Here is a 229,987-nt window from a genome sequence, read left to right on the forward strand (position 1 = left end):
GACTGCCAGCGGCTCGGCATCCCCTTTATTTTTGATCCGGGGCAGGGTTTGCCCATGTTCAATGGTGCCGAGCTCGAGCATTTCATTGAACTGGCCACCTATGTGGCGGTCAATGATTACGAAGCGGAACTCCTGATGGAACGCACCGGCCTCTCCCTCGACAGCATCGCCAAACGTGTGTCGGCATTGATCGTGACGCGTGGCGAACAGGGCGCCGAAATTTTCACCGATGGAAAGCGCATTGACATTCCTTGCGTCGAGGCAGACAAGATCGTCGATCCGACTGGCTGCGGCGATGCATTCCGTGCCGGTCTGTTATATGGGCTCACCGCCGGGATGGATTGGGCCACGACCGGTCGCCTTGCAAGCCTCATGGGGGCTATCAAGATCGCCCATCAGGGTGGCCAAAACCATGCGCCGTCCCGCGATGAAATCGAAGAGCGCTTCCACAAAGCGTTCGGATATCGTTTCTAACTGATCGCCCTCGAGGCCGGAAACGCCATGGACAAGGCCGCTCGACTTTCGATTGGAATACTGACAGTTGCATTACTGGCGGGTTGCGCTTCCCGAGCACCCCAGCCCGCCATGTCAACGCAAGGGACGACGATCGTGCAAACCGGCCAGGTGGTCAACGTCCGTGACGTGACCGTACGCGGAGGACGTCCGTCCGGCCTCGGCGCATTCGCCGGTGCGGTATTGGGCGGCGTAGCGGGGAGCAGGATCGGCGCTGGCCATGGCAGCACGGTGGCTGGCATCGGCGGCGCACTGGCCGGCGGCATGGCCGGACAGCGTGTCGAGGAATCTGCCGCAAGCGACAGGAAGACGGAGGTGACGGTGCGCCTCGATAGCGGAGAGATGCAGACATTCAGCGTTGAGCCGGGCGCGGTTTTCCGTATCGGGGATACCGTCAAGGTCACGACCAGCGGCGGTGTAACAACCATCGCGGAGTAGCAGCGCACCGGAGTCCTGCTCACCAGTTCCAATGGACACGTAAACCCTTGGCGCGGTCGAACAACTACACTCGCAGGTTCACAAGCAGGCGCTTTGCGTCATCCACACTGAGACCGGGCGCTGTCACTTCAATGATCTTGCGTTTATTGGTATGGCCGTGCGTGATCGTGACGGCACTTTTCGGGACACCGAGCCTGTCCGCCAAATAGCGGATCAGGGCTTCGTTGGCCTTGCCTTCAATCGGCTGCGCCTGCAAACGAATCTTTAGCGCATCATCCAATACGCCGGTTATCTCACTCTTCTTGGCGTTTGGCGCAATCTGGGTGGTGATGCGAATGCCTTGTGGTGCAGCAGTGCACCAGTCCCTGGTCATACGATCGACGTGATCACCGTCGTGACCAGCATGAGCCCGATGCGCAACAGCACAAGGGCGACCAGTGGCGAGAGGTCGACATTACCGATCAGTGGCACCACACGTCGTAGCGGCCGCAGAAGCGGGTCGTTCAGCGCCCGAATGAACGGCGCCAGCGGGGCATGGGGATTTACCCAGCTGAAGATCGCTTCGAGAATGATCAGTCCCATGAAGCCATAAAACACCCATTCGGCGAAGCGCAACAGCGAGAACACCACCAGCAATTGAGGAGAGAACTGGGAGATCAGAGCAAGGTTGATTGCAACCGCGGCTATGATGACCAGGCATGCGCCGACCATGCTTGCCCAGTCGTACCCGCCGACACCCGGCAGCATCTTCCGCAGGGGACGTACCAGCCAATCGGTCAGCTGAAAAGTGAATTGGCCAATTGCCATTGGCGGCCTCACACGTACAACCTGCATCCAGAACCGCAACAGCAAGACGCCACCCAATACACCGGCAATGACATCAACAATCAACGTGAGAATGCTAGTCAGCACTATCTGATCTCCAAGTAAAAAGCCCGTCGGGCGACACGAGGTCACACAACGGGCATTGTGCCTGAACTTAATCAGGCGTCCAAGCGAGCTTGGCTATTACGGACGGGTGCCGGTCGGGAACGGCCAAGCCGCTGCCGGGTTCAATACCGTCTTCACAGCCGGTGCAGCTGCGGCAGCCGGAGCTGCTGCGGGTTTCGCTGCTGCCTTCTTCGGAGCTGCTGCCTTCTTTGGAGCTGCTGCCTTTTTCGGCGCTGCTGCTTTCTTGGCTGCAGGCTTAGCTGCTGCCTTCTTCGGAGCTGCAGCCTTCTTGGGAGCTGCTGCCTTTTTCGGCGCTGCGGCTTTCTTGGCTGCAGGCTTAGCTGCTGCCTTCTTCGGGGCGGCGGCTTTCTTGGGAGCTGCTGCCTTCTTCGGCGCTGCGGCTTTCTTTGCTACCGGCTTCTTGGCTGCTGCTTTCTTCGGCGCTGCTGCCTTCTTCGCTACCGGCTTCTTGGCGGCTGCTGCTTTCTTCGGCGCTGCGGCTTTCTTCGCGACCGGCTTCTTGGCAGCTGCGGCTTTCTTCGGAGCTGCGGCTTTCTTCGCTACCGGCTTCTTGGCAGCTGCGGCCTTCTTCGGTGCTGCGGCTTTCTTCGCTACCGGCTTCTTGGCAGCTGCGGCCTTCTTCGGTGCTGCGGCTTTCTTCGCTACCGGCTTCTTGGCAGCTGCGGCCTTCTTCGGTGCTGCGGCTTTCTTGGCTGCTGCCGGCTTCTTCGCCGGAGCTGCCTTCTTCGCTGCGGCCGGCTTCTTCGCCGGGGCTGCTTTCTTAGCAGCCGGTTTCTTTGCTGTTGCCATTTGTTTCTCCTTCACGTGATGAGAAAGTTCAAACTACGAGGTTGGAAACCCGTGTGTACCATCGCGATGATCCACGCGGATTATTCATCGGCACAAGCAAGCTTCTGCTTGCGCTAATGAATTCGGCACCAGCTGAACTGCTGCATCACCTCATTCATGCAGCACTTCAGCCTCATTTGGTCGCGCCTCTCTTCTTGCAATCACCGCCACGCGTCGGCAGTGAGGGAGGTGGTAGCCACGCGCTCAAGAGGCGCTGTGGCGGCCGCGATCAAAAAAAACGCCGGCAACAAAGCCGGCGTGGGAATACTGTTTCTCGAAAACCAACAGGTTTTTCAAAGAAAAAGCCGCCTTGCCCGACAGCGTCAGGGTCAGCGGCACATTCACAGAAGATCGATAGGTTCGTCTACTGTCCATCAATGTTGGCGTAGCCTTTCAATTTTGCAGTCACCTTGAGTATCTGTATTTTCACTTGCTGACTGCAGTCTCTCCAACCGCTTCGCTTCGTTGAGATGCGTCGCTAGCGGATCGCCGGCTCAGTCCCAACTCAGGGCACCGCCGGTCTGGTATTCGATCACACGAGTCTCGAAGAAGTTGCGTTCTTTTTTCAGATCGATCATCTCGCTCATCCAGGGGAACGGATTCTCTTCTTGCGGGAACATCGGATCGAGACCGATTTGCTGCGCACGACGATTTGCGATGAACCTCAAGTACCCTTTGAACATCGGCGCATTCAAACCTAGTACTCCACGCGGCATTGTATCCTCAGCGTAGCGATATTCCAACTCCACCGCGCTTAAAAACAACGATCTGAGCTCGTCGCGAAATGCAGCCGTCCACAAGTGCGGGTTCTCCAACTTGATTGTGTTGATGAGATCGATCCCGAAGTTGCAGTGCATCGACTCATCGCGGAGGATGTACTGATACTGCTCTGCCGCGCCCATCATCTTGTTCTGTCGGCCCAACGCAAGGATCTGCGTGAAACCGACATAGAAGAACAGACCTTCCATCAGGCATGCAAACACGATCAGCGAGCGCAGCAGCGTCTGATCTGCTTCGACAGTCCCCGTCTTGAATTCCGGGTTGGTCAGCACATCGATGAAGGGAATCAGGAACTCATCCTTGTCGCGGATCGACGGGACCTCGTGATACGCATTGAAGATTTCCCCTTCATCCAAGCCGAGCGACTCGACGATGTATTGGTAGGCGTGCGTGTGAATTGCTTCTTCGAATGCCTGGCGCAGCAGGTACTGGCGACACTCCGGCGCTGTGATATGACGGTAGGTTCCCAGCACGATGTTGTTCGCGGCGAGGGAATCGGCCGTTACGAAAAACCCGAGGTTGCGCTTGACGATGCGGCGCTCGTCTTCGGTCAGGCCGGTCGGATTCTTCCATAGCTCGATGTCGCGCTGCATGTTGATTTCCTGCGGCATCCAGTGGTTCGCACATCCCGCCAGGTATTTGTCCCATGCCCATTTGTATTTGAAGGGCACGAGCTGGTTCACATCGGTCTGGCCGTTGATGATGCGCTTGTCGGCGACGTTGACGCGACGAGCGTCTCCGCCGGGGATTTGTTCTGGCGGTCGCGCGGCGAGCGTCGCGTGATGTGCGCCATCGCTCGCCTGCGACGAACGCAGTGCAGACGGAGTAGCAAGACGCAGGTCCGGTTGCGGCACCGGGGCAGGTGTTGCGACGGGGGTTAGGTCATCATCCCAACTTAGCATGGCGAATTTTCCTTACGGGTATTGTTTTGTCGTTACGTGTTGTTCAAGCGGGTATGCAGAAGTTCGACCCGCGGGTGCATCTCGCAGTGCAGGTCGAGTCTCTGGCCTCCAAGCCGAGGCGCGGCTGCGCTAGCCGCACCCTCGCCTTCCAAAGTTACTGGCAGGCCTCGCACTCTTCAAAGCCAGGATCACCGGGACGCAGCATGCAGGCGGGGCCAGCAATGTCTTCCACCGGGGCAGCAGAGACAGCCGGACCTGCAGCGGCGGCGCTACCGGCTACGCTGGCTGTAGCCGAGACGGCATTCAACGCACCCGCCTTGGTGGTCGACTTCTCCGCGTGAGTCGCTCCCATCGTACGGAGGTAGTACGTGGTCTTGAGCCCGCGAACCCAGGCCAGCTTGTAGGTTTCATCCAGCTTCTTGCCCGATGCACCTGCCATGTAGATATTCAGGGATTGAGCTTGATCAATCCACTTCTGCCGACGTGAGGCAGCTTCGACCAGCCACTTCGGCTCAACCTCGAACGCAGTCGCATACAGCTCCCGCAAATCCTGCGGCACACGATCAATCTTCGCGAGGCTGCCGTCGAAATACTTCAGGTCGGCAACCATCACCTCGTCCCAGAGACCGCGCGACTTCAGGTCGCGCACGAGATGTTCATTGATCTCGGTAAACTCGCCAGACAGGTTGGACTTCACATACAGGTTCTGATACGTCGGCTCGATGCAGGCAGAGACATCGATGATGTTGGAGATCGTTGCCGTGGGTGCGATCGCCACGCAGTTCGAGTTGCGCATGCCATGGGTCCGGATCCGCTCGCGCAGCGCCGGCCAGTCCATGGTTTCGGAGATGTCGACCTCAAGGTAACCTCCACGCTCCTCCGCCAACAGCCTGAGCGAATCCTGCGGCAGGATGCCCCGATCCCAGAGCGAGCCGCGGTAGGAGCTGTAGCGCCCGCGCTCTTCCGCCAGCTCGGTCGAGGCCCAGTAAGCGTAGTAGCAGACCGCTTCCATCGACCGGTCGGCAAACTCCACCGCTTCCATCGACGCATACGGCACGCGCATCATATGCAGGCAATCCTGGAAACCCATGATGCCCAAGCCAACCGGACGGTGGCGCAGGTTTGAGTCACGCGCCTTCTTCACCGCGTAATAATTGATATCGATCACGTTATCCAGCATGCGCATCGCGGTGCGAATGGTCTTGCTCAGCTTTTCCTGATCCAGCTCACCGTCTTTCATATGCGCCGACAGATTGACGGAGCCAAGATTGCACACGGCGATCTCGGAATCGTTGGTGTTCAGCGTGATCTCGGTGCAGAGGTTGGAGCTGTGGACGACGCCAACATGCTGCTGTGGAGAACGAATATTGCATGGATCCTTGAAGGTGATCCACGGATGTCCGGTCTCGAACAGCATGGACAGCATCTTGCGCCACAGGTCCAGGGCATGGACTTTCTTGAACAGCTTGAGTTCGCCGCGCGCAGCCTTGGCCTCATAGGCGGTGTACGCCTCCTCGAAAGCACGGCCGAACTTGTCGTGCAGGTCGGGTACATCAGACGGCGAGAACAGCGTCCACTCTCCTTTTTCCATCACGCGCTTCATGAATAGATCGGGAATCCAGTTCGCCGTGTTCATGTCGTGGGTGCGGCGGCGGTCGTCGCCGGTGTTCTTGCGCAGGTCGAGGAATTCCTCGATATCGAGGTGCCAGGTTTCCAGATAAGCACAAACCGCGCCCTTGCGCTTGCCGCCCTGGTTCACCGCGACGGCGGTGTCGTTGACGACTTTCAGGAACGGGACGACACCCTGCGATTTGCCGTTGGTGCCCTTGATGTGGGCGCCGAGCGCACGCACCGGGGTCCAGTCATTGCCGAGACCGCCGGCAAACTTTGCCAGCAGCGCATTCTCCTTAATGGCCTCGTAAATGCCGTCAAGGTCGTCCGAGACCGTTGTCAGGTAGCAGGACGACAGCTGCGAACGCTGCGTGCCCGAGTTGAACAGCGTCGGCGTCGAGCTCATGAAGTCGAAGGATGACAGGAGGTTGTAGAACTCGATGGCGCGCGCTTCACGGTCGATCTCGTTCAGCGCCAGCCCCATCGCGACCCGCATGTAGAACGCTTGCGGCATCTCGATGCGCTTGCCGTCGATATGCAGGAAGTAGCGGTCGTAGAGTGTTTGCAGACCAAGATAGCCGAACTGGAGATCACGTTCCGGCTGCAGTGCGTCTGCCAGGAGTTTCAGGTCAAATTGAGCGAGTTTTGGATCGAGCAGGTCGGCCTGAATCCCCTTCTTGATGAACTTTGGGAAGTAATCAATATAGTGAATGCGCGCATCCGCCTGTGCGACCTCCTGGCCGAATACTTCCTTGCGGATGGTGTGCATCAGCAGGCGGGCGGTGACCTTGCTGTAGGCGGGATCCTTTTCCATCAGCGCGCGGGCGGCCAGGATGGCGGACTTGTGCAGCTCCTCGACCGGCACACCGTCGTACAGATTCTTTACCGTCTCGGCAAAAATGGCTTCGGCATCGATATGTTTATCCAGGCCGACGTAGGCAGAAGTAATCAGTTTGCGCACCTGTTCGAGGTCAAGCGGACGGCGCTGTCCGTCTTCGGTGACATGCAGCTGCGGAATGCTTACGTTAGCCGAGGTCCGCTGCTGCGCCCGCTCCTCCATGCGCTTGGCACGATAGAGCACATAGGCGCGCGCAACGTCATGTTCGCCGGAACGCATCAGCGCCAGTTCGACCTGGTCCTGGACGTCTTCAATATGGAAGGTGCCGCCGGCCGGCTGGCGGCGGACCAGTGCACTAACGACGGTGGAAGTCAGTTGCTCGACCAGTTCCCGCACACGGGCTGATGCAGCTCCCTGCCCACCATTGACGGCCAGGAAAGCCTTGGTCATGGCGATGGAAATCTTGGACGGGGCAAAGCCGACGACGGCGCCATTGCGGCGGATAATCTTGTAGTCGCCGAGACTGACCGGCAGATTTGCGACTGTGGCGCCCGTCACGGCCTGCACGCCGATCCCGAAATCGCTCGCTGATTGAATGGAAACTTCTTGAGTAGTATGCATCTTGCCTCCTTCGACTGTAACGCTGACAGCTATGCAGCTGCTTATGTTTATGAATGAGAACGCCCGTAGCGGGCGGCTTCGCGGATTGATGCAGACAACTACGAACGGCCCATGGAAGCGCGGCCGGACATCACTGCCGGACGTAGCACGTCTGAACGGGAGAGCTGTTCACGGCTCGCCCACGAACACCAACCTGTCTTGAGGAACCGCCTGAATAGCCCATGGAATGGGATATCGCACACCACTACATATAGTGGTGGTTGCTGCGACACGCACTAATTCTAGTGCCGCGTAGGCAAGGATGCAATATCTTTTTTTCTTGATCCAGGACAATTTTTTGTGGCGCTTTTTGATTGACTTTTTCACGCGTTCGTGAAAAAACGCAGCGCGTCGGGAGCCAGTGCCGCAAGTCTCTCTTGCTGAATCAAGGACTTGCGATAACGCTCCCAATCGAAGAAAGGACCGGGATCGGTCTTGCGGCCAGGCGCAATATGTTCGTGCCCAGCAACATCCGTCAGTGGATAACGGCTACGCAAGGCAGCCGTGACGGTCGCCAGGGCCTCATACTGGGCAGCGTCAAATGGTTCGAAATCGGAACCTTCGAGTTCGATGCCGACGGAAAAATCATTGCAGCGTTCGCGGCCTCGAAAATTCGATACGCCTGCATGCCAGGCGCGATCATTGACAGAGACGAACTGAATGACGTGCCCATCGCGGCGGATCAGGAAATGCGCCGAGACGCGCAATGTACGCAATTGGTCGAAGTAGGGATGGGCATCGCAATCGAGGCAGTTGGTGAACAAGTCTGCGATGAACGGGCCGCCGAACTGGTTCGGCGGGAGGCTGATGTTATGAATGACCAGCAGGTCGACCTGCGTACCCGCGGCCCGCGCGTCACAATTCGGCGACGGTACGCGCTGTACGCCGCTGCACCAGCCGTTCTCTCCAACCAGTATGGAATGCTTCATTCCGGCTCGTGAATAGACAAACGCTGCATCCGGTAGCGGAGCTGACGAAAGCTGATGCCAAGCAGCTCAGCCGCCTGCGTCCGGTTGAAGCGGGTCTTCGCCAGCGCGCGCAGGATGATCTCCCGCTCGACCTGATCGAGATGCTCGGGGAGTGAGCGGGGCAAATCCCCCCCGGCTCCATCTACAGAAGATTGTGATGGAACTGCAGCCTGGGGTGATGCAGTAACCGGCGGCGGAGCCGGGTTTGGATCCGCAGCCACAAGCGGCGCCGGATGCGCTCGCTCTTCACCCAACGGCAAGGGAGCGACCGGCTTGAGCGCAAGGTCCGCCACTTCGATGACCCCATCGTTCGCAAACGCCAGTGCCCGCTCGAGGATGTTTTCCAGCTCGCGCACATTGCCCGGGAAAGAATAGGAGCGCAAGGCGTCCAGCGCCTGGGGAGACAGCACCGCCGTGCTCCCCGACGGAGAAAGCCGTTCCAGGATCGATTCGGCAAGCATGCCGATGTCGTCCAGCCGCTCGCGCAGCGGCGGCAGGCGCAGTTCAATGACGTTCAAGCGGTAAAACAAATCCTGACGGAACTTCCCTTTTTCGACGCATTCGGCAAGATTCTGGTGAGTGGCGCTGATCAGCCGCACGTCCACGGGCTCCTCGACTGTCGCACCGACCTTGCGCACCCGGCGTTCCTGGATGGCGCGAAGCAGCTTTACCTGCATTGGCAAGGGCAGGTCGGCCACCTCGTCGAGCATCAACGTGCCGCCATTGGCAGCCTGAAAGAAGCCGTCGCGGTCGTCGCTGGCGCCGGTAAATGCGCCCTTGCGGTAGCCGAAGAACTCGGCTTCCATCAGCGCCTCCGGAATGGCGCCGCAGTTCACCGCAATGAAAGGTTTGTCCGCACGGGCACTGTGGGCGTGGATGTCGCGTGCGGCGAGTTCCTTGCCGCTGCCGGATTCGCCTGTGATGGCAACCGGTGCCATGCTGCGTGCAAGGCGGGCAATCTGGCCGCGCAGGTCCTGCATCGCAGCCGACTCGCCTTTCAGGCGCGACGCCGGCGTGCCCGACTGCGGATCGGAAGGCCGCGTGCCGCCCTCCTCTTTCTGCATGCGTAGCGCCGACTGGACCATCACGCGCAATTGGTCCAGCCCAACTGGTTTTGACAGGTAATCGAAGGCGCCCGCCTTGAGCGCGGCAACTGCGTTGTCGGCGCTGCCGAAAGCAGTGATGACCGCAATGGGCGTGTTCTTGCAGGTGCTGGCCACTTCGCGTACCAGGTCAATGCCCAACCCGTCAGGCAGCCGCATGTCTGTCAGCACCAGTGCATATTCGGTTTGGGAAAGCTGTGCGCGCGCCGCTGTCAGGGAGTCCACGCAGTCGACGTCGAGCCCCATCTTGACGAGCGTGATGTCGAGCAGCTCGCGCAAATCGGCTTCATCATCAACGACCAGGATACGAGGCGCAGTCATGGAACGGCTTTCAACAGAAATTCAAAAGGTGTAAGGCGTTGCACAGGTAATCACGAACCTGCCGCTGGGCTGGTCCCTGCCTGCGCCGGAAATATCCGTCCGGTATTCGTAGTCCAGCATGGCGCCGTTATTCAAACACAACTCCCGTGCCAGATAGAGGCCCAGTCCTGTGCCCTTGCTCGAAGTCGTGTAAAACGGCTCGAACAGGTGCGAACGCACTTCCTGGGAGATCGCGGGGCCGTCGTCCTGAACGTGCAGCTCAAGCCGATTCGCGCTCGTGGCAAGCGCGTGGATATGAATGCTCCCGTCACGCCCGCTTGCATAGCGCAGCGCATTCGACAAAAGGTTGACGATCACTTCCCGCAAATGCAGCGGATCGAACCAGACCTGATAGTTGTCGGTTCCCGTCAACGCGATCATGCCGGGCGCGATTGTATGCTGTTCCTTGAACTCGGCCAGGAGTTCATCGAGGAAGGGTGTCAGCCGCAACGGTTCGTTATGGGAGTGGGCTTTCCGGGACAGCTTGAGGATGTCCTCGATCATCCGGTTCAACCGCACCACGTTGTCGCCAATGATGTTCAACAGCCTTGACTGCGTCGGATCGCTGATGTCTTCCCGCAGGAGGGACGCCGCATGGGAAATTGCCGACAAGGGATTGCGCACCTCATGTGCGATGCTCGCTGTCAGCCTGCCCATCGAGGCCAGTTTCAATTGCTGTGCCTGGTTTTCGATTTCGGTCACGTCCTGCAAGAAAATCACTGTTCGCCCTTCCCTCAGGCCGGGCGTATGAACTGTCGCAAACCGGAGCTTCAGGTGCACGGCCAACTCGCGCCGGCTTTCACGCGAAATGGTCGTGGATCCCTGCAAGGGAGTGATATCGCTTCCCGGTTTTACCCGTACAAAGGTGGACCACGCCGTATTGGGAGCGCGCTCACGCTTGGTATTGGTTTGCCATGCAGAGTAAGCATCTGCAATCGGCGCCAGGGATGGCAGGTCGGCCAACCTGTAACGTGTATTCCCGTATGCAACGGCCAACCCAAGCATGCGTTCGACCGCCGGGTTGCCGGCAAATATCTCGCCGCCACGACCCACGACCAGGATGCCGTCTTCCATATCAGCAATCACGAGGCGATTGATCGCCTCCTGCAACTGCAACTCCCTGCCGCGTTGTACCGCGAGCCGCTCCTGTTTGATCAGCTTCGCCGCAAGGCGGTTGATCATGTAGATCGCCGCGAAGAAGGCCGCACCGTACAGGCCGGCTCGGGATATCGAGGCATCCTCCGCGGCATTCAGAAGCTGGAACCCGCTCTCCGTCAGCAGGATCAGGGTGACGATGGATACGAAGAAAAGCGCCATTATCATTGGCGCGAGAATCGCACATCCGGCAAGCGGGAACAGGTAGAGAATTGCCAGCCCGCTCCGCGCGCCGCCAGCCCCGATGTACAAAAGTGAAATTGCAATGACATCCACCGACAGCTGCAACAGCAGCTGCAGCATGAACTGCTTTTGCCAATACACGGAAAGCAGCGCGAAGCCCACTGCCAGGAAAACATAGACGATGGAAGTTTCCCAGTTTGCCAAGGCCTCGGAGGGCCCGAAACCTTTAGCGGTATTGAGCCCTAGATAACCGAGCAATACCACGGAAATGACGATCCGCGTCACGTCGAAAGTCTGAAGCGTCCGCCAAAGGGTGTCGCGTGTCTCTGTGGGAATGGCATGCGCCGTCGCCGCACCGGCCGCGCGAGGTGAAACTGAGCGCCTTTTATTTGTCATCGCCATGCCGGAGGCGGTGTTCCTGAGTGCAAAAAACAGCGCCCGACGAGGAAGTCACCGCTTCAGATGCAGGGAAATGAACACCGCAATGGGTGCATGGAAGCATCGGCTCGACTGCGCCGTCATCATCCGAGGTGCCGGCACTTGACGCATTACCGTTCGCCTCCCGGGTACCTTGCGAATCGGAGGAAATCTTTTTGGTGCGAAAGACCCACACCACGACCATCAATACCACTGCCGACCATAGCAGCAGCTTCATGCAAGCCCCCTGTGCAGCACAACCTCGATCACAAAACGGCTACCGACATACGCCAGCAGCAGGGTTGCAAAGCCGGTCAGCGTAAAGCGCAGTGCCGTCTTTCCACGCCAGCCGCGCCAGACCCGTCCGAGCAGGAGCGCGCCAAACAGGACCCAGGACAGCATCGTAAAAATGGTCTTGTGGTCCCACTTGAATGCCGTACCGAACAGTTGCTCCGAAAAGACGATGCCCGAGAGTACAGTGAGCGACAAGAGTCCGAACCCCAAACCAATCAGGCGGAACAGCAGGCGCTCCATGGTCAGCAAGGCAGGCAGACGGTCAATTGCCAGCGAGAGCCAACCTCCTCGTTCGCCCCCGGGATGGGTATGCAGACGGGATTCTTGCAGGGCCATCAGCACCGCGTGGAAAGCAGCGATCGTCAAAGTGCTGTAAGCGAGAATCGCGATGGCGACATGCCACGGGAATAACGCCGATTTGCCTTCCAGCGGAACCACACTGCCAGGGAATACCACCGGAAGAACAACCCCGACTGCAGCAATCGGCAACACCAGAACCCGCAGCCCGTCCAACGAAAAATTCCGGTTTTCCAGCCAATAGGCGCCCACCGAAATCCACAGTGTCGCCGACAGCATGAGGGCAAATCCGATACGCAGGGCACCCGGCGTGATCACGTCAGCCACCAATGCACCACCGTGAAGCAGCCAGCCGATGGCTGTTCCGGTCGAGATGGCGACGCGTTGCCTTGATGGCAAAAAGGCACAGACTATATAGAGCAGCGCCGCCAGGACAAAAGTGTATGTGTGCATCGCGCGAACGGGTAATAAGCAGACCCTGAGTTTACACCATGTCCGAGTGCAATCGCGCTACTTGGCCGGTGCACATGCAGGCCGTACGCGTGCCGGCAACAGCATGATTTTTCGTCAACCGGGGAGGGCACCAGACGCCGGATATTTGCGCCGCTCGCCCATGACCGTCGGGTGGCATCGGGTAAAATGGCCGCTTGTCCTCGATGCGCCTCATGGCGCATCGCCCAGCCCTACTTCCTGGTACATCGTCACCTATGCTCGACAATCTGACCCAACGACTGGCGAAAGTCGTCAAAACGATGCGCGGCGAAGCGCGCCTGACCGAATCCAATACCGCCGAAATGCTGCGAGAAGTTCGCCTTGCATTGCTCGAAGCCGACGTTGCGTTGCCGGCAGTGAAGGAATTCATCGCTCGGGTGAAGGAAAAAGCGCTTGGCGAAGAAGTCATCGGCTCCTTGACCCCCGGCCAGGCACTGGTTGGCGTCGTACAGCGCGAACTTGCCGCCATCATGGGCGCCGACCTCGGCCCCGAGGCCTCCCAGCTGAACTTTGCCACCCAGCCTCCAGCAATCATCCTTATGGCAGGCTTGCAGGGCGCCGGCAAAACGACGACCGTCGGCAAACTGGCCAAATACCTGAAGGAGCAGAAGAAGAAAAAGGTACTGACCGTCTCCACCGACGTCTACCGTCCTGCGGCAATCGGACAGTTGCAGACCGTTACAGGCCAGGTCGGCGCCGATTTCTTCCCCTCCAAGCCCACCGACAAGCCGGTCGATATCGCACTGGCGGCACTGGACTACGCAAAGAAGCATTACCACGACGTACTGATTGTCGATACGGCCGGCCGGCTCGGTATCGATGAAGCGATGATGCAGGAGATCGCCAGCCTGCATGCAGTGCTCAAGCCGATCGAGACTCTGTTCGTGGTCGACGCGATGCTGGGTCAGGATGCCATCAACACGGCCAAGGCGTTCAACGACGCGCTGCCCCTGACCGGCGTGGTACTGACCAAGCTCGATGGTGATTCCCGCGGCGGTGCAGCCTTGTCGGTGCGGCACGTAACCGGCAAACCGGTCAAGTTTGCCGGCGTTGCGGAAAAGCTGGATGGCCTGGAACCCTTCGACCCCCAGCGCATGGCCAACCGCATCCTGGGCATGGGCGACATCCTGGCACTGGTGGAAGAGGCAAAAAAAGGTGTCGATGTCGCTGCAGCCAAAGAGCTGGCCGACAAGATCAAGGTCGGCGGCAAGTTCGACCTTAACGACTTCAAGGCACAGCTATCGCAGATGAAAAAGATGGGTGGCTTGTCCGGCCTGATTGACAAGCTTCCGGCCCAGTTTCAGCAGGCAGCAGGCAATGCCGACATGGATCAGGCTGAGAAACAGGTACGCCGCATGGAAGGCATCATTAATTCCATGACGCCGCAGGAGCGCGCCAAGCCGGAATTGATCAAAGCATCCCGCAAACGCCGCATCGCGGCCGGTGCCGGTGTCCAGGTCCAGGAAGTCAACCGCATGCTGTCCCAGTTCGAACAGATGCAGTCGATGATGAAAAAGCTGAAGGGCGGAGGCATGATGAAGATGATGCGCGGCATGAAAGGTATGCTGCCAGGCATGCGCTAAAGTCGATAAGGGCACGTTCCCGACATCCGCCTACTCGGGTGTAGCGGGAACCATGTTCGCTGCAGGCGCAGCATCTGTGTTTGCGCGATAGGCTGCCCTTATTTTGCGCAGCTTGGCGCGAGCATCCTCTCCTCCTTCTCTTTCGTACCTCTCCCTCCCCTCATTCAAGTCACACCCCCTTTGCGGCAGAAGCCCAAATCACGCGGATCGACTCACTCTCATATCGTCGACAGCCCCTGCTTTTCCCCTATGAAGACCACGTCGCACGGCGCACACAAATTCGTGCCAAAACGTTCAAAAAACACTTGCATAGCTATAAAAACCGCACCACTATTAGCGTTGCGTAATCTGACGCAATTTCCCAACACATTTGTGAAGGAGGCTTGAAGATGGCAACAGCCAAAAAACCCGCGGCCAAGACAGCCGCCAAGAAGCCCGCTGCAAAGAAAGCCGCAGCAAAGAAAGCAGCTCCAGCCAAGAAAGCCGCTCCGGCAAAAAAAGCAGCCGCCAAGCCAGTAGCAAAGAAGGCCGCTGCAAAGCCGGCAGCAAAGAAAGCGGCACCGGCCAAGAAAGTCGCAGCCAAGAAGCCGGTCGCCAAGAAAGCCGCAGCAAAGCCAAAGACTCCCCGCAAGCCGAATGCAGCATTCATGAAGCCGCTGACACCGTCCGCCACCCTGGGCGCAGTCATTGGTGCCAATCCGCTGCCGCGCACCGAAGTCACCAAGAAAGTCTGGGACTACATCAAGAAGAACAAGCTGCAGGATGATGCCAACAAGCGCATGATCAATGCAGACGACAAACTCAAAGCTGTGTTTGGTGGAAAGAAGCAAGTGTCGATGTTCGAAATGACCAAGCTCATTTCCAATCACCTGCAATAATTCGTCTTTCCGAAGGCCAAACAAAAACGCCCGCATCGCGCGGGCGTTTTTGTTTATGGTGCAGAGCGGTGCCTCGGTATACCATCAGGATCGTCAGGGTTTGAACTCCCATCGCTTCCAGGCGGCCAGCACGGCATTGGGATACTCGGGCCGTCCCCGGCTTCCGTTATACCGTCCCAGTGCTAGAAACAGGTTCCCTCTTTCCATATCCAGATACAGGCGCAGGATCGAACAGCCATATCGCAGGTTGGTCTGCATGTGAAACAGCTTGCGGCGGTCTCCGTCACCAATCACCCTGGTCCAGAATGGCATCACCTGCATGTAGCCATGCGCTCCAACGTGTGAAACGGCGTACTTTCGAAAGGCCGACTCAACCTGGATCAAGCCGAGGACGAGGGCCGGTTCCAGACCCGCGCGTCTCGCCTCATACCAGACAGTCTCGAGGAATTCACGCCGCACATGCCGGTCGGGCAGTTTCTTTTTCAATCTCTCGGACATCTCGCCGAGCCAGTACAGGTACTTGATGCGTTCGTTGATATCCGAGAACTGCGGTTTGGGCGGGCGCGCATCCGTTATGGCGTTATGCAAGGCGATCCGGACTGAATCCGCGAGCGCTTCCTCCTTCTGGTTACCCGCCAAGGCTGGGAGGCAAGCCAGTAATACTGCGATGAAGGCCAGCCGCCCTGCATACTTCCCGATCACGGTGCGTCCGGTATCCTCAGGCTGCCAGACGTGCTTTGACAAAGTCGAGCATTTCCGCGAGCGGCACGGAAGTCGCCGCCGTATCACGGCGTCCCTGGTATTCCAGCTTGCCTTCCTTCAGTCCGCGATCACCGATCACGACACGGTGCGGCACGCCGATCAGCTCCCAGTCAGCAAACATGACGCCCGGGCGCTCGCCACGGTCGTCAATGATCACGTCGACCCCCGCTGACTCCAAGGCTGCATACAGCTTGTCGGTTTCGACCTTGACGGCTTCGCTGCGGTCATATCCCATCGGGCAGAGCACGACTTCAAACGGCGCGATGGCGGTCGGCCAGATAATGCCTTTGTCGTCGAAATTCTGCTCAATGGCGGCACCGAGAATGCGGGTCACGCCAATTCCGTAACAGCCCATCTGCATAAGTTGCGGCTTGCCGGTTTCGTCCAGATAGGTCGCCTTCATATCTTCCGAATAGCGCGTACCCAGCTGGAAAACGTGGCCGACTTCAATGCCGCGCTGAATCGCGAGCAAGCCCTTGCCATCCGGCGAAGGATCGCCAGCGACGACATTGCGCAGGTCGGCCACTTCAGGCTCTGGCAGGTCGCGCCCCCAGTTCGCGCCGGTATAGTGGAAATCGACCTCGTTGGCTCCGCAGACAAAGTTGCTCATGACGGCAACGCTACGGTCTGCGATCACCCTGACCGGTTTCCTGGTGCCGATCGGGCCGAGATATCCGGGCGGGGTACCAAACCACTCCACGATCTCCGCTTCGCTGGCGAAGCGATAGTTGGCCAGGCCCGGCACTTTGCTCGCCTTGACTTCGTTCAGGTCGTGGTCACCGCGCAGCAGGAGCAGCCAGATTTCCTTTTCGGCGGGCGACTCCTTGTCGACCGCCAGGACAATCGACTTGACCGTATGTTCAAGCGGAATTCCAAGCAATTGCGCGACGTCTTCGCACTTGGCCTTGCCCGGTGTCGGCGTCTTTGTGAGGGGCTGATGGGCTGCGCCATGTCCGGCTGCCGGCGCCACGGCCTCGGCCGCTTCGATATTCGCCGCGTAGTCGGAGTTCGGGCAATACACCAGCGCATCCTCGCCTGTATCGGCGATCACATGGAATTCATGCGAGCCGGAACCGCCGATAGCACCGTTATCCGCCGCCACCGCACGGAATTGCAGGCCAAAGCGATTGAAGATCCTGACATACGCGTCATACATGATCTGATACGACTTTTGCATGCCCGCCACATCGCGGTCGAAGGAGTATGCGTCCTTCATCGTGAATTCGCGCCCGCGCATCAGTCCGAAACGCGGACGACGCTCATCGCGGAACTTGGTCTGGATATGGTAGAAATTGATCGGCAGCTGGCGGTACGATTTAATGTCGGTCCGCACCACGTCAGTGATCACTTCCTCGGACGTCGGCTGAATCGCATAATCACGGCCATGACGATCCTTCACCCGCATCAGTTCTGGCCCCATTTTTTCCCAGCGCCCGGTTTCCTGCCATAGCTCGGCCGGCTGTACGACCGGCATCAGAAGTTCGATCGCGCCAGCGCGGTTCATTTCTTCGCGAATGATATTTTCCACTTTGCGGATGACACGCAGCCCCATGGGCATATAAGTGTAAATTCCGGAGCCGAGGCGTTTGATCATCCCGGCGCGCATCATGAGTTTGTGGCTGATGATCTCGGCGTCCGAGGGTGCTTCTTTTAGCGTAGAAATAAAAAATCTTGATGCACGCATGACGGTGAATTCTTTTTAAAAAGAGAGGGTTATAATCGACTCAATTTTAAAGGATTAGCTGGCTGATGCACCCATTCTTCATACAATTGATTCATGCCTGCGCCGTTTGCGAGCCGCCCGCCGTGGTGCTTGCAGGGGCGCGCGTGCAAAATATGTAAGGATCGGGGGCACCTGGCCGCAGAAAGTTTTGAGGTGCAATATGCTGGATCGTGAAGGCTTCCGCCCGAACGTCGGCATTATCCTGCTTAACGCCCATAACGAGGTGTGGTGGGGAAAACGGGTGCGCGAACATTCGTGGCAGTTTCCGCAAGGCGGGATCAAGTTCGGGGAAACACCCGAGCAGGCGATGTACAGGGAGCTGGAAGAGGAAGTCGGCCTGAAGGCGGAACACGTCAGGATCATCGGGCGTACCCGGGACTGGCTGCGCTACGAAGTGCCCGACCGATTCATCAAACGGGAAATTCGTGGCCACTACAAGGGCCAGAAACAGATATGGTTCCTGCTGCGCATGGTAGGCCGCGACTGTGACATCAACCTGCGTGGCACCGACCATCCAGAGTTTGACGCCTGGCGCTGGCATGATTACTGGGTACCGCTCGATGTTGTCATCGAATTCAAGCGCGAGGTATATCAAAAGGCGCTGCAGGAACTGTCACGCTTCCTTAGCCGCTCCCACCCGGGCAACACACATCGACACGGCGGCCGCTATCTCCGACATCATCACGCCGGAAAGGCTTCCGGCGAGCAGAGCCCACCGGCGGCAAAACCCAAGAATGAAGGCTAATCCTGAATAATGGCAAGTCCAACCCTCATCTGCCCGTTTTCCATTTCGCGGCCCAGACATCGGCCAGGCCCGGCTTTGGCGGTTGCACTCACGACTTCGCTGATGCTCTTTACCGGAGCGGCACTGGCGCAAACAACGGAAGAAGACGACGGTTCGGAACAACCGTGGAAAGAAGTGGCGCTAGAGCTTCCTGCAGCACCAAAGCAAGAGGATCTGCTCCCCTTCTATGTGAGCGCCACTGCGACGCAATCATTTGCGATTGACGCGCGTTCGGTCAGCGCGGGCAGCGACGGCGTCATTCGCTACACGCTCGTATCGACCAGCGACGCCGGCGCAAAGAATGTCAGCTACGAAGGAATCCGGTGCGAAACGTTCGAGAGGAAGCTCTATGCCTTCGGCCAACCGGACGGGTCATGGACCCGTGCGCGACGTGACGAGTGGCAGCGCATCAGCCACAATGCCGCGAACCGGCAGCATGCCGCCCTAGCCAAGGACTTTTTCTGCCTGGAGAAGACTGTTGCCGGAACAGCGAGCGACATGGTGCATCGACTCCGTTACCAACGAACGCTGACACCACAGTAGCGCAGCGCTTCTCAAAAGGAACGTAAAAAAACGGCGAGCTTTGGTTCGCCGTTTTTTTAGCTTCAACAGTCAAAGCAAAACCATGTTGTCGCGATGGATCAGCTCCGGCTCTTCCACGAATCCGAGAATGGCCTGAATTTCGGTGGATGGGCGGCGAATGATGCGACGTGCCTCTGAACTCGAATAATTGCTGATGCCCCGCGCCACTGCACGGCCGGACTCATTGGTGCAAGTGATGACATCGCCGCGCCCGAACTCTCCGGCCACCTCGATCACACCGATCGGCAGCAAGGACTTGCCCTCTGCGCTTACCTTTTGAACTGCGCCAGCATCCAGCACAACCTTTCCTGCAGTCTGCAGGTGATCTGCCATCCATTGCTTGCGAGCCGTGAGTTGCGCCGTTTGCGCAAGCAACTGCGTACCAATCGCTTCACCCGAGGCCAGGCGGGTCAACACCTGATCTTCTCGTCCCCAGGCGATCACGGTATGCGCACCGGAAGTCGCCGCGCGCTTGGCCGCGAGAATCTTCGTGAGCATCCCCCCGCGCCCGATGCCGGTGCCGGCTCCGCCGGCCATGGCTTCAAGCGCTGGATCGCCGGCCTTCGCCTCATGGACGAACTGCGCGTTCGAATCCTTGCGGGGATCTGCGGTATACAAGCCCTTCTGATCGGTGAGGATAATCAGCGCATCGCCTTCTATCAGGTTTGCGACCAGCGCACCCAACGTGTCATTGTCGCCAAATTTGATCTCATCGGTGACGACAGTGTCGTTCTCATTAATGATCGGCACGACACCCAGGCGAAGCAAAGTAAACAGCGTTGAACGCGCGTTCAGATAGCGCTCACGGTCTGCAAGGTCGGCATGGGTAAGCAAGACTTGTGCGGTTCGCAGGTGATGCTGGCGAAAACTGGTTTCGTAGATCTGCGCAAGCCCCATTTGCCCGACGGCGGCACATGCCTGCAACTCATGTACACCGGTCGGACGCTTATCAAAACCCAGCCTCTGCATTCCCTCGGCGATTGCCCCGGAGCTGACCAGGACAACCTGCTTGCCCAGCGTGCGCAACTGGGCGATTTGCTGTGCCCACTTTGCAATGGCAGCATGGTCGAGACCCTTTCCATCATTCGTGACCAGCGAGGATCCGACTTTGATGATAAGGCGTTTGGCGTTCTGTATGACGGAGTTCATGTCTTGTTCTATTCCGCCGCATCTGCGGCACATGCGCGAAACGCGGCACTTCGCATATCGGCCGCAGAAGGTGGTGCTTCCCGACTATTCGACCACTTTGAAACGAGGATCATCCGGATCGATGGATACGATGCCGCGCGCCTCCTCGACCATTTGCGTTTCTCCCGCACGATGCTCCTGCTCACGCTGCTCGGCGAGATAGTCGTAGATGGCCGTGATCAGGTCTTCACACCCATCCCGGGTCAACGCGGAGATCTCGAAAACAGGCCCCTTCCAGCCAAAGCGCTTGACGAAATCCTTGACCCGCTTCTTGCGCTCATCCTCCGGTACCACGTCAAGCTTATTCAGCACGAGCCAACGCGGCTTTTCATGGAGGGAAGCGTCGTACTTCTTCAGCTCCTTGATGATCGCCTTCGCTTCCTTGACCGGGTCGACCGCTTCATCGAAAGGGGCGAGATCAACAATGTGCAGCAGCAGGCGGGTGCGCTGCAAGTGCCTGAGAAATTGATGTCCCAAGCCGGCCCCTTCTGCCGCGCCCTCGATCAAACCAGGAATGTCTGCAATGACAAAGCTCTTTTCGTGGCTGACGCGCACTACACCGAGGTTTGGGTGCAGTGTAGTGAACGGATAGTCGGCGATTTTTGGCCGGGCGTTTGATACTGCGGTGATGAACGTCGATTTGCCGGCATTCGGCATGCCGAGCAGGCCGACGTCTGCCAACACTTTCAGCTCAAGCTTCAGTTCGCGCCGCTCGCCGGGTTTGCCGTCGGTCTTTTGCCTTGGTGCGCGGTTTGTGGATGACTTGAAATGGATGTTGCCCCAACCGCCTTCACCGCCCTTGGCAAGCAACGCGACCTGACCATGCTCCGTCAGGTCGGCAACGATTTCACCGGACTCGAAATCGGTAATCAGTGTACCGACCGGCATACGCAGCGTGACATCGTCTGCGCCCTTGCCGTAACAATCCGAGCCACGCCCATTTTCGCCATCACGCGCCTTATGCAGCTTGGAGTATCGGTAATCAACCAGCGTGTTGATATTGCGGTCCGCAACTGCCCAGATGCTGCCGCCCTTGCCACCGTCGCCGCCGTCAGGGCCGCCAAATGGCCGGAATTTCTCGCGGCAAAACGACGCGACGCCGTTGCCGCCGTCACCAGCAATTACCTCAATTTTTGCTTCGTCGATGAACTTCATATTTTTGCCGCTTATAAAACTAAAAAGGCCCTACCATCGGCAGAGCCTTTTGATGAAAGGCTTTCGCCTTATCCTGTTATGTCGAACCGTGCTTATGCTGGAACTACAGTCACAGTGTGACGCTGCAGTGCGCCCTTGGTAGTGAACTGTACTTTGCCATCGATCAGGGCAAACAAGGTGTGATCCTTGCCCATGCCGACGTTTTCACCCGGGTGAACACGGGTGCCGCGCTGACGAATGATGATGCCGCCGGCGTTAATGCTTTGGCCGCCGTAAACCTTGACGCCCAGTCGTTTCGACTCGGAATCGCGACCGTTGCGCGTAGTGCCGCCGCCTTTTTTATGTGCCATTTCAGACTCCTTGGTATCCGGTTAGCTCAATCAACAAATCAAGCGTTGATCGAGACGATTTGCAATTCGGTGTAATTTTGGCGATGGCCTTGGCGCTTCTGGTAGTGCTTGCGGCGGCGCATCTTGAAAATTTTGACCTTATCGTGGCGACCGTGCGCCACTACCGTAGCCTGGACCTTGGCACCTTCGACCAGGGGAGCACCAAATTTGATGGTGTCACCAGCGCCCACTGCGAGCACTTGATCGAGAGTGATTTCGGATCCAATGTCAGCCGGTATCTGTTCTACTTTGAGTTTTTCGCCAGCAGCAACTTTATATTGCTTGCCACCGGTTTTTATGACCGCGTACATGTGAAACCTCGTCGAATGTTAATTGAAAGTCTTCTTTTCCCAGCAGAGAATGCATGCCGAATCGGGAAAACCTCTAATTATACATAGACTTAGCTCAGCGGTCAAAATCAATCAAAGCATAGGGCGACCGCATTCCATGGCTCACCCCCCTTCATGACAAGCGGAGACAGATGACAGTTCGCCCACCTTGTCTCGTATAATTCTCGGAATTCATGACCTCGCAGGGTTTTATCTTGTCCGCAGCGCTTCAAACCACGTCACAAAACACAATAATCCAGCCCATTGCCACTGACATGGAGGCCGTCAATGCAACAATTCGACGGCAGCTGTATTCTGACGTCCCCCTAGTGAACCAGATTGCCGAATACATTATCAGCGCCGGGGGCAAACGTATCAGGCCAGTACTAGTGCTATTGGTTGCCAATGCACACGGCTACTGCGGCACTCACCACCATAGTCTTGCTGCCGTCGTCGAATTCATCCATACGGCAACACTACTTCATGACGACGTCGTGGACGAATCCTCCTTGCGCCGCGGAAGACAAACAGCAAACGCCCTTTTCGGCAATGCAGCCTCCGTCCTCGTGGGGGATTTCGTCTATTCTCGCGCCTTCCAGATGATGGTATTCGTAGGGAATATGCGCGTGATGCAGATTCTTGCGGATGCGACCAATGTGATTGCCGAAGGCGAAGTACTGCAACTGCTGAACATGCATGACCCGGACGTCACCGAAGAGCGTTACCTGCAGGTGATCAGATCGAAGACTGCGAAACTCTTTGAAGCGGCAGCCCAACTTGGCGCACTGATCGCAGGCGCCCCCGAGGATGCGATCGCCGCAGCGGCGGAGTATGGTCGCTCTCTCGGCACTGCATTCCAACTGATCGATGATGTTCTCGATTATTCGGGAAATGCTGCCGATATCGGCAAGAACGTCGGCGACGACTTGCGCGAAGGAAAGCCAACCCTTCCACTGATTTACTTGATGCAGCACGGAACGCCGAACCAGCGTCAACTCGTCCGCAGCTGCATCGAGAATGGAGATGAACAGCACTTCAGCGAAATCCTTGCTGCAATTACCTCGTCCGGAGCCTTGGAGTACACAAAGAATGAGGCAGAGAAGGCAGCCCAGCGCGCTGCCAATTCAATTTCGACACTCCCGAATAGCCAATTCAAGGATTCTTTGGTACAATTATGCGCTTTCGCAGTCGATCGCAATCATTGAGCAACTCCCGCACGCTCAAAAGCGACAGATCGCACACATCGGGGTGTAGCTTAGCCTGGTAGAGCGCTACGTTCGGGACGTAGAGGCCGGAGGTTCGAATCCTCTCACCCCGACCAATTCTCATTCTCCCTCAAATTCCTTCATCCGGGCTAGGCATAACGCTTTCTGAAAATCGTCGGAGAGCGGTGCTTTGCTCAAAACACATTCAAGACTCCCTTTCAGTCGTGCGTGATAAATCGCACGCGGTCGGCATCAACCCTCCTCCTATCCAGATGTCGTTTGTCGACGTCCCACATGGCGACAGCCTCCAATATTTACGCCTCCAAGGCGGGAAAACACGTCAATCCCTGTCAACACGAGTGAGTTCGCTTACAAAAAAAGTGTCGCCATCTTCTTATAGGAAACATTTTCCTAATGTAAGTACCGAGCACGACATAAAGCTTCGCAAGTAAATTTCTGTAAAGAAATGTTTCCGTTCGGATGTTGCTGCAACACCAGTGATGTCTGATTGTCACAATACCTTTACAAATCAGATGCCTATAGGCATTATCTAACGCAACTTGAACGATTTTGACCACCTTCTCACCTTAATTCATGGCCGCGGTTCTCCCCACTCAGGCTGCTAACGCAACGATGTCCGGCCTTGCACGTGCTTTGGTGCAGGCAGGAAAATTGTCTGCGCAACAGGCTGAAAACCTGAGTAAACAGGCTGCGAATGAAAAGGTGCCGTTTATCGATGTTTTGTTGGATAGCAAAACCATCGAAGCCAAAGCACTTGCAGCTTTCTGCTCGGAAACTTTTGGATACCCAATCCTCGATTTTTCCGTTTTCAACCTGAGTTACCTTCCCGATAACGTCATCGACCCAAAGTTGATGCAGAAGCAGCGCGTCATTGCGCTGGCAAAGCGGGGAAACAAGGTGTCGGTGGCAATTTCGGATCCGACCAATACGCATTCGCTCGATCAGATCAAGTTCCAAACCGAACTGATTGTTGAACCTGTCATCGTTGAACATCCGGTCCTGCTGCAACTCATCAACAAACTGGGTCAAAGTGCAGAGCAAAATCTCGATGAACTGATAGGCGACGATCTCGAGATCGATCTGAGCGAAGAAGCCATTACTGGCTCAGCACCGGCAGAGACGACAACTGCCGATATCGACGATGCACCAGTCGTCAAATTCCTGCAGAAAATCTTGATCGACGCGATCAATATGGGCGCGTCCGACTTGCATTTCGAGCCGTTCGAAAAGTTCTACCGTATCCGGTTCCGCGTAGATGGCGTGTTGCGGGAAATTGCGCAGCCTCCATTGGCCATCAAGGACAAACTGGCTTCACGCATCAAGGTCATTTCGAAACTCGACATTTCGGAAAAGCGCGTGCCGCAAGACGGTCGGATGAAACTCGTCCTGTCGAAGAACCGCGCAATCGACTTCCGCGTCAGTACGCTCCCCACGCTGTTTGGCGAAAAAATCGTGATGCGTATCCTGGATGCAACCCAGGCGCAGATGGGTATCGATGCATTGGGATACGACCCGGACCAAAAGGAACTGCTCATGAAAGCGATTGAGCGACCTTACGGCATGGTACTCGTGACGGGGCCGACCGGTTCCGGCAAGACGGTGTCGCTTTATACCTGTCTTAACATCCTGAACAAACCCGGCATCAATATTTCCACAGCAGAGGATCCGGCGGAAATCAACTTGCCCGGCGTAAACCAGGTCAACGTCAACGATCGGGCGGGACTGACCTTTGCTGCCGCGCTAAAAGCATTCCTGCGACAAGATCCCGACATCATCATGGTCGGCGAAATTCGTGACCTGGAGACCGCCGATATCGCGATCAAGGCGGCACAGACCGGCCACATGGTCTTTTCGACGCTGCACACGAATGATGCACCTTCGACCTTGACCCGTCTTATGAACATGGGCGTGGCGCCATTCAACATTGCATCGTCCGTCATCATGATCACGGCGCAGCGCCTGGCACGTCGCCTGTGCACCTGTAAGCAGACCGTCGCCATTCCCGATGAAGCACTGCTGGAAGCGGGCTTCAAGGAAGAGGACTTGGACGGTACGTGGCTACCGTATAAGCCGGTTGGATGCGATCGTTGCAATGGCAGCGGCTACAAGGGCCGGGTGGGTATCTATCAGATCATGCCGATTTCAGAAGAGATCGAGCGGATCATTCTGGCACATGGCACCGCACTGGAAATCGAGGAACAGGCCCGGCATGACGGGGTAAGAACGCTGCGCGAGTCGGGCTTGGTCAAAGTCAAGCAGGGACTGACGAGCCTCGAAGAAGTGTTGGGTTGCACCAATCAATAGTTAGGGGACATTATGGCAACTGCCGCCGGCAAAACCATTGGAGCAGGCGTTACAAAAGAGGCGGTCTTTGCATGGGAAGGCAAGGACCGCGCGGGCAAGATCGTCAAGGGTGAACTGCGTGCGGCCAGCGAAACCATTGTTAATGTGACCTTGCGCAGGCAGGGCATCCTGGTCACGAAGGTCAAGAAAAAGACCTATTCGACCGGAAAGAAGATCACCGACAAGGACATTACTCTCTTTACCCGTCAGTTGGCGACCATGATGAAAGCCGGTGTGCCGTTGCTGCAGTCTTTTGATATCGTCGGCAAAGGACATTCCAATCCCGCAGTATCCAAGCTCCTTCAGGATATCCGCGCCGACATCGAAACAGGCAGCAGTCTGAATCAGGCCTTCCGCAAGTATCCGCTGTATTTTGATGCGTTGTTCTGTAACCTCGTGGCCGCTGGTGAACAAGCGGGTATTTTGGAAGATCTTCTCGCGCGACTTGCAACCTACAAGGAAAAGACGCAAGCGATCAAGGGCAAGATCAAATCCGCCCTGTTCTATCCGATTTCAATTTTGGTCGTTGCATTCGTGGTGACATCCGTCATCATGATTTGGGTCGTGCCGGCCTTTAAAGAAGTGTTCACGAGTTTTGGCGCCGACTTGCCTGCTCCTACCTTGTTTGTTATGGCGATCTCGGACTTCTTCGTTGCAAATTGGTACATCATATTCGGCCTGCTGTTCGCGAGCTTGTATTTGTTCTTCGAGTCATGGAAACGCTCGGCCAAAGTACAACGCTTCATGGACAAAACATTGTTGCAAGCTCCGATTTTTGGTGCAGTTATTAGAAAGGCGACTATTGCACGCTGGACGCGAACGCTCGCAACGATGTTTGCGGCCGGCGTTCCACTCGTAGAATCCCTCGACTCGGTTGGTGGTGCATCGGGAAATGCGGTCTACGTTGATGCAACAAAGAAAATTCAAGCGGAAGTCAGTACCGGTACGAGCCTAACTGTTGCGATGCAAAGTTCCGGTGTTTTCCCCAACATGGTGACGCAAATGGTTGCAATTGGTGAGGAATCCGGCGCCCTAGATCAAATGCTGAGTAAAGTTGCCGACTTCTACGAGGGCGAAGTGGATGAAGCCGTCGAATCGCTTTCCAGCCTGATGGAACCCTTAATAATGGCAATCCTCGGCGTGTTAATTGGTGGCCTCGTCATCGCCATGTATCTACCTATCTTCAAGATGGGTCAGGTCGTATAAGGCACTTCCTCGGACTACCTCAGCCCCCGATCTGCCTGAACGGATCGAGGGCGAGGTCGATGAGCCGCCGCTCTCGCACCACTACTTCAGCAGTCGCGGTCATCCCGTAACGTAACGGATACCTGGTCTCGCCGACCAGGTAGTGATCCTGACTCAGCATCACGCGCCCTTCATATACCGGCTGCTTCGATTGCGGGGCCGGCTTAGTTGCGGGGGAAATGGTGTTGAGCGTGCCTTCGATAAGTCCGTAACGCTGGTACGGAAACGCATTGAACTTCAGCTTGACCGGGAGTCCCTCTTTCAGGAAAGCCCGGTCGTGTTCCGCAATGTCGACCTTCAGGACCGGCCTGGCATTCTTGGGCGCGATGCCGCCCAAGGGCGTATTGGCCTGTATCTTGTCGCCGGGTTGCGTAGAGGTCACGTCGGTGACCACGCCATCTGCGGGCGCGACAATCAGCAGGAAGTTATCCTTGTCGATATTCTCGAATTTGATCCGGGCAGCCGCATCCGCCACCAGACGCGCCGTCTGCACCTGAAGGCGGAGTTTTTCTTCCGTATTTGTGATTTCTTTCGTTGCGGCTTCGTACTGCAGTTGAAGCTTTGTAAGCTCCTGGCCGCTGGTTTCCAGTTGCGCCTTTGCCTGGTTGAATTCCAGGCTTTGCCTTGCGTTCAGCTCGCTGAGGCGCGATTGCGCCGCACGCAATGCGTTTTCCGCTGCTTCCAGCGCATTCTTCTTTCCCTCCACCTGGATCTGCGACACGCCGCCACCGCCGGGCAGCGCAAATAGCCGCGCATATTTTTCCGCTTCGAGTCGCGCCGCGTCCCGCGCGCGGCGTGCATCCTCCACACTGGTGCGCGCTTCTGCCAGTTGCGCCCGCTGCCCTTCGGCGAGCTTGGAAGTCCCTTCCGTCACACGCTTGGAATGCTGGTATTCCTCGACCTCCATGGCCTGCTTCAGGGCCGCGATCTTGCGCTCCATCAGCGCTTTCTTTTCCGGGAATTCCTTCCACTCGCGCTCGGCATCCTCTAGCTTCAGCTGCGCCTGCAACGCATTGGTCGCCGCTTCGATCGCACCTCGTGCATTCAACCGGGCGAGCACATCCCCTTTCGATACCGGCTGGCCCTCCGCCACATAGACATTGGCCAGCTCACCGTCGACGGGCGCGTAAAAGCGGCGCACCTCGGATTCCGGCTGTAACGTCCCTTGCGCGGTAACGATGACGTCGGCCCGGCCAAAGAACGACCAGACCAGCGCTGTCAGCACGAGCGCTACCATCGTTAAAACCACCGCCTGCGTGTAGCGCCACGGCTCCGATGTCAGGATCGCGATCCCTTCCGCGCTGTGATCAACCAGCGCCTCATTGAGTGGCTTCAGGCGCTCGGCGTTCGCCATCGCTGCTCCCTTCAGATGCGTCGAGTAATGACAGTTTTGCCCTCAGCACGCGCGGCTCAAGGACGTTTCGCAAGTCCTGCAATGCCATGCGCTGCGCTTCCATTTCCGCATTGATCTCTTCCTGCAACGTCGCTGATGGGACCGGGCCGGCCGCCCTGAGCTGGGCGTAGATCCGCATGCCTTGCCTCGCTTCGCGCTGCGACTCCGACAACAGGCTCGCCTGTGTCCGGAAACGCGGAGAAATGCTGCCTTCGAGGCGCTGCGCCGATTCAATCGCGCCGTTCCGGCGATATTGCGCCCACTTCGCCTGTGCACTGCCCAACAGTTCCTGGGCGCGATTGATTGCCGCGCCCTTGTATTGCGAAAGATCGGCCTCGGTCGCGCGGATGAAATGCGTGTCTTCCGCTGTATTGAGCGACCCGTAGAACGCCAGAAGCTGCTCACCGTAGCCTGCGCTGCCACGGGCCTTTTGCAATGCCGCATACTGCTCGGCGACAGTTTTCTTCCGCGCGATTTCTTTCGCCACCGCATCGCCCCACGCACCGCGGCTGATGCTTTCAAGGCCGGTGACGGCTTGCTGCGTGTTCCCTGCACGCCAGGCGTTCAGTGTCTGCTGATATTGCTGCCTGATGTCCGCAGGCGGAAAGCGCTCACCGGATACCAGCGCCTTGAATTTCGCCTGGAACGGCGGTGTCGCAAACCGAAGCCTCTCGGCAAGTGCAACCACGGCACCCAAGTCACGCCGCTGCAACGCAGCCTCCATGTCGATGTACTGGCGCAAATCCTGCCGAACACGATCCAGTCCGCCAATCCGCGGATACTTCTCCGCGTAATCCTTCAATACCGCATCCAGCGCCTGCGGCTGATCCCGTCCCAGCTCGCTGTCGATGGCTGCCTTCAGGCGCTCCATCGCCGGCAGGTACACGGCGTCGTCGCTCTGGAGCTTGCGTAGATGACTCAGTGCAAGCGCATAGGTATCCCTGAACTCCGGGACATGGGATGAGATTGTTGCGAACGCAGGCTGGTGCAATTGCGTGTCGCCCTCCCAGCGTTGCAGGAGCACCTTCACCTGCTGCTCATCGGCGTAAATCCGAATGGGCGCCTCTGGCCCGCCGCGCCCCATGACGAACTGCTCAATCTTCGTGACCGATTCGAGTTCGCGCACTAATGACTCCATGCCCGGGTGATGCCGGCCGAGCTCCCGCATATGGGAAAGAGTCAGCTCAGCACGCTTGAAATCGCGCACATTCAGTGCCGCGAGCCAGGCCGGCACGTTCGCCTTCAGGATCGCCTCAGTGCCCAGCGCCTGGAACTGCGTATTGTCCGGCTCCTTCTTCAGAAGCTCGCCGGCAGCCGTCGCGGCCCCCGCATATTCGCCGTCTGCCAGCATGTCCCGGACTTCGCGCTCCGACGCCCCTCCGACGTAAAACGCCAGCGCCAGCACCGCTGCCGCGGCGCCAAGCAGACCGGCCCAACGTACTGCTCGCCGCATGCCGCCGCGATCGTCGCCTGCAAAAGCCTGCGCCAGTTCCCCGGCAAACACCGCACGTTTGCCGCGCGGTTTCCTGTTCGCCGCTTTCTTGTTCGCCGGATTGCCGCCCTCCTCTTGCTTTGCCTCTTCGACGTTCACCTCATCTTCCTGCTGCGGATTCCGATCAACGCAGAAGATGTCGAGAAACGAGTCGGCGGCGGCAACGAAAGTGGTCTTGTCCGGATTGTGCAGTTCCTCCATCGAAGCCGCGGCTGCCGCCACGCTGGATGCCGCCGGTATGGCAGCAGTTCCTTTGGCGCTCCTGGCTTGCGGCGTCGCAGCCGCAATGGATGCGAGCCTGGTGACGGTGGGATCGACTTCCGTCTCTTCCATCTGCAGGCCGACCTTGTACACGAAATGATGGCCGCCGAACGCCAGCAGGTCGCCGTCTTTCAACGGCACCGCATGCTCGTCGAGCCGCTTGCCGGTGACGAAGGTGCCGTTGGTGCTGCCGAGATCCTCGACGAAGGGCGCACCGCTTTTGAGGAAGATATGCGCATGCCGGCGTGAGATGTAGTTGACCTGATGCGGATAGTCGTTCTTGTAGCGCGAGAACGTGTCGTCTGCCTTGCTGATCAGGAAGGGGAAGCGTGTAACGACAATCGGCTGCAGTCCCAGGTCATTGCGTTCCGGTGTCAGCGTCATGCTCCGCAACCTAGACAGGCGCTGCGTATTTTGCACACGTGCACCGAGCCTCACCCGGTAGGCCAAGGCTCCGCCGAAACCGATCTCGTCACCATCGCGCAGGCGAGTGATCTTTTGCTGTACATTGACGCCATTGACCGTCGTCCCGTTCTTGCTGTCGAGGTCGGCGATGTACACGGCACCGCGCTCGGTGAAGATCCGTGCATGCCGCCGCGACAGGTCGGCAACCATCTCCGGCGGATAAGCATCGAAAGGCGGCTCCGTCCTGCCGATCGCAAACAAGTTTTCTTCAATTCGGATCTCGCCGAGCTCCGGATGCGATAACGGCGCGAGCACGACATCAAACTCCGCGAACCCCGGCTCCGTACCCGGCATCGCCACGGTTCGTGCGTCGCCTGTTGCCGCATTCCGACGTAACATGGGCTCGCTCATCTGCTTGCCGCTCCGACGTCAACGGCCGGCCAGCCGCCACCGAGCGCCTTGTACAACGTCACCGTATCCGACAGGATCTGCTGGTGGTTTGCCAGCAGTGCGAGCTGCGCAGACAACAGCGAGCGTTCCGTTTCGAACACTTCCAGCTGCGAGACCAGCCCTTCCTTCAGCTGTGCCTCGATCTGTGCTGCGACAACAGTCAGGTGCTCAATCTGCTGCTGCAGTTCGGTTCGCTGCTTCTTGTGCGCGTCCAGGTTGACGAGCGCGTTTTCCACTTCCTCGAAAGCCGTAATGACGGTCTTCCGGTACTGCTCCTCGACCACCTTGCCTTGTGCCTCGCTGGTCTTCACACGCGCCTTGATGCTCGGGTCGAACAAGGGAATATTGATGCTCGGCAGGAGGCCGAAGGTGAACGACTTCAGCAGGTCCGTCAGCGCAAAACTCGATGTGCCGCCGCGCCCGGTCAGGCTGATGGACGGCAGTTGCGCCAGCTTTGCCTCGCCGACCAGGTCATATGCTTCCAGCACCCGGTATTCCGCTGCGACGACATCCGGCCGCCGCTTGAGCAGGTCAGCAGGCAGGCCCGCCGGTACTGTCGGCAGCTGGACCCGTTGCTGCAATTGGCCCTGCGGCACACGGAACTCGCCAGCAGGAACGCCCAACAACGTGGCGAGCGCATTCCCCGCGAGGTCGCGCGCACGCTGCAGTTCAAGCCGTTCGTTGGTCAGGCGGTTGATCTCGGCACGCTGCTGCAATACGCGGGTGTTCGGCAGCAGGCCATTCTTGTGCATCGCCTCATAGGTTTCGAGGATCTGCCTGTTCTTCTGCAAGGTCTTCTGCTGCTGCGCAATCTGCTCATCCAGCTGAAGAATCTGGAAGTAGGTCGTTGCCACGTCCGACACCAGGGTCAGGTAGCCGGCGCGCCAGTCCGCCTCCGTCGCACGAAATTCCGATGTCTGCGCCTGCACGCCTTTGGCTACACGCCCCCATACGTCGATGTCCCAACTGACCTGCGTGCCGAGGTTGAACTGCTTGGTGAATTTCTGCCCCGTGCTCTTTTCGAAGGTCGCACCTGCGCCGGCGTTCAGTGAAGGCAGCGCTCCTGCACGCGCCACGCCAATGTCCGCAGCGGCGACCTGGATACGGGACGCAAGAATCTTCATGTCGAAATTGCCGTGGATCGCCTTGTTCACAAGGCTGTCGAGGTAAGGATCGCGGAATTCCCTCCACCATTCCGGCACGATGGTTTGCTCGGCCGCTGCGCGTGCGGTCTGTTGCGACCACTCGGCTTTCATCGGAGCGTCCGGCCGCTGATAAGCCGGCATGCTGACATCCGCGCAGCCGGAGAGCACGAATGCGCCGACACCGGTGCAGAGCGCTTGTCTGGCGAGGGCCGGTATTCGCCCGCCATGTGCGGCAATGTGCCGACGCTTTGCTTGCAGCGCGCGCGCGTGAAGCGGAAAGAGCGAAAAGCGGCTGAACTGAGTGTTGTGCATTTCTCCACCGTGAAAAGACTTCGGAATTCCTCAGGCTTTGCAACTCCTTGCGTGCTGCAGGCTTATGCAGCCGACCAGACCTGCGCCCCGACAAACACGTCGAAGACTCGGCTGTCGATATGTCCTGCACGGCATTCGGCGGACATCAGGTCAAGCGCCTGCTCCAGCGGCAGTGCTTTCTTGTAAGGACGGTCGCCGGCAGTCAGCGCATCGAAGATGTCGCAGATTGTCAGGATCCGTGTCTGCATGCTGATCTGGTTGCCACGCAAACCCATCGGATAGCCGGAGCCGTCCAGCTTTTCGTGATGCCCGTGGGCGATGGCCGGCACGCGGGACAGGTCGCGCGTCCACGGAATCAGGATCAGGAAGGAATAGGAGTCGACCACATGCGATTCGATCTGCCGCCGCTCGTCCGGCGTCAGGCAGCCCTTGGACACGCTCAGCGCAGAGAACTCGCTGTCCTCCAGCAGTCGCAGCGGACTGCCATCAGCTTCGTGGCAGGCATAGTCGAGCACATCCTTCAGCGCCGCCTCGCCTTCCGTATGGGACACCGCAGGCTCATTGGCGCGTCGTATGGTGGCCAGGAACTTCTCCAGCCGCAGGAATTCTTCATGCAACGCCTCATCGATCTTGCGCTTCTCTTCGCGGAAGGCGGCGATGCTCAGTTCCTGTTGCGCGTGCATCTCTGCCAACTGCCGGTAAGCCTGCCGTTCAAGGCAGGCCTGTGCATATTTGAATCGCATTTCCAGCATCCGCATGTCCGCATGATGCAGTTTCTTTTCCTTGCGCAGCACATGCTCGCGCACACCGACCTTGCCAAAGTCGTGCAACAGTGCCGCATAGCGGATCTCGCGCAGCTGGTCATGCGAGAACAGCACATGCCGCAGGTCCGGGCCATCGGCCCTGTCGACGGCCATCGCGAGCTGCTCGGCATAGCCGGCCACGCGGAACGAATGGCCGGCCGTGACCGGGTCGCGTTCCTCGATGGCCTGCACCGATGCGCGGACGAAGCCGTCCAGCAGGCGCTCGATATCGGAATACAGCTGGAAGTTCTTCAGCGCGACCGCCGTTTCTGCGCACACCCCGGTCAGCATCTCCAGGTCCTGCTCCTTGAACGCATACGGGTCCGACGACGTGTCGACCTGGATCAGCCCGAGGCATTCGCCTTCGAGGATCAGCGGCACGCACATGACGCTACGGATCGCCTGCGCGATGATGGATTCCTGCGCGCCGAAGTGGCGGTCGGACAGTGTGTCGACGGACAGGATCGACTGCTTGCGGTTCATCACCTCGTCGATGATGGTGTGCGACATGCGCGCCTTCGCCGGGTCTTCCACCGTGCCGTCGCGTCGCCGCGCTGCGACCGGGCGCGGCGCTTCGTTTTCGCTCATCTTCAGCAGGATGAAGGCGCGCTCGGCCAACGGGAACAGATCGAAAATGAAATTCATGATCTTTTCGATCAGCGTGTCGCGGTCGGTCACCGCGCCCAGCGCAATGCTGACCTGCGCCATCGCATGCAGTTTCTGCACCGTGCGCTGCACATCTTCCGTTGATGCGGTAGGACCAGCATCGAAGGTCGTCATCAGCTCGTTGGCATCAACGATCTTGGTGATGATCGTCGGCATGGTGTCACGGTCTGGCACCACCAGGGAATGAAAAACGATCTGCGCCGACGACACGGTCAGTTCATCACCGTCATGCAGCGGCCGCCATGCGCCGGGTTGCAGGCGCTCGCCGAGGACACAGGTGCCGTTGAAGGAGTGCAGGTCTTCCACGTAATAGGTGTCGCCGCGGCGCTTGATGCGCGCATGCCTGCGGCTGACCGTCCCGAGGGGAATGCACAGGAAACGGTCCGATGCCAGCGAGTCTTGCGGATCACGTCCGATCACAACCTCGTCATGCAGCGGAAACACAGCATGCTCCACCGCATCATCGCCCGTGACTTCCAGATACGCCATGACCGGGCTGGACGCATCGGCAAAAGCGGAGGTATGTTCCATCTCGCAGCCCTTCGGCCCGCGCAGGATACGCGAGTCGCAACTATCCTCATTCGACCTTTCTCGTGGAACACCGGTTCCGGCTGGCGAAGCGACATTCCTGTTTGTCTGTCCTGCCTCAATGCTTTGCGGCAGGCAAGCATGCCCCCCCCCCGCGATAGCGGCTTACTTGACCGTGATGGTGATCTTCTTCGAATAGATCGGCGGGTTGTGCGGGACGTGCTTGTCATCGCCCATCAGCAGTTGCAGGGTGTGACGACCGGGCGGCAACTCGATCATCGTCTCGGTCTCGCCGGCACCGAAGTGCAGGTGGTTCCGGTCAGAAGGGATCTCCTGCCCTGCAGGCGGCAGTTCGGTGTCGATCAGCAGATGATGATGGCCGGTATTCGGGAAGTTCACATCTTTCGGCGCCACGCCCATATCGCGCAACCCGAACCAGACGCGAAACGGCTTTCCTGCTGCAATGACTTCCCCATTGTTCGGCCAGCCGATATACAGCACCGCATTGGGCGGTGCCGGCGTATTGCCCGCCATGGCGGCACCGTAGAAGAACAACCCCACTGCAAAGGTTGCAACGGCAAGCTGCATTTGCCGCAATATGTTCATTGCCGATCGCCTGGCCGGCGGGTTCGATGAAGCTGGCTGGATCATGATGCTCTCCTGGGCGAACTGCGGCGCGGTGCGGGCGCGTGCCTGCCTTAGCGAACGGTGATCGAAATCTTTTTCGAATACACCGGCGGGTCGTGCGGCACGTGATTGTGGTCACCTAACAGCAGTTGCAAAGTATGTTTTCCCGGTGGCAGCTCGATGCGGGCTTCGGTTTCGCCGGCACCGAAATGCAGGTGGTTCCTGTCGGAGGGAATAGGCTCACCCGCCGGCGGCAACTCGGTATCGACCAGCAGGTGATGGTGCCCGACATTCGGCAGTTCAACGCCCTTCGGCGCCACGCCCATGTTGCGCAGGCCCATGCGCAGCCAGAACTTTCCACCGTTGATGACTGCGCCGTTCTGCGGCCAGATGATGTAGACCGCGGCGTTCTCGGGAGCTGGCGTGCCAGCGGCAACAGCGAGTGGCATGCCAGTCAGTGGCCCGTACGCAACGACGAAGCTCGCTGCAAGGATCGTAGCGCGAACAATTGGTCTTGGCATAGTCGCCTCCTCCACGCTGTTCAAAGGGCGACCCACCTGCCTGTCCATGTGAAGTGGTGCAAGGTTTGCGTGAAGCCGCATGGCAGATCGCTGCCGGTACGGTTCATTTTGCGAAAAGTTGTGGCGCCACGTTTGTTTTTGCGCAAACCGCTTCTACTATGCTTCATGATGATATGGCAGAACGCACAGCCATCCCCGGCAGGCATTGCTGTCAGGGATAGTCATAGCGGTACGCAACTTCCAACGAAAAAGGGTTAACCGTGTGGCGACAGCTTTTGATCGTGTGCCTGTTTGGAGCCCTCTCCTGCCTGTCTGGCGCATCAGCGGCTTCTGCTAAAGAAGAGGCCGGCGGTCAGCCCTCATCGCAGCCACAACGCCCGCTTGCACTCGTCATCGGCAACGAAGCGTATCGCAGCGACCCGTTGCGCAATCCGGTTAATGACGCACGTGCAGTCAGTGAGATGCTGCGCGCATCCGGTTTCGCGGTCATTCACCACGAAAACGACACCGGATTGCAGATGAAAGAAGCAATCCGGGAATTTAGCGAGCGCCTGCAGAACGGCAGTGTCGGTCTGTTCTATTTCGCAGGACACGGCATACAGGTTGGCGCGCGGACGGTGCTGTTGCCCGTCGATGCAGACAGCAGCGTGCCGGCAAGCCTGCTGACCAAAGGCATCGATGTGCAACTCGTGCACCAGGGCATGTCCTCCCCTCGTCCGGACAAGCAAAACTTCGTGATCCTCGACACCTGCCTGAACAATCCCTTTGGCATGGAGGATGCCCCGGTTGGCAGCACTGCGCCGCCGGACACGATGGTCATCTCCGCCACGGCCCCCGGTACCGAGGCGTCGGACGGTACTGCACGCGAGGGGAACGGGCTGTTCGCAGCGCACTTATTGAAAGCATTGTCTGCACCGGTGCCAAGTGATGGCGATCTGTTCCGCAACGTTGCGGCCGCCGTGCGCGACGCCAGCAATGGAAAGCAAGTGCCTTTGATCGCCTCGTCGTCATACTCGCACACCAACTCTTTCGTGCGGCCAATGCCACCCTTCCTTATTTATGAACGATCAAGCTCTCCGCAATTGGCTGACATCGCAAGCGATGAGGGTGCACGCAGCCGTGCCATCCTGCCCAAGGACAGCGCCGAGCAATACGAACTCGCATTCTGGGACTCCATCAAGGACAGCAACCATGTCAGCGACTACGAGGCCTATTTGCAGGCCTATCCGAAAGGCCGCTTTACCGCGCTGGCAAAGGCGCGCATCGAACGTCTGAAGGCGGCGGAAAAGGCTGATGCGAAAGTGGAGAAGCCGGCGCCGCCAGCCAAACCTCCCGCCGAGCGACCGCGGCCTGCGCCGGCACAGAAGGCGCTGCCGGAACGCGAGCGCCCCGCCCCTCAGGAAGCAAAACCGAAGGACGCCCCTGCACCAGCCGAGCAGCCGGCACAAGGGAAGCTGCCACCGCCAACGGTCGGCATCAGCGAATTGAAAGACTGTCCGTCCTGCCCGACCATGATTGCGCTGCCGGCCGGTACCTTTACGATGGGCAGCAATTCCGGCGACCCGAGCGAAAAGCCCGCGCACCGCGTCACGATCGGCGCGCCGTTTGCCATCGGCAAATATGAAGTCACCGTGGAGCAGTGGAATGCCTGCGTGGAAGCGGGAAGCTGCTCGCGCATTACCAACGGCGGCGAGCGTGCGCCGAAATCGCCGGTTCGTGACGTGAGCTGGGACGATGCGCAGCAATACGTGAAATGGCTGAGCAAGAGCACCGGAAAAGCCTATCGCCTGCCCACCGAGGCAGAATGGGAATATGCGGCGCGCGGCGGTACCTCGACCAGGTTCTGGTGGGGCGAACGGATGCGCCAGGGCACGGCCAACTGCAAGGAATGCGGCGAGCCCTGGGATGCGGCCGATCCTGCCAACGTCGGCACCTTCGCCGCCAATCCGTTCGGCCTGCATGACATGAACGGCAGCGTCTGGGAATGGGTGAGCGACTGCTGGCACACCTCCTTCAAGGGTGCCCCGACGAATGGAAAAACCTGGGATACGCCCAATTGCCGCGAGCGGGCGATCCGCGGAGGATCGTGGCGCGACGGCGCGGCCTACATGCCGTCATCGACGCGATTCAAATATGCGGCAACCGTGCGCCACTCGCAGAATGGTTTCCGCGTTGCACGGGATATGCAATAGCGCCCGGTACGTTCGTGCTTCAAAGTGAGATGCATTTGAAGTGAGCATCAAGGTTTGCGCGCCTGCGTCGTGATCTGCACGAAATCGACCGCAATCTTGTCCCGTCCGTACTTGTTCGCCATCTGCGCCAGCTGCTTCTCCACCGCGCGCAAATAGCTTGTTGCAGATTCCGATTCCGGACGCAGTCCGTCGAACAGCGGCGCGGGTGTAATCAGCAATGCAATCAGGTCGGTACCGAAGGGCTTCGACACGACCCAGTTTCCTGCGCTGCCAATGGTAGCCGCATAATTCGGCGGCGCCTGGTTGCCGCTGATGCGCGGGCTCGGCACGAGGTGCACGACGCCGCCGTCGAAGGCGTAGTAGTCGACGTGGACATAGGAATCGAAACCCGGTGTCCTGACATCGAGCACAAGATAATCGCCCTCGGTCAGCGCCGCGCCGGGTTTCTTCGTCTGGATGCTGGCGGCGGCGCCTGCCTGCTGGTTCTGTATCCAATAGGGCCCGAGCAGTTTCAACGCTGCACATTTTTCTTCGCTGACCTCCTGCACATTCAGGTTGACGGCCCGCACTCCCGGCAGCTCCGCAATCATGGTTCTCAGTTGTGTGGCGTCGAAGCTCCTCGGCAGGTAGCCCTGCACCTGCACGATGTTGTTGCGAACTGTCGGCGACAGGGCCGAGCACGGAACGCGCGCAAGAATCGGCGTGACCATCGCGAGCGATACCGGAGTCTCCGGCGCCCTCCCGGCTTGCGGAGCCTTTGGCGCAGTTTGTGCCTCCTGCGCTGGCGGTGGTGGAGTGGCATCCTTCGTTTCCGCCGTCTCCGCCTCCTCGGCGGAGGAGCCTGACGTCATGGGCAGGCCGCCGGTATCCCGCGACTGGAAGTAATTGATGCCGACAGCCACCACTGCGGCAGCCACCAGGCCGCTTGCAGCCAGCGCGGCATATTTCGCCACGGGTTGCTCGTCGCTCATCTCCTGCAGGAAGCGCGCCACCGTCGGCGTCCTCGTCGCGCGGTCGAACGACAAGCCCGCCCGCAACGCACGCCATTGCCGGTGCCCTAGCTGTTGTGGCCGCTGCGGCTTCAGTCCGGCGCTGCGCGCCTGGCTGGCCGGCACCCGATCGAAGGGATGCCGCCCCGTCAGCAATTCATAGGTGATGCAGGCCAGCGCATAAATATCGTCGCGCGGGTCGGGCTCGCGGTGCTCCAGCATTTCCGGACTGGCATACGCCGGCGTCAGGCCGCCAAGGCTGCCGGGGTCGAACACGGTAGCTTCGGCGTCCGCCTCCGTTTTCTGGAAGACGCGGGCAATGCCGAAATCAATGACCTTCACGTCGCCGGAATCGGTGACGAAGATATTGGCTGGCTTCAAGTCGCAATGAACAAAGCCGCGCTGATGCGCATAGGACAAGGCATGCGCGACGCCGGTGACGATACGCATTGCGTCGTGAAACGGCATTCCCTTGAAGTCCGGCACACGCAACGCGCGGCTGAGCGGTTTGCCTGACAGGTATTCCATCGTCAGGTACACCATCGTGCCGTCGCGGTCGAAGTCATACACTGTCACGATGTTCGGATGCGCCAGCGTCTGCGCCTTCTTCGCCTCGCGTTGCAGCGCGATCAGCGATTTGGGGTGGCCGCGGAACTGCACGTTCAACACCTTGATCGCGATGTACGGATTGCGGTCTGACGCCTCCAGCTTGCGCAGGTCTAACGCCTTGTACACGGTGCCCATGCCGCCAAAGCCGATGCACTCCTCCAGCACGAAGCGTCCGTTTAGCGTGTCGCCGACGCCTTTCATGCGCTCCGGTTCCCGGTCGGCATCGCGATCGGAAACGCCGCGCGGCAATACCAGCTCCGGCGTCATGTGGTTGAAGCTGTGGGTTCTGGAATGCGTCTTGGGCAGCGTCGGTGCCCGCGTCTCGTCGTATGCGGCGCCGTGCCTGGCCTGGCCGGCCGGATTGCCCTGCGGCCTGCGCTCGGCACGCCGCTGCAGTTCCGCGTAGACGTCGGGGGGCAACTGGATGCGGGTGTATTCGTCGTCGAGGATTTCCTTCAGCCGGGTGGTGTTGTCCTCGTCTGACGCGAGCTCGCGGTCGACCTGCGCATAGAGCTCGTGATGCGACAAGCCGCCGTTCTGAAAGCTCTGGATCGCGTGCGCAAGGCTGGCCATAGGTGTTGACTTCCCTCTTCCGAGTGGTCTTCCGGTTGCTGTTTCACTACCTTCACTCGACACCCGGCGTCTTCCCAGGTTCAATACCGCGCGCCGGTATTGCCTGAACAAGCTGGTGATTCAATATAGTACAAATCCGCCCGGCGATATTGCGCAGGATGAAACGTGTTTCATGCTTGCGCCGCAGGGATCTGCGCTGATTTTCGCGTCCTGTTGCATCTGCTCGAACACTGCCCGCTGAAGTGTTGGCTGCGCCCCGTCATTCGCTTGCCCACCGCGTTTGCCATTTCGGCCACACGATCTTCATCGAATCCCGTTTTCCCCTGTGTTTTCAAGCACTTGCGCAGATTCTCCGGCGCCGTAACGCACGCTGGCACAGTCCTCGCAATATGTCTGGCGAGCCCAACCAAATGCTCGACCAAACCAACCAACCTCTGGGAGATTTATCCATGACTACCCTTCTGATCAAAGACCTGGCCCGTTCCGAAGAACTCGACCGCGCTTCCATGGCCAGCGTGCACGGCGGCACCGGCATGCACAAGGACCTGGCCGCCTACTGGCTGCCTTCCTACAGCGTCAGCAAGAGCGAGTTCTCGTTCGATGCGTCGCAGCTGATCGGCCAGACCCAGAACGTCGTCAACAACAACGGCAACAACGTCGCCTTCGCGCACGGCATCAGCTCCATCGTGAATCCGACGCAGACCGCTGACAACAGCATCCGCTTCTGATCCTGACTTTACTGAACTCGACACCTTTTATTCTTTTTGGAGAACTGCAATGACTACCCTTCTGATCAAAGACCTCGCCCGTTCCGAAGAACTCGACCGCGCTTCGATGGCCAGCGTGCATGGCGGCAGTGGCGGCGGCTACGGCGGCATGCCGAAAGACATGATGGCGTACTGGGGCCCGTCCTACAGCGTGGACAAGGATGTGTTTTCGTTCAACGCGTCGCAGGCGATCGGCCAGACCCAGAACGTGCTGAACAACAACGGCAACAACGTGGCCTTTGCCAGCGGCATCACCTCCACCGTGAACCCGACGCAGACCGCCAACAACAGCATCCAGTTCTAAGCATGCGCCCGGTGGAGGCAGCCGCCTCCACCAGGCCAACCACCTACAGGAGAACACCATGTCCAGCATTACCATCCGTGACCTCGACGCCAGCCGCGACCTCGACCGCAAGGCGATGGCGTCGGTGCGCGGCGGCAATTCCTTCCTCGCCGGCTTGGGGCCGGTGGCCAACATCGATATCGATGTGAACCAGAACATTGCGCAGTTGCAGAACATCGAGGTCAACGCATTGAACAACGTCGGCGTCATCGGCGCCGGTTTCGGCCCGCTCAAGCTCGACATCAACCCGATGCAGTTCGCCAGCGCACAGGCCGCGTTCTGATCCAACTGGCAAAGGAGACCGTGCGTCTCCCTTGCCGCTCAGTCGTCTCAGTCGTTAGCGCCATTTCGGCCGGCAATGGCCGTTTACATCAAAGGCAGCACACATCGCACGCAGCGCGCCGCATTCGCGGCCTATACTGCAAGGCAAAGATGTGCGCTGCGTTTTGCATTTTCGATATTCGAAAGAAGGAACATCCATGGCAATCATCGTCATCAAGGATTTGCAGGAAAGCGTAGAGCTGGATCGTCAGGCAATGACAGCAATCACCGGCGGCGCACGCTACCGCGCCCGGCAACCGCAGCCGGCACAGTCGATACTGCGCAGTACCCGCATCGTGAACTATCCGCCGGGCTTCCCGCGTTCTGCGGCAACTGGCAACCTGCCGCGCAAGTAAGCCCCGCCTCCACTGCTCAGGTCTCACCACGCGGCTTGACTGCACTTCAAGCCGCCCGTGTCACGGGCTGCTGCTAACGGGCAGCATTGCGCCCGTCCGTTTGCATCCTTCCCCACTCGTCGATTCTCGTCTCCCCCTCCCCCGCTGCGCCAGCGCACCAGACGTTGGCGGGCGGCGTCTCGTCCTCTCGTTATGCCACACATCGCTTCTCCGCTCGCCCTATTTGCGGGCGATGCCGATATGCCTGCTGGCGCGCCTATGCACCGATGTCGCACTGCGTCGAACACTGCCCCCCTAAAGTGTTGGCTGCGCCCCGTCATTCGATTCCCCGCCGTGTTTGCCATTTCGGCCACACCATCTTCCTCGAATCCCGTTTTCCCCTGTGTTTTCAGGCACTTGCGCAAATTCGCGTGACGCCTGCAGCACGCTGGCACAGTCCTCGCAATATGTCTGGCGAGCCCAACCAAATGCTCGACCAAACCAACCAACCTCTAGGAGATTTATCCATGACTACCCTTCTGATCAAAGACCTGGCCCGTTCCGAAGAACTCGATCGCGCTTCGATGGCCGGCGTGCACGGCGGCACCGGCATGCACAAGGACCTGTCCGCTTACTGGCTGCCTTCCTACAGCGTCAGCAAGAGCGAGTTCTCGTTCGATGCGTCGCAGCTGATCGGCCAGACCCAGAACGTCGTCAACAACAACGGCAACAACGTCGCCTTCGCGCACGGCATCAGCTCCACCGTGAATCCGACGCAGACCGCTGACAACAGCATCCGCTTCTGATCCTGACTTCACTGAACTCGACACCTTTTATTCTTTTTGGAGAACTGCAATGACTACCCTTCTGATCAAAGACCTCGCCCGTTCCGAAGAACTCGACCGCGCTTCCATGGCCAGCGTGCATGGCGGCAGTGGCGGCGGCTACGGCGGCATGCCGAAAGACATGATGGCGTACTGGGGGCCGTCCTACAGCGTGGACAAGGATGTGTTTTCGTTCAACGCGTCGCAGGCGATCGGCCAGACCCAGAACGTGCTGAACAACAACGGCAACAACGTGGCCTTTGCCAGCGGCATCACCTCCACCGTGAACCCGACGCAGACCGCCAACAACAGCATCCAGTTCTAAGCATGCGCCCGGTGGAGGCAGCCGCCTCCACCAGGCCAACCACCTACAGGAGAACACCATGTCCAGCATTACCATCCGTGACCTCGACGCCAGCCGCGACCTCGACCGCAAGGCGATGGCGTCGGTGCGCGGCGGCAATTCCTTCCTCGCCGGCTTGGGGCCGGTGGCCAACATCGATATCGATGTGAACCAGAACATTGCGCAGTTGCAGAACATCGAGGTCAACGCATTGAACAACGTCGGCGTCATCGGCGCCGGTTTCGGCCCGCTCAAGCTCGACATCAACCCGATGCAGTTCGCCAGCGCACAGGCCGCGTTCTGATCCAACTGGCAAAGGAGACCGTGCGTCTCCTATTCCGTCCGACACTGGCATGGCACTTGCAATACATAGGCATAACCCTCAGGCATAAGCCACTTCCACCAACCACCGCAATCCGGAGAAACACCATGGCTTCGCTCACCATCAAAGACCTTCGCACCGACCGCGTGCTCGACCGCAAGGCGATGTCGTCCATCAAGGGCGGGGGCGCACCCTGGGTCTTCGGCTGGATCCGGCCCTATACCTCGACGCCAGCAAGCTTCGGCACCGTGGTCAACTTCACCCAGATCAACAACTATGCCGACCAGATGACCAACCAGATCCAGATGGTGGATATCAACAACACCGGCGCGAATTCAAACATCAGTGTTGCGCTCGACGAGAACGCGTCGAACCTGAAGCGACTGTGATGCCGTGTTGATGCGGCCTGACCGTGGAATGAATGCTGCGCAAGCTCCCGTGGAATTCCCCTCGCCGCATCCGCAAAAATTACCTACACTTCGACAGTGCAGAAGGTGATGCCCCAACCGCAACCCCAAGAGGTATTCGTGCCGGAGACAAGCCAATTCCGTTGGACGTCCGCCTCCCGCTCCCATGTCGGCCTGGTCCGCAAGGTGAACGAAGACTCCTGCCTCGATCTGCCGGAGCAGCGGCTCTGGGCCGTGGCCGACGGCATGGGCGGCCATGCGCTCGGCGATTTCGCCAGCCAGGCCATCGTTGCCTCATTAAGCAAGATCCCGCATCACGACAGCCTTGGCGAGTTCATCGTCGACACCCGCGAGCGCCTGCAAGCCGTCAACCGCATGCTGCGTGAGGAAGCCGACATGCGCGGCGCACAAATCATCGGCAGCACCGTTGTCGCCCTGCTTGCGCATGAACGACGCTGCGCCTATCTGTGGGCCGGCGACAGCCGCATCTACCGCTACCGCAACGGGCTCCTGACGCAGCTGACCCGCGATCACAGCCAGATCGAGGAGCTGCGCGCCATTGGCAACCCTGCGCTCGAAGAAGCAATCAGCCCGATCGTGCGCAACATGATCACGCGCGCGGTCGGCGCTGCCGAAACGCTCGACATCGACGAGGAGATCATCGATGTCGAGGACGGCGATGTGTTCCTGCTATGCAGTGACGGCGTCAGCAACGAAGTCAGCGAAGAAGAAATGTGCAACGTGCTGGCGCCCGGCAATTGCCGGCATGCGGCAGAAACCCTGATTGATATCGCCCTCGAACGTGGCGGGCACGACAATATTTCCGCCGTTGTGGTGCGCGCCGACGATCTGGCCAGCACCGACAAGACGGTGTTGAATCCGGCCCTCTGACATTTCACGATGAGTGCATGCCGTGCGCCCACGTTGCAGCGCCTTACGCGCAGTGCAGCTGCATTGCCTGCCACACATTGACGACTTTCTCCCCGGCTGCATCGGATCTGTAACGGACGTGTGCATTCCACCACAGGCAATCAATGAAACTGCGATTCAGATCAAGCTCTTCTCGTGTGATGTGGGGATCATGATGAAAGCCTTGGCGTATGCGTCACAGCAAAACGCAGCGCCGAAGCAAATGAATTGGCTGGCTGGAGTTTTCGTGTCGTTACACATCCAACTACCGGGCGACGTTCAATACGAATGTGTTGGACTTTTCCCAACAGCACGTGCCGGATCGCTCCCACGTGCTTTGCGTGAAGGCCGATGGGCTATCGGTAAGGACTGCGACATTGCGCACAACATCATGCGCATAGTGCGGTGGATTGCCACGAGATCCCCCTACTTCGTGTCGACCGGCCGCCAAACCCGCAGATTTTTCCGCATCAGGACCGTGATTCGCTCCGCAGCGCACAAGCTGGCATTAAAGGTGCAAGGAATGCGACTTGCCGGCGCCGCCATTGCGGAATGCAGTGCTGCGGTGAACGTGGCAAATGTGGCGACAGCGCGGACCAACTTGAAGATGCAATAGATTTTTATGATGAACGAATACAACGAAAAAACCATGGTGCGCACGAGGAGAACGCCGTTCCGGCCCTCTCCGGAGAGCAGCACCGAGCACGGCCTGAATGTTCTACCGGTCGGCACGCACCTGGGTGAATTCGAAATCCTGGACCTGATCGGCGAAGGCGGATTCGGCATCGTCTACCTCGCGTACGACCACTCGCTGGAACGCCATGTCGCGCTGAAGGAATACATGCCCTCAGGACTGGCGACGCGCACCACGAAAATGGCGGTGACGGTGCGCTCCCAACACAACGCAGCGACGTTCACTGCCGGCCTGAAGAGTTTCATCAACGAAGCACGGATGCTGGCGCAGTTCGACTCGCCCTCGCTGGTGAAAGTGCATCGCTTCTGGGAAGGCAACGGCACCGCCTACATGGTGATGCCATTCTATGAAGGCGTCACACTCAAGCAAGCGTACAAGGAGCACCGCATCACACCGACCGAAGCATGGATCCGCGTATTGCTGGCCGACCTGTTCGATGCGATCGAAACCATCCACAACGCGCAATGCCTGCACCGCGACATCGCCCCGGACAACATCTTGCTACTGAAGGACGGCCGGCCGCTGCTGCTCGACTTCGGCGCGGCGCGACGTGTGATCGGCGACCTGACGCAATGCCTGACGGTGATCCTGAAGCCGGGCTTCGCACCAATCGAACAGTACGCGGATATCGCCGGGCTGCGCCAGGGCCCGTGGACCGACATCTACGCGCTGGCGGCGGTCGTGTATTACCTCATCTCCGGCAAAGCACCGCCACCCGCCGTTGCGCGCATGGTGCATGACGAAATGGTACCGGCGCGCGATGCCGGCAAGGGACGCTACAGCAGTCCGTTTCTTGGTGTACTGGACAAGGCGCTTTCAGTGAAGCCCGAGCAACGCTACAAGTCCATCGCGGAAATCCGCCGCGCACTCGACATCATGGAAGCCGTGCCGCGCACGCTGCCCCGGCCCGATTCCGACTGGGCGACCACCGTGGCACGCACTGCCCCGCTGGGAGAAGAAAGGCCTGCACCGAAGCCGGAATCCGCACACAGGGCCCCACCGCGCGCACAGCCCGAGCCACAGCCGCAGGAGACGACGCAGTGGATGCCACCGGGCAGCTGGCAGGTGCCGCCCGATCCCGCCAGATTGCAGGCCTATGGGCACAAACCGCGGAAACCCGCGTGGCTGGCGCTCGGGCTGCTCCTTGCCGCCGGCGTCGGTGCTGGCGTCTATCTCGGAACGAATGCGGACTGGAGCGAGAAGCTGTTCGCCGGCAATCAAGCCACACCTGCGGAGCCACCTGCTGCACCGCAGGTCGCGATGCGCGATACGACTGGGCCGCAGACCTCAGGAGCCAGCGAGATAACAGAAGAGTCGTCGCAAACACCTCCGAGAGCAATGCCGGAAGCAGTGCCGCAAGAGACACCAAAGGACACGCCGGAAGACCGGCCTGTCGCCTCCGTGGCGCCGCCGCAATCCCGCGCGGCGGCAATCGCGCCTGAGTCCACGCCGGCCACCGTTGCTCCTTCCAATGAACCACCCATTTCCGCGCAGGCGACGCCGCCGGCATCCGTAGCCCCCAAACCTCCCGCATCGAGCAATGTGATTGCCAAGGCATCCCCCGAGGCAGGCAGCCGCAGGCCGGCACGCATCCCGGCCACTGCACCCGCCCCCGAAGGCCCGACGGAGGAGGAGCTCTGGCGGCAAGCCAGCAAGACTGATACGTCGAGCGCCTACGAGAAGTACTTGGACAAGTACCCGAAGGGGCGCTATGCGACGGACGCGCGCCTGCGGCTCGAAAGCAAGCAGCCCAAGATCGTCATGTCGATCCCCGGTGCCACTTCACGCAGTGCATCCGCCTCCGCGCCGCGCCCTGGCAATGCGAGCAGTGGCGCAAGCAGTGGCGCAAACAGCGGCACCAGCGCCGCCTCGGGCACCGATGCCGCAATGCCTGCGGCGAACGATCCGTCGAGGGACGAACGGGAATTGTGGAAGGCTGCAACCGGCATCAACGAGCCGCCCGCGTACGAGGCTTACCTGAACCTGTATCCGGACGGCCGCTACGCTGCCATTGCGCGCGAACGGCTGGCGCAGACAAGACCGGCAGCACCGGCAGAGAATGCCGGACAGGCGGCGCCGTCTCCCGCCCCTGCGGATGGTCCGGCAACGCAGATGGCGGCCGCCAAACCGTCCTCTGCGCCGGCATCAAGCAGCAAACAGGACAGTGCGACACCTGCGGCACCTACCGTGCCAAAGTTGGATGACACACCCCAGTCCTCGGCCACCGAGTCCGCAGGCACGCCAACTGAGACAACGGCATCTTCCGGCGGCAAGAAGACCTTGAAGCTCGAAGACCAGACCATGATCGGCGACTTTTCTGCCGACCCGAAGACCGGCGTGGTGTCCGGCACAGGAAAAATCGTCTGGAAGAACGGCAACCAGTTCGAAGGAACGCTGGTGCGCGGCAGCAAGGAAGGAAAAGGAAAATTCATCTGGGCCAACGGCCAGCGCTACAGCGGCGACTGGGCGCGCGATATGCCGAACGGGAAAGGCACAATCGTCTTCGCCAACGGCAACCGCTACGAAGGCGATGTGCGGGACGGCGTGCCGCATGGCCAAGGCATCAACCGCTTCAAGGGTGGCGATGTCTATGCCGGCACCTGGGTCGGTGGCAAGACCCACGGACAGGGCCGCTATACCTGGGCCAATGGCAGCTACTGGGAAGGAGAGTTCAGGAATGACCAGCGCACCGCCAACGGCAAGATGGTGTTTGCGGATGAGGCGGCAGGCGCAACAGCAAGCTCAAGCGCAACCGCAAACGGCACTTCATCCGCAGCAGCGACTGCGCCGAATGGGCCAGGTGCGACGAATGTGCCAGGAGCGCCGGACGCGGCGATGAGCAGATAAGACCTTACACATCGCGCGGCTTTTCAGTGTGCATACAACACGCAGGCGCCATCCCGGCACCGCTGTCAGTCGAACACCTGCTCATCCACAATGCCCCTGCGCATAAGCAAGCAAGACAGTGTGCGCTCACGCTTTCCTCTTTGGTGCGCGTTGTTTGCTGTCGTTAAGCGTCGCGGGCACGCAGGTCGTGTACACGATTAGATTGTCACCATAGTTTCACGGGCATAGAATAGCGCCCATGTTTCTGACCAGAAAAATCCGGGTTGCATGGACATGGGCCGTACTGTTCGCGGTCCTACTCAATATTGCCTTGCCCGCCGCAGCCGCAATCCGCGGTGACGGGCAGCCGGGTCCATTCGCAGAAATCTGTACCACCTACGGCATCAAGCAGATCGCCCTGCAGGACGCCGGCAGCGGACAGGAGGATAAGCGTCCCTCCCTGCTGCACGACGGACACTGCAACCTCTGCGTGATCCATCTTGCCGCTTGCCTGCTTACCCGAGAAGCTGCAGTCCTGCCGGTCCAGGCACGACAAGGGTACGTGCTTCATGCCCTGCCGCAGCCCATCCCTGCGGAGCACTTCAGCTTCCGCACGCCGCCCTCACAGGCACCACCGTCTCTCTCCTGATCTCCCTCACCGTGTAAGCAGCATCGCCGTGGCGTAGCGCCGGTACAGCCGTCGCTCAGGCACTCGGGCGCGCAGACAACGGGCGACTCGCGCCCAGCCAGTCCGGCAAAGGACTGCATCACATGTCCTAGTAGATCGTCTGTCGCACGCTCATGCGCGCCTCGTGATCGCACGTGATCGCACGCTATCGCGCCGTCACAGGCTCCTGCATTGCACAGGCCTGCAGTGTTTGCTGCGCCTGTGCCACCTATGCCGTCCGTGCCGCCCGTGCCCTTACACGCAGCAACGTGCCCGACATGCACCGCAGCAGCCTGCGCGTGCTGTCGCTTAACGCCCGTACATCGAGACATATCGAGAACGATCGAGAAAGACAGCCTCAAATGAATCTGAACAGAACACTGCTTGCCGCTGCGCTGGCGAGCCTCTTTACGCCGGCCGCCTTCGCGCAGTCCAACAGCGAGCCCGTACAAACGCTGCGCCAGGTGACCGTCACCGGCTCCACCATCGATGACCGTTTTGGCGACGGTGCGCGCGAGCCTGCCAGCACCGTCAACATCTCCGGACGCCAGGTCGAGGCTCAACATGTCGACAACCTGGTTCAGGTGCTCAAGGCCATCCCCGGCGTTACCGTCGACATCTCGAGCGGCGATGAGCTGAAGATGAAGTTCCGCGGCGTGGAGAATCAACGCTACATGGGCGAAAAGCCCGGCGTGGCGGTCGTCATCGACGGCGTGCCGGTATTCGAGCGCACCGGCAAGGTCAACGTCGACCTCGACAACATCGAAAGCATCAAGGTCATCAAGGGCGGCGCGTCCTATCTGTTCGGCGAGGATGCGCTGTCGGGCGCGGTCATCATCACCACCAAGCGCGGCGCGACCAACAAGGGCGCATCGGTCGAAACCGATGTCGGCTCCTACGGCTACTGGCGGCATCTGGCGCGCATCGGCACTGCGAATGACTCCTGGTCGGGCCACCTCCAGGTGTCGCAACGCAAATCGGACGACTATCACTTCCAGTCCGACTACAAGTCCGATGCGATCACCGGCAACGTGCGCTGGCTGCTCAATGCCCATTCCGACCTGACGCTGGGCATCGAGCATGCGGACCGCTTCCGTGACAAGCACGGCACCGTCACCGGCGTCACGCAGGCGCAGGAGGATCCGGAAGGCGTGCTGGGGCGCGACTACGCGCGCCACTTCGATGTCGCGCTGCAGCGCCTGAACCTGACGTACTCCAACGATCTTTCCGACAAGACCAACCTGCTGGCGCTCGCCTACCAGTACACCGACCATACCAAGTTCTGGTCTGCGCCGCAGCGCTTCTCCGCCACTGGCGCACCGGTCAGCAGCTCCGACGCCTACACGATGCTCAACGATTACCACCAGACGCAGCGCGGCATCAAGAGCGAACTGCGCACGAGCACCGGCCCCTTCGGCCTGATGGGCGGCGTCGAACTCAAGCGCAATGAATACCTCAACGAGACGACCGCAAAAACCAGTTTCCGCAACAGCCCGTTCAGCCCCGTTACGCCGGAAGGCATGGTCTTTGGCGACGACGATACCGATGAATCGGTGCAGGCGCTATATGGCGAAGTGAAGTGGAGTCCGGTGACCGACTGGGCGTTTACCGGCAATGTCCGCCACGACCGCATCGAGCTCGACTACCGCGCCAAGCCGGTTGCGGGCAACGGCAATACGGCAATCAGCGAAACGAAGACCTTCAATGCCAAGAGCTGGCGGCTGGGCGTTGCCTGGACCGGCATCAAGGATGCCACGGTATTCGGCAATGTTTCCACCGGCTTTCGCACGCCGACCGCCGAGCAGCTGTACCGCGGCAGCCAGAGCCCGACGTCCAATGTCGCCAACAACCCCGACCTGAAACCGGAACGCGCCGTCACCTTCGAGCTCGGCATGCGCAAGGCTTTCGCGCTGATGGGGCGCGACGCGCAGGTGGAGGCGACACTGTTCCAGATCGACCGCGACGATTTCATCCTCGACACCAACGGCCAGTACGCCAACAGCAATGCGGACAACATCGCGCGCTATGAGAACATCGGCGGCGCACGCTCACGCGGCTTCGAACTGGCGCTGCAGTCGTCGGTATCGAATACGGTGAGCTGGGACCTGGCCTACACCTATCTCGACTCCTACTTCACGCAGTACGACACCTTCCTGCAGGCGCTCGGCAATCCGCGCGGCACGCCGGTCGGCACCGGCGCATGCAACGTGCCGTCACCCAACTGGAACAACTGCTACACGCTGGTGCGTCACAACAATACCGGCAACAAGGTGCCCCGCGTGCCGCGCCATATGCTCAACCTGCGCACCGCATGGAAGCTGGCGCAACACTGGAAGGTTACCGGCGAGATGGATTACCGCGCCGAGTCCTGGGCCGACGAGATCAACCAGGAGAAATGGCCGAGCCGCACGCTGTTCAACCTCGCCGTCGATTACGGCCGCAAGATGCCATGGCTCGGAGGCTCGACCCTGTCGGCCTTTGTCCGCGTCGACAACCTGTTCGACAAGGATTACTACACCATCGCGCGCGGAACGAACGATGCGCAAAGCTACGCCACCAACTTCCGCTATGACGGCCGGTACAACGCGGAAGACCTTTCCCTCACTGTCGATCCCGGCCGCATATGGCGCGCCGGCGTCGCACTGCGTTTCTAAAGGAGATTGCAATGCAAGGATTACGTCCCATGGTTGAGTTTGCGGTATTCGCGATTCTGCTCGCGCTGAGCACGGCCGCAGTCGCCATCGCGCTTGAACGGGTCAGGTTTTACCGCCGCATCGATGCCCGGTCCTACACCAGCCGGGCCCGCCTGGAAAGCGACCTGACGCGCCGCCTCAACCTGATCAGCACGGTGGCCTCCAACTCGCCCTACATCGGCCTGCTGGGCACCGTGCTCGGCATCATGCTCACCTTCGAAACCCTCGGTGCGACCGGCGAGATGGATGTGAAGTCGATCATGACCGGGCTGGCGCTGGCGCTGAAGGCAACGGCGGCCGGCATCACCGTCGCCATTCCCTGCGTGGCGATGAACAACGTGCTGCGGCGCCGCGTGCGCGAGCGGCTCACCGACTTCGATGAGGCGCATGGTGGCTAACGACGCGATGGAGGAAATCGACGAGATCAACGTCATCCCGCTGGTCGACGTGATGCTGGTGCTGCTCACCATCGTGCTGACCACGGCCACCTTCGTCGTGACGGGCCGCATCCCGGTCGACCTTGCGACGTCGACATCCGCGCCACCGGCAGAGGTGGCGCCACTGGTGCTCACGATGACGCAGGAGCGCGCACTGTTCCTGAACGACCAGCCGCTGGAGAACCTGGAAGAGGCGCTCGGCAAGCATCCCCGCAGCATGCAGGTCATTGTGCGCGCCGACGGCCGGCTGGAACTCAGCTCCTTCGTCGGACTCGTGGACAGGGTGAAGGCAACCGGCTTCAGCAAGGTCAGCCTGGAGGTCAAGCGGCAATGACGAACGATCTTTGCGGAACGGCACGCGTGCGGATGAAGGATTGGGCAGTTTCCGCCGGCCTGCATCTCGTGCTCGTGGCCGGTGCCGGTTGGGGGCTGTCAAAAAGCGTGGAAGAACTGCCGGCTTACAAGCCGCTGGATCTGTCGGTAGGCTGGCAAGCGGAAGCTGCACCTGTGCAGGAGCAGGCAGAACCGGTAACGCCACCTCCCCCGCTGCCGAAACCCGCGCCGGCGCCCGTACAAAAGCCCGCGCCACGCAGCACGCCAACCCCACCGCAGCAGGCCACCGTACCCGCGGCGCAGCCCGAGCCTGCAGTGCCGGCAGCTCCCGATGTGGTGGCACCTGTCGCCGCCCCGCCTGCAACCGCCGAGGCGGTTTCCGCACAGCGGGAGGCACCCGCTACGGTCGAAGCGGCTGAAGCAAGACCATCCGCGAGCAGGGCATCGGAGCAGCCACGCTGGCAGGGCCAGCTGGAGTCCATGCTGGCCAAGTACAAGCACTACCCGCGTGTGGGCCAACGGATGCGCCAGGAAGGTGTAGTCACGGTAGAGGCGCATTTCTCCGCGACCGGTGAAATTGTGCACTGCGTGGTGGTTGGCACCTCCGGCTTCAAGGCGCTGGACGAGGCGGCATTGCAGCTGGTGCAGCAAGCGGCAAACATTGCGCGCTCGCGTCACCAGCCCGGACGCGCGACCGAGTTGCGCATTCCGATTGTTTACGAACTGAAGGAATCCTGACATGAAACGATGTCTGGTGTACCTGTTGCTGGCCCTGGCCAGTTTTCATGCCGCTGCCGCAGACAAGGTCGCGATCCTGTCCACCAAGTTTGTACTGGAACGCAAGTTCAGGCTGATGGAAGCCGTAGCGAAGGAGCAAGGCATCACACTCGCGTGGACGCAGGTCGACGCCGAAGGCGAATCCGGCGTCAAGCGTGTGCTCGACGGCGCCCGGCTCGTGCTCATCGATGCGCCGCGCAACGAGGACCAGGCGCAGGTGGAGCGCGCGGCCGGCAAGCGCCTGCGCGAGCTCGCCCTGCCCACGGCCAGCATCAACGTGATGAGTCCGCCGATCCGCCTGCGCGCAACCGGCATGGAGCGCGAACACGCGCAACGCGTGTTCGACTACTACGTCGGCGGCACACGCATGAACCATGAACGCCTGTTCCAGTACCTGCAGGCGCTCATTCGCGGCAACGATGTATCCGCGATTGCCCCGCCGATCGCGCTGCCCAATGGCGGCATCTACCACCCCGGTTACGACAAGCTGGTATTCGACAACCTGCCGCAGTACCTGGAATGGTGGCAAGGCAGCACGAACCGCAAGTGGGAAGGATCGCCGGTGATCGGCATGGAAATCTCCTCCAGCTACATCTCGGACGGGCAGTCGCGCATGCTTGACGACACCGTGCGCGCATTGGAGAACGCGGGCGCTGTGCCGCTGCTGTTCTATCGCGGATCGCGCGTTGCCCGCGCTCGTAGTGACGCAGCGGCAAGCAGGGGCGGCCCGACCGCCCCTCCCGCCAACATCCATCAGGACGGTTTCCCCAATCCGAAAGAATCCCGCGTGGTTCCAGTGGACGAGCCGCTGGTCACGCTAAACGGCAAGCCGATCCTGAACGTCCTGATGGTCAACACCTTCCTCGGCACCGATCCGGAGGGACGCAAGGCCTGGCATCAGGCACTCGGCATCCCGGCCATCAACGTGCTCGCCTACCGCAACGGCACGCGCGCCGACTACCTAAAGGACACGGCCGGCGTCAGCAGCTTCTATCTGCCCTTCACGCTGACCAACGCCGAATACATCGGCCTGCAGGACCCAGTCGTGCTGACTGCCAACGAAGGCGGCGAGCTGGTGCCAATGCCGGAACAGATGCACCTGCTGGTCGGCAAAGCGTTCAACCTCGCCCGCCTGCAGACGATGCCGAATGCGCAAAAGCAGGTGGCGCTGTTCTTTTGGAACCATCCGCCCGGCGAGAAAAACCAGGGCGCGTCCAATCTCAACGTACCGCGCTCCATCACCCATCTCGTCGACCGGCTCAAGGCGGAAGGCTACGCCTTTGATGCGACCTCGGAAGAAGCGCTGATCGCCGCTGTCGCAGACATGCTGCGCCCGGCATACCGTCCCGACTCGCTGGGCGAGCTGATGAAAACCCGGCACTGGGACTTCCTGCCATTAAGCGATTACAAACGCTGGTATGTGACGCTGCCCGCCTCCGTGCGCGACAGTGTGCAGAAATTCTGGGGTACACCGGAAACCAGTTACTGGATCACCAAGAAAGACGGCGTGGCCGGTTTTGCCATCCCGCGCATGAAGCTCGGCAAGCTGCTCGTGCTGCCGCAGCCGATGCGTAGCGAAAGCGCCGGCCACCATGACGAGAAGCGGATGTTCCACGACACCAAGCTGCCGCTGAACCACTTTTACATGGCGACCTACCTGTGGGTGCGCGAGCACTACAAGGCCGATGCAATCGTCCACTTCGGCACGCACGGCAGCCAGGAATGGACGCCCGGCAAGGAGCGCGGGCTGTGGGCATATGACGATCCCAATCTCCTGGTCGGGAATACGCCGATTGTCTATCCGTACATCGTCGACAACATCGGCGAGGCCATCCATGTGAAGCGGCGCGGGCGCGGCGTCATCGTCAGCCACCAGACGCCGGCATTTGCGCCGGCCGGCCTGTCGGAAGACTTCGTCGCCATCAACGACCTGATCCGCGACTACCAGTCGCTCGACGAGGGACTGGTGAAGGAAAACAGTCGCAAGCTCATCATCGAGAAAGCGGTGAAGATGAACCTCCACAAGGACATGCAGTGGAAGGTCGCCGACCTCGAACGAGAGTTCGACAAATTCCTGCGTGACATCCAGGATTACCTGGAAGACCTCGGTGCCGCCATGCAACCGCTCGGCCTGCATACGCTGGGCAAGGACGCGGAGCGCGCGCACCTGATCAGCAATGTGATGCAGATGCTCGGCCAGCCGCTGTATGAACGGCTCGGAATCAAAAGCGCCCGCGCCGCGTTCGCCGGCGATTACAAGCAGCTGCAGCAAACCCGCCCCTATCGCTTCGTCGAGGACTATGTCGTTGCCGAAAAACCGCTGGAGGAACTGGATGATCCGCAGCTGCGCGCACTGGCACAACGCGGCCGCAAGTTCCTGGTCGACCTGCGCGCCGATTGGGAGATTGAAGGCGTCAGCAAAGGCCTGTCCGCGCGCTGGATCGATCCGTCCTATGGCGGCGACCCGATCCGCAATCCGGATGCGCTGCATACCGGGCGCAACATGTACGGCTTTGACCCATCGCGCGTGCCGACCCGTGCCGCCTATGAAGCCGGCAAGCAGGCGCTGCAGGAACTGATCACGACTTACCAGGCGACGCTCGGCAAGTTCCCGGAAAAACTCGCCTTTAGCATGTGGAGCACCGAGACGATGCGCCACATGGGCATGCTCGAAGCGCAAGTGCTGTATGCGATGGGCGTGAAGCCGCAATGGGACGAAGGCGGGCGTGTGACCGGCATGGAGCCGATACCGCTTTCCGAGCTGGGACGGCCGCGCATCGACGCCGTGATTTCGCTCACCGGCCTGTACCGCGACCAGTTCCCGAACGTGATGGAACGCTTCAACGAAGCGGTCGTGATGCTTGCCGCGCTGGATGAGAATGGCAAGGATAACTACATCCGGGCCAATACCGAGCGCATCCGAGGGGCGTTGCTCAAGCAGGGCGTGAAGGAAGAGGACGCTGCCGAATTCGCGCTGACCCGTGTCTTCGGCAATGAAAGCGGCGACTACAGCACCAAGCTGACCGATGCGACGCTCGCCTCCGATCACTGGGAGCAAGGCGACGGCAAGCTGGAGAAGCTCTACCTGTCACGCATGTCCTGGGCGTACGGGCCGAATACGGCGAACTGGAGCCGCAAGCTGACCGACAACAGCGGACGCGAGATCAACACTTATGCGGAGCATCTGCGTGGCACCAGCGCTGCGGTGTTTTCGCGCTCCTCCAACCTGCGCGGCTTGCTCGACAACGACCATCCGTTCGAATACCTCGGCGGCATCTCGATGGCGGTGAAGCATCTCGACGGCAAGAACCCGCAGCTCTACATCTCCAACATGCGCGACCCGGGCCGGGCGAAGCTGCAGACGGCGGAAAAGTTCATGGCAACAGAGCTGCGTTCCGTCTACCAGCATCCGAACTGGATGAAGGAAATGCAGAAGGAAGGCTATGCCGGCACGCTGCAGGTGCTCAACGCCGTCAACAACTTCTGGGGCTGGCAGGTGATGGACAGGAACGTCGTGCGCGACGACCAGTGGCAGGAATTCCATGAAACCTATGTGAAAGACCGCCACCAGATCGGCATGCGCGAATGGTTCGAGAAAGCCAACCCGACCGCGCTGGCGCAGGTAGCGGAGCGCATGCTGGAAGCGATCCGCAAGGACTACTGGAAGGCGGACGAGAAAACCAAGCGCGAACTGGTCGAGGTGTATCGCGAGGTGGCCGACAAGCATGACGTGTTTACCGCCAATGAAACCTTCAAGGCTTATGTGGACGAACTCGCTGCCGGCTTTGGCCTGGATGGGCCGGCACCAACCACCGCGCCGGCGAAGGCACGCGCCATGCCGCAGCCAAAGCTGCAAGCAGCGGTTCCGCCACCACCGCCATCGCCAACACCAGCGCCACCCGATGTCGTGCGCGGACAGGAGCTGCGCAAAGTGAAAAAAGAGCAAGTGCTGGAGCAGCTGATCTGGATCTACGGCTGGCTCATCGCGCTGATTGTGCTCGGCGGCGTGGCCTACCAGGCCTGGCGCACGCGGCGCGAATCACTGGCACGGACAACATCCCTTTGAACGCTTTGAACCCTTGAACGAGACCCCCGATCATGAACAGTATTGAAACCTCCCTGTACGAAATATCGAAGTTCTTCCTTACGCCGGTGCTTGTCCTGCTGTGCATCATGTTCGTCTATGCGCTGTTTTGCCTCGGCATGATGCTGTTCGACCTCGCGCTGCGCACGGCACGCGGACAGGGACGGCAGCCGATCCTGCAGTTCCTGCGCAACAAGCCCAACGCCTCGCAGGAAGACCTGGAACTGTATGTGCTCAAGCAGATCGAGGTGCAGCGCATCACCAGCCGCATTGCACCGATGCTGGGACTGGTTGCCACCATGATCCCGATGGGGCCGGCGCTGATTGCGGTGTCGTCCGGTAATGCGCAGGGCATGGCGCAAAACCTCGTCGTCGCCTTCTCCGCCGTCGTCGTCGCGCTGCTGTCGGCGGCGATGACCTATGTGGTGCAGTCGGTGCGCAAACGCTGGTTGCTGGAAGAACTGAGCCAGGTGCTGGATCACCGCGAGCGTGTGCAACAGCATGCCGGCGGCGCTACGGTGCATCTCGCGGGAGCGCTCCATGGCTGACCCAACCATCATGACTCCGCCGCCAACAAGCCGGCGTCCGATGAGCATCAATATCCTGGACGATGACGACGGCGACGATCCCATCCTCAGCGTCGTCAACATCGTCGACGTCTTCCTCGTCATCATCGCGGTGCTGCTGATCGCGGTGATCGAGAACCCGCTGAATCCCTTTGCCTCGCAGGATGCCATCGTGATCAAGAATCCCGGCAAGCCGGACATGGCAATGGTCATCAAGGAAGGCAATGAGCTGAAGGAATACAAATCGTCCGGCCAGATCGGCGAAGGCCAGGGCATGAAGGCAGGCACCGCCTATCGTCTGAAGAACGGGTCGATGGTATACGTGCCGGAGGAAGGGAAGCCGCCGGCGAAATAGCAAAACCGTTCAACGCGGACGCGCCGGCAGAAAACCGGGAATTATATGCGCTTGTCCGGTGCGCTGTGCGTCGCAGGCGGCGGCTTGCGGAAATCCTTCGAGTGGATGCCGTGTTTTTTTAACAGCATCTGCAGGTGCGAGCGGTTCATGTCGCAGCGGCGCGCCAGTTCCGCGACCGTACCGCCGACTTCGCGCAGGCCGCGCTCGAGGAATGCGCGCTCCGCTTCGTCGCTGGCGGCGCGCTTGGCATCGCTGAGTGTCGCATGCAGCGCTGCGGCATTGGCGTTCTCTTCGCGGAGGACCGATACCGGCAATTTTGGCCGGATGTCTTCCGGAAGATGGTCGATGTCCGCTCGCTCGCCCGCGAGGCAGGACAGCCGGTAGATCAAGTTCCGCAGCTCACGGATATTGCCGGGATACGCGTAGTTAAGCATGAAGTCACGCAGGCGCGGTGTCATCTTGATTGGCGGCCGCTTCAGCGCCTCCGCCGCCTCGTCGCCGAAATAGGAAAACAGCAAGGGAATTTCGTCCTTGCGCTCCCTCAGCGCCGGCAAGGTCAGGTGGATCACGCTGAGCCGGTAGAACAAGTCTTCGCGGAACGTGCCCTGCTCGATGAGCTTGCGCAGGTTCTTGTTGGTCGCGGCAACGATGCGCGTATCGACGGAAATCGTCTCGTCGGATCCGACGCGTTGGATCTCGTGCGACTGCAGCACGCGCAGCAGTTTCACCTGCCCCGGCAACGGCAGCTCGCCGATCTCGTCGAGGAAGATCGTGCCCTTGTGCGCGCTTTCGAACTTGCCCTTGCGGTCATTGGTCGCGCCGGTGAAGGCACCCTTCTTGTGCCCGAACAATTCCGATTCCAGCAGGTTGTCTGGAATGGCGCCGCAGTTGACCGAGATATACGGCTTGTCCGCGCGTGATCCGTTCGCGTGGATGACCTTTGCCATCAGTTCCTTGCCGGTGCCGCTTTCACCGTCGATCAGCACCGGCAGGTCGGTGGGCGCAGCCTTCTCGGCAATCTCCAGCGCTTCCAGCAATTTCGGGTTGTCGCCAAAGGTGCCTTCGAACACGAAGCTGCGGTCGAGTAAAGCCTGTTTTCGTTCGCCGGGCGTCTGCTGCACCGGCGGCAGTTCCGCGCTGGCCGCCTGCACGAAACGTTCCTTGTGCGACAACTGCATCACCTCGTCGCGCAGCGCATTCGCTTGCCGCAACAACTTCTCGATCTCCGGCCGGTCCAGTTTCGATGCCCAGCGCAGCGCCGAACGCAGGATTTCGATTTTCTCGATCAGCCCTGCATAGGACATCGAGGAGCTTTGCGTACCGGTGGGGTTGTATAGTTTCATGCCGCGCTCAGCTGTTTCTGCACCAGTTCGTAATACATGCCGCGCCGGGCCACCAGCTCATCGTGCCGCCCCTGTTCGACGACGGCGCCTTCGTAGAGTACGAGGATCTTGTCTGCGCGCATGATGGTGCTGAGGCGGTGCGCGATGATGACGGCGGTGCGGCCTTTCAGGATTTCGTTCATGTTGCCGATGATGTTGCTCTCCGACTGCGTATCCAGCGCCGACGTCGCCTCGTCGAACACCAGCAGCCGCGGATCGTGATACAACGCGCGCGCAATGCATAGCCGCTGGATCTGACCGCCGGACAGGCCGACGCCGCGCTCGCCGACGATTTGCTCATAGCCCAACGGCATCTTGCTGATGAACGCATGCGCGTCCGCCATCTTCGCGACTTCCTCGATGCGTCGTCTGTCCGGGCTTTCGTCGCCGCTGGCAATATTCTCGGCAATCGTGCCGGAGAACAGCAGGTTGCTTTGCATGACATAGCCGACCTGTGCGCGGTAATACTCCTTGTCGATCACGCTCACGTCGTAGCCGTCAACAATGATTTTTCCATCGGAAGGCGGATAGAAACCGACCAACAGTTTTGCCAACGTCGTCTTGCCGGAGCCGCTGCGCCCGACGATCGCGATCAGCTCGCCCGGCTTGATGTCGAGGCTGATGTTTTCGAGCACGTATGGCGTTTCGTTGCCGCCGTAGCGGAAATACACGCCGTCCAGTTTGATCTCGCCCTGCAGATCCGGCAGCACGACACGCGATGGCAAGTCCTGCGGCTTTTGCTCGGGTTCCATGTCCAGCACGTCGCCGAGCCGTTCCATCGCCACTGCGGCATCATTCAGGCGGCTCCATAAACCGACCAGCCCCATCAATGGCGCCAGCACGCTGCCCATCAGGGCATTGAAGGCAATTAACTGGCCGATCGTCAGCTCACGTGCCAGCACCAGATTCGCCCCCACCCACAGGATTGCAATCGTGGTGGCGGCATTCAGTACCTGGCTGGCCAGAGACACCCAGATGTTGAAGGTCTGCGCGCGGTATTGCACATCGAGCGACTTCGCGTACTTCCGTTCCCACTTCAGCCGCATCGGCCGCTCGATGCCCATGCCCTTGACTGTCTCGACCCCGCCGAGCGTTTCCATCAGAAATGCCTGCGCATCGGTTCCGGTCGCAAATGCATCGCGCGCATAGGTCTTGATCCTCGGCGTGACGACCACAGTCAGCACCATGATCGGGATGACGAAAGCAATCAGCACCAGCGTCAGTTTCACGTTGTACAGGAACATGATGCTGAAATAGATGAACACCATCATCAGGTTCAGCATCGTGGTGACCGTCGACTCGGTCAGGAAGGCGCGTATCGTCTGGTTCTCCTGGAAGCGCGCGAGGATGTCGCCGGTCTTGCGCTTGGCAAAGAAGGAGAACGGTAGCGACATCGTGTGCTTGAAGAACTGGGACATCATCGCAAAGTCCATGTTACGCACCATGAAGTTCGCGAGGAAGGACCGGACGGTGGTCATTATCTGCGTGAACACATTCGCGATCACGAGGCCGACGATGAGCAGGTGTAATAGGCTGACGTTGTGGTGCACGATCACGCCATCGAGGATGTTCTGAATGATCATCGGCGGCACGATGCCGAGCACTTGGATCACGAAGGTCGCGAGGAACAGGTTCAGCAGGATCTTCTTGTAGGGTTTCAGATAGGCGACGAAGCGGATCCATGGCGAACGCGCCGCCGCCAGCTGCACCATGTTTTGTCCCGGCGTGAAGACAAGGCAGGTGCCGCTCCAGCCGCGCTCGAATTCCTCCACGCTCATCTTGCGGAAACCGATCGCCGGATCCGCCACCCACACCTGCCGCTTCGATACCCCGTACACGACGACGTAGTGGTAGCCTTCCCAATGCACGATGAAGGGCAGCTCGAAGCCGAGCAGCGCTTCGTATGTGCATTGCACGCCGCGCGTGGTGAAACCGAGCGACTCCCCTGCGCGCGCCAGGCTATCGAGCGTTGCGCCTTCCGTCGTCACATTTGCCAGCTCGCGCAGTTTGCCTAAAGTCATCGGGATGCCGTAATGCTTGCACAGCATCGCGAGGCACGCGGCGCCACAATCCATTTCCTCCGCCTGTTCCACCCAGGCGAAGCGCTTGATGACTTTTTCGCCGAACTCCGGTTTGGATTGCAGGTCGAGGATGACCGGGCTCTTGCGCCGCTCCGCGAGTTTTTGCTGGCGGTGCAATTCCCGCTCGACAATCCGGATGCGGTCTTCCAGTACTTCGCGCAGCTTGGGATTGCGCGCGAGGATCATGTGGATCGTCTTTTCGGGGATGACCAGCAGCGTGGTATCGGCCGTCGCGGTGACCGATGCCATTTGCTCCTGGCGCATCAGGCAGGCCTTCTCGCCAAAGATTTCACCCTGGCGCAGTGTCGCCAGCGTATATTCGTCCGTCCCTTCCTTGCGCACCACCCGCACTTCGCCATGTCGCACTACATACAGGCGGCGATCTTCGCGCCCGTCCTGCTTCAGGATTTCCTTGCCTGCGGTAACGCGCTTGACGCCGACACTGCGCACGAATTCTTCCAGCTCTTCCTTGTTGACCTTGCCGCGCAGGTCGAACAGGCGCGTGACGAAGCCGCCGGCGGAATTGATCGCGACAAAACTGGTGACGAAACTTTGCGCGGCGCGGTTGCGGGAAATGACCGGCTCGATCGCCTTGCGCGGGATGAACAGCAATTCCGTCTTGGCCGATGCCCGCACCGACGATTCATGCCAGTGGTCGCGCAGCATGGCGATATCGGCAAACACTTCGCGCGCCTTGCGCACGCCCATGCTGATTTCCTTGCCGTGCTCTTCCGTAAACAGGCGCACGGTGCCGGACTTGATCACGAACAGGCCGTCGGCCGGCTCGCCTGCATTGCAGACGGTGTCGCCGAAGGAATAGAAGCGCGATTCCGCGTGTTGCGCGAGCTGTTCGATTTCTTCGCGCGAGAATGGCGACAGGATTTCCACCGATGCAAGGAAGTCAGCGAGGGGCTGCGCCGGCGGCGCATCCTGCTTGTTCGGCGATGCTTCCATGGCTGTCTGGCGCCGGGATCAGCGCGCCTCGATCACATGTTCCTGCGCGCGGGCCATCAGCCATTCTTCGCGCAGCAGGCGCCGCACTTCCGCCGCGGTTTCCTCGTCCAGCGATGCGGGATGCTTGGCATTGACCGTGAAGATTTCAAAGAAGGAACGGTCCGGCGCGGGGAACGGGCCGAGCAGGTCACCGACTTCGGCATTGAAGACTTTCGCCTCGATATCGGTCTTCAGCGAGCCGCGCAGCACCTTGCCGATCACGCCGCCGCGCTCGCGCGTGTCGGCCATCGAATGCTCGCGCGCCATGTCGGCGAAGCTTTCCGGATCGTCGGCGAGCACCGACATCATTTCCTTGGCCTTGCCTTCCGTGTCGAGCACGATGTGGCTGACCTCGATGCTGTCGAACTTGGGCGAGTTCAGCTTGAAGTAGCCTTCCACCGCCTTGTCGCTGCACACCTCGGCCATCATCTTTTCCTGGTACAGGCCGTCGGTAATGAAGACCTCGAATTCGTCGAGGCTCACGCCGAGCGCATCGAGGTAGTTGTTCATGTCGGCCGCGCGGTGCAGCCCCTGGATGCGGCGGAACTGGTCCGCCCTTTCCTGGATCTCTTCCACCGACACCGGAATGCCGCGCTTCTTCGCAGCGCGCACCGTCAGCTTGTCGCGCACCATCTGCTCGATGAGGCTTTCGAACTGTCCGGTCAACTTCAATACCTTGACGAAATCCTCGACGTTGATCACCTCGTCATCAATTCGCACGATCGCTGACATCACGCACTCCTTTACCTCGGGCCAGCATGGCATCCTCAAGCTTGATTAGAGATGGTGCCAAAGCGTGTGGTTCGGCCGCGTTCTGCATGCAATTGGAGATGGCGCAAGCCTTGCGATGATCGCTGCGCGGCGGGCGCGCCATGGCGTGACGAAGCGTAGAATGCTGCAACGCAAGGAGAAAGCCGGCGGGCATAGGCTGTCATACAATCCGCGAGAACATTGGACGAAGAAAGCACGCGCTGAAGTGTCGCATCCTGGTCGCACCGGGCGTTTGCAGGTTTGCATTGCCGAATGTTGCCCTATATCATGTTTTCGCGTCCGGATAGGCCTTCTACCGCGATTTCAACGTTCCGGCACTTCCGTTTTTCCGGCTTCATTAACATGCCCGCCTCGGGCAGAAGACAAAGCAAACCATGATGAATTCAAGCACTGCGACGAATGCGCTCTGCAGGCCGCGTGACACCACTTCCCTCTTCCCGCATGGCGGACTGAACTGATATGGCATCCGACCTGCTCCTGTTTGCACCGCCCGCCACCCTGGCCCCGACCATCTTCGCCGCCGTACTCGGGTTGATGATCGGCAGCTTCCTGAACGTCGTGATTCATCGCATGCCGAAGATGATGCAGCGCGAATCCGACAACTACGTCGCCCATGAAAGCGGCAAACCCCTGCCGCATACCGACCGCTACAACCTGATGGTGCCGCGCTCGGCCTGCCCGCATTGCGGCCACCAGATCACGGCGATCGAGAATATTCCCGTCATCAGCTACCTTGTCCTGCGCGGCAAGTGCATCCAGTGCAAGGCGCCGATTTCCATCCGCTATCCGATCGTCGAACTGTTGACCGGCGTGCTGTCGGCCGCATTGATCTGGCAATTCGGCAGCGGTCTGGCAGGATTGGCAACATTGCTCTTTGCCTGGCTGCTGATCGCGATGACCTTCATCGATGCGGATACCCAATTGCTGCCGGACGACCTGACGCTGCCGCTGCTGTGGGTCGGCTTGCTGGTGAACATCAATGGCACCTTCGTGCCGCTGGACGATGCGGTGATCGGCGCGGTTGCCGGCTACCTCAGCCTGTGGAGCATTTACTGGATCTTCAAGCTGGCGACGGGCAAGGAAGGTATGGGCTACGGCGACTTCAAGCTGCTCGCTGCGCTGGGTGCATGGCTGGGATGGAAGATGCTGCCCGTTATCATCCTGCTGTCGTCCGTCGTGGGCGCGGCCGTTGGCATCAGCCTGATCCTGTTCGCCCAGCACGGCCGCAACAACCCCATCCCGTTTGGCCCCTACCTTGCGGCAGCAGGCGTCATCGCGCTGTTGTACGGCAAACCACTGGCACAGGCCTACCTCGGCTTCCCGATCTGAGCACCATGTCGGATACCGCTTCCACCGCGCGCAGGTTTTCCGTCGGACTGACCGGCGGTATCGGCAGTGGCAAGACCACGGTAGCCGACATGTTCGCGGCCCGCGGCGCGTCCGTCATCGACACCGATGTCATTGCGCACCAGATGACCGCACCGGGCGGAGCGGCGATTCCCCAGATTCGCGCCCAGTTCGGCGATGCTTTCCTGACGCCGGAGGGCGCGATGGATCGCGCAAGGATGCGTGCTTATGTATTTGACGAACCAAGTGCGAAAACACGCCTCGAAGCAATTCTGCATCCGCTGATCCGCGCCGAAACCGAACGTGCGGCGCAGCAGGCGCAGGGCACATACCTTGTCTTCGTCGTGCCGCTGCTGGTGGAATCCGGCGGCTGGCGGCAGCGGGTGAACCGCGTGCTGGTCGTCGATTGTCCGGAATCCACGCAGGTACGCCGCGTGATCAGCCGCAGCGCCCTGCCCGAGCAGCAGGTGCGTGCGATCATGGCGGCGCAGGCGACGCGCGACCAGCGCCTCGCTACGGCCGATGATGTGATTGACAACGATGGCGATGCGCTCGCCCTGGTGCCGCAGGTCGACCGCCTGCATGCGCTCTATTCATCGCTCGCGGCACAGTAAGCAGCAGATAAGCATCACATAAGCCGCAGGCAAGTCGTTACGTTGAGTTACGATAACTTTACCTGCAGTATTTGTAATTTTTCATAGCTTCGTTCAGAATCCTATAATTATTTCCAGCCCAACGTTTTCTGTTAAGGGATGCCACCTTGATCATCTACGAATACCCTTTCAATGAGCGTATTCGCACGCTGCTGCGGCTGGAAGATCTTTACGAAAAGTTCATCTTTTTCCTACGGCAGGAAGACGCGCTGCAGCACCATATCGCGCTGGCAACCATCTTCGAAATGCTGGAAGTCGCTGGTCGCGCAGACCTGAAGTCCGACTTACTGCAGGAGTTGGAACGGCAGCGCCAGACGCTGATCGGCTTCAAATCCAATCCCAATGTCTCGTCGGCACGTCTCGACGAAGTGCTGTCCGACGTCGACCGCAGCAGCGCCGCGCTGGTGGCCGCGCAAGGCAAGACCGGACAGAACATCCGCGAGAACGAATGGCTGATGAGCATTCGCGGACGCACCATCATCCCCGGTGGCGCCTGCGAATTCGACCTGCCGTCCTACTACGCCTGGCAGCATCGCACAGCGGAACAGCGTTATAACGACATCTCCGGCTGGTTTGCGCCGCTGGCACCGCTGTTTGATGCCATCAGCGTCGTGCTGCGCCTGCTGCGTGAATCCGGCCGCTACGCACAAGTCGTCGCGCAAAGCGGCAGCTACCAGCAGATGTTGCAAGGCAAGGTCTACCAGATGCTGCGCCTGTCGATCGACGAAAAACTGGGCGTAATTCCGGAAATCTCTGCCAACAAATACATGCTGTGGGTGCGCTTCACCTTGCAGGACGGCGACATGAAACCGAAGCCGTACGAGAACGATGTCCCGTTCGAGCTGACCCTGTGTAACTTTTGAGAAATCGTATGACGACCGTTGTTGACTGCCCCACCTGCGGCAAAAAGGTCGAGTGGAAAGAAGAAAACAAGTACCGCCCCTTCTGCTCCGAACGCTGCAAGAAAATCGATCTGGGCGCCTGGGCTGAAGAAAAGTACACCATCCCTGCCGTCAACCCGCCCAAAGAGCTGGACGACGACCTTCCGCAATAAGCGCCTGCCGCTTCAACATTCCTTGCCGACCACCTCTCAGCGCGCCGGTCCCGGGATACGGTACTTCCGCAACTTGTTTGCGATCATCGAGTGTGAGGTCTTTAGCCGTGACGCCAGTTTTCGGCTCGATGGGTACTGCGGATAAAGACGCTCCAGCAGCGCGCGCTCGTATGACGCGACCGACGTTTCCCAGTCTTCCAGCTCCTGCAGTTGTACCGGCTGCCCGGTTGCACTGCGCCCTTCCGCAAGATCGAAATCGGCAGCATCCAGCGTGCGCTGGTCTGTCATCGTAATTGCACGAAAGACCACATTCTGCAGTTGCCGCACGTTGCCCGGCCAGCTATGGGCGACCAGCGCTGCACACGCTTGCGCATTGAGCCGGCAGATGGGTTTTTGCGCCTGCGCGCACGCACGCTCGATGAAATGGCGTGCCAGCAAAAGAATGTCGTCCGGCCGCTCGCGCAGTGAGGGCACTTCCAGCTGCAGCACATTGAGGCGGTAGAACAGGTCTTCACGGAAGGTCCCATCCGCCACCATTTTGCGCAGGTTGCGGTGCGTTGCGCTGATGATGCGCACATTGACCTTGATTTCCCGGTCGCTGCCGATGCGACGGAACTTGCCGTCATTCAGGAAGCGCAGCAGCTTGGCCTGCAGGTACAGCGACATCTCGCCGATCTCGTCAAGGAACACGGTGCCGCCTTCGGCCATCTCGATCAGTCCCGGCTTGCCGCCGCGCTGCGCACCGCTGAATGCGCCCGGCATATAGCCGAACAGCTCGCTCTCGGCCAGGCTCTCCGGCAGCGCCGCGCAGTTCAATGCGAGGAAAGGTGCACTGCCGCGCGAGCTGGCTGCATGGCAGGCCTGCGCCACCAGCTCCTTGCCGGTGCCGGTTTCGCCTGCGATCAAGAGCGGGGCGTCGACGACCGCCACACGCGCTGCACGCGCCTTGAGTGCGCGGATCGGCTCCGACTCGCCGATGATGGCGCCAAAGCCGCCGCCGGCATTCTGCAGCGCGTGGATGCGACCTCCCAGGCGGCGCGGCGCATGCAGTGTGATTACGCCGCCCACGGTCTGTCCCAGCGCGGAATCCAGCGGCTCGGAAACCGGCGTCACTTCGAGAAGGAAAGGCTGCCCATGCAACCGCACTTCGCGCGAGGGCGCTTTGAAACTGCTGTCGACCAGTTCCGCCTGCAAACCCGCTTCACCGAACAGGTCCTGCAAGGCTTTTCCCTGCAGCTCGCGTTCGTCCATGTCGGCGACGATGGCGGCAGCAGCATTCGCTGCAACAATGCGCCCACCGGCATCAACCGCCATTACCGGATCGGCCATCGCCGCCATCAGCGTGTCGAGGTGCAGGCGTCGGCGTGCTCCCGGCAGCACATCGACCACGACCACATCCTTCACGCCTGCCACGCAGATGAAATCCTCGCGCAGCGAAGGCAGCAGGGATGCAGTGAGTTCCGGGATATCGATGAAGACGTCGGAAGAGTCGACCTCGACTGCGACGACGTTCATGTTGCGGCGCGCCAGTACGGCCAGGATTTCATGAGCAATGCCGACCCGGTCGGCAAACTGGACATCGATCCGCATGGTGTGTTTTTCAGGTCCGGTAGGCGAATGGAGCGAATCGCTCCATTCTTGGCGATGTCCGCCACTTTACCTGCGCACCGCCACAGCCACAATAGCGCGGCACAACGCATGACGCGGGCACGAAGTACGGCATGAAGCGCGAAGACCACCGTTCACTTGCCACCTTTACAGCAGCAAGCGACCGCTAGCCATTTTCAGGCGCGCACTTCCTGCGGCACCACGGTGGGCCGGTTCGACCTGCCATATCGATCCATAAACAGTCCCTCGGTATCGATCTCGGGGCGCCTGCCCGATACGAGGTCGGCCAGCACACGACCTGAGCCGCAAGCCATGGTCCATCCCAGCGTGCCGTGGCCGGTGTTCAGGAACAGGTTGCTGTAAGGCGTCGGTCCCACCACGGGCGTGCCGTCCGGGGTCATCGGACGCAAGCCGGTCCAGAATTCCGCACGGGCGACATCGCCGCCTTTCGGGAACAGATCGACCACCGAATGCTCCAGCGTTTCGCGCCGCGCATTGCGCAAGGCAAGGTCATAACCCGCGATTTCCGCAGTGCCGCCGACGCGGATGCGATCCCCAAGGCGGGTGATCGCGACTTTGTAGGTTTCGTCCATCACGGTGGACTCGGGCGCAAAGGCAGCATCGTGGATTGGCACCGTGATCGAATAACCTTTGATCGGATACACCGGGATGCGGATGCCAAGTTCGCGCAGCAACAACGGCGAGTAGCTGCCGAGCGCCAGCACATAACCATCGGCCTTGAGGTCGCCTTCCGATGTCTTTACTGCCGTGATCTTCCTACCGTCGCTGGCAAGCCGCTGGATGGTGACGCCGTACCTGAACTTCACGCCGGCCCGCTCCGCCATTGCCGCCAGCTGTTGCGTAAACTTGAAGCAGTCTCCGGTCTCGTCATTCGGCAGGCGCAGCGCGCCGACGAATTTGCCACGCACATGTTGCAGCGCGGGTTCAACGCGCGTGCAACCCGTCACGTCGAGCAGTTCGTAAGGCACGCCATTCCGCTCCAGCACGGCGATATCCTGCCCCGCTGCATCCAGCTGCTTCTGTGTGCGGAACAGCTGCAACGTTCCCTGCGTACGCTCGTCGTAGCTGATGCCGGTATCGTTGCGCAGCGCGATCAGGCAGTCGCGGCTGTACTCCGCCAGCCGTACCATGCGCCCCTTGTTGGTTTCATAGCGCGCGGCAGTACAGTTCAGCAGCATCTGGAAGACCCAGCGCCACATGTCAGGATCAGTGCCTGGCCGGATCACGAGCGGACTGTGCCGCATCAGCATCCACTTCAATGCCTTGACGGGAATGCCGGGGGCTGCCCAAGGGGCGGAATAACCCGGTGAGACTTCGCCCGCATTGGCAAAGCTCGTTTCCAGCCCGGCCCCATCCTGGCGGTCCACCACGGTCACTTCATGCCCGGCCTGCGCCAGGTAGTATGCCGATGCGGTTCCGATGACGCCGCTTCCCAACACAACGATTTTCACAAACAACCCCTTTCAGTGGCCAGGTCGGCCGTGACGATTGACCGGCCCGCTTTCCGCACCGAGGAATCAGGGCCGTACCGCCTCGGCACGACGAATGCAGTCGATTGATGTGACAGTTAGCAACCGCTGTGCCAACACTCATTTACCTGAGAAATCAATGACTTATAAAGAGTGCTGTGAAAATGGAAAACGAAGTGTCCATAAATGTAGACACTTCGATAGTAAAGAGAAGGGTTGTTGGCTAAAAATCCGGCTGGGAGCTCGGCCGGCGCCGGCTTGAGCAAAAATGTATTAAATTCGTTACAGCGTAATGAATCCAATACACTTCAGGCCGTCGGATATGAAAGAAGTGAAGAGGCATCTCAGTATCCGGCACAGATGACTCTTGGGGCAAAGCCCCTCAGAAAAGGCTCACCTGCAATTTGTCACCATACCGAAGCCTGTCGAGCCACTCCAGCAGAGGAACCGTAGCAGGCAGCAAGGGCTCGACGGCAACGCTGCCCTGCCAAGCAAACGCCTGCCCCTCCAGGCTCTGCGGCTCACCTTGCCAGTCACGACTGATATAGAAGTGCAGGCGGACGTGTGCGTGCGGATAGACATACTCGACGCCGCACCAGGGTTCAGCCGACAAGACCTGCATGCCGAGTTCTTCGAGAAATTCGCGCTTGAGCGCATCGAGGATGGCTTCTCCCGGCTCCACCTTCCCACCAGGAAATTCCCAGTAGCCGGCATACGGCTTGCCCTCGGGGCGCTGGCCGAGGAGGACGTCGCCATTGGGCTTCATCAGGATGCCAACGGCAACGTCAATCGGTGGAGCAGAAGAATTGGACATGAATAATACGAAAAGGCGCGCCTAGCTGCTGATCCGGCCCGCATGGTCTTTGGCGAACTGCCATGCGACCCGGCCGGAGCGCGACCCGCGCTGCAGCGCCCATCGCAATGCATCGGCGCGCGCCTCTTCAATCTGCTGCACGCTGCATCCGAAGTGGCGCAGCCAGTAGGCGACGATGTCGAGGTAATCGTCCTGCTTGAACGGATAGAACGACACCCACAGGCCAAAACGCTCCGACAGTGAAATCTTCTCCTCCACCGTTTCGCCCGGATGCAGGTCGCCATCCTCGGTATGGACGTAGGTCGCGTTATCGGACATGCGCTCGGGCATCAGGTGCCGGCGGTTCGACGTTGCATAGATCAGCACATTGTCGGACTGCGCCGTCATGCCGCCGTCGAGCGCAACTTTCAGCGCCTTGTAGCCGCTTTCACCTTCCTCGAAGGACAGGTCGTCGCAAAAGATGATGAAGCGTTCCGGCCGTCCGGCGACAAGGTCGACGATGTCCGGCAAGTCGGACAGGTCGTCCTTGTCCACTTCGATCAGGCGCAGGCCGTTTGGTGCGTGTTCGTTCAGGCAGGCCTTGATCAGCGAGGACTTGCCGGTGCCGCGCGCGCCGGTCAGCAGCACGTTGTTTGCCGGGCGTCCTTCGACGAACTGCTTCGTGTTCTGCATGATCTGCTGCTTTTGCGGCTCGATGTTGTGCAGGTCCGAAAACCCGATGCGGGCGATATGCGCAACCGGGTGCAGCGAACCGCGTCCGCCGGCCTTGCGCCAGCGGAAAGCGGTTGCAGCATTCCAGTCGGGCTCGCGGCCCGCATGCGGCAGCATCAGCTCAAGCCGGTCCAGCAGCAGTTCGGCCTTGGCGAGAAAGCGGTCGAGTTCGCTCATGTCCGAAACCGCAATCAGGAACGGTAGTCCGCGTTGATGCTCACGTAGTCGTGCGACAGGTCGCAAGTCCAGATCGTCGCGGTTGCGTCACCACGCGCGAGCCTGACGCGGATCGTGATCTCGCTCTGCTTCATCACGCGCTGCCCGTCCTCTTCCTTGTAATCCGGATTGCGGCCGCCGTTCTTGGCGACCCACACATCATCCAGGTACAGGTTCAGCTTGCTGACATCGAGGTCGTCGACGCCGGCATAACCGATCGCAGCGAGGATACGGCCGAGATTGGGATCCGAAGCGTAGAACGCCGTCTTCACCAACGGCGAATGGCCGATCGCGTAGGCGATCTTGCGGCACTCCTCGACGCTCCTGCCCTCTTCAATCGTGACGGTCATGAATTTGGTTGCGCCCTCGCCATCGCGAACGATCATCTGCGACAGTTGCTGCGACAGGTCGGTCACCGCCGCCGCGAGCGCCACGTACTCCGCAGAACCGATCTCGCTCACTTCCAGTTGGCCGGCGCCGGTCGCAATCAGCATGAAGGAGTCGTTGGTCGAGGTATCACCGTCGATGGTGATGCAGTTGAAGGATTTGTCCGCCACTTCCTTGACCATGTGCTCCAGCGCCGGCTGCGCCACTTTTGCGTCCATCGCCAGATAACCGAGCATGGTGGCCATGTTCGGCTTGATCATGCCGGCGCCCTTGCTAATGCCTGTCATCGTCACAGTCTTGCCGCCGATCATGACCGTGCGCGACGCCGCCTTCGGCTGTGTGTCAGTGGTCATGATCGCTTCGGCGGCGTTGTACCAGTTGTCCGCCTTGAGGTTCGCCAGTGCCTGCGGCAAACCAGCCTTGATGCGATCGACCGGCAGCTGCTCGAGGATCACGCCTGTCGAGAACGGCAGGATCTGCGACGGTTCGCATTCGAGCAGGTCTGCCAGTGCCGTACACGTGGCATTGGCGTTGGCGAGACCGGTTTCACCCGTGCCTGCATTGGCGTTGCCGGTATTGATGACGAGGGCCCGAATCGGCACCCCGGACATCCGGAGTCCCTCGAGGTGCGCCTTGCACACCTGCACAGGCGCTGCGCAAAAACGGTTCGTCGTGAACACCCCGGCCACGGTTGCCGTTGGCGCCAGCTTCATCACCAGCAAATCCTTGCGGTTCGCTTTACGCACGCCTGCTTCGGCGTGACCGAGTTCAATGCCTGCGACGGGTTTCAGGTTAGCAGCGACAGGGAGGGGAAGATTGACGGCCATAGGAGTTGGTTACATAAAAGGTGGGCGATGAAAAACGAAAGCTCGGGATAAATAGGAACGCTATTTTAAACGCATCAAACGCAGCTGAGAGGCCGCTTTTGCAGAAGGATTCATGCCGGGGCACCCGCCCTGCAAACGCATGCAAACAAGAAAGGGCAGGATGACCTGCCCTTCCCCTTGCCCTTTGCTTTTTCCCGTCACCGGCGCACACCGGCTGCGGGACCTCAATGCATCACGCGAGCCTGCCGTGGCACTGCTTGTACTTCTTGCCGCTACCGCACGGGCATGGATCGTTTCGTCCGACCTTCGGCATGGAATTGACCATCGGTTGCTGGCGCTGCTCGTCCGCGTCCTCGGTCGGCGCCAGCAATTCTTCCGGCGCAGCGTTAGGGTTGAAGTCGGCATGCTGGTAATGCACGTTCTCGACGTGCGGCTGCGCCATCTGCGCTTCGGCTGCATCGATCTCTTCACGCGACTGGATACGAACCGTCATCACGATACGTACCACTTCGTTCTTGATCAGGTCAAGCATCTGACCGAATAGTTCGAATGCCTCGCGCTTGTATTCCTGCTTCGGATTCTTCTGTGCATAGCCACGCAGGTGGATACCTTGGCGCAGGTGATCCAATGCAGCCAGGTGTTCGCGCCAGTGGGTATCAATGCTCTGCAGCATGACGCTGCGCTCAAAGCCCGCGAACGCCTCCTTGCCGATGATGTTGACCTTGGCGGCATAGCTCTCGCCTGACGCTTTCAGCACGCGCTCAAGCAGGTCATCATCCGCAAGGTTCGGCTCCGCCTCCAGCATGTGGGACAGCGGCACATCCAGCTGCCATTCATTCGCCAGAACCGATTCCAGTCCTTTGATATCCCACTGTTCTTCCATCGACTCGGCCGGGACATAAGTGCGGAACAGTTCGGTGAATACGCCGGTACGCAGCGAGGCAATCATGTCGGAGACATCCTGCGCTTCCAGCAGTTCGTTGCGCTGCTGGTAAATCACCTTGCGCTGGTCGTTGGCAACGTCGTCATACTCCAGCAATTGCTTCCGGATATCGAAGTTGCGAGCCTCGACCTTGCGCTGGGCCGACTCGATGGAACGGCTCACGATGCCCGCCTCGATCGGCTCGCCCTCCGGCATCTTCAAGCGATCCATGATCGCGCGCACGCGGTCACCAGCAAAAATGCGGAGGAGCGGATCGTCCAGCGACAGATAGAATCGCGACGAACCCGGGTCACCCTGGCGACCGGAGCGGCCGCGCAATTGGTTGTCGACACGACGAGATTCATGACGCTCGGTACCGATGATGTGCAGGCCACCGACGGACACGACATGGTCGTGCAGCGACTGCCACTCATCGCGCAGCTTCTGCGCCTGCGTCTGCTTTTCGTCGTCGGACAGCTTGTCATCCGCTTCGATGAACTGGATTTGCTTCTCGACGTTGCCGCCCAAAACGATGTCCGTACCGCGGCCAGCCATGTTGGTCGCAATCGTAATCATCTTCGGCCGGCCTGCTTGCGCGATGATCTCCGCTTCGCGCGCATGCTGCTTTGCATTCAGCACGTTGTGCGGCAGATTATTCTTGGTAAGGATTTTCGACAGCAGTTCGGAATTCTCGATCGAGGTTGTGCCGACCAGCACCGGCTGACCGCGCTCGTAGCAGTCCTTGATGTCGATGAGCATCGCGTTGTACTTCTCTTGCGCGCTCTTGTACACCTGGTCCTGACGGTCCTTGCGCTGGCTCGGCCGGTTTGGCGGAATCACGACCGTTTCGAGACCGTAGATTTCCTGGAATTCGTACGCTTCCGTATCCGCCGTACCGGTCATGCCCGCCAGCTTGCCGTACATGCGGAAGTAGTTCTGAAACGTGATGGATGCCAGCGTCTGGTTCTCGTTCTGGATCTTTACACGCTCCTTGGCTTCGACTGCCTGGTGCAGGCCGTCGGACCAGCGGCGGCCGGTCATCAGGCGGCCGGTAAATTCATCGACGATCACCACTTCGCCATTCTGCACCACGTAATGCTGGTCTTTGTGGAACAGCGTATGTGCACGAAGGGCGGCATACAGGTGATGGATCAGGGTGATATTGGCCGGGTCGTACAGCGATGCGCCTTCCGGCAACAGGCCCATGCGGGTGAGTATCTGCTCGGCCTTTTCATGGCCCGCTTCAGTCAGCAGGACCTGGTGTGACTTTTCATCCTTGGTGTAGTCGCCGGGCACTTCGACCTTGCCTTTGCCATCGGGAGTTTCTTCGCCCACCTGCAGCGTCAGCAACGGCGGGACCTCATTCATCTTGACGTACAGGTCGGTGTGGTCTTCTGCCTGGCCGGAGATGATCAGCGGCGTTCTCGCTTCGTCGATCAGGATCGAGTCCACCTCGTCGACGATGGCAAAATTCAATCCGCGCTGCACACGGTCACCTGCATCATAGACCATGTTGTCCCGCAGGTAGTCAAACCCGAATTCGTTGTTGGTGCCGTAGGTAATATCGGACGAATAGGCGCGCTGCTTGTCGTCATGCGCCATCTGCGACAGGTTGATGCCGGTCGTCAGGCCAAGCCATCCATACAGTCTCCCCATCCACTCGGCGTCACGTTGCGCCAGATAGTCGTTCACCGTCACGACATGCACACCCTTCCCGGACAGCGCATTCAGGTACGCAGCAAGCGTCGCCATCAGCGTCTTGCCTTCGCCGGTGCCCATCTCGGCAATCTTGCCGTAATGAAGGACCATGCCGCCGATCAGCTGGACATCGAAGTGGCGCATTTTCAGAACCCGCTTGCTGGCCTCGCGGCACACTGCAAACGCTTCCGGAAGAAGCTGGTCAAGCGTGGCGCCTTTGGCGATACGCTCCTTGAATTCCTGCGTCTTCGCCTGCAATTCGGCATCGGACAGCTTCTCCATCGCCGGCTCCAGCGCATTGATTTCGCGGACGGTTTTTTGATATTGCTTGATCAGTCGTTGATTGCGACTGCCGAAAATCTGGGTCAGTAATGACATGCTTGAATTCTTAAAATGGCGCCGCGAAATCGCATTTGTCGCTCTCACATCTTCGCGGAGGCCGGACTTTTGGCTAAATTGCAGATTTTATCATGCAGTGCCGTGGGTGCCGCCCGATCTGGAATTGGAAGGATAAAAGATTGCGCATGGGAAGCAAACACCCGGACCGGATGCCTTCGACATGCGTCACTGCAGGGGAAGATGAGGATTGACGTTAATAAAACAACCCGGCCCCGTCGGATTTTCCGGAGGCCGCAGGGTGGTGATTATTTGTTGAGTGCCAAAACTGCCAGTTTTGACTGGTCGGAGCCTGCGGCTAGGAACTTCTGCGGATTCTGCTGCACACCCTTCACCAAGACCTCGAAATGCAAGTGCGCTCCTGTGGAACGTCCCGTAGAACCGATATCTGCTACATGCTGGCCGCGCCTGACGATGTCGCCCACTTTGGATAATAGGCGCGACGCGTGGGCATAGCGGCTTACAATGCTGTTGCCGTGATCGATCTCGAGCATGTTGCCGTACTGCGGATGATATTCAGCGGTGATTACAACGCCACCGGCTGCCGCAACGATTGGCGTGCCGGTCGGAGCGGCAAAATCAATGCCTTCGTGAAATGCCTGACGCCCGGTAAACGGATCATGTCTCCAACCGAAGCTGGAGGCGTTATAACCGACATTGACTGGCTGAATGGTAGGCAGGAGCCTCGATTGAATCTTGTGATTCATCAGAGCTGACTCAACCACGTTCATGTAGTCGGCACGATGTTCTACATTGACTGCCATTGCATCGAGCAACTCCTTGAACTCGTGCATGCTCATCGGCTCGCTCTTCTCGGCTGGCCGCTCAATGCCGCCGCGCCCGGGCAACTCCTTGAAATTGAACTCCTGCGGCTTGACACCAGCCAAACCCTGCACACGCTCCCCCAGCGCATCCAGTCGCATCAGTTGCGCCTGCATTTCGCCGAGTTTCATTGCCATTGCGGCGAGGTTTTCTTTTACGTAGCGATCCTTCTTATTGACGTCATCCCTGGTAGCAGAGGCAACAACTTCACGTACCAGCGGGAGATCAAGGTCGGCAGCGTGGCGAAACGTCAGGTAGTACAGTAACGACGCAGCCATGATGACGGAGACAACGAACACTACTGCCATCAACATCAAATGCCAGCGCGTCAGTGTGAGCGTCTTGGCATTGAAGCGAGGATGCAACAGAATGATTTGCATTACAACTCCTCCGATTCGTCCATCTTGGATGAGGTGTGATAAGGTTCGAGCATGAGTCGCCCCTCCTCATTTCTTTCCTTTCAGCAACGCCTCCAGTCTACACGTGCCCCACGGAAAATCGGAGGCGGTGTTACAGCTGTTACAGGTGTTACAGAGTTTCTACGCTCGCATGACAGACTTGCTGCACTGTTACCGGCCGTTGCGCGAATTGCAAATTTGCAGAGAGAGTGCGCTGCAATTCTCCCCATGTTATTTGATGCATGTTCTGTAATGCAGTTCGAAGCAGGGAACTTGGTGCTTTCCACTCCAAATGCAGCTCTTGCGGCAAAATTGAAACAGCAGTTGCCAAAGTTGCAAGAAAATTTGCTTAAACGGGGCTGGCAGGTTAACGCAATACGAATCAAAGTGCAAGTTGGAAAGATTGCCGAAAGGAAAACACCGCAGAAGCAGCTTGTCCTGCCTGATCAGGCACTTACGGCTCTAAGCGACCTCAACAATTCCCTGCACGATTCGCCACAGAACCAGGCGCTGAAGAACGCTGTCGCCGCAATGATCCAGCGACATTGCAAGGAGCGCTAAACGAAACACGCTCCGGGAAAGTCGGGGAAAAGGCTTGGTGCCTTTTCAGATTTATCCGGCGTCAAGCAAACGCCCATTCCTGCCCCGCTTGGCGCACATAAGCGCCCGGTGCAGTATCAATTGAATCGAATGTAACAATCTCATAGGCATCCGGTTGCGCGAGCAAGGCGCGGAGCAACTGATTATTGAGCCCATGGCCGGACTTGTGTGCAACATAGCTTGCGAGCAGGGGATGGCCGACCAGGTACAAGTCGCCAATCGCATCCAGAATCTTGTGGCGGACGAACTCGTTGTCATAACGCAACCCGTCTGGATTCAGGATCCGGTACTCATCCATTACGATCGCATTTTCCAGCGAACCGCCGCGGGCCAATCCCATGCCGCGCAAGGTTTCCACGTCTTGCATGAAACCGAACGTCCGGGCACGCGCGATCTCGCGGATGTAGGACTCGGAACCGAAATCGACTTCGGCCGTCTGGCCGGTACCATCGACTGCCGGGTGATTGAATTCGATGAAGAATTTCAGCTTGAAGCCATTGTAGGGCTCGAGTCGAGCCCACTTCTCTTGGGCGCCCTGCCCCTCACGCACCTCGACCGGCTTTTTGACGCGAATAAACTTCTTCGGTGCGTTTTGCTCCTGCAGTCCAGCCTGCTGCAGCAGGAAGACGAAGGTGGAGGCCGAGCCATCCATGATCGGGATTTCTTCAGCGGTCAGGTCAACATAAAGGTTGTCGATCCCAAGTCCGGCACAAGCAGACATCAAGTGTTCAACCGTTGAAACCTTGGCGCCGTCTTTGTTTAGTGTGGATGCCATGCGGGTATCCCCGACGCCATTGGCAGAGGCGGGCAAGTCTACCGGTGGATTGAGATCCACGCGACGAAAGACGATACCGGTATCCGGCGCAGCCGGGCGAAGGGTCAACTCCACCTTGGTCCCGGAATGCAATCCGACGCCGGTGGTCTTGACAAGTTCTTTGACAGTGCGTTGCTTGAGCATTGTGGGAGTATAGCAACTAACCCGCGAGTCATTTGCACGGATGACTCCGCTGTTGGGCATACACCACGTAAAAGCCTCAATTAAGCATCACTTACAAACCGAAGCTTGTCATTCCAACCACTGCTGCGCTCGCTGTACGGCACGTCTCCACGTGGTGAGGCGTTCCGACCTTTCGTCGACTGACATGGACGGCTCGAAGCGCTTTTGTACCTGCCACTGCGCCGAAATTTCCTGCTCGGAGCTCCAGAAACTGATCGCAAGACCCGCGAGGTACGCCGCACCAAGCGCGGTGGTTTCCGTCACGACTGGCCGTACGACGGGCACCCCAAGCACATCTGCCTGGAACTGCATCAACAAGTCGTTACGCGCGGCCCCTCCATCCACCCGCAGCTCGCTCAAGGCGATGCCGGCATCCTTCTGCATCGCGTCCAGCACATCTGCGCTCTGGTAAGCGATGCTCGCCAGCGTCGCTCGCGCAATATGCGCCTTGGTGGTGCCGCGGCTGATGCCGACAATGGTGCCGCGCGCGTAGGCATCCCAGTATGGCGCGCCAAGTCCGGCGAATGCCGGCACGACGAATACGCCTCCGGTATCCGGCACGCTGGAAGCGAGCGCCTCTACCTGGGCAGAACTTTGAATGATGCCCAGTCCATCACGCAACCATTGCACAGCGGCACCGGCGTTGAACACGCTGCCTTCGAGCATGTAGGCCGATTGCCCGCCAACTGTCCAGCCTACCGTTGTCAGCAGGTTATTTCGGGAAGCGATTGCCTGTGAACCGGTATTCATCAGCATGAAGCATCCGGTGCCATAGGTATTCTTTGCCATGCCGGGCTGATGGCACGCCTGCCCGAAGGTGGCCGCCTGCTGGTCGCCTGCGATGCCCGCGATCGGAATTGGAGCGCCAAACAATTCGGCCGACGTGTGGCCGACAACCCCGCTGCTTGCCACCACTTCCGGCAGCAGGCTTCGCGGGACATTCAACAGAGACAACAGTTCGTCGTCCCACTGCATCGTATGAATGTCGAACATCAGCGTGCGTGATGCGTTGCTCGTATCGGTGGCGTGCACGCCGCACAGCTTGTAGATCAGCCAGGAATCAATCGTGCCGAAGGCCAGTTCGCCGCGCTCGGCGCGTTCTCGTGCGCCAGGCACGTTGTCGAGCAGCCATTTGACCTTGGTGCCTGAAAAATACGCGTCGAGCACAAGGCCGGTTTTTTGCTGAAAAAGCGCCTCCCGCCCCTCTTCACGCAGCGCATCGCACAACCCGGCGGTACGGTGATCCTGCCAGACGATTGCGTTGGCAATCGGTTCGCCGGTGCGGCGGTCCCAGATCAACGTAGTCTCCCGCTGATTAGTGATGCCGATGGCAACAATGTCGGCAGGCCGCGTGTCAGTCTGACGCAGGACCTGCCGTGCGACAGCAAGCTGCGAGGACCAGATCTCGTTCGCGTCATGCTCGACCCAGCCGGAATGCGGGAAGATCTGCCGAAACTCCTGCTGCGCGATGCCGCGCAACTGGCCGGCGTGGTCGAACAGGATGGCACGGGAACTGGTCGTTCCCTGGTCGAGGGCAAGGATGTACTTGGTCATGGTGCGCAGGATCTCGGTAACGTGGTCTTGCAGTAATCTGAATGGTCAACGATGCAGTGCTAACCTGTAAAAAGGGCGCGGCACACGCCGCGCCCGCCTGTGGCTGGGGGTGATATTACTTCACGCGCCCTTCCTTCCATGCCTGAAGGAGCTTGTCATAGGCAATCGTCTCGCCTTTCGGTTTCTCGTTCGCCAGTTTCTTCCATGGCGCGCCGTTGTCCGACAAGTACTTGCCCGGATCTGCCTTCGCATTGAGCTTCGGTGCGCAGTTCTTCATGCCGGCCCGCTCCAGGCGTGCCATCACCTGGTCCATTTCATCGGCCAACGAGTCCATCGCCGCCTGTGGCGTCTTCTCGCCGGTCACAGCGGTGGCAACGTTCTTCCACCACAACTGCGCGAGCTTCGGATAATCGGGCACATTGGTTCCCGTCGGCGTCCAGGCGACGCGCGCCGGGCTGCGATAGAACTCGATCAGGCCGCCATACTTTGCTGCATTCTTGGTGAAGTACTCGTGGCGGATATCAGAGTCACGCACAAAAGTCAGGCCAACGATCGATTTTTTCAGCGATGTTGTCTTCGCATTCACGAACTGCGCATACAGCCACGCGGCTGCCTTGCGGTCGTCCGGCGTGGATTTGAAGAACGTCCATGAGCCGACATCCTGGTAGCCGTTCTGCATGCCCTCCTTCCAGTACGGGCCATGCGGTCCCGGCGCCATGCGCCATTTCGGCGTGCCATCCTGATTGATGACCGCCGATGCCTTGGTCATCGGCGCAGTGAATGCGGTGTACCAGAAAATCTGCTGCGCAATCTCGCCTTGTCCCGGCACCGGACCTGCTTCCGAGAACGTCATACCGTTTGCTTGCGGCGGCGCGTATTTCTTCATCCAGTCGACATACTTGGTGAGTGCATACACGGCGGCGGGCGAGTTGGTTGCGCCACCGCGAGCAACGGATGCGCCGACCGGAGTGCACTTGTCGGCCGCCACACGGATTCCCCACTCGTCCACCGCGAGACCGTTCGGAATGCCTTTGTCCGCAGTACCCGCCATCGACAGCCACGCGTCGGTGAAACGCCAGCCCAGTGACGGATCCTTCTTGCCGTAGTCCATGTGACCATACACTTTCTTGCCGTCGATTTCCTTCACATCGTTAGTGAAGAAATTGGCGATATCTTCATACGCAGACCAGTTCACCGGGACGCCAAGCTCATAGCCATACTTGGCCTTGAATTTTTCCTTCAGGTCCTTGCGCTCGAACCAGTCCGCGCGGAACCAGTACAGGTTGGCGAATTGCTGGTCGGGCAGCTGGTACAGCTTGCCATCGGGGGCGGTAGTGAAGCTGGTGCCGATAAAATCCTTGAGGTCCAGATTGGGATTGGTGAATTCCTTGCCTTTGCCCGCCATGTAATCCGACAGCGGTTCGATTGCACCGTAGCGGTAGTGGGTGCCGATCAGGTCGGAGTCGGAAATCCAGCCGTCATAGATGCTCTTGCCGGACTGCATGGAAGTCTGTAGTTTTTCGACGACATCGCCTTCCTGAATCAAGTCGTGCCGAACCTTGATACCGGTGATTTCCTCGAAGGCCTTGGCCATCGTTTTCGATTCGTAGACATGGGTATCGATCGTTTCAGATACCACATTGATTTCCTTGACGCCCTTGGCCTTCAGTTTTTGGGCTGCGTCGATGAACCATTTCATCTCGTCGAGCTGCTGCTGCTTGCTCAGCGTCGACGGCTGGAATTCCTGTGTTATCCACTTCTCCGCTGCCTTCATGTCGGCCCAGCTCGCGCCGGAGGCGAGCATGGCGGCAGCGGCCAATGCTGTTAGTCGTAGTCTCATATCTCCACCTTCTTGTTGTTTTCCTTCCCATAGAATCGAACACGCGACGGAGGGAAGGTTAACCGCCGGGCGCTGCGACATCAGTCACCCCCAACGCATCACAATCAGCAACACTACAAATCCAACTGCCGCACCGATCCACTGATCCAAATCAGTAAGGCCGGCCCACGCAAGGTTTACATAGGCCGCCGTCAGTAGGCCTATGAAAAGACGGTCGCCGCGCGTCGTGTGGATCGGCAGGAAGCCCTTGCGCTCAAGGCTTGGCGACTTCATCTGCCAGATCGTCATTCCTGCCAGCATCGCTGCAATTGCAGTGAAGAAGATGGCCACCGGCGGCGTCCACGCCATCCATGAAAACGTTTCTTCCATGTCAAACCCTCCCCATGGCAAATCCCTTGGCGATGTAGTGCCGCACGAACCAGATCACCAGTGCGCCAGGCACGATGGTCAGCACGCCGGCAGCGGCCAGTACTCCCCAGTCCATGCCGGCGGCGGACACGGTGCGCGTCATGGTGGCAGAGATCGGTTTGGCACTGACGGAGGTGAGCGTGCGTGCGAGCAGTAACTCGACCCAGCTGAACATGAAGCAGAAGAACGCGGTGACACCAATGCCGGACTTGATCATTGGCAGGAAAATCTTCACGAAGAATTTCGGGAAGCTATAACCGTCAATATAGGCGGTTTCGTCAATCTCCTTCGGGATGCCGGACATGAAGCCCTCGAGAATCCATACCGCCAGCGGCACGTTGAACACCATGTGCGCGAGTGCGACTGCGAGGTGCGTGTCCATCAACCCGACCGTGGAGTACAGCTGAAAGAACGGCAGAAGGAACACGGCCGGCGGCGTCATGCGGTTGGTCAGCAACCAGAAGAACAGGTGCTTGTCGCCGAGGAAGGAATAACGCGAGAACGCATAGGCGGCCGGAAGCGCCACCGCTACCGACAACACCATGTTGATCAGCACATAGATGATCGAGTTAATGTAGCCGTCGTACCAGGACGCATCGGTGAAGATCGTCTTGAAGTTGTCAAACGTGAGGTTGGCCGGCCACATCGTCAGCGCGCCAACGATTTCTTCGTTGGTCTTCAACGACATGTTGAGCATCCAGTAGATCGGCAGCAGAGACAGCAGCAGGTACAGCGCCAGTACCGGCCGCGTAAGGAATTTGCTCATCATTTCTTGTCTCCCGTGCCGACACGCTGCATCCAGTTGTACAGCACGAAGCAGAACAGCAGGATGATCAGAAAGTAAATCAATGAAAACGCTGCCGCCGGCCCGAGGTCGAACTGTCCGACCGCTTTCTGCGTCAGGTACTGCGACAGGAATGTGGTCGCATTGCCCGGCCCACCGCCGGTAAGTACAAACGGCTCGGTATAGATCATGAAGCTGTCCATGAAGCGCAACAGCACGGCGATCATCAGCACATTGCGCAGCTTGGGCAACTGGATGAAGCGGAACACTGCCCAGCGTGATGCGCCGTCGATACGCGCAGCCTGATAGTAGGCATCGGGGATCGCGCGCAGGCCGGCGTAGCACAAGAGCACGACGAGCGGCGTCCAGTGCCAGATGTCCATCACCAGAACCGTCAGCCAGGCGTCCAGAGAATCGCCGGTGTAGTTATAGGAGAAGCCCATTCCGTTGACCGCATAACCGAGCAGGCCGATATCCCCGCGGCCGAAAATCTGCCAGATGGTGCCGACGACATTCCATGGAATCAGCAGCGGCAGTGCAATCAGCACCAGCGCCATCGACGCGCGCCATCCCTGCGCCGGCAGGGTCAACGCTATCAGAATGCCAAGCGGAATTTCGATGGCGAGCACGGACAGCGAAAACAGCAATTGCCGGTACAGTGCGCCATGCAATTCGCTGTCGCGCATGACGAGCTTGAACCATTCGGTGCCGACGAATACATGCTGCGTTGGACTGAGAATGTCCTGAACCGAGTAGTTGACGATTGTCATCAGCGGCAGGATCGCCGAAAACGCGACGCAGGCAATGACGGGAAGGATCAGGAACCATGCACGGTTGTTGTAGGTTTTCATCTCACGCCACCCGCTTGTCGTTGACGTAATACAGCGTGCGCTCCGGTGGCAGTCGCAGCCAGACCTGTTCACCGGGGTCGGCATGGAGTTGCCGCAGCTTCCCGGCGATCGTGTGGTTGCCTAGCTTGAATTCCGCCAGGCAGTGCGTGCCGAGATTGCGCACGGAGAGCAAGGTTGCTGCGGTGGTGTCTTCGCCCTCCTCGAACGCGCACTCGACAAACTCGGGCCGGATTCCCATTTTTACGTTTCCATTGGCACCGTTCAGTGCGGCACGCGCCGTACCGGAAAGCGGAATGCTGGCGCCCTCGAGCGCCGCCACTTCGCCGTCGATCGCGCAGGGAAGAAGATTCATACCGGGATTGCCGATAAAGTAACCGACGAAGGTATGCTCCGGAGTCTCGAACAACTGCTGCGCCGTTCCGGCCTGCACGACCTCGCCCTGCGTCATCACCACGACCTTGTCGGCAAAGGTGAGCGCCTCGACCTGGTCGTGCGTCACATAGATCAGCGACAGTTTCAATTCGCGATGGATTTCCTTGAGCTTGCGCCGCAGTAGCCACTTCAAATGCGGATCGATGACGGTCAACGGTTCATCAAACAGCACCGCCGCCACGTCTGGGCGCACCAGCCCTCGACCGAGGGAGATCTTTTGCTTTGCGTCCGCAGACAGGCCGCTGGCGCGATGCTTGAGCACGCTGCCAAGATCGAGCAGCTCCGCCACTTGTTCGACCCTGCGGTTGATGTCGGCGGATTTCCAACGCCGGTTACGTAATGGGAAAGCGAGATTGTCGAAGACTGTCATCGTGTCGTAGATGACAGGGAACTGGAATACCTGCGCAATATTGCGCGCTTCAGGAGGCAGGCTCGTGACGTCCTTGCCGTCAAACAGCACCCTGCCATGCGAAGGTCGCACCAGGCCGGAAATGATGTTCAGCAAAGTCGTCTTGCCGCAGCCGGACGGGCCGAGCAATGCATAGGCGCCACCATCTTCCCATTGCATAGACATCGGACGCAGTGCATAGTCGGCCGGGCCGGCAGGGTTTGGCTTGTATGCGTGCGCCAGTTCGACGAGATCGATGCGAGCCATGCCTAGTTTCCTTTCATGGACTGTTCTGGCGCATGCAGCAATGCGCCATCTTCCGAAAAGAGAAGGAATTCATCCGGTCGGCAGTACAGGCTGCACAACGAGCCCAATTCGGGGTCGTACACCCCCGAAAGCTGCGCAACCAGGGCGATGCCGTCACGATGTGCGTGCACGAAGGTCTCCGATCCGCTGATCTCGGCGAGGTCCACCTCCGCATCGATAGCGATTTCATCGGGATGGCGACGCATCAGGTGCAGGCTGTGTGCGCGCAGGCCAAGGACAATATGCCGGTGATGCGACGCAGCTCGCCGTTGCGCAGCATTCAGTGGAATGCTTAGTCCTCCTCCGGCATGGGCATGGGCAATGCCGTCACCGTCAATCTCCGCTTTGACCAGATTGATCGGCGGGTCGCTGAACGTGCGTGCGACCTGGATCGAATTTGGCGCATTGAAAACGTCGATCGTCCTGCCCTGCTGCAGCAGGCGTCCCTCATGCAGCACAGTGACATGACCTCCGAGCTGAAGTGCCTCCAGCGGTTCCGTGGTCGCATAAACGACGGTTGTGCTTCCGTCGGCGAAGAGGTCGGTCAGTTCGCGCCTGAGCTCTTCACGCAGCTTGTAATCCAGATTCACCAACGGCTCATCAAGCAGCAGCAAGCCGGCGCCCTTGATCAAGGCCCGTGCCAGTGCAGTGCGCTGCTGCTGGCCGCCGGACAGTTCCGCCGGCGAGCGTTGCAGATAGGGTGTGATGTGCAGGCGCTCCGCCATGTCATTCACGCGCTTTCGCACTTCTGCTTCGGGAACGCGCTGAATGCGGAGCGGAGAGGCGATGTTGTCGTAAACGGTCAACGACGGATAATTGATGAACTGCTGGTACACCATGGCGAGATCGCGCTCGCGCACGGACACGCCGGTCACATCTTGTCCCTCGGCGAGAACTCTTCCGCTCGTGGGGCGGTCCAGGCCGGCCATTAAGCGCATCAATGTCGTTTTGCCTGCGAGCGTCGTACCAAGCAGAACATTAATCGCGCCCGGCACCAGCGCCATCGAGAGCGGGTAAATATGGTCGTCCGCACCATATTTTTTTCCGACATTTTCTAATGCCAGGTGCACTGTGCCTTCCTCCTATATTTTTTATGTGCGCCGGGCTAGGTTTGCTGGCACATTCGCTGGTATGGCTGGTCCGTCCGGTGGGAGCGTATCCATGCGTCGAGCCTAGCGTCGGTGCCCTGCGGCAAGTGGAGACCCAGTTTGGAGCGTCTCCATAGTATGTCCGCTGCCGTGCTGGCCCATTCGAGTTGCATCAAATAATCGATTTCCGCTTCGTACAAACCGGGCGCGATTTCGTCACCCATGTCGGCGATTTCCGTTCGGCCTGCGAGCAGCATGCCGGTTCGCGTGCCATAGGCGCGCGCATAGCGCGCAACGAGCGCCCGCGGAAGCCAGGAATACTTCTCCTGTAGGCCGTGCACATAACGGTCAAATTCCAGGACCGAGCGGTTATTGGGCCGCATGCCGTACAGGTCACCGCCGGGGAGGCAGGCATGCTCGGTCCATGGACCGGATCGTGCCGACACCAGGTCGGCGATCATGTCGACGGCCTCTTCCGCCAGTTTGCGGAATGTCGTGATTTTCCCTCCGAACACGGACAGCAAAGGTGCGCCACTCTTTCTATCAAGCTGCAACCGATAATCACGCGTAACGGCGGAGGCGCTGGAGGCCTCGTCCTCTACCAGTGGCCGCACGCCGGAATAGGACCAGACGACATCGGACGGGGTGATCTGCGCACGGAAATAGCGACCGGCGAGGTCGCAAAGATAGCTGATCTCGTCCTGATTGATGGCCACGGAATTGACGTCGCCCTGATAATCGAGATCGGTCGTGCCGATCAGCGTGAAATTCTGTTCGTAAGGGATGGCAAAGACGATGCGCCCATCCGGATGCTGGAAGATATAGGCATTAGGATGATCAAACAGGCGCGGCACAACGATATGACTGCCTTTGATGAGCCGCAGCGACTTTTCGGATGGCCGCTGCAACGCAGTTTGCAGGAAGTGCGCGGCCCACGGGCCAGCGGCATTGACGAGGCAGCGCGCCCGCACTGTCATGCTGCGGCGACCATCGGGACGCAGCTCTGCGATCCATTGCTCCCCTTCGCGGCGGGCGGAAATGCAGCGCGTATGGGTGAAAACGCGCGCGCCGCGGTCGGCGGCATCCACAGCGTTCAGCACGACCAATCGAGCATCATCGACCCAGCAGTCCGAATAGACGAAGCCGCGCGAAAACTCGGGTTTGAGCGGCCTGCCGGCGTCATGTTGGCGCAAATCGAGCCCGCGTGAGCCCGGCAATAGCTCGCGCCGTGCAAGACTGTCATACAGGAAGAGGCCGGCTCGCAGCATCCATGCAGGCCGCTGGCCTTTATCGAACGGCATTACGAAACGCATCGGCCACATGATGTGCGGCGCTGACCGCAACAGTACTTCGCGTTCGATCAAGGCCTTGCGCACGAGCCCGAATTCATAATGCTCGAGATAGCGCAAGCCGCCGTGAATCAGCTTGGACGATGCCGAGGAGGTGTGCGACGCAAGATCGTCCTTCTCGCACAGCACCACCGACAGGCCACGTCCCGCGGCATCCCGCGCGATACCTGCACCGTTGATGCCACCGCCGACGACCAGCAGATCGCAGTCGATGTTGTCCTGCCTTTGCTCCATCTTGTTCTCGCAGCGCTCAGGGAATAGTTGTAACATGAGAAACGCTACAATACGTCATAAATAGAAATAAAAGCAACAAATTTTATCACCGCATTTGTTCGTTTCTTTTCGTTTTTAATTATATTGAGAATGTTCAGATGGCTGAAGGGAGAAATGGAATGACGCTTAATCCACGTCAACGTCGCTTGCTGGATGTCGTCAGGCAACACATGACCATGTCAGTGGAAGAGCTCGCGCAACAGCTGGACGTGACGCCTCAGACCGTGCGCCGCGACGTGAAGCTGATGGAAGAAGCGAAGCTCCTGGCCCGCTATCATGGTGGGGTTGGACTGCCGTCCTCGGTGGAGAACATCGATTACAGCCAGCGCCAGGTCCTGAACATCGATGCCAAGCGGCGCATTGCCCGGGCCGTCGCCAAACAGGTGCCGGCCGGTTGTTCCCTGCTGATCAACATCGGCACCACCACCGAGGAGGTTGCGCGTGCACTGGCGCACCACCAAGGGTTGCACGTGGTGACCAACAACCTCAACGTTGCGGCAACGCTTGCGGACAATCCGAAATGTGAAGTCATCATCGCCGGCGGCGTGGTGCGCGGGCGCGACCGTGGCATCGTCGGCGAGGCCACCATCGACTTCATCCGCCAGTTCAAGGTCGACATCGGGATCATCGGCATTTCCAGCATCGAACCTGACGGAACGCTGCGTGACTTCGACCCGCGCGAAGTGAAAGTGGCTCAGGCGATCATCGAACAGTCGCGCGAAGTCTGGCTGGTGGCGGATTGCGACAAATTCGGGAGACAGGCGCTGGTGCGCATGGCGCATGTATCGCAAATCGACATGCTGTTTACCAACGCACGTCCGCCGGAAGAACTGGCAAAAGTATTGAAGGAAGCGCAGGTAAAAGTGGTGATCGCTCCCTGAAGAAAAAACGGCGCATCACGCGCCGCTCTTGTTTTTGCTGTACGACCTCCGCGTCTCAGCCAAGCTGGGCAAGCAGGGTTTCCGCGTTCGACACCTCAAATTTACCCGGCTGCTCGATGTTGAGCTGTTTGACGACACCGTCCTCGACGAGCATCGAATAGCGCTGCGAGCGAATCCCCATGCCTTTGGCGGTCAGGTCGAACTCCAAGCCGAGCAACTTGGTAAAGGCGGCGCTGCCATCAGCCATCATGCGGACGATGCCGGTTGCTTTCTGGTCGCGCCCCCAGGCGCCCATGACGAATGCATCATTGACCGAAATGCACCATATCTCGTCGACACCCTTCGCCTTCAGCTTTTCGGCGTTCGCAACATAGCCAGGCACATGCTGCGCGGAGCAGGTGGGGGTGTATGCACCGGGCAAACCGAAAATGGCAATCTTCTTGCCCTTCGTCAGGTCGCTGACCTTGAAGGTATTCGGGCCGAGAGAACATCCCTCCGTAGCGACTTCGATGTATTCCGACAGTGTTCCTTCGGGCAGGCGATCACCGATCTGGATAGTCATATTGGACTCCTCTTCTCTGATGTTGTAGGCATGTTGCCGGCAGCTCTAGCAAAGCGCCCTCGGTTTCCGTCATGGAGCATTTCGCAGGCGCCAAAAAAAACGCCGCACTACCTGGGTGCGGCGTACAGCATGCAGTATGCCCTTATCTTGCTTTTTTTGCAGGAGACGGCATTCCCGCTGCCGTAACAGCGGGAAGCGATCAGTCCGCCTGCTTGCGCAGGAATGCCGGAATGTCGTAGGTTTCCATGCCATTCTTCTCGAGCGCGCGCACCGTTTCCGATGCGGACTCGCGGCGCCATACGGCCGGCTTGCTGAGGCCCTCGAAGGAAGGTGCCGATTGACCAGCACCCTGGTGGCCAAGACTGCCCTGGGCAATCGGTTCATTGTGCGTGCCGGTGCGCAGTACCGGGGTCTGCACCAACTGCACATTCTTGCGGCCGCGGCCGAGGCCAGTGGCAACCACCGTTACGCGGATGTCGTCGCCCATGGCATCGTCGTAGGCGATGCCTTGTGCAATCGATGCATCCGGCGCAGCGAAGGCGCGCACGGTCGCCATGACTTCCTTGATTTCCTTGCCCTTGAGGTTGCGGCTTGCGGTAACGTTGACGAGCACGCCCCGCGCACCGGACAGGTCGATGCCGTCGAGCAGCGGCGATGCCACTGCCTGCTCCGCCGCGATGCGCGCACGGTCGACGCCGGAGGCGGTCGCCGTCCCCATCATGGCCTTGCCCTGCTCACCCATGATGGTCTTGACGTCGTTGAAGTCGACGTTGATGTGGCCCGGCACGTTGATGATCTCGGCAATGCCGGCCACCGCGTTGTTGAGCACGTCGTCGGCATGCTGCAGCCATTCGATCATGCTGTCGTCTTCATAGATCTCTTCCAGCTTCTCGTTGAGAATCACGATCAGTGAATCGACGTGCTGCGACAATGCATCGAGGCCTTCGTCGGCGATTTCCATGCACTTCGCGCCTTCGTACGAGAACGGCTTGGACACGACGGCGACGGTCAGCGCACCCTGCTCTTTGGCCACTTGCGCGACGATAGGCGCAGCGCCGGTCCCGGTGCCGCCACCCATGCCAGCAGCGATGAACACCATGTGTGCACCGCGCAGTGCGTCTTCGATACGCGCGCGGGACTCTTCCGCCAGCTTGCGGCCGACCTCGGGCTTCATGCCGGCGCCGAGGCCGGTTTCGCCGATCTGGATGACGTTGTGGGCTTTCGATTGCGCCAGTGCCTGCGCATCGGTGTTGGCAGCGATGAATTCGACGCCGGACACGCCCTTGTTGATCATGTGCTGCACTGCATTTCCGCCTGCGCCGCCAACGCCCACCACCTTGATCACGGTGCCGAGGTTTGCGTTATCGATCATATCGATTTCCATGCTAACTCCCTTAGATGATGCAGTTTTCAGTCGTTAATCACCACGCGGTGTGGCGACTAGCAACTGCAAACTGCGGTACTGCGTTTAACAATTATTGACTTTAAAAATTACCTAAAAACCACTCTTTCATGCGCTGCCACACCGCCTTCACCGAGCCGTCCTGACGCGTGACGATGTGGCCTCGCAGGTACTGCTTCTTCGCCTCCAGCAACAGACCCAATACGGTCGAGTAACGCGGACTGCGCACAACATCGGCGAGCTGACCGCTGTACTCCGGAACGCCAAGGCGCGCCGGCTTCAAGAAGATGTCTTCCGCGAGCTCGACCATGCCCGGCATCATTGCCGAGCCGCCGGTCAGCACGACACCGGACGACAGCACCTCTTCATAGCCCGATTCGCGCACCACCTGGTGCACCAGCGCAAACAGTTCTTCCACCCGCGGCTCGATCACGGCTGCCAGCGCCTGGCGCGACAGCGTGCGCGGACCACGGTCGCCCAGCCCCGGCACTTCGATCGCCTCGCCCGGATCAGCAAGCACCTGCTTGGCGACGCCGAAGCGCAGCTTGATTTCTTCGGCTTCCGCCGTCGGCGTGCGCAACGCCATCGCAATGTCGTTGGTGATCTGGTCGCCGGCAATCGGAATGACGGCGGTATGGCGGATCGCACCTTCCGTGAAGATCGCAACATCAGTGGTTCCGCCGCCGATGTCGATCAGCACCACGCCCAGCTCCTTTTCGTCCGGTGTCAGCACGGAATCGGCTGAAGCCATCGGCTGCAGGATCAAGTCCGACACTTCCAGACCGCAGCGACGCACGCACTTGACGATGTTCTGCACCGCGGATACCGCGCCGGTGACGATGTGCACTTTTACTTCAAGGCGGATGCCGCTCATGCCGATCGGCTCGCGAACGTCTTCCTGGTTGTCGACGATGAATTCCTGCGGTACCGTGTGAAGCAATTGCTGGTCGGTCGGGATGTTGACCGCCTTAGCGGTTTCGATGACGCGCGCAACGTCGGTCGCCGTCACTTCCTTGTCCTTGATCGCGACCATGCCGCTGGAGTTGAAGCTGCGGATGTGGCTGCCGGCGATCCCCGTGTAGACGTTCTTGATCTTGCAGTCGGCCATCAGCTCGGCCTCTTCCAGCGCGCGCTGGATCGACTCGACCGTCGCTTCGATATTGACGACAACGCCCTTCTTCAATCCCTTCGATTCGTGCTGGCCGAGCCCGATAACCTCATGCCTCCCATTCGGCATTACCTCGGCGACGACGGCCACTACTTTCGATGTGCCGATGTCGAGTCCGACGATCAGGTTTTTTGCGTCTTTTGTCATGATGTCCCGCTTACTTTTTCTTTCCGTCCAGCCCCAATGACAGGCCCTGCGCCTTGAGCGCCAAGCCATTCGGGTACCGCATATCGATACTTTCAATTCTGTCCTGCAAGCGCGACACCAGCTGCGGATAGACCCCGATCAGCCGCTCGACGCGCTCCTTCAATGTCGCCTCGCTCTGCGCACGTCCGAGCTCGACCTTCATTCCGTTATCGAGCGTTACCGTCCATGCGTAGCGGTGCGACAGCTGGACCGATGCCGGCGCCAGCTTGATCGGCTTGAACCATTCGTGCAGTTCACGAAAACGCGCGACCACTTCCTTCTCGCTTCCGTCCGGCCCCGAGAACGCCGCAAGCTCATGATCCTCTTCCGCTTCCGCAAGGTTCGCCGTGAAGACATCGCCCTTGGTCGACACCAGCCGTCCGTCGTCACCCCAGGTTCCCAGCGGCTCGTGCTCTTCCAGCGTCACGATCAGCTTGTTCGGCCATTCGCGACGCACCGATGCCTTGCGCACCCAGGGCACCGCTTCGAAAGCGAGGCGCGCCGCGTCCAGGTTGGCGGAAAAGAAATTGCCCCTGATTCGCGGCAGCGCCGTGGTACGCACCGTCGACGTATTGACATGCTGCAGCGGCATGCCGTCGGCACCCTCGAGACGAATCACCTTGAGCGTAAACATCGGCCGCTGCGATACCCACCAGATGCCAGACGCGAGCAGGCTCAACACCAGCACGCCAAGCAGGGCGCTAGTGGTTGCGTTGAGCATTCTGATGTCGTGCCACATGGTCGATACGTATTCCGCTTGTCCTCTTATTGCACTTTCCAGTCCGGCGAAGGCTTCAGGTCGAGATCTGCCGACCGCAGAATTTCGACGCACAAGTCTTCATAGCTGACACCCGCCGCTTTGGCCGACATCGGCACCAGCGAGTGGCCCGTCATTCCCGGCGATGTATTGATCTCCAGGAGGAACGGCTCGTTATCCGTTGCACGCAGCATGAAGTCCACGCGCGCCCAGCCGGCGCAGCCTAAGGCATTAAAGGCGCGCACCGCAATCGATTGGATCTTCCGGGTCAATGCTTCGTCCATCGGCGCCGGGCACAAGTACTTCGTGTCGTCGCTGAAGTACTTGTTCTGGTAATCGTAGTTACCTTGCGGCGCGACGATTTCGACGACGGGCAATGCACGCGCACTGCTGCCTGCGCCAAGTACCGGCACCGTCAATTCGCGCCCGGTGACGAACTCTTCAGCGAGCACCGCCTCGTCATACTTCGCGCACAGGTCGAACCCGGCCTGCACTTCGGCCGCAGAAGTCACCTTGGCGATGCCGATGGTGGATCCTTCATGCGGCGCCTTCAGCATCAGCGGCAGGCCCAGTTCATCGGGCAGCTTGCGCAACGCCTCGGCAGTCGCATTCTTCGCATCGAGCACAACAAATCGGGGCGTCGGCAAATCGTGGCTCAGCCAGATACGCTTGGTCATCACCTTGTCCATGCCGATCGACGACGCCATCACGCCGGAGCCGGTATATGGAATGCCGAGTTGCTCCAGCACGCCCTGCAGCGTTCCATCCTCGCCGTAGCGTCCATGCAGGGCGATAAACACGCGATCGAATTTTTCGGCGGCGAGTTCCGCGATGCTGCGTTCGGCCGGATCAAACCCGTGCGCGTCGACACCCTTGTTTTGCAGGGCTTTCAGCACGCCGCTGCCTGACATCAGCGACACCTCGCGCTCGGCGGAACGTCCACCGAACAGCACACCGACTTTGCCAAACTCTGTTTTCAACTCTGTTGCACTCATGATTAAACCTGCACTCATAGTCAGCGCGTTTGGGCCAACTTGCCCGGCACGGCACTGATCGAACCGGCGCCCATGGTGATGACCACATCACCATCCTTTGCCATGTTCATGATTGTGGCCGGCATCTCTGTGATGTCTTCCACGAAGATTGGCTCTACTTTGCCCAGCACGCGCAATGCATGCGCCAGGGCGCGACCGTCTGCGGCAACAATCGGTTGCTCGCCCGCCGAATAGACTTCCGCCAGGACCAGCGCGTCCACCGAGGACATGACTTTCACGAAGTCCTCGAACAGGTCGCGGGTACGCGTAAAGCGATGCGGCTGGAAGGCAAGGACGATGCGCCGGCCGGGATAGGCGCCGCGCGCAGCTGCCAGCGTCGCCGCCATTTCCACCGGATGGTGTCCGTAGTCGTCCACCAGCGCGAAGCTGCCACCATTCGGCAGTTTGATGTCGCCATAGCGCGTAAAGCGACGTCCGACACCATTGAACTCGTGCAGCGCCTTTTGTGTTGCCTTGTCGTCTACGCCGAGTTCACGCGCAATGGCGATGGCGGCACAGGCGTTCTGTACGTTGTGCATGCCTGGCTGATTCAGGCGCACAGTCAGCGGCGGATACTCGTCCTGGATGACCGTGAATTCCATGTGCGTATCGACCGCTCTTGCATCCACTGCCCGCACCTGCGCTTCCGGATGGAAGCCATAGGTCAGGATCGGCTTGGAAATGAACGGCATGATTTCGCGCACGCTCGGGTCATCGATGCACAACATGACCACACCGTAGAACGGCAGGCGCTGGGTGAATTCGACAAACGCCTGCTTCAACTTGGCGAAGCTGTGGTCGTAGGTCTCCATGTGGTCGGCATCGATGTTGGTAATTACCTCGATGCACGGCGAGAGATTCAGGAAGGAAGCATCCGATTCGTCGGCTTCTGCGACGATGAAGTCGCCCGCACCCAGCTTCGCATTCGCGCCTGCACTGTTCAGGCGCCCGCCGATGACAAAGGTCGGATCCAGGCCGCCTTCCGCCAGCACACTGGCGACCAGGCTGGTAGTCGTGGTCTTGCCGTGGGTGCCGGCAATGGCGATGCCCTGCTTCAGGCGCATCAGTTCAGCCAGCATGATGGCGCGCGGTACGATGGGAATATGCTTGGCGCGCGCCGCAATTACTTCCGGGTTGTCGCCCTTGACTGCGGTGGACGTGACAATCGCGTCCGCATTCTGAATGTTTTCCGCTGCATGCCCGATCGTGATCTTCGCACCGCGCTCGATCAGGCGTTGCGTGGCCGCATTGCTACTAAGATCCGACCCGGTGATGGTATAGCCCAGGTTCAGGAGCACCTCTGCAATGCCGCTCATGCCGCTGCCGCCGATGCCGACGAAGTGGATATTCTTTACTTTATGCTTCATTTTTAGTCGCTAATTCTTCTAATACACTCGCGATTGCTTCATTCGCCTGGCGCCTTCCGATGTCATGCGCCGCCTCTGCCATCACCCTGCAATCCTCCCGGCTCAGCGATTGCAGCAACTCTGCAAGACGTTCCGGGTTCAGCTCACTCTGCGGCAGATGCACCGCTGTCTTCTGCTTCGCCATCCACTGCGCGTTGTCGCGCTGATGGGATGTGGTTGAGGCCACCAGTGGTACCAGCACACTCGCCACACCTGCTGCCGTCAGTTCCGACACGGTGATCGCACCTGCACGACAGATTACGAGGTCGGCCTGCGCGTAGCGCCGCGGCATGTCGTCGATGAAATCGACCACCTCGGCCTGAACCTCCGCCTTCCTATAGGCGTTGCGCAATGCCTCGATGTGCTGCTTCCCTGACTGATGCGTCACTACCGGGCGCACCTCCTCGGGAATGCGTGCCAATGCAACCGGCAGTGTTTCATTCAATACCTTCGCCCCGAGGCTTCCCCCAACTACCAGCAATCGTAACGGCCCGGTGCGCTCCGCATAGCGTTGAACAGGTGGGGGAACATCAATGATTTCCTGACGTACGGGATTACCTGTCACCAGCGCCTTGGTCGCCGCATTGCCGAAATCGGCCGGAAATCCAAACAACACGCGCTGCGCCAGCGGCGCCAGCGTCTTGTTGGACAACAACAGGGCCGCATCCGCATTCACCAAAGCCAGGGGCACGCCACGAAGCCTGGCCATGACGCCGCCCGGCACCGTCACGTAGCCGCCCATGCCAAGCACTACGTCCGGCTTGCGGCGGCCGATGATGCTGAAGCAGGACGCAAATGCCGCGCCCATCTTGAAGACGCCGCGCACCGTGTGCATCAGGCCTTTTCCGCGCATGCCGGCAAAGTCGATTGAATCAATGTCGACGCCATGCTTCGGCACGATGTCGCGCTCCATGCCGTGCGTGGTGCCCAGCCAGGTCACCTGCCATCCGCGCGCGCGCATCGTCTGTGCGATCGCGAGGCCCGGGAAGATATGCCCGCCAGTGCCGGCCGCCATGATCAGAAGACGCTTCATATGCGGCCTCCACGCATGAGAATGCGATTTTGGCTATGGCCAGTCGCTGGGGCGCCTTTAACTTTGCTGCGCAAAGTTAGCCTCCGCCGAAATAGTGTGCTCAGGTTAAGAATGCTCATATGCGACCTCCTCGCATGAGCACTCTGTTTTCATAGTCAATGCGCAGCAGGATCGCCAGCCCGACACAGTTGATCAGCACTCCGGAGCCGCCGTAGCTCATCAGTGGCAACGTCAGCCCTTTGGTCGGCAACAGCCCAAGATTCACTCCCATGTTGATGAAGGCCTGCACGCCGATCCAGATGCCAATGCCTTTTGCGGCCAGCCCCGCGAAGGTTTGGTCCATGGCGATGGCTTGGCGGCCGATCTCGAACGAGCGTTTGACGATCCAGTAGAACATCGCGACCACCACCAGGACGCCGGCAAACCCAAGTTCCTCGCCGATCACTGCCAGCAGGAAGTCGGTATGCGCCTCAGGCAGGTAATGCAGCTTCTCGACGCTGCCGCCAAGCCCGACGCCGAACAGTTCGCCACGGCCGAAGGCAATCAGCGAATGCGACAGCTGGTACGCCTTGCCGAGCGCGTTGCTCTCTTCCCAAGGATTCAGGTACGCGAAGATCCGTTCACGCCGCCACGGCGACAGCAGGATCACCATGCTGAAGATGCCGACCAGGGTCGCGCCAATGCCGCCAAACCAGATGCCGTTGATACCGCCGAGGAACAGGATGCCCATCGCAATGCACACAATGACGCCGAAGGCGCCGAGGTCCGGTTCCAGCAGGAGCAGGAGACCGACGACGCCGATCGCAATCGTCATTGGCATGAAACCCTTGGTCAGCTTGTGCATCACCTGCTGCTTGCGCACGGTATAGTCGGCCGCGTACAGGACGACGAAGAGTTTCATCAGCTCCGACGGCTGCAGGTTGAACACCTTGAACGACAGCCAGCGCCGCGCACCGTTGACGCCCTTGCCTATACCGGGGATCAGAACCAATACGAGCAGTACTAGCGTCGCGACGAAGAGATACGGTGCCAGCCGCTGCCAGGTTTCGATACGCACGCGGAAGGCAAGCAGGCCCGCGATCAGCGCCGCGCCGATAAAGGTGGCCTGCCGGACCAGGAAATGCGAATTCTTGTAGTTCGCATACTTCGGCGAATCGGGCAGCGAAATCGAGGCCGAGTACACCATTACCATTCCGAACAGCATCAGCAGCACGACCACCCACACCAGGGGCTGGTCGTACTCCATCATCTTCGAGCGCTGGATACTGCCTGGCAGCGGTGCCTGCGCAGAAGACGAGCCGAAGGATGGCAACACGAATCTCATGCGATCACCTCACCGCGTGCCAGTGCAATTTCACGCACCGCGTCCACAAAGACTTCCGCACGATGTGCGTAATTGCGGAACATGTCCAGGCTCGCGCAGGCCGGCGAAAGCAGCACACCGTCTCCCGGCTGGGCGAGCTCCGCGGCTTTTTGCACCGCGGATTCCAGCGTCGGGCAGGCGACCAACTCGACACCCGTCGATTCCAGCGCGGTGCGGATTGCCGGCGCATCTTTGCCAATCAAGAGAACGGCGCGGGTGTATTTCGCAACCGGTTCGGCCAATGGCGCGAAATCCTGTCCCTTGCCGTCACCGCCGGCAATCAGCACAAGACGGCTCAAACCGCCCTGCATCGCACCAAGGCCATTGAGAGCGGCGACCGTGGCACCAACGTTGGTGCCCTTGCTGTCGTCGTAGTAATCCACGCCGCCGACATTGGCAACGAGTTCCACGCGGTGCGGTTCGCCACGGTATTCGCGCAGGCCGTGCAGCAACGGCGCGAGCGGCAGGCCGATTGCACGGCACAATGCCAGCGCAGCAAGTGCATTGGCCGCGTTGTGCTGTCCGCGGATTTGCAGCGCATCGGCCGGCATCAGGCGACTGATTGTGACGGGTACTTCAATGTGGTCTTTTTTGCGGCGCGGCCTCTCGTCAGGCTCGCCGGCGACTGCGGTCGACAGCCACTGCATGCCGTTGTCCAGCACGAGGCCGAAGCAGTCCGGCCGGTCCGGTTCGTTCGAGCCGAAGCTGATATTCGTTGCGAGCGGCGCCGCCATCTGCATCACGCGGGCATCATCGCGATTCAGTACGCGAATGGTCTTTTCGCCAAAGATGCGCGCCTTGTCTGCTGCGTACGCGTCCATGTCACCGTGCCAGTCGAGGTGGTCCTGCGTCACATTCAGCACGGTTGCGACATCGGCCTGAAGCGAATATGTCGCATGGAGCTGGAAGCTGGACAGCTCCAGTACCCAGACCTGCGGCAGGTCGTCGCCATCGAGCGCAGCGCGCAGTACGTCGAGTGCGGCGGGGCTGATGTTTCCGGCAACCAGGGTCGTCAGCCCGGCCCGACGGCATAGCAATCCCGTCAAGCTCGTCACGGTGGTCTTGCCGTTGGTGCCGGTGATCGCGATCACTTTCGGCGTGTAGCTGCGCTCAGTGCGCAATGCAGCAAGCGCCTGTGCGAACAGTTCGATTTCACTCCACAGCGGAATGTTCTTTTCCTGTGCCGCAGGGATGATGTCTGCCAGCTCGCGATTTGGCGCCAATCCGGGACTCACAGCGACGAAATCAACGCCGTCGAGCAGCGATGCCGTGAGCGGGCCGCCGACGAACTCGATCGTCGGCACCGCTTCGCGCAGCGCCGGAAGGCGATCCGGTTCGCTGCGCGTGTCGGCCACGCGCAGCGTCGCGCCGCAGCGTGCCAGCCACAGCGACATCGCCAGGCCGGTTTCACCCAGCCCGAGAACGAGAACGTGTTTGCCCTGGTAGTCCATTAGCGCAGCTTCAAGGTTGACAATCCGAACAGCACCAGCATCATCGTGATGATCCAGAAGCGCACGACGACCTTCGTCTCTTTCCAGCCCTTTTGTTCAAAGTGGTGATGCAGCGGTGCCATCAGCAGGATGCGACGACCAACGCCGAAGCGCTTCTTCGTGTACTTGAAGTAGCCGACCTGCAGCATCACCGACAGCGTCTCGACGACGAAGATGCCGCCCATGATGAACAACACGATTTCCTGTCGCACGATGACTGCGATCGTGCCGAGCGCGCCACCGAGTGCGAGTGCACCGACGTCACCCATGAACACCTGTGCCGGATGTGCGTTAAACCACAGGAACGCGAGCCCTGCGCCAGCCATCGCGCCGCAGAAGATCAGCAACTCCCCGGAGCCAGGGATATGCGGAATGAACAGGTACTTTGCATACACGGCGCTGCCGGTGAGATAAGCAATCAGTCCAAGCGCCGACCCCACCATCACGGTCGGCATGATCGCCAGGCCGTCGAGTCCGTCGGTCAGGTTGACGGCATTGCTCGTGCCGACGATGACGAAGTAAGTCAGCGCGATGAAGCCCCATACGCCCAGCGGATAGCTGATCGTCTTGAAGAACGGAACGATCAGGTCGGCCTTCGGCGGCAAAGCGAGATTGAAGCCGGACTGCACCCATTCCAGGAAAAGCTGCCAGACCTGGGTATTGGTGGGCGCAGACACCGAAAAGGCAAGATAAACAGCAGCGACGATGCCAATTAGCGATTGCCAGAAGTACTTCTCGCGCGAAGACATGCCCTCGGGGTTTTTGTAGACCACCTTGCGATAATCGTCGACCCAGCCGATCGCACCGTAACCGAGCGTTACGACCAGCACTACCCAGATGAAGCGGTTGCTCCAATCCGACCACAGCAGCGTGGAAATGCCGATTGCCAGCAGAATCAGCGCGCCGCCCATGGTTGGCGTGCCCGATTTGATCAGGTGTGTTTGCGGGCCGTCAGTACGTACGGCCTGTCCGACCTTCAGGCGGGTGAGCATGCGGATCATCGCCGGACCTGCAAGCAGGCCGATCGCCAGTGCGGTCAGCGTCGCAAAAACGGCACGGAACGTGATGAAGTTAAAAACCCGAAGCGGCCCGAGTTCTTGTTGAAAGGTTTGTGCCAGCCAGAGCAGCATGTCAGTGGGATTCCTATCCTTGATCTTTTGTTGGATTGACGAGGTGCTGGACGACGCGCTCCATCTTCATGAAACGCGAGCCCTTCACCAGCGCCGTCGTGCCGGCGGAAACAAGTGCCTCGGCGGCCTGGTTGATCGATTCGACATTGTCGAAATGCTGCGCCCTCGGGCCGAACGCAGTACTTGCGTGCTGCGCGAGTTCGCCCAGCGTCAGCAAATGTTCAATGCCCTTGTCACGTGCATACGTGCCAATCTCGACATGGAACTGCGGGCCTTCATCGCCCACTTCGCCCATGTCGCCCAACACCAGGACCCGGGGTGCTGCAGCATGCGACAGAACGTCGATCGCAGCACGCACCGAATCCGGATTGGCGTTGTAGGTATCGTCGATCACCAGTGCACCGCTCTTTGCCGTCTTGCGCTGCAGGCGGCCACTGACCGGGGCGAATGCCTCGAGGCCGCGAACAATCGCATCCTCGGTCACACCGATCGCCAGCGCGCATGCAGTTGCAGCCAATGCGTTACGCACGTTATGCACGCCCGCTGCAGAGAGCTTCACCTGGAAATGTTTCCCGCCGGCAGTAATGGACAGGTCACTGCCGAAATCGTTCACCACATATGTGCATGTCACGTCAGCGTCTTGCGACAAACCGAATGTCATGGTCTTGCGCTGGCCCGCGTACGCACGCCAGAGCGAGGTATAAGTGTCATCAGACGGGAATACCGCGACGCCGTCCGCCGGCAAACCTTGGATTACGCCACCGTTTTCCTTGGCGACAGCCTCCACGCTTTCCATGAATTCCTGGTGCTCGCGTTGTGCGTTATTCACCAGTCCGACGGTAGGCTGTGCGATCGCAGTAATCGCCGCGATTTCCCCCGGATGATTCATGCCGAGTTCCACGACCGCGGCCTTGTAAGAGGCGTTGAGCCGGAAGACGGTAAGCGGTACGCCGATATCGTTGTTGAGATTGCCACGGGTAGCAAGGTAGTTATCCGCCCCAAAGGCTGCAGACAGGATCGAGGCGACCATTTCCTTCACGGTCGTCTTGCCGTTGCTGCCGGTGACGCCGATCACCGGCAGCGAAAACTGGCGACGCCAGAACGTGCCGATTTCACCCAAAGCGATGCGCGTGTCCGGCACGACCAAGGCCGGCAACGTAAATCCGTCAGGCACGCGTTCAACGACGACTGCGGCAACACCTTTGCCGGCCACATCGCCCAGGAAGTCGTGCGCATCGAAACGTTCGCCGCGCAATGCAACGAACAAACTGCCAGCAGGCGCCTGACGGCTGTCCGTCGTGACGCCATCAAATGCCGCCTCTGCAGTCGTATTTACAACGACCGCATCCGAAATCCATGGCTGCAATTCAGCCAATGATGATTTCATCAAATCATCCCCTTCATTGTTACCCTTGCAGCCAGCGCCAACGCGGCATGGTCTGCATCCAGAAACGGCATTTTTTTGCCTTTGATCTCTTGATACGATTCATGGCCCTTCCCTGCCAACAAAACCACATCGTTCTTGCCCGCATGCCGCACTGCCCACAGGATCGCAGCGGCACGGTCTTCCACCACATGCAGCGCATCCTGTCCGATACGTTCGGTATCGATACCCTTGACGATCTGCGCCAGGATTTCCGACGGCTCTTCGCTGCGCGGGTTGTCGCTCGTGACAATGATGTGATCCGCCAGTTGCGAGACCGCTCCCATCTGCGGACGCTTGCCCGGATCGCGGTCGCCGCCGCAGCCGAATACGCACCACAACTCTCCGCTTCGCTGTTGCGATACCTGCCGCAAGGTCGTCAGCGTTTTTTCAAGCGCATCCGGTGTGTGTGCGTAATCGATCACGACCAGCGGCGCGTCCTGGCCACCCAGCTGCTCCATCCGGCCGGGGACCGCGGTCAGCGTTTCCACGGCCTCGACCGCCGCCTTCAGCTCCGCGCCATTCGCCATCAGGACGCCAAGGATGCCGAGCACATTGCTCACATTGAACTGCCCGACAAGCTGCGTCTTGATGACAGCCGATCCCGAATGCAGCGCATTGCGTGACTCAAGACGGAACGTCGTGCCGCCATGGGTCGTGCGAATGTCGCACGCGTCGAGGATTGCGATGCCCGGTACGGCTTTCGCTCCCACCGTGTACCCGGTAATAGGCAAGGAGGGACGCTGCTGCTTCAAATGGGTAATCAGGCGCATTCCCATGTCGTCGTCAAGATTGATCACGGCATGGCGCAGACCGGGCCAGTCAAAGAGCATTCTCTTGCTGGCTTCATACGACTGCATGTCGCCGTGGTAATCCAGGTGGTCGCGCGTGAAATTGGTAAACAACGCAACATCAAAGTGCATGCCATTCAGGCGCCCCTGATCAAGACCGATCGACGAGGCTTCGATTGCGAGTGCCTGCGCCCCGGCATGGCGCATCTGAGACAACTTGCGCTGCAGCAGCACCGCGTCCGGCGTTGTATAGCCGGTTGAATTGAATCCGGCATGTGCCCCGCCTTGGTACATGCCCACACCCAGCGTGCCGATGACTGCGGTCGGTTGGCCGAGGTGCGACATCGCCTTGCCCAGCCACTGGGAACAGGAGGTCTTGCCGTTCGTTCCAGTAATGGCGACGGTAAACATCGCGCTATCAGGACGACCATAGAAGGCGCCGGCGACCGGACCTGCAATCTGCTTCAATCCTTGGACTGCGAGGTGCGGAACGTTCCAGGCGCCGCTCCAGGCGAAGTCGGCGGCCTCGTACACAATCGCCTTTGCGCCGCGCTCGATGGCGCTGGCGATGTAGGTGCGTCCGTCGGCGGCGTCGCCCGGGTAGGCAAAGAAGACGTCGCCGGCGTTTATCGCACGGGAGTCGGAAGACAGTTGCGCAAGCGGTGCACTGGCCTTCAGCCAGGCCAGTACATCGGTTATATCCGGCGTTACGGGAGTTGCGCTCATCACATACTCTCCTCAACGGGATTTTGCGGGACGATGATGTCGGTCACGGTCGAATCGGGCGAGACGTTCAACGCACGCAAGGCGTTGGCTGTCACAGCCGAGAACACGGGCGCCGCAACCTGGCCACCATAATGGAAACCGTTGGACGGCTCATCGACCATGACCGCGACAATGATGCGCGGGTCCGATACGGGCGCGAAGCCGACGAAGGACGATACGTACTTGTTTGCGTACTGCCCATTGACCAGCTTGTGTGCTGTGCCCGTCTTGCCTGCCACGCGGTAGCCTGGCACCTGTGCCTGCGGCGCCGTCCCCTCCGGTCCGGCTGCCATTTCAAGCATGCGCCGCACATCGCGCGCAGTCTTTTCGGAGATCACGCGCTGGCTGATCGGGCGATCGCTCGCCTTCTGCAGGGTCAGCGGAATCATGTCGCCATCACGTGCAAACACCATATAAGAGTGCGCAACCTGGATTAGCGATGTGGAAATACCGTGACCATAGCTCATCGTCGCCTGCTCGATCGGTTTCCATGACTTGTAGGGACGAACGCGGCCGGCGACGGCCCCAGGAAAGCCGAGCTTGGGCTGCTGGCCGAACCCGACGGTGGTAAACATGTCCCACATCTGTTGCGGCTCAAGCTGCAGTGCTAGCTTGGTGGTACCGACGTTGGACGATTTCTCAAGCACCTGTGCCACGGTCAGCAAGCCGTGCGGATGCGCGTCGCCGATCGTCGCGCGCCCGATCGTCAGGCGGCCTGGCGCCGTCTGGATCATCGTATTCGGAGTGACGTGCCTGTTTTCCAGCGCCAGCGCAACGGTAAACGGTTTCAGGGTCGAGCCCGGTTCAAACGTATCCGTCATCACGCGGTTGCGCAACTGTGCGCCAGTCAGACGTGCGCGGTCGTTCGGGTTGTAGGTTGGAAGGTTGACCAGTGCTAGCACCTCGCCGGTCTTCACATCAAGCACCACGATCGCGGCTGCCTTGGCCTTGTGTTTTGCCACCGCTTCCTTCAGATGGGAGTAAGCGATGTACTGGATCTTGCGGTCAATCGACAGCGCCAGGTCCTTGCCGTCGAGCGGCTCACGCTTGGCACCGATGTCTTCGACGATGTTACCGAGCCTATCCTTGATCACCCGACGACTTCCGCCGGTACCCGCAAGGCTCTTCTGAAACGCGAGCTCCATGCCCTCCTGGCCGACATCCTCGACGTTGGTGAAGCCGACAACATGCGCCATCACATCACCGTCGGGGTAATAACGCTTGTACTCGCGGCGGGTACCGATTCCCGGCACGTTCAGCTTGGCGATCTTGTCGATGATGTCCAGCTCGACCTGGCGTTTCAAGTAGACGAAGGTGCGGTCGGAATCGAGCTTCTTGCGCAGGTCCTGCTCGTTCATGTCGAGCAGCTTTGCCAGCGCGCGGATTTTCTCGGCCGGCGCTTCCAGAACGTCTTCCGGTATCGCCCACACGGACTTGACCGGTAATGAGGACGCCAGCACCTGGCCGTTACGGTCGGTGATTTTGCCTCGCGTTGCAGGCAGCTCGAGTGTCCGCGCGTAGCGGGACGCGCCTTGTTTCTGCAGGAATTCAGTGGACAGTCCCTGCAACCAGAGCGCGCGACCAGCCAGTGCTGCAAAGCCGGCGAACAGTGCAAACAACACGAAGCGGGAGCGCCATACCGGCAGCTTCACCGCGAGCACCGGACTCGCGCTGAACTGCACTCCCTTTCCGGCCGCGGTGCGAGACGCGCTGCGCATCAGTTCGCCCCCGTCGTCAGGTACTGGGTACGCGCCGGCGTCACAGGGACCATGTTGAGGTCTTTGCGCGCATTCGCTTCGATGCGGGCATGTTTCGCCAATGTGGACTGATCAAGCTGCAATTGCGCCCAGTCGATTTCGAGCTGTCTGGCCGCGGCTTGCGCGCGCTCGAGTTCGATGAACAGACGTCGTGCCTGGTATTGAGAGTTGACGACGGAAAGTGCGCACAGCACCAGCGCGACCGTCAGGACCAGGTTGACGCGTCCGCTCATTGCGCACCTCCGTTGACGAGAGTGCGTTCAGCAACGCGCAGGATGGCCGAACGGGCGCGCGGGTTGGCGGCCACTTCAGCGTCGGTCGGCTTTAACTTTGCCAACAGCTTGAGTTCCGGCTTCGGCAGCTCCGCTGCACGAATCGGCAGGCGACGGTCCGGCTGCGGCGCGTTGGCTTTGGACGCCATGAAGCGCTTGACGATGCGATCTTCCAATGAATGAAAGCTGATCACAGCCAATCTCCCGTGCGGGGCCAGTTTTCCGAATGCGGCGGCTAGTCCTATTTCGAGTTCTTCAAGCTCTTTATTGATGAAAATCCGGATAGCCTGAAAGGTACGAGTGGCCGGATCTTTGCCCTTCTCGCGGGTTTTGACGGCGTGTGCCACGATCTCGGCAAGCTGTCGTGTGCTTGAAATTGGGTGCTCTGCCCGGCGAGCAACAATCGCCTTTGCAATCTGAAAAGCAAACCGTTCTTCCCCATAATCTCTAATAACCTTTCCAATCGTCTGTTCTGACTCGGTCGCGAGCCACTCCGCCGCCGACATCCCGCGCGTCGTGTCCATGCGCATGTCCAGCGGTCCGTCCAGTCGAAAGCTGAAACCCCGCGCCGCCTCATCCACCTGCGGCGACGAGATTCCCAAATCCAGCAACACTCCATCCACCTGCGCGATCCCGCGCAGTGCCAATGCCTCGCCCATCGTGGCGAAACTGTCATGCACGATCTCAAAACGCTTGTCCGCGACCGTGCGCGCAGTGGCAATCGCCTGCAGATCCTTGTCGAACGCGATCAGGCGCCCCTGCGCGCCGAGGCGCTCAAGAATCCGGAGGCTATGCCCGCCACGGCCAAAGGTACCGTCGACGTACACGCCATTGGCGCGTGTGCCGTCGATGGCCAGCGCTTCAACCGCTTCCTGCAGCAGCACCGTACGGTGCTGCAAGTCCGGCACCGCTTTGTCAGTCATTACGGGCCGTTAAAACGAAAAGTTACTAAGCACATCGGGCATGCCGTTGGCGACCGCCTCCGCCTCGCTTTCGGCGAGCTTTGCGGCATCCCAGATCTCGAAATGGCTACCCATGCCGAGCAACATCACGTCACGCGTGAGGCCAACTGCGGCACGCAGCTCGGGCGCAATCAGGATGCGGCCGGCGGTATCCATTTCGACATCGGATGCATTGCCAAGGAAAATGCGCTGCCATGCGCGTGCGGACATCGGCCACGCGGCGATCTGTTCACGGTGGTTTTCCCAGACCGGGCGCGGGAAGAAAAGGAGACAACCATGCGGATGCTTGGTCAGCGTCACACGACCTTCGCATTGCAGGGTCAGGGCGTCACGATGCTTGGCCGGAATCGTCATCCGCCCTTTCGCATCGAGATTCAGTGCTGACGCGCCTTGGAACACCCTGATTACCCTCGTGGTTGTCGTTTTTTGATTGCTTTTGTGAAACGTTTTGCGGGATCGCTTTGGCGTTTCGCCCCACAAAAATACACTTTTTCACACTGCTGCCCACTTTAGAGGATGCTTTATTTGCGGTCAAGTAATATTCAGAGGCAAAAATGTGATTTTTCCCAATGAAGTCAAGGACTTAGCGCGTTTCGCTCAAGCAACTTGAAGGATGAATCCCTAAAATAATGAAGGACTTATCGTGGACTCTGAAGGTAATGTCTAAGATATATACATGTGTAACCTTGGAAACCGCATGGCACCGCCGTTTTCGTCGGTGAGGCGTAAACGCTGCAGTCGCCCACCTATTGTTTGCAGGCATTGGAAGCAGCTCAGGGCTTTTAGTTCACGCTGGAAAGAGCTCAAGCCGCTTGTTCAGCGTTCCGCGGTGACAACATTGACGACCTGCCAATGAGCGTTATCTAGATGCAGCGTGCGCGCGGTGGTAGGCGACGTCCTGCACCACGACGAGCAGCACGTCTACTTCGTGAGGTAAGGGCGCAGCATCCGTTCCATGCTTGATAACGAGCTTTGCTCCCTCGCACGCCTAATGAAAGAGTGGCCAAAAAGCCTGCCTGGTGCCGACGTACGCCTGACCGACGAAGTGTCCACCGACAAGGAATGCGCAACACGAAATTGGCCGCCGATCGCATCGTAAAAAACGTCGCACCGTATTGGCGCACAACGAGGCAGATCGGGCGAGGCGGCCATATTGAAGGAGTCCCGTCGCGGAGAAAAAGTGCCGCGCGCAGCGGACCGTACAAGGATTCGAGCTACAAAGCCGGAGTGATCAAAATTGTAGCGGGATGAGGTGGGGAATCGATGAAGGCAACGCAGCAACTGCTACCAACCTGGGCTGAGCGTGGAATGCGTCAACGCGATGCAGGAAGCCGCCAGCATGGACATGAAAGGAGCGGAAAGGGTAGAGCCGGTTGGTCGTGGGATGAAATCTTGGAAGCGGGAAGGCGATTACGGACGCACCCTTCGGGTGCAACACAGGACGACTAGCGGCCGCTATTCTTGTGCATCCGGCCTCGCGATCCTCCACTATTCACTGTTGTCCATCCCACGGCCAACAGGCTCTGGAAGCTCAACTTTATCGAATGCCGTCCTGGGTACGTTGAGTTCGCTCAAGTTGCAAAGTGCGTGCGCTGCACCATTGTTCAGCTTAAAAAATCCTCAACGCCGGAAAGAAATTGAAGCAAGCCGATAGGCCGGATTCTGTTACGACAGGTTGCCCTGTTATGACAGCCATTCGTCTAGGCCGTGAATTACTTCACGGCTCAAGCTTCCTACCCGCACGCTCCGCGAGCAGCATCAATGCGTGCCTATTTGGAATTGCTCCGAGTGGAGGTTACCGCGTTTCACCCTTTGTGACGCCAAGAGCGGCTTGCGCCGCCACGTCCCAAAGACTCGTCTCTGTGGCCCTGTTCCTCGCCTTATACGCATCCGGCTTACGCCGGCAACGCTTTCGGCGGACGGTCGTTAACCGTCACCCCGCTCTGTGGAGTCCGGACCTTCCTCCCGCCATCTTGCGATAGCCGGCGGCTGTCTGGCTTGCTTCGGGCGCCATTGTATCGCAACGAGGTATGACGCATTCTTTTCGATGACTATTTCGCTCGAATATGCGCATTGGACGTTATGTGCGGCAATTCGGCATCCCGCACTGCGCGGCTTTGCAGCCCAATGGCCGCGCCGCCCGCCATGCCAAGCTTCTCGCTCACCTTGCTCACATCACCCTCCCGGGTGAATACGCGCGTTTCTGCTTGTTCTTCCCTGCCCCGCTGCTGGCAAGAGGAGAGATGCAGGCATTGCCAACCGTCATTTATTTTCAGCACACGCTTCGTGCGGCCTCGTGCCGGATTCGCGGCAAGAATTTTTTCGCCCCAAGATTGTCAAGTACTACACGCCGTGCCGCGGTTTAAACAGGGCTCTTCATTTGGCCGGTGGCGCACCGTTGTCTCAACGATTCCAGAATAATTCCGAACAGGAAATTTATTAGCATATGGCGCTCGTCTCCATTACCGAAGCGGCAAAGCTCGTTCGAAGGAATAGATCTACTCTCTACCGTGACATCGAGCGGGGCCGTTTGAGCAAGACCGTGACACCGGAGGGCGAAACCCAGATCGAAACCTCCGAACTGCTGCGCACATATGGGCAGTTGCATGCCTCGGACGATGACGAGGGTGATGGCCAAACTCGTACCCAGGTCAAACTTGCCATATTGGAAGAGAGGAATCGCTCGCTGGAGCGAGCACTCGCCTTGGAGGCAGAACTGCGCAAGGTGAAAGATCAGGTCACGAATGAACTGCGCGCCCGACTCGCCGACAAGGACAACGTGATCAAGACGCTGGAAAGCAAGGTGCTATTCCTCGAGTACGACAAGCAGGTGGAGTCCTTGCATGCCGAAGGATCCGGCCAGAAGCCCACGCACGTGGACAAGCCGGGCACTCCCGAAAAACCGCCCATGCGGTGGAAGCGGTGGTGGCAAAGGCTGACGAAGACAGGTTGATCTCCTTGAGGAGCAGACCTGCCTTCTGCGCAAGTAGAGTGCACTCCTTGCCACTTTCCTTGCGTCATTCAATCTAGCGGGGACACATGGTGCGCGGGCGTACCATGTTCGTATGGAGCCTCGCGGCCTCAGGAAAACTTGCTGAAGTCCGGTTTGCGCTTCTCGAAGAACGCTGTGAATGCCTCTTTCGCCTCCTTTGACACCAGCATTTCGCCGAAGTGACGATTCTCTTCCATCATGCGCGACTGTACCGCCTCCGTCTGTGCGGACTTCATCAGGCGCTTGGTGATCCTCAGCGAGGACGCCGGCAATGCAGCGAGTTTCGCAGCTTGCGCATGTGCGAACTCCATCAGTTCGCCCACCGGCAATACCTGGCTGACCAGCCCCATGTCATAAGCCTCTTTCGCGAGAAAGGCTTCGCCGAGCATCAGCTTTTCCGCCGCACGGGGGTAGCCAACGATCTGCGGGAACAACATGCTGGACGAAAATTCCGGGCAAAGCCCAAGCTGGGTGAAGGGCATGGCGAATTTCGCATTATCTGCCGCATACACAAGATCACAGTGCATCAGCATGGTGGTGCCAATTCCCACGGCATTGCCTGCAACCGCCGCAACCACCGGCTTGGTTGCCGTACTCAGCGCGCGCATGAATTGCGCCACCGGCCGGTCGCCCACTTCCGTGGAAGAATTTTTCAGGAAATCCTCAAGGTCATTACCGGCGGTGAAGATTTCCGGCTTGCCCTGGATGACGATTGCTCGAACTGCGGCATCGCCTTCCGCATCCTTGATCGCATCCGCCATCATTTGGTACATGGCCGATGTAATTGCATTCTTCTTTTCCGGACGATTGAACTCAATCGTCAAGATTCCGTTGGACTTGGTGGTCAGAATATCCATGTAGTCTCCGATGAAATCGGCGTTCTTGTGCCGATGAATATGCAGGCTGCTGGAGCCTGAAAAATTATTCCTTACGTCCCTGCGTATCTGTGCCGCTCAACTTACCATCAAGTGAAGGTTACGGCACCAGATCTTTGCGCCATTAAAAAAGCCGCACAGCTTTCGACTGTACGGCTTTTGACGGCACGCGGGACGATGTTACACGCGTTCGAAAATACCTGCGGCGCCCATACCTGTACCGACGCACATGGTCACCATGCCGTACTTCAGGTTCTTGCGACGCATTGCGTGAATCACGGTTGCGGAACGGATTGCGCCAGTCGCGCCCAGCGGGTGGCCCAGAGCAATTGCTCCGCCCATCGGGTTGACCTTGGCCGGATCGAGGCCGAGATCCTGGACCACTGCCAGCGACTGCGCAGCGAACGCTTCGTTCAGCTCGAACCAGTCGATCTGGTCCTGGGTGATGCCGGCGGCACGGCACGCAGCAGGAATCGCTTCCTTCGGACCAATACCCATGATTTCCGGCGGCACACCGCGCACTGCAAACGACGAGAATTTAGCCAGCGGGGTCAGGTTGAACTGCTTCAGGATCCGTTCGCTGACCAGGATCAGTGCGCCTGCGCCGTCGGACGTTTGCGAGCTGTTGCCGGCGGTAACCGAGCCCTTCGCAGCAAACACTGGCTTCAGGCGAGCCAGGCCCTCCATGCTGGTATCCGGGCGTGCGCCTTCGTCCATGTTAACGGTGCGGGTCTTGATCTCGATCTGGCCGGTTACCAGGTTCGGAATGCGCTCGATGATTTCGACCGGAGTCATTTCATCGTTGAACTCGCCGGCTTGTTGCGCAGCGATAGCGCGACGATGAGATTCCACAGCGAAAGCGTCCTGGGCTTCGCGCGACACCTTCCACTGCTGAGCCACCTTCTCGGCAGTAAGACCCATACCGTAGGCCATGCCGATGTTTTCATCCTTGAAGGTGTTCATGTTGATCGAAGGATGATGGCCCATCATCGGCACCATCGACATCGATTCGGCACCCGCCGCGATCATCACGTCGGCCTGGCCGACCTTGATGCGATCTGCAGCCATGGCGACGGCAGTGATACCGGATGCGCAGTAGCGGTTGATGGTGACGCCACCGATGGTGTTCGGCAAGCCGGCCAGCAGGATGGCGTTACGCGCCATGTTCATGCCTTGCTCAGCTTCCGGGAACGAGCAGCCGACGATCGCGTCTTCGATCAGTTTCGGATCGAGGCCCGGCACTTGTGCCACGGCGGACTGGATTGCGCGCACCAGAAGGTCATCCGGGCGCACGTTCTTGAACATGCCGCGCGGTGCCTTGCCGATCGGCGTGCGAGTTGCAGCTACAACGTATGCTTCTTGAAGTTGTTTAGTCATTTTGTATGCTCCGTATCCGAGTAAATGCGCGATTAGTTACGCACGGGTTTGCCGGTCTGCATCATTCCCATGATGCGCTCTTGCGTCTTCGGATTGTTCAGCAATTCAACAAAGGCCTTGCGCTCGAGGTCGAGCAGCCACTGCTCGCTTACCAGGCTGCCCTGGTTGATGTCGCCACCGGAAACGATCTCGGCGATCATCGAGCCCAGCTTGAAGTCGTGTGCGGAGATAAAGCCACCGTCACGCATATTGACCAGCTGCGCCATGATGGTGCCCATACCGTAGCGGCCGGTAACCGGAACCAGTTTCTGAGCCGGTGCACGATACCCTGCTTCGAACATGGCGCGTGCCTCGATCTTCGCCACGTGCAGCAGCTCGTAGGCGTTGAACACGATGGTGTCAGTCGACTTCAGGTAACCCATCTGCTGTGCTTCCAGTGCGGACTTCGACACGTTCGCAGTTGCTGCGTTGGTGAAGTACACCTTCAGGAACTGCAGGAGGTCGTTGCCCTTCGCATCAGCAGCAGCGCGCATTGCAGCTTCCTTCAGGCCGCCGCCTGCCGGAACCAGGCCTACGCCTACTTCAACGAGACCGATATAGGACTCGATCGATGCCACGCGCTTGGCAGCATGCAGCATCAATTCGCAACCGCCGCCCAGTGCCAGACCTGCGACTGCCGCCACGACCGGGACGTTTGCGTATTTCAGGCGCATGAATGCGTTCTGCAACTTGGATACTTCCGGATCGATCGCCTTCGCGCCGCCAGCCATGAATGCCGGCAACATCGATTGCAAGTCGGCACCGGCGGAGAATGCTCCGCCTTCGGCCGCATCTGCGTTCCAGAGCACCAGGCCCTTGAAATTCCTCTCGGCTTCGTCAACCGCCTTGTTAATGCCAGCGACAACACCCGGCCCGATCACGTGCATCTTGGTCTTGGTCGACAGGATCAGCATGTCGTCGTTCTGATGCCAGAGGCGAACGGAGTCGTCTTCGAAAACGGTGGTGCCAGCAGTAGCACCGTCTGCTGCGCCTTCACCCAGGACCGGCGCGCGGAACGCCTGACGCTGGTAGACCGGCAGATCGGAGCGCGGCACGTAGGCCTTCTTGGCCGGCGACCAGGAACCTTCAGCGGTATGCACACCATTACGACCGTCAAACACCCACTGCGGCAGCGGTGCATTGCAGATTGCCTTGCCAGCGTCGATGTCTTCCTTGACCCACTGGGCGATCTGTTGCCATCCGGCAGCCTGCCAATTCTCGAACGGACCGGTTTTCCAGCCGAAGCCCCAGCGCAATGCGAAGTCGACGTCGCGTGCGTTATCGGCGATCGATTCGAGGTGGATCGCGATGTAGTGGAACGCGTCGCGGAAGATCGCCCACAGGAACTGGCCTTGCGGGCTGGTCGACTCGCGCAGCGCCTTCATCTTCTTGGCCGGATCCTTTTCCTTCAGGATGCGTGCGATGACGTCATCAGCCTTGGCGCCGCCCGGCACGTAATCGTTCTTGGCGGAGTCATAGCGCAGGATGTCCTTGCCGACCTTCTTGTAGAAACCGGCGCCGCTCTTCTGGCCCAGCGCACCTGCGCCGATCAGCTTGGCAACCACATCCGGCGTCTTGTACAGCGAGGAGAACGGATCGCTCTTCAGGTTGTCTTCCATGGTCTTGATGACATGGCCCATGGTGTCCAGGCCGACCACGTCAGCGGTACGGAAGGTGCCCGACTTTGCACGGCCCAGCTTGGACCCGGTCAGGTCATCGACGACATCGCAAGATAAGCCGAACTTCTCGGCTTCGTGAATGGTGGCCAGCATGCCGAAGATACCGACACGGTTTGCAACGAAGTTCGGGGTATCGAAGCAGCGCACAACGCCCTTGCCGAGCGTGGACGCCAGGAAGCCTTCGAGCTGATCGAGGATCTCGGGGCGGGTGGCAACGGTCGGGATCAACTCGACCAGGTGCATGTAGCGCGGCGGGTTGAAGAAGTGCACGCCGCAAAAGCGGGATTTCAGGTCCGCTTCGAAACCCTCGGACAGCGCCGTAATCGACAGGCCGGAAGTGTTGGAAGCGAAGATGGCGTTCGGAGCGATGTGCGGAGCGACTTTCTTGTACAGGTCATGCTTCCAGTCCATGCGCTCGGCGATCGCTTCGATGATCAGGTCGCAGCCCTTGAGCACGTCGAGGTTGTCTTCGTAGTTGGCGACTTCGATCAGCGCTGCATCTTCCTTGTTGCCCAGCGGTGCGGGGCTGAGCTTTTTCAGGTTTTCGATTGCGCGCAGCACGATGCCGTTCTTCGGGCCTTCCTTGGCCGGCAGGTCGAACAGAACGACGGGCACTTTTGCATTGACGCAGTGGGCGGCAATCTGCGCGCCCATCACGCCTGCGCCGAGCACGGCGACTTTTTTGACGATGAAATTAGACATGGAGTCAATCCTATAAACGTTGGATGCGCTGCGCGCACCATTCAGAACGTGGTTGTTGACACTGGTTGGTGCGCGGAACGCACCGCGAAACCCTTCGGGGCCGGCTGCGGGTTGGGCAGGACAGCTTAAAACCCAACCCGCTGCAGAGGCAATGACTTAGAACAGGTCTGCGTCAAGTGCCATCAGGTTTGCAGAGCCGGAGCGAGCTTGACGGATCAGCATTGCGGTTTCCGGCTGCAGGCGGGCGAAGTAGAAACGTGCGGTTGCCAGCTTCGCCTTGTAGAAGTTGTCGCCCGAGTCCTGCTTTTCCAGAGCGATCTTCGCCATCTGCGCGAAGAAGTACGAAAACACCATGTGGCCGACTACGCGTAGGTAAGGTACTGCTGCTGCGCCAACTTCATCTTGGTTCTGGAACGCCTTCATGCCGATTTCCATCGTCAGCTTAGTGACCTTGTCGCCGAGGTCTGCCAGCGGAGTGACGAATTCGGACATGGCTTCATTGGTGCCGTTCGCTTCGACAAAGGCCTGCACCTTCGCACCGAACTTGCGCAGCTTCGCACCGTTGTCCATCAGGATCTTGCGGCCGAGCAGGTCGAGCGACTGGATCGTGTTAGTGCCTTCGTAAATCATATTGATGCGTGCGTCGCGGACGTACTGCTCCATGCCCCACTCGGAAATGTAGCCGTGGCCGCCGAACACTTGCATTGCTTCCGACGTCGCGATCCAGCCGTTGTCCGTGAGGAACGCCTTGATGATCGGGGTCAGCAGCGCAACTTCATCGGCGCAGTCCTTGCGAACTTGCTCGTCCGGGTGGTTCAGTTCCTTGTCGATCTGCAGTGCGACATAGGAAGTGAATGCACGGCCGGCTTCCGCATAGGCCTTGGCAGTCAACAGCATGCGACGCACGTCCGGATGCACGATGATCGGATCAGCGGCCTTGTCTGGAGCCTTGACGCCAGACAGGCTGCGCATCTGGATACGGTCTTTCGCGTAGATCAGTGCGTTTTGGTAGGCAACTTCGGTCAGGCCGAGGGATTGCATGCCGACGCCGAGGCGCGCTGCATTCATCATCACGAACATGGCGTTCAAGCCCTTGTTCGGCTCGCCGATCAGCCAGCCGGTTGCGCCGTCCATGTTCATCTGGCAGGTGGAATTGCCATGGATGCCCATCTTTTCTTCGATTGCGCCGCAGAAGATGTTATTGCGTGCACCGAGGGAGCCGTCAGCATTCGGAATGTACTTCGGCACGATGAAGAGGGAAATACCCTTGGTGCCTGACGGTGCGTCCGGCAGGCGTGCCAGAACGAGGTGAACGATATTGGCGGACATTTCATGTTCGCCGGCGGAAATGAAGATCTTGCCGCCCGAAATCTTGTAGGAGCCGTCAGCTTGCGGCTCGGCCTTGGAACGCAACATGCCGAGGTCGGTGCCGCAATGCGGCTCGGTCAGGCACATGGTGCCGGTCCACTCGCCAGAGACCAGCTTGGTCAGGTACATTGCCTTCTGTTCCGGAGTGCCGTGCTCATGGATGCACTCATATGCGCCGTGCGACAGGCCGGGGTACATCGTCCATGCCTGGTTGGAGGAATTCAGCATCTCGTAGAACGAGTTGTTGATCGTAACCGGCAGGCCCTGGCCGCCGTATTCCGGATCGCAGGACAGCGCAGGCCAGCCGGCTTCAACGTACTGCTGGTAGGCTTCCTTGAAACCCTTCGGCGTATGCACGACATGGGTTTCCTTGTCGAGGCGGCAGCCTTCGCGGTCGCCGGAGTGGTTCAGCGGGAACAGCACCTGCGAGGTGAACTTGCCACCCTCTTCCAGCACCTGATTGATGATGTCCTTGTCAATCTCTGCGTGGGCAGGCAACTGCTTGAACTCATCTTCCACCTTCAGCAATTCGTGAAGCACGAACTGCATGTCACGCAATGGTGCGACGTATTGACCCATGTTATTTCTCCTGACGGCTAAAACGGATTAGGCTGTTTTCTTTACAGCGGATTTGGGGTTCGTTTTTGCAGCCGGCTTTGCTTTTTCAGCAGGCTGCGGATCCTGATAACTCTTGATCAGACGTTCAAACCCGACTTCGGCGCGATTCACGCTGCCGGGCAACTTCAGGAAACGTGCATCGTGGTGCAAGGCCAGGATCAGGCCGTACATTTCAAACACGAGCTGATCCGGATCGGTCTGGGACGACAAATGCCCGATCTCGATGGTTTGCACCGCGCAACGACGCAATGCATCCTTCCATGCGCGCACCATGCCGGCCAGCTCTTCACGAATTGCGCCGGGGCGGTCGTCATATTCCACGGCGCCGCTGATGTAGATGCAGCCGGATGCGATTTCGACCGACACACGCTTGACCCAGCGCGCAAACATTGCTTGCAGGCGGGGCAGACCTCGCGGCTCCTTCATGCTTGGATAGAACACTTCCTGTTCGAAATGGTGGTGGTACAGCTTCACCACTTCGATCTGCAGATCTTCGCGTGAACCGAAATGCGCGAACACGCCGGATTTGCTCATGTTCATTTTGTCTGCGAGCAAACCGATCGTCAGCCCCTCCAACCCGTCACGACTGGCAAGATCAAGTGCCACATCGAGAATTGCAGCGCGAGTCAGTTCCCCTTTGCGCATGAATTTGGTTGTCGAGTCAGTCATGTTGGTTGCCACGGGAATGCCCTATCACAAAATCAAAAAACGGTGCGGTCTAACTGAAGCGAACGCTCGTACTATTATCTACCGCAGTATAAATGTCAAACGGGAACTTAGAGGGACGATTCTAGTAGCTCCATAGAGGGAAAAACCAAATATCCCTCTCCTTCCAGCACCCCTGAACATAGGGGTAAGACGGATCAAAACTTGTCCAGTTGCCGCCGGTCACGCTTGGTCGGGCGCCCCTTGATGGAGTCGCTCGGCTCGCGAAAAAGCTTGCGCTGTTCTGCCTTTTTTTGCCGTTCCGCGATGCTTTGCTCTGTTTCCACGTAGAGTGTCTGCGCGATGGCTGCTGAGCCTCGCTTTTCCGCAAGTCCCTCGACGACGATTTCCCACTCGGTGGAACCATTGTCGATGTCGAGCGTGTCGCCGATCTTGACGCTGCGCGCGGGCTTGACGCGATCGCCGTTGAGTCGAACCTTGCCGCCATCGACGGCATCAGTGGCTAATGAACGTGTCTTGAAGAAACGCGCGGCCCAAAGCCACTTATCGATACGGACGGAATCAGACACGGAGTATCAAGGCTTTATTCAGATAGTCAGGAATGCATCTGTATTTTATAGTCTGACCGTGCTTTTTCCAGACGATGGAGAAGAAAAAGGTACGTCAACGCCCACATGATGGATTCCCTCCTCTGGAATACGCGGGCATTTGAGCAGAATTGCCAAAATGCCACTCACTCTGCTGCAAGCCGGCTCAAAAAAACTGGCTAAGCGCCAGATAGGAGCCGAGCGAAAGCAGACCCAGGAGGAAGAAAAAGCGAAAAGCCTCGGTACGAATCCGACCTCTCGCCCACTGACCAAGCAGCATTCCACCTGCGGCAGGCAGTAATGCGGCGAGCGATGCGCCGGCAACCGAAAGGTGGAAGTCGCCCTGCATTGTCAGAACAGCAGCCAACGCGACGGTAGAAACCGTAAAGGAAAGACCGAGCGCCTGCACAAGCTCATCCTTGTCCAAGTCCAGCGCCTGCAGGTAAGGCACCGCGGGGATGACGAACACACCGGTGGCTGCTGCAATCACGCCAGTGACTGTTCCAACCAAGGGAGACATCCAGCGCTCAGCATTTCCAGGAATCGCAAAGCGTTTTGCTCGTAGCCCGTAAACCGCATATATCATCAATGCCAATCCGAGCAGCGTTGTGGCAGCACCGCCTGTAGCCGCGCCAAACATGGCCGCGCCGCCCCATGTGCCGATGCAAAAGCCAATGAGCATCGAACCAAACCTTCGCACCAGCGGGATGAGCGCCGGGCCGGCGAAGAGCTGCCAGAGATTCGTGACCAATGAGGGGATCACGAGCAGCGACACTGCCTGGGCAGGGGGCATCATGATCCCGAGCAGGCCAATGGCGACAGTCGGCAGGCCGAGGCCGATCAATCCCTTCACGAATCCGGCGATCAGAAAGATGAAGCCTCCTGTCGCCATCATGAAAATGAGTGTCTGGTCCATCATCCTGTCACCAGCTCAGTCATTGGCCGGTGTGAGAGATCGCTGGCTGTTGGACTGCGCGGCTGGCGCAGCTCCCGCCTGGCGTGGCTTGAGGCGCGTCACCCCGAACATCACGAGCGCAAGCCCCGCGAGCTGCAATAGCGACAACGGTTCGTCCAAAAGCACCCACGCGGCAAACACGGTCAATACCGGCCCCAGTGTGCCAATCGCCGCCGCCTGTCCCGCCCCCATGCGTTGAATCGCCAGGGAAAGCCACCAGACCGGCAATACCGTGGAAAGCACTGCCATCAAAAACGCATGGCCCCATACCGCCAGTGGAAGATCAGAAAGAGATTGCGGCTGGCCGAACAGCACAAAATGCAGAAGGACCAGCATGCACGATGCGCTGCCCGCCAGGCCGGCCAGCCGCGTGGAGCCGATGCGATTGACCATGCGGCCGGTTCCGGCGTAATACATCGCATAAGTGACGGCACTGGCAAATACCCAGGCCGCACCGGTAAGGACGTGGGCGCCCTGCCCGGTCTGGTGCAAATCATGCGCAAATGCGACCGCCAGCCCGGCATAGCAGATCGCCATTGCCTGCCAAACACGCGCCGAGGGGCGCTGCCGTGTCAAGGCTGCTTGCAGCAACAGCACCAGCGTCGGATAGAGATAAAGGATCATGCGCTCCAATCCGGCGCTGATGTAGGCAAGGCCGTAAAAATCGAACAGGCTGGACAGGTAATAGCCGACGCAGCCCAGCATGCAGATACGCAGCATGTCGCCCGGCCCGAGGCGGTGCGCTGCCGGACCGCTTCCGGAGTTGATCAGCCACAGGAACAGCGGCAACGCAAAGCCCATGCGCATGGCGAGAAGCGTTAGCGGCTCAACCGGTCCGGCTGCATAGGCGAGCTTGACGAATACGGCTTTCAGCGAAAAGCCGGCGGCTGCCAGGACGGCATACAAGCGGCCATCCTGCGACCAACGTGCGGCGTGCTCTGCCAGCGTATTACGCATCGTTTTCTCATTAGGGATAAAAGCGACCAGCCTTATTCTCTCGCGGAGGACAACCCTCTAGAATGCTTATTTTGCGCACCGACCCTTCGCAAACGGAGAAGCCTTGCACTTTGATCTCACTGACCTGCGCCTTCTGGTAGCCATCGCCGAAGCGGGCAGCCTGAGCCGGGCGGCGGCGGCCTTCCCTATCGCCCTCTCTGCGGCCAGCAATCGTCTGCGCCTGCTGGAAGAGCGACTTGGCATGCCGCTCTTCACCCGCTCTGCAGGCGGCATGCAGCCAACACCTGCGGGACGGATTGCCCTCGACCATGCGAGACGCGTATTAGACGAGGCCAGGCAACTGAAGGAGGCGCTCGACGGGCTGACCGGCAGGCAGCGCATCAGCGTACGACTAGCTGCCAACACTGTCGCCAACAGCACTTTCCTGCCGCCGGCGCTTGGACCTTTTCTTGCGGATTATCCGGAAGTCGATTTGCAGGTCGAGGAGCGATCCAGCCAGGAAATCCTGCGCACGCTGCAGGCAGGCGATATCGACATCGGGGTACTTGACGGGAATCTGCCGCTGGAAGGCGTCGTGTCGCTGCCTTTTCGCCATGACCGGCTGGTGCTGCTCGTGCCGGCTGATCATCCGCTGGCTGCACGCGGTCATTGCTTGTTCCGGGAAGCCTTGGGGTTTCCTTTTATCGGTATGCCGGGAGAACGCGCGATCCAGCGCTTTGTGGAGGAAATGGCCACCCTGCTCGGCAAGCCGCTAACGGTGCGTGTACGCGCACCCGGCTTCTTCGCGATTGCGCAACTCGTGGCGCAGCGTGTGGGACTGGCTGTGCTGCCGGAAGCGGCGGCACAGCGGCATAGCGAAACGCTGCCAGTACGTAGCGTTTCGCTGGACGATGCATGGGCAACGCGCGAGCTCAGGCTCTGCGTGCGCAGCCTGGATGACCTGTCGGCGCAGGCAAGACAGCTCGTTGCGTACCTTAGTGGGGCGCAGGACGCGCTCTGACGTCCAGCGCCCCAGGAGCACAATGCAGATCAGCGCAGGTCAGTGCAATTGGGAAGGATTGGCATCCCCGATGTCATCCACCATCGCACCACTGGAGATCGGCTCCCCGAGGGTTGCCTCTTCGAACCACCTCTGCACCTGCTGCAGATGCACACGCTCCTCATTGAGCGCAACGGTGAAGTCGCTGATCAGTGCATTCTGCTTCTGGTCCTCGGCAAGAGCGATAAGCAGCTCCCATCCGGCATTGTCAGTCATCTCCGCCACCAGAATCGCATGCAGCGACTGCGCAATGGTCGTGCGCGGATCGGCGACGACTTGCATCAGGCCCATCGACTCCACGCCGACAAGGTCGGCACACGGCGTCTGCGAGGTCGGGTCGCCGCCCACGCTTTGAATCGCCTCGGCGATGATGGCGAAGTGCCGCGCCTCGTCCTGCCGAATCTGCTGCAGGTCGGCCAAGGTCATGCTGGTGGAACTGTCCTGCAGCGCCTCGAACTTGGTGATCAGCGCATCGTACAGGCGCGTTCCCGTGCGCTCGAACGCAAGCCGCTCGCCGAGCTTGTCCAGCAATAGCTGCGGCTCCGAGCCGGTCAGCATCGACGCGCCCGTACTGATCGCACCCTTCACGGTCCCCGGGAGCGGCACCGATCCAACCGGGTCGGCCTCTGTGATGTAACTGGCACGTGCCTCGGCCAGCGCGCTGTCGTCACCCGGCGTGGCGGGCGTCATCGAAGCCGGCATGCCGGACTGCATGTCGCTGGAATCGAACGGGGACATCTGCATACCGGTGCGGTTCATCCCCATGTGGGTTTGCTCTTTCATTGCTGCTCCTTAAGTAAATGGCTTACACCGCGACGGCGACCTTGCGGTTGAGTTCCGTGCCGGGCGACCAGATGTACCCTGCCGCGACGGTTTCGCTTGGCGATCCGTCGGAATTGATGTGGTCGCGGTAGTCGATGGATGCCTGGCTGTCCTGCGACTTGTCCACGAACTGCGTGCCCTTGGCGCGCAAGTCGACTTCCTGCTTGAGCACCTGGCGAACGAAGTCGCGCTGGCTGGCAAACTGGATCGGCTCCGGCAGCTTGTCGGGGAATAGCTCTGCGGGGTCGCGCTTCTCGTGCTGCTTGAACAGTTCCGCGACACGATGGAAATGCCCCAGTTCATAGTCGAGGAAACGCTCCCAGATCGCCTTCACGCGGGGGTTGGTTTCCTGTTGCACGCAGCTGTAGTAGTTGTACACCTCGGTCGCTTCATGCAACAGCCATTGCTCCAGCACGGATTCTTCGGGATTGATCAGGGAGCCGTACTGCGTGACGTGCTGCTCCTCAATCGAAGCAATCTCCGCGTATAGCTGCCGCGCGACCGGATCGGCAAACAGCGGGCCGATGTTCATGTAGTAGTCGTGTGTCTGGAACTCGGCGGCAGTGATGGTCAGAGCATGGAGCTTGGTCAGCGGCGCTGCAGTCGCACGGTCGTAGGGCTCTCGTACATCATCAAGCGGCGAGCGATGCTCAACGATGGTCGGCCGCCCCGGCAGGATGTCGGTATAGCTTTGCAGGATGTTGTTCGCATCCTTGCCTTCCAGCCGGTCGAGCAATGCCGAGTACCGGTACATGTGATCGAAGTCTTCCAGCATGCCGAAGCGGTATGCCTGTGCACAGTACTCATCCGGCTCGCGCTGCGCCACTGCCGCAGTGACTTCGATCGCCACCTGTTCATAGGCAATCGTTGTTTCCAGTGGCGAATGGTCGGCGCCAAGCAGCCAGTTGACCATCGTTGCCTGGTGTTGCTCCGTGCGGCGAATCTGCGCAAGCGGCAGCCGCAGTTCACGACTCAGCCGGGCCGCCATGTGTTGGAAGCGCAATGCCTCATTTTCGATGCCATTCATCAGGATGACGCGCACGCGCGTAAACGCATCGTCGTCGAGCTTGCTGATCGGCTTGCCGACCATGTCGCGCCAGGTAAAGCGCTGCTGCTCTATGGGATAACCTTTCGAGCTGAATAAATCGAGTGCCATGCTACTTCTCCTTTCAGGGACCGGTCCGCGTAGTAACCCGAGCCAATAGTTTGGGCGCCATGCAATGTGCAGCGGGATGAGGTTGGATAGACCCCGCCGCCAAAGTTTCGCTTCGGCGCGAATAAAGCAAAGTCGGGAAGCAGCGCAAATTCCATACCACCCGCCAATGGCTGGGAAGAGCGGGGGGAACAGGAGAACGAACCAGTGTTGGCGGAACAGGAGATCGGCCGTTTTTTACACGACGGGCAGTAAGGGTTACAGCAGTGGTGCACGCTCCATCGGTATGTGGGCCGGTTCAGGGGTGAGCATATTGGCGTCGCGCACGATGAGCCAGCGGCCATCGGCTTGCTTGCGGAGAATGGTGAGCGTATTTCCTGAACGCCGCACCTCGAGCCCTTGCTGGTGCGGCGTCACGGTCACCGATAGATGCATCCAGCAATACGCAAGGTCATCGACCGCATATAAATCCACCACCTCGCTGCGCGACTCCAGGCGGAAGTGTTTCAATCCTTCCTGGAAGGCATCGAGGAATGCTTTCCTGCCGCACATGGGCGGCTGCCCGGGAGCGAGGAAAACCACGTCGTCGGCCATGAGCTCCTTCAATCGCTCCGCATCCCCGTCCGCAGACGCGCAATGCCAGTCACTGACCAGCGCGCGAATCGCCTGTTCGTCTTCCTGCTGCATTTTTTCTCCACAGTAAACGCGGGGAAAGCAGGCACCCGGCAGGAAGTTTCCGCTTTCCTTACGCAATAGGCCATGCCGCAGCCAGCAGTGCAGGCATCACCTCCCCTGCTTTGCCGCGCAAGACATACTGCGCAATCTCATCATGACTGGTGGGTTCGGGATTGATTTGAATCACAGGGCATCCGTTCAGGCGCGCCTCGCGTGGCAGGCTTGCTGCAGGCTCAACCAGGCTCGAGGTGCCGATGCAGAAAAACAGGTCGGTGCTTTTCAGCAAATCGTAGGCCCTGTTCCATGCCGCCGCCGGCAATGCCTCCCCGAACCATACAACTCCGGGCCGGATCATGCCGCCACAATGGGGGCAACGCGGCGGAACGTCTTGTGAGTGACTCACGTCCGCAGGACGTCTGCAGTCGAAACAGAAATTCGACCAGATATTGCCGTGCAGTTCGATGACATCCGTGCTGCCCGCTCGCGCGTGCAAACCGTCGACGTTCTGCGTCACGACAGTAACGTGCTCGACCATTTGCTCAAGACGTGCAATCGCAATATGCGCCGGGTTAGGTGCAAGCTTGCGCATCAGCTCACGACGCCATGCGTACCAGTTCCATACCATGACCGGGTTACGGAGAAACGCCTCGGGCGTGGCGAGGTCTTCCGCACGGTATTTCGCCCAGAGCCCGGTCTGCGCATCACGGAAAGTGGGAACGCCGCTTTCCGCGGAAACGCCTGCGCCGGTGAAGACGAGGATGTGTTTGGCGTTGCGCAGGGCAGCCAAGAGCTCGGGAGTGAAATTCATGGGCGGAAGGGGTGAACGACAATTGAAAGGCCTTGCCGTGAATGAGATTGCCCGAAACTGGCGACATGGACAAGCCTGTTGTTTGCCTGGTCACCGAGCACCCTATCGCTCATTTCTGCCGCTCGCTGTGCGCACGGCGCTTGCCTTGCCCTACGCCCGTGCTTGATCCCGCCTGCCATCAACAACCAGCGGAGAACGCGGACGCAGCGACAGCATCACCACCGCGGCAAGCACCATCGTCCCACCCACGAGCTGCCCTGCGTTGACGGTTTCGCCGAGCAGCGCGACACCAAGGCAAAGCGTGATGACGGGCTCCAGCGTTGAAATGATCGATGCCCTCGCCGGTCCGATGTATTTGATGCCGATGAGGAAGCTGGCAATCGCAAGCACAGTCGAGAACAACGCAATGGCACCGATCGCGAGCCAAGCCGTGAAGCCCGAGGGCAAGTAAGCGCCGCCGGCCAGCGCAAGCGATCCGTTACCGACGGCTGCCGCCGCCATGACGACCAGCGTCGCCGCGAGCGGATCAGTGTCCTGCGTAAGGCGGCTGCCGACGACGATATAGATTGCGTAGACAGCTGCGGCAAGCAGCCCCAGCGCGATGCCGAGCGGCTGTCCCTGCAGGTTGTCACCTAGAGTAATCGCCATGCCGACGACCGCAAGGGCTAGCAGCTGCACGGTGCGGCGATCCAGCTTTTCCCAGCCGAAGGCCACTGCCATCAGCGTGACGAGAATCGGATACACGTACAACAGCAAGCCCACCAATCCGCTGCTTGCATACATCAATGCAGTGAAATAGCCCTGGGATTGCGCGGTGTACAGCGCGCCCATCAGCACAAATCCCGCAAGCACCCGCCCGCGCGGCAATGGCAACCGCCGCAACCAGACAACCGGTGCGAGGATCGCGACGGCGAACGCGAATCGCAGCGTGAGCAACATGGCCGGAGTGATGCCCGACGCGTAGGCGATCTTGGCAAAAATGGCCATGCTCCCGAAACCAAGGGCAGAAAGCAGGACAAGCGCAATGGCGTAGTGTTGCGGCATAAGGTCGAGGGCAAATGAAATTGAGGGTATTAGAGACATCCATCCGAATGGCAGCAGTCTATTGGGTTGCCGCATCCGCAACAAACCAATATTCTTGACGGTCAGCCCCAAAATGATTGAGCCAAATCCCATATATGAACCGCCGCCTGCCTCCCCTGCCCGCCATTCGCGCATTTGAAGCGGCCGCCCGGCATGGCGGTTTCCAGCGCGCCGCCGAGGAGCTGCACGTCTCTGCCGGGGCGGTGGCGCACCAGGTCAAGCAACTGGAAGAATGGCTGGGGGTCGCGCTCTTTCAACGATTGCCGCGCGGGGTGGTGCTGACGGTGGCTGGCCAGCAATACGCGCAGGCGCTGCGTCCCTTGCTGGACGGACTCGTCGATGCGTCGGAAGCGGTACGCCGCCGCGGCGATGAACGGGTCGTGACGGTGACCTCAGTGCCGTCGCTGGTCGCACGCTGGCTGATGCCGCGTCTCGGACGGCTGCGCGAACAGCATCCGGAGATCGACATGCGGGTGCTCGCATCACTGCATCCGGCGGACTTTGTGCGCGAAGGCGTGGATGTCGCAATTCGCCTGGGGCGCGGTCCCTACCCCGGCCTCAAGGCGGAAGTGCTGATGGAAGAATGGTTTTCCGCCGTATGCAGCCCCGCGTTCAAAGCGGCGGCTCCCGACTTGCGCGAACCGGCGGACCTGCCGCGCTATCCGCTGCTGCATGACGAACTCGAAATGCGCATTCCCGACGAAGTCAATTGGGCACGCTGGCTGGCTGCGTTCGGCATTACCTACACCGGCGGTACGCGCCCCAGTTTCTCGCATACCTACCTGACGCTGGAAGCGGCGGCCAACAACCAGGGGATTGCCGTCGCCGCGGAACCCTTCATTGCGGAGGATCTGCGTAACGGCAAGCTCGTTCGCCTCTTTCCGCAGCGCGTGCTCGGCCCCTATCGCTTTCACCTGCTGAGATTGCCCGACGCAGAGAACCGCCCTGCGGTAAAGACGTTCTGCGACTGGATCCGGCGCGAAGCCGAGATGGAACAGCTGCCTCCGTAACAACGGCCTGCGTTATTCCCTGGTTTATTCCGTATACCTGCCGAGCGTAATAATCCGCAGGATCCCCTTGTACAGCAGGTAGGCCGCGCCATACCACGCGCGCTCATACCAGGGAATGTTCACATAGTCTTCCATCCGCACCGGCACGCCTTCTGCGATGGCTTGCTCGATCCTACCCCGCAGTGATTGTGCGAAGTGATGTTCCTTCACGACGACGTTCGCCTCATGATTGACGAACAAGCTCAGACCGTCCCAGTTGCTGGATCCGACGGTAGCCCAGCTATCGTCGACGACGGCGACCTTGCCGTGCAACTGTGTCTTGCGGTACTCGACCACCTTGACGCCACTCTTGAGAAGCTTGGGATAGAAGGAATGCGCCACCGCATCCTGCATGCGAAACTGGCCGACCCCGATCAGGAGCGTGACCTCGACGCCGCGCGCGGCTGCGGATGCCAGCCCGTCGCGCAGTTTTCTCCCGGGCGCAAAGTACGGATTCGCCAACAAAGCCACCTTGCGTGCGCCGCCAAGCGCTTTCAGATACGCCTGCTGAATCGTGCGGCGGTTGCGCAGGTTGTCGCGCAACACCAGCGCAGCAAGCGCCGGCCCTTCCTCCGTTTCTCCGCCGGTCAGGCGGCGCTCGCGGAACAGCTCCCAGCGATAGCGCAGATGCAGGCCGCCAAGCAGCTGCCACTGTGACTGCATGTCGCGATGGATGGTGGCAACCAGCGGCCCCGTGATCTTGACGCCAATGTCCCAGCGGGGCGCAGGCAACGGCACGCCGAAACCGTCATCGGAGATGTAGTCGTCGTTGATGTTCAGCCCGCCAAGAAAGGCCACCTGGCGATCAACCACGCACATCTTGCGGTGCGTGCGGGCGACGCCGCGCCGAAAAAAAGGATTGAACACGTGGTGATTCACGCCGCCGGCGCTCAACTGCTCATTCAGGATCACCGATTCGCGATGGCCGCTGCCAAGCCAGTCAGTTACCACATTGACCGTCACACCGCGCCGCGCGGCGCGTATCAGCGCATCGCGAATTTCTACTCCGGTGCGATCCAGCGTGAAGATATACGTCTCGAGATAGATGTCGAAGCGCGCCGCATCGAATGCGGCAATCAGCGCGGGGAAGTACTCGCCACCGCAGTACAGAAGCGTGATGTTGTTGCGAGCGGAAAATTCAACCTGGCGCATAAGGCAGGCATGGCTCCAATGGCTACGATGTTGGCAAGCATTCTACATCGATGCAGTTGCAGCAATTATTGCAATGCGAGAGATGCAACAATCGGTGCGTGGTCGGACAGCTTCGCCCACAGGGCGCCATGCATTACCTGTGCAGATTCGATCCGGAAGCCGCGCACATAGATGCGATCGAGCCGCAGCCAGGGCAGCGCGGCCGGGAAAGTGCGCGCAGGTACCGCTTTCGGCCCGCGTCCGCTCAAGGTACGCAGGTAGGTACCGAAGCCGCGCGTATGCAAGCCCTCGTCGAACACTTCGGTGACGCCGAGGCGATTGCGCAAGGTGTCGCTCAACTGGTTGGTCCAGTCGTTGAAGTCACCCGCGATGATCAATGGCGCATCGGAGGGAGATGAACTTTCGACTGCCTCGATCAGCGCTTCCGTCTGGCGCCGGCGGCTACGGGCAAACAGCCCGAGATGCACGACGTAGCAATGGATATCGTCCTTGGGCGCCTGAACCACGCAATGCAGGATGCCCCTATGCTCGAATGCATGGTCCGACACGTCACGGTTATTGGCGGAGAGAACCGGGAAACGGCTCAGCAATGCATTGCCATGGTGTCCATGGTCGTACACGGCATTCATTCCGTACACAGCTTGGTGTGAGTCGCCTGCCAGGAATTGATGCTGCGCCTCCTCTGGCCAAAGGGCGGCGTGGCGCATGGCATGCTTGTCGTGCCGCCCCTGCACTTCTTGCAAGAAAAGCACATCGGCTTCCATTGATGCGAGAGCCTGCTTCAGCGCATGAATGCGCGGCATGCTGCGTAGTGTGCTGACGCCCTTGTGAATGTTGTACGTCGCAATCCGGAGTTTCATGAAAGTATTCTAGACCTTGTGCCAACCAAGAGAAGCAAGCCGGCACGGGGATGAAAACTGTTTTCGACAAACTTATCCCAGAACAAGTTTTATCAGCCCGAAGCATAAGTCGACAATTGCAGGATGGCTTCCGCGTTGGAGGGCGAAAAACACTTGTCCGCGGCTTCCCGATACGGCAGCCAGATGTGGTTGAGGTGCTCGCGTGGTGCAAGCGTAATAGGAATATTTCGCGGCACCATGAGCCCGAAGACGTGTTCCGTATTCATCATGACACCTGGCGCATACCGATGGCGCCACACGGGGTAAATTTCGAACACGTTGGATAAGTGCCAATCCACCAGATTGCAGGCAGGGACGACGTTCAGTTCTGGCTGCCCATCCGGTATGGCGTCCTCGATCCGGATGCCGGTCTCTTCAAACACTTCACGCCGCGCGGTCAGCGCCAGCGGTTCATCTTCCGCATCCTTCGACCCGGTGACCGATTGCCAATATCCGGGTCTATCCGCGCGCTCGATCAGCAAGACCTCGCGCGCGGCGGTATGAATGACAACGAGTACGGATTCAGGGATTTTGTAGGGTTTGGGCATTTAACTGCTGAGTGCAGGAAGGGACATCCGTTTAGCTTTACAGGGTACAGCGCCGACTGCATGCGCAATGATGCGTAGGTCAAAGCCAAGGCGATGCACAAAACAAAAAGGCGCCGAACTTTGCGCCTTTTTGTCTTCCATTCACCGCTATCCTTACGCCTTCACTGCCGGCTCGACAGTGCGCAAACGGATATGCAGTTCGCGCAGCTGCTTCTCGTCGACCTCGGACGGTGCCTGGGTCAGCAAGCACTGCGCACGCTGGGTCTTCGGGAATGCGATCACGTCGCGGATCGATTCGGCGCCGGTCATCATCGTCACGATGCGGTCGAGGCCGAACGCCAGGCCACCGTGCGGAGGCGCACCGTACTGCAGCGCGTCGAGCAGGAAGCCGAACTTGAGCTGCGCCTCTTCTGCATCGATCTTGAGTGCGCGGAACACCTTGCTCTGCACGTCAGCACGGTGGATACGCACCGAGCCGCCACCCAGCTCCCAGCCGTTCAGCACCATGTCGTAGGCCTTGGCGAGTGCCTTGCCCGGATTGGTTTCGAGCAGGTCCTCGTGACCGTCCTTCGGCGACGTAAACGGATGGTGCGCAGCGGCGTAACGCTGGCTTTCCTCGTCGTACTCGAACATCGGGAAGTCGATCACCCACAGCGGCTTCCATGCATCCTCGAACAGGCCGCTCTTCTTGCCGAATTCGCTGTGGCCGATCTTCACGCGCAATGCACCGATGGCGTCATTGACTACCTTGGCCTTGTCGGCGCCGAAGAAGATCAGGTCGCCGTCCTGCGCGCCAGTCTTCTCGATAATCGCGTTCAGCGCGGCATCATGGATGTTCTTGACGATCGGCGACTGCAGGCCGTCACGGCCCTTGGCCTTCTCGTTGACCTTGATGTAGGCCAGCCCCTTGGCGCCGTAGATCGCGACGAACTGGGTGTAGGCGTCGATCTCGGAACGCGGCATTGTGCCGCCACCCGGAACGCGCAGGCCGACCACGCGGCCGCCGTCCATGTTGGCCGCAGCCGAGAAGACCTTGAATTCGACGTCCTTCATCACGTCGGTCAAATCGGTGAACTCCAGCTTCACGCGCATGTCCGGCTTGTCCGAGCCATACAGGCCCATCGCGGTCGCATAGTCCATAACCGGGAACGGATTCGGCAGGTCGATGTCGAGCACGTTCTTGAACACGCCGCGGATCATGCCTTCGAACATGTCGCGGATTTCCTGCTCGTTCATGAACGAGGTCTCGCAGTCGATCTGCGTGAATTCCGGCTGGCGGTCGGCGCGCAGGTCTTCGTCGCGGAAGCACTTGGTGATCTGGTAGTAGCGGTCGAAGTTGGCGACCATCAGCAGCTGCTTGAACAGCTGCGGCGACTGCGGCAGCGCGAAGAAGTTGCCGGCGTTGACGCGCGACGGCACGAGATAGTCACGCGCGCCTTCCGGCGTCGACTTGGTCAGCATCGGCGTTTCGATGTCGATGAAGCCGTTGGCGTCCAGGAACTTGCGCACTTCCATCGTCACCTTGTAGCGCAGGCGCAGGTTGTTTTGCATTTGCGGGCGGCGCAGGTCGAGCACGCGGTGCGTCAGGCGGGTGGTTTCCGACAGGTTGTCGTCATCGAGCTGGAACGGCGGCGTAACCGACGCGTTCAGCACTTCGAACTGCTGGCACAGCACTTCGATCTTGCCCGACTTGAGGTTGGCGTTGGTCGTGCCTTCCGGGCGGCTGCGCACCAGGCCGGTGATGCGCACGCAGAATTCGTTGCGCACTGCTTCCGCCGTCTTGAACACGTCGGCACGGTCCGGGTCGCACACCACTTGCACCAAACCCTCGCGGTCGCGCAGGTCGATAAAGATCACGCCACCATGGTCGCGCCGGCGATGCACCCAGCCGCACAGGCTGACGGTTTGGCCGAGGAGCTCCTCAGTGACGAGGCCGCAGTAATGAGTTCGCATAGACATAGTCAGTTTCCAGTTTCAGATTCTTTGTAATGGATCCCGTCGCGGCATGCCGGCCGCACGGGGTCTGGATTAATTGGCCACTTGTTTCAGATCGGTGGTGGGACAGCCTTCAGATTTTTCGAGGCAGCGACGACATATTCAGGTGCAACCACGCCCATCGATACGATGTACTTCAACGCTTCATCGACCGTCATGTCCAGCTCGATTGCGTCCGCCCTCGGCATCATCAGGAAGAAGCCGGAGGTCGGGTTCGGTGTGGTCGGCACATAGACGCTGATGTAGTCGCCGGTCAGGTGATTCTTCACGTCCCCGCCTGGCGTGCCGGTCAGGAAGGCGATCGTCCAGGAACCTTCGCGCGGATATTGCACGAGCATCGCCTTGCGGAACGCATTGCCGGACGAGGAGAACAAGGTGTCCGATACCTGCTTCACGCTGGAGTAGATCGAGCTGACGATAGGAATGCGCGTCAGCAAACGCTCCCACAGGTGCACCACCTGCTTGCCGATGAAGTTGCGCGTCAGCAGGCCTGTCACAAAAACGAACAGCAGTGTCAGGATGGTGCCCAGTCCGGGAATGTTGATCCCGAACAGGGCCGCCGGCCGCCAGCGCTCCGGCAACAGCAGCAAGGACTGGTCCATGGTGCTGACAATCAGGTTCAGCACCCACAGCGTGATCGCCAGGGGAACCAGTACCAGCAGGCCGGTGACAAAATATTTACGCATGGTCCTTATGGTGCCGGGCAAGCGCCCCGCACCTTTTGATTATCAGGCTGCTGGCGCAGCCGAAGCGCCGCACGCCACGCCGCAGGATTCAGAGGCCGGGCAAGCACTTTCCGCTTCCTTGGCTTTTGTTGCCGGGGCAGAAGCTCCTCCGCTGCCATTGCGGAAGTCGGTTGCGTACCAGCCGGTGCCTTTCAATTGGAATCCGGCAGCGGTCAATTGCTTCTTGAAAGCGTTTTTTTCACACGATGGGCATACCGTCAGCGGCGCGTCAGACACTTTTTGCAGCACATCCTTGGTGAAACCGCACGTTTCGCAGCGATAAGCGTAAATCGGCATGAGGGTACCTCTCGAAAATCGTCCAAAACCCTGAATTATAAAGATTTTCGGGCTACCTTTGCGTCAATCCATGATGGTCGCCACCGAGAAAAGCTGGCGAGACTGTTCGCCGAGCGCCGGCCAGCCATTAATTTACAGCCGACGCCAAACAGAATTGCCAACTCACCAATGGAAATTACTGCTTCAGGCACTTGCCTCGCGTGCAGAATGCCTTGGCTCGTGGCGGTTCTTCAGCACTTGCGGAAGTAGCGATCCGAGAATCATGCCCGCAAATGCAGCGATGAGGCCGGCGAGCTGCCCGGGGAATTGCTCTCCCAGGCTGGTGATCTGGGGGAAAAACAGAATCCAGGTGCCGATACCGGCCGCGAGCGAAACAATGGCGCCTTGTGTCGTGGCTCGCTGCCAATACAGCCCCATGACCAGCGGCACAAAGGCACCGACCAGAGTCACTTGGTAGGCCGTCGATACCAGGTCATAGATCGAGGTACCGTTCATAGCGATAGCGTAGGCCAATACCAGTGCGGCAAAAACCACGATCGTGCAGCGCATCGCGAATAGTTGCTGCCGGTCGCTCATGCCCGGACGCAGGTTTTTGAGGATGTTCTCGACAAAGCTGGTGGACGGTGCGAGCAGGGTAGCCGAGGAAGTGCTCTTGATGGCGGACACCAGCGCACCGAAGAAGAAGATCTGCATCACCAGCGGCATCTTGGTCATGATGAAGGTCGGAAGCAGGCGCTGATAGTCGTTCTTGGCCAAGTCAAGCGCGCCCTCCCCCATGACCACGACAGCGCTCGCGACAATGAACATCGGGACGAAGGCGAAGAGGATATAACTCGCGCCGCCGATGATGGCACCGGTGCGGGCGGTGGGTGCATCCTTTGCCGACATCACACGCTGGAATACGTCCTGTTGCGGAATGCTGCCCAGCATCATCGTCACCGCAGCGCCGATGAAGAAGGCGATGTCCGTGAACGTGGCCGGCGGCAGGAAATTCCAGAGATTAGTGTCGCTCGCCAGTGCGAAGACCTTGTCGGAGCCGCCGGCCAAGTCAGCCGAAAAGAAGGCAATGGCGCTCAGGCCGAGCACGAGCACAATCATCTGAATGAAATCGGTCCAGGCGACAGCGAGAAAGCCGCCGATCACCACATAGATCAACACCGCGAGCGTGCCGATGATCATGCCGGTGGTCTCCGACATGGCACCGTTGGTCAGGACCGAGAATACCAGGCCAAGTGCCGTGATCTGGGCCGCCACCCAGCCGAGGTAGCTCAGGATGATCGCGACGGAACAGAATACCTCGATGCCCTTTCCGTACCGGTTGCGATAGAAGTCACCGATGGTCAGCAGGTTCTGCTTGTAGAGCTTGGTGGCGAAAAACATGCCGACCAATATCAGGCAGGTACCGGCGCCAAAAGGATCTTCCACAATGGCATTTAATCCACCCTGTACGAACTTGGCCGGAATGCCCATCACCGTTTCAGCGCCAAACCAGGTCGCAAACGTCGTCGTGACCACCATGATCAACGGCAAGCTGCGACCGGCGACGGCGAAGTCGCTGGTGCTCTTGATGCGTGTCCCGGCCCAGACGCCCAAGGCAAGCGTGCCGAGCAGATACAGCACGACAAAAGAGATGAGTGTGTAGTTCATGGATGTTTGCCCCGCACGAAGAATCCGGAATAATCACCGAGCAGCTGCCATTCCGCTCCCGGCATCAGAGAAAACAGGGTGCGTCTGCTACCGCTTATAGCCCTGTGGCAAATTTTCGCGATTATAGCGGCAGAAACCAGTCACATAGGTCGAAAAAAGAAATTGCGGCAGGCCGGATAGATCAGGTTGGTCGACGCCGCCACACCTGCCAGCGCTCCTTGCCGGCAAAAACCGGGAGCGAGTCGGGCACGGCTTCGTCCGCGACGCATTCGAATGCCGATGTCAGCATGGCATCCAGCTCTTCTCGGGAGATGCCAAACGGCGGACCTTTCGGCCCCTCACTGAAGAAAAAATACCCTGCGAGCAGTGCGCCGGGCGGGAGCAGCTGCGCCCAGCGTGCCACGACATCCGGCCGCATGCGCGGTGGAAGCGCGCAGAAGAAGGCGCGTTCATAGATCAGCTCGACCGGATGTTCGGGTGCAAAGTGAAAGAAATCCGCCTGCCTGACGCGGGACGCCAGTGGACCGAGGACCTTGCGTGCAGCGTCCACGGCGGCTTCGGAAAAATCGATTGCGGTCACATCCCAACCGGCCTCCGCCAGGCAGGCCACTTCGTAGCCTGTGCCGCAGCCCGGGATCAGGGTTGCATACTTGCGTGGCGATTCTGCGACAAACCTCTGCAGTTGCTGCGGCACGCTGCCCCGATCCCAAGGCTTGAAATCCTGCTCAAACCGTTCAGACCAGAAGGCGGACTGGGAAGGATCGCGGGATTCGAAAGTCGGCATGGTGTGAGTGGTTACCAGTGAAAGAACGGATACCAGCGCAACATCAGCTGCGCGACGATGATGCCGCCGATCAGACCGCCGCCAAAATACACGGCGAAGCCAAGCAGCAGGTTGGTGCGCCTTTGTTCGGCAATCAGCTGCTTCAGGAGTTCTGCATTGTGCTTCGGGGGTTCCTCGACCCTTGCCGACAGCACCTGATGCACCAGCCGCGGCAATTGCGGAATCATGTTGTTGTAATGCGGGATCTCTTCCTTGAAGCGTGCAATCAGGCCACGCAGGCCGATCTGGTCTTCCATCCAGCGCTCGAGGTAAGGCTTTGCGGTTTTCCAGAGATCGAGATCCGGGTCGAGCTGCCGGCCAAGTCCTTCGATGTTGAGCAAGGTCTTTTGCAGCAGCACCAGTTGCGGCTGCACTTCGACATTGAAGCGCCGCGATGTCTGGAAAAGCCTCAACAGTACTTGGCCAAATGATATGTCGCGCAACGGCTTGTCGAAAATCGGCTCGCAGCAGGCGCGGACCGCCGACTCCAGCTCATCGACCCGTGTTTCTTTCGGTGCCCAGCCTGATTCGATGTGCGCCTGTGCGACGCGCTTGTAGTCGCGACGGAAGAAGGCCAGGAAGTTCTGCGACAGGTAATCCTTGTCGTAGTCCGTCAAGGTGCCGACGATACCGAAATCGAGTGCGATGTACCGGCCAAAGGTTGCCGGTTCCAGCGACACCAGGATGTTCCCGGGATGCATGTCTGCATGAAAAAAACCGTCACGGAATACCTGTGTGAAGAAGATCTCGACACCATCGCGGGAAAGCTTTTTCAGATCCACGCCTTCGGCCACCAGCCGGTCGATCTGCGAGATCGGGACGCCTTTCATGCGCTCCATCACAATCACCGACGTCGAACAGTAGTCCCAGTACATCTCTGGCACGATCAGCAGGTCGGAATTCATGAAGTTGCGGCGCAGCTGGCTTGCATTGGCCGCCTCGCGCATCAAATCCAGCTCGTCATGCAGATACTTGTCGAACTCGGCGACCACTTCTTTCGGCTTCAGTCGCCGGCCGTCCGCCCACAGCTTTTCCACCCAACCGGCGGCAATCCGCATGAGCGCGATGTCTTTCTCGATCGACTTCTTCATGCCGGGGCGCAGCACTTTTACCGCGACTTCGGTACCGTTCTTGAGGGTGGCGAAATGCACTTGCGCGATCGACGCGGATGCCACCGGTTCACGGCTGAATTCCGCAAACAGCTGGTCGGGATGTGCGCCGAGGGACTTTTTGATCTGCACGATGGCGAGATCGGAATCGAAGGGCGGCACACGGTCCTGCAGCTTCGCCAGTTCATTCGCGATATCCAACGGAATCAGGTCGCGACGGGTCGACAGCACCTGACCGAATTTCACGAAGATTGGCCCAAGGTCTTCCAGTGCCTGACGCAAGCGCACGCCGCGCGGCGCCGAAATGTCGCGCCAGAATACTAAAGCTGAAATCAGCTTCGCAATGCGGGGATGGGCGAGGCTCGATATCGCAATATCGTCCAGTCCGTAGCGGACCACGACGCGGGCGATTTTGAACAGCCGCAGTAATCTGAATAGCATTTAGCGGCTTTCCTTTAGTTTATCGATGCGCTTGGCAAGACGCTCGACATCGTCACGCAACCTGGTGACATCGCTGGAGAAATCGGCCACGGTCTGCGGCCTCACCAGCAGCGGTTTTTCGTCGAGAAAATATTCGGCCACGTTCTCCGCCAGCCGTTGATGGGTGACGCGCACGGTTTCGAACACCACACGCGCACCGCCGACAACACGGGCAGCGGCGATTTCGCCGATCAGCCGGCTGAGGTCCTGCTCCGCTTCCCAGCGCAGGTTTTCGCCCAGTTGCGAGATGACGTTCGCAAAATCGGCATCGCCTTCGATCTTCACATAGGAAAAAGCGTGCTCGCGGTTCTGCGCAATCAGCGGCAGGTCCGCCAGCTTGACGCGGATCGTGACATTGATCGGCTCCTCATCCATGGCAGCCTGCACCATGCCGTCTGAAGCAACCTTCAGTCTGACTGCTGTCACGCCCGCATCAAAACAGGCAACTTTACCGGCGTGACGGGAAAGCTTGTCGCGTGCCCATGCCTCCTGGGCCAGCAAATGGTTGATCGCAGCGGAGAGTGGTGAAGAAATCATGGTCACAAAACAAAACCGCCCGTGACGATTCACGGGCGGCCTAAGTTTACCAGTTTGCCGATGGTTATTTCAGTCGGCTCAGGATAATTGTTGGATCCCTGCCAGCAGCCAACCGCCCTGGCCGGACACTGGCTTAGTCAGATTCCAGACTTCCGCGAACGGCTCCGCGGGCGCATTCTCGGCTTCCTTGATCATGCCGGAGAAGCGGACACTGGCAAGGTATTCATGGCCGACCGTCTCCAGTCCGACCAGGTCGGCATCGAGCGAGACGACATCGGTGTGATTCGGCGAGGCGCCACGCTCTTGCAGTTGCAGGCGCAGTTCACCAAACATTTCCGGCGTCGTGAATTCCCGGATGTCGTTCACTTCCGCGCGGTCCCATGCCGCCTGCAGGCGAATGAAGTACGTCTTTGCACTGCGCAGGAAAGCCGGCACATCGAAATCCGCCGGGATGTTCAGCACGCCGGCATCTGCCGTATTGCTTGCCGCGTTGCCCTGGAATGCAGCTGGTTGCACTCTTGGTTCAATGCGCGAACCGATTTCCGGCGTGTCGACGCCAGAGGAGTATCCGCCTGCGTAAGCCTCGCGAGCATGCGCATCCGGTGCCTTGCGACGAAACATCCGGTAGATGAACATGGCGGCAAGTGCCAGGAGCGCGACCATCAGTATGGTGCTGATGATGCTGGCCAGCGCGCCGCCGATGCCGAGATGCGACAGCAGCGCGCCCAAGCCCAGGCCAAGCAGTGCTCCGCCGAGAATATTGCGCCACGGACTTGCAGGCTTTGGTGCAGTCTGCGCGCCCGGCGCGGCGGCCGACTTCTGCTGGCTGGCGCTGTTCATCTGGTTTTGTGACGGCTGCTGTGCGGGCGCCTGGCGGCTGATGCCTTGCGACTGCCGTCCAAAGGACCCACCACCACCCATTCTGCGGGCTTCGGCTTCGGTTACGACCATGGATGCGGCACTTACGGCAACCATCAGGGCAATCAACAATCTTTTCATGACACTCTCCTACAGTTTGATCCCTGTATGCAGTGCGGCGACCCCGGCGGTCAGGTTGAAATACTCGACACGTTCCAGGCCGGCGTCCTGCATCATCTTCTTCAGGGTTTCCTGATCCGGGTGCATGCGGATCGATTCGGCCAGATAGCGATAGCTTTCCGAGTCATTGGCGATCTGCTTGCCCAGCCACGGCAGGACCGAGAACGAATACACGTCGTAGGGCTTTTGCAGGGGCTCCCAGACTTTCGAGAACTCCAGCACCAGCAATTTTCCACCCGGTTTCAGCACTCGCTGCATTTCCGCCAGCGCCGCATCCTTGTGCGTCATGTTGCGCAGGCCGAAAGCCACGCTCACCCGATCGAAGTAATTGCTGGGGAATGGCAGCTTCTCTGCATCACACAGCAACGTTGGCGTCGCCAGCCCCTTGTTCAAGAGCCTGTCACGCCCGACACGCAGCATCGACTCATTGATATCCGTCAGCCAGACTTCGCCGGTTGGCCCAGCCTGCTTCGCAAAGGCCTTTGCCAGGTCGCCGGTACCGCCGGCGATGTCCAGCACCTTGAAGCCGGGACGCACACCTGCCTGGGCGATGGTGAAGGTTTTCCACAAACGGTGGAGCCCACCGGACATCAGGTCGTTCATCACGTCGTACTTGCTTGCAACGGAATGAAAAACCTGTGCGACTTTCTGCGCCTTTTCTTCCTCGGGGACGGTCTGGTAACCGAAATGCGTTGTATTCGTCATGGGAACGGCCTTTTTAATCGAAGCCGCATTATACAAGTGCAGACAGGCAGCGTCGCCAAGCGTTCCCATGAGCGAGATCCTGATTAGCGGATTTTCTTGCCCGCAATCAAAGTGCACCTCGTGGCGACGGATCAGTGGTGACCGCAGCCGCCCTTTTCGGCCAGCATGGGCGCATCGCGTCCTGTTTCACGGGTAAAGTCCGCTGCTTCAAGACGTTTCAGATAGTCTTCCCAGAGCTGGGATTGATTGGTACCGAGCCAGTACAGGTAGTCCCAAGTGTAGATCCCGGTATTGTGCTCATCGGAAAAATGCGGCTGAACCGCATAGTTTCCGACGGGTTCCAACGCCGTGATGAGTACGTTGCGTTTGCCGGTCTGCAGCACTTCCTGCCCCGCACCATGGCCGCGCACCTCGGCGGACGGGGAATACACGCGCAGGAACTCGAACGGCAGGGAAAACACTTCGCCGCTGTCGAATGCGATTTCCAGCACGCGGGATTGTTTATGCACAGTCAGTGCGGTTGGCACCATGTTGGTCTTTGGGGAGTCGGCCATATCAGAGTAAGGACTGGTCAAACCGGTCAAGAATCACTTCGCGCAGCTTCGGCAAAAGTGACTGGCGTTTCTGCAGTTCAGCCGACGCCGGCGTCCGCTTGATTTCGCCCCAGATCGGATTGGGGAAATGCGCATCGTCCTCATAGCGCGGTATCACATGCCAATGCACATGCGGCACCACGTTGCCAAGGCTGGCGACGTTGATCTTGTGCGGCTGCATCACTTCGCGCACCGCTTCCTCCACCTGCCATACCGCGGCGATCAGGATGGCGCGGTCCGCAGTGGACAGGTCGGTCATCTCCCGCACATGTGCATTCCAGATGACGCGGCAAAAGCCGGGGTAATTCTCATCGTCGACCAGCACGATGCGATAGTTGTCGTCCCGGTAGATCACCTCGCCACCGGGCTGGATGCACAATTCGCAGGGAGATTCTTTCACCATAGGTCTCTTATACCAACACGCGTTCGATGCCACCGTTATTGGCGCGCTCGACGTATTCCGGCAGCCAGTTCTCGCCGAGCAAGTGCTTGGCCATCTCGATCACGATGTAGTCTGCGGTCGTGCCGGAGTCCTCGTTGTAGCGTGACAAGCCCTGGAAGCACGACGGGCAGGACGTCAGGATCTTGACCTCGCCGCTGAATCCGTCGGCGCGCAGCTTGTCGGCACCCTTGCGCATTTCCTCTTCCTTGCGGAAGCGCACCTGCGTCGAAATGTCCGGGCGGCTGACACCGAAGGTACCCGACTCACCGCAGCAGCGGTCGTTCTTCTCGACCTTCTGCCCGTCGACGGTGGTAATCAGTGCATTCACCGTCTTCAGCGAATCCTGCAGCTTCATCGGATTGTGGCAAGGCTCGTGATACATGTAGCGAACACCGCCAACACCTTCAAGCTTCACACCCTTTTCCAGCAGATACTCGTGGATGTCGATGATCCGGCAGCCCGGGAAAATCTTCTCGAATTCATAGCTCTGCAACTGGTCGTAGCAGGTACCGCACGACACTACGACCGTCTTGATATCAAGGTAGTTCAGCGTGTTGGCGACGCGATGGAAGAGGACCCGGTTGTCCGTCATCATCTTCTCGGCCTTGTCGTACTGACCGGTGCCGCGCTGCGGATAGCCGCAGCACAGATAGCCCGGCGGCAGCACCGTCTGCACGCCGACATGCCACAACATTGCCTGCGTCGCGAGGCCAACCTGCGAGAACAGGCGCTCGGAACCACAGCCAGGAAAGTAGAACACGGCTTCCGTATCGGCCGTGGTCTTTTTCGGGTCGCGGATGATCGGCACGACCTTGTCGTCTTCGATATCGAGCAGCGCACGCGCGGTCTTCTTCGGCAGGTTGCCAGGCATCTTCTTGTTGATGAAGTGGATCACCTGTTCCTTGACGGGCGGTTTGCCGTGCGTTGCCGGCGGAGCCTTGGTCTGCTTCCTGGCAAGTTTCTTCAGTACGTCATTTGCCAGGCGCTGCGCCTTAAAGCCGAGTCCGGTCATGGCAGCGCGCGTAGCATTGATCGTTGCCGGATCCGTCGCGTTCAGAAAGAACATCGCGGCAGTGGTGCCGGGGTTGAACGATTTCTTACCCATCTTGCGCAGCAGGTTGCGCATGTTCATCGATACATCACCGAAGTCGATATCGACCGGGCACGGCGTGAAGCATTTATGGCAGACCGTGCAGTGGTCGGCAACGTCTTCGAACTCTTCCCAGTGTTTGATCGACACGCCGCGGCGGGTCTGCTCTTCGTACAGGAAGGCTTCGACCAGTAGTGACGTTGCGAGGATCTTGTTGCGCGGCGAATAAAGAAGATTCGCACGCGGCACGTGCGTCGAGCACACGGGTTTGCATTTGCCGCAGCGCAGGCAGTCCTTCACGCTGTTCGCAATGGCGCCGATATCGCTTTGCTGCATGATCAGCGATTCATGCCCCATCAAGCCGAACGACGGCGTGTACGCATTGCGCAAGTCTGCCGGCATGCTCGGGTCGTTTAACAGCTTGCCCTTGTTGAATCGCCCTTCCGGATCGACGCGCAACTTGTAGTCGCGGAAATCACTGATTTCCTCTTCCGTCAGGAATTCGAGCTTGGTGATGCCGATGCCGTGTTCGCCGGAGATCACGCCGTTCAGCGAACGCGCCAGCACCATGATGCGTGCCACGGCCGCGTGCGCGTCCTGCAGCATTTCATAGTGGTCGGAGTTGACGGGCAGGTTCGTATGTACGTTGCCGTCGCCCGCATGCATGTGCAAGGCGACGAACACACGTCCGCGCAGCACGCGCTTGTGAATGGCGCTGCATTCGTCAAGGATCAGCTTGAACGCGCCACCGTTGAAGATTTGACGCAACGGTCCACGCAGCTCTGCCTTCCACGATACGCGCACAGTACGGTCCTGCACGACGTGGAATACATTGGCCTCCGGCTGGCGCGTCAATCGCTCGTCGAAGGTATCGACCAACTTGTCGAGGCCGAGTACGGCCAGCTCCGACTTTGCATCGCGCAGCGGTTTGTCGAGCTGCGTCAGCAGGTAAGTCCAGCGTGCATGTGTCGCATCGATCAGCTGCAATGCCTGGGTGACGCGGTCACCGAGCAATTCTTCCGGCGGAATGTCATGCACGTCCGCATCATCGCTCTTGCCGAGCGGCAGATGGCCGGCAACAAAGAAGGCGCGCAGCTCATTCAGCAATTGCAGCTTGTTCTTGATCGACAGCTCGATGTTGATACGCTCGATGCCGTCGGTGTATTCCCCCATCCGGTTTAACGGGATGACGACGTCTTCATTGATCTTGAACGCGTTCGTGTGCTTAGCGATCGCCGCGGTACGTGCGCGATCCAGCCAGAATTTCTTGCGCGTCTCCGGCGTTACCGCGACGAAACCTTCACCAACGCGCGTATTCGCGATACGGATCACTTCGGACGCCGCGCGCGCCACTGCCTCTTCGTCGTCACCGACGATGTCGCCGAACAGCGCCATCTTCGGCAGCACACCGCGCTTGGACTTGGTCGCATAGCCGACCGCGCGCAGGTAGCGTTCGTCGAGGTGCTCAAGGCCGGCGAGGATTGCGCCGCCCTTCTTCGACTCGGCGTCGAGGTAATCCTTGATTTCGACAATCGACGGGATCGCATCGCGCGCCTGACCAAAGAATTCGAGGCACACCGTGCGCGTGTACTTCGGCATCTTGTGCAGGATCCAACGTGCCGATGTGATCAGGCCGTCGCAACCCTCCTTTTGCACGCCCGGCAGTCCGGCGAGGAACTTGTCCGTGACGTCCTTGCCGAGGCCTTCCTTGCGGAAGCGGCGGCCTTCGATTTCGAGGTATTCGGTCTTGAACGGCTTGTTGCCCTTGCCCTTGTCGGCGGGATGCGTCCATTCGAGCTTGAATTTCGCCACCGGAGCGTCGTGGATCTTGCCGAGGTTGTGCTCGATCCGGGTGACTTCCAGCCAGTCGCCGTTCGGGTCGACCATGCGCCAGCTCGCAAGGTTATCCAGCGCGGTGCCCCATAACACGGCTTTCTTGCCGCCGGCGTTCATTGCGACATTGCCGCCAACGCAGGAGGCCTCTGCCGACGTCGGATCGACCGCGAAGACGAAACCTGCCTTTTCCGCCGCATCCGAGACGCGTTTCGTGACCACGCCAGCGCCTGTATAGATGGTGGCATAGGGACGGTCGACGCCAGGCAGCACGGTCATTTCGACCTGCCCGATCTGCTCGAGTTTTTCGGTATTGATGACGGCCGACATGGGCGTGAGGGGTACGGCACCGCCGGTATAGCCGGTACCGCCTCCGCGCGGGATGATCGTCAGACCGAGTTCGATACAGGCCTTCACCAAACCCGCCATTTCGTCCTCGCCATCTGGCGTCAGCACGACGAACGGATACTCGACGCGCCAGTCGGTGGCGTCCGTCACGTGCGACACGCGCGACAGGCCGTCGAACTTGATGTTGTCCTTTGCCGTGTAGCGGCCCAGCACTTTGGTCGCGCGCTTGCGCAGGTCGTACATGCGGCGGAATTCTTCGCCGAAGTCTGCGACGGCTTTCCTCGCCGCTATCACCAGCACTTCGACGTTGGCGCTGCGGCGCTTGGTCTGCGGATCGCCGCTTGCCTCGAGGTCGGTACTTGTACGGCGCTTTTCGACCTCGGACAGGCGATGGTTCAGCGCCTCGATCAGGTCCTGGCGGCGCTTCGGATTGTCGAGCAGGTCGTCCTGCAGGTAAGGATTGCGACGAACAACCCAGATATCGCCCAGCACTTCGTACAGCATGCGGGCGGAACGGCCGGTCTGGCGCTCCCCGCGCAGCTCGTCGAGAATCCGCCATGACTCTTCGCCGAGCAGGCGGATCACGATTTCGCGATCGGAAAACGAGGTGTAGTTGTACGGGATTTCGCGCAAGCGCGTCGGAACCGCGCCACTTGGGGCGTCAGAAAGCAAAGCTTGGAGTTGTGCTGGGGCGTTCATCAAAAAATTGGCGGACTAACGCTAAAAAAGCATTCTAACGTATTGCGTTGCATCAAGCGGCAACAGCCTTACGCTGCATGCGGCTAAATTAGGGCAAAAATTGGCAAAAAGCTGCGATCCTGCATTAAAAGAGGTTGACCACCTGCCTCCAGAAGCCGTCGGGAACGTACAACAGCAGCGACGTCATCGTCACATAACGCAGGAATTTGCCGATCGCCATATAGAACACGCATGGCCAGAAAGGCAATTTCAACCAACCGCCGAGGGTACACAAGGGGTCTCCGATAGCGGGCAGCCACGCCAGGAGCATGGTTTTGGGGCCATACCGCTCCAACCACCCGAACCAGTGGGTCTCGCGCTCCTTCGCAAAGGCCTGCTTTGCACCGTAGCCCATCCAGTAGTCGATGATGCCGCCAATCGTATTACCGACGGTGGCCACCGCAATCGCCGGCCAGAACAAGGCGCCATTGGCCTTGATGACTGCAAAGACCGCCGGCTCCGAACCAAGCGGAAGAAGAGTCGCCGAAATCACGCTGATCAGGAATACCGTAGGCAGCCCGACATCGGGAAGTGCAAGGACGTTTAACAGCCAGCGGATTGCGGATTCGATCATCGTGTGCGAGGAATACGCCGCTTGAAGACAATGCGGACGGGCCAGAAATGGAGCGATGCACGGGAATCGCCAAGGGCGTCCATTATAATGATCCGTTCCCCGGAATGCCGCGCCGGCCGGCGCACGCTCGAAATACCTAGCCTATGACCACCGACTACCTGAAGAAGATCCTGACCGCCCGCGTCTATGACGTTGCTGTTGAATCCCCCCTCGAATTTGCCCCGACCCTGTCCCAGCGGACGAATAACAAAATCTACCTGAAGCGCGAAGACGTGCAGAGCGTGTTCAGCTTCAAGCTGCGCGGTGCTTATAACAAGATGGCGAACCTGACGCCCGCACAGCTCAAGCGCGGCGTCATCTGCGCGTCAGCGGGCAACCATGCGCAGGGCGTGGCGCTGTCAGCGGCAAAGCTCGGCTGCCGTGCGGTCATCGTCATGCCGACGACCACACCGCCGGTCAAGATCGACGCGGTGAAGTCGCGCGGTGGCGAAGTGGTGCTGTTCGGCGATTCGTATACCGATGCGTACAACCATGCACTGACCCTCGAGAAGAAGCACAAGCTGACCTTCGTCCATCCATTTGACGATCCCGATGTCATCGCCGGCCAAGGCACGATCGCGATGGAGATCCTGCGCCAGCGCCCGGGGCCGATCCATGCGATCTTCGTTGCGATCGGTGGTGGCGGCCTGATTGCGGGTGTGGCGGCCTACATCAAGGCGATCCGGCCCGAGATCAAGATCATCGGCGTACAGACCACCGACTCCGACGCAATGGCGCGCAGCCTGAAGGCGGGACGACGCGTCACTTTGCCGGACGTCGGTCTGTTTTCCGACGGTACCGCGGTCAAGCTGGTGGGCGAAGAGACATTCCGCATCGCGAAGATGTACGTGGATGACGTGATCGTCGTCGACACCGATGCCGTCTGCGCGGCAATCAAGGATGTTTTCCAGGATACCCGCAGCATTCTGGAGCCGGCCGGCGCGCTCGCCGTTGCCGGCGCCAAGGAGTATGTGGAGCGCGCAATAGCGAACAAGAAGCCGCTCAAGGATGAAGTGCTGGTGACAGTCGCGTGCGGCGCCAACATGAACTTCGACCGTCTACGCTACGTCGCCGAACGCGCGGAAGTCGGCGAGGCGCGCGAGGCGGTGCTGGCGGTCACGATCCCGGAAGAGCGCGGCAGCTTCAAGCGCTTCTGCGAACTGACTGGCGGCCGCAATGTGACCGAGTTCGTCTATCGCATCAGTGACGAGAAAGAGGCGCATGTGTTCGTCGGCGTGCAAATCTCCAGCCGCGACGAATCAGCCAAGCTCGCAAAGAACTTCGAGAAGCACGGCTTCAAGGCGCTCGACCTGACGCACGACGAACTCGCCAAGTTGCATATCCGGCATCTGGTCGGCGGCAAGAGTCCGCTCGCGCACAATGAATTGCTGTACCGTTTTGAATTCCCGGAGCGCCCCGGCGCGCTGATGCGCTTCCTCGACAGCATGGCGCCCAACTGGAACATCAGCCTGTTCCATTATCGCAACCAGGGCGGCGATGTCGGCCGCATCCTGGTGGGGCTGCAAGTACCGAAGAAGGAAATGAAGGCTTTCCGCGAATTCCTGTCGACGCTCGGTTACCGTCACTGGGATGAAAGCGAAAACCCCGCGTACAAGCTGTTCCTGTAACTCAAACGCGGGCGAACCGGCAAGGTCGCCCGCTGTCATAGGAATTTCAGGAACTACCGTTCCGCTCGACCTTTCTCACACCGCTTCATGACCACGCCCAATCAGCCGGAAGCCTCTCCACTCGGCAAGACCACCAGCTACCAGTCCGAATACACTCCCGGCCTGCTGTTTCCAATCCCGCGCCAGCAGAAACGCGAAGAGATCGGCATCACGGGTACCCTGCCCTTTTTCGGCGTCGACATCTGGAATGCGTACGAACTGTCATGGCTGAACATGCGCGGCAAGCCGCAGGTCGCAATCGCGACGTTCACCGTGCCGGCCGATTCGCCGAACATCATCGAATCGAAGTCATTCAAGCTCTATCTGAATTCATTCAACCAGACACGGCTCGAATCGCCGGATGCGCTCGTGGAGACTTTACGCACCGACCTGTCTGCAGGATTCGATGCGCCGGTACAGGTGAAACTCACCCTGCCCGATGCTTTTTCCACGCTGCAGATGGGGGAGCTGGAAGGATTGCTGCTGGACCGGCTGGATATCGAAGTCAGCAATTACACGCCAAATCCATCCCTGCTGACGGCAAATCATCACGAAGCGATGGTCGAGGAAACGCTGACGTCGCACCTCTTGAAATCAAACTGCCTCGTCACGGGGCAACCGGACTGGGGCAGCGTGCAAATCCGTTACGTTGGCGCACAGATCAATCAGGAGGGCTTGCTGCAGTATCTGATCGGGTTCCGCAACCACAACGAGTTCCATGAACAATGCGTGGAACGCATCTTCATGGATATCCTGCGGCAATGCCGGCCACAGAAGTTATCGGTCTATGCGCGCTACACCCGTCGCGGTGGGCTGGACATCAATCCCTGGCGCAGTAACTTTACGACGGGGCAGCGGCCGAGCAATTTACGGAACGCGCGGCAGTAGCGCCGGATAGGGGCGCTCCCCTTCAGGCTGCGACATGAAGAAAAGCTGTTAATGAGTGCGGGATCAATGCATTTCAGAGATAGGCGTTTGCATTCTTGCTCAGGTGCGCTTTGGAAACTTCGTCGCGGCGCCGGACTCAAATGCCTTTCTACGAGATGTCAGACGCGCGTCGGCACACGCCGGAATACTCAGTCACTGACAATTGTTAACAATCTCGTATTGAATCCCTGCCTTGGATCAATATTGTTTCCGTCAATCACCATATGCTTCGGATTGCACATCGCCCAAAGAGGCCTATAATGCGTCTCGAAAACTCACCTTGTGCGATGCAACATATCGCTTAGTGACATGACAACACTCGCAAAAATTCTTTCTGCAACGAACGTCGTCCTTGATCTTGAAGTGTCGAGCAAGAAGCGCGCATTCGAGCAGGCAGGATTGATTTTTGAAAATAACTGCGGCATCGCCCGTTCCGTCGTGTCGGACAACCTGTTTGCCCGTGAGCGCCTCGGCTCAACTGGCCTTGGCCACGGTGTCGCCGTTCCGCATGGCCGCATCAAGGGCTTGAAGGCACCGCTCGCCGCTTTCGTGAGACTGAAGGATCCGATTCCATTCGAATCGCCCGATGGCCAACCGGTGAAGATGCTGGTTTTCCTGCTGATTCCGGACCACGTGACGCAACAGCATCTGGAAATTCTGTCCGAAATCGCTGAGATGTTTTCCGACGAAGCCTTCCGCAACCTGCTCGCCAGCGATACTGATCCTGCCTCTGTGCATGCCCGCATCCTCGACTGGCAACCCAGTCTTCACGCATAACCGGTTTCATCCGCGCCATGCCGGCATCCACACACCTGACAATTCAGCAGCTTTACGACGACACGAGGGAAGCGCTTCAACTCGGATGGTTTGCGGGTTTTCCTGGCGGAGAGCGTCGCATTTCCGGTGATGCAACGTCGGCCGCAGACCAGGTCGGCCACCTCAACCTGATCCATCCCGGCCGACTACAGGTTTTCGGGCACCAGGAAATCCAGTACTACAACAAACTTTCACCGGTGTCGCGCAAGTACCAGACGGAAGAGCTGGTCAATGGCGAGCCGCCCGCGTTTATTATCGCGCAAGGATTGGAGACGCCGCCGTACATCCTGGCTGTCTGTGACGAGAAGAACATTCCGCTTTTCTCTACGCCGCTGCCTGCCGCGCAGGTAATTGACTATCTCCGCGTCTACCTCTCCAAGGAACTGGCACAGCGCATCACGATGCATGGCGTGTTCATGGATGTGCTTGGTGTCGGTGTACTGATTACCGGCGAGTCCGGTCTCGGCAAGAGCGAACTCGGTCTTGAATTGATTTCGCGAAATCACGGCCTGGTTGCGGACGATGCCGTCGAATTTGCCCGCATCGCCCCCAACATGATCGAGGGTCGCTGCCCGCCATTGCTGCAGAACCTGCTGGAAGTGCGCGGCCTGGGGCTTCTCGATATCAAGACCATCTTCGGCGAAACCGCAGTGCGCCGGAAAATGCGCCTGAAACTGATCGTGCATCTCGTGCGCCGCAGCACCCTGGAAGAGAACTACGAACGCCTGCCGCTGCACTCCCAGACCGAAGAAGTGCTCGGCCTGCCGATCCGCAAGGTGATCATTCCCGTCGAGGCTGGCCGCAACCTCGCGGTTCTGCTGGAAGCTGCTGTACGCAACACGATTCTTCAGTTGCGCGGAATCGACACGCTCAAGGAGTTCATGGAGCGGCAGCAAAAGGCCATGGGCAGCGACTAGCGTGGCGCTGGCGCTGCATTGCGACTCCAAGCCGGCCTTGGGATCGGCCCGCGCATTCGTGTAGCAGCAACCTGTTCGGGCCAATTTGCACAGGGACTATCCGGACCACGCGCATCGCTTGCGGTATGATTAAGCCCTATGCGCATTATCCTCATCACTGGCATTTCCGGCTCCGGCAAATCCGTTGGTCTGAATGCACTTGAAGACGCCGGTTATTTTTGCGTCGACAACCTGCCGCCCAAGCTATTACGCCAACTCGTCACAACCCGGCTCGAAGACGACGAAAAATACCTGGCGGTGGCGATGGACGTGCGCAGTGCAGACTCACTTGCCGGGCTGCCAGCCGACATCCGCCTCCTGAAAGAAGAGGGTCACGATGTCAAAGTACTATTCCTGACAGCCAAGACAGAATCCCTGATCACCCGCTTTTCCGAGACACGACGCAGCCACCCCTTGTCTCACAGGGTCAATCCGGGCAAATCTTCCCAGGATCAACCGACCCTGACAGAATGCATCCTGCGGGAGCGCGAGATGCTCGCCGGTATTGAACAGATCAGTCACGTCATTGATACGTCGGGCTTGAGCGCCAACAAGCTGCGCACCTGGATCAAAGACTTGGTCGGCACAGAACGCACTCCGCTGACACTGCTGTTCGAATCGTTCGCCTTCAAATTCGGTGTTCCACTCGATGCGGACCTGGTGTTTGACGTCCGCGTTCTGCCCAATCCCTTCTACGACACGGCGCTCCGGCCATTTACCGGCCGCGATGAACCTGTGATCGCGTTTCTGGATGCGCAGACGCATGCCGCAGAACTGCTTGCGGACATCCGCGCCTTTATCGAGAAATGGCTGCCCGCGTTCAAGAGTGACAACCGCAGCTACCTGACCGTCGCGATTGGCTGCACCGGCGGGCAGCATCGATCAGTCTACATGGTCGAACAACTCGCAAAGCATTTCCGCGCTACCGAGCGTGTGCTGCTGCGGCACCGCGAACTGACGTAATTTACCAAGATGCAAAGCGACAGCTGGCTTCCCCTCTTCCCCCTCAAGACCGTTCTCTTCCCCGGTGGCGTATTGCCGCTGAAGGTATTCGAGACGCGTTACATCGACATGCTGCGCGAATGCATGAAACGGGATGCGCCTTTCGGCGTCGTGCTGATCAAGAATGGCCAGGAAGTCGGCGTTGCGGCCGAACCGGAGGATGTTGGATGCATCGCCAACATTACCGGCTGGGACATGAAGGACCTCGGCGTCATGATGCTGCGTACGCACGGCGGGGAGCGCTTCCGCATTCTCGAAACGCGCGTCCTTCCCGACCAGCGCCTTGAAGCCCGCGTTGAAATGATCGCTGCAGACAAGCCCATTCCGATCAGCGACATTCACGTCAGCTGCGCGAAAACCCTGAAGCTTGTGATCGATGACGTAGACGCGAAGGGACATGCGGAACAGGGCGATGAGTTCATCAGCCCGTTCTCGCAGCCGATGCAACTGGAAAATGCCGCATGGGTTGCCAACCGCTGGTGCGAAATCCTGCCAATCCCGCTCAAGGCCAGGCAAAAACTGCTCGAGCTCGACGACGCACAAAGCCGCCTCTCCATCGTTCACCAGTACCTGCAGCAGCACAAGATCCTGTAGCAACTTTCAAGCGCGGCAAATCCATCTCGCCGTTATCTAAACGACAATTTCATCGCATGACCACGTGAATGCGGCAGCATCTCCCGCGCCTTTTCGTCTCCAGTTTGTCACTACGCAAAATCGCCGGCAGGTATTCGTAGGATAAATAGCAGGTTGCCTCCTTCACGGCAACATTTCCCGCAACCTGCCGTGCAGTCAAACTGGGACAACCTTGAGCGCAAATCGTATGTTATTGGATGATGCACGCGAAACCATGCGGTCTGAGTCCATCAACCGCCGCAAGAGTATGCAGTCACTGCGCATACCTCAGGTTTCGCCCATCGGCCTGATATCGATGCTGTATGCGATCAGCCTGTACATCTTTTACCGGCAAGGCTTCATCGGCGGAACGACCTTCCTTGGCGTTGCGGGCATCGTGTTATGTGCGGTCGGCCTTTTTTATGCGGCGTTCAAGCTCGGCATCAACGATCGCTTCGACGAACCCAGCCTGATGCTGCCGCAGTTGGTGACTGTGCTGATGATCATGCTGCCGGTCGCCTATGTGGAGCCAGCCACACAAATCGCGCTGGTTCCTTTTGTCCTGATCGCATTCTCATTCGGGATATTCCGCCTGTCGACACCGTCGCTTATCCTGCTTTCGCTCGGCTGCCTGGCAGCCTATCTCGGGATCATCACAATGCGCTGGCATGTGGAAGGGTCAGAATACCGCTGGCGTGCAGACCTGGTGCAATGGGTGGTGCTGGCACTTACCCTCCCCGGCATGATCATCGTCGGCAAGCAGATACAGAACCTGCGCCAGCTACTGAAAGCAACGCGCTACCAGCTCGAGCACTATGAAGAAAAATCGGTGCGGGATGAGCTGACCGGCCTCTACAACCGCCGGCAGATTCAGTCGGAGCTGGAACAGGCAAAACTGCATGCGGACACGTGTTCAGTGCCATTCTCCATCTGCCTGATCGACATTGACCGCTTCAAGGAGATCAATGATACCTACGGCCACTTGGCCGGCGATACGATCCTCCGCGAGTTTTCACGCGTTGCGCTCGACAGCATTCGCGACACCGATATCCTCGGCCGATATGGTGGCGACGAATTCATGCAGATCCTGCGTGACACCGATGTGAAAGGCGCGGTCATGCATGCCGAGCGTCTGCGCGTCTACGCGCATTTTCTTGATTTCCAGAAGATCCTCGCGCAGAAGCATATTTCCCTGTCGATCGGTGTGGCGCAATATCGCAGGGGCGAGAAGATAACTGACCTGATATCGCGCGCGGATTCAGCCTTGTACCAGGCCAAGCAACTAGGCCGCAACCGCGTTGAGTGGGTCGAAGCCGCCTGACGCGGTTCATACGAACAAGGCAGGCTCGCGAAATATTGCAAGCAACAGTTTTTTCACTGGCGCCGGCAATGGTGCATCTGCAAGCCTTATCGTCGGATACCAGACGCGATGTCCCTGCTCCACGCCAAGACCGCGCTGCATCAAGCGAACCTGAAACGGCTGCACGTGCAACTTGAAGTGCGTAAAAACATGAGAAAACGGCTGCAATCGCTCGCATGATTCGAGCTCACCGAAAGGGGCGACTTCCATCGCGATTGCATCCGGCTGCAGCTCACCATCTTGAGCTTCAATTTCAGGCAAAGACAGCAAGCCACCCCATATGCCAGTATCCGGACGCTGTTCCAGCAGAACATGATCCTGATGAGAAATGACGAGCATGGTCGTCCTCTTTTCCGGGATCTTCTTTTTAGGTTTGCGCTCAGGCAGCAAATGCACGCGAGCGGTCGCATAAGCCACGCAGCGCTCGACCAGCGGACAGGTCTTGCATGACGGACGGCTACGGGTGCAAATGGTGGCACCAAGATCCATCAACCCTTGGGTGTACGCCTCTAAATCCTGGTGCGGCAGCAGCGCAACCGCGCGTCGCCACAGCTGGTCTTCAACGGGCTTTGCCCCCGGAAAACCATCGACACCAAACACGCGACAGAACACCCGCTTGACGTTGCCATCGAGGATAGCCGCACGCGTGCCAAAGGCGAAGGCCGCAATCGCCGCGGCGGTGGAACGGCCAATCCCCGGCAGATCCGCCAACAGTACGGGGTCACTCGGGAAAACGCCGCCGTATTCGGCAACCACGCGTTGCGCGCAACGATGCAGATTGCGTGCACGGGTGTAGTAGCCTAACCCGCTCCAATGCGCCATCACGTCTTCAGATGGTGCGGATGCGAGCGACGCCACATCCGGGAAGCGCGCAAGGAACCGCTGATAGTAAGGAATAACCGCGGCCACCTGCGTCTGCTGCAACATGATTTCGGACAGCCAGATGCGATAGGCGTCGCGCGTGTTCTGCCAGGGCAGCGCATGGCGCCCATGCTGCTTTTGCCAGCAAATGACGTCTTTGGAAAATCCGGGGTCGGAATAAGCCTGGACCGCACCGGGAGCATCCGCCGGTGCCGGGACGACATGCTTCATTTACGCTGCTGCCTTGAGCGTCACCAGTTCTGATGCCACCGCATCTTTAAGTTCGGCATCCAGTCGAAGCAGTGTCCGTTTCTGCCCATCGAGCTCAGCCTGCATGCTTTCGAGGTCCTGCACCTTGTCTTCAAGACTGTCCGTGGCCATATGAATGCGCTCGATCGCCTGCTTCCGTTTTTTCAGTTGCGCGCGATGCTCCCAAATCTGTGCCTCGAGCGGCGCCATCACCACTTTCAGCCAAGCCTCGACATCTCGGTTGGCTTGCAGAAAGCTCTGCTTCACGCGCGAGGCAATCGAGTCGAAGAATTTGGTCATCAATGCCACTTGCGGCATTGTCAGGATTGCAGCCGTACCGAACTGTTTGTGATACACATCCTCGATGAGTTCGATCTCCTTGCGATACTTGTCGAGCGAGAATGGCATCGGCGTGGACAGCGCGAGACCATGCTCCGTCGAGAACTTACGGTACATCACACTCATCATCTCGGTGATTTCTTCCGTCTTCCGCCCCGACAGCGCGAGGTTGTGCTGGACCTTCGCGAAGAAATCCCGCACCGCCTGGCGCAGCCCGGATGAAAACTTGCTGCTCTCCATTGCGTCGCGCGCCGTGCGGATATCTTCCTTGAGGATGTCCATCCCGAGGCTGGTGAACACTTCAGTCGAAAGTCGGGTAAAGACTGCTCGGGTTCCCTGCAGTTTCAGAAGGCTGCTGTCGAACTCTTTCTTCTCGAGATCGACGCGCTTCATCATGTGCTCGACAATCGTCAGGTTCTTGCCGCGCAAGCTCTTGAGCTCGACCAGTTGTTCGACGACGCTGCGCAGGCGCGCATCCAGCAATGCCAGCTTTGAGGCGGTCAGCTCACCAATGTCCGCCACCAGTTGGCCGCGTACGATTTCCTGCTTGCGCGGAATGAGTTCGCCCGACAGCGCAGTCTCCAGCGCGGGAAGGCGGCTCTTCTTGAGCAGTTCGGCATCAAGATTGACTTTGCCGACGAGACCTTTTTGCGCAGATACCGGGAACACCTGGTGCTTGGACAACTGCAGCGTATGAGCGACCGATTCCACCTGGCGATCGATCTGCCCCTCAATTTCAGCCGGGCTTCGCAGCTCGTCCCACATGCTGTCGATCTTGTTCAACACCACCATGCGTGCAGGGCCGGCGCCAATATGGTCGCGCCACACGTCGATATCGCTCCTGGTCACGCCAGTATCCGCCGCGAGAATGAACAGCACCGCATGTGCATTCGGTATCAGGTTCAGCGTCAGTTCCGGCTCGGTGCCGATCGCATTCAAACCCGGCGTATCGACAATGACCAAACCCTGCTTCAACAACGGATGCGGAAAATTGACGATTGCGTGTCTCCACTGCGAAATTTCGACCAAGCCGTCGTCGCCGATGGCGAGCGCCGCATCGGGGTCGTCTTCATGGAACAAGCCATAACGCTTTGCCTCTTCGACCGGAACCCTCTTTGTCAGGCTTACCTGCTTGAAGGCCTCCAGCATTCCTTCCCCCGAAGTGACATCGAGCGGCAATACGGTCCAGACGTTGCTGCGCTCCTTGAACTCGCTGGTGGACAAGGCCTCCGCGCGCGTTTCGATGGGCAGCAAGCGAATCGACGGCGGAAAGGTCTCGTCGTAGAGCAACTCGGTCGGGCACATCGTCGTGCGCCCGGCCGAAGAAGGAAGAATGCGCTGACCGTAATCGGCAAAGAAGATGGCGTTGATGAGTTCAGACTTGCCGCGTGAAAACTCGGCAACAAATGCAATCGACAGCTTGTCGTCCTTCAATCTTGCATGCAAGCGGGAAAAGCGCTGGTCGCTCGCGGCATCCGCCAATCCCGACGCACCTACGCATTCCCGGTAGCGATCAAGGGCGGACAGCACGCTGTTACGCCAGCTGCTGTATTCCTGGAACCGTTGAACCAGATTACTCACTTTTTCCCCGACTATGAAAATGGATTTGCAGAATCTAGCACCCGGACTCACTTTTGACAATTTGGGCAGTAGAAGGTGGAGCGCTGTCCCTGCCTGATTTGACGCACCGCTGTGCCGCAATGGCGGCACGGCTGACCGGCGCGGTCATAAACAAAATAGCTTTGCTGAAAATATCCCGGCTGGCCATTCACTCCCATGAAATCACGCAGGGTGCTCCCTCCTTGCTCGATCGCGGCAGCAAGCGTCTCGCGAATTGCCTGTGCCAGTCTTTCATAGCGCGCGAGGCTGATTCGCTGCGCCGGCGTCTTCGGATTGATGCCAGCCTTGAACAAGCTCTCCGACGCATAGATGTTTCCCACGCCGACGACAATGTCTCCAGCCAGCAACACCTGTTTAATGGGTGCGCTTCGATTGCGGGTCTTGCTGTATAGCAACTGCGCTGAAAAAGCTTCCTCGAGAGGCTCGGTTCCCAAGCGGCTCAAAAGGATGTGCTCCGCCACATCACCGACGTCCTTACCATGCCAAAGCACGGCACCGAAACGACGCGGATCGCTCATGCGCAGCACTCGCTCTCCGATTTCAAGGTCAAAATGATCATGTTTCCCCGCAGGCGTTTCCTTCGGCAATATCCGCAAATGCCCAGACATCCCCAAATGCACGATCAACGTACCATGATCAAACATGATCAGAAGGTACTTGCCGCGCCTTCCAGTCGAACGAATTACTTGACCGGACAAGAGTTCGGACAACTTCAAAGGAAACGGCCAGCGCAATCCGGTATGTCGCAGGGTCACGGCGGTGACGACTTGGCCCTCAAGATGTGGAGCGACACCGCGGCGGGTTACTTCTACTTCTGGTAATTCGGGCATTGGAAGAGCAAAATATTTGCAATAGGACAAATCTGACGCAGTACCTGCATGATATGACTACGTTACTTCTGCGCATATTGCGCCGATGGGCGTAGAATTGGTTGTGCTTGATTCGCTGGGAACTTCCTTTGAAAAACACTCTTCTCATTGTAACTCTGTCGATCCTGTTGTCGGCCTGTGCAACCCGTCCATCATTTTCCGAGGTTGAAACGTCAAAGGCGCCCAGCCGCGCAGAAGGCCCTTCTCAGAAAAAGCAGATCGATCCGCATGGCTTTGCCGACGCGGCAGCTGAACCAAAGGCTGAAGACCCGCTGCCGGACGTCAAACTAACCGAGGATCTGATCTACAAGTTGCTGGCAGCCGAAGTGGCATTTCAACGCGGCGACTGGCAGACAGCCTTTGTAACCACACTCTCCGTCGCACAGCAAACACGCGACCCCCGCGTCGCCCGGCGCGCGGCCGAATTCGCTCTGAGCGCAAAACAGGCGGAGGAGGCGCTGAGCGCAGTACGGCTCTGGCGTGAACTGGCTCCCCATTCCGACGAAGCCGCGCAGTACTACCTCAGCTTCATCGTCCTAAGCGACGACCTGTCGGAGGCCAAGCCGATTCTCGAGCAGCGACTGAAGGAGGCCCGCCCGCAGACGCGCGGCCTGCTCGCATTCCAGATTCAGCGCCTGCTGGTTCGCGCAAAGAACAAGGATGAGGCATTCGCCCTGCTGGAATCTGTCCTCACGCCCTATCTCGACCAACCGGAGGCGCGCCTTGCCTTGGCCCAGGGCGCTTTTGCCCGTGGCGACGTCGCCCGTGCGCGCCAGGAAGCAAAGAATGCACTCAAGGCGAAGCCCGATTCCGAACTTGCGATACTCGCGCTTGCACAAGTCACTGAGGACAAGGCCGACGCTGCAAAACTGCTCGCAGATTTTGTTTCGCGCTATCCGAAATCGCGCGACGTTCGACTGGCATATGCGCGCATGATGGTGGAGCAGAAGCAGTACGAAAAAGCACGCCACGAATTCGAGGTCATGCTCAAGGAGCAACCTCAGGACCTGTCCACGCTTTATGCACTGGGAGTGCTGAGCGCACAGATCAACGACCTCGATGCTGCAGAAAAATACCTGACAACTTACATGGAACTGCTGGCGACCAAGCCGGACGAGGAACGGGATCCCACGCAGGCCGTGCTGCTACTGGCGCAAATTGCCGAAGAGCGCAAGGACACAGATGCCGCCCTGAAGTGGCTGGCGCAAATCGAACCGGGCGAAGCTTACCTTGCAGCGCAGATCAAGCGCGCGCAGATCGTTGCCAAGCACGGCGATATGGCTGAAGCACGCAGGATGCTGCACGAATCCAGCGCCAGCGGTGAACGGGAACAGGCACAGCTCGTGATTGCCGAAGGCCAGCTCCTGCGCGATGCAAATCAGCTGCAGGAAGCGATCAACGTCTACAGGGCCGGCCTCAAGCGATTCCCGGACAACACTGACCTGCTTTACGACTACGCTATGGCAGCAGAAAAGGGCAGCCAGTGGGAAGCGATGGAAAGCGCCCTGCGCAAAGTCATCGAGCTTGCACCGAACAACCAGCATGCATACAACGCCTTGGGCTATTCGCTTGCCGAGCGCAATATCCGCCTGGACGAGGCCTATAAGTTGATCGAGCAAGCATTGAAGCTTGCGCCGGATGATCCTTTCATCATCGATAGCATGGGATGGGTTCAGTTCCGGCTTGGCCGTCTAAAGGAGGCCGAATCTCTATTGCGTCGAGCCTATGAACTGCGCCCCGATGTCGAAATCGCTGCGCATCTCGGCGAAGTGCTTTGGGTGAAAGGTCAAAAAGACGACGCACAGAAACTATGGCGCGACGCCCAGACCAAGGACCCGCAAAACGACACACTCAAGAGCACATTGGCCCGACTTAATGTGAGCCTATGACCCGCCGCCGTTTCCTGCAGCGCGCATTTGCCGGCGCGCTGCCGATGTTCATTGCGTCTTGTGCGAGCATTGCCCCTCCTCGAGGGGGTAGTGAACCAACGCCATCGGGTGTCGCCGCGACGCGCACCTTCCATGAAATGATTGATCTTGGCGGTCGCCTTTCAGTGCACTACCAGAGCCGCCAAGGGGAAGAGGCTGTACACGGCAGCTTCGTCTGGACACAAACACCCGGGCAAACCGCAGTCACGCTCCTTTCCCCCCTCGGCCAAACCCTGGCAGTGATCGCCGTCACGCCGGACTTCGCAACGCTGAGGCAAGCCGGAAAAATGGCGCGCTCGGCTTCCGATGTCGATGTCCTGACCGCCGAAGCCTTAGGCTGGCCGCTGCCAGTGGCCGGCCTGCGCGAATGGCTGCAAGGATTTGCCGTTGATCGTGCCGGCCGGCGTTTCATCGCCACACCGACCACCGATGAAGTCGTCACTCGGGACGGCTGGCGCATCCGTTATGTCAACTGGCAAGACGGCGATGCTTCAGCGATTGCACAACACCGACCAAAACGCATTGACCTCGCCCGCTTTACCGAACAGGCTGGCGATGTGTCCATCCGCATCATCATCGATACATGGCAAGCACGCTAAACGACTGTCCGGCACCGGCAAAGCTCAACCTGTTCCTGCACGTCACCGGCCGGCGGTCGGACGGCTACCACATGCTGCAGACCGTGTTTCAGTTGCTTGACCATGGCGATCGGTTGCATTTTGAAGTGCGTGATGACGGTATCGTCCACCGGACCACTAATATCCCGGGAGTACCAGAGACGACCGACCTTGTCATACGCGCCGCCAACCTTCTGAAAGAAGTCGTTCGCGACAGGCAGCCGACCGAGCACCTCGGTGCCAATATTGCAGTCGACAAGGGGCTGCCGATGGGCGGTGGCCTGGGTGGTGGGTCGTCCGATGCCGCGACGACGCTCATCGCCCTGAATCACCTGTGGCAAACAGGATTGACGCGCGCCGAACTGATGCGACTCGGACTACAACTTGGTGCCGACGTGCCGTTCTTCGTCTTCGGACAGAACGCGTTTGCCGAGGGCGTCGGCGAAGAACTGGTCGCCGTTAAGACGCCTGACCGTTGGTACGTTGTCATCGAACCTGGCGTTGTTGCACCGACGGCTGCAATATTTTCCAATCCGGAATTGACAAGAAATACGAAAGCGGTCAGAATATCGGACTTTTCCAGCGCCTCCATCGGCTTCGGAAAAAACGACCTGCAAGTCGTGGCAACCAAGCTTTTTCCACCTATTGGACAAGCCATTGAATGGCTCAATCAGTTCGGGGACGCAAGGATGACCGGTTCAGGCGCTTGTGTGTTCTGCGCATTTTCGCAAGAACAGCAGGCAGATGAAGTGCTGAAAGCAGCAGCAAGAACCGGTCCAAAGCAATGGAAGGCATGGAAAGCCAAGGCGATTGAGCGACATCCGCTCTCGCACTTGTTGAAGTCGTAGCTCAAGAATTCGTTTGACGTTGCATGTGATTGCAGCGACAAACAACCGGTTGTGTAGGGGAATCGCCAAGCTGGTTAAGGCACCGGATTTTGATTCCGGCATTCCAAGGTTCGAATCCTTGTTCCCCTGCCATTAAAACAAAGAAGAAACCAATAAGCCGCCAACACGAGACGCAAGTCATGTTTTGGCGGCTTTCCATCTTTTAACCCGATTGAATTTTGGTGTCCCATGGCGCTTGAAAACCTGATGGTCTTTACCGGTAACGCAAATCCGGAGTTAGCCGCGGGGGTTGTCAAGCAACTCGGCATTCCGCTGGGCAAAGCCGTTGTCTCAAAATTTTCCGACGGCGAAGTGATGGTGGAGATCAACGAGAACGTCCGCGGCAAGGATGTCTTCGTTCTGCAATCCACCTGCGCCCCGACCAACGACAACCTGATGGAAATCATGTTGATGGTCGACGCACTCAAGCGCGCTTCCGCAGGGCGTATCACCGCCGCCATCCCGTATTTCGGTTATGCCCGCCAGGACCGTCGCCCGCGCTCTGCCCGCGTGGCGATTTCGGCGAAAGTCGTCGCCAATATGCTGCAGCAGGCAGGCGTCGGCCGAGTCCTGATCATGGACCTGCATGCAGACCAGATCCAGGGCTTCTTCGATATTCCGGTCGACAATATTTACGCATCACCGATCCTGCTGACCGACCTGATCAAGAAGAATTACGACGACCTCCTGGTAGTCTCCCCCGACGTTGGTGGCGTAGTTCGAGCACGCGCGCTGGCGAAACGCCTGAACTGTGATCTGGCTATCATCGACAAACGCCGCCCGAAAGCCAACGTTTCGGAAGTCATGCATATCATCGGCGAAGTCGAAGGCCGCAACTGCGTGATCATGGACGACATGGTTGATACCGCCGGTACGCTGACCAAGGCAGCCGAAGTACTGAAAGAGCGTGGCGCAAAGAAAGTTGTCGCCTACTGTACGCACCCTGTGCTGTCCGGCCCGGCAATCGAACGCATTGCTACGTCGCCGCTTGATGAGCTGGTCGTGACGGATACGATCCCGCTGAGCGCCGCTGCCAAGGCCTGCGCGAAGATCAAGCAACTGACTGCTGCGGAACTGCTGGCAGAAACATTCAAGCGGATCACCAAGGGTGATTCGGTCAGCTCGCTGTTCGTCGATTAAGTTTCTCGGTTTTTCCCTTCCCTCTCCGAGGGAAGGTTTTCCGTCCCCTGGTCGCGGGGGATACAACGCAAGGCTTTGCCTTGCAATTCTTGGAGTCAAAAATGAAAGTTGTTGCATTCCCACGCAAAGAGCAGGGGTCCGGAGCGAGCCGCCGCCTGCGCAAGGCTGGCCAAACCCCAGGCATTATCTACGGCGGCGCCGCTGCACCGGTCGCGATTGCGCTGGATCACAATGCGCTGTTCCATGCGCTGAAGAAGGAAGCATTCCATTCTTCGATCCTCGACATGGAAATTGAAGGCAAGACCGAAAAAGTCCTGCTGCGTGACTTCCAGACTCATGCATACAAGCAGCTGGTCCTGCACGCGGACTTCCAACGCGTTGACCCGAACCAGAAGATCCACGTCAAGGTGCCGCTGCACTTCGTGAACGCGGAAATCTCCCCGGCGGTGAAGCTGGGTGGCGCGGTGATCAGCCATGTGATGAATGAGCTGGACATCTCCTGCCTGCCGGGCGATCTGCCAGAGTTCGTTGAAGTCGACCTGTCAAAGGTGGAAGCGGGCGCTTCCGTGCACCTGTCCGATGTGACCCTGCCGAAGGGCGTGACCGCCGTTGCACACGGTCAGGATAATCCGACCATCGCTACCGCAAGCGTGCCGGCCGGCCAAGTGTCCGCCGAAGATGCTGCTGCCGAAGGCGAGAAGAAGTAATCTGCTCCGACTGCGGTACTCGCGTCCACTCAAAACCCCGTCTTCCGAGACGGGGTTTTTTGTTTTGCGGCGATGGATGGACGATATGACGCGACATCCGGGATAATCCACTCTTTCATTTTGACCACTGTTTCCCGTCGATGACGAGAAATGGACAACGCCACACCATGCCCATTCGCCTAATCGTCGGTCTCGGCAATCCGGGCCCAGAATACGAACAAACACGGCATAACGCCGGCTTCTGGCTGGTTGATAACCTCGCCGGCAACCGGCTGGCGCGCGAGGCTCGCTACAACGCACTCGTCGCAAAGACCAGCATCGCCGGGCAGGAAGTCTGGTTGCTGGAACCGCAAACGTACATGAATCGCTCCGGCCAGTCTGTCGGCGCGTTGGCGCGCTTCTACAAGATTGCACCGGAAGACATCCTGGTCGTTCATGATGAACTGGACCTGCCACCGGGCGCCGCCAAGATAAAAAAAGGCGGATCTGCTGCCGGGCACAATGGCCTGAAAGACATTACGGCGGCGCTCGGCACACAGGAGTACTGGCGCCTGCGTATCGGTATCGGTCACCCCCGCTCCATGAACCTGCAGCAGCAGGTTGCGGATTATGTGCTGCACCGCCCTCGTAAGGAAGAGCAAGCGCTGATCAATGATGCGATCAGCAATAGCCTCGACGTTATTCCGCTGCTTTGTGAAGGAAAGTTTGAAGCGGCGATGATGCGCCTGCATTCAACGAAATGAAGAACGCCCTTGCGATCCATGCGGGTCCGAAGGCGCTTGCGCGTATTCGCAAGCATGGATTGCGCGCGCAGGACATCGCGATCATTCCGGCAGCCGCCGGCGGGCCCAAAGGACTGATCTTCCAGAAGCTGGATCAATGGCTGTTCGGGGAATGGCTACCATCGGCGCCACGGGAACGCACCCTGATCGGCGCATCAATAGGCTCCTGGCGAATGGCGGCGGCCTGTCATGCCGACCCGGTCGCCGCCTTTCAGCGCCTTGGTGACCTGTATTGCGAACAACGCTATCCGCACCGCCCCACCGCACGATACGTCTCCGGCGCATGCACCGACTTCATCTCAACTTTTATTGGCGGTCATGAACACGAGCTCTGCCGGCATCCGCATCACCGCTTGCAGGTATTGACGGTACGCGGGCGCGGTCCTTTCTTGAGGGCGCCGCAAAAAAACCTCGCAATGACAGCAGGGTTTGGCATGGCCGTGATGGGCAATCTTGTCTCTCGGTCACAACTGGCGAGCCACCTCACGCGCGTTGTCGTGGGCGACGAACGGGATCCCGCCCTCTGGCTCAAGGAGAAGTTCGACTCGTTCGAGACGCAGTTTGCGCCGCTCTCCTCCAGCAATGTCGCCAGTGCACTTCTGGCGTCCGGGACTTTGCCATTCACGATGGAGCCGGTGCGCGACATCCCGCTTGCCCCGGTCGGAACGTATTGGGACGGCGGACTGGTCGACTATCATCTCGCACTTCCCTACTCGCGAATTGCCGAGAACCCGGATGGCGGCCTGGTGTTCTACCCGCATTTCACCAACAGGATTGTTCCCGGCTGGCTGGACAAATCACTGCCTTGGCGGCGCGCGAATTTCGGCAGCAACCGTCACTGGCTGGACAACGTCGTGCTGGTCAGCCCTTCCCGCTCCTTCCTGCAGACCTTAACGCGCGGCAAACTACCAGACCGGCAAGACTTTCTGCACTATGGGCAGAACAACGACTTCCGCATCCTTAACTGGAAAATTGCCATTGGCGAGGGCGAGCGGCTGCGCGACGCGCTAGCAGCGTTTGTCGAAAATCCGGATCCAAAGCTCGTGCAGCCGCTCTGACCATGCCCGCCGCTACGGTAAAATAGCGGGTTAATTCATACACTTAGCGAAGCACACACCATGAGTCTTAAATGCGGCATCGTCGGCCTGCCTAACGTCGGCAAATCCACCCTGTTCAATGCACTGACCAAGGCGGGCATTGCTGCAGAAAACTACCCCTTCTGCACTATCGAACCGAACGTCGGCATCGTTGAAGTCCCGGATCCCCGCCTTGATGCATTGTCGGAAATCGTCAAGCCGGAGCGCGTCGTGCCGGCGGTCGTGGAATTCGTCGACATCGCCGGCCTGGTTGCGGGTGCGTCGAAAGGCGAAGGTCTGGGTAACCAGTTCCTCGCACACATCCGCGAGACCGATGCCATCGTCAACGTCGTGCGCTGTTTTGAAGATCCGAATGTTGTGCACGTCGCCGGCAAGGTCAGCCCGCTTGATGATATCGCCGTGATCCAGACCGAACTTGCCCTGGCCGACCTCGGTACCGTCGAGAAAGCCGTCCAGCGTGAGAGCAAGAAAGCCAAGGCCGGCGACAAGGAAGCTATCAAGCTCGTGGCCCTGCTGGAGCGCATCGTGCCGCAGCTTAATGAAGCAAAGCCGGTGCGTGCGATGGGGCTCGACGCAGAACAAATGGCACTGATCAAGTCGCTGTGTCTGATCACGGCAAAGCCGGCAATGTATGTCGCCAACGTCGCCGAGAACGGCTTCACCAACAATCCGCTGCTGGACCAGCTTTCCGCCTACGCGAAAGAGCAGAACGCTCCGATCGTCGCCATCTGTGCTGCAATCGAAGCGGAGATTGCAGATCTCGACGAAGAAGACAAGGGTGCATTCCTCGCCGACATGGGCATGGAAGAACCGGGACTCAATCGCCTGATTCGCGCGGCGTTCAAGCTCCTCGGCCTGCAAACCTACTTCACCGCTGGTGTGAAGGAAGTGCGCGCATGGACCATCCATATCGGCGATACCGCGCCGCAGGCAGCAGGCGTCATCCACACCGACTTCGAACGCGGCTTCATTCGTGCCCAGACGATTTCCTACGAGGACTTCATCACCTACAAGGGCGAACAAGGCGCGAAGGAAGCAGGCAAGATGCGCGCCGAAGGCAAGGAATACATCGTCAAGGATGGCGATGTGCTGAACTTCCTGTTTAACGTCTAACCACTTAGCACTGCCATCATCCCGGACGACGAGCATGCCGACCCTGACCGAGCTGAACCTGTATCCGATCAAGTCCTGCGCTGGCATTGCGCTGCGTGAAGCAACGCTTACAAGCGCAGGGCTGATGACCGAGCAAATTTACGACCGCGAGTGGATGGTGGTCGATGCGCAGGGGCAGTTCATGACGCAGCGCCAGTATCCGAGGATGGCACTGATCGTCCCGCGCCTGAAGTCGGATACGCTGGAGTTGCGGGCGCCTGGCATGCTGCGCCTCGAAATCCAGCTCGGCCTGCCCGCCCCGGAGGATGAGAAGACGGTAGAGGTGCAGGTCTGGGACGACAAGGTAAAGGCGTACGATTGCGACGAAACCACGGCAGCCTGGTTTTCCAATTTTTTGAGAACACCGTGCCGTCTTGTACGCTTTCATCCGGATGCAGCGCGCCATGCGAGTGCCAAATGGACTGGCGAAACCCGGGCGCCGACGTTGTTCTCCGATGCGTTTCCCGTTCTGGTGACCTCCGAGGCCTCGCTCGCCGACCTGAATGACAAGTTGAAGGCGGCAGGCCGTGATGCATTGCCGATGAATCGTTTCCGTCCGAACGTCGTCATCGGCGGGATTGGCGCATTTGAAGAAGACTTCGCAGAGGCGATCACCATCGGCGAGGCAGTCCTGAAACCAGTCAAGCCGTGCATTCGTTGCTCGATCCCGTCGATTGAACAAAGCACCGCCGTCGCCGGTCCGGACCCGCTCGATATTCTTCGGGGATACCGGGCCAATCCCAAAGTCGATGGCGGCATCACGTTCGGGATGAACGCAATCGTGCCGAAAGGCGATGGGCAGATTCTGCGCATTGGCCAGGAAGTTGACGTAACACTCGCGTTCTGAGTGCCAACCGGCCCATGTCGCACGATCTGGCCCGGGAAAACCAGCGTCTGCGCGACCAGCTGGCGCAATTACTCCACCATGCGCAACAGAATCAGCAGATACTGCAACGCCACCAGGCCTTCGACCTCCAATTCATCGCGGCGGAAAGCTTTCGTGACTTGATCGATACGGTGCTGTATCAGTTTGCCAAGGCAGCTTCGCTCGATATCGCGACCCTCGTCCTGCTCGATCCGGATTACGAAATCCGCCGCATCCTTGCCGATCTGCGAATCAGCCTTTCGGATTTTCCGCAACTACTTTTCCTGCAGGAAGAGTCTGAGTTTGGGGAGCTTGATGGCAGGCTTTCAAAACCGACCTTGGACATCTACTGCGAGCAATTTCATGGTCGGCTATTCCCGGAGCCGCTGGCTCCTCCGGCAAGCGTCGCAATTGTCCCGCTACATCGAAAGAACCAACTTACCGGAAGCCTGAACCTCGGCAGCAATGACGCAATGCGCTTCGCACCGAACATGGCTACTGATTTCCTGGCGCACCTGGCAGCAATCCTGGCAATCTGCCTGGAGAACGTCATCAACACCGAACGCCTGAAACACATCGGACTGACTGATCCGCTGACAGGCCTCAACAACCGCCGCTATGTCGAACGCCGCCTGCATGAAGAGGTTGGCCGCAGCCGGCGCCATGGCTATGCCCTGTGCTGTCTGTTTGTCGACATCGATCACTTCAAGCGGATCAATGACCTGATCGGCCATCAGGCTGGCGACGAGGTATTGCGCGCGGTGACAGAACGCATCAAGGCGGAACTGCGGCTATCCGATGCTCTGGGTCGTTTTGGAGGGGAAGAGTTTGTGGCTCTGCTGGTCGATGCAGAACTGACGGACGCAGTCAGTGTCGCCGAACGTATCCGCCTGAGCATCGCGGAGCAGCCGCTGCTATTGGTCGGCGGAGAGCGCCTGGAGGTCACTGTGTCGATCGGTGTCGCCTCGCTGGTTCCAGTGGATGGAGATCTATCGATCGAGGCGCAGACGAAGGAGTTTGTTGCGCGCGCCGATCAGGCGCTCTATCGCGCCAAGGAAAACGGACGCAATTGCGTCGTTGCCGCCAAATGAAACGCCGGATTCTCGGCTGCTTCAGCTGGTCTGCTTCAGTTCTGCTTGCAGGCGCTCATACTTGGCCTGCAGCTCTTCCTTCGTTTCGCGCCGATCCGGGTTGATCGGGATACAGTCGACCGGGCAGACCTGCTGGCATTGCGGCTCGTTATAGTGACCGACACATTCGGTACAGCGCTCCGGATCGATGACGTAAATCTCTGGCCCCATCGAAATTGCATCGTTCGGACATTCCGGCTCGCATACATCGCAATTGATGCACTCTTCGGTAATCATTAACGCCATAACAGCCTCTGCTCAACTCCCACTGCTTTCACTGCTACATTGACGGCTTACTTACCGCCTGCAGCGATCTTTTCCTTCAGCCACTTCTCGACGGAGGGAAATACAAATTTGGACACATCACCGCCAAGCGATGCAATCTCACGCACGATGGTACCTGAAATGAACTGGTATTGGTCGGAAGGGGTGAGGAACAGTGTTTCGACGTCCGGCAGCAGATAACGGTTCATTCCGGCCATCTGGAATTCGTATTCAAAGTCGGACACGGCGCGCAGCCCACGGACAATGACACGTGCATCATGGGCGCGCACGAAGTCCTTCAACAAGCCCGAAAAACTTTCTACCTGCACATTCGGATAGTGTCCGAGCACTTCGTTGGCAATCGACAAACGTTCGTCAAGCGAAAAGAATGGCTTCTTGTTCTTGCTGTCAGCGACACCAACGATCAGTTTGTCGAACAAACCCGAGGCACGCCGAACCAAATCTTCGTGTCCGCGTGTAAGCGGATCAAACGTTCCCGGATAAACTGCTGTAACCATCGCGGCTCCCTGACGAAGTGTAACGAATGTGTAACAAATTGCGGAACGCGCATTATGCCTGAAACTGCAGCTTACGGATTGCGTTGCAGCAAGTGATAGAACACCATGCCAGCCTTGTCGGCGCGAACCACGCTCCAGCCGGCAAGCCAGTCCGGTGGCGCTTCGGAATCCAGCGAAAGCTCGGATTCAGCATATACCAAGCCACCGGCAGCCAAAAGTTGCGCGCAGAGAGGCAGCATCCTTGCCAGCCAGTCATGGTGATAGGGTGGATCGAGGAAAATCACTTGGACACGCGATTCTATTCCTCCTCGCGCAATCAGATTCTTGACTGCAGCCAAGGCATCGCCACGCTGGATACGAACCTGCGCCGCATTCAGCTTGGCCTTGGTTGCCTCCAGCTGACGGACTGCCACCGGATTGTCTTCCACCATCAGCACGCTCGCAGCGCCGCGGCTCGCAGCCTCGAAGCCGAGCGCACCTGTGCCGGCGAACAAATCCAGGCAACGCACCTGCCCCCAGCTACCGAGCAAATGATTCAGCCAGTTAAATACGGTTTCGCGAACCCGGTCGGGCGTGGGCCGCAGTCCTTCTGCATCCAGCACGGGAAGAGGCGTTCGCTTCCATTGTCCGCCGATAATGCGCACCTGTCTTGGCGGACGGCTGGCATGCGGCAATGTTGTTCTCGGTGCGCGGCTTTTCTGCATGTTTTTACTTTGCCGTGCCGACCACCACGGTGGACATGCCTTCGATCGACAGCTTGCGTTTGAATGCCGCCTTAATGTCCGCGACCGTCACCTTCTGCACCTTGGTGGTCCAGGTATCCAGATAATCGAGTGGCAGATTGTAGAAACCGATCGCAGCCATGTTGTCGAGAATTTTGCGGTTGTTATCAATGCGCAAGGCAAAGCCGCCGATCAGGTTGTCCTTAGCCGCTTTCAGTTCCTTCTCGGTAGGTCCGTCGCGCAGAAAAGTGGCGATGGTGTCGCGTACGACCTTGAGCGCCGCTTCGGTTTGTTCCTTCTGAGTTTGCAATCCTGCCTGGAAAGGCCCCGGTTGCGCCAAGGGATTGAAATAACTGTACACGCTGTAGGACAGGCCGCGCTTTTCACGCACCTCATGGGTCAGCCGCGATACGAAACCACCGCCGCCGAGTGTGTAGTTGCCCACCATGAGCGGGAAGTAGTCCTCGTCGCCACGCGCAATCGCCGGCATGCCAAGCGCGATATGTGCCTGCGATGCGGGGTGTGGAATCCACTCTTCTTGTGCGGGCGCGACCTGGACCGGCGGCAGCGCCTGCAGCGGCTCGCCTTGCTGCAGGCGCTTGGTGAGTTCCTGCGCAATGGCATCCGCTTCGGCGCGGGTAATGTCTCCAATCATGGAGATAACGGCGCGGTTGGCAACATAATGCCTGTTATGGAACGCGACCAGATCGTCCCGGGTAATGGACTCGACCGATGACACGGTCTCATGCTGTGCATAGGGGTGCGAACCATACAACACGCGCCAGAATGCCTTGTTGGCAATCGACTCCGGTTTTGTTTCATCTTCCTTGATCGCGGAAATCATGCGCGCCTTATCGCGGGCGAAGAAATCCTGCGGAAAGCTTGGATGCGCCAGGATCCGCGCCAGCAAGGTCACGGCGGTATCCCGCTCGCTTCGGTTCGACAACGTACGCAAACTTGCTCCGGCCCGGTCGCTGCTTGCGCCACCGCCTCGCTGGGCGGCGATATCGGCTAATGCATCGGAGATCTGCGCCTCGGTCATTGCCGGCTCGCTCACCGGCGAACTCACTTCCCGCAACCCGCGAGCGAGCATTGCGCTCGTCAATGATGCGGTACCCGATTTCCCAGCCGGGTCGCGGCGGGAGCCTGCATCAAACTCGACACTGATATCGAGAATCGGAATCGAATGGTTTTCCACGAACAGCACCTTCGTGCCGTTTGCAAGATGCCATGACTGGATCTTTAGGGCGGCAATGGCGGGCGACGTGCCGACCAGCGCCAACGTCAGTACAAAGAAAATACGCTTGATCATGATCAGTCCCGGAATTTAATGACGCAGGCCCTTCGGTGCCGGAGGAGTTTTTTTCTCGGACAGGGGAAGCGGCACCAGGGTCGCAACCGTCAAGGCGTCGTCACCGAAGTATTTCCTGGCAACCGCCTGTACCTGCTCCGCGGTGACTGCACTGAGTTGTTCGATGATGCGATCGATATCCCGGTGCGACAAGCCGCTCATCTCCATCACGCCGATTTCCATCGCCTGTCCGAAGATCGAGTCGCGCTTGTAGATCTGCCCGGCGATCAGCTGCGCCTTCACGCGCTTTAACTCTTGTTCGGAAATCCCTTCCTGCGCAATGCGCTCGACTTCGGCACGCAACAATTTCTCGAGATGTTCCGTCGTCGTTCCGGCAGCGGGAGTACCATCGAGCAGGAACATCACCGGTCCACGTGAGATATTCGAATAGCCGGCGCCAACCGAGTTGGCCACCTTGTCGGTACGCACCAGTTTTGCGTTCAGTCGCGCGTTGTCATAACCGTCGAGAATGGCGGCGAGTACGTCGAGCGCATGGGATTCGCTATCCTTTTCTACATCACGCAGTGCCGGCACCTTGAAGGCTAGCACGACGTACGGATTTTCGGCCGGCGCCTTGACCGTCACGCGCTTGATGCCGCGTTGCGGCGGCTCTGCCTGCGGCTTGGTAACCGGCACATCCTTGCGCGGGATCTTTCCGAAGTGTTTCTGTGCCAAGGCGTAGACTTTCTTCGGATCCACGTCTCCAGAAATTACCATGGTGGCGTTGTTCGGCGCATACCAGCGGCCATACCACGCTTTGGCGTCCTTCAAGGTCATGCTTTGCAGGTCGCTCATCCAACCAACGACGGGATGCCGGTATGGATGCGCGAAAAATGCTGTTGCGTTCAGGGCTTCGTACACCAGCGGGATCGGCTGGTCTTCCGTGCGCCAGCGGCGCTCCTCCATCACGACACGGATCTCGCGCGAGAACTCGTCCTCGTCAAACGTCAGGTTGGCCATGCGGTCGGCCTCCAGGGCCATGACCTGTTCCAGCTTGGTTTTCTCGATTTGCTGGAAATACGCGGTGTAATCCTTGCTGGTGAAGGCGTTTTCACGGCCGCCGAGCGCAGCCACACGCTGGCTGAACTCACCCGGCTTGAGGGCCTTGGTTCCCTTGAACATCATGTGCTCCAGGGCATGGGCAACGCCAGTCACTCCGTTTTGCTCGTCCATGGAACCGGCCTTGTACCAGATCATGTGTGCCACCGTGGGCGCCCGGTGGTCTTCCTTCACAATGATCTTCATGCCGTTCTTCAACATGAATTCATGCGCGGGTTCCGCGAAGCCGGCAATGGGCATCCAGCTCAACAACCAGGCCGACAGCAGTACTGCAATCCGAAATTTCATAGTCTATGCTCTGATAAAATATGGGGCTGTTTGATGCAGTGACGCCCAGAGACTGTTGAAAACCTGCGGTGCAACCCGAGTCTGGTTCTGCGAAGTGCGTCGTACCTTATGCACGTCGGCACTTATGTAACCATGCTCGGACCGCGCCTTACGGTTCTTGAAACAGCCTCAAGGATATGGCGTCATAAAAACGAGGTTCCGATTGTATCTTCTTTCTGAACCAGCGCCGCAAGCGCGCCCGACTGCCCTTCTCCACTGGCCCCATGTTTAGTTTCTTCAAGAAAAAACCCAAAGATGCACCTGCGATTCCACCGCAGGAGACGGCCCACGAGGCCGAAGAACAGGCGTCCGTCGATCAGGTCGCAGCGCCTCCAGTGCAGGCTCAATCGGAGGCGCCTTCGCAACCTGCACCAACTGAACAGAAACAATCGTGGCTGAACAACCTGTTTAGGCGTGACGCTACACCCGCGCCGGCTCCCACTCCGTCTGCGCCGGCCCCAGCGGAAGCACCAGAAGCACCGGTAGCCCCGGCAACTCCAATCACTCCTCCGGCACCGGCGGCCGAGATTGCACCGGCGAAGCCATCTGCAACCGAAGAAGCAGAGCCGGAAGGCGAGATTATCCCAGCAGAACCGCAACCTATTGAGCAAAAGCAATCCTGGATGCAGCGCCTGAAGGCGGGCCTGTCCAAGACTTCGTCCAGCCTCACGACGCTGTTCGTCGGCGCCAAGATCGACGACGACCTGTATGAAGAGCTGGAGTCTGCGTTATTGATGGCGGATGCCGGCGTGGAAGCCACGCAATTCCTGCTCGATGCACTGAAGAAAAAGGTCAAGAGTGAGAAGCTGACCGAAGCGCAGCAGGTCAAGGCCGCACTGCGCACCCTGCTCATCGAGCTGCTGACACCACTGCAAAAACCCTTCGTCCTCGGCCGACATCAGCCGCTCGTGATGATGATTGCCGGTGTCAACGGGGCCGGCAAAACCACCACCATCGGCAAGCTGGCAAAACATCTGCAAGCGCATCACCAATCCGTACTTCTCGCTGCCGGCGACACCTTCCGTGCCGCGGCGCGTGAACAGCTTACGATCTGGGGAGAGCGCAATAACGTCACCGTGATTGCCCAGGAATCAGGCGACCCGGCGGCCGTTGCCTTCGATGCCGTGCAATCCGCCAAGGCGCGCAACGTCGATGTCGTGATGGTCGATACCGCCGGCCGCCTGCCGACTCAGTTGCATCTAATGGAAGAGCTGAAGAAGGTCAAGCGCGTCATCGGCAAAGGACTGGAAAACGCTCCACATGAGGTGCTGCTTGTGATTGACGGCAACACCGGGCAGAACGCCCTTGCGCAGGTCAAGGCATTCGATGATGCACTACGGCTGACAGGCTTGGTCATCACCAAGCTCGACGGCACTGCCAAGGGCGGCATCCTTGCCGCCATCGCCAAGACCCGCCCGATTCCCGTGTATTTCATTGGTGTCGGCGAGAAGATCGAGGACCTGCAAGCATTCAGCGCCGACGAATTTGTCGACGCGCTGCTGAGCTGACATGATCGAGTTTCAGAAGGTTTCCAAGCAATACGTCGGCGACAGCACCGCGCTGAAAGATATCTCGCTCTCCATCGCCAAGGGCGAACTGGTCTTTCTGTCCGGCCCATCCGGAGCGGGCAAATCCACGATGCTAAAGATGATTGCCGCGATGGAGCGGCCGACTTCCGGCTCGGTCTTCGTCAACGGGCAGAATATCGGCCGGCTGAAGTCTTCCGGCTTGCCCTACCTGCGCCGCAATCTCGGACTGATCTTCCAGCAGCAACACCTTCTGAATGACCGCAACGTGCTTGCCAACGTCATGCTTCCGCTGCTTGTGATCGGAACAGCAAAAGCAGATGCAGAGAAACGCGCCCGCGCCGCGCTCGACAAAGTCGGCCTGCTGGACAAGTCGCACTCCGAGCCGGTTTCATTGTCAGGCGGTGAGCAGCAGCGCGTTGCCATTGCTCGCGCAATCGTCAACCGTCCGCAGATCATCCTCGCCGACGAGCCGACCGCAAATCTCGACCGCGCCAGCGCGAATAAGGTCATGGATGCGTTGAAGGCCTTTCACAGTGTGGGTGTCACCTGCTTGATCGCCACCCACGACGAAAGCATATTGAATGGGGCGCAACGGGTCATTTATCTCGAGCGCGGGCGACTGGCCTCACAGCCATTGGGCGAACCGATGCAGGGTGCGGCATGATGAAATGGCTGAGACAACATGCACTCGCTCTCGCGGACGCGCTTAGGCACCTGCTCAGTTCTCCGGGCAGCTTTATGCTCAACGTAGTGGTTGTCGCGATCGCGCTGGCCCTGCCGTTCGCTGGACTGACCCTCCTGGAAAATATCCGCCCGGTGTCAGAACAACTGGCCGTGGAGCCGGAGATCAGCGTTTTCATGAGCATGGATACGCCACGCGAACGCGCAATCGCGTTGTCGCCCCAGATTCGCCGCATCGTCCAGGAATCCGGGCACACTGCGAAGCTGGAATTTATCCCGCGTGAGAAAGCACTTACTTTGCTCAAGGATAAGACGGGTATGTCGGACGCCATTACCGCGTTGGGTGAAAACCCTCTTCCGGACGGGTATGTGCTCAAGCTTTCGGGTGTGCGAGACGCCGCTGCCGCAACGCGTATCGAGGTGCTTGCGGCGCAGCTCAAGGCTTTGCCGGGCGCGGAGTATGTACAAATTGATTCAGCCTGGGTAAAGCGACTGGCAGCATTGATGCATGTGCTACGGCTGGCACTTCTGTTCCTGGCGATGACGCTTGGTGTTGTCGTCGTTGCGGTTGTGTTCAATACCATCCGCTTGCAGGTCATGACGCAGCGTGAGGAAATCGAGGTTTGCCGGATGTTCGGTGCGACAGACGCCTACATCTATCGGCCCTTTTATTACACGGGGGCCTTGCTCGGTCTGTTTGCAGGGGGGGCAGCACTTGGGGTGGTGGCACTGGCGCTGCAACCTCTCAACAATGCAGTCGCCGAATTTGCGCGCTTGTATGCGTCAGAATTCCGCCTTGCTCCTCTAGCACCTTCCATCACCCTTGCACTACTGGCGGCAAGTGCTACTCTAGGCCTTCTGGGCGCCCTGCTCTCCGTAAATCGCCACTTATCTCGCCTTGCTTAACCGGAAGGGCTGACGGCAGGGTCGCAAAATACCCGGAATTAATTTGATGTTTCGCAACTTTTTCAGTTGCACCCGCTCTAAAGTGGTGAAGTTCAATTATCAAATGCTCTCCCATAGTTCGAGCCTATCTTTCCTGTAGAAAGGTCTGATTAGCACTCACCCCTATCGAGTGCTAATATAATAAAGAAACAGGCTGATTCACTTATGAAGCTCGGCTAGGGAAGCAAGGAGAAACAATGAAAGCGTCCGCACAATCTGCATTGGTCCCGATGGGCAACCATGCCCTGACGCTCGGTTTTTCGGGCAGTCTTGGCAACCTTGAAGCGTATATTTCGGCAGTGAACCGTATTCCGATGCTCACGCAGGAGGAAGAAAGCTCGCTCGCCCGCGATCTGCGCGACAAGAGTGACCTCGGTGCAGCGCAGAAGTTGGTGATGTCGCACCTACGCCTGGTTGTCTCTATCGCCCGCGGCTACCTTGGCTATGGCTTGCCGCACGCAGACCTCATTCAGGAAGGCAATATCGGTCTGATGAAGGCTGTCAAGCGCTTCGATCCGGACCAGGGCGTGCGCCTGGTGTCCTACGCCATGCATTGGATCAAAGCCGAAATCCACGAGTACATCCTGAAGAACTGGCGTTTGGTGAAGGTCGCAACGACCAAGGCTCAGCGAAAACTTTTCTTCAACCTGCGCAGCCACAAGGAAGGGCTCGACGCAATGACGTCGGCTCAGGTTGAAGATCTGGCCAAATCGCTCAACGTCAAGCGCGAGGAAGTGATTGAAATGGAAACCCGCATGTCGGGCCATGATATTGCCCTGGATGCACCAACCGATGACGAAGACGACAAGTTTGCGCCGATTGCCTATTTGTCGTCCGATGCCCATGAGCCGACCAAAGAGCTCGAAGCACGCCAGTTCGATCGCATGCAGTCGGAAGGTTTGGGAGTTGCGCTCGACAAGCTCGACCCGCGTTCACGGCGGATCGTTGAAGCGCGTTGGCTGGCGAATGACGACGGCTCGGGCGCAACCCTGCATGAGCTGGCTGACGAGTTTGGCGTATCAGCGGAACGCATCCGCCAGATCGAAAGCGCAGCGCTGAAGAAAATGAAAGGCGCACTGGCTGCCTACGCATAGGTCACCAGCACTTCATAGCAAACAGAAAAGGCGCCAGACCGGCTAGGCGTTAAGTTAACGTGTTGAAAAACGTTGGCTAAAAGTTCAAAATCCCCTATAGGTTTAACGACTTATAGGGGATTCTTCATTGCAGACGATTTTTTCCGAGCCAGAAGGCCCACCGCCAAGCAATCCGCCCCTTCCCCCGGAGGTCGGAGGAATCAACGTCAATTTCTGCAAGAGTCCTACGTGCCCGAACTTCGGTGTACCCGCGAAGTTGGCCAAATGGGCACGACGTAAGGAAACCGCGCTAGGCGTCCAGCCGGGCTCCGCTTACACCATCGGAGCGGTCGGCAAGCTTCGTCCCTCCCTGAAATGCCTCCTCTGCGGTGAACACTTTTCCATCAAGAGCAACCTGGCGGTTGCAGAAGAGGTGTATCGGCTGACACAGCATTTGCTGCCGATAGAGTCAGCGAGTTGCCCCGATACTGAATGTACTAACCATCATGTCCCTGTTGAAACCGACGGAGCCTATTACCGCTTCGGGACAACTCCGGCTGGCTCGCCTCGTTGGCGCTGCCGCCTTTGCTTGAAGACGTTTACGGCCGGTGGTCGTGCACTCAAGCGGCAACGGATTACCCATCTGAACAAGACAATCCTGCTGTCGCTGACAAACAAAATGCCGTTGCGCAGAATCGCGAAGGTGACCGGGCTCAACGCGGTTACCTTGTACGGCAAAATCGACTTTCTTTATCGCCAATGCCTCGCCTTTGCCTCAGCACGAGAGCAAGCCCTTTTCGAGTTAGACCTCTCCCGGCTGTATGTCAGTGTCGACCGCCAAGAGTACAAGGTCAACTGGAGCCGGGACACCGACCGCCGGAACGTCGTTCTCCGGGCTATCGGTAGCGCCGACAACCATACAGGCTACGTGTTCGGGATGCACCTTAACTTCGACCCTTTCCTGAATCCGTCCGAAGTCGAGTCGGATGCCTTGGCCGCCCGTGATGCCGAGTTGCCATATCCGCACCGGAAGTACGCTCGGGTCTGGCTTAGTCACGACTACGAGGAGGGGTTGGACGCGGTAAAGCGCGAGCGCGACCGGAAATCAGCCAAGGCGAAGAAGGGCCCGGTGTCGCAGGCGCTAGGCGCCAAGATTGAGGACCAGTACGACGCTGCGGCGTCACGCGAAGATTCCGAGGTTTCTGAACTGAAGGACGAAGGGCAAAAGCTACCCGAAGCGAAGGGTATGCAGACTCACGAGGAATACGTGATGTATGCCCATTTCTTGTTCCTGAAAGGGTTGCTGCGGCGGGTCGAGAAAATCAGGTTCTTTCTGGACCAGGACTCCGGTATACGTGCCGCTTGCTTAGCCGCATTCGCACCCGACATCCGGGCTCGCCGCGTAGATGTGTTCTATGTCCGAACCGCCAAGGAGATGACCATTGACAAGAAGCGGTCGGCCATCAGTTCAGCCCGCGCAATCTTTAAGGCCTACCAGGACGCAAATCCCGCCCTGTCACCGCAGGGCGTGGAACTGGCCATGATGAAGGACGAAATCAGCCGGGCAGTCGCAGTTGGCAAATGGAGCGACCGTTGGTGCGTCCACCCGATTCCAAACATGTCAGAGCCTGAAAAGGCGATGTGTTGGCTAACGGACCTCGGGGATTATGACCTGGACCATCAAGCAATGCTGTTTCTCAAGGCAAGCCTGCATGGCATCGACAATTTCTTCCAGAGGGTTCGCCGAAGTCTCAATCCCTTGGAGCGGCCTATCAAAACCGCCAGTCGGGATGGCCGGACCTGGTACGGCTATAGCCCATACAACCCAGCTTTCGTGGAAAAGTTACTTGGTATTTACCGCGTCATCCATAACTTCACCGAAGTCGGCAAGGACGGAAAAACTCCAGCCATGCGGTTGGGACTCGCTCAGGCTCCCCTTGAGCCCGAAGGAATCATTTATTTCACACGATAACCCGGCCCTCAGCCACAACAACTCCGCTGTTCCTGGATAGGCGGGCATTTTACGGACCCGTAAGAGCAAAAGACGCAGCAGTCGCCTGGCTTGGGCCGAAGAATTGCCTTGCAGTTCTCGCATTCGTAGTAGAACTGGCAGGCGTCGGTAGGCATCGTCTCGCGCTTGGCAAAACCACAGTTCGGGCATGTCAGCACGGATTCGAGGACGGCTGTACTCATTATTGATTGGCTCTGCAGGAGAAAACAGTAGCCATGATACTGCAGCCCAAAGAAAAACCCGCGGAGCATTGCTGCTTACGCGGGCTTAATTTTTTCAACACGTTAACTTAACGCCTAGCCAGACCGGCGCCTTTTCTTTTGTCGAGTGTGATCGGCCTCACGAGAGCAACAGTTTCAGGTCATGCACGATCGGCTCTGCGCCTTGTCCGTGCCGCACGAAGAGACGGATGCGCCCCTGCGGATCGAACACATAGCTGCCGGCAGTGTGGTCCATGGTGTAGCTGTCCGGCGACTTGCCCGGCACCTTCTGATAAAAGACACGGAAGTCTCGGGCAATCTTTTCGGTTGCCGCCTTGTCGCCGACCAAGCCAAGGAAGCGAGGATCGAAGGCCGGCACATACTTTGACAACATCTCTGGCGTGTCGCGCTCGGGGTCGACCGTGACGAAAAGCACCTGAACCTTGTCCGCTAGCGGCCCGAGCTGTTGCATGACATTGGCCATTTCAGACATGGTGGTCGGACAGACGTCGGGGCACTGCGTGTAGCCAAAAAAGATGACAACGGCCTTTCCCTTGAAGTCGGCCAACGTGCGCATCTTCCCGTTATGGTCCTGCATCGCGAAGTCTTTCGCGTACTCGAGGCCCGTTACATCGGTATTCTTGAACGCTGTTTTCGCCGGGCTCAGCATCATCTGCGCACCTTCCTCCTGACGATCACAAGCGCCAAGCAGGATGGCAGACAAAACAAATGCAATAGAAGACAGGCCTCGGGCGGAGATCAGGCGCATGATGTCAAAGCTTCAGATAATGGTCGGCTAGTAGTGCCGCAAATAATAACGACAGGTAGACAATGGAGTAGCCAAAAGTCTTCCGCGCAACTATATCACTGTAATGCCTGTAGATCTGCCATGCATGGCGCAGGAAGAGCGCACCAAGCACGGATGCGCTGGCGAGATAGATCAGCCCGCTCATCCGCACTGCGAATGGCAGCATGGAAGTTGCAACAAGTGCAATCGTGTACAGCCAGATATGAAAACCGGTGAATTCCCGTCCATGCGTCACGGGCAGCATCGGCAAGCCGGATTTCGCATAATCATCGCGTCGGTACATTGCCAGCGACCAGAAATGCGGCGGGGTCCACACGAAAATGATCAGTACCAGGATCCACGCCTGCATTGGCACATCGTTCGCAACTGCCGCCCAGCCCAGTGCAGGCGGCATCGCGCCGGAGAGGCCGCCGATGACGATGTTCTGCGGCGTGGCGGGTTTGAGCAGCATTGTATAGATCACCGCATAGCCGACAAAGGTAGCGAAGGTCAGCCACATGGTCAGGGGATTGACGAAGTTGAACAGAACCCACATGCCGGCGCCACCGATCACGCCGGAGAAAACCAGCGTTTGCGGCACTGTTATCTCACCGCGTGCCATCGGTCGGCGGGCGGTGCGCGCCATGCGCGAATCGATCTCCCGCTCCACCAGGCAATTGACAGCAAACGCTGCCCCAGCAAGCAACCAGATACCGATAGTGCCAGCAACAACAATGCGCCAGTCCGGCAATTCCGGTGTCGCGAGGAACATTCCGATCACCGCGCAAAACACAGCCAACTGCGTCACACGCGGCTTGGTCAGTGCCCAATACTGGGCAAGGCGATGGGATTGAATGGTCAGTGTGGTCATAGGCACCTCAGGCGGCCGAGAGCCGCGTTACGGCCCGATGCATCGCGGTTTGCGACAAATGTCGAACCTGGAAATTCAATATTGTCAGCAACAGTACAAGCACTGCCGCACCACCGTTATGCAGTACCGCAAGCGCCAACGGCCACTCAAGGTAAACCGTCGACATCCCTGTTATAAATTGCACCGCGACCGCGACGCGAAGCCATCGAGCAGTGCGTTTCAAGCCGTGTGTCTTTCCGACACGATATGACAACCACAGGACGAAGAGCACGACCACAAGCGCGAACATGCGATGCACCCAATGAATCGCCGTCAACGCCGGGAACGGCAGATATTCGCCGCTCGCCGTCTTCCCCAGCTCACGCCACAGCGCAAAGCCGTTCGAGAAGTCCATTGCCGGCACAAGCTGGCCATGGCAAAGCGGGAAGTCGGAACACGCCAGTGCGGCGTAGTTGGTGCTGACCCACCCGCCCAGCGCAATCTGCACAAACAGCAACGCGAGGGCGAGCGCCGCCGGCTGGCGAAATGATGGTGGCGTCGGTATCTCGACGGCGAAGCGCGAATCCTGGCGGGCTGCCAACCATCCAAGCATCCCGAGCAGCGCCATTCCGAGCAGCAGATGAATAGTTACGATCACCGGTTGCAGCTTTAGCGTGACCGTCCACGCACCAAAGGCTCCTTGCAGGCAAACGAATCCGAGAAGCATGGTTGGCATCCAGGGCGTGAAGCCGATATCTCGCCGGCTTGACCTTAGCCACATGCGCCAGGCAATTGCAGTCATCGACATGATCAGCACGCCGACGGCCATGGCCAGATAGCGGTGAATCATTTCAATCCATGCCTTCACCACCGTGACGGGCCCGTCCGGCATGGCCGCTTCGGCGGCACTGATGTGCTCATGCGCCTGCAAAGGATTGGCGTGGCCGTAACAGCCGGGCCAGTCAGGGCAGCCAAGCCCGGAATCGGTCAGGCGCGTAAAGGCGCCGAACATGATCAGGTCGAAAGTCAGGAATACCGTGACCCATACCAGCTTCCGGTACTTGTTGCTGTCGCTGGATACCCAGACCATCGTGAGCGGCAACAGGGCCACAACGATCCCAATGATTGCGAGTTGAATCAGCACGAGACTTATCCTATGCGGGATGCTTTCAGGAGCTTGGCGATGTCCTTCTTGACCTTGTTCGGGTCGCCCCCCTTCGGAAAGCGCATCATCAGATTACCCAAGGGGTCGATCATGTAAATATGGTCGGTCACCGCTGTGCCCGTATCGGGGGGCAACCAGCCTGCCACCGTCTCCGGCTTGACGCGCAGCATGTAAGTGCCGTCGTACTCGCGCATCAACATCGTTTCGAGAGGCTTGTTGTCTGTTATCAGCCAGACCCGTTCAATACGGTTTTTCTCCTTGCCTTGGGCGAGGCGCAATTGCCGCATCTCATACAAGCGCCTCTCGCAGTCGGGAGGACAGTCGGCACTGCCAACCTGCAGCATGATCCATTTGCCTTTGAGGGACTCCAGCGCGACAGGTTTTCCATCGAGGGTCGTGGCCGCGAGTGCCGGCATCGGATGCGCTCGCGGGTCGATGAGCTCACCATAATTCGTTCGTCCTTGCGGCTTGATGACGTAATAGGTCAGATAGGAAGCAATTACTGGAGAGGCGCATACTGCGAGAACAGCGAAGAGCTTCCAGCGGCCGGTCTTCTGTTGCTTACTTTGTTCCACGTCGAAATCCTGTCACAACAAAAAATAGCAATGCGGACGCAGCCAGCGCATACCACTGGAAGGCATAGCCACGGTGTTTCTCTACTCCGGTTGACGGGCGCGGCCAGTCACGCACCAGACCGTCCTGCAGGTCCGTCGTCTGCTGAAGAATGAAAGGCAGCATCTTCAATCCTGCGACGTCGGCAAATTGTGCGGCATCCAGGTTTTGCACTATGGCGTTGGATCGAAGTGGCTCGGGTGTCCCGAGTTGCAGCACTTGACCGACATGCCGCCTGGCGATGCCCGTAATTTCGATGGTGCCTTTTGGCGTGGCGATTTCCGGCACTCTCGTACGGTCCGCAATATCACGCTTCACCCATCCTCGCGCCACCAGTATGTGTAGGTCGGAGCCAGCAAGTTTCATCGGTGTGAGCACGTAAAAGCCGGCTGCGCCCTTGTATGGACGGTTGTCGAGAAACACGGTCCACTCCCTCAGGAAGTTACCTTCCACGGAAATACGTCGATATTCCACATCCTCAACGGACTCTGTTGCTCCTGCCAGGCGAACCGGCTCTGCCGATTCACGTGCAGTCAATTTTGCTTCGATCGATTCTTTTTCCGCAGCACGTCGTGTCTGCCACTGACCAAGGGAAATACCAATCGCACATGCAATAGTCGCGGCCAAGAACGGAATCCAGCGGAATCGGAATTTCGTTCGCATTACAATATCTTTTCTTTATTGCGCCTTACCGCACTTGCGGCGACGATGTGTGCACGCATTCAATCTGCATCAACTCGACAATAACCCGCCACCATGAAAATTCTCGTCGCCATCGCCTTCGCCCTCATTCTTGCCAGCCTTGGGTCCGCGCTCGTGTTTCTGATGCGTGACAGGGGCAAGAGTAACCGTACTGTCAAAGCACTCGCGTTTCGCGTCGGGTTTTCGATTACGCTCTTCGTACTGATCCTTGTGGCATATAGCCAAGGGTGGATCCAACCGACCGGTATTCGCTGAGGCAACATCAGTTCGGTAAAAAAAGCCGCACCCAGTGCGGCTTTTCTTTTTTACTCTACCTTACAGCCAGTACACCACAACATACAGGCCGAGCCATACCACGTCGACGAAGTGCCAGTACCATGCCGCACCTTCGAAGGCGAAATGATTGTCCGGCGTGAAGTGCCCTTTCAGCACGCGATACAACACCACCGACAGCATGATGGCCCCCATCGTGACATGGAAGCCGTGGAATCCCGTCAGCATGAAGAAGGTGGAACCGTAGATTCCGGACGTCAGCTTGAGGTTCAGGTCGCTGTAGGCATGCATGTATTCATACGCCTGGAAGCCCATGAACACCGCCCCGAGAATGATCGTTGCGGCGAGCCAGAACGCGGTGCTGCCGCGGTGGCCGGCACGCAGCGCATGGTGCGCAATGGTCAGCGTGACACCGGAGGTTAACAACAGCGCCGTGTTGATCGTTGGGATCCAGAACGGCCCCATCTTGGCAAACGGTTCGACAGTTCCCGCAGGAGTGTTGCCCCATTGCGGCGCGAAGTCAGGCCAAAGAATCTTGTGATCTAGGTCGGCAAGCCATGGCATCGTCACGCTACGGGCATAAAAGAGCGCCCCGAAGAAGGCCGCAAAGAACATGACTTCGGAGAAGATGAACCAGCTCATGCTCCAGCGATAAGAGACATCGATACGATTGCTGTAGAGGCCGCCTTCCGATTCGGCGATGGCATCGCCGAACCATTTGTACAGCACGAGGATCAGTGCAAGAAGGCCGATGAGGTTGGCATACTTGCCCCAACCAATGCCATTGACCCACGCTGATGCGCCAGCCATGGTGACCAGCAAGGATGCGCCTGCAAGGACAGGCCACTTGGAAGGGCCGGGTACGAAGTAGTGCGGCGCCTTGGCGTGTTGAGAACTCATCTCCATCTCCCCAAAACAAATATCAGATATTAAATATTCAATGCGGTCTTACTGCGCGACGACACTTTTTACTATCAGGATCAGCGTCACAACGAATATCGCTGCACCAATCAGGCCAGCAATGATCACATGCACCGGATTGAGCTGTTGCGCATCCTTTTCATAGTCGCTTTTTCTACGCACACCAAAAAACGACCAGAACACTGCCTTTACCGTGGCGCCGAACGATGCCTTGCGCTGCGCCGGTTTCTTCGATTCGTTCATCCCGTCATCCTGCTTCAGCTCGCCTTCTTGCCCGGCCCGCTTATTTCGAAGAACGTGTACGACAGCGTGATTGTTTTCACGTCCTTGGGCAGCGCCGGGTCAATGTAGAACACCACCGGCATCTGTTTTGCCTGGTTCGGACCAAGCGTCTGCTGCTGAAAACAGAAGCATTCCATCTTCTTGAAATGGGCCTCTGCCTGCTGCGGGGCGTAGCTGGGAATCGCCTGGGCATCAATGGCGCGCGGTTGCGTATTCACCACCTCATACACCACTTGCGTCATCTCCCCAGGATGCACCTGCATGCTCGAAACCGTGGGGCGGAAGCGCCATGGTCCCTGCGCAGTCGCGTCGAACTCGATCGTGACCGTTCGCGTCTTGTCGATCTGCGTATTGCCCACCTCCTGGACCGTGGCGTCTTTCTGCGTCAACAGGTTCACGCCAGTGATTTCGCAGATCTTCTTGTAGATTGGCACCAGTGCGTAGCCGAACCCGAACATCATGACTGCAATAACCAGCAGTTTGCCCAGCATTTGCGCGTTCAGCGTGCGGGCCTGCGTGCTGTGTTGTTCGGGATGTTCCATATCAGCTAAACCAAACGCGTTTTACGACGAGGCCCAAGGCAAACATCACCGCGATGGACGCAAGGATCAGCGCCGTTCTCAGGTTGTTCGGATGTTTCGGATCTGGCATATATATGTCGGGCGGGCGCTTGCCCGCCACATCCTCACTTCACGGTCGGCGGCACTTCAAAGGTATGGAACGGCGCCGGGCTTGGCACAGTCCACTCCAGGCCTTCAGCACCGTCCCAAGGCTTGGTCGGCGCAGGTTTACCACCCTTGATGGCGGGAAGGACAACGGCGAACAGGAAGTACACCTGCATCAGGCCGAAGCCCAATGCGCCGATCGACGCAATCACATTGAAGTCCGTAAACTGTGCCGGATAGTCCGCATAGCGACGCGGCATGCCGGCCAGCCCCAGGAAGTGCATCGGGAAGAACGTGATGTTGAACGTGACGATGGAGCCCCAGAAGTGGAACTTGCCGCGGCCTTCGTTGTACATGAAGCCAGTCCACTTCGGCCCCCAGTAGTAAAAGCCTGCGAACAAGGCAAACAGCGAACCGGCCACCAGCACGTAATGGAAGTGCGCCACCACATAGTAGGTGTCCTGCATCTGGATATCGATCGGCGTAACAGCGAGGATCAGTCCGGTGAACCCGCCGATGGTGAACACGAAGATGAAGCCGACGGCGAACAACATCGGCGTCTCGAAGGTCATCGAGCCCTTCCACATGGTCGCAATCCAGTTGAACACCTTCACGCCGGTCGGCACGGAGATCAGCATCGTTGCATACATGAAGAACAGCTGTGCGGTCACCGGCATGCCGGTGGTGAACATGTGGTGCGCCCAGACGATGAAGGACAGGATTGCGATGGACGCGGTCGCGTACACCATCGACGCATAGCCGAACAACTGCTTGCGCGAGAAGGCGGGGATGATCTGCGACACGATGCCGAAGGCCGGCAGGATCATGATGTACACCTCGGGGTGTCCGAAGAACCAGAAGATGTGCTGGTACATCACTGGATCGCCGCCGCCTGCTGCGTTAAAGAACGAAGTGCCGAAGTGGCGATCAGTCAGCGTCATCGTGATTGCCCCGGCGAGCACCGGCATCACCGCGATCAGCAGGTAGGCGGTAATCAGCCAGGTCCAGCAGAACATCGGCATCTTCATCAGCGTCATGCCAGGCGCGCGCATATTGAGGACGGTGGTGATGATGTTGATCGCGCCCATGATGGACGAGGCGCCCATGATGTGTACCGCAAAGATGGCCATGTCCATGCCGGGCCCCATCTGCGTAGACAGCGGCGCATAGAGCGTCCAGCCTGCCGCCGTAGCACCGCCCGGAACGAAGAAGGAACCAATCAGCAGAATCGCAGCCGGCGGCAGCAGCCAGAACGAGAAGTTGTTCATGCGCGCGAACGCCATGTCCGACGCACCAATCTGCAGTGGGATCATCCAGTTGGCGAAGCCGACGAAGGCCGGCATGATCGCGCCGAACACCATGATCAGTCCGTGCATCGTGGTCAGCTGGTTGAAGAACTCCGGCTTCACCAATTGCAGGCCCGGCTGGAACAACTCGGCACGGATCAACAGTGCCAGTACGCCGCCGGACAGCAGCATGACAAAGGAGAACCACAGGTACAACGTGCCGATGTCCTTGTGGTTGGTTGCGTAGAGCCAGCGACGCCAGCCATGCGGGTGGTCGTGCGCGTGATCGTGAGAATGATCGTGTGCGTGATCGACTGCGGTGGTGCTCATCTCAATCTCCCTGTTTCAATTACTTGCGCGCAGCCAGCACTTGAGCCGGTTGAACAATGTTTTCCTGGGCCTTGTTGGACCAGCTGTTGCGTATGAAGGTAATGACTGCGGCGATTTCCGTGTCGGACAGCACCCCTTTCCACGGCGGCATGCCGCCCTTGCCATTCATCACGATGTTCAGGTTGGCGTCCTTGGGACCGTTCACGATCTGAGAGCCATCGAGAGCCGGGAACGCGCCAGGGACACCCTTGCCGTTTGCCTGATGGCAGGCTACGCAGTTAGCTGCATACACTTTTTCGCCGCGCTGCTTCAGTTCATCGACGGTCCAGGTCTTGTTCGGATCGTCTGCCATGGCGGCCATTTGCTTTTTCTTGCCCTCAACCCATTGTTTGTACTCTTCGGCAGTCACGACGTTGACGACGATTGGCATGAACGCATGTTCCTTGCCGCATAGCTCAGCGCACTGCCCACGATACACACCGGTTTTTTCTGCACGGAACCACGTATCGCGGACGAAACCGGGAATCGCGTCCTGCTTCACGCCGAAGGCCGGGATCATCCACGCGTGGATGACGTCGTTGGCGGTCAACACAAGGCGGACTTTTTTGTTCACGGGCACAACGACCGGATTGTCCACCTCAATCAGATAGTTATCGTTCTTGACCTTGCTGGCGTCGACGATCTGCTCGCGTGGCGTCGATAACGCGGAAAGGAAGGAAATTCCCTCACCTTCACCCTTGAGATAGTCGTAGCCCCACTTCCACTGCATGCCGGTGACCTTGATGGTGAGGTCGGCAGCGGACGTGTCTTTCATTGCAACGACGGTCTTCGTCGCGGGCAGCGCCATGCCGATGACGATCAGGAACGGCACTACCGTCCACGCGATCTCGACTGCAGTGCTTTCATGGAAGCTCGCAGGCTTGTGGCCGACAGACTTGCGATGCTTGAAAATCGAATAGAACATCACACCGAAGACCGCCACGAAGATCACGAGGCAGATGATCAGCATCAGGTTGTGCAACGAGTAGATTTCTTCGGCGATTCTCGTGACCGGCTCTTGGAAGGTCATTTGCCGCACGGCCGGACCGCCGGGGCTGTCGTTTACCGCCCATGCCGGCATGCCCGCCGCCAAGAGCGATGCACCGAACAAGATGGGATGAAGGCGCTTCGCAAGTCTCATAGTTTCCCCAAAACCAAAAATTGGAATGCAGTTATATCTTTTTGAGGCCAGCACGCGACATGAGTCCTGCGCCAGCTCAAATGTTTTTCATTCTGTTAAAAACCGGCCAACTTGGAACTTCTCGTCTTATGCCTGTCAAGTAGCCGCGACTTGATTCCGCGCAACAACGGGCTGCAGCTAGCAGTGCAACCTGAGGAAAGTCCAACTACGCAATTCAAAAGACGTGAGGCAATGTGCAGGGCAAAACTGCAACACACATGGACGGCGCAACGCGCCAGCGAGTGTTACGCCCAAAGACCCATTGCTACGGGAGGGGAAGGGGTAGCGCCCGAATGTGTCGTGCAGTTATTGCAAACACAAGAAAGCTCGGGCAGTATAAGTCCGAATTGATCAGACTAGCAAGCACAAATATTTACTAAATGCAATGATCTAGATCATTTTTTCCCAAAGTCAAGGCGGATTATGGCCTCGCCATTGGCGGTTACCCGGGATGCCGGGCGGAACGCATGCCCGTACACGACTTCAAACGTGAGGGAAATCTTGCCGTCGGCACGGCGGCGGCGTTCAAGAACTTCAATCGCGCTCTTCCATGCCTTTCGACCGAGGAGGCCTTGGCGGCGCGTTAACAGCGGATTCCCGCCCCAGGCTCGCACGTCTGCCATCAGTTTCTCGACGGATTCATAGGTGACCGTGATTGTTTCCATGTCCATGACCGGCGTCGAGAAACCAGCATTGACCAGCATGTCGCCAAAATCGTGCATATCGACAAAAGCGAGTGCATGCGCCGCGGCATCAATGGCGGAAAAGGCGGACCGGACCTCCTTGAAGGTGTCTGGACCGAAGCAGGAAAACATCAGCAACCCATCCACGCGCAACACGCGCCGCCATTCCGCAAACACACGATCCGGCTGCGGATGCCAGTGCAGGGCAAGGTTCGACCAAAGCAAATCAACCGAACCGGTCTTCAGCGGGATTTGTGCGAAATCACCACAGAGCAATCCGGAACCCCGCGCAGTTCCCGCTCCCAGTTTGGCGGGTAGCCACTTTGTCAGAAGGCGGTTCATCGACGACATGGCGGAACGTTGACGATCGCTTGCCGTGGCGAGCATGGCTGGCGAACCGTCGAGACCGAGCACCTGCGCTTCCGCATACTGTTCCTGCAGCACCGAAAGGTCGGCGCCCTCGCCACAACCCGCATCCAGCACGTATTGCGGCTTGATTTTCACGAGCGAAAGCCGCTCATGCATGCGTCCGGCAATTTCCCGGCGCAGGAAATTCGACTCCGCAACACGATGCGGTGAGGCAAATAGAGTGCGAACGCGGCCCAGGTCAATCGGGGCACTGGATACGCGGTCGGAAGACGGGGAAGAAGATGGAGGTAATGGCACGAGGAAATCCGGGGTAGGCAATGCGATAATGAGGGCAGTTTACACGCTTGAACACCTGCCTGCTCCATGCTCTCCCGTCTACGTCTCTGGTCGCAACATGCCTTGCACCGCCTGCCTGCGGTGTTGCCGGCATGCTGCGCATTATGCGGCGGGCGCAGTGAGCAACCGCTTTGCGATGGCTGCCATCAGCAGTTTTTCCTCCGCCGCACACATCGCTGCTCCTGTTGCGCCCTGCCCTTGCCCGCCTCTGCCGGAAATACCTGCGGTGAATGCATGCAGCGCGCGCCGGCATTTGATGCCACTGTCGCTGCAACCGACTATGCAGCACCGGTTGACCAACTGGTGTTGGGGCTGAAATTCGGCAGCAGGCTCGCTCTGGCACCGCTGTTCGGCAGGATGCTTGCCGATGCCGTCTCTCAGGCGCAAGCGTCCGCAATGCCGACATTGCTCACAGCGGTTCCGCTCGGCCCGCGGCGCCTGGCCGAACGCGGCTTCAACCAGGCGCTGGAAATCGCGAAGCCGCTATCACGCACCCTGAACATCCGGCTGGATGCGCGGGTGGTGTCGCGGCTGCGCGATACGCGCGCGCAGGCGTTGCTGCATCCGGACGAACGCCACAAGAATATTCGCAATGCCTTCCTCGTCGAGGGTAGTGCCATCGATCACATACGCGGCCAGCACATCGGCGTAGTCGACGACGTGATGACCACCGGCGAAACCCTGAATGAGCTGGCCGCAACGCTGAAACGCTTCGGCGCCGCCCGCGTGACGAACTTCGTGTTCGCGCGCACATTGAAGTAAGGAGCACACTTGTTTCACGTCGTACTGGTTGAACCCGAAATCCCGCCGAACACCGGCAACGTGATTCGTCTTTGCGCAAACACGGGCGCACAACTGCACCTCATCGAGCCGCTCGGCTTTCCGCTGGATGACGCAAAAATGCGACGCGCCGGACTCGACTACCACGACTATGCAACGATGAAAGTGCATCGGAACTGGGATGCCTTCATCGCCAGTGAATCGCCGGATCCGGCACGCATGTTCGCGTTGACGACGCATGGCTCGACACCCTTTACGTCTGTTGCGTTCCATCCGGGCGATGTTTTCGTATTCGGCGCGGAGACACGCGGGCTCGCACCGTCATTGCGTGAATCCTTCCCGCCATCCCAACGGATTCGTTTGCCGATGCGGCCGGACAACCGCAGCCTGAACCTGTCCAACACCGTTGCCGTCGTCGTGTACGAAGCCTGGCGGCAGAATGGTTTTGCCGGCGGCAGTTAATTTCCTCAACCTCAATACAGAAGGGAGCATCATGCAATTTCGCACCGCACTCACATTCGCAGCAGCACTCCTGGCCAGCTCCGTTGCACTCGCGGAGGAATTCAAGCTGAAGGATCTCGTCATCTCGGAGGCCTATGCGCGCGCGACGATGCCGCAACAGCGGGCCGGTGGCGCATTCGTCACCATCGAAAACAAGGGCAAGGAAGCGGACAAGCTGGTCGGCGCCTCGACACCGGTCGCAAAATCGGTGGAACTCCATACGATGGTGATGGACAACAACGTGATGAAGATGCGCGAAGTGTCCAACATCGAACTGAAGTCTGGCTCGACACTGGTGATGAAACCGGGCGACGGTTATCACCTGATGCTGATGGGCCTGCAGAAACCGCTGAAGGAGGGTGACAAATTCCCGATCACATTGAATTTTGAGAAATCGGGCAAGACGGAAGTGACGGCTGTCGTCCGCAATATCCAGGGCGGGATGCAAGGCGGCATGCATGGTGGCGGCATGCAAGGAGGCATGCAAGGGGGGATGCGACACGGCCAATAAGCGAGTTCCGTTGTAAAAATCAGATGTGAGCGAGCGGCGCATGCTCTCGGCGCCGCTCTATTGCTGACACTGAACAGACGCAAACCGGCAGGCTGCAAGCGTCAGACTTTGACAAGACTGACCGCTGCGCGCACCTCGCCGGTGCGGATTCCCCTCAAGTTGGTGATGTGAGGTCGCTCCCACGCCGAAAGCGGCGTTCCGTCCGTGGAGGACAACAGCGTCAACTGCCTCATGACGGACAGGACAGCCGGATACAAAGCGCGCGCGTTGCCGTCTGCGACCTTCACCGCAATCCCAAGCCCCGCCGAGCGGATGCCAATCGCCTGCACGCCTTCTGCGCCGCCCTTCGCTACCCAGTCACCGGGTACCGTCTGCATGAAGGCGAGATCAAAGCGACCCGTGCCCGACACCAGTTCCGGGTGCGCCGTCATTGCACCGAACAGTTCTCCTGTCATGCTTGCGTATTGCGGATCCTTGCCGCCTTGCGCCAGCCGCGCATACGCGTAGGCGAGCCGCGCCAGGGGCAGCGCGTAATTAGGCGCGGAACAGCCGTCGACGCCCATTTTCAAATCCGCTTCCTGCATGCCGACAATGCCGGAAACTTCATGCCGGACGGCCTGCTGCAAGGGATGTGACTGATCGATGTATGAATCAAGAGGCAAGCCGTGCTGCACACAATAGGCAAGAAAACCGGCATGCTTGCCGCTGCAGTTGTTGTGCAGCTGATTGAATGTCGCGTCAGGCGGAGGCTGTTTGCCCGCAACCGCATAATGACTTGGCACATGGCAGCCGCAGCGCAGATCATGCTCTTCACAACCAGCCTTGGCCAGCATTTCTTGCACGATGACGGTGTGCATCTCCTCACCGGAGTGACTGGCACACATCAACGCAAGCTCGCGGCTGCCGAAGCCGAAACGGGCGAGTCCGTCGTCTCGGAGGAAAGGCAGCACCTGGAAAGGCTTGAGCGTGGAACGGGTAAAGGTCAGGAAGTTCGGATTACCCGCGTGATAGAGCAGATCGCCTTGCGTGTTGACGACGGCAATGGCGCCAAAGTGCACCGATTCAACATGGTCTGCGCGCGTGACTTCCGCAAGAGGAGCGAAGTGCGGCGCGGCATCCATGATGGGTCCCCTCAAGTGTTGCGTACCTTCGACAACAACTTGGTGGTCGAGCGGTCGTGCTCGAAGTCGATGGCAACGGCGCGTCCGCCATACACGGCAACGGCGCGGCCTTCCGGGATGGCGGTCATGTCGTAATCGCCGCCCTTTGCATAGATATCCGGGCGCGCATCCTGCACAACTTCGAGCGCAGTATCTTCATCGAAAGGCACGACCATGCTCACGGACTCCAGTGCAGCCAGTATCGCCATGCGATCTTCACAGGTATTTACCGGCCGGTCATCGCCTTTGCCGAGGCGCTTGACCGATGCGTCAGTATTGACTGCGACCACCAGCGACGCACCGAGTTCGCGCGCCTGCGCAAGGTAAGTTACGTGACCGCGGTGCAGGATGTCGAATACGCCGTTGGTCAGCACGACCGGTTTCGGCAATTGGGCGACGCGCTGTTGCAAGTCGCTGCGCACGCAGATCTTGTTTTCGAAATTGGGCATGATGAAATAAAAAAGCCGCAAGCGATGTGCTTGCGGCCTCTAGTGTAACGCTGGCGAAGGTCGAAAAGAGCGATCAGGCAGGTTGCGCCTGGCCAAGGCGGGCCGTCACCTCCTTGCGATAGCGGTTCAGGTCCTGCACCGATTCGAACGTGCGCTCGAGAAGCAGCGACATGTTGTGCAGGATGCGTTCGACCACTTTCTTTTCCCACTCGCCGTTGAAACGGATCTGCCCGTCGAGCCAGCGCTCCAGCCAGTCGGGATCCGGCAGGCGGCTCTGCACGGTATCATTCGGGAACAGTGCCTGATTGACATGCAGGTTGGTCGGATGCAGCGGCTTTTCGGTGCGGCGCGCGGATGCCATCAGTACGCCGATCTTGGCGAAGGCGGCGCGGGCAGTGTCGCCGGCTTCGGCAAGTGCTTTTTTCATGTAGCGCAGGTAGGCGCCGCCGTGACGGGCTTCATCCTGGCTAATGATCTTGTAAATTTGCTTGATGACCGGCTCGGTGTGCCATTCGGACGCGCAGCGGTACCAGTGGTTGAGGCGGATTTCGCCGCAAAAGTGCAGCATCAGGGTTTCCAGCGGCGGGGCCGGGTCGAACTCGAAGCGTACGTTGTGCAACTCTTCTTCGGTCGGCACCAGGTCGGGACGGAAGCGGCGCAGGTATTCCATCAGGACCAGCGAATGCTTCTGTTCCTCGAAAAACCAGACGGACATGAAGGCAGAAAAATCGCTGTCGCCACGGTTATCCCGCAAGAACATTTCCGTGGCCGGCAAGGCCGACCATTCCGTGATGGCGTTCATCCGGATTGTTTGTGCTTGTTCATCTGTCAGTTTGGAAGCATCAAACTGATCCCATGGAATGTCTTTTTCCATGTTCCAGCGTACTTGTTCGAGCGACTTGAAGAGTTCTGGGTACAGCATTACACACCTTCACAATTGAGTTAAGTTCTTGATTCTACCAACAAAAGCAAAAACACGAAGTTGCCCTCAGCAACTTGCCACACAGTGGGCGGGGCATGCGGCACTGCTCCACAACAATTCCCGACAAGAGCGTCGATCATGCAAGAGATGAACCCGTCAACGCCTTCGGTTCACATCCCCCGCGCTATCTGGGTCCTGGGTTTTGTCAGCCTGCTGATGGATATCTCGTCAGAAATTATCCACAGCCTGCTGCCGGTGTTTATGACCGTTGTTTTGGGAACAAGTGCCATGACGGTCGGCTTGATAGAAGGCATCGCCGAAGCGACAGCGCTAATTGCCAAGGTTTTTTCCGGCGTGCTCAGCGACTGGGTGGGCAAGCGCAAATGGCTTGCTGTTCTCGGCTATGGCCTGGGAGCACTGACCAAACCGCTGTTCGCCGTGGCAACGGGCGTCGGATGGGTGCTGAGCGCGCGCTTTATTGACCGTATCGGCAAAGGCATACGCGGTGCGCCGCGTGATGCACTGATTGCCGACGTGACCGATCCGTCGGTGCGGGGCGCGGCATTCGGGCTGCGCCAGTCGCTTGACACGGTCGGCGCCTTCGTCGGCCCCCTGCTGGCGATGGGTCTGATGCTGTTATGGGCGAACGATTTCCGTGCGGTGTTCTGGGTGGCAGTCATTCCCGGCATGCTGGCCGTCCTGCTGCTGATGGTGGGCGTGCGGGAGCCGGAGAAGGAAAAACCTGCCGGGAAAGTCGACTTCCCCATTTCGCGTGCAGCGCTCAAGCTGCTGCCTTCGGCGTACTGGTGGGTCGTGGGCATCGGCGCAGTTCTGACCCTGGCGCGCTTCTCCGAAGCCTTCCTGGTGCTGCGCGCGCAGCAAGGCGGTCTCGCCTTAGCACTCGTGCCGCTGGTGCTGGTGACGATGAACATCGTGTATGCCGTCTGCGCTTATCCGCTGGGAAAACTGGCCGACTCGATGCGCCATCGCATATTGCTGATCGCCGGTATCGTGCCATTGGTGATCGCCGACCTGATTCTTGCTCACAGCGGCGCGCTGCCGTGGGTCGGTGCCGGGCTCGTGTTCTGGGGTCTGCACATGGCGGCCACACAGGGGTTGTTGGCTGCGATGGTGGCCGATACGGCGCCGCCGCAGCTGCGCGGCACGGCGTTCGGCCTGTTCAACCTCGCCAGCGGGTTGGCCATGCTGGTCGCCAGCGTGCTCGCCGGTGCACTGTGGGACCAGCTCGGTGCGGCAGCAACCTTCCATGCCGGTGCAGTGTTTGCGTCGCTTGCGCTGCTTCTGCTTTTGATACGCAAAGCCTGACTCGCTGGAAGCGCTTGTAGCAGACGAGCATACAGGTATAGAGTAGCGAGCCTTGTTTTATTGACAGATCCGGCAACGGATCCTGCCCTTCGGAACGTGGACGTACATCCTTCATTGATGCTCTCCTTTGCGGTTGCGCTCGGCGGCGGCATGCTGATCGGTATCGAACGCGAACGCAATAAAGGCACCGGCCCGTCGCGCGCGCTGGGCGGTGTGCGCACCTTTACGCTGACGGGAGCCGGCGGCGCTTTCACGCAAGTCATCGGCCAGCCGTGGCTGGTGGCGCTCGGCGCCGCACTGGTGGCGATCCTGATCGCCGTTTCCTACTGGCGCCAGCGCTCGGACGATCCCGGCGTCACGACCGAGATCGCACTCTTTATTACCTATGTACTCGGCGTAGGCGCAATCGACCATGCGCAGCTGGTTTCGGCCGCCTTCGTCGCCGTGGCGGTACTCCTCGCCAGCAAGACGCGTCTGCACCGGTTTGCGACGCAAGTACTGACAGAATCGGAAATGCGCGACGGCCTGATCCTCGCAAGCGCAGCGCTGATCGTCGCGCCGCTGATCCCCAACCAGGAAGTGCGCTATCTCGCCAACGCCAATCCCAGCCACCTGTGGCGACTGGTGGTCCTGTTGATGGCATTGCAAGCGGTCGGCTACATCGCGCTGCGTGCTGCAGGTGCACGCGTCGGGCTGGTGGTCGCCGGCCTGGCATCCGGCATCGTATCCAGCACGACGGCCATGGGCGCAATGGGTGCGCGTGCGCGCAACCAGCCGGAGCTGGTGTCGAGCTACGCGGCCGGTGCGGTTTGCTCCAACATCTCGTCAATGGCATTGCTGTTGCCGGTTGCGGCGACGATCTATCCGCCGATCCTGAAGGAGATCTGGCCTGCACTGCTGGCGGGCATGGGAACCGGGCTCGCCATTGCCATCCTGCTTGCGCGGCAAAGGATCAACCACGACAACGTCGAGCCCCATACCCAGAAAGTGTTCAGTATCGGCCAGGCTGTCGGCTTTGCGGCCGTGCTGACTGCGTTGACCGGCGCCATCACGCTGGCGACGGAGCGCTACGGGATGGCAGCGGCGGAGATCGGCGCAGCGCTTGCTGCAACTGTCGAAATGCAGGCGGCGGTAGGCAGCTTGTTCTCACTTGCCGCCGGCGGACGGCTGGAAGCCTCCGGCATCATGCTGCCGCTGCTGTTTGCGCTATCGACCAATATGGCCTGCAAGGCGCTGATCGCATTTGCTGTGGGCGGGGTTGGATTCGGCGTGCGGACCAGCATCGGGCTCTTCTGCACGATCGCGGCGATGTGGGTGACGCTGCTGATCTGAAGGCGAGCATGAACGAGCAGGTCAGAGGCTTGGCACCTCGCCGTCGCCTTTCGGGCAATACAGGCCATACAGTGTACCGAGCACCGCGAGCACCTTGGGATCGGCAACCGAATAGAAGATGCGCTTGCCTTCGCGGCGGGTGCTGACCAGGCCTTCGTTGCGCAGCACGCCAAGCTGCTGCGACAAGGTCGGCTGCCGGATATCCAGCAATTCCTCCAGCTCTCCCACAGATCGCTCGCCGCCGCTCAACTGGCATAGCAAGAGCAGCCTGTCCGGGTTGGCCAGCGCGGACAACATCGCGGTCACCTCGGCGGCTGCGATGCGCATCGATTCCATTTCCGGCATGGCGCGAACATCGTCCATGGCTTTGCCTCTCCTTCTTGCCTGCACCTACCTTGGGTCTCGACATTATATGGAGAAATAGAATGTCCGGACGCAGGGAGCAGGTCACTGCTTTCTGGTCCTGCGTGTTAACATCGCCGACACCACTCTCCCATTTCCCCGCTCTGGAATGACCGTGTCGAATCATCAAGAACTCTTCGCTTCCCTGCCGACACCCTCCCTGCTGCTGGACAAGCATAAACTGCAAGCCAACTGTGCGCGCATGGCGGAACGGGCGCGCACCGCAGGCGTCAGGCTGCGGCCGCACCTGAAGACGGCCAAGTCAGCGGAAGTCGCGCGCATCGCGACGGCCGGCCAGTTCGGCGGCATTACTGTCTCGACGCTGGCAGAGCTCGAGTACTTTTTCGCGGCAGGATTTACCGACATGACGTATGCCGTCGGCATCGTGCCGACGAAGATGGATGCGATCAAGCGGCTCATGAACAAGGGGGCGCACATCCAGATCCTGCTGGATTCACCATCCGCCGTCGATGCAGTGGCGGCGCGAGCGGGCGGCCTTGACGGTTCGGTGCCTGTATTGATCGAGATCGATTGCGGCGGGCATCGGGCCGGCGTTGCGCCGGACAGCGAGCGATTGATTGCGATAGCACGGCGGGTTGCTGCAGCGCCGCACCTTGCACTCGCCGGTGTGCTGACCCACGCAGGGCATGCCTATCATGCGCAAGACCTCGCCGTGCGCAGGCGCATTGCGGTGGAGGAACGCGATGCGGCAGTCCATGCCGGAAAACGCCTGCGCGATGCGGGCTTTGCCTGCGAGACAGTCAGCATCGGATCGACTCCTACGGCATTGACGGATGTCCCGCTGGACGGCGTTACCGAGATCCGCCCCGGCGTCTATGTATTTTTCGACCTGGCGCAGGCGCAGCTTGGCGTGTGCACGATCGAGGATATTGCGGTCAGCGTGCTCGCCACCGTGATCGGCCATTATCGCGAAGCGGGCCACCTGCTCATCGATGCCGGTGCACTTGCCTTGTCGAAGGATGTGAGCGCCAGCGAGTTTGCGGCGGACATGGGTTTCGGCCTGGTATGCGACCTGCAAGGAAACATCGTGCCGGGCATGCATGTGGCCGATGTGCACCAGGAGCATGGCTTCGTGCAGAGCAGCTGCGGCAGCTTGCCGTTCGAAAGGTTCCCGATCGGGTCACGCGTGCGCATCCTCCCCAACCACACCTGCATGACCGTGGCCGCCTACCCCGCTTATCACGTCATCGAGCCGGGAGCCGCCGTGACGCAGACATGGGACAAGGCAACAGGCTGGTAGCGCTCCGTCGCCGTGTCAATCGTGAAATGCTATCCCGGGGTACGCTGCAGCGCGGCTCGGAATTTCAGGTAATCCTCCGCGCTCTGCTGCGGCCGCTCCAGCATCGGGAGATGGCCGATGCCGGGCATGACGAGCACTTGCGAGCGGGGCAGGAGCTTGTGCAGCATCGCGGCCGTATCCACATGGATCACGCGATCGCGATCGCCCCAGACGATCAACGCCGGCGTCTCCATGCCGTTGATGCGCTTTTCTATCGAATCCTCGACGATCTGCGAGAAGATCCGCTCTTCCAGTGCGACATTGTTGATGCGCTCCTTTGCCATCACGTTCAGGATCGGACGGGGAACGAACGGTGGTTCGCTCATCACGAAATCGAAGAGCTGCACGAACTCATCCTCGCTACGCACGATCAGAGGATTGCGTCCGGTTTCCAGATACATCTTCGCAGCCTCGCTGCGCGTGGCGGTCCAGACGCCTGCGGGATTCAGCAACCACAGGCTGGAGACCTCATCGGGATACTGGACCGCATAGGCCATTGCAATATGTCCACCCATCGAATTCCCGCCAAGATGGACGGCCCTGACGCCCAAGGCATGGGCGAGCGTGTGCAGCCGCTGTGCCTGCGCCGCCGCGGTGTAATCCGCCTGCTGCGGATGAGCGGATTCCCCAAATCCAATGTGATCGGGGACGATCACGCGGTAATGCGGCGTCAGGTAGCGCGCGGTGCGTGTGAAGTTGTCCTTGTTACCGCCGAATCCGTGCAGCAGCATCAGCGGCTCGCCCTGCCCACCCTCCAGATAGACGTAGCGCAGCCCGTCCGGCAACACGATCTCCTTGCGCTCCAGGCCGGCGAGGGATCGCTCGGCATTCATCGCCTGCCGGTACACGGAGGCGCAACCGGCAAGGTTCAGCAGGATGAACAGCAACGGCAGAAGAAGGCGCAATTGTCGGGTCATGTGATGATCTGCTTTCTCGATAAAGTGATGATGGATATCGGCAGGAACTACTGAATGGTGAGGCGCAAATCGCGGTGCATATGGACCATACGAGCCATATGAACTGCCTCGGGACGGCAATGCACGATACGCGTTCCCTGCACAGCCAACACAGCCGGCACAGCAGAGGAGATACGGCACACATACAACGCCGCGCCCCTGTAAGCGCCAGAGGCAACCGCAAACCCTCGCAACTTCTTTTTATCGTGATCCGCGCTCAGGATGCCTGAGATTGAGCAAACCGGGCGATGATCGCATCGCCCGGCATCAACTTGCCCGCCTACCGGCGCGACAAGGTGACGGTACCCTGTCCTTTCGCGTACATCAGGCCGAGGTTGTACTGTGCAGCTGCGTGGCCCTGCTCTGCGGCCTTGCGATACCAGTGTGCGGCCTGCACAAAGTCTTGCGGGACGCCGAGGCCATTGTTGTACATGAGCCCGACATTGAATTGCGCCGCAGCCTCGCCCTGCTCTGCCGCGCGCCGGTACCAATGGACGGCTTGTGCGAGATCCTGCTGCACGCCGATGCCCATCTTGTACATGTTGCCGAGGTTGTACTGTGCGCTGGCATACCCTTGCTCCGCCGACTTGCGATACCACTGCGCGGCTTCGGCCCAATCCTGGGGAGCGCCATGACCGTTGGCGAACAACATGTTGCCGAGATTGTTCTGTGCGTACGCGTCGCCCTGATAGCCGGCCTTGCGGTGCCAGTACACGGCCTGCGCGTAATCCTTCTCGACACCCATGCCCTTGATATACATGTTGCCGAGGTTGTGCTGCGCCAGCGCATGTCCCTGTTCCGCGGCCTTGCGGTACCAGACAGACGCCTCGGCGTAGTCCTGCACAACGCCTTCGCCGTTGCTGAACATGAGGCCGAGGTTGTATTGCGCACCCGCATCACCCTGGTCGGCCGCCCTGCTGTACCAGTGGAAAGCCTGGTCGTAGTCCTGCGCGACGCCTTCACCGTTGTGGTACATCAGGCCGAGGTTGACCTGCGCACCCGCATCGCCTTTGTCAGCAGCCTTGCGATACCAGTGCAATGCCTGCTGGAAGTCCTTCTTCACGCCCAGACCTTTGCGAAACATGTTGCCGACGTTGTTCTGTGCAAAGGCATTGTCCTGGTCGGCCGCCTTGCGGTACCACATCATCGCGGCGGAATAATTCTGCGGCACGCCCTGACCGTGGTTGTACATGTTGCCGAGATTGATCTGTGCCAGCGCATGTCCCTGCTCGGCAGCACGTCGATACCACTGCACCGCCTGCGCGTAGTCCTGCGGCACGCCGTGACCGTTGTTGTACAGCAGGTTCGCGAGGTTGAGCTGGACCTTTACCTGATCCTGCTCGACCGGCTTGCGGTACCACGGCAGATCCTGATCAACGTCTTGCATGGAGCCGTCGCCGTGATCGTAGCGGATGCCGAGGTTGACCGGCGCGCTGGTATAACCCTGGTCGGCCGCCTTGCGATACCAGAGCACGGCAATCTTGTGGTTCTGCGGCACACCGTGCCCGATGGTGTACATGTGGCCCAGGTTGATCTGCGCATGGGCATGGCCCTGCTCGGCGGCCTTGCGGTACCACTCCACGGCCTGTGCCGAGTCCTGCCTGACGCCCTCGCCCTGTTCATACATCCAGCCAAGGTAATACTGCGCGCGCGAGTCGCCCTGGTCGGCGAGCGAACGCCACTCGCCGAGCGCGCCCGCGTAGTCGTTCTTGTTGTAGGAGGCCAGTCCCTCGACGAAGCCGGCGTGCGCCGATGCCGAAAACAGGGAAGCGAGGAGGAGTGGCAGGAGCTGATGACGAATCTTCCGGCCGCCCGATCCTGTGCGGCGCGCTGATTTCACGTCGCGCAAGGTCCACACGTCGTCTTTCTGTTGCATCTGATTTTTCATTAATCTTCCCCCTGGATTTCATGTTGTCCGAAACCGCCTGCATGACGACCGCCGATCCTCCCCTGCACCGGCCCGCTTGCACTGCATGCAATTCCGTGATCGTTGTCCGTGACCGCATTGGATGCCGGGTGCGTGCGCAGATTGCACTGCGTTGCCAGCGTGAGAAAGATGCCGCACGGCTCGTCATAGTAAGACAACACTTGTTGCACCTCCGGCGATTCCGGCTGATCGTCGAAGCCAAATTATTGGCTTGGAGAGCCAGTGCAGACGAATGACGGCGAGCGTGTGCGCAGAGGCGGTAGCAAAGCCCCTAAGCCTTTGATAAATCTCAACATTGTTACGTAGCCGGTTGGCTGCATCGGCTGTGTAGAAGAGTCGGAACATGCGTATTTTTTGTGCAATCCGCGAACCTGTCCGGGCGGCAGAAATGCGTTATCGCCTTACCCGTGCAGGCTGAACAAATGACATGAAGCGGGCCATGCAAACAACGATAGTCGTGGGAGGCCTGCGTCGACGCGAAGTGGTTGCAGAATCAAGCTCCCTCTGCAGAAGCCAGATGCAACGTACACGACCGAAGAGAATGACATTCCTGCATTTCGTCGCCGCCGTGATTCCTGATGCAGGCGACCGGCCCTATAATGGCCGGCACACGCAGGGGAACTTTCGTTTCAAGCTTCCGTTCTTAGAGCCTCCTTGTTGCCCACCCTTGTGACCCGAGCTTGCATGTCTTTCATCCGCCCACATCCTCGGCGCATTGTCATGGTTGTCCAGGCCGCGCTGGGGCTGTGGTTCGCCGCGCCGATGCACGATGCCGGCGCAACTGTCTGGGACGCGACATCGCTGTACGAGGCAAGTATCAACGGCAATCTGCCCGACCTGCCGGCTGGTGCGGCCGCCCCTGGTTTTTTCGACATCGCGGAAGACAGTGCAGCGATCAGCTACGAGACGCGCTTCGAGAGATGGGGCGCGAAGGTCGACCAGTACATGGACGTCAATCCTGCACTGACGATGGACTATGGCCTGCAATTGACGAACCGGCTCGGCGCCGGCGGCACCTTCACACGCCGCAATGAATACTCCGAAGTCGTATTGAACGGAATTTATGCGCCGAAGCGCAATCTGCGCTTTCGCATGACGGGCGCGCAGCTGCGGGCATCCACCGATGCGTTTTCGCTATCGGATTCCGCCGGCAGCGCTTTCATGCAAAACAGCTACCTGTTCGGCGCGAAGAAATTCTGGAACAAGTACGAACACCTGACCGACATGGGCATGACCGCCTATTCCGTCGAAGCGAGCGCGCCGTCATCGACGCGATTCTCATTGCCCAATGCGGTTGACGGCACCGAAGCGGGCGAACTGCGTGCTGCAACGCTGGCACCGGGAAGGCTGAACGGCTACATGTTCAACGTGGGCCTGCGGCCGACGCCGCAATCGAAGCTGGAGCTGCGGCACGAAGTCGGCATGCTGAGCTATCGCTACACGAGCAACGGCAGCCGCTACGAACAACTGGTGTCGAACCGCGTGAAGTTCTCGCAGTATTTTGGCAACTGCATTCGCGTGCAGGGCGGTTACAGCACGAGCACGGATTTCGACAGGCTGGACCTGAAGCTTTCGAAGCACAACTGGAATGTGAGGCTGTCGCGCGAACAGGGCGGCGACAACATCGATACCGCCGTTTTTCTCGGCTATGCGATTCCCCTGGGGCGAACCTCGCGCCGCGCCCAGGACTGCGCCGCCGGCCCGGAACCTGTGCCGTCGTTCGAACCCATCGTCAACGCGACGACACAGCGTCCGCAACAGATTCCGCGCGAGCCGCTCGCGATCGTCGAAACCTACTGAGCCGCCGTAACTGACCGTCGGTCATGCTGCTTGCGTCAGACTACTTGCATCATGCCGCAGCGCTGCGTTCCCGCCCTGCCGTGTGCAGGCGCGGCGACGGACGGCTGATGTAGTATCCCTGGGCGAAGTCGATGCCGAGCGCGCTGACCGCCGCAAGGATTTCCGCATCTTCCACGAACTCCGCGACCGTCTTTATCTTCAGCTCCTTGGCCAGCGTCACAATACTCTTGACGAAGGCGCGATACACCTCGTCGTGCAGCATGTTGCGGATAAAGTCGCCCTCGATCTTGATGTAGTCCACCGGGAAGCATTTGATGTACTGGAAGGAGGAATAGCCGGACCCGAAATCGTCGATCGCAAAGCTGAAGCCCTTCATCTTGGCATCGATTACGAACCTCTCCAGCAGCGTCAGGTTGCGCACGGTCTCCCGTTCGGTAATCTCGAACACGATACGACTTGGTTCGATGCCGGCCTTCTCTGCCAGCATGGCGACGCGCTCGGTGAATTCGCCCACAATCAGCGCCTTCGGTGACAGGTTAATGAACAGCATGCCGGTATAACCCTGTTCCACCACCTGCCTGAATGCCTTCTCGATCAGCTGGTAATCCATCTTGTGCGCCAGCCCCATCGCCTCCGCTTCTTCGATGAAGTCGTTCGCCGCCACGACTTCGTCGCCCAGCTGGATGCGCATCAGCAGCTCGTGGATCACGATCTCGCCGGTGACTGCGTCGCAGATCGGCTGGAAGTGCGGCAGGATGCGCTGCTGGTCGAGTGCATTCTGGATCATGATGCTCTTCTCGCCCGCCTTGCGGAACACCTCCGCCATCTCTTCCTCGGTCGGAATCGCGATGGCGTTCTTGCCGGAGCTCTTGGCCTTGTACATCATGTTGTCGGCCACCAGGAACAGGTCCTTCGGATTGTCGCCGTGGCGCGGACTGATGGCGATGCCGATCGACGTCGTCGCCCTGATGCGATTCCCGTCCGGTGCCTCCATCGAGAATTCCTCCAGCTGCTCGGCAATGCGCTGTGCGACCATGTGCGCCTGCGTCTCCGATGCGTCCGGCAGGATGATGCAGAATTCGTCACCGCCGTAACGCGTGAGCAGGTCGCCGTTCCTGACCGCGCCGTGCAGCAGATCGGCGAAGGACTGCAGGTAGGCATCGCCAAAGTGGTGGCCGAAGCGGTCGTTGATGTTCTTGAAATTGTCGAGGTCGAGCATCATGACCGCGAACTCCTGGTTGTGCCGCTTCGCGCGGCCCACTTCGTAGCCGAGCAGTTCCCAGAACATCCGCTGGTTGTACAGGTCCGTCAGCGGATCGCGGGTCGCGTAATGCTCCAGGTCCTTGGTGTACTTGTAGATCGCCTTCACCGAGCCGACCAGATTGAGCAGCGAGGTGAGAATGCTGCCGATCACCATATGGCGCACATTGTCCTGCGCCATCATCGACTGCACGCCGATGCCGACGATGCCGCCGATCTTCGGCGTTTCCAGCAACAGCGTCTTGGTCTGTACTTCGATATCGCGTGCGCTCAGTTCCGGCAAGTCACCTTCCGGGTCGGAGATATTGTGCGCGATCTGCCGCAGGGCGCCGCCGGACAGGAAGTCGTGGTTCTGCAGCTGCTGGCGCAGGATGGACTCGAACAGGCGCATCGTTTTTTCCGACGGCACATTGCGCCAGAACACCTCGCACTCGTAGGCCTCTTCCTCGACGCGGAAGATCGTCACCAGCGCATAGGCATCGATGATCGGATTGATTTCGAGCAGCAGGTTCTTGATGAACTCGCGCCAGTCACGCACCACATTCGAGGTGATGATGAATTTTTCCAGCAGCTTGATCTCGAATTCCAGGACACCTTTGTCCACCGCCACCCGCTTGATTCGGTCCACCAGCTGGGAGACGCTGTCGAAAGCCTGATTGAATTCCAGGAATCCGAAGTCGACCTTGCTCATGTCGAACTGGTCGAAGTCCTTGATCGTATTGACCGCTGCAACCTCGTCGCGGTACAGGGTGATGGAGCGGTTGAGGCGGCGTCCCGCAAAGGTGGTCAGCGCGGCGGCGGCGAGCAGCACCAGCAGGCCGAGCGCGAGGAACAGGGCGACGTAGTAGATGCGCACCGTGGAAGTGACGGTTTGCCGGTTGTGCAACACTTCGATTGCGCCCAGCACCGCGCCGGCCTGCACATTTGTGTGGCAACCGAGGCATTCCGGCTGCGCGATGACGGGTTTGACATAGCGGATATCGCCGTCACTATGGAGGGTGGCGTCGATGCCGTATTTCAGCGCCTGCTGCACATCGGCATTGCCGGGCGCTTCCTTGCCGGGTCCGTAGAGTGTTGCCACGCTGTCGCCGCGATAGACGCGAATGCTCTCGACAGTGCTGGAGAAGTTCGCCTGGCTGTCGCCGATCGCCTTCTCGAGCTGGCTGCGCAGCCCGCCGATACGCAAAACATCAAGCACCGAATCGACGTTCTGGTGTGCGATTTCCTGCGAGGTTTCCAGGTTGCGCTCATCGAGCAGATGCTCGTACAGCAGCGAGGACGCCAGCGTCGCCCCGAGAAACACCAGCGCGGCGACGCCAACCATCGCGCAGAACATGAATCCCTTGAGGGTCGTAATGAACCTGATGGCTCTGTTGTATAGGGCGCGCATGCTTTCTTTTCCCGGCTCTGTGTCCGGTGGTTCAATGTCTAAAGTTGGTTGCCGTCAGGCGTTGGCGACAAGTCGCCGTTCTTGCTGCCGCTCTTGCTCTTGCCTGTCGGACGCGCCGATGCAGCAATCTCTTCCGGCGAGCTTGGCCTGGTACATCCGCTGATCGGCGATCTCGAGCAAATGGCGCCAGTCCACTGCGCGGTCTTTCAACCGCTCCGCGATGCCGAAACTGGCGGTCACCGGGCCGCCGCCCGGGCGCACACCCAGACCGCGCTCACGCAGGCGCATCACGGCGGTGGCGGCAGTCTCGCCACTGGCATCGGGCAGGATGATCACAAATTCTTCACCGCCCCAGCGCAGCAGGATGTCGCCGGAGCGCAGGTTGGACCGCATCATGTCAGCAGCCTTGGCCAGCACGCGGTCGCCGGCTTCGTGGCCGTGTTCGTCATTGATTTCCTTGAAATTGTCGAGATCGACAAAGACTACCGACAGCGGCGCGCCGCTTCGCGCGGAAATGTGAAACTGGATATCGATCAGCTCCTCGCCGCTGGCGCGCGAGAAGCAACCGGTCAGCGCATCATGGCTCGCCTGCTGCACCAGCGACATCATGAAGCTGAGCTGGCTCATCCCTGCCAGCACGGAGACGGTCGCGATCAGCACCAGCAGCCAGAAAGCGCCGAGGTGAGAAGCCCAGTTCAACATATCGAGCTGCAGCAACGCCACCAGCGCTTCCGCCATCAGCACGGGCATCGAGAAGAACGCTCCCTCGACTGCGGTCAGCGGAAATACGCTCAGTCCCGCCACCATCACAAACGGCAGGAAAGCGTAGCCGGCAGCGATCGCAGCGGCCGGACCTGCCATGTTGAAGTGGGACAGCATCGGATGCGAGTAGATGAAGAAGATGGTCGGGATCGCGAACATCACCCCCAGCGCGCGATAGGCGTCCGACATGCGCGTGGAGTCGCGGTAGGACAAGGCCAGCATGCCGAAGGCGAATGTCGTGACGACACGCCCGATGACCAGCATGATCGTCACCGGCCAGGTAAACACCAGCAGGTCGACGATGATCCACAAAGGCGTCAGCACGGCGAACAGGGCCGACACCATGCGCACCCGGGAGATGATCATCGCTGCGCGACGGCGCGCAAGGAGCGGTGCATGGCGAGCAGGAAGGAAAAGTTGACCAAAAACCTCGGGTTTTGTGGTGCCAAGCAGCGTCGCAATCAGCGAGTGGAAGAAAGTGCAGAATCGATTCACGCTGGCTTTTTCCTTCACAACCCCGGCAACCGGGGCAAAAGTTGGCGTAACCACCACACCCGCTACGCAGGGGCGACATACACGACCGGGCTACACCGATTTTCTGTTCACGCTTGCTGGAGATTGCTGCTGGTTGAAGGCGGGGCAAACTGCGCGGAGCAATATGTTCAGAAAGTTGACACACGGAAAGTAAGGCGCACTTTACTCTTTTATTAGTGAAATTTTCTTGCTTTGAATCAAAATTTTCTTCAAGAAACTTTGTATGGCGGGTTGACGATGAACACGTAGAGAACATGCAGAGGATCAATGCGGATGCCCATACCACTATTGCAAAACAAAATAGCAACAGATTGCTGTGCTTAGCGATGCCGACAGGAACATGTGCCAACGAGTACTTGCACCAAGGCACCGTTCAGACGCCGATCAAGCGCCGGTTACGCCACCTGTTCGCTGTTATGCCCCAGTGCGCCGGACCATATGCTGAACCGGCGTTACGTGAGGTACGGCGCGCGCATTCCCGCGACATCCGTCCACCAAATAAGTTGACGTAAGTCAAAAATCCCAAGAGACCTCATCTTTTCTGATATTTCCATGCGGCATTTTCTGATATTCCCCTGAGATGATTGTCCGCACACTGCCTCGCACTGCCCTGCATTGCCGCGCATTGCCTTTTACTTGCGCACCCGCGCATTGCTGACCGATTACATGACTGACAACGGAATCCTATGAAACTCGGAGACACCACCGTACGCACCCGGCTCGCGCTCGGATTTTCTTTTTCGCTGCTGATGCTGTGCCTGATCGTCGGCCTCGCGACCTGGCAACTGCATGGCGCGCGCAGCGCCGTAGAAACCATGGTTAATGAAGTAATGGTCAAGGAACGGCTGGTGGCCGAATGGGCGGCCAGCACCAACGTCAACGGCGCACGCACGATCGCGGTGGCTGAGTCAAACGACGCCGCACGGCAGGAGCAGGTTCAGAAAAAAATCAAGGAAACCACCGGCCGCATTTCGGAAATACAGAAGGAGCTCGACAGCTTCAACAAGAGCGAGGAAGAAAAGCAGCTCTTCACGCAAATCGCGCAGCAACGCAAAACCTACATCGCCGCGCGCGAGGAGGTGTTCAAGGAAAAAAGCGCCAGCGAGGAAAACGCCCGCCAGCTGGTGCAGTCACGGCTGGAGCCGGCGCTGAACGAGTATGTCGCCACCATCGGCCAGCTGACCCGTTACCAGGCGGACGAAATTGCCCGCATGCGCGGCGACATCGCCGCCATGGCAACGACCTCGCAGCGCATGCTGATCGCACTCGGCGTGCTGTCGGCACTGCTTAGCATCGGAGTCGCCCTCGTCATCGCGCGCAGCATTCGCAGCCAGCTCGGCGGCGAACCGTCGGAAGCGATGACGATTGCCAACCGCATTGCACAGGGTGACCTGGCGGTAGCGATCACTGTGCGGCCCGGCGACACCAGCAGCCTGATGTATTCGATTCACCAGATGCAGGAAAGCCTCGCACGCATTGTCGGCGAGGTCCGTGCCGGCTGTGACATCATCGCCACCGCCTCGAACCAGATCGCCTCCGGCAACCTCGACCTGTCCTCGCGCACCGAGGAGCAGGCCAGCTCACTGGAAGAAACCGCCTCCTCGATGGAGGAATTGACGGCTACCGTCAAGCAGAACGCCGACAATGCGCGGCAGGCCAACCAGCTGGTTGCATCGGCTGCCAGCGTGGCAGGTGACGGCGGCGCGGCCGTGGCGCAGGTGGTGGACACCATGGGTGCGATCGAGGCGTCCTCGAGAAAGATCGTCGACATCATCAGCGTCATCGACGGCATTGCCTTCCAGACCAACATCCTCGCGCTGAACGCAGCCGTCGAGGCGGCCCGCGCCGGCGAGCAGGGACGCGGCTTTGCCGTGGTTGCGGCCGAAGTGCGCACACTGGCGCAACGGTCCGCCGCTGCAGCCAAGGACATCGCGGCGCTGATCGGCGAGTCGGTGCAAAAGGTGGAAGGCGGCGCCACACTGGTCACGCAAGCCGGCACCACCATGCAGCAGGTAGTCGCAGGCGTGCAGCGCGTCAGCCACATCGTCAGTGAAATCGCCTCCGCCAGCGACGAGCAGCGCGCCGGCATCGAGCAAGTGAACATGGCGATCACGCAGATGGATCAGGTCACGCAGCAGAATGCCGCGCTGGTCGAGCAGGCCGCCGCAGCCGCAGCGTCGATGCAGGAACAGGCAGAGAAGCTGGCACAAACGGTGAGCGTGTTCAAGCTGGCGGCAGGCGTACGTGGGTTGCTGTCGACACCGTCACACCAATCAGGATAAATGCACTCGTAGTCCGACTGTCCGACGCCCCTCAGACTTCGGTCTGCGTATAGGGAGTTCTCTGCAAAGCTCCCCGTCCTAGGGGTCAAGGTTAAGGTGGGTTTAGATTATCTGAATCATCTTTTTGTTAAGCACATCCACTTTATGCCCCCTCCCAACCTTCCCCACTTCGCTCGGCGCCCTGTTCGCTATGGTTTTCAGGCGCCAATTCCCATGCCACGCCTCGCCGTCATGACGTGCACGTCCAAGCGCCGCCTGCGTTTCCAGGATCAGTGGCAACTCCTTAGAGCCTGTTTGAAAACCTACTGCGCGGTCCGATTTTGGCCTTGCGATGCTCGTCGTACCTCACGTACGACTGCGCTTCTCAGACCAAACTCGGACCGCTCGCGACAGTTTTCAAACAGACTCTTATTGCACTAACCTTGCCTACAAACCGTGCCGCTTGCAAAGAGAGCGTCTGTCCATGCTGTGCGCCGGAAAACAATCATCCGCTCGGATATGTAGCACTGCGCCCACATCTGGTGTGGCACCGCAACCCACAACAACGTGCACAGCTCATGCACACAGGGCTTTGCAGCTGGCGGCTCGGAGGCCTGTACGCCGAGCCAACGAGCGATGAAGGTGATGTCGGGGGTTGACGACAGGGAGCGAAGCAGGTGCAGTTATGGCGACAGAGGCTCTAGTTACAGCGATAACCCACGTGTCGACGTAACATGCCCAAACGATTCTTTATGGACTATTTTGATGCGGTTGCCGTTCAAGGGGCCATCGCAAACAGTTGAAAGTGGCATCCGCCCCTTTTCATCGCCCGCCCCAACACTATAACTCCCTGAGTGAATTTCAATTTTTGCCGGACAAAGGTGCGGCCATCTTTGCTTTAGGCATTTGATCCGACAGGAAATGAGAGCTCGCCTCGTCAACGCGCTTGTGCAAATCCCTTGAGATACCGCTATAGCTGCAGCCTTGACACTTCGATAATCGAGATCATCCAGTGCAACCAGGAGACGCTCATGAGTCGCTTCCCAAGAATCTCTTTGAAGCGGAAATACTGCTGCATCTGCAAGAACGCAGTATGGAAATTCCGTCCCTACATGGGTGGTTCAAAAAAGGCGCCCATATTCGGGTCTGTCTTCGATCTCGTCGGCAGTGACATAGACAATTTTTCATGCCCGTCTTGCGGATCCCACGACCGGGAGCGGCATCTCTATCTTTATCTCGAGCGCATCGGGATGCTGGAAAAGCTGAAAGGGACCAAAGTGCTTCACTTTGCACCAGAAAGGCACTTGTCCAAGATTATTGCTGGTGCCGGCCCAAGCAACTATGTAAAGGCTGATCTGTTTCCTACCGATCCGAGCATTCACAAGATAGACATGCTCGACATACCTTTTGAAGCTGAATCATTCGATGTCATTCTGGCCAATCACGTTCTGGAACATGTGCCTGACGATCTCAAGGCGCTCTCGGAACTGCGCCGCGTTTTGAAGCGCGGCGGGACAGCCATACTGCAAACTCCCTACAGTGCAAGGCTGAAATCTACATTTGCAGATCCTGGTATCGACGACGATATGACGCGGCGCCAGATCTACGGCGAAGGGAATCACCTGCGCCTCTACGGCTCGGATATTTTCAATCGTTTTGCTGCGGCGGGCTTTCACGCCCGGATAAGTTCGCATTCGGACCTGCTTCCGGATGTGGACTCCCTCCGATATGGCGTGAATCCGAAGGAGCCATTTTTCCTTTTCACCAAGTCATGATGCAAGCCAGCCATCCGGCAGGCTTGCATCAGAATGATTCGCAGCATATTGATTCACGCCCGTGGGAAGCTCTGCTAGACTTACGTTCGCTTTCTCCGTCACTCGGAAGGCAACAACCAATTGCCTGCGCAGCGCAGGCGCCGACAAGAATGGCAAAGAAACAAACTGATTCCGTCTGATACAAAACACAAGCATTCATGCGACTGACCCGGCGTTCACGTTTTGCCACAGCGCTCCTGGCGCTGATCAGCGTGCTGTTCATGCAGCTCGCGGTGGCGGCGTACGCCTGTCCCAGCCTGCAGCCGGCAGAAGCTGTCGAAACGGCAATGCAGATGGACATGTCCGACCATGACGCGCAGGCAGGCTGCGAAGGCGTGGTGGACGAAGCGCAGCCGACCTTGTGCTACGCGCACTCGCAAGTCGGCAATCAGTCGCTCGACAAGCCAGCGATGCCGGATGTGCCGCAGTCTGTTGCGGTCGTCCTTGTTCCCGCCATCGCCGACCTTTATGCCGCGTATCGCCCGCCATCCGTGCATGCGGACGCCGCGTGGCTGATGCCCGATTCATTCCCTCCCCTCTCGATCCGGAACTGCTGCTTCCGAATCTGACCTTCCAGACCGCCTGAACCCTTGCTGATTGCGCACTGCGCAAGCGGCAGTCGTCCATTGCTGTCTGGAGTTTTCATGTCTTTTTGTTTTTCACCCCGCTCGAAGGAGTACACCGCGACACAGCCGCGCGCCGTGCCTTCGCCTGTTCGGAGCCATCCCATGCATTCCATGCAAACCACACTACGCGCCTGTGCGGTAGCGGCGGCGCTTATTGCCGGCCTGCCCCATGCTGCCGTCCGTGCGCAACCCGTCAACGCGCAGACTGCCGGCGCCCTGCCCGGCAATTCCGTTGAAAGTCTCCTGGACTATGCCCGCGAGCGCAATCCGGAATATGCGTCGATGCGCCATGAGGCCGATGCGGCCAGCGCCCGCGCATCCGGTGCCGGCGCACTGCCCGATCCGAAACTCCAGATCGAACTGCAGGACATCACGAAGATGGGCGAGCAGAACCCGACGCTGTCGCCGAGCCGCGTCGGAAAAACCACCTACCGGGTCGTGCAGGAGTTGCCATGGTTCGGCAAGCGGGGACTGGAGCGCGATATCGCCGCATTCGAAGCGGAAGGCGCGAACGGCCGCGCACGCGGCACGTGGGCCGAGCTGTCGGCACGCCTCAAGTCCGGCTATGCGCAGTATTACTACATCCACCAGAACGAGCGCCTGACGAAGGAGATCCTTGACCTGATGTCACGCCTCGAGAAGGTCACGCAGGTGCGCTATGCGGGCGGGCTCGCCGCGCAATCGGATGCAATCCGTGCACAGGTCGAGCAGACGGGCATGCGTAACGAACTGATCATGCTCGAAAACGACAAGCGCATGACGCAGGCAAAACTGAACATGCTCCTCGCCCGGCCAGCCAACGCGCCGCTTGCCGAACCAGAACGCCTGCGCACGCTGCCGCAGCCGGTGAAGCTCGATTACGCCGCACTGGAAGAGCGCGTGCGCTTGCGCAATCCGCAACTGTTCGCGGAGGACGCTCGCATCCGGGCGGCCGAGAAGAGCCGCGACCTCGCCTACAAGAACCGCTACCCGAACTTTGCCGTCGGCGTCGCGCCGATGCAGACCCGCAGCTCGGTGAAGGAATGGGAACTGATGTTCGAAATGAACATCCCTTTGCAGCAGGCGCCGCGCCGCGCACAGGAACGCGAAGCGGAAGCGATGTTGTCGGCTGCGAAGTCGCGCAAGGATGCGACTGCGAACCAGGTGCTGTCGGAGCTGGCGGAGAACCTGTCTGCGCTCGACGCTGCACGCCGCACCGAGATGCTGCTTGCAAACAGCCTGCTACCGCAGGCCGAACTGACCTACAAGGCCGCATTGGCCAGCTATGAAAACGGCAAGGTGGATTTCGCCACCTTGCTCGACGCCCAGCGGCAGATCCGCCAAGCCAAACAGAACCAGATCAAGGCGCAGGCCGAGGCACAGGCCCGCCTGGCCGAAATCGAACGACTCTTGGGAGAAGAATTGTGAAACAAGGCACAAAGCAAGGAACCAACATTGCAATCGGACTGGTTGTCGTTGCTGCATTGGCAGCAGGCGGCGGCTACATGATCGGCACGCGCTCTGCGGGCGACCACAGTGCAGTGTCTGCTGTATCGGCAGCAGAAAGCGGCTCGAAGGAGCGCAAGATCCTCTACTACCGCAATCCGATGGGACTACCCGACACCTCCCCGGTGCCGAAGAAGGACCCGATGGGCATGGATTACATCCCCGTCTATGAAGGCGGCGACGATGCCGAACCGGCATCCGGCAACCAGCTCAGCATCAGCACCGAGAAAGTGCAGAAGCTCGGCGTGCGTACCGAGAAGGCCAGCATGAAGGCCATCAGCAAGGCGGTGCGCGCTGCCGGCCGCATCGAGCCGGATGAGCGTCGCACCTTCCTCATCTCGCCGAAGTTCGAAGGTTATGTGGAGCGCCTGCATGTCGGCGCCACGGGCCAGGTCGTCGCCAAGGGCCAGCCGCTGTTCGAGGTCTACAGCCCGGAACTGGTCTCTGCGCAGCGCGAATATGCGATCGCCGCACAAGGCCTGCAATCCCTGAAGGGCGCCGACAGCGAAGCGCAGGCCGGCATGCAGCAGCTTGCCGACTCCGCGCTGATGCGTCTGAAAAACTGGGATATCTCGAACGAGCAGATCCGCTCGCTCGCCAAATCCGGCGATGCCAAACGCACGATGACCTTCCGCTCGCCCGTATCCGGCATCGTGACGGAAAAGAAAGCATTGCAAGGCATGCGCTTCATGCCGGGTGAAATGCTGTACCAGGTCGCGGACCTGTCGACCGTCTGGGTGCTGGCCGATGTGTTCGAACAGGACATCGGCATGGTGAAGTCCGGCGCGACCGCCAAGGTAAAGATCAACGCCTACCCCGACAAGGAGTTCGAGGGCAAGGTCACTTATGTGTACCCGACGCTCACCGCCGAGACGCGTACCGTGCAGGTGCGTATCGAGCTGCCCAATCCGGGTCAGCTGCTCAAGCCCGGCATGTTCGCCAATGTCGAGCTGGCAGGACTGACACGTAGCAATGCGGTGACCGTGCCGGTCTCGGCGGTGATCGACAGCGGCAAGCGGCAGATCGTGCTGGTGCAGGTGAAGGAAGGCCGCTTTGAGCCGCGCGAGGTCAGGCTCGGCATGCGTAGCGACAACGACGTCGAGGTGCTGGAAGGCGTGAAGGAAGGCGAGGATGTGGTCGTCGCCGCCAACTTCCTGATTGACGCAGAAAGCAACTTGAAGGCGGCAGTCAGCGGGTTTAGTGCGGCCGAGAACACGCCGAAGGCATCCGGCGGTGTCGGCCACAAGGCCGTCGGCACGCTCGACGACATCGATCCGAAGACTGGTGCCGTCACGATCACCCACGGTCCGGTCGCCAGCCTGAACTGGCCGGCAATGACCATGGAATTCGCCGCCGCCAACGAGGCTTTGTTGAAAGGTCTGAAGCCGGGCGCGGAGATCAGCTTCGAGTTTGTCGAGCGCCAGCCGGGCGAATGGGTGATCACGTCGGTGTTGCCGGGCGCGCTCGGGATGTCTGAGCAACCGGCGCCGGCGGCCGACCCACATGCGGGACATGGCAGCCACTAGGGACAACGGGGAAACAACATGCTAAACAAGATCATTGATTGGTCGGGCAGGAATATCTTCCTGGTCCTGCTCGCCACCCTGTTCGTGACCGTCGCCGGCATTGTCGCCGTGATCCGCACGCCAATTGACGCGCTGCCTGACCTGTCGGACGTGCAGGTGATCGTCTATACCGAATACCCCGGCCAGGCGCCGCAGGTGGTGGAGGACCAGGTCACTTATCCGCTGACGACTTCGATGCTTTCGGTGCCGAAGTCCAAGGTGGTGCGCGGCTTCTCCTTCTTCGGTGCGTCCTTCGTGTACATCATCTTCGAAGACGGCACCGATATCTACTGGGCACGTTCGCGCGTGCTGGAATACCTGAACTTCGCTTCCGGCCGCATGCCCAAGGGCGTCACACCGCAGATCGGTCCGGATGCAACCGGCGTCGGCTGGGTCTACCAGTACGCGGTACTGGCGAAGGACAAGACGCTGGCCGAGCTGCGCACGCTGCAGGACTGGTATCTGCGCTACCAGCTGACCAAGGCGCAGGGTGTGTCGGAAGTCGCTTCCGTCGGCGGCTTCGTGCAGACCTACCAGGTCACTGTCGACCCGGTGAAGCTGCGCGCCTACGGCATTCCGCTGATGAAGGTGTCGCAGGTGATCCGCGACTCCAACCGTGACGTCGGCGGCCGTGTGGTCGAGATGGCAGAGACCGAGTACATGGTGCGCGGCAAGGGTTACCTGCGCGGCGCAAAGGATATCGAGTCGCTGGTGGTGAAGGCCGAAGGCGGCACACCGGTGCTGATCCGCGATATCGCGCGGGTCGAACTCGCGCCGGACGAACGCCGTGGCGTCACCGAGCTCAATGGCGAAGGTGAAGTTGTCTCCGGCATTGCGATGTCGCGCTATGGCCAGAATGCGCTGGAAGTGATCCACAACCTGAAGGAGAAGATTGCCGAAGTCAGCTCCGGCCTGCCGCAGGGCGTATCCATCCAAGCGGTGTACGACCGCTCCGACCTGATCCATCGCGCCATCGACACGCTCAAAGTCACGCTGATCGAGGAAAGCATCATCGTCGCGCTGGTGTGCATCGTGTTCCTGCTGCATGTACGCAGCGCGCTGGTGGCGATCCTGATGCTGCCGGTCGGCGTGCTGATGGCCTTCATCGCGATGCGCGCGCTGGGCATGAACTCCAACCTGATGAGCCTGGGCGGCATCGCGATTGCGATCGGGGCAATGGTCGATGCGGCGATCGTGATGATCGAGAATGCGCACAAGCATCTGGAACGGCTGAAGGAAGGTGAATCGCGGGTGGAAGCGATGCTCGCCGCCTGCAAGGAAGTCGGCCCGTCGCTGTTCTTCTCGCTGCTGATCATCACCGTGTCCTTCCTGCCGGTGTTCACGCTGGAGTCGCAGGAAGGCCGCTTGTTCTCGCCGCTGGCCTACACCAAGACTTTTGCAATGGCTGGTGCGGCACTGCTGTCGATCACGCTGGTGCCGGTGCTGATGATGCTGTTCATCCGCGGCAAGATCATGCCGGAGGCGAAGAACCCGGTGAACCGCTTCCTGATCTGGGCTTACCGGCCAATTATCCAGGGCGTCATGCGCTGGAAGAAGCTGACTGTCGTCGCCTCGCTGATTGTGTTGGGCGTTACGGTATTTCCCGCGATGAAGCTCGGCAGCGAATTCATGCCGACGCTCAATGAAGGCACGCTGCTGTACATGCCGGCCAGCCTGCCGGGCATGACGATGACCAAGGCTGCCGAAGTGATGCAAACGCAGAACAAAATCATCAAGAGCTTCCCGGAGGTGGCATCGGTCTGGGGCAAGGCCGGCCGTGCCAATACAGCGACCGACCCGGCACCGACCGAGATGTTCGAAACCGTGATCAACCTGAAGCCTGAATCCGAATGGCGCGAGGGGATGAACATGGACAAGCTGATCGCCGAGATGGACAAGGCGCTGCAGTTCCCGGGCATTTCCAACGCCTGGACCATGCCGATCAAGGCGCGTATCGACATGCTGTCGACCGGCATCCGCACACCGATCGGCATCAAGGTGTTCGGCAAGGACCTCGAGGAGATGGAAAAGCTCGCCAAGCAGATCGAAGCGGTGGTCAAGAACGTTCCCGGTACCACATCGGCGTTTGCAGAGCGGATCACCGGCGGTTTCTACCTCAACATCGAGCCGGACCGAGAGCAGCTCGCCCGCTACGGCCTGACGGTGGGCGAGGTGCAGGAAATCATCGGCACGGCGCTTGGCGCGGAGATGGTCACGACGACGGTGGAAGGCCGGGAGCGCTTCGGCGTCACCGTGCGCTATCCGCGCGAACTGCGCAGCGATCCGCAACAGATCGGGCGCGAGGTGCTGGTGCCAACCATGGGCGGCGCGATGGTCCCGCTCGGCCAGTTGGCGAAGATCGAAGTCGCCAAGGGCGCGCCCGGCATCCGTACCGAGAATGCGTTGCTGTCGGCATACATCTACGTTGACATCCGCGAGCGTGACATCGGCAGCTATGTGGCCGATGCCCGCAAGGCCGTGAACGAGCAGGTGAAGTTCCCGCCGGGGTATTACGCGACCTGGAGCGGCCAGTTTGAAGCGATGGAACGCGCAATCGAGAAGATGAAGGTCGTCGTGCCGGTCACGCTGCTGATCATCTTCCTGCTGCTGTACCTCAACTTCAAGCGCCTGACGGAAACGCTGATCGTGATGCTGTCGGTGCCGTTTGCGCTGGTGGGCGGCGTCTGGCTGATGTGGCTGCTGGGGTACAACATGTCGGTCGCAGTGGCGGTCGGCTTCATCGCGCTTGCCGGTGTTGCAGCCGAAACCGGCGTCGTGATGCTGATCTACCTCGACCATGCATGGGAAGACGTGAAGAAGAAGTGCCGCGAAGCCGGCCGTGCGCCGACGGCGGCCGACCTGTATGAGGCAGTCATGGAAGGTGCGGTCGAGCGCGTGCGTCCGAAGATGATGACGGTGGTCGCCATCATGGCTGGCCTCTTGCCCATCCTGTGGAGCACCGGCACCGGCTCGGAAGTGATGAGCCGCATCGCCGCGCCGATGGTCGGCGGCATGATCTCCTCTACCGTACTGACGCTGGCGGTGATCCCCGCCCTGTATGCGCTGGTCAAGCAATGGCGCCTGAACAAAGGAGTAGAACAATGAAGCAAAGGATTGCAATGAAACGATGGAAGTTCGCGCTGGCGCTCGTCACCGGCATCGGCTTTGCCTCCGCCCTGCATGCACAAACCATGCAGATCCCCAAACCCAGCGCCGGGCTGATGCCGAACCCGGCGATGGGCAAGAAGCTGTTTGCCGCCAACTGCGCGAGCTGCCATGGCGCCGACCTGAAGGGAAGCGACAAGGGGCCGCCGATGCTGCACAAGGTGTATGAGCCGTCGCATCACAGCGATATCGCCTTCCAGCTCGCGGTGAAGAACGGCGTGCGCGCGCATCACTGGCAGTTCGGAGACATGGCGCCGGTGCCGGGGCTGACGCCGGATGATGTGGCGCACATCACCGCCTTCATCCGGATGGAGCAGCGCAAGGTGGGCATCCAGTAAGCCTTGCAGGCCGCCTTTCGACGCGAGGGACGACCATGAATTTCAACGGCCGCTGGGTTCCGCTCGAAGTGATGGACACGATCCTCTTGTCATGGATGATCGTGGCCGTGCTGGTGGCGGTTGTGCTGATCCGGTTTGCCCGTTTTCGTGCTGCGAACAAGTCGGACAAGGGAAAACCCCACAAGGGCAACCCGGCACAATCCGCGAGGGATACTCGGAAGAAGCGCAAGGCGCGGCGAAAACCTTGACCTGTGTGCTTGTCTGTAACGCGCGATTGCAGCAAGCATGTCGTCCCCAGGAGGCATGCACGGGGTATGCAGAGGGCGTATCCGCAGGGTTCTTGTGCATTGCGGCAGCGGTTTTGCGGGGGTGCCAGAACGCCGATCCTCATGATCGCCCGTCAAATAGGGCTGAAATTCGTGTCACCGCAACAAAAAGGTTGTTGTGAACCCGCAATAGTTATGGCGTTCCTCTGAGCAAATGCGTTATATTTCGGCAGCATTGCAGTGGCAATGTTCTTTTTGGGAGAAATCGTGAATAAATCAGAAATCATCGAAAAAGTTGCAGCGGACAACGACCTTACCAAGGTCAAGGCAAAAGAAATCGTCGAACAAGTGTTCGGCTTCGTCGGTGCAGACCTGAAAAAAGAAGGCCGCTTTGCCTTCCCGGATCTGGGCACCTTCACCGTGACCCAGCGCGCAGCCCGTACCGGCCGCAACCCGTCCACCGGTGAAACCATCAAGATCAAGGCATCCAAGAGCGTGCGCTTCAAGCCGGCTCCGGCCCTGAAGGACCTGGTTGCAAAGGTCAAGGTCAAGTAATAAAGAAGCGGCGCAAGCCGCTTTTTTTATGTCCGGGCCGGCAACTGCATCATCACTGGCCTGCGTTCCCTCTCCTGCCTTTGCACCTCCCCGCCAGCCACACCTCATATCACCGGCTGACAGCCTTCCCGTTCCTTCCATCCTCATGGAAGGATTTGGAACATCTCCCTGAGGCACGCGGTCTTTTCAGGCAGGCACAAACAGCCGCCGTTGCACCAGGCCACCATCATGCGCATCCCGCACATCACAGAGAGCGACGTCGAATTCACCGCCATCCGGGCGCAAGGCGCGGGCGGCCAGAATGTGAACAAGGTATCGAACGCGGTCCATCTGCGTTTCGACATCCGTGCCTCGTCCCTGCCAGACGTGGTCAAGGAGCGCCTGCTGGCGCTGAACGACCAGCGCATCACGAAAGACGGGATCGTTGTCATCAAGGCGCAGTCGTATCGCAGTCTGGAAAAGAACCGGGAGGAAGCGCTGCAGCGCCTGCAGGAAATGATTGCGGCTGTGGCGGTGACGCCGCGTGTGCGCCGTCCGACCAGGCCGACGCGCAGTTCACAGGTAAAACGCCTCGACGGCAAGGCGAACCGGGGGCGAATCAAGGCAGCGCGCGGGAAGGTGAGCGACTGAGGTTGCACCACGCCGCTGCATGCGTGAATTGTCAGCGGGTTTGCGCGTTCTGCCGATCGGCTGATCAGCCGATCAACCGTTCAGTGCCGCTTTGGCTGCCTCTTCAGGCGTCAGCCCGTCGTAGAACATGTCGGTGAACCACTCGACCTGCTCCTCGATGTGGTCTTGCGCCTGCTGCAGCGTCGCCCCGCCTGCAACGAGGAAACCTTCCACCTCGATACACCACTTGATCAGTTCAAGTGTTTCCGGGTCCAGCTTTTCTTTCTTTGCCATGGTGAGTGCCCTTGCATCGACCGCGCTCGGTCGTCTGCCAAAGGGTAATCCCGTTTTCGCGGAAGCGCTACCTAATACGGCGTGCCGTCCTTGCGGGTGAAGCGCCACTTCCCCTCGATCATCACCGCCTTCAGGTCCTCGTCGGGATAGCTGACCTCGTCCCCCGCCGATCGGTCGCCCACCTCCAGGTACACGACTTCCTCCGAAGTGGGGTTGACGAGCTGGTGCCCATCCCCCGTGCCGGCCTTGAAGCCTGCGCACATTCCCGGCGCAAGACGGGTTTCGCCCGCATCCGTGCGCAGCACGGGATGCCCCTGCAGGATGTAGACGAACTCGTCCTGCTTCGAGTGCGCATGCCGTAGCGCCGATACCGCTCCGGGTGCGATGCGGGTGAGGTTGACGCCAAAGTTCGTCAGGCCGAACAAGTCCCCCAGCGGGTGCTTTACTCGTCCCGCCATGCGCGACGCAAAGGGTTCCGGATAAAGCGACGGCCTGGTGCGCAGGGGCGCTTCGGCAGCAACGAGAGCGACGAGTTGACGTTTATCGTTCATGTACACCTCATGATCGGCTGCACGCAATGTTGTCACATGCAAGCCATTGCGAGTTCTTGTTGTGATGCAATCCTTGCACGCCCCGCTTCCTGTCGGGCGTGACTTTTTCCAACATCAGGATGTGCCCTGCCTGCGCACGTGTTTTCGATTTAATAACGAGACACGGGATGATACTCGCCATGCGGTGTAGACGCGAAACCGGCGCTCAGTCGCGCTATTTGGCCCATGACGGCAGCCATTGCAGGAACCACGGCAACGGCCTGCCTTCGGCATGCTTACGGGCGACGGCATCCAGCACCAGCGAGGGCAGCACTTCCCGTGCACCGCCGAACAACTGCGAGTGGGCGTAATGCAGGTTCTCGCACCATTGCGGGTTGATGACGCATACCGCGGCGCCGGCGCGATGCGCGGTTTCCACGATCATTGCGCCCGGGTACATCTCGGCCGGCGTGCCGACGACGAGCACCAGTTGCGCGTCGGTCGCCGCCTCGATTGCCTTTGACAGCACGGCGGCATCGGGATTCTCGCGCAGCCAGACAATCGCGGGCCGCAGTTGCTCGCCGCACACGGGACAGCCCTTGCGCAAGGCATCAGGTTCCGCGACCTTGCCGGTCCAGCTGCACTTGGTGCACTTGAGGTGATCATAGCGGCCGTGGATGTGGATCACGTTGCTGCAGCCGGCATCTTCGAGCAGCGTGTCGACATTCTGTGTTACATGGGTGACGGACCAGCGCGCTTCCAGGTCGCGCAGCGCGAAATGGCCGGCATGCGGCTGCGCGGCCTGCAACCGATAGGCCTGCTCCACATACCAGTCGACCGCAAATTGCGTGTTGCGGCGGAATCCGGCCGCTGTCGCGACCTTCATGATCGTGTCGCCGGTCCACAGGTGCTCGCCGGCACCGCGATACGTCGGCAAGCCGGAGTCCGCGGACAGGCCGGCGCCGCTGTAGACGAGAATGCGCTGTGCATGCGCGAACTGCTCAAGGAGCTTGCGATATCCGGCCGGTTCGAGGCCGAAGGTGGCGGTCGCTGCGGTGCTGGGAGTCTTCATCGATGTGGTACGGGCGTTGTTTGCGCATTATCGCGTTGATTCACGCTTGATGCCACCACAACAGCGGCTGCCTGTGGCGCCACGCTTCACATCCTGTTCATCCGGTTGCGCGGGCCGGCTCCTAAGCGGCAACAGTGCCGGGAATCTTCCGCAAGGCAAGGGCCACCCCGGCCTTCCGGAACTGCTTGCGGCAGTAAAGCGTCTATCAATGCGCATGGCAATTTTGCAACACGCATCAGACTCGAGAACCCGAACAACATGAATGCAGCACGCCGTCCGATTGCCCTACCTTCACTGATACAACGCCGGCTGGAAAGCGCGGTCGCGGAGCTGACCGGCTCGGCCGCACGCGAAGCCGACTTCACCTCGCCGCCGGGCGAGCCGGCCCTGACCCGTCCGGATTCCGTCTCGTGGCAAGTGTTCAAGAATCCGGTGTCGCTGTTTATCGGCGGTGTCGCCGCCGTGATCCTTGAGCTGGCCGAACCGCGCGTGCGGGCCGGCGTATGGGGGCATACGACATTCCGCAAGGCTCCGCTGCCCCGCATGCAGCGCACCGGCCTCGCCGCCATGATGACCGTGTATGGCCCGCGCAGCAAAACCGAAGCGATGATTGCGCGCGTGCGCAAGATGCACGCGCATGTGCACGGAGTGACGCCGGACGGGATACCTTACCGCGCCGACGATCCCGAACTACTGACATGGGTGCATGCCACCGCGGGATATGGATTCCTGCATGCCTACAGCACCTATGTGCGCAGCCTGAGCGACGTCGAGCGCAACCGCTTCTTTGCGGAGGGCGCGACCTCGTCCCGCCTGTACGGTGCGACCGGCGCACCGGGCTCCGAGCGCGCATTGGACGAGCTCCTGATGAGCATGGAAGACAAGCTGCAGGCTTCGCCCATCATCTTCGAGTTCCTCGACATCGTGGGGAGGCTGCCCTTGCTCCCGCCGCCGCTCGCGCCGGTGCAGCGCTGGCTGGTGGAGGCAGCCATCAACATCCTGCCGCCGGGCGTGCGCGAACGACTGGAACTCGACGACAGGTGGAACCTGAAGCACTGGCAAGTGGTGCTGATCCGTCGCTGCGGTGCGCTGCTCGACCGCATTCCGCTGCGGTCCGCGCCGCCGGCACAGGCCTGTCGTCGCCTGGGCCTGCCGGAGACGTACCTCTACATGCGCTAGCTCCGGCAGTCCTGTACTTCTTCACGAATTCAACAAAGACGCTACGCCGGCCCCGGCGGCGCCTCCGGCAATGCGCCGCGTAGCGTGGTGGCAGTTTGCGTCGCTGCGCCGCCCTGCCGCGCGCCGAAGATCATTTCCGTCACCCAGTTCACCAGCAAGGCCGTATAGGCGCGCTGGCTACTCTCTTCCGTCAACCCGTGGTCTGCTCCCTTGATCACCCGATAGGTCAGCGAGTGCGGCTGCACAAAGGCGTCGAGATAGCTCGTAATCACTTCATGCGGAATCACATGGTCGAACTCGGACTCGATGACCAGCACATCACCGGCGAAGTCCGCGCAGGCGCGCAATGCGCGGTTGTCTTCGGCGGGCACCAGGCTCCTGCGGTAGGTGACGAGATCCTGGCCCTTGTGCAGCTGGCGCTTCGGCAGGTCCCAGCCATTGTCCATGTAGAGCGCCGGCACGCGCAATGCGAGCCACTTCACCGGCCGCAGCGTGGTAAGGATCGCCGCAAGATAGCCGCCGTAGCTGCTGCCGATAACGGCAATCGCAGACGGATCGACGAGGCTGTGGCTGGCCAGCACGTCATAGGCCGCGAGCAGGTCGCGCAAATTGCTCTCGCGCGTGACGGTTTCCTGCTGCCGCTTGGTATTGCCGTGGCCGCGCAGGTCGAAGGTAAGGCAGACGCAACCAAGCACGGCGACTTCCCGTGCACGCGCAAGGTATTGTTCCTGGCTGCCGCCCCAGCCGTGCACGAACAGCACGCCCGGCAGTTTGGTGTTCGGCGTGACGATGGTGCCGGCGACATGGCCGCCATCGACGGCAATGCGGATTTCGGCGTCACGTGTTGGCATACGGCTCCAGTCGCGAATATTTTGTGATGTGGCCGACCACCTCGTCTTCGCCCTGGTAGTAGACGGTGGCATCCGGCGGGACGCTGTGGCCTGCGCCATACGCTTCGACCGTCGATGCGCAGACCACCTGCAGCGACGGATCGGCACGGAAGGCATCGAGCGCGGCGATCTCGGCGCCGCTCGCCCCTCCGATGCGCCAGGACTGCTCGAGCACTCCGGAGTAGCGTTTTCCCGTGCCATCCACGCCCTGCGCTACGTCATAGTTGCAACGCGATGCAAACATGCCGGGGAAGGACTGCATCACGGCGGCATGGTAGGTGCGTGCTTGCGCCACCGCGTTCACCGTGTCAGGATCCAGTCCGATTCCGAGCAGGGCATCGAAGTCACCGCGCACCAGCGTCAGCGTCGACCCGCCATAGACCTCCTGGCCGGCGTTGTTGTTGGTCAGCTGCTGCGTACCGCAGTAGGTAACGAGATAGTCGCCAACCCGCACCTGCCCGACGCTCAGCGTCGCCACGTCAGCAAGGTTGCGCTCGATGACCAGTCCGTCATGCGCCAGTTCATCGCCATCGATCGCCTGCAAGCGCGCCTCCAGCTCACCGGCGTCGGCCGCAACCCACTGTCCCAGGCCGCCAATGCCGCTGGCTTTCTTGATGCGCACCGGCCCCTGCTCCAGCAATATCCGGCCTGCATGCAGCGCGTCCTCCAGCGAAAACGCGGCGTAACCGGGCAGCACCACTTCCTGCACCTGCGCGCCGAGCGCGAACGACCAGCCCTCGGGTGCGCGGGCATCGCGGGACGGTAGCGGATGGGTAATCATCTTTGTGGCGATGAAGGGAAACGGCACGACGCCGCCGAACAGGTCCTGCTCGCCGCTGATGCCGAGCGCGTGCGCTGCGTTGAGCGTGACGAAGGTATCGCTCGGCACGAAGTACCGTGCTCCGTCGCAAGATTGCGTTGCATCGAATTCGCCGGCAAATTCAAAACCTTTGATTGCGGCGAGACGTCGTGCAAGCGCACTGCACGTTGCGCTTTCATGCCCGCGCAAACGGCGCTGCGCGTTCCCCGAGTAGACGACGACCGTGCCCGGTGCGCCGGATTCATGTTGCCTGGCCATTGTGCTCCTTTGCTTTGCGGCGCCTGCAGATGCGACGGCACGATGCACCGTCGTTTCTCTGCTGAAATCAGACGCTTCCATGCGTCATGAGAAAGCAAGATCCGAGCCTTTTCGCACTTTCTTAACATCTGGAAAGAACGTGATTGCAAAGCAACATCAGGGATTGCCAAAGTGTATCCACCGCGTGATCCATCACAAATCCTGTTCATTTAGCGCAGCACCGATCGCATTGGCCAAAAACCTTTCGCCTATAGTGACGCTGCCTTAAACATCCTTTCATCACACCCTTATCCGGCGCTGGAAGCCAGTCTTTTCGACCGCCGCAAATCAACCCTATCGTCTATGCCCACATCCAGTAAAACAAAGCCGTATCGCATCCTGTCCCTGTCCGGCGGAGGTTACCTCGGCCTGTATAGCGTTTGTGTGCTCGAAGAACTTGAAGCGCGGGTGGGCGAACCGCTGGGGCGGCGGTTCGACTTGATCGCCGGCACATCGATCGGCGGCATCCTGTCGCTGGCGCTCTCCTTTGAAGTGCCGATGACCACCTTGAAGCAACTCTTCCTGGAACATGGAAAGGAAATCTTTCCGTTCAGCGGCATTCCATCGGGTGCCATCGGTCGCGTAATCGACATGGCGCGTTCGGCACTCGGCCCGAAATATAGTGGCGATCCGCTGCGCACCACGCTGGAAAAATACTTCGATGCAAAAACGATGGGAGAAGCGCCGCGCCCCGTAATCATCCCGGCGGTCAATGTGAGCAACGGCCGCACCAAAATCTTCAAGACCCCGCAGGGAAAGGACTTCATGGGCGATGCAACCGTTTCCGTCGTCGATGTCGCCATGGCGACCTGCGCCGCGCCCGGCTACTTTCCGTCAGTGCGCATTGGTGAGGAATTGTTTGCGGACGGCGGCGTCTATGCAACCGCGCCCGACCAGATTGCGCTGCACGAGGCGCAGCACTATCGCGACATCGACCCTGGCAATGTGCGCATGCTGTCACTGGGAACAGCCACTGCCGGCTATGTGCCGCGCGAAGATGTCACGGAGGATGCCAGCGCCGTTGCCTGGCTGTCGGAAGGCCGGCTCGTGCTCACCCTGATCTCGGTGCAGCAGCAGCACGTCAAGGCAATGATGCAAAACACTCTCGGCGACCGCTACCTGCGTCTGGACGCGGCATGGCCGGAAGGATCCGGCCTCGGCCTCGACGTTGCAACCGAAGATGCATCCAACACGCTCATGCGGCTGGCGCGCCAGACGATGCGCGTCGTGGATACTGCGACGCTCGATGCGTTCCTGACCTGAGATTACATCCAACGCCTGCCCGGAACCGCTCCGGTTTCAACAGTTCCGGTCAGGCGCAAATCCTTCTGGTGGCATTCCTAGCCACCAGCATGCATCAGTGCCGCACCGCATTTCCCCTCTCCAATTACCACCGATCCTGATGCATTCCTAAGAAACTGTAGGGCGAGCCATCCAATGAACGACTAGAACTATTCAGTGCATTAGGAATCCTCTTGAATAGAGTGCAGGCGTCGCTTTAACGCGCCATATCAACGAGAACTAGAAATTTCACAATAAGTATTTGGCGAGCTCGTGCGAATCTTAGGAAACATCTAGCCGCAACACTGTCAAACCCTGACTATCTGGAACCAAGGAGAAATGTGCATGGCCTCCAACCTGAAATCTGCAAGACAAGCGATCGAAGCCGAACTGGCGCATGCCAGGCAAGGCGCTACCTATTACAGCACCCGCGTGGAAGCGCTGGAAGCGGCACTGGAACAGCTCGAGAGCGTCGAAGCAGACGGAGACACCTCAACACGCGCGACAAAACGTGGCGCCACCGGAGCGAAACAGGCAGAGCCGCGCCGCGGACGCAAGCGCCGCAGTGCCTCTGGCGGCGCACAGCGAGGCAACGGCGCAGGAGCGCCCCGCCAGCAGCAAAGCCAGAAGCAACGCGCTGCCCGCGCATCGCGCGCAGCGGGCAGCCTGCCCACCACCGGCGGTGACTTCTGGTTGAAACTGGTGAGTGACGAACCGCGCTCGGCGGTCGATATTTCCAATGCGGCGATCGAAGCCTTAGGGATAAGGCCCGATCAAAAGGAAGAGATCCAGAAGCTGAAGCAACGCGTATCACCCGCGCTGGCGGGCCTGCTGTCCGCACACAAGATCCAGGATACGGGCGCCGGCCGGGAAAGGCGCTTCTTCAAGAGTGAAAGTGCAGCGGCTTAGTCTACGCATCGTCCGACCTGCTGGCCGGTTTAACGTTTTCGGCAAACCGCTTCCTGCACCATCTGTGCGCCCGCTTTCTCCATAGGAAGCGGGCGCTCTTTTTTAAGGCTACGCTGAACAGGTCCCGCGATGGCGCGCGCTTGGATTCGGGATGGGGCGCAAGGCCGACGCCGGCCGCGCGCAAACCGCAGCCATGGGGCGACCATGGCGAGGATGTGCAACGCTGCGGACCGCTCGAAGTCGGGATGCGTGGCGCGCGTGTACTTGTTCAGCGTGGCCTTCAGCCCTTCTCGACAATAAAAACCATGCCGAACGCGCCAATGGTGACCAGGCGCTCATCCACCTTCGTATAGGAAGCGAGGCCAACGGAGTGATAGGAAGAGACGAAGGCAGTCAGCACGCCCACGCCGAGCACGCCGGCAATCGGGCTGCGCTCGGCAATCGCTTCCTTGATCTTGGCGCGGTGTTTTTCCGGCGAGGGATTGAGTGCGAAGGCGAGCACGACGGCAACGGCTGCAATGACTAGGTAGAGAAGCTTGTTTGTCATGGTGTATTCCGGCTCAAGCCAGACAGGAGGTTAGTGATCGTTGCCCGATGCAGTCGCAGTGGAGCGGAACGGGCGGAGGGGACAGCTTGATGCGCGAACGCAGGCAACCGCGCTCGCGATCACTGGATCAACGCTTCTGGCCGAACATCTCGGTAAATTTCAAGCGGTCCGTCGTCGCGCGACGCGCATCGTCGAGGCTGATCTTCTTTGCTTTCACGAGCGTGGCGAGCTCGTCATTCATCGGATAGCAGCCGGAATCCGGCACCTTGCCGAGGCTATCGAGCAGCGGGCGGATCGCGCCGATGTTGCGGCCGGCGATCAGGCCAGACACTTCCGGATTGACGGTCAGGCACTCGGTCGCGAGATGGTAGCTGTTCTCCTGCTGCGACGGGATCAGCGCCTGGCAGATCACGCCGCGCAGGCAGTTGGACAGCGCTTCGGCCTGCGACTCCGAGTTGCCGAGCAGGCGCAGAAATTTCTGCAGGCCGAGTTCGGTCGAGCGCGCGTGCAATGTCGCGAATACCAGCGGACCGGCTTCCGCCAGCGCGAGCGTCTCCTGCGCCGTCTCTGCATCGCGGATCTCGCCGATCAGGATCATGTCGGGACGTTCGCGCAGCGCATCCAGCGCCCCAAGGTAGAAGCTTTCGACGTCGCCGTCGGCACCCACTTCGCGCTGCGTGATGATGCATTTGCGCTGCGGGATCAGCGTCTCTACCGGGTCTTCGATCGTGATGATGTGGCCGGAACGGGTCTTGTTGATCTGGTCGAGCAGCGAAGCGATGGTGGTCGACTTCCCCTGGCAGGTGTCGCCAATGATCAGCACCAGTCCGTTGTCGAGCTTCGCGAACGCCTGTGCGCATGGGCGCAGGCCGATCTTGTCGAGTGCGATCGGCTCGGTGGGGAAGCGGCGGATCACGCAGCCCAGACGCTTGTTACCCTGGAAGGAAAAGCAGTTGGCGCGGATGCGCGCGCTGTACAAGTCCTTGGAGCGGTCGAACGCGCGGTCCTGGATGCGGTCGGCCCAGTCCGGCTCGATCACTTCGAAGAACTCTTCCAGCTCTTCGCGCGTGATCGGCGTATCCGACACCGCCACCAGGCGCTTGGGCTGGCGCAGCATGATCGGACTGTTCTGATGAATGATGATGTCGCTGAAAACGGTATTCGAGTTGAGCAGGTGGACGATCTGCTCGATCAGCGTACCGTTGACGGGCAGATCGCCGGCCTCGACAAAGGTCAGGGTTTCGATCTGGGAGTAGCGTTGGTGTTCCATCCGTGTTTTTCCTTGTGCCCTTGGCTTGTAGCGATGTGTGTTCTGCGATGTGTGTCTGTTATGCGAGGGAGCGCGGCGCGTGGAGACCCTGCGCGGGTGCGGCATGGTCAGTGGCGTTCAGTCGGGAACGACTGCGGCGGATGTTGTCATTTTTCTCCCCCTTTACTTCTTGTCATGCCGGTGAATGTAGCCGACATGCGTGTTTGATCCGCCTTGCGAATTAAGCCAGTATTTTCCCGCTATTGGGGATTTCATCGAAGCACAACGTGGGTTTTCAGCAACAATGCCTACTTGCGTTTTTTCAAGCAGTGCAGATTCGCCAAGGAATTCGGGCGCTTGTTTGCGTGTCATCGCTTGTCATCCCCCGTCGTCATCAGCGCGTCCTTGATGCTGGTTCACCGAGGCTGCGGGCTGTGCGCATATCGCCGCCGCAGAGGACCCGCAGAGGATCGTTTCAAACCGCTTCCGCCGTGCCCCAATAGTTGTATGTCAACGGCCGGGGGCCGGGCAGGTACATCGTCTGCATGTCGGCGGACCGAAATCCCGCTTCACGCAGCAAGGCGGGAATGTCCCGATCCAAATGGCAGCCGCCGGCGATCTTCGACCACCATGGTGTGAGCCGGTGCTGCCATGCCTGCACCGATGGATCGTCCGCCAGGCCATGCTCGCAATAGATCAACCTCCCGCCGGGCTTCAGTACGCGGCGCATCTCTTTCAATGCAGCGACCGGATCGGGAATGGTGCACAAGGAATACGTGACCAGCACCGTGTCAAAGCTTGCATCATCGAAGGGAATGCGTTCTGCGGACAAGCCGACCAGCTCGACGGAAATGCCCGCCTCCTGCGCGCGTTTCCTTGCAAGGCGATGCATCTCGACGCCGGGGTCGAGTCCGGTCACGGTGTTGATATGCTTTCTGTCGTAATGCGGGAGATTCAAACCGGTGCCGATGCCGATCTCCAGCACACGCCCGGTCGCAATCGGCACCACCTTGTCGCGTTGCTTTCGCACCGGCCCGATGCCGCATGCGAGGTCGAGCAGGTAGGGGAGGATGTGGCGCTCGTACCAGTTTGGCGTGTGGGTGCTCATGTCAATGCGTCCGTCCGGTCAACTGCGGCATCGTTAGCCGTGTCGTAGAGAAAACGTTTTCCCTGGCTCACCTTTTTTGCCTCCTTTACGGCAAGTGCCCCCATGCATTTCCGTTTGCCGATGTGTGCTGCTATTTGTGGATGGGACCGGTTGCATGGCCTGCTTGTTCCGGCGACGCGGACGGTGTTGTTAACCGGTTTTGTTGCGCACATGATCGCCGTTCGCCCTGCCATCCAGCGCCAGGCACAGCAGGCAAACATACACCAGGCGCAAGGCGATATCCGGACTCGGTGAGGCGACATAACGCTCCACCAGGTTTGCCGCCGTTTCGATGCCGGTAGAGCGGAGCATGGCGCCTGCCTGCCGCATCGTTTCAAGTGCGTGTTCGTCAAGGTAGGGCCGCCCCGTCATCATCTGATGATCGAGCGTGTTCAACACCGGCTGCAGCACACGCGCAGCAAATGACGGCGTCGTGGTGATGGCCGGTGGCTGGTTCTGCCTGGATTTCAGCAAGCGCAGGATGCGGCCGGCAAGCAGGGAGCCTTGCCTGGCGGGTTCGTCGGCGAAGTCCAGTGACATCACGCATAGGCGCGCTTTCTCTGCCACCAGGAGCGCAACCGGCTCCAGTGTCTGGCCACGCTCTCCACGCCGCACCTGCACGGTCACCGCGCGCATATCGACATTCCTTGCCAGGAGGCGCTCGAGGTTGTCGATGCGTTTCTGGTTATACGCTTCGCAAGACGTCTCCAGGACGAGGCTTCGCCCCTCCCTGTCCTCCAGCACCCACTTCACGGTCTGCGCCGCCTCATCGAGCTGGGGCCGGTGCGTCTTGTGCGGACGCAGGATGACGCAATCCATTCTTTCCGCCCACAGGCCGGCGCCTCGCCGCAAGGTTTCGGATAATGCGTTCCAATCGTCGAAACCCAACGTGTCCCAGCGCGGGTCATCGAGTGCCCATAGCGGCGTTGCAGTGGCTCGCGTGTCGCCGCCCTGCGCAATGCGGCCGTCGTCCGCAAGTCGCGGATTGTCCAGATGCAGCGCCGCCTCGCAGATCTTCTCTGCGGCACCCACACCGGGCCAGATGCTTTGGCGGCTCCAAGCGCCTTTCCTGTCGAAGTTCATGTCGTTGCCGTCCGGTCGCGCCAGTACCGTCTGCAGCACACGCCTTGCAGTCGAATCCCAGAAAGACAGCGTCAGTCCCCTCGCGCCGCCACGCGTCTCCCACCAGTATGCGCCGAGCGGCAGCAGGTCCACGGCATGGTCCTGCTGGAAATCACGCCGCAGCTTTCCGCGCAACGCGATGAGCAACTCGCCTTCGGCGCGCTCCAGTGCGGCGCATAGTGCATGAATGCGCGCCATCATCTCGATGGCTTCGCGCTCGCTGGCGCGGTCGTCGCGACGCGCCAGCCTATCCACGGTACCAGCCAGGTTGCGCAACATGGCGGCAAGTCGCGGCAGACCCTCGGCGCGCGCCGACATGTTGAGCGCACGCAATTGGCCCGCCGTGATCTCACTGACATGGGAAAGGCCGTTGCCGGCCAGCTCGAACAAGGTGCGCCGGATTTGCACCAGAAACGCGTGTTCCGCATCGCTGATCGCGTCGCATTCCGGGATCGCAGCGGGAGCGCTCACGTAATCGGGCCAGGTGAACGGCTTTTCATGCTTCCTCCACACGGCCAGGAGCGCGGTGAGGTGCAGGCCCGTCCGCGCTGCCCCGGCGCTCTCCGATACCATGCCGCCCAGCCCGGCACCGGAGACATAACGCACCATTTGCTGCTGGTCAGGCAACGTGATGACCAGCGTGCGGCCCTGCGAAGCCGTTTCCACGTTCCCGACAGCCGCGAGCCGTTCGGCAGCCTGGCGGACTGCGGACCGTCCGGCTTCCTTGAACAGCGCTTCCGGTGTCAGCGACAGCACTTCTGCCAGCACAGCCGAGTTCGCGTCCGTGCTTGGGTTCCGCTGTGCGTACGTCCTTGCATCGCCTGTCGCAGCGACGGTCCCGGCATCATCAGCCGGCGTTGCACTTCCTTCTGCGCCTGTTTCACCATGCGCTTCCGGCAACTGGCGCAACCAGATTGCCGCTGCGAGGATGTGCTTGCATATGCCGGGTGCCGAGCAGTCGCAACGCGCCTTTTGCGGGCCGTTGCCGTCGAGCTCGACGCATTGGCCATCCGCGCGGATACGGCCGTTGTGTGCGGCGGCATGCGGCAGGTCCAGCCAGTCCACCTTGCCGGCCTCCACGTCCTTGGTGGCGCGCCGCACCAGGCCGGGATTGGCGAGCACCGCCAGTGTCTCGTCATCGAAGCTGCGGTAAACCGCGTACCAGTGCTTGCCCATTTTTTATTCCATCACCTCTGCCAGCCACTCCGCAAAATGCGCAGGAGTCAGTGCGGCAACATGCATTCCCTGGTTGGCGAGCCGCTGCGCCATCTGGCGGTCATAGACAGGATGCGCGCTTTCATCGAGTGCCGCCAGGCCCAGCAGCTTGACGCGCGATTCGGCCAGGCGCTTGACGGAGGACAGCAGCGCACCCGGCGTCGCGCCCTCTTCGAAATCGCTGATCAACGCGAAAACAGTGCGCTGCGGTGTGGTGACCAGCTGCTCGCAGTACTGAACCGCCCGGCCGATATTGGTGCCTCCACCCAGCTGCACGGTCAGCAGCACTTCCACCGGGTCGCTGGCGAGATGGGTAAGGTCGACGACATTGGTATCGAATACCACCAGCCTGACATTCACCGCGGGCAGGCTGGACAAAATGCCGGCGACAACCGCGCTGTACATCACGGAATCGACCATGGAACCGCTCTGGTCGACGCAAAGAAGCACATCCCACGGCAGGTTCTTCTTGACCCGGGCATTGAAGCGAGGGCGCTCGATCACCAGGCGCCGCGTGGCGAGGTCGTAGTGCTTCAGATTCGCGTGGATTGTGGCGCGCCAGTCGAAGTTTTGTGCGCTCTTGATGTGCGTGCGGCGAAAGCGGTTGCGGCGGCCGGTAATCGCATTGACGAACTCGCTGCGCAGCCGCCGGGTGATGTCCTCCACCGCGCGCCGGATCACTTCCCGGACTGCATCGCGCACATCGGCATGCAGGCGTCCGCGCAGGCCGAGCAGCGTGCGCGCCAGCGCCTGGTTGGGTTCCAGCGACGCGATCACCTTGGGATCGCGCAAGAGATCGGTAAGCTGGTATTTTTCGATCGCCTGGGTTTGCATGCGCTCGAATACCTCGTGCGGGAACAGCTTGCGGGCGCGCTGCAACCAGTCGACCGCCCTGATCTGGCTTTCATCGAGCGACCCGCCCGAGCCGCGCCGCAGTCCCCTGGCGTCGTACTCCCGGCCGTAGAGGTAATCGAGCGTCTGGTCGAGGTTCCAGTCTTCCGATGAAAACTGCACGCTTTGCAGTGGCTGCTTCGCATACCGCCCCAGGATCAGGCGCCAGCGCCGCAACACCTCGGCCTTGTCGTCCGGGCTATCCCGCATTGCTTTCCTCCGCGTTGGTTTGTACCCAGCCGATCAGCGCATCGCGTTGCAGGGATTCGCGCAGGGCGAGGTGCAATGCGCTCCCCTGCAACAGGTCCTCTTCCGTCGCCTGGTAATGCGTCTGTGCGAGGTCAATGGCTACGCTCTCCGAGGCGCCGTTCAAGGCATTCAAGGCTTCCGCAAGATCGTTTGTCTCTTGCGGTTTCAATCCCGTGAATGCATGCCGCAGATCCGGCAGGTGCATAACGAAAGTCTGTTCGTCCCAATTGGCCACGACGCGGTTAATCCCGGCACGCAACTCCGGCTGGCAAAGCAGCAGTTCAGGCGCCGCCGCCATGAGCCCCGACAGGAAGCGAACGGACTGCGCCGCCTCGGCGCCGGTGCCGAAACGCTGGGTCAGCAGACCGACCAGTTGTCTCGCGCTCCATTGCCCGTCGAGGAAAAGCATCGCGGCAGCCGCGCCGCTGATGCCGGCGCTGGCATCCGGCACGGCGAGCAGACGAACGAGTTGTGCGTGCAAGAGGCCCTGCCCCGCAGCACTGCCGTCGCCGTCGGCCAGAATGCCGTGCAAGGCGCGGCCGAATTCGCGCAACGACAGGAGATGCTGCACTGCTTCGGCCTCTGCTTCCGCCTTCACTCTGGCCAGATCCGGCAACAGGAAGAGCGCTGACGGCCAAACCTTCTGCATCAGGCCCAGCAGTTCTGGATGCTGTTGCACTCCCAGCGGTTCGCGTGCGCGCCATAGCGTTGCCAGGCGGTGCCCGCAATCAA

At 59.4% G+C, this 229,987-nt stretch carries 211 protein-coding genes, 2 tRNA genes and 1 other RNA gene (2 of these 214 only partly in view); 83 read left to right on the forward strand and 131 right to left on the reverse strand.

The window, feature by feature from the left end:
- Positions 1-474: the 3' portion of a carbohydrate kinase family protein gene (locus ACYVIA_RS03765; RefSeq protein ID WP_460838015.1), read on the forward strand. Its footprint begins 459 nt before the window's first position; the window shows 474 of its 933 coding nt (coding positions 460-933); its start codon lies beyond the left edge, outside the window; its stop codon occupies positions 472-474.
- Positions 475-585: 111 nt separating this feature from the next.
- Complete coding sequence (locus tag ACYVIA_RS03770) at positions 586-951, forward strand: outer membrane lipoprotein (protein WP_460838017.1); 366 nt, start codon at positions 586-588, stop codon at positions 949-951.
- 64 nt (positions 952-1,015) lie between these two features.
- Here the strand turns inward: ACYVIA_RS03770 and ACYVIA_RS03775 are convergent, their stop codons facing one another.
- From ACYVIA_RS03775 to ACYVIA_RS03825, 11 genes are all read right to left on the reverse strand, one after another.
- Entirely contained in the window at positions 1,016-1,324 is a 309-nt protein-coding gene (locus tag ACYVIA_RS03775) for a DUF167 domain-containing protein (RefSeq protein WP_460838018.1), read from the reverse strand.
- Positions 1,321-1,863 carry a YggT family protein gene (locus ACYVIA_RS03780; protein WP_460838020.1) on the reverse strand — a complete coding sequence of 181 codons (543 nt, stop codon included), beginning with the start codon at positions 1,861-1,863 and terminating at the stop codon, positions 1,321-1,323. The genes ACYVIA_RS03775 and ACYVIA_RS03780 overlap by 4 nt, the downstream gene beginning before the upstream one ends.
- A 96-nt stretch (positions 1,864-1,959) precedes the next feature.
- Positions 1,960-2,691 (reverse strand): histone H1-like repetitive region-containing protein, encoded by a 732-nt coding sequence (locus tag ACYVIA_RS03785; RefSeq protein ID WP_460838022.1) that lies wholly within the window; start codon positions 2,689-2,691, stop codon positions 1,960-1,962.
- Between the two features lie 243 nt (positions 2,692-2,934).
- A complete protein-coding gene (locus ACYVIA_RS03790; RefSeq protein WP_460838023.1) occupies positions 2,935-3,075 on the reverse strand; it encodes a hypothetical protein in 141 nt (46 codons plus the stop codon).
- Between the two features lie 149 nt (positions 3,076-3,224).
- Complete coding sequence (locus tag ACYVIA_RS03795; RefSeq protein WP_460838025.1) at positions 3,225-4,412, reverse strand: ribonucleotide-diphosphate reductase subunit beta; 1,188 nt, start codon at positions 4,410-4,412, stop codon at positions 3,225-3,227.
- A gap of 154 nt (positions 4,413-4,566) precedes the next feature.
- Positions 4,567-7,482 carry a ribonucleoside-diphosphate reductase subunit alpha gene (locus ACYVIA_RS03800; RefSeq protein ID WP_460838026.1) on the reverse strand — a complete coding sequence of 972 codons (2,916 nt, stop codon included), beginning with the start codon at positions 7,480-7,482 and terminating at the stop codon, positions 4,567-4,569.
- A 362-nt stretch (positions 7,483-7,844) separates the two neighbouring features.
- Positions 7,845-8,450, reverse strand: a complete 606-nt coding sequence (gene ampD / locus ACYVIA_RS03805; protein WP_460838028.1) for a 1,6-anhydro-N-acetylmuramyl-L-alanine amidase AmpD — start codon at positions 8,448-8,450, stop codon at positions 7,845-7,847.
- Positions 8,447-9,913, reverse strand: a complete 1,467-nt coding sequence (locus ACYVIA_RS03810; RefSeq protein ID WP_460838030.1) for a sigma-54-dependent transcriptional regulator — start codon at positions 9,911-9,913, stop codon at positions 8,447-8,449. The genes ampD and ACYVIA_RS03810 overlap by 4 nt, the downstream gene beginning before the upstream one ends.
- A 21-nt stretch (positions 9,914-9,934) precedes the next feature.
- The gene (locus ACYVIA_RS03815) at positions 9,935-11,686 is read right to left on the reverse strand and encodes a sensor histidine kinase (RefSeq protein ID WP_460838032.1); all 1,752 of its coding nucleotides are present in this window, start codon (positions 11,684-11,686) and stop codon (positions 9,935-9,937) included.
- Positions 11,676-11,945, reverse strand: a complete 270-nt coding sequence (locus ACYVIA_RS03820) for a PP0621 family protein (RefSeq protein ID WP_460838033.1) — start codon at positions 11,943-11,945, stop codon at positions 11,676-11,678. Before ACYVIA_RS03820 ends, ACYVIA_RS03815 begins: the two co-directional genes overlap by 11 nt.
- On the reverse strand, positions 11,942-12,751 hold the full coding sequence (locus ACYVIA_RS03825; RefSeq protein ID WP_460838035.1) for a cytochrome C assembly family protein: 810 nt from the start codon (positions 12,749-12,751) through the stop codon (positions 11,942-11,944). The genes ACYVIA_RS03820 and ACYVIA_RS03825 overlap by 4 nt, the downstream gene beginning before the upstream one ends.
- A 254-nt stretch (positions 12,752-13,005) precedes the next feature.
- Here ACYVIA_RS03825 and ffh point away from each other — a divergent pair, with 254 nt between their 5' ends.
- Together ffh and ACYVIA_RS03835 are read left to right on the forward strand one after the other, a co-directional pair.
- Positions 13,006-14,373, forward strand: coding sequence for a signal recognition particle protein (gene ffh / locus ACYVIA_RS03830; protein WP_460838038.1), 1,368 nt, complete (start codon positions 13,006-13,008; stop codon positions 14,371-14,373).
- A gap of 389 nt (positions 14,374-14,762) precedes the next feature.
- Complete coding sequence (locus ACYVIA_RS03835) at positions 14,763-15,251, forward strand: SWIB/MDM2 domain-containing protein (RefSeq protein ID WP_460838040.1); 489 nt, start codon at positions 14,763-14,765, stop codon at positions 15,249-15,251.
- A 93-nt stretch (positions 15,252-15,344) separates the two neighbouring features.
- Here the strand turns inward: ACYVIA_RS03835 and ACYVIA_RS03840 are convergent, their stop codons facing one another.
- Both ACYVIA_RS03840 and ACYVIA_RS03845 read right to left on the reverse strand, forming a co-directional pair.
- Complete coding sequence (locus tag ACYVIA_RS03840) at positions 15,345-15,953, reverse strand: lytic transglycosylase domain-containing protein (RefSeq protein WP_460838711.1); 609 nt, start codon at positions 15,951-15,953, stop codon at positions 15,345-15,347.
- Positions 15,954-15,969: 16 nt separating this feature from the next.
- Complete coding sequence (locus tag ACYVIA_RS03845) at positions 15,970-17,697, reverse strand: proline--tRNA ligase (RefSeq protein ID WP_460838042.1); 1,728 nt, start codon at positions 17,695-17,697, stop codon at positions 15,970-15,972.
- A gap of 199 nt (positions 17,698-17,896) precedes the next feature.
- Here ACYVIA_RS03845 and ACYVIA_RS03850 point away from each other — a divergent pair, with 199 nt between their 5' ends.
- Together ACYVIA_RS03850 and ACYVIA_RS03855 are read left to right on the forward strand one after the other, a co-directional pair.
- Positions 17,897-18,481, forward strand: coding sequence for an RNA pyrophosphohydrolase (locus ACYVIA_RS03850; RefSeq protein ID WP_460838044.1), 585 nt, complete (start codon positions 17,897-17,899; stop codon positions 18,479-18,481).
- A gap of 75 nt (positions 18,482-18,556) precedes the next feature.
- Complete coding sequence (locus ACYVIA_RS03855; protein WP_460838046.1) at positions 18,557-19,063, forward strand: CNP1-like family protein; 507 nt, start codon at positions 18,557-18,559, stop codon at positions 19,061-19,063.
- Positions 19,064-19,132: 69 nt separating this feature from the next.
- On the opposite strand, the gene proB is transcribed toward ACYVIA_RS03855, so the two are convergent.
- From proB to rplU, 4 genes are all read right to left on the reverse strand, one after another.
- The gene (gene proB, locus ACYVIA_RS03860) at positions 19,133-20,251 is read right to left on the reverse strand and encodes a glutamate 5-kinase (RefSeq protein WP_460838048.1); all 1,119 of its coding nucleotides are present in this window, start codon (positions 20,249-20,251) and stop codon (positions 19,133-19,135) included.
- A gap of 84 nt (positions 20,252-20,335) precedes the next feature.
- Entirely contained in the window at positions 20,336-21,445 is a 1,110-nt protein-coding gene (gene cgtA / locus ACYVIA_RS03865) for an Obg family GTPase CgtA (RefSeq protein WP_460838051.1), read from the reverse strand.
- A 92-nt stretch (positions 21,446-21,537) separates the two neighbouring features.
- A complete protein-coding gene (rpmA, locus tag ACYVIA_RS03870) occupies positions 21,538-21,795 on the reverse strand; it encodes a 50S ribosomal protein L27 (RefSeq protein ID WP_460838053.1) in 258 nt (85 codons plus the stop codon).
- Between the two features lie 38 nt (positions 21,796-21,833).
- On the reverse strand, positions 21,834-22,145 hold the full coding sequence (rplU, locus tag ACYVIA_RS03875) for a 50S ribosomal protein L21 (RefSeq protein ID WP_057290114.1): 312 nt from the start codon (positions 22,143-22,145) through the stop codon (positions 21,834-21,836).
- Positions 22,146-22,357: 212 nt separating this feature from the next.
- On the opposite strand from rplU, the gene ispB reads away from it, so the two are divergent.
- The 4 genes from ispB (at position 22,358) to ACYVIA_RS03895 (ending at position 26,938) form a co-directional block, all read left to right on the forward strand.
- On the forward strand, positions 22,358-23,368 hold the full coding sequence (ispB, locus tag ACYVIA_RS03880) for an octaprenyl diphosphate synthase (protein WP_460838056.1): 1,011 nt from the start codon (positions 22,358-22,360) through the stop codon (positions 23,366-23,368).
- A gap of 39 nt (positions 23,369-23,407) precedes the next feature.
- Positions 23,408-23,484 (forward strand) — tRNA-Pro (locus ACYVIA_RS03885).
- A 478-nt stretch (positions 23,485-23,962) separates the two neighbouring features.
- Positions 23,963-25,693: a type IV-A pilus assembly ATPase PilB gene (gene pilB / locus ACYVIA_RS03890; protein WP_460838058.1), complete on the forward strand. Its 1,731-nt coding sequence runs from the start codon at positions 23,963-23,965 to the stop codon at positions 25,691-25,693.
- 12 nt (positions 25,694-25,705) lie between these two features.
- Positions 25,706-26,938: a type II secretion system F family protein gene (locus ACYVIA_RS03895; RefSeq protein ID WP_460838060.1), complete on the forward strand. Its 1,233-nt coding sequence runs from the start codon at positions 25,706-25,708 to the stop codon at positions 26,936-26,938.
- 19 nt (positions 26,939-26,957) lie between these two features.
- Here ACYVIA_RS03895 and ACYVIA_RS03900 read toward each other — a convergent pair whose 3' ends face one another.
- The 6 genes from ACYVIA_RS03900 to ACYVIA_RS03925 all read right to left on the reverse strand — a co-directional run bounded on the left by ACYVIA_RS03900 (position 26,958) and on the right by ACYVIA_RS03925 (position 35,508).
- Positions 26,958-28,331 (reverse strand): HlyD family efflux transporter periplasmic adaptor subunit, encoded by a 1,374-nt coding sequence (locus ACYVIA_RS03900; protein WP_460838062.1) that lies wholly within the window; start codon positions 28,329-28,331, stop codon positions 26,958-26,960.
- Complete coding sequence (locus tag ACYVIA_RS03905; RefSeq protein WP_460838064.1) at positions 28,297-30,927, reverse strand: FHA domain-containing protein; 2,631 nt, start codon at positions 30,925-30,927, stop codon at positions 28,297-28,299. The genes ACYVIA_RS03900 and ACYVIA_RS03905 overlap by 35 nt, the downstream gene beginning before the upstream one ends.
- 8 nt (positions 30,928-30,935) lie before the next feature.
- Positions 30,936-32,435 carry an efflux transporter outer membrane subunit gene (locus ACYVIA_RS03910; protein WP_460838067.1) on the reverse strand — a complete coding sequence of 500 codons (1,500 nt, stop codon included), beginning with the start codon at positions 32,433-32,435 and terminating at the stop codon, positions 30,936-30,938.
- A 62-nt stretch (positions 32,436-32,497) separates the two neighbouring features.
- Positions 32,498-34,435 (reverse strand): HD domain-containing phosphohydrolase, encoded by a 1,938-nt coding sequence (locus ACYVIA_RS03915; RefSeq protein ID WP_460838069.1) that lies wholly within the window; start codon positions 34,433-34,435, stop codon positions 32,498-32,500.
- Positions 34,436-34,597: 162 nt separating this feature from the next.
- Positions 34,598-35,020, reverse strand: a complete 423-nt coding sequence (locus ACYVIA_RS03920) for a DUF4399 domain-containing protein (protein ID WP_460838713.1) — start codon at positions 35,018-35,020, stop codon at positions 34,598-34,600.
- Positions 35,021-35,130: 110 nt separating this feature from the next.
- Positions 35,131-35,508, reverse strand: coding sequence for a DUF4399 domain-containing protein (locus tag ACYVIA_RS03925; protein ID WP_460838716.1), 378 nt, complete (start codon positions 35,506-35,508; stop codon positions 35,131-35,133).
- Positions 35,509-35,840: 332 nt separating this feature from the next.
- On the opposite strand from ACYVIA_RS03925, the gene ACYVIA_RS03930 reads away from it, so the two are divergent.
- Positions 35,841-37,772 (forward strand): SUMF1/EgtB/PvdO family nonheme iron enzyme, encoded by a 1,932-nt coding sequence (locus ACYVIA_RS03930; RefSeq protein ID WP_460838071.1) that lies wholly within the window; start codon positions 35,841-35,843, stop codon positions 37,770-37,772.
- A 47-nt stretch (positions 37,773-37,819) separates the two neighbouring features.
- Here ACYVIA_RS03930 and ACYVIA_RS03935 read toward each other — a convergent pair whose 3' ends face one another.
- On the reverse strand, positions 37,820-39,943 hold the full coding sequence (locus tag ACYVIA_RS03935) for a serine/threonine protein kinase (RefSeq protein WP_460838074.1): 2,124 nt from the start codon (positions 39,941-39,943) through the stop codon (positions 37,820-37,822).
- A 449-nt stretch (positions 39,944-40,392) separates the two neighbouring features.
- On the opposite strand from ACYVIA_RS03935, the gene ACYVIA_RS03940 reads away from it, so the two are divergent.
- The 19 genes from ACYVIA_RS03940 to ACYVIA_RS04030 all read left to right on the forward strand — a co-directional run bounded on the left by ACYVIA_RS03940 (position 40,393) and on the right by ACYVIA_RS04030 (position 57,946).
- Positions 40,393-40,671 carry a hypothetical protein gene (locus ACYVIA_RS03940; RefSeq protein ID WP_460838076.1) on the forward strand — a complete coding sequence of 93 codons (279 nt, stop codon included), beginning with the start codon at positions 40,393-40,395 and terminating at the stop codon, positions 40,669-40,671.
- A gap of 49 nt (positions 40,672-40,720) precedes the next feature.
- Positions 40,721-41,014, forward strand: a complete 294-nt coding sequence (locus tag ACYVIA_RS03945; protein WP_460838078.1) for a hypothetical protein — start codon at positions 40,721-40,723, stop codon at positions 41,012-41,014.
- A 58-nt stretch (positions 41,015-41,072) separates the two neighbouring features.
- Positions 41,073-41,336, forward strand: coding sequence for a hypothetical protein (locus ACYVIA_RS03950; RefSeq protein ID WP_460838080.1), 264 nt, complete (start codon positions 41,073-41,075; stop codon positions 41,334-41,336).
- 196 nt (positions 41,337-41,532) lie between these two features.
- Positions 41,533-41,730, forward strand: a complete 198-nt coding sequence (locus ACYVIA_RS03955) for a hypothetical protein (RefSeq protein WP_460838083.1) — start codon at positions 41,533-41,535, stop codon at positions 41,728-41,730.
- A gap of 506 nt (positions 41,731-42,236) precedes the next feature.
- Positions 42,237-42,515, forward strand: a complete 279-nt coding sequence (locus tag ACYVIA_RS03960; protein ID WP_460838086.1) for a hypothetical protein — start codon at positions 42,237-42,239, stop codon at positions 42,513-42,515.
- 49 nt (positions 42,516-42,564) lie between these two features.
- A complete protein-coding gene (locus ACYVIA_RS03965; protein ID WP_460838078.1) occupies positions 42,565-42,858 on the forward strand; it encodes a hypothetical protein in 294 nt (97 codons plus the stop codon).
- A 58-nt stretch (positions 42,859-42,916) separates the two neighbouring features.
- Positions 42,917-43,180: a hypothetical protein gene (locus ACYVIA_RS03970; RefSeq protein WP_460838080.1), complete on the forward strand. Its 264-nt coding sequence runs from the start codon at positions 42,917-42,919 to the stop codon at positions 43,178-43,180.
- Positions 43,181-43,305: 125 nt separating this feature from the next.
- Positions 43,306-43,587 carry a hypothetical protein gene (locus ACYVIA_RS03975; protein ID WP_460838088.1) on the forward strand — a complete coding sequence of 94 codons (282 nt, stop codon included), beginning with the start codon at positions 43,306-43,308 and terminating at the stop codon, positions 43,585-43,587.
- Between the two features lie 108 nt (positions 43,588-43,695).
- The gene (locus tag ACYVIA_RS03980; RefSeq protein WP_460838090.1) at positions 43,696-44,496 is read left to right on the forward strand and encodes a PP2C family protein-serine/threonine phosphatase; all 801 of its coding nucleotides are present in this window, start codon (positions 43,696-43,698) and stop codon (positions 44,494-44,496) included.
- A gap of 52 nt (positions 44,497-44,548) precedes the next feature.
- Complete coding sequence (locus tag ACYVIA_RS03985) at positions 44,549-45,130, forward strand: hypothetical protein (RefSeq protein ID WP_460838093.1); 582 nt, start codon at positions 44,549-44,551, stop codon at positions 45,128-45,130.
- Positions 45,131-45,136: 6 nt separating this feature from the next.
- Positions 45,137-48,055 (forward strand): protein kinase domain-containing protein, encoded by a 2,919-nt coding sequence (locus tag ACYVIA_RS03990; RefSeq protein WP_460838095.1) that lies wholly within the window; start codon positions 45,137-45,139, stop codon positions 48,053-48,055.
- 238 nt (positions 48,056-48,293) lie between these two features.
- Complete coding sequence (locus ACYVIA_RS03995; RefSeq protein WP_460838098.1) at positions 48,294-48,683, forward strand: DUF2946 domain-containing protein; 390 nt, start codon at positions 48,294-48,296, stop codon at positions 48,681-48,683.
- Between the two features lie 380 nt (positions 48,684-49,063).
- A complete protein-coding gene (locus ACYVIA_RS04000; protein ID WP_460838099.1) occupies positions 49,064-51,355 on the forward strand; it encodes a TonB-dependent receptor in 2,292 nt (763 codons plus the stop codon).
- Positions 51,356-51,366: 11 nt separating this feature from the next.
- Positions 51,367-51,792: a MotA/TolQ/ExbB proton channel family protein gene (locus ACYVIA_RS04005; RefSeq protein ID WP_460838100.1), complete on the forward strand. Its 426-nt coding sequence runs from the start codon at positions 51,367-51,369 to the stop codon at positions 51,790-51,792.
- Positions 51,782-52,165, forward strand: a complete 384-nt coding sequence (locus ACYVIA_RS04010; protein ID WP_460838102.1) for an ExbD/TolR family protein — start codon at positions 51,782-51,784, stop codon at positions 52,163-52,165. Before ACYVIA_RS04005 ends, ACYVIA_RS04010 begins: the two co-directional genes overlap by 11 nt.
- Complete coding sequence (locus ACYVIA_RS04015; protein ID WP_460838104.1) at positions 52,162-52,902, forward strand: energy transducer TonB; 741 nt, start codon at positions 52,162-52,164, stop codon at positions 52,900-52,902. The genes ACYVIA_RS04010 and ACYVIA_RS04015 overlap by 4 nt, the downstream gene beginning before the upstream one ends.
- Before the next feature lies 1 nt (position 52,903).
- Positions 52,904-57,007 carry a cobaltochelatase subunit CobN gene (gene cobN, locus ACYVIA_RS04020; protein ID WP_460838105.1) on the forward strand — a complete coding sequence of 1,368 codons (4,104 nt, stop codon included), beginning with the start codon at positions 52,904-52,906 and terminating at the stop codon, positions 57,005-57,007.
- A 32-nt stretch (positions 57,008-57,039) separates the two neighbouring features.
- Complete coding sequence (locus ACYVIA_RS04025; protein WP_460838106.1) at positions 57,040-57,573, forward strand: MotA/TolQ/ExbB proton channel family protein; 534 nt, start codon at positions 57,040-57,042, stop codon at positions 57,571-57,573.
- Complete coding sequence (locus ACYVIA_RS04030; protein WP_460838108.1) at positions 57,566-57,946, forward strand: DUF2149 domain-containing protein; 381 nt, start codon at positions 57,566-57,568, stop codon at positions 57,944-57,946. Before ACYVIA_RS04025 ends, ACYVIA_RS04030 begins: the two co-directional genes overlap by 8 nt.
- Before the next feature lie 41 nt (positions 57,947-57,987).
- Here the strand turns inward: ACYVIA_RS04030 and ACYVIA_RS04035 are convergent, their stop codons facing one another.
- From ACYVIA_RS04035 to ACYVIA_RS04045, 3 genes are read right to left on the reverse strand one after another with little or no spacing between them, the layout of a single operon-like run.
- On the reverse strand, positions 57,988-59,289 hold the full coding sequence (locus ACYVIA_RS04035) for a sigma-54 interaction domain-containing protein (RefSeq protein ID WP_460838110.1): 1,302 nt from the start codon (positions 59,287-59,289) through the stop codon (positions 57,988-57,990).
- Positions 59,286-62,363 (reverse strand): peptidase domain-containing ABC transporter, encoded by a 3,078-nt coding sequence (locus tag ACYVIA_RS04040; protein WP_460838111.1) that lies wholly within the window; start codon positions 62,361-62,363, stop codon positions 59,286-59,288. Before ACYVIA_RS04040 ends, ACYVIA_RS04035 begins: the two co-directional genes overlap by 4 nt.
- 18 nt (positions 62,364-62,381) lie before the next feature.
- Positions 62,382-63,134, reverse strand: coding sequence for a peptidylprolyl isomerase (locus tag ACYVIA_RS04045; RefSeq protein WP_460838113.1), 753 nt, complete (start codon positions 63,132-63,134; stop codon positions 62,382-62,384).
- Positions 63,135-63,632: 498 nt separating this feature from the next.
- Between ACYVIA_RS04045 and ACYVIA_RS04050 the strand changes: the two genes are divergently transcribed.
- The 4 genes from ACYVIA_RS04050 to yacG all read left to right on the forward strand — a co-directional run bounded on the left by ACYVIA_RS04050 (position 63,633) and on the right by yacG (position 66,227).
- Positions 63,633-64,502, forward strand: coding sequence for a prepilin peptidase (locus tag ACYVIA_RS04050; protein ID WP_460838114.1), 870 nt, complete (start codon positions 63,633-63,635; stop codon positions 64,500-64,502).
- A 5-nt stretch (positions 64,503-64,507) separates the two neighbouring features.
- Positions 64,508-65,134: a dephospho-CoA kinase gene (coaE, locus tag ACYVIA_RS04055; RefSeq protein WP_460838117.1), complete on the forward strand. Its 627-nt coding sequence runs from the start codon at positions 64,508-64,510 to the stop codon at positions 65,132-65,134.
- 146 nt (positions 65,135-65,280) lie between these two features.
- Entirely contained in the window at positions 65,281-66,036 is a 756-nt protein-coding gene (gene zapD, locus ACYVIA_RS04060; RefSeq protein ID WP_460838119.1) for a cell division protein ZapD, read from the forward strand.
- Positions 66,037-66,044: 8 nt separating this feature from the next.
- Positions 66,045-66,227 carry a DNA gyrase inhibitor YacG gene (gene yacG, locus ACYVIA_RS04065; RefSeq protein WP_460838121.1) on the forward strand — a complete coding sequence of 61 codons (183 nt, stop codon included), beginning with the start codon at positions 66,045-66,047 and terminating at the stop codon, positions 66,225-66,227.
- Positions 66,228-66,263: 36 nt separating this feature from the next.
- Here the strand turns inward: yacG and ACYVIA_RS04070 are convergent, their stop codons facing one another.
- The 7 genes from ACYVIA_RS04070 to ACYVIA_RS04100 form a co-directional block, all read right to left on the reverse strand.
- The gene (locus tag ACYVIA_RS04070; protein WP_460838123.1) at positions 66,264-67,817 is read right to left on the reverse strand and encodes a sigma 54-interacting transcriptional regulator; all 1,554 of its coding nucleotides are present in this window, start codon (positions 67,815-67,817) and stop codon (positions 66,264-66,266) included.
- Between the two features lie 194 nt (positions 67,818-68,011).
- Positions 68,012-69,307 carry a D-amino acid dehydrogenase gene (locus ACYVIA_RS04075; RefSeq protein WP_460838124.1) on the reverse strand — a complete coding sequence of 432 codons (1,296 nt, stop codon included), beginning with the start codon at positions 69,305-69,307 and terminating at the stop codon, positions 68,012-68,014.
- 400 nt (positions 69,308-69,707) lie between these two features.
- Positions 69,708-70,139 (reverse strand): NUDIX domain-containing protein, encoded by a 432-nt coding sequence (locus ACYVIA_RS04080; RefSeq protein ID WP_460838126.1) that lies wholly within the window; start codon positions 70,137-70,139, stop codon positions 69,708-69,710.
- 21 nt (positions 70,140-70,160) lie between these two features.
- Positions 70,161-71,027, reverse strand: coding sequence for an ATP-binding protein (locus ACYVIA_RS04085; protein ID WP_460838129.1), 867 nt, complete (start codon positions 71,025-71,027; stop codon positions 70,161-70,163).
- Positions 71,028-71,041: 14 nt separating this feature from the next.
- Entirely contained in the window at positions 71,042-72,280 is a 1,239-nt protein-coding gene (gene argJ / locus ACYVIA_RS04090) for a bifunctional glutamate N-acetyltransferase/amino-acid acetyltransferase ArgJ (RefSeq protein WP_460838131.1), read from the reverse strand.
- 232 nt (positions 72,281-72,512) lie between these two features.
- A complete protein-coding gene (gene secA / locus ACYVIA_RS04095; RefSeq protein ID WP_460838133.1) occupies positions 72,513-75,278 on the reverse strand; it encodes a preprotein translocase subunit SecA in 2,766 nt (921 codons plus the stop codon).
- Between the two features lie 266 nt (positions 75,279-75,544).
- Complete coding sequence (locus tag ACYVIA_RS04100) at positions 75,545-76,498, reverse strand: M23 family metallopeptidase (RefSeq protein ID WP_460838135.1); 954 nt, start codon at positions 76,496-76,498, stop codon at positions 75,545-75,547.
- A 246-nt stretch (positions 76,499-76,744) separates the two neighbouring features.
- Here ACYVIA_RS04100 and ACYVIA_RS04105 point away from each other — a divergent pair, with 246 nt between their 5' ends.
- The gene (locus ACYVIA_RS04105) at positions 76,745-77,077 is read left to right on the forward strand and encodes a DciA family protein (RefSeq protein WP_460838137.1); all 333 of its coding nucleotides are present in this window, start codon (positions 76,745-76,747) and stop codon (positions 77,075-77,077) included.
- Between the two features lie 61 nt (positions 77,078-77,138).
- Here ACYVIA_RS04105 and lpxC read toward each other — a convergent pair whose 3' ends face one another.
- From lpxC to glpD, 9 genes are all read right to left on the reverse strand, one after another.
- A complete protein-coding gene (gene lpxC, locus ACYVIA_RS04110; protein ID WP_460838138.1) occupies positions 77,139-78,074 on the reverse strand; it encodes a UDP-3-O-acyl-N-acetylglucosamine deacetylase in 936 nt (311 codons plus the stop codon).
- A gap of 108 nt (positions 78,075-78,182) precedes the next feature.
- Complete coding sequence (gene glpK / locus ACYVIA_RS04115) at positions 78,183-79,667, reverse strand: glycerol kinase GlpK (RefSeq protein ID WP_460838140.1); 1,485 nt, start codon at positions 79,665-79,667, stop codon at positions 78,183-78,185.
- Between the two features lie 115 nt (positions 79,668-79,782).
- Positions 79,783-81,507 (reverse strand): ABC transporter substrate-binding protein, encoded by a 1,725-nt coding sequence (locus ACYVIA_RS04120; protein ID WP_460838142.1) that lies wholly within the window; start codon positions 81,505-81,507, stop codon positions 79,783-79,785.
- An 84-nt stretch (positions 81,508-81,591) separates the two neighbouring features.
- Positions 81,592-81,876: a DUF2160 domain-containing protein gene (locus tag ACYVIA_RS04125; protein ID WP_460838144.1), complete on the reverse strand. Its 285-nt coding sequence runs from the start codon at positions 81,874-81,876 to the stop codon at positions 81,592-81,594.
- Position 81,877: 1 nt separating this feature from the next.
- On the reverse strand, positions 81,878-82,684 hold the full coding sequence (locus tag ACYVIA_RS04130; protein ID WP_460838146.1) for a carbohydrate ABC transporter permease: 807 nt from the start codon (positions 82,682-82,684) through the stop codon (positions 81,878-81,880).
- Positions 82,681-83,550 (reverse strand): carbohydrate ABC transporter permease, encoded by an 870-nt coding sequence (locus ACYVIA_RS04135; protein ID WP_460838149.1) that lies wholly within the window; start codon positions 83,548-83,550, stop codon positions 82,681-82,683. Before ACYVIA_RS04135 ends, ACYVIA_RS04130 begins: the two co-directional genes overlap by 4 nt.
- A gap of 1 nt (position 83,551) precedes the next feature.
- Positions 83,552-84,637 (reverse strand): ABC transporter ATP-binding protein, encoded by a 1,086-nt coding sequence (locus tag ACYVIA_RS04140; RefSeq protein ID WP_460838151.1) that lies wholly within the window; start codon positions 84,635-84,637, stop codon positions 83,552-83,554.
- A gap of 2 nt (positions 84,638-84,639) precedes the next feature.
- Positions 84,640-85,746 carry an ABC transporter ATP-binding protein gene (locus tag ACYVIA_RS04145; protein WP_460838153.1) on the reverse strand — a complete coding sequence of 369 codons (1,107 nt, stop codon included), beginning with the start codon at positions 85,744-85,746 and terminating at the stop codon, positions 84,640-84,642.
- A gap of 35 nt (positions 85,747-85,781) precedes the next feature.
- Positions 85,782-87,347 carry a glycerol-3-phosphate dehydrogenase gene (gene glpD / locus ACYVIA_RS04150; RefSeq protein WP_460838717.1) on the reverse strand — a complete coding sequence of 522 codons (1,566 nt, stop codon included), beginning with the start codon at positions 87,345-87,347 and terminating at the stop codon, positions 85,782-85,784.
- 158 nt (positions 87,348-87,505) lie between these two features.
- Here glpD and ACYVIA_RS04155 point away from each other — a divergent pair, with 158 nt between their 5' ends.
- Positions 87,506-88,267 carry a DeoR/GlpR family DNA-binding transcription regulator gene (locus ACYVIA_RS04155; protein ID WP_460838155.1) on the forward strand — a complete coding sequence of 254 codons (762 nt, stop codon included), beginning with the start codon at positions 87,506-87,508 and terminating at the stop codon, positions 88,265-88,267.
- Between the two features lie 55 nt (positions 88,268-88,322).
- Here the strand turns inward: ACYVIA_RS04155 and ACYVIA_RS04160 are convergent, their stop codons facing one another.
- From ACYVIA_RS04160 to ACYVIA_RS04245, 18 genes are all read right to left on the reverse strand, one after another.
- Positions 88,323-88,829: a redoxin family protein gene (locus ACYVIA_RS04160; RefSeq protein WP_460838157.1), complete on the reverse strand. Its 507-nt coding sequence runs from the start codon at positions 88,827-88,829 to the stop codon at positions 88,323-88,325.
- 199 nt (positions 88,830-89,028) lie between these two features.
- The gene (gene ftsZ / locus ACYVIA_RS04165; RefSeq protein ID WP_460838159.1) at positions 89,029-90,213 is read right to left on the reverse strand and encodes a cell division protein FtsZ; all 1,185 of its coding nucleotides are present in this window, start codon (positions 90,211-90,213) and stop codon (positions 89,029-89,031) included.
- A gap of 100 nt (positions 90,214-90,313) precedes the next feature.
- Positions 90,314-91,546, reverse strand: coding sequence for a cell division protein FtsA (gene ftsA, locus ACYVIA_RS04170; RefSeq protein ID WP_460838161.1), 1,233 nt, complete (start codon positions 91,544-91,546; stop codon positions 90,314-90,316).
- Positions 91,547-91,556: 10 nt separating this feature from the next.
- Positions 91,557-92,324 carry a cell division protein FtsQ/DivIB gene (locus tag ACYVIA_RS04175; RefSeq protein WP_460838163.1) on the reverse strand — a complete coding sequence of 256 codons (768 nt, stop codon included), beginning with the start codon at positions 92,322-92,324 and terminating at the stop codon, positions 91,557-91,559.
- Positions 92,325-92,350: 26 nt separating this feature from the next.
- A complete protein-coding gene (locus tag ACYVIA_RS04180) occupies positions 92,351-93,337 on the reverse strand; it encodes a D-alanine--D-alanine ligase (RefSeq protein WP_460838164.1) in 987 nt (328 codons plus the stop codon).
- Positions 93,338-93,357: 20 nt separating this feature from the next.
- Complete coding sequence (murC, locus tag ACYVIA_RS04185; protein ID WP_460838166.1) at positions 93,358-94,743, reverse strand: UDP-N-acetylmuramate--L-alanine ligase; 1,386 nt, start codon at positions 94,741-94,743, stop codon at positions 93,358-93,360.
- Positions 94,733-95,815, reverse strand: a complete 1,083-nt coding sequence (gene murG, locus ACYVIA_RS04190) for an undecaprenyldiphospho-muramoylpentapeptide beta-N-acetylglucosaminyltransferase (RefSeq protein ID WP_460838167.1) — start codon at positions 95,813-95,815, stop codon at positions 94,733-94,735. Before murG ends, murC begins: the two co-directional genes overlap by 11 nt.
- 115 nt (positions 95,816-95,930) lie before the next feature.
- The gene (gene ftsW, locus ACYVIA_RS04195; RefSeq protein WP_460838170.1) at positions 95,931-97,139 is read right to left on the reverse strand and encodes a putative lipid II flippase FtsW; all 1,209 of its coding nucleotides are present in this window, start codon (positions 97,137-97,139) and stop codon (positions 95,931-95,933) included.
- Positions 97,136-98,629 (reverse strand): UDP-N-acetylmuramoyl-L-alanine--D-glutamate ligase, encoded by a 1,494-nt coding sequence (murD, locus tag ACYVIA_RS04200; protein ID WP_460838171.1) that lies wholly within the window; start codon positions 98,627-98,629, stop codon positions 97,136-97,138. Before murD ends, ftsW begins: the two co-directional genes overlap by 4 nt.
- A complete protein-coding gene (gene mraY, locus ACYVIA_RS04205; protein WP_460838173.1) occupies positions 98,629-99,798 on the reverse strand; it encodes a phospho-N-acetylmuramoyl-pentapeptide-transferase in 1,170 nt (389 codons plus the stop codon). The genes murD and mraY overlap by 1 nt, the downstream gene beginning before the upstream one ends.
- Before the next feature lie 13 nt (positions 99,799-99,811).
- Positions 99,812-101,185 (reverse strand): UDP-N-acetylmuramoyl-tripeptide--D-alanyl-D-alanine ligase, encoded by a 1,374-nt coding sequence (locus ACYVIA_RS04210; protein WP_460838175.1) that lies wholly within the window; start codon positions 101,183-101,185, stop codon positions 99,812-99,814.
- Complete coding sequence (locus ACYVIA_RS04215) at positions 101,185-102,738, reverse strand: UDP-N-acetylmuramoyl-L-alanyl-D-glutamate--2,6-diaminopimelate ligase (protein ID WP_460838177.1); 1,554 nt, start codon at positions 102,736-102,738, stop codon at positions 101,185-101,187. Before ACYVIA_RS04215 ends, ACYVIA_RS04210 begins: the two co-directional genes overlap by 1 nt.
- Complete coding sequence (locus ACYVIA_RS04220; protein WP_460838179.1) at positions 102,738-104,495, reverse strand: peptidoglycan D,D-transpeptidase FtsI family protein; 1,758 nt, start codon at positions 104,493-104,495, stop codon at positions 102,738-102,740. Before ACYVIA_RS04220 ends, ACYVIA_RS04215 begins: the two co-directional genes overlap by 1 nt.
- Positions 104,495-104,767, reverse strand: coding sequence for a cell division protein FtsL (ftsL, locus tag ACYVIA_RS04225; protein WP_460838180.1), 273 nt, complete (start codon positions 104,765-104,767; stop codon positions 104,495-104,497). Before ftsL ends, ACYVIA_RS04220 begins: the two co-directional genes overlap by 1 nt.
- Positions 104,764-105,729, reverse strand: coding sequence for a 16S rRNA (cytosine(1402)-N(4))-methyltransferase RsmH (gene rsmH / locus ACYVIA_RS04230; RefSeq protein WP_460838182.1), 966 nt, complete (start codon positions 105,727-105,729; stop codon positions 104,764-104,766). The genes ftsL and rsmH overlap by 4 nt, the downstream gene beginning before the upstream one ends.
- A gap of 9 nt (positions 105,730-105,738) precedes the next feature.
- Complete coding sequence (mraZ, locus tag ACYVIA_RS04235; protein WP_460838186.1) at positions 105,739-106,167, reverse strand: division/cell wall cluster transcriptional repressor MraZ; 429 nt, start codon at positions 106,165-106,167, stop codon at positions 105,739-105,741.
- Positions 106,168-107,403: 1,236 nt separating this feature from the next.
- Positions 107,404-107,773: RNase P RNA component class A (gene rnpB, locus ACYVIA_RS04240), an RNA gene on the reverse strand.
- 46 nt (positions 107,774-107,819) lie between these two features.
- Positions 107,820-108,047, reverse strand: coding sequence for a hypothetical protein (locus ACYVIA_RS04245; RefSeq protein ID WP_460838188.1), 228 nt, complete (start codon positions 108,045-108,047; stop codon positions 107,820-107,822).
- Between the two features lie 167 nt (positions 108,048-108,214).
- Here ACYVIA_RS04245 and ACYVIA_RS04250 point away from each other — a divergent pair, with 167 nt between their 5' ends.
- A complete protein-coding gene (locus tag ACYVIA_RS04250) occupies positions 108,215-108,721 on the forward strand; it encodes a hypothetical protein (RefSeq protein ID WP_460838190.1) in 507 nt (168 codons plus the stop codon).
- Between the two features lie 128 nt (positions 108,722-108,849).
- Here ACYVIA_RS04250 and ACYVIA_RS04255 read toward each other — a convergent pair whose 3' ends face one another.
- The 8 genes from ACYVIA_RS04255 to ACYVIA_RS04290 all read right to left on the reverse strand — a co-directional run bounded on the left by ACYVIA_RS04255 (position 108,850) and on the right by ACYVIA_RS04290 (position 118,583).
- Positions 108,850-109,617, reverse strand: a complete 768-nt coding sequence (locus ACYVIA_RS04255; protein WP_460838192.1) for an enoyl-CoA hydratase — start codon at positions 109,615-109,617, stop codon at positions 108,850-108,852.
- 198 nt (positions 109,618-109,815) lie between these two features.
- Entirely contained in the window at positions 109,816-111,012 is a 1,197-nt protein-coding gene (locus tag ACYVIA_RS04260) for an acetyl-CoA C-acyltransferase (RefSeq protein WP_460838194.1), read from the reverse strand.
- A gap of 32 nt (positions 111,013-111,044) precedes the next feature.
- Complete coding sequence (locus ACYVIA_RS04265) at positions 111,045-113,432, reverse strand: 3-hydroxyacyl-CoA dehydrogenase/enoyl-CoA hydratase family protein (protein ID WP_460838196.1); 2,388 nt, start codon at positions 113,430-113,432, stop codon at positions 111,045-111,047.
- A gap of 156 nt (positions 113,433-113,588) precedes the next feature.
- A complete protein-coding gene (locus tag ACYVIA_RS04270; protein WP_460838198.1) occupies positions 113,589-115,379 on the reverse strand; it encodes an acyl-CoA dehydrogenase C-terminal domain-containing protein in 1,791 nt (596 codons plus the stop codon).
- Positions 115,380-115,406: 27 nt separating this feature from the next.
- Positions 115,407-116,063 carry a TetR/AcrR family transcriptional regulator gene (locus ACYVIA_RS04275; RefSeq protein ID WP_460838720.1) on the reverse strand — a complete coding sequence of 219 codons (657 nt, stop codon included), beginning with the start codon at positions 116,061-116,063 and terminating at the stop codon, positions 115,407-115,409.
- A gap of 218 nt (positions 116,064-116,281) precedes the next feature.
- The gene (locus ACYVIA_RS04280; protein ID WP_460838201.1) at positions 116,282-116,653 is read right to left on the reverse strand and encodes an RNA-binding S4 domain-containing protein; all 372 of its coding nucleotides are present in this window, start codon (positions 116,651-116,653) and stop codon (positions 116,282-116,284) included.
- A gap of 184 nt (positions 116,654-116,837) precedes the next feature.
- Complete coding sequence (locus ACYVIA_RS04285; RefSeq protein ID WP_460838203.1) at positions 116,838-117,590, reverse strand: sulfite exporter TauE/SafE family protein; 753 nt, start codon at positions 117,588-117,590, stop codon at positions 116,838-116,840.
- Positions 117,591-117,602: 12 nt separating this feature from the next.
- On the reverse strand, positions 117,603-118,583 hold the full coding sequence (locus ACYVIA_RS04290; RefSeq protein WP_460838205.1) for a DMT family transporter: 981 nt from the start codon (positions 118,581-118,583) through the stop codon (positions 117,603-117,605).
- 103 nt (positions 118,584-118,686) lie between these two features.
- On the opposite strand from ACYVIA_RS04290, the gene ACYVIA_RS04295 reads away from it, so the two are divergent.
- A complete protein-coding gene (locus tag ACYVIA_RS04295) occupies positions 118,687-119,583 on the forward strand; it encodes a LysR family transcriptional regulator (protein WP_460838207.1) in 897 nt (298 codons plus the stop codon).
- 39 nt (positions 119,584-119,622) lie between these two features.
- Here the strand turns inward: ACYVIA_RS04295 and ACYVIA_RS04300 are convergent, their stop codons facing one another.
- The 5 genes from ACYVIA_RS04300 to ACYVIA_RS04320 form a co-directional block, all read right to left on the reverse strand.
- Positions 119,623-120,405: a ferritin Dps family protein gene (locus ACYVIA_RS04300; protein WP_460838209.1), complete on the reverse strand. Its 783-nt coding sequence runs from the start codon at positions 120,403-120,405 to the stop codon at positions 119,623-119,625.
- A 22-nt stretch (positions 120,406-120,427) separates the two neighbouring features.
- Positions 120,428-121,600, reverse strand: coding sequence for a hypothetical protein (locus tag ACYVIA_RS04305; protein WP_460838211.1), 1,173 nt, complete (start codon positions 121,598-121,600; stop codon positions 120,428-120,430).
- A gap of 255 nt (positions 121,601-121,855) precedes the next feature.
- Positions 121,856-122,284: a YybH family protein gene (locus ACYVIA_RS04310; protein ID WP_460838213.1), complete on the reverse strand. Its 429-nt coding sequence runs from the start codon at positions 122,282-122,284 to the stop codon at positions 121,856-121,858.
- Positions 122,285-122,342: 58 nt separating this feature from the next.
- Positions 122,343-123,080 (reverse strand): SIR2 family NAD-dependent protein deacylase, encoded by a 738-nt coding sequence (locus ACYVIA_RS04315; RefSeq protein ID WP_460838215.1) that lies wholly within the window; start codon positions 123,078-123,080, stop codon positions 122,343-122,345.
- 150 nt (positions 123,081-123,230) lie between these two features.
- Positions 123,231-124,163: a DMT family transporter gene (locus ACYVIA_RS04320; protein WP_460838218.1), complete on the reverse strand. Its 933-nt coding sequence runs from the start codon at positions 124,161-124,163 to the stop codon at positions 123,231-123,233.
- A gap of 95 nt (positions 124,164-124,258) precedes the next feature.
- Between ACYVIA_RS04320 and gcvA the strand changes: the two genes are divergently transcribed.
- The gene (gene gcvA / locus ACYVIA_RS04325; RefSeq protein WP_460838220.1) at positions 124,259-125,173 is read left to right on the forward strand and encodes a transcriptional regulator GcvA; all 915 of its coding nucleotides are present in this window, start codon (positions 124,259-124,261) and stop codon (positions 125,171-125,173) included.
- 24 nt (positions 125,174-125,197) lie between these two features.
- On the opposite strand, the gene ACYVIA_RS04330 is transcribed toward gcvA, so the two are convergent.
- The 16 genes from ACYVIA_RS04330 to ACYVIA_RS04405 all read right to left on the reverse strand — a co-directional run bounded on the left by ACYVIA_RS04330 (position 125,198) and on the right by ACYVIA_RS04405 (position 142,785).
- On the reverse strand, positions 125,198-126,364 hold the full coding sequence (locus ACYVIA_RS04330; protein WP_460838222.1) for a phospholipase D-like domain-containing protein: 1,167 nt from the start codon (positions 126,362-126,364) through the stop codon (positions 125,198-125,200).
- A gap of 65 nt (positions 126,365-126,429) precedes the next feature.
- Positions 126,430-127,224, reverse strand: coding sequence for an endonuclease/exonuclease/phosphatase family protein (locus tag ACYVIA_RS04335; protein ID WP_460838225.1), 795 nt, complete (start codon positions 127,222-127,224; stop codon positions 126,430-126,432).
- A 92-nt stretch (positions 127,225-127,316) separates the two neighbouring features.
- Complete coding sequence (gene nudB / locus ACYVIA_RS04340) at positions 127,317-127,811, reverse strand: dihydroneopterin triphosphate diphosphatase (RefSeq protein ID WP_460838228.1); 495 nt, start codon at positions 127,809-127,811, stop codon at positions 127,317-127,319.
- Between the two features lie 153 nt (positions 127,812-127,964).
- Positions 127,965-129,770, reverse strand: a complete 1,806-nt coding sequence (gene aspS, locus ACYVIA_RS04345) for an aspartate--tRNA ligase (protein ID WP_460838230.1) — start codon at positions 129,768-129,770, stop codon at positions 127,965-127,967.
- Between the two features lie 86 nt (positions 129,771-129,856).
- The gene (locus ACYVIA_RS04350; RefSeq protein WP_460838232.1) at positions 129,857-130,492 is read right to left on the reverse strand and encodes a DUF502 domain-containing protein; all 636 of its coding nucleotides are present in this window, start codon (positions 130,490-130,492) and stop codon (positions 129,857-129,859) included.
- 42 nt (positions 130,493-130,534) lie between these two features.
- The gene (locus ACYVIA_RS04355) at positions 130,535-130,828 is read right to left on the reverse strand and encodes an FmdB family zinc ribbon protein (protein WP_460838233.1); all 294 of its coding nucleotides are present in this window, start codon (positions 130,826-130,828) and stop codon (positions 130,535-130,537) included.
- 183 nt (positions 130,829-131,011) lie between these two features.
- Entirely contained in the window at positions 131,012-132,475 is a 1,464-nt protein-coding gene (locus ACYVIA_RS04360; protein WP_460838235.1) for a high affinity choline transporter 1, read from the reverse strand.
- 181 nt (positions 132,476-132,656) lie between these two features.
- Complete coding sequence (locus tag ACYVIA_RS04365) at positions 132,657-133,259, reverse strand: methyltransferase domain-containing protein (RefSeq protein ID WP_460838237.1); 603 nt, start codon at positions 133,257-133,259, stop codon at positions 132,657-132,659.
- An 11-nt stretch (positions 133,260-133,270) separates the two neighbouring features.
- Complete coding sequence (ubiB, locus tag ACYVIA_RS04370) at positions 133,271-134,848, reverse strand: ubiquinone biosynthesis regulatory protein kinase UbiB (protein ID WP_460838239.1); 1,578 nt, start codon at positions 134,846-134,848, stop codon at positions 133,271-133,273.
- Positions 134,849-135,424: a ubiquinone biosynthesis accessory factor UbiJ gene (locus ACYVIA_RS04375; protein ID WP_460838242.1), complete on the reverse strand. Its 576-nt coding sequence runs from the start codon at positions 135,422-135,424 to the stop codon at positions 134,849-134,851. It lies immediately after the preceding gene.
- Positions 135,425-135,502: 78 nt separating this feature from the next.
- Positions 135,503-136,423 carry a Tim44 domain-containing protein gene (locus tag ACYVIA_RS04380; protein WP_460838245.1) on the reverse strand — a complete coding sequence of 307 codons (921 nt, stop codon included), beginning with the start codon at positions 136,421-136,423 and terminating at the stop codon, positions 135,503-135,505.
- A gap of 9 nt (positions 136,424-136,432) precedes the next feature.
- Positions 136,433-137,167, reverse strand: coding sequence for a bifunctional demethylmenaquinone methyltransferase/2-methoxy-6-polyprenyl-1,4-benzoquinol methylase UbiE (gene ubiE, locus ACYVIA_RS04385; protein ID WP_460838247.1), 735 nt, complete (start codon positions 137,165-137,167; stop codon positions 136,433-136,435).
- 131 nt (positions 137,168-137,298) lie between these two features.
- Positions 137,299-137,721 carry a gamma-butyrobetaine hydroxylase family protein gene (locus tag ACYVIA_RS04390; protein ID WP_460838722.1) on the reverse strand — a complete coding sequence of 141 codons (423 nt, stop codon included), beginning with the start codon at positions 137,719-137,721 and terminating at the stop codon, positions 137,299-137,301.
- A gap of 1 nt (position 137,722) precedes the next feature.
- Positions 137,723-138,163, reverse strand: a complete 441-nt coding sequence (locus ACYVIA_RS04395; RefSeq protein WP_460838249.1) for an HIT family protein — start codon at positions 138,161-138,163, stop codon at positions 137,723-137,725.
- 7 nt (positions 138,164-138,170) lie between these two features.
- Positions 138,171-142,172: a DUF3683 domain-containing protein gene (locus ACYVIA_RS04400; protein ID WP_460838251.1), complete on the reverse strand. Its 4,002-nt coding sequence runs from the start codon at positions 142,170-142,172 to the stop codon at positions 138,171-138,173.
- Positions 142,173-142,296: 124 nt separating this feature from the next.
- On the reverse strand, positions 142,297-142,785 hold the full coding sequence (locus ACYVIA_RS04405) for a YqaA family protein (protein ID WP_460838253.1): 489 nt from the start codon (positions 142,783-142,785) through the stop codon (positions 142,297-142,299).
- Between the two features lie 143 nt (positions 142,786-142,928).
- On the opposite strand from ACYVIA_RS04405, the gene ilvA reads away from it, so the two are divergent.
- The 7 genes from ilvA to ACYVIA_RS04440 all read left to right on the forward strand — a co-directional run bounded on the left by ilvA (position 142,929) and on the right by ACYVIA_RS04440 (position 150,125).
- Positions 142,929-144,452 (forward strand): threonine ammonia-lyase, biosynthetic, encoded by a 1,524-nt coding sequence (gene ilvA / locus ACYVIA_RS04410; protein ID WP_460838255.1) that lies wholly within the window; start codon positions 142,929-142,931, stop codon positions 144,450-144,452.
- Positions 144,453-144,539: 87 nt separating this feature from the next.
- A complete protein-coding gene (gene queF, locus ACYVIA_RS04415) occupies positions 144,540-145,379 on the forward strand; it encodes an NADPH-dependent 7-cyano-7-deazaguanine reductase QueF (RefSeq protein ID WP_460838258.1) in 840 nt (279 codons plus the stop codon).
- Between the two features lie 348 nt (positions 145,380-145,727).
- Complete coding sequence (locus ACYVIA_RS04420; RefSeq protein WP_460838260.1) at positions 145,728-146,195, forward strand: PTS sugar transporter subunit IIA; 468 nt, start codon at positions 145,728-145,730, stop codon at positions 146,193-146,195.
- A 17-nt stretch (positions 146,196-146,212) separates the two neighbouring features.
- Positions 146,213-147,151 (forward strand): HPr(Ser) kinase/phosphatase, encoded by a 939-nt coding sequence (gene hprK / locus ACYVIA_RS04425; protein WP_460838263.1) that lies wholly within the window; start codon positions 146,213-146,215, stop codon positions 147,149-147,151.
- Positions 147,152-147,289: 138 nt separating this feature from the next.
- Positions 147,290-148,153, forward strand: coding sequence for an RNase adapter RapZ (gene rapZ / locus ACYVIA_RS04430; protein WP_460838264.1), 864 nt, complete (start codon positions 147,290-147,292; stop codon positions 148,151-148,153).
- A gap of 9 nt (positions 148,154-148,162) precedes the next feature.
- A complete protein-coding gene (locus ACYVIA_RS04435) occupies positions 148,163-148,786 on the forward strand; it encodes an LON peptidase substrate-binding domain-containing protein (RefSeq protein WP_460838266.1) in 624 nt (207 codons plus the stop codon).
- Between the two features lie 253 nt (positions 148,787-149,039).
- Positions 149,040-150,125 (forward strand): GGDEF domain-containing protein, encoded by a 1,086-nt coding sequence (locus ACYVIA_RS04440; protein ID WP_460838267.1) that lies wholly within the window; start codon positions 149,040-149,042, stop codon positions 150,123-150,125.
- Positions 150,126-150,131: 6 nt separating this feature from the next.
- Here ACYVIA_RS04440 and mutY read toward each other — a convergent pair whose 3' ends face one another.
- From mutY to mutM, 3 genes are read right to left on the reverse strand one after another with little or no spacing between them, the layout of a single operon-like run.
- Entirely contained in the window at positions 150,132-151,256 is a 1,125-nt protein-coding gene (gene mutY, locus ACYVIA_RS04445; protein WP_460838269.1) for an A/G-specific adenine glycosylase, read from the reverse strand.
- A complete protein-coding gene (locus ACYVIA_RS04450) occupies positions 151,257-153,194 on the reverse strand; it encodes a dynamin family protein (protein ID WP_460838270.1) in 1,938 nt (645 codons plus the stop codon).
- A 47-nt stretch (positions 153,195-153,241) separates the two neighbouring features.
- The gene (gene mutM / locus ACYVIA_RS04455; RefSeq protein ID WP_460838272.1) at positions 153,242-154,063 is read right to left on the reverse strand and encodes a bifunctional DNA-formamidopyrimidine glycosylase/DNA-(apurinic or apyrimidinic site) lyase; all 822 of its coding nucleotides are present in this window, start codon (positions 154,061-154,063) and stop codon (positions 153,242-153,244) included.
- A 128-nt stretch (positions 154,064-154,191) separates the two neighbouring features.
- Here mutM and ACYVIA_RS04460 point away from each other — a divergent pair, with 128 nt between their 5' ends.
- The 11 genes from ACYVIA_RS04460 (at position 154,192) to ACYVIA_RS04510 (ending at position 164,368) form a co-directional block, all read left to right on the forward strand.
- A complete protein-coding gene (locus ACYVIA_RS04460; protein WP_460838274.1) occupies positions 154,192-155,991 on the forward strand; it encodes a tetratricopeptide repeat protein in 1,800 nt (599 codons plus the stop codon).
- Complete coding sequence (locus tag ACYVIA_RS04465; RefSeq protein WP_460838275.1) at positions 155,988-156,629, forward strand: outer membrane lipoprotein LolB; 642 nt, start codon at positions 155,988-155,990, stop codon at positions 156,627-156,629. The genes ACYVIA_RS04460 and ACYVIA_RS04465 overlap by 4 nt, the downstream gene beginning before the upstream one ends.
- A complete protein-coding gene (gene ispE, locus ACYVIA_RS04470; RefSeq protein WP_460838277.1) occupies positions 156,614-157,495 on the forward strand; it encodes a 4-(cytidine 5'-diphospho)-2-C-methyl-D-erythritol kinase in 882 nt (293 codons plus the stop codon). The genes ACYVIA_RS04465 and ispE overlap by 16 nt, the downstream gene beginning before the upstream one ends.
- A 55-nt stretch (positions 157,496-157,550) precedes the next feature.
- A tRNA-Gln gene (locus tag ACYVIA_RS04475) sits at positions 157,551-157,627 on the forward strand.
- Between the two features lie 96 nt (positions 157,628-157,723).
- Complete coding sequence (locus ACYVIA_RS04480; protein WP_460838278.1) at positions 157,724-158,674, forward strand: ribose-phosphate pyrophosphokinase; 951 nt, start codon at positions 157,724-157,726, stop codon at positions 158,672-158,674.
- Between the two features lie 101 nt (positions 158,675-158,775).
- Positions 158,776-159,381 carry a 50S ribosomal protein L25/general stress protein Ctc gene (locus ACYVIA_RS04485; RefSeq protein WP_460838280.1) on the forward strand — a complete coding sequence of 202 codons (606 nt, stop codon included), beginning with the start codon at positions 158,776-158,778 and terminating at the stop codon, positions 159,379-159,381.
- A 167-nt stretch (positions 159,382-159,548) separates the two neighbouring features.
- Positions 159,549-160,124 (forward strand): aminoacyl-tRNA hydrolase, encoded by a 576-nt coding sequence (gene pth / locus ACYVIA_RS04490; protein ID WP_460838281.1) that lies wholly within the window; start codon positions 159,549-159,551, stop codon positions 160,122-160,124.
- On the forward strand, positions 160,121-161,221 hold the full coding sequence (locus ACYVIA_RS04495) for a patatin-like phospholipase family protein (RefSeq protein WP_460838283.1): 1,101 nt from the start codon (positions 160,121-160,123) through the stop codon (positions 161,219-161,221). Before pth ends, ACYVIA_RS04495 begins: the two co-directional genes overlap by 4 nt.
- A 60-nt stretch (positions 161,222-161,281) precedes the next feature.
- The gene (gene ychF / locus ACYVIA_RS04500) at positions 161,282-162,373 is read left to right on the forward strand and encodes a redox-regulated ATPase YchF (protein WP_460838285.1); all 1,092 of its coding nucleotides are present in this window, start codon (positions 161,282-161,284) and stop codon (positions 162,371-162,373) included.
- Between the two features lie 34 nt (positions 162,374-162,407).
- Complete coding sequence (locus tag ACYVIA_RS04505) at positions 162,408-163,259, forward strand: MOSC domain-containing protein (RefSeq protein WP_460838287.1); 852 nt, start codon at positions 162,408-162,410, stop codon at positions 163,257-163,259.
- Positions 163,260-163,273: 14 nt separating this feature from the next.
- The gene (locus tag ACYVIA_RS04510) at positions 163,274-164,368 is read left to right on the forward strand and encodes a GGDEF domain-containing protein (protein WP_460838289.1); all 1,095 of its coding nucleotides are present in this window, start codon (positions 163,274-163,276) and stop codon (positions 164,366-164,368) included.
- A gap of 21 nt (positions 164,369-164,389) precedes the next feature.
- Here the strand turns inward: ACYVIA_RS04510 and ACYVIA_RS04515 are convergent, their stop codons facing one another.
- The 5 genes from ACYVIA_RS04515 to ACYVIA_RS04535 form a co-directional block, all read right to left on the reverse strand.
- Positions 164,390-164,653, reverse strand: a complete 264-nt coding sequence (locus ACYVIA_RS04515; protein ID WP_460838291.1) for a YfhL family 4Fe-4S dicluster ferredoxin — start codon at positions 164,651-164,653, stop codon at positions 164,390-164,392.
- A 47-nt stretch (positions 164,654-164,700) separates the two neighbouring features.
- Positions 164,701-165,189 carry a pantetheine-phosphate adenylyltransferase gene (gene coaD / locus ACYVIA_RS04520; protein WP_460838292.1) on the reverse strand — a complete coding sequence of 163 codons (489 nt, stop codon included), beginning with the start codon at positions 165,187-165,189 and terminating at the stop codon, positions 164,701-164,703.
- A 71-nt stretch (positions 165,190-165,260) separates the two neighbouring features.
- Positions 165,261-165,893, reverse strand: a complete 633-nt coding sequence (rsmD, locus tag ACYVIA_RS04525) for a 16S rRNA (guanine(966)-N(2))-methyltransferase RsmD (RefSeq protein ID WP_460838294.1) — start codon at positions 165,891-165,893, stop codon at positions 165,261-165,263.
- A 4-nt stretch (positions 165,894-165,897) separates the two neighbouring features.
- Positions 165,898-167,223 carry a M16 family metallopeptidase gene (locus tag ACYVIA_RS04530; RefSeq protein WP_460838295.1) on the reverse strand — a complete coding sequence of 442 codons (1,326 nt, stop codon included), beginning with the start codon at positions 167,221-167,223 and terminating at the stop codon, positions 165,898-165,900.
- A 15-nt stretch (positions 167,224-167,238) separates the two neighbouring features.
- A complete protein-coding gene (locus ACYVIA_RS04535) occupies positions 167,239-168,609 on the reverse strand; it encodes a M16 family metallopeptidase (protein WP_460838297.1) in 1,371 nt (456 codons plus the stop codon).
- Positions 168,610-168,872: 263 nt separating this feature from the next.
- Here ACYVIA_RS04535 and ftsY point away from each other — a divergent pair, with 263 nt between their 5' ends.
- The 5 genes from ftsY to ACYVIA_RS04560 all read left to right on the forward strand — a co-directional run bounded on the left by ftsY (position 168,873) and on the right by ACYVIA_RS04560 (position 174,848).
- Complete coding sequence (gene ftsY / locus ACYVIA_RS04540; protein ID WP_460838298.1) at positions 168,873-170,156, forward strand: signal recognition particle-docking protein FtsY; 1,284 nt, start codon at positions 168,873-168,875, stop codon at positions 170,154-170,156.
- A 1-nt stretch (position 170,157) separates the two neighbouring features.
- Positions 170,158-170,841: a cell division ATP-binding protein FtsE gene (locus ACYVIA_RS04545; RefSeq protein WP_460838300.1), complete on the forward strand. Its 684-nt coding sequence runs from the start codon at positions 170,158-170,160 to the stop codon at positions 170,839-170,841.
- Entirely contained in the window at positions 170,838-171,764 is a 927-nt protein-coding gene (locus ACYVIA_RS04550; protein ID WP_460838302.1) for a cell division protein FtsX, read from the forward strand. The genes ACYVIA_RS04545 and ACYVIA_RS04550 overlap by 4 nt, the downstream gene beginning before the upstream one ends.
- 236 nt (positions 171,765-172,000) lie before the next feature.
- Positions 172,001-172,897, forward strand: a complete 897-nt coding sequence (rpoH, locus tag ACYVIA_RS04555; RefSeq protein WP_460838304.1) for an RNA polymerase sigma factor RpoH — start codon at positions 172,001-172,003, stop codon at positions 172,895-172,897.
- A 127-nt stretch (positions 172,898-173,024) separates the two neighbouring features.
- Positions 173,025-174,848, forward strand: a complete 1,824-nt coding sequence (locus tag ACYVIA_RS04560) for a transposase (protein ID WP_460838305.1) — start codon at positions 173,025-173,027, stop codon at positions 174,846-174,848.
- Between the two features lie 8 nt (positions 174,849-174,856).
- Here the strand turns inward: ACYVIA_RS04560 and ACYVIA_RS04565 are convergent, their stop codons facing one another.
- The 6 genes from ACYVIA_RS04565 to ACYVIA_RS04590 form a co-directional block, all read right to left on the reverse strand.
- Positions 174,857-175,069 (reverse strand): GDCCVxC domain-containing (seleno)protein, encoded by a 213-nt coding sequence (locus tag ACYVIA_RS04565; RefSeq protein ID WP_146330002.1) that lies wholly within the window; start codon positions 175,067-175,069, stop codon positions 174,857-174,859.
- Positions 175,070-175,226: 157 nt separating this feature from the next.
- Positions 175,227-175,856 carry an SCO family protein gene (locus tag ACYVIA_RS04570; RefSeq protein WP_460838308.1) on the reverse strand — a complete coding sequence of 210 codons (630 nt, stop codon included), beginning with the start codon at positions 175,854-175,856 and terminating at the stop codon, positions 175,227-175,229.
- 4 nt (positions 175,857-175,860) lie between these two features.
- Positions 175,861-176,745 carry a heme o synthase gene (gene cyoE / locus ACYVIA_RS04575; protein WP_460838310.1) on the reverse strand — a complete coding sequence of 295 codons (885 nt, stop codon included), beginning with the start codon at positions 176,743-176,745 and terminating at the stop codon, positions 175,861-175,863.
- Between the two features lie 7 nt (positions 176,746-176,752).
- Complete coding sequence (locus ACYVIA_RS04580; protein ID WP_460838312.1) at positions 176,753-177,868, reverse strand: COX15/CtaA family protein; 1,116 nt, start codon at positions 177,866-177,868, stop codon at positions 176,753-176,755.
- A gap of 5 nt (positions 177,869-177,873) precedes the next feature.
- Positions 177,874-178,464 (reverse strand): SCO family protein, encoded by a 591-nt coding sequence (locus tag ACYVIA_RS04585; protein ID WP_460838314.1) that lies wholly within the window; start codon positions 178,462-178,464, stop codon positions 177,874-177,876.
- Positions 178,451-179,164, reverse strand: a complete 714-nt coding sequence (locus ACYVIA_RS04590) for an SURF1 family protein (protein WP_460838315.1) — start codon at positions 179,162-179,164, stop codon at positions 178,451-178,453. Before ACYVIA_RS04590 ends, ACYVIA_RS04585 begins: the two co-directional genes overlap by 14 nt.
- Positions 179,165-179,257: 93 nt before the next feature.
- Between ACYVIA_RS04590 and ACYVIA_RS04595 the strand changes: the two genes are divergently transcribed.
- Positions 179,258-179,458 (forward strand): twin transmembrane helix small protein, encoded by a 201-nt coding sequence (locus ACYVIA_RS04595; protein WP_460838317.1) that lies wholly within the window; start codon positions 179,258-179,260, stop codon positions 179,456-179,458.
- A 60-nt stretch (positions 179,459-179,518) separates the two neighbouring features.
- Here the strand turns inward: ACYVIA_RS04595 and ACYVIA_RS04600 are convergent, their stop codons facing one another.
- The 7 genes from ACYVIA_RS04600 to ACYVIA_RS04630 form a co-directional block, all read right to left on the reverse strand.
- On the reverse strand, positions 179,519-180,376 hold the full coding sequence (locus tag ACYVIA_RS04600) for a cytochrome c oxidase subunit 3 (RefSeq protein ID WP_460838318.1): 858 nt from the start codon (positions 180,374-180,376) through the stop codon (positions 179,519-179,521).
- Between the two features lie 48 nt (positions 180,377-180,424).
- Positions 180,425-180,640, reverse strand: a complete 216-nt coding sequence (locus ACYVIA_RS04605; RefSeq protein WP_460838320.1) for a DUF2970 domain-containing protein — start codon at positions 180,638-180,640, stop codon at positions 180,425-180,427.
- Positions 180,641-180,654: 14 nt separating this feature from the next.
- A complete protein-coding gene (locus ACYVIA_RS04610; RefSeq protein WP_460838322.1) occupies positions 180,655-181,221 on the reverse strand; it encodes a cytochrome c oxidase assembly protein in 567 nt (188 codons plus the stop codon).
- A 1-nt stretch (position 181,222) separates the two neighbouring features.
- Positions 181,223-181,330: a cytochrome oxidase small assembly protein gene (locus ACYVIA_RS04615; protein WP_460838324.1), complete on the reverse strand. Its 108-nt coding sequence runs from the start codon at positions 181,328-181,330 to the stop codon at positions 181,223-181,225.
- A gap of 34 nt (positions 181,331-181,364) precedes the next feature.
- The gene (gene ctaD / locus ACYVIA_RS04620; protein WP_460838326.1) at positions 181,365-182,960 is read right to left on the reverse strand and encodes a cytochrome c oxidase subunit I; all 1,596 of its coding nucleotides are present in this window, start codon (positions 182,958-182,960) and stop codon (positions 181,365-181,367) included.
- Between the two features lie 19 nt (positions 182,961-182,979).
- On the reverse strand, positions 182,980-184,140 hold the full coding sequence (gene coxB / locus ACYVIA_RS04625; protein WP_460838328.1) for a cytochrome c oxidase subunit II: 1,161 nt from the start codon (positions 184,138-184,140) through the stop codon (positions 182,980-182,982).
- Positions 184,141-184,574: 434 nt separating this feature from the next.
- On the reverse strand, positions 184,575-185,528 hold the full coding sequence (locus tag ACYVIA_RS04630) for a methyltransferase domain-containing protein (protein WP_460838330.1): 954 nt from the start codon (positions 185,526-185,528) through the stop codon (positions 184,575-184,577).
- A 273-nt stretch (positions 185,529-185,801) separates the two neighbouring features.
- On the opposite strand from ACYVIA_RS04630, the gene ACYVIA_RS04635 reads away from it, so the two are divergent.
- The 3 genes from ACYVIA_RS04635 to ACYVIA_RS04645 are packed head-to-tail and all read left to right on the forward strand — an operon-like array spanning position 185,802 to position 187,359.
- Complete coding sequence (locus ACYVIA_RS04635) at positions 185,802-186,329, forward strand: ComF family protein (protein WP_460838332.1); 528 nt, start codon at positions 185,802-185,804, stop codon at positions 186,327-186,329.
- 9 nt (positions 186,330-186,338) lie between these two features.
- Positions 186,339-186,809, forward strand: a complete 471-nt coding sequence (trmL, locus tag ACYVIA_RS04640; protein ID WP_460838334.1) for a tRNA (uridine(34)/cytosine(34)/5-carboxymethylaminomethyluridine(34)-2'-O)-methyltransferase TrmL — start codon at positions 186,339-186,341, stop codon at positions 186,807-186,809.
- Positions 186,810-186,840: 31 nt separating this feature from the next.
- Positions 186,841-187,359, forward strand: a complete 519-nt coding sequence (locus ACYVIA_RS04645) for a copper chaperone PCu(A)C (protein WP_460838336.1) — start codon at positions 186,841-186,843, stop codon at positions 187,357-187,359.
- Between the two features lie 101 nt (positions 187,360-187,460).
- On the opposite strand, the gene ACYVIA_RS04650 is transcribed toward ACYVIA_RS04645, so the two are convergent.
- The 3 genes from ACYVIA_RS04650 to ACYVIA_RS04660 form a co-directional block, all read right to left on the reverse strand.
- Positions 187,461-188,480, reverse strand: a complete 1,020-nt coding sequence (locus tag ACYVIA_RS04650; RefSeq protein ID WP_460838338.1) for an asparaginase — start codon at positions 188,478-188,480, stop codon at positions 187,461-187,463.
- An 11-nt stretch (positions 188,481-188,491) separates the two neighbouring features.
- Positions 188,492-188,968 carry a D-glycero-beta-D-manno-heptose 1-phosphate adenylyltransferase gene (gene rfaE2 / locus ACYVIA_RS04655; RefSeq protein WP_460838340.1) on the reverse strand — a complete coding sequence of 159 codons (477 nt, stop codon included), beginning with the start codon at positions 188,966-188,968 and terminating at the stop codon, positions 188,492-188,494.
- Positions 188,969-189,041: 73 nt separating this feature from the next.
- Positions 189,042-189,890, reverse strand: a complete 849-nt coding sequence (locus ACYVIA_RS04660; RefSeq protein WP_460838343.1) for a ferritin family protein — start codon at positions 189,888-189,890, stop codon at positions 189,042-189,044.
- A 138-nt stretch (positions 189,891-190,028) separates the two neighbouring features.
- Between ACYVIA_RS04660 and ACYVIA_RS04665 the strand changes: the two genes are divergently transcribed.
- Both ACYVIA_RS04665 and ACYVIA_RS04670 read left to right on the forward strand, forming a co-directional pair.
- On the forward strand, positions 190,029-191,216 hold the full coding sequence (locus ACYVIA_RS04665; protein WP_460838344.1) for an MFS transporter: 1,188 nt from the start codon (positions 190,029-190,031) through the stop codon (positions 191,214-191,216).
- 96 nt (positions 191,217-191,312) lie between these two features.
- Positions 191,313-192,548: an MgtC/SapB family protein gene (locus ACYVIA_RS04670; RefSeq protein ID WP_460838346.1), complete on the forward strand. Its 1,236-nt coding sequence runs from the start codon at positions 191,313-191,315 to the stop codon at positions 192,546-192,548.
- A gap of 21 nt (positions 192,549-192,569) precedes the next feature.
- On the opposite strand, the gene ACYVIA_RS04675 is transcribed toward ACYVIA_RS04670, so the two are convergent.
- A complete protein-coding gene (locus ACYVIA_RS04675; protein WP_460838348.1) occupies positions 192,570-192,911 on the reverse strand; it encodes a metalloregulator ArsR/SmtB family transcription factor in 342 nt (113 codons plus the stop codon).
- Between the two features lie 154 nt (positions 192,912-193,065).
- On the opposite strand from ACYVIA_RS04675, the gene ACYVIA_RS04680 reads away from it, so the two are divergent.
- Positions 193,066-194,211, forward strand: a complete 1,146-nt coding sequence (locus tag ACYVIA_RS04680) for an alanine racemase (RefSeq protein WP_460838351.1) — start codon at positions 193,066-193,068, stop codon at positions 194,209-194,211.
- A gap of 29 nt (positions 194,212-194,240) precedes the next feature.
- Here ACYVIA_RS04680 and ACYVIA_RS04685 read toward each other — a convergent pair whose 3' ends face one another.
- Together ACYVIA_RS04685 and ACYVIA_RS04690 are read right to left on the reverse strand one after the other, a co-directional pair.
- A complete protein-coding gene (locus ACYVIA_RS04685; RefSeq protein ID WP_460838353.1) occupies positions 194,241-195,167 on the reverse strand; it encodes an alpha/beta fold hydrolase in 927 nt (308 codons plus the stop codon).
- A gap of 319 nt (positions 195,168-195,486) precedes the next feature.
- Positions 195,487-197,094 (reverse strand): SEL1-like repeat protein, encoded by a 1,608-nt coding sequence (locus tag ACYVIA_RS04690; RefSeq protein ID WP_460838354.1) that lies wholly within the window; start codon positions 197,092-197,094, stop codon positions 195,487-195,489.
- Positions 197,095-197,817: 723 nt separating this feature from the next.
- Here ACYVIA_RS04690 and ACYVIA_RS04695 point away from each other — a divergent pair.
- The gene (locus ACYVIA_RS04695) at positions 197,818-198,933 is read left to right on the forward strand and encodes a hypothetical protein (RefSeq protein ID WP_460838356.1); all 1,116 of its coding nucleotides are present in this window, start codon (positions 197,818-197,820) and stop codon (positions 198,931-198,933) included.
- Between the two features lie 49 nt (positions 198,934-198,982).
- Here ACYVIA_RS04695 and ACYVIA_RS04700 read toward each other — a convergent pair whose 3' ends face one another.
- Both ACYVIA_RS04700 and ACYVIA_RS04705 read right to left on the reverse strand, forming a co-directional pair.
- Complete coding sequence (locus tag ACYVIA_RS04700; RefSeq protein ID WP_460838358.1) at positions 198,983-201,583, reverse strand: putative bifunctional diguanylate cyclase/phosphodiesterase; 2,601 nt, start codon at positions 201,581-201,583, stop codon at positions 198,983-198,985.
- Between the two features lie 54 nt (positions 201,584-201,637).
- Complete coding sequence (locus ACYVIA_RS04705) at positions 201,638-202,840, reverse strand: GGDEF domain-containing protein (RefSeq protein WP_460838360.1); 1,203 nt, start codon at positions 202,838-202,840, stop codon at positions 201,638-201,640.
- Positions 202,841-203,565: 725 nt separating this feature from the next.
- Between ACYVIA_RS04705 and ACYVIA_RS04710 the strand changes: the two genes are divergently transcribed.
- The 10 genes from ACYVIA_RS04710 to arfB all read left to right on the forward strand — a co-directional run bounded on the left by ACYVIA_RS04710 (position 203,566) and on the right by arfB (position 215,584).
- Positions 203,566-205,161, forward strand: coding sequence for a methyl-accepting chemotaxis protein (locus ACYVIA_RS04710; RefSeq protein WP_460838361.1), 1,596 nt, complete (start codon positions 203,566-203,568; stop codon positions 205,159-205,161).
- Between the two features lie 1,010 nt (positions 205,162-206,171).
- Positions 206,172-206,915: a methyltransferase domain-containing protein gene (locus tag ACYVIA_RS04715; RefSeq protein ID WP_460838363.1), complete on the forward strand. Its 744-nt coding sequence runs from the start codon at positions 206,172-206,174 to the stop codon at positions 206,913-206,915.
- 197 nt (positions 206,916-207,112) lie between these two features.
- Positions 207,113-207,523, forward strand: coding sequence for a hypothetical protein (locus ACYVIA_RS04720; RefSeq protein ID WP_460838365.1), 411 nt, complete (start codon positions 207,113-207,115; stop codon positions 207,521-207,523).
- A gap of 159 nt (positions 207,524-207,682) precedes the next feature.
- Entirely contained in the window at positions 207,683-208,987 is a 1,305-nt protein-coding gene (locus ACYVIA_RS04725; RefSeq protein ID WP_460838367.1) for a TolC family protein, read from the forward strand.
- Entirely contained in the window at positions 208,984-210,591 is a 1,608-nt protein-coding gene (locus tag ACYVIA_RS04730; protein WP_460838369.1) for an efflux RND transporter periplasmic adaptor subunit, read from the forward strand. The genes ACYVIA_RS04725 and ACYVIA_RS04730 overlap by 4 nt, the downstream gene beginning before the upstream one ends.
- Before the next feature lie 18 nt (positions 210,592-210,609).
- Positions 210,610-213,735 (forward strand): efflux RND transporter permease subunit, encoded by a 3,126-nt coding sequence (locus tag ACYVIA_RS04735; protein ID WP_460838370.1) that lies wholly within the window; start codon positions 210,610-210,612, stop codon positions 213,733-213,735.
- Complete coding sequence (locus ACYVIA_RS04740; protein WP_460838372.1) at positions 213,732-214,133, forward strand: c-type cytochrome; 402 nt, start codon at positions 213,732-213,734, stop codon at positions 214,131-214,133. Before ACYVIA_RS04735 ends, ACYVIA_RS04740 begins: the two co-directional genes overlap by 4 nt.
- Before the next feature lie 35 nt (positions 214,134-214,168).
- On the forward strand, positions 214,169-214,381 hold the full coding sequence (locus tag ACYVIA_RS04745; protein ID WP_460838373.1) for a hypothetical protein: 213 nt from the start codon (positions 214,169-214,171) through the stop codon (positions 214,379-214,381).
- 285 nt (positions 214,382-214,666) lie between these two features.
- Positions 214,667-214,954: an HU family DNA-binding protein gene (locus ACYVIA_RS04750; RefSeq protein WP_460838376.1), complete on the forward strand. Its 288-nt coding sequence runs from the start codon at positions 214,667-214,669 to the stop codon at positions 214,952-214,954.
- A 228-nt stretch (positions 214,955-215,182) separates the two neighbouring features.
- Positions 215,183-215,584, forward strand: coding sequence for an alternative ribosome rescue aminoacyl-tRNA hydrolase ArfB (gene arfB, locus ACYVIA_RS04755; protein WP_460838379.1), 402 nt, complete (start codon positions 215,183-215,185; stop codon positions 215,582-215,584).
- 72 nt (positions 215,585-215,656) lie between these two features.
- Here arfB and ACYVIA_RS04760 read toward each other — a convergent pair whose 3' ends face one another.
- The 3 genes from ACYVIA_RS04760 to ACYVIA_RS04770 form a co-directional block, all read right to left on the reverse strand.
- A complete protein-coding gene (locus tag ACYVIA_RS04760; RefSeq protein ID WP_460838382.1) occupies positions 215,657-215,857 on the reverse strand; it encodes a hypothetical protein in 201 nt (66 codons plus the stop codon).
- A 71-nt stretch (positions 215,858-215,928) separates the two neighbouring features.
- Positions 215,929-216,408, reverse strand: a complete 480-nt coding sequence (locus tag ACYVIA_RS04765) for a cupin domain-containing protein (RefSeq protein ID WP_460838383.1) — start codon at positions 216,406-216,408, stop codon at positions 215,929-215,931.
- Between the two features lie 214 nt (positions 216,409-216,622).
- Positions 216,623-217,459: an SIR2 family NAD-dependent protein deacylase gene (locus ACYVIA_RS04770; protein WP_460838385.1), complete on the reverse strand. Its 837-nt coding sequence runs from the start codon at positions 217,457-217,459 to the stop codon at positions 216,623-216,625.
- A gap of 258 nt (positions 217,460-217,717) precedes the next feature.
- Here ACYVIA_RS04770 and ACYVIA_RS04775 point away from each other — a divergent pair, with 258 nt between their 5' ends.
- On the forward strand, positions 217,718-218,638 hold the full coding sequence (locus ACYVIA_RS04775; protein WP_460838387.1) for an oxygenase MpaB family protein: 921 nt from the start codon (positions 217,718-217,720) through the stop codon (positions 218,636-218,638).
- 41 nt (positions 218,639-218,679) lie between these two features.
- Here the strand turns inward: ACYVIA_RS04775 and ACYVIA_RS04780 are convergent, their stop codons facing one another.
- Both ACYVIA_RS04780 and ACYVIA_RS04785 read right to left on the reverse strand, forming a co-directional pair.
- Entirely contained in the window at positions 218,680-219,489 is an 810-nt protein-coding gene (locus ACYVIA_RS04780; protein ID WP_460838389.1) for an alpha/beta hydrolase family protein, read from the reverse strand.
- Positions 219,476-220,606, reverse strand: a complete 1,131-nt coding sequence (locus tag ACYVIA_RS04785; protein WP_460838391.1) for a DUF3182 family protein — start codon at positions 220,604-220,606, stop codon at positions 219,476-219,478. Before ACYVIA_RS04785 ends, ACYVIA_RS04780 begins: the two co-directional genes overlap by 14 nt.
- 342 nt (positions 220,607-220,948) lie before the next feature.
- On the opposite strand from ACYVIA_RS04785, the gene ACYVIA_RS04790 reads away from it, so the two are divergent.
- Positions 220,949-221,908: a CBASS cGAMP-activated phospholipase gene (locus ACYVIA_RS04790; RefSeq protein WP_460838393.1), complete on the forward strand. Its 960-nt coding sequence runs from the start codon at positions 220,949-220,951 to the stop codon at positions 221,906-221,908.
- A 363-nt stretch (positions 221,909-222,271) separates the two neighbouring features.
- Positions 222,272-222,835 (forward strand): hypothetical protein, encoded by a 564-nt coding sequence (locus ACYVIA_RS04795; RefSeq protein ID WP_460838395.1) that lies wholly within the window; start codon positions 222,272-222,274, stop codon positions 222,833-222,835.
- A gap of 280 nt (positions 222,836-223,115) precedes the next feature.
- Here ACYVIA_RS04795 and ACYVIA_RS04800 read toward each other — a convergent pair whose 3' ends face one another.
- From ACYVIA_RS04800 to ACYVIA_RS04830, 7 genes are all read right to left on the reverse strand, one after another.
- A complete protein-coding gene (locus tag ACYVIA_RS04800; RefSeq protein ID WP_460838397.1) occupies positions 223,116-223,382 on the reverse strand; it encodes a hypothetical protein in 267 nt (88 codons plus the stop codon).
- 127 nt (positions 223,383-223,509) lie between these two features.
- Entirely contained in the window at positions 223,510-224,652 is a 1,143-nt protein-coding gene (locus tag ACYVIA_RS04805; protein WP_460838399.1) for a type IV pilus twitching motility protein PilT, read from the reverse strand.
- A gap of 162 nt (positions 224,653-224,814) precedes the next feature.
- On the reverse strand, positions 224,815-225,003 hold the full coding sequence (locus ACYVIA_RS04810; RefSeq protein WP_460838401.1) for a hypothetical protein: 189 nt from the start codon (positions 225,001-225,003) through the stop codon (positions 224,815-224,817).
- 103 nt (positions 225,004-225,106) lie between these two features.
- A complete protein-coding gene (locus tag ACYVIA_RS04815; RefSeq protein WP_460838403.1) occupies positions 225,107-225,739 on the reverse strand; it encodes a class I SAM-dependent methyltransferase in 633 nt (210 codons plus the stop codon).
- A gap of 189 nt (positions 225,740-225,928) precedes the next feature.
- Positions 225,929-228,076, reverse strand: coding sequence for an SWIM zinc finger family protein (locus ACYVIA_RS04820; RefSeq protein ID WP_460838406.1), 2,148 nt, complete (start codon positions 228,074-228,076; stop codon positions 225,929-225,931).
- Between the two features lie 3 nt (positions 228,077-228,079).
- Positions 228,080-229,216, reverse strand: coding sequence for a VWA domain-containing protein (locus tag ACYVIA_RS04825; RefSeq protein WP_460838409.1), 1,137 nt, complete (start codon positions 229,214-229,216; stop codon positions 228,080-228,082).
- Positions 229,206-229,987: the 3' portion of a DUF5682 family protein gene (locus tag ACYVIA_RS04830; RefSeq protein ID WP_460838411.1), read on the reverse strand. It continues 1,825 nt past the right edge of the window; only the last 782 of its 2,607 coding nucleotides appear in the window; its start codon lies beyond the right edge, outside the window; the stop codon is at positions 229,206-229,208. Before ACYVIA_RS04830 ends, ACYVIA_RS04825 begins: the two co-directional genes overlap by 11 nt.

The sequence above is a fragment of the Noviherbaspirillum agri genome (genome assembly GCF_054780595.1).

What these genes read in the sequence shown, in the direction of transcription:
- ACYVIA_RS03770 (WP_460838017.1), top strand. Translation starts at nt 586, where the DNA reads ATGTCAACGCAAGGGACGACGATCGTGCAAACCGGCCAGGTGGTCAAC.
- ACYVIA_RS03775 (WP_460838018.1), bottom strand. Translation starts at nt 1,324, where the DNA reads ATGACCAGGGACTGGTGCACTGCTGCACCACAAGGCATTCGCATCACC.
- ACYVIA_RS03785 (WP_460838022.1), bottom strand. Translation starts at nt 2,691, where the DNA reads ATGGCAACAGCAAAGAAACCGGCTGCTAAGAAAGCAGCCCCGGCGAAG.
- ACYVIA_RS03795 (WP_460838025.1), bottom strand. Translation starts at nt 4,412, where the DNA reads ATGCTAAGTTGGGATGATGACCTAACCCCCGTCGCAACACCTGCCCCG.
- ACYVIA_RS03800 (WP_460838026.1), bottom strand. Translation starts at nt 7,482, where the DNA reads ATGCATACTACTCAAGAAGTTTCCATTCAATCAGCGAGCGATTTCGGG.
- ampD (WP_460838028.1), bottom strand. Translation starts at nt 8,450, where the DNA reads ATGAAGCATTCCATACTGGTTGGAGAGAACGGCTGGTGCAGCGGCGTA.
- ACYVIA_RS03810 (WP_460838030.1), bottom strand. Translation starts at nt 9,913, where the DNA reads ATGACTGCGCCTCGTATCCTGGTCGTTGATGATGAAGCCGATTTGCGC.
- ACYVIA_RS03815 (WP_460838032.1), bottom strand. Translation starts at nt 11,686, where the DNA reads ATGACAAATAAAAGGCGCTCAGTTTCACCTCGCGCGGCCGGTGCGGCG.
- ACYVIA_RS03820 (WP_460838033.1), bottom strand. Translation starts at nt 11,945, where the DNA reads ATGAAGCTGCTGCTATGGTCGGCAGTGGTATTGATGGTCGTGGTGTGG.
- ACYVIA_RS03825 (WP_460838035.1), bottom strand. Translation starts at nt 12,751, where the DNA reads ATGCACACATACACTTTTGTCCTGGCGGCGCTGCTCTATATAGTCTGT.
- ffh (WP_460838038.1), top strand. Translation starts at nt 13,006, where the DNA reads ATGCTCGACAATCTGACCCAACGACTGGCGAAAGTCGTCAAAACGATG.
- ACYVIA_RS03835 (WP_460838040.1), top strand. Translation starts at nt 14,763, where the DNA reads ATGGCAACAGCCAAAAAACCCGCGGCCAAGACAGCCGCCAAGAAGCCC.
- ACYVIA_RS03845 (WP_460838042.1), bottom strand. Translation starts at nt 17,697, where the DNA reads ATGCGTGCATCAAGATTTTTTATTTCTACGCTAAAAGAAGCACCCTCG.
- ACYVIA_RS03850 (WP_460838044.1), top strand. Translation starts at nt 17,897, where the DNA reads ATGCTGGATCGTGAAGGCTTCCGCCCGAACGTCGGCATTATCCTGCTT.
- proB (WP_460838048.1), bottom strand. Translation starts at nt 20,251, where the DNA reads ATGAACTCCGTCATACAGAACGCCAAACGCCTTATCATCAAAGTCGGA.
- cgtA (WP_460838051.1), bottom strand. Translation starts at nt 21,445, where the DNA reads ATGAAGTTCATCGACGAAGCAAAAATTGAGGTAATTGCTGGTGACGGC.
- rpmA (WP_460838053.1), bottom strand. Translation starts at nt 21,795, where the DNA reads ATGGCACATAAAAAAGGCGGCGGCACTACGCGCAACGGTCGCGATTCC.
- rplU (WP_057290114.1), bottom strand. Translation starts at nt 22,145, where the DNA reads ATGTACGCGGTCATAAAAACCGGTGGCAAGCAATATAAAGTTGCTGCT.
- ispB (WP_460838056.1), top strand. Translation starts at nt 22,358, where the DNA reads ATGACCTCGCAGGGTTTTATCTTGTCCGCAGCGCTTCAAACCACGTCA.
- pilB (WP_460838058.1), top strand. Translation starts at nt 23,963, where the DNA reads ATGGCCGCGGTTCTCCCCACTCAGGCTGCTAACGCAACGATGTCCGGC.
- ACYVIA_RS03895 (WP_460838060.1), top strand. Translation starts at nt 25,706, where the DNA reads ATGGCAACTGCCGCCGGCAAAACCATTGGAGCAGGCGTTACAAAAGAG.
- ACYVIA_RS03900 (WP_460838062.1), bottom strand. Translation starts at nt 28,331, where the DNA reads ATGGCGAACGCCGAGCGCCTGAAGCCACTCAATGAGGCGCTGGTTGAT.
- ACYVIA_RS03905 (WP_460838064.1), bottom strand. Translation starts at nt 30,927, where the DNA reads ATGTTACGTCGGAATGCGGCAACAGGCGACGCACGAACCGTGGCGATG.
- ACYVIA_RS03910 (WP_460838067.1), bottom strand. Translation starts at nt 32,435, where the DNA reads ATGCACAACACTCAGTTCAGCCGCTTTTCGCTCTTTCCGCTTCACGCG.
- ACYVIA_RS03915 (WP_460838069.1), bottom strand. Translation starts at nt 34,435, where the DNA reads ATGGAACATACCTCCGCTTTTGCCGATGCGTCCAGCCCGGTCATGGCG.
- ACYVIA_RS03920 (WP_460838713.1), bottom strand. Translation starts at nt 35,020, where the DNA reads ATGCAGCTTGCCGTTGCAACCTTTGCAGTGGGGTTGTTCTTCTACGGT.
- ACYVIA_RS03925 (WP_460838716.1), bottom strand. Translation starts at nt 35,508, where the DNA reads ATGCCACTCGCTGTTGCCGCTGGCACGCCAGCTCCCGAGAACGCCGCG.
- ACYVIA_RS03935 (WP_460838074.1), bottom strand. Translation starts at nt 39,943, where the DNA reads ATGGCCAGCCTTGCGCACGCGATCCAGAGCTTTCAGAACGGCGGCTTG.
- ACYVIA_RS03940 (WP_460838076.1), top strand. Translation starts at nt 40,393, where the DNA reads ATGACTACCCTTCTGATCAAAGACCTGGCCCGTTCCGAAGAACTCGAC.
- ACYVIA_RS03945 (WP_460838078.1), top strand. Translation starts at nt 40,721, where the DNA reads ATGACTACCCTTCTGATCAAAGACCTCGCCCGTTCCGAAGAACTCGAC.
- ACYVIA_RS03950 (WP_460838080.1), top strand. Translation starts at nt 41,073, where the DNA reads ATGTCCAGCATTACCATCCGTGACCTCGACGCCAGCCGCGACCTCGAC.
- ACYVIA_RS03955 (WP_460838083.1), top strand. Translation starts at nt 41,533, where the DNA reads ATGGCAATCATCGTCATCAAGGATTTGCAGGAAAGCGTAGAGCTGGAT.
- ACYVIA_RS03960 (WP_460838086.1), top strand. Translation starts at nt 42,237, where the DNA reads ATGACTACCCTTCTGATCAAAGACCTGGCCCGTTCCGAAGAACTCGAT.
- ACYVIA_RS03965 (WP_460838078.1), top strand. Translation starts at nt 42,565, where the DNA reads ATGACTACCCTTCTGATCAAAGACCTCGCCCGTTCCGAAGAACTCGAC.
- ACYVIA_RS03970 (WP_460838080.1), top strand. Translation starts at nt 42,917, where the DNA reads ATGTCCAGCATTACCATCCGTGACCTCGACGCCAGCCGCGACCTCGAC.
- ACYVIA_RS03975 (WP_460838088.1), top strand. Translation starts at nt 43,306, where the DNA reads ATGGCTTCGCTCACCATCAAAGACCTTCGCACCGACCGCGTGCTCGAC.
- ACYVIA_RS03980 (WP_460838090.1), top strand. Translation starts at nt 43,696, where the DNA reads ATGCCCCAACCGCAACCCCAAGAGGTATTCGTGCCGGAGACAAGCCAA.
- ACYVIA_RS03990 (WP_460838095.1), top strand. Translation starts at nt 45,137, where the DNA reads ATGATGAACGAATACAACGAAAAAACCATGGTGCGCACGAGGAGAACG.
- ACYVIA_RS03995 (WP_460838098.1), top strand. Translation starts at nt 48,294, where the DNA reads ATGTTTCTGACCAGAAAAATCCGGGTTGCATGGACATGGGCCGTACTG.
- ACYVIA_RS04000 (WP_460838099.1), top strand. Translation starts at nt 49,064, where the DNA reads ATGAATCTGAACAGAACACTGCTTGCCGCTGCGCTGGCGAGCCTCTTT.
- ACYVIA_RS04005 (WP_460838100.1), top strand. Translation starts at nt 51,367, where the DNA reads ATGCAAGGATTACGTCCCATGGTTGAGTTTGCGGTATTCGCGATTCTG.
- ACYVIA_RS04010 (WP_460838102.1), top strand. Translation starts at nt 51,782, where the DNA reads ATGGTGGCTAACGACGCGATGGAGGAAATCGACGAGATCAACGTCATC.
- ACYVIA_RS04015 (WP_460838104.1), top strand. Translation starts at nt 52,162, where the DNA reads ATGACGAACGATCTTTGCGGAACGGCACGCGTGCGGATGAAGGATTGG.
- cobN (WP_460838105.1), top strand. Translation starts at nt 52,904, where the DNA reads ATGAAACGATGTCTGGTGTACCTGTTGCTGGCCCTGGCCAGTTTTCAT.
- ACYVIA_RS04025 (WP_460838106.1), top strand. Translation starts at nt 57,040, where the DNA reads ATGAACAGTATTGAAACCTCCCTGTACGAAATATCGAAGTTCTTCCTT.
- ACYVIA_RS04030 (WP_460838108.1), top strand. Translation starts at nt 57,566, where the DNA reads ATGGCTGACCCAACCATCATGACTCCGCCGCCAACAAGCCGGCGTCCG.
- ACYVIA_RS04035 (WP_460838110.1), bottom strand. Translation starts at nt 59,289, where the DNA reads ATGAAACTATACAACCCCACCGGTACGCAAAGCTCCTCGATGTCCTAT.
- ACYVIA_RS04040 (WP_460838111.1), bottom strand. Translation starts at nt 62,363, where the DNA reads ATGGAAGCATCGCCGAACAAGCAGGATGCGCCGCCGGCGCAGCCCCTC.
- ACYVIA_RS04045 (WP_460838113.1), bottom strand. Translation starts at nt 63,134, where the DNA reads ATGTCAGCGATCGTGCGAATTGATGACGAGGTGATCAACGTCGAGGAT.
- ACYVIA_RS04050 (WP_460838114.1), top strand. Translation starts at nt 63,633, where the DNA reads ATGGCATCCGACCTGCTCCTGTTTGCACCGCCCGCCACCCTGGCCCCG.
- coaE (WP_460838117.1), top strand. Translation starts at nt 64,508, where the DNA reads ATGTCGGATACCGCTTCCACCGCGCGCAGGTTTTCCGTCGGACTGACC.
- yacG (WP_460838121.1), top strand. Translation starts at nt 66,045, where the DNA reads ATGACGACCGTTGTTGACTGCCCCACCTGCGGCAAAAAGGTCGAGTGG.
- ACYVIA_RS04070 (WP_460838123.1), bottom strand. Translation starts at nt 67,817, where the DNA reads ATGCGGATCGATGTCCAGTTTGCCGACCGGGTCGGCATTGCTCATGAA.
- ACYVIA_RS04080 (WP_460838126.1), bottom strand. Translation starts at nt 70,139, where the DNA reads ATGTCCAATTCTTCTGCTCCACCGATTGACGTTGCCGTTGGCATCCTG.
- ACYVIA_RS04085 (WP_460838129.1), bottom strand. Translation starts at nt 71,027, where the DNA reads ATGAGCGAACTCGACCGCTTTCTCGCCAAGGCCGAACTGCTGCTGGAC.
- argJ (WP_460838131.1), bottom strand. Translation starts at nt 72,280, where the DNA reads ATGGCCGTCAATCTTCCCCTCCCTGTCGCTGCTAACCTGAAACCCGTC.
- secA (WP_460838133.1), bottom strand. Translation starts at nt 75,278, where the DNA reads ATGTCATTACTGACCCAGATTTTCGGCAGTCGCAATCAACGACTGATC.
- ACYVIA_RS04100 (WP_460838135.1), bottom strand. Translation starts at nt 76,498, where the DNA reads ATGCAAATCATTCTGTTGCATCCTCGCTTCAATGCCAAGACGCTCACA.
- ACYVIA_RS04105 (WP_460838137.1), top strand. Translation starts at nt 76,745, where the DNA reads ATGTTATTTGATGCATGTTCTGTAATGCAGTTCGAAGCAGGGAACTTG.
- lpxC (WP_460838138.1), bottom strand. Translation starts at nt 78,074, where the DNA reads ATGCTCAAGCAACGCACTGTCAAAGAACTTGTCAAGACCACCGGCGTC.
- glpK (WP_460838140.1), bottom strand. Translation starts at nt 79,667, where the DNA reads ATGACCAAGTACATCCTTGCCCTCGACCAGGGAACGACCAGTTCCCGT.
- ACYVIA_RS04120 (WP_460838142.1), bottom strand. Translation starts at nt 81,507, where the DNA reads ATGAGACTACGACTAACAGCATTGGCCGCTGCCGCCATGCTCGCCTCC.
- ACYVIA_RS04125 (WP_460838144.1), bottom strand. Translation starts at nt 81,876, where the DNA reads ATGGAAGAAACGTTTTCATGGATGGCGTGGACGCCGCCGGTGGCCATC.
- ACYVIA_RS04130 (WP_460838146.1), bottom strand. Translation starts at nt 82,684, where the DNA reads ATGATGAGCAAATTCCTTACGCGGCCGGTACTGGCGCTGTACCTGCTG.
- ACYVIA_RS04135 (WP_460838149.1), bottom strand. Translation starts at nt 83,550, where the DNA reads ATGAAAACCTACAACAACCGTGCATGGTTCCTGATCCTTCCCGTCATT.
- ACYVIA_RS04140 (WP_460838151.1), bottom strand. Translation starts at nt 84,637, where the DNA reads ATGGCTCGCATCGATCTCGTCGAACTGGCGCACGCATACAAGCCAAAC.
- glpD (WP_460838717.1), bottom strand. Translation starts at nt 87,347, where the DNA reads ATGGAGCAAAGGCAGGACAACATCGACTGCGATCTGCTGGTCGTCGGC.
- ACYVIA_RS04155 (WP_460838155.1), top strand. Translation starts at nt 87,506, where the DNA reads ATGACGCTTAATCCACGTCAACGTCGCTTGCTGGATGTCGTCAGGCAA.
- ACYVIA_RS04160 (WP_460838157.1), bottom strand. Translation starts at nt 88,829, where the DNA reads ATGACTATCCAGATCGGTGATCGCCTGCCCGAAGGAACACTGTCGGAA.
- ftsZ (WP_460838159.1), bottom strand. Translation starts at nt 90,213, where the DNA reads ATGGAAATCGATATGATCGATAACGCAAACCTCGGCACCGTGATCAAG.
- ftsA (WP_460838161.1), bottom strand. Translation starts at nt 91,546, where the DNA reads ATGACAAAAGACGCAAAAAACCTGATCGTCGGACTCGACATCGGCACA.
- ACYVIA_RS04175 (WP_460838163.1), bottom strand. Translation starts at nt 92,324, where the DNA reads ATGTGGCACGACATCAGAATGCTCAACGCAACCACTAGCGCCCTGCTT.
- ACYVIA_RS04180 (WP_460838164.1), bottom strand. Translation starts at nt 93,337, where the DNA reads ATGAGTGCAACAGAGTTGAAAACAGAGTTTGGCAAAGTCGGTGTGCTG.
- murC (WP_460838166.1), bottom strand. Translation starts at nt 94,743, where the DNA reads ATGAAGCATAAAGTAAAGAATATCCACTTCGTCGGCATCGGCGGCAGC.
- murG (WP_460838167.1), bottom strand. Translation starts at nt 95,815, where the DNA reads ATGAAGCGTCTTCTGATCATGGCGGCCGGCACTGGCGGGCATATCTTC.
- ftsW (WP_460838170.1), bottom strand. Translation starts at nt 97,139, where the DNA reads ATGAGATTCGTGTTGCCATCCTTCGGCTCGTCTTCTGCGCAGGCACCG.
- murD (WP_460838171.1), bottom strand. Translation starts at nt 98,629, where the DNA reads ATGGACTACCAGGGCAAACACGTTCTCGTTCTCGGGCTGGGTGAAACC.
- mraY (WP_460838173.1), bottom strand. Translation starts at nt 99,798, where the DNA reads ATGCTGCTCTGGCTGGCACAAACCTTTCAACAAGAACTCGGGCCGCTT.
- ACYVIA_RS04210 (WP_460838175.1), bottom strand. Translation starts at nt 101,185, where the DNA reads ATGAAATCATCATTGGCTGAATTGCAGCCATGGATTTCGGATGCGGTC.
- ACYVIA_RS04215 (WP_460838177.1), bottom strand. Translation starts at nt 102,738, where the DNA reads ATGAGCGCAACTCCCGTAACGCCGGATATAACCGATGTACTGGCCTGG.
- ACYVIA_RS04220 (WP_460838179.1), bottom strand. Translation starts at nt 104,495, where the DNA reads ATGCGCAGCGCGTCTCGCACCGCGGCCGGAAAGGGAGTGCAGTTCAGC.
- ftsL (WP_460838180.1), bottom strand. Translation starts at nt 104,767, where the DNA reads ATGAGCGGACGCGTCAACCTGGTCCTGACGGTCGCGCTGGTGCTGTGC.
- rsmH (WP_460838182.1), bottom strand. Translation starts at nt 105,729, where the DNA reads ATGACTGACAAAGCGGTGCCGGACTTGCAGCACCGTACGGTGCTGCTG.
- ACYVIA_RS04250 (WP_460838190.1), top strand. Translation starts at nt 108,215, where the DNA reads ATGGCGCTCGTCTCCATTACCGAAGCGGCAAAGCTCGTTCGAAGGAAT.
- ACYVIA_RS04255 (WP_460838192.1), bottom strand. Translation starts at nt 109,617, where the DNA reads ATGGATATTCTGACCACCAAGTCCAACGGAATCTTGACGATTGAGTTC.
- ACYVIA_RS04260 (WP_460838194.1), bottom strand. Translation starts at nt 111,012, where the DNA reads ATGACTAAACAACTTCAAGAAGCATACGTTGTAGCTGCAACTCGCACG.
- ACYVIA_RS04265 (WP_460838196.1), bottom strand. Translation starts at nt 113,432, where the DNA reads ATGTCTAATTTCATCGTCAAAAAAGTCGCCGTGCTCGGCGCAGGCGTG.
- ACYVIA_RS04270 (WP_460838198.1), bottom strand. Translation starts at nt 115,379, where the DNA reads ATGGGTCAATACGTCGCACCATTGCGTGACATGCAGTTCGTGCTTCAC.
- ACYVIA_RS04275 (WP_460838720.1), bottom strand. Translation starts at nt 116,063, where the DNA reads ATGCGCAAAGGGGAACTGACTCGCGCTGCAATTCTCGATGTGGCACTT.
- ACYVIA_RS04285 (WP_460838203.1), bottom strand. Translation starts at nt 117,590, where the DNA reads ATGATGGACCAGACACTCATTTTCATGATGGCGACAGGAGGCTTCATC.
- ACYVIA_RS04290 (WP_460838205.1), bottom strand. Translation starts at nt 118,583, where the DNA reads ATGCGTAATACGCTGGCAGAGCACGCCGCACGTTGGTCGCAGGATGGC.
- ACYVIA_RS04300 (WP_460838209.1), bottom strand. Translation starts at nt 120,405, where the DNA reads ATGAAAGAGCAAACCCACATGGGGATGAACCGCACCGGTATGCAGATG.
- ACYVIA_RS04305 (WP_460838211.1), bottom strand. Translation starts at nt 121,600, where the DNA reads ATGGCACTCGATTTATTCAGCTCGAAAGGTTATCCCATAGAGCAGCAG.
- ACYVIA_RS04310 (WP_460838213.1), bottom strand. Translation starts at nt 122,284, where the DNA reads ATGCAGCAGGAAGACGAACAGGCGATTCGCGCGCTGGTCAGTGACTGG.
- ACYVIA_RS04315 (WP_460838215.1), bottom strand. Translation starts at nt 123,080, where the DNA reads ATGAATTTCACTCCCGAGCTCTTGGCTGCCCTGCGCAACGCCAAACAC.
- ACYVIA_RS04320 (WP_460838218.1), bottom strand. Translation starts at nt 124,163, where the DNA reads ATGTCTCTAATACCCTCAATTTCATTTGCCCTCGACCTTATGCCGCAA.
- gcvA (WP_460838220.1), top strand. Translation starts at nt 124,259, where the DNA reads ATGAACCGCCGCCTGCCTCCCCTGCCCGCCATTCGCGCATTTGAAGCG.
- ACYVIA_RS04330 (WP_460838222.1), bottom strand. Translation starts at nt 126,364, where the DNA reads ATGCGCCAGGTTGAATTTTCCGCTCGCAACAACATCACGCTTCTGTAC.
- ACYVIA_RS04335 (WP_460838225.1), bottom strand. Translation starts at nt 127,224, where the DNA reads ATGAAACTCCGGATTGCGACGTACAACATTCACAAGGGCGTCAGCACA.
- nudB (WP_460838228.1), bottom strand. Translation starts at nt 127,811, where the DNA reads ATGCCCAAACCCTACAAAATCCCTGAATCCGTACTCGTTGTCATTCAT.
- aspS (WP_460838230.1), bottom strand. Translation starts at nt 129,770, where the DNA reads ATGTCTATGCGAACTCATTACTGCGGCCTCGTCACTGAGGAGCTCCTC.
- ACYVIA_RS04350 (WP_460838232.1), bottom strand. Translation starts at nt 130,492, where the DNA reads ATGCGTAAATATTTTGTCACCGGCCTGCTGGTACTGGTTCCCCTGGCG.
- ACYVIA_RS04355 (WP_460838233.1), bottom strand. Translation starts at nt 130,828, where the DNA reads ATGCCGATTTACGCTTATCGCTGCGAAACGTGCGGTTTCACCAAGGAT.
- ACYVIA_RS04360 (WP_460838235.1), bottom strand. Translation starts at nt 132,475, where the DNA reads ATGAACTACACACTCATCTCTTTTGTCGTGCTGTATCTGCTCGGCACG.
- ACYVIA_RS04365 (WP_460838237.1), bottom strand. Translation starts at nt 133,259, where the DNA reads ATGCCGACTTTCGAATCCCGCGATCCTTCCCAGTCCGCCTTCTGGTCT.
- ubiB (WP_460838239.1), bottom strand. Translation starts at nt 134,848, where the DNA reads ATGCTATTCAGATTACTGCGGCTGTTCAAAATCGCCCGCGTCGTGGTC.
- ACYVIA_RS04375 (WP_460838242.1), bottom strand. Translation starts at nt 135,424, where the DNA reads ATGATTTCTTCACCACTCTCCGCTGCGATCAACCATTTGCTGGCCCAG.
- ACYVIA_RS04380 (WP_460838245.1), bottom strand. Translation starts at nt 136,423, where the DNA reads ATGAAAAGATTGTTGATTGCCCTGATGGTTGCCGTAAGTGCCGCATCC.
- ubiE (WP_460838247.1), bottom strand. Translation starts at nt 137,167, where the DNA reads ATGACGAATACAACGCATTTCGGTTACCAGACCGTCCCCGAGGAAGAA.
- ACYVIA_RS04390 (WP_460838722.1), bottom strand. Translation starts at nt 137,721, where the DNA reads ATGGCCGACTCCCCAAAGACCAACATGGTGCCAACCGCACTGACTGTG.
- ACYVIA_RS04395 (WP_460838249.1), bottom strand. Translation starts at nt 138,163, where the DNA reads ATGGTGAAAGAATCTCCCTGCGAATTGTGCATCCAGCCCGGTGGCGAG.
- ACYVIA_RS04400 (WP_460838251.1), bottom strand. Translation starts at nt 142,172, where the DNA reads ATGAACGCCCCAGCACAACTCCAAGCTTTGCTTTCTGACGCCCCAAGT.
- ACYVIA_RS04405 (WP_460838253.1), bottom strand. Translation starts at nt 142,785, where the DNA reads ATGATCGAATCCGCAATCCGCTGGCTGTTAAACGTCCTTGCACTTCCC.
- ilvA (WP_460838255.1), top strand. Translation starts at nt 142,929, where the DNA reads ATGACCACCGACTACCTGAAGAAGATCCTGACCGCCCGCGTCTATGAC.
- queF (WP_460838258.1), top strand. Translation starts at nt 144,540, where the DNA reads ATGACCACGCCCAATCAGCCGGAAGCCTCTCCACTCGGCAAGACCACC.
- ACYVIA_RS04420 (WP_460838260.1), top strand. Translation starts at nt 145,728, where the DNA reads ATGACAACACTCGCAAAAATTCTTTCTGCAACGAACGTCGTCCTTGAT.
- hprK (WP_460838263.1), top strand. Translation starts at nt 146,213, where the DNA reads ATGCCGGCATCCACACACCTGACAATTCAGCAGCTTTACGACGACACG.
- rapZ (WP_460838264.1), top strand. Translation starts at nt 147,290, where the DNA reads ATGCGCATTATCCTCATCACTGGCATTTCCGGCTCCGGCAAATCCGTT.
- ACYVIA_RS04435 (WP_460838266.1), top strand. Translation starts at nt 148,163, where the DNA reads ATGCAAAGCGACAGCTGGCTTCCCCTCTTCCCCCTCAAGACCGTTCTC.
- ACYVIA_RS04440 (WP_460838267.1), top strand. Translation starts at nt 149,040, where the DNA reads ATGCGGTCTGAGTCCATCAACCGCCGCAAGAGTATGCAGTCACTGCGC.
- mutY (WP_460838269.1), bottom strand. Translation starts at nt 151,256, where the DNA reads ATGAAGCATGTCGTCCCGGCACCGGCGGATGCTCCCGGTGCGGTCCAG.
- mutM (WP_460838272.1), bottom strand. Translation starts at nt 154,063, where the DNA reads ATGCCCGAATTACCAGAAGTAGAAGTAACCCGCCGCGGTGTCGCTCCA.
- ACYVIA_RS04465 (WP_460838275.1), top strand. Translation starts at nt 155,988, where the DNA reads ATGACCCGCCGCCGTTTCCTGCAGCGCGCATTTGCCGGCGCGCTGCCG.
- ispE (WP_460838277.1), top strand. Translation starts at nt 156,614, where the DNA reads ATGGCAAGCACGCTAAACGACTGTCCGGCACCGGCAAAGCTCAACCTG.
- ACYVIA_RS04480 (WP_460838278.1), top strand. Translation starts at nt 157,724, where the DNA reads ATGGCGCTTGAAAACCTGATGGTCTTTACCGGTAACGCAAATCCGGAG.
- ACYVIA_RS04485 (WP_460838280.1), top strand. Translation starts at nt 158,776, where the DNA reads ATGAAAGTTGTTGCATTCCCACGCAAAGAGCAGGGGTCCGGAGCGAGC.
- pth (WP_460838281.1), top strand. Translation starts at nt 159,549, where the DNA reads ATGCCCATTCGCCTAATCGTCGGTCTCGGCAATCCGGGCCCAGAATAC.
- ACYVIA_RS04495 (WP_460838283.1), top strand. Translation starts at nt 160,121, where the DNA reads ATGAAGAACGCCCTTGCGATCCATGCGGGTCCGAAGGCGCTTGCGCGT.
- ychF (WP_460838285.1), top strand. Translation starts at nt 161,282, where the DNA reads ATGAGTCTTAAATGCGGCATCGTCGGCCTGCCTAACGTCGGCAAATCC.
- ACYVIA_RS04505 (WP_460838287.1), top strand. Translation starts at nt 162,408, where the DNA reads ATGCCGACCCTGACCGAGCTGAACCTGTATCCGATCAAGTCCTGCGCT.
- ACYVIA_RS04510 (WP_460838289.1), top strand. Translation starts at nt 163,274, where the DNA reads ATGTCGCACGATCTGGCCCGGGAAAACCAGCGTCTGCGCGACCAGCTG.
- ACYVIA_RS04515 (WP_460838291.1), bottom strand. Translation starts at nt 164,653, where the DNA reads ATGGCGTTAATGATTACCGAAGAGTGCATCAATTGCGATGTATGCGAG.
- coaD (WP_460838292.1), bottom strand. Translation starts at nt 165,189, where the DNA reads ATGGTTACAGCAGTTTATCCGGGAACGTTTGATCCGCTTACACGCGGA.
- rsmD (WP_460838294.1), bottom strand. Translation starts at nt 165,893, where the DNA reads ATGCAGAAAAGCCGCGCACCGAGAACAACATTGCCGCATGCCAGCCGT.
- ACYVIA_RS04530 (WP_460838295.1), bottom strand. Translation starts at nt 167,223, where the DNA reads ATGATCAAGCGTATTTTCTTTGTACTGACGTTGGCGCTGGTCGGCACG.
- ACYVIA_RS04535 (WP_460838297.1), bottom strand. Translation starts at nt 168,609, where the DNA reads ATGAAATTTCGGATTGCAGTACTGCTGTCGGCCTGGTTGTTGAGCTGG.
- ftsY (WP_460838298.1), top strand. Translation starts at nt 168,873, where the DNA reads ATGTTTAGTTTCTTCAAGAAAAAACCCAAAGATGCACCTGCGATTCCA.
- ACYVIA_RS04545 (WP_460838300.1), top strand. Translation starts at nt 170,158, where the DNA reads ATGATCGAGTTTCAGAAGGTTTCCAAGCAATACGTCGGCGACAGCACC.
- ACYVIA_RS04550 (WP_460838302.1), top strand. Translation starts at nt 170,838, where the DNA reads ATGATGAAATGGCTGAGACAACATGCACTCGCTCTCGCGGACGCGCTT.
- rpoH (WP_460838304.1), top strand. Translation starts at nt 172,001, where the DNA reads ATGAAAGCGTCCGCACAATCTGCATTGGTCCCGATGGGCAACCATGCC.
- ACYVIA_RS04565 (WP_146330002.1), bottom strand. Translation starts at nt 175,069, where the DNA reads ATGAGTACAGCCGTCCTCGAATCCGTGCTGACATGCCCGAACTGTGGT.
- ACYVIA_RS04570 (WP_460838308.1), bottom strand. Translation starts at nt 175,856, where the DNA reads ATGCGCCTGATCTCCGCCCGAGGCCTGTCTTCTATTGCATTTGTTTTG.
- cyoE (WP_460838310.1), bottom strand. Translation starts at nt 176,745, where the DNA reads ATGACCACACTGACCATTCAATCCCATCGCCTTGCCCAGTATTGGGCA.
- ACYVIA_RS04590 (WP_460838315.1), bottom strand. Translation starts at nt 179,164, where the DNA reads ATGCGAACGAAATTCCGATTCCGCTGGATTCCGTTCTTGGCCGCGACT.
- ACYVIA_RS04595 (WP_460838317.1), top strand. Translation starts at nt 179,258, where the DNA reads ATGAAAATTCTCGTCGCCATCGCCTTCGCCCTCATTCTTGCCAGCCTT.
- ACYVIA_RS04600 (WP_460838318.1), bottom strand. Translation starts at nt 180,376, where the DNA reads ATGAGTTCTCAACACGCCAAGGCGCCGCACTACTTCGTACCCGGCCCT.
- ACYVIA_RS04605 (WP_460838320.1), bottom strand. Translation starts at nt 180,640, where the DNA reads ATGAACGAATCGAAGAAACCGGCGCAGCGCAAGGCATCGTTCGGCGCC.
- ACYVIA_RS04610 (WP_460838322.1), bottom strand. Translation starts at nt 181,221, where the DNA reads ATGGAACATCCCGAACAACACAGCACGCAGGCCCGCACGCTGAACGCG.
- ACYVIA_RS04615 (WP_460838324.1), bottom strand. Translation starts at nt 181,330, where the DNA reads ATGCCAGATCCGAAACATCCGAACAACCTGAGAACGGCGCTGATCCTT.
- ctaD (WP_460838326.1), bottom strand. Translation starts at nt 182,960, where the DNA reads ATGAGCACCACCGCAGTCGATCACGCACACGATCATTCTCACGATCAC.
- coxB (WP_460838328.1), bottom strand. Translation starts at nt 184,140, where the DNA reads ATGAGACTTGCGAAGCGCCTTCATCCCATCTTGTTCGGTGCATCGCTC.
- ACYVIA_RS04635 (WP_460838332.1), top strand. Translation starts at nt 185,802, where the DNA reads ATGCAGCGCGCGCCGGCATTTGATGCCACTGTCGCTGCAACCGACTAT.
- ACYVIA_RS04645 (WP_460838336.1), top strand. Translation starts at nt 186,841, where the DNA reads ATGCAATTTCGCACCGCACTCACATTCGCAGCAGCACTCCTGGCCAGC.
- ACYVIA_RS04650 (WP_460838338.1), bottom strand. Translation starts at nt 188,480, where the DNA reads ATGGATGCCGCGCCGCACTTCGCTCCTCTTGCGGAAGTCACGCGCGCA.
- rfaE2 (WP_460838340.1), bottom strand. Translation starts at nt 188,968, where the DNA reads ATGCCCAATTTCGAAAACAAGATCTGCGTGCGCAGCGACTTGCAACAG.
- ACYVIA_RS04660 (WP_460838343.1), bottom strand. Translation starts at nt 189,890, where the DNA reads ATGCTGTACCCAGAACTCTTCAAGTCGCTCGAACAAGTACGCTGGAAC.
- ACYVIA_RS04665 (WP_460838344.1), top strand. Translation starts at nt 190,029, where the DNA reads ATGCAAGAGATGAACCCGTCAACGCCTTCGGTTCACATCCCCCGCGCT.
- ACYVIA_RS04675 (WP_460838348.1), bottom strand. Translation starts at nt 192,911, where the DNA reads ATGGACGATGTTCGCGCCATGCCGGAAATGGAATCGATGCGCATCGCA.
- ACYVIA_RS04685 (WP_460838353.1), bottom strand. Translation starts at nt 195,167, where the DNA reads ATGACCCGACAATTGCGCCTTCTTCTGCCGTTGCTGTTCATCCTGCTG.
- ACYVIA_RS04690 (WP_460838354.1), bottom strand. Translation starts at nt 197,094, where the DNA reads ATGAAAAATCAGATGCAACAGAAAGACGACGTGTGGACCTTGCGCGAC.
- ACYVIA_RS04695 (WP_460838356.1), top strand. Translation starts at nt 197,818, where the DNA reads ATGTCTTTCATCCGCCCACATCCTCGGCGCATTGTCATGGTTGTCCAG.
- ACYVIA_RS04700 (WP_460838358.1), bottom strand. Translation starts at nt 201,583, where the DNA reads ATGCGCGCCCTATACAACAGAGCCATCAGGTTCATTACGACCCTCAAG.
- ACYVIA_RS04710 (WP_460838361.1), top strand. Translation starts at nt 203,566, where the DNA reads ATGAAACTCGGAGACACCACCGTACGCACCCGGCTCGCGCTCGGATTT.
- ACYVIA_RS04715 (WP_460838363.1), top strand. Translation starts at nt 206,172, where the DNA reads ATGAGTCGCTTCCCAAGAATCTCTTTGAAGCGGAAATACTGCTGCATC.
- ACYVIA_RS04720 (WP_460838365.1), top strand. Translation starts at nt 207,113, where the DNA reads ATGCGACTGACCCGGCGTTCACGTTTTGCCACAGCGCTCCTGGCGCTG.
- ACYVIA_RS04725 (WP_460838367.1), top strand. Translation starts at nt 207,683, where the DNA reads ATGCATTCCATGCAAACCACACTACGCGCCTGTGCGGTAGCGGCGGCG.
- ACYVIA_RS04735 (WP_460838370.1), top strand. Translation starts at nt 210,610, where the DNA reads ATGCTAAACAAGATCATTGATTGGTCGGGCAGGAATATCTTCCTGGTC.
- ACYVIA_RS04740 (WP_460838372.1), top strand. Translation starts at nt 213,732, where the DNA reads ATGAAGCAAAGGATTGCAATGAAACGATGGAAGTTCGCGCTGGCGCTC.
- ACYVIA_RS04745 (WP_460838373.1), top strand. Translation starts at nt 214,169, where the DNA reads ATGAATTTCAACGGCCGCTGGGTTCCGCTCGAAGTGATGGACACGATC.
- arfB (WP_460838379.1), top strand. Translation starts at nt 215,183, where the DNA reads ATGCGCATCCCGCACATCACAGAGAGCGACGTCGAATTCACCGCCATC.
- ACYVIA_RS04760 (WP_460838382.1), bottom strand. Translation starts at nt 215,857, where the DNA reads ATGGCAAAGAAAGAAAAGCTGGACCCGGAAACACTTGAACTGATCAAG.
- ACYVIA_RS04765 (WP_460838383.1), bottom strand. Translation starts at nt 216,408, where the DNA reads ATGAACGATAAACGTCAACTCGTCGCTCTCGTTGCTGCCGAAGCGCCC.
- ACYVIA_RS04770 (WP_460838385.1), bottom strand. Translation starts at nt 217,459, where the DNA reads ATGAAGACTCCCAGCACCGCAGCGACCGCCACCTTCGGCCTCGAACCG.
- ACYVIA_RS04775 (WP_460838387.1), top strand. Translation starts at nt 217,718, where the DNA reads ATGAATGCAGCACGCCGTCCGATTGCCCTACCTTCACTGATACAACGC.
- ACYVIA_RS04780 (WP_460838389.1), bottom strand. Translation starts at nt 219,489, where the DNA reads ATGCCAACACGTGACGCCGAAATCCGCATTGCCGTCGATGGCGGCCAT.
- ACYVIA_RS04785 (WP_460838391.1), bottom strand. Translation starts at nt 220,606, where the DNA reads ATGGCCAGGCAACATGAATCCGGCGCACCGGGCACGGTCGTCGTCTAC.
- ACYVIA_RS04790 (WP_460838393.1), top strand. Translation starts at nt 220,949, where the DNA reads ATGCCCACATCCAGTAAAACAAAGCCGTATCGCATCCTGTCCCTGTCC.
- ACYVIA_RS04795 (WP_460838395.1), top strand. Translation starts at nt 222,272, where the DNA reads ATGGCCTCCAACCTGAAATCTGCAAGACAAGCGATCGAAGCCGAACTG.
- ACYVIA_RS04800 (WP_460838397.1), bottom strand. Translation starts at nt 223,382, where the DNA reads ATGACAAACAAGCTTCTCTACCTAGTCATTGCAGCCGTTGCCGTCGTG.
- ACYVIA_RS04805 (WP_460838399.1), bottom strand. Translation starts at nt 224,652, where the DNA reads ATGGAACACCAACGCTACTCCCAGATCGAAACCCTGACCTTTGTCGAG.
- ACYVIA_RS04810 (WP_460838401.1), bottom strand. Translation starts at nt 225,003, where the DNA reads ATGACACGCAAACAAGCGCCCGAATTCCTTGGCGAATCTGCACTGCTT.
- ACYVIA_RS04815 (WP_460838403.1), bottom strand. Translation starts at nt 225,739, where the DNA reads ATGAGCACCCACACGCCAAACTGGTACGAGCGCCACATCCTCCCCTAC.
- ACYVIA_RS04820 (WP_460838406.1), bottom strand. Translation starts at nt 228,076, where the DNA reads ATGGGCAAGCACTGGTACGCGGTTTACCGCAGCTTCGATGACGAGACA.
- ACYVIA_RS04825 (WP_460838409.1), bottom strand. Translation starts at nt 229,216, where the DNA reads ATGCGGGATAGCCCGGACGACAAGGCCGAGGTGTTGCGGCGCTGGCGC.